Here is a 230686-nt window from a genome sequence, read left to right on the forward strand (position 1 = left end):
TCAATGGAAGCGGAAATCTGCTCCACGGAACTTGCCGTGCTTTCAGCATTTCCGGCTACTTGCTGAATGGAAGCGACCATTTCCTGGATGGCATTCGAGGTTTCTTCCGCCGAGGCGGTCAGGCTTGCCGCATTATCGGCTACGCCTTTGATCGACTGTCCCATTTCTTCAATAGAAGCGGAAATCTGCTCCACGGAACTTGCCGTACTTTGGCTATTTCCAGCTACTTGCTGAATGGAAGCGACCATCTCCTGGATGGCATTCGAAGTTTCTTCCGCCGAAACGGTCAAGTTCGCAGCATTATCGGCTACGCCTTGAATCGACTGTCCCATTTCTTCAATGGAAGCGGAAATCTGCTCCACGGAACTTGCCGTGCTTTCAGCGTTTCCGGCTACTTGCTGAATGGAAGAAACCATCTCCTGGATGGATTCCGCGATTTCATTCGCGGAAGCAGCCAGACGATCTGAATTATTGCTTACCCCTCGAATGGATTTCGATATCTCTTCAACTAGATCGGATGTGGATTCAATAGATGACGACTGCTGGCTGGTCCCATGAGAAATCTGTTCCGTAATTACGAAAAGATCCTTCAGATTTTGCTCTAATCTTTTTGAATCTGTTATAGCCGCTTCAATGGTTTCAGAAACTCCTGCAACTTTCATAAATTTGTGAGTTAGTTTTTTGGTCAAAGTACTCATTGAATGTTTTCCTCCCCATTTTCAACTTCGTTGATGATGAAATTCATGTCCAACTTGTTTAACAAGTGATCCAGACGAAGCAATATAATGAGACGATTGTCCGAATTCCTCCGTTTCTATTCGAAAGGTAACCACCTGCTTGATTTTTTGGGCAGATGTCACCGATTAACCCCTCCCTTATTGTGAAAAATAGATATGGTTAGACCACATCATCTGTGACTTCGGACTCGATAGACTTAAGGTTATTTGCCAATTTGAATACTCCGGTTACGTCCAAGATCAGCGCTACGCTTCCATCACCTAGAATTGTGGCCCCCGAAACGCCTTCGACCTGTCCGATATAGGAACCTATGGATTTTACTACAATTTCTTGGCTGCCGATCAATTCATCGACAACCAAACCGAGTCTTTTTTCCGCCAGTCCAACAACCACGATAAATACATTTTTGGCATTTGTTTTACCGGAAGGCATTCTAAAATAATCGTGAAGCCTTATGAGAGGAAAAACTTTATCTCTGATTTTTACAACAGATTGTCCCTTGATGGAGCGTATTTCTTTTTTAGACATGCGGACGATTTCGATCACGCAACTCATGGGCAGGGCATAAATTGTATTATTTAACTTGATCAGAAGCCCCCGAACAATAGCTAAAGTTAAAGGCAATTTAATCGTAAACTTCGTCCCCTCACCCAAACGGGTTTCTACATCGATTAATCCGTTTAATTTCTCGATATGATTTCGGACAATATCCATTCCGACTCCGCGTCCCGATATATCGCTGACGGACTGGGCTGTGGTAAAACCGGGAAGAAAAATAAGATTAATCAGTTCCTGTTGTGACATCATTTCGGCATTTTGAGCAGGAATCAGTTGTTTGCAAATGGCGGATTCTTTTACTTTCTGCGCGTTTATGCCTGCCCCGTCATCCTCTACCGTCAGTACCACCTGATTTTCTTGATGGGATGCCTTAATCGTTATTGTGCCCTTGGGGGATTTTCCCAGATTTTTTCTAACTTCCGGTTCTTCTATGCCGTGGTCCATGGAATTTCGGATCAGGTGAATCAATGGATCTCCAATTTCCTCTATGACAGTCCGATCCAGTTCTGTTTCTTTCCCCTCAAGCAGCAGATTGACTTCCTTGTTTAACGTTCGGGACAAATCCCGTACCATTCTTGGGAAACGGCTGAACAACTGCTCAATGGGAAGCATTCGTGTTTTCATTACGGATTCTTGAAGTTCCCCGATAATTCGGTTGAAATGATTGGATATTTGCTCCAGATCATCAATTGTTTCGTCCGTTGAATAACGGTCGCGCAACAAATTTCCGACTTGGGCGATTCTTGTCTGGTCAATGACCAATTCGCCAACCAAATTCATAATGTTCTCCAAGAGATCGACATCAACGCGAACCGTTTGCCCTATTTTCTTTCCTTCCTTTTCGCTCTTGATGGGGTTTTTGTTTTTTTGCTGCACGTCCTTTTTGGCTTCTGTCAATGACACAGTAAGATCATCCAAGCTGTCATTTGAAACAGGCGTCACTTTGACATCCTCAACATCAAGAAGCTCGCCCAATTTATGTTGAATGGTTTCAGGATCCAAACTAGTCGTGATGATACAGGCGATTTCATTAAAGGTTGCTTCTTCGGTTATGCTATCCAAGTCTGGTTCCGTCGAAATAACGGACGCATAATTTTTTAAATGGTTTAATACAATGTAGGCACGAGCAATTTTCATCTCGCACTGATCGGATAAACGGACTTTACATATCCACTTCGTTAATTCCTGTCTTTCATCTGCAGACAGCTTACCTTCTGATCCAAAATTTTCTTCCAACCTGTTTTCCAACTGCCGCAATTGATGCACGATGGAATCGACATTCGTTATCGTTGCACCTTCCTGTTCAATCTCTTTTTTTAACCCGTTTAAATGATCCAAACATTGAAATAAGATATCTACAACCTGTTGCGTCACCGGCAAATATTGATTTCGGATCTTGTCCAAAATATTTTCCATTTCATGGGTTAATTGTTTCATTTCCTCGAAACCCATCGCAGCCGATGAACCTTTTAAAGTGTGAGCGACCCGAAAAATGCTTTGTATGATTTGCGGGGACTCGCCTTGCAGTTCCAAATTCAGAATTTCCCGTTCCAGCAATTGAAGTTGTTCTTCCACTTCAGATAGGAAGACTCCCATCAGTTCCGAACGATTCATATGGCCCCCCTTATCCTACAAGAACATATTCTAGATTTAAGATGCCGATAAATCCTTCTTCCGACTGACCAATCCCTTGAAAATAACTGCCGTCAACTCCAGAAACAATTTCGGTAGAGGGCTGTATATCGGAAAATTTGATTACCTGATTAACTCCATCTACAACGATGCCGATCATTTCTTCGTTATGATTTACCACTACGATTCTCGCTTTATGAATGACGGACGTCTCTCCCAATTGAAATCTTTTACGCAAACTGATGATTGGCACAATTTTACCCCGAATGTTCGTAACACCTTCCAAAAAAGCCTTACTGTTAGGTACTGCTGTTATTTTTTGCTTTTTTATAATTTCATAGACTTCGGAAATCTTCAGAGCATATTTTTCTGTGCCAAGCTCAATCACTATATACTGGTCTTGCTGTGAAACTTCCATTGTTTCACCCCCTAGGTATATTCACTCAACCAAGGAATGCGGATTCGGATAGAAGATACGGCAGATCATGCCAAGAAAAGATACTGTCTGTTTTTAACATTCATGAGTATGGTACAGCTCAATAAAGTGCGATTCACACATTTGTAGAAATACAGTCAAATAATACGGATCAAATTGCGTGTTTCGACTTTTCCACAACTCTGTTTTGGCATCCGCGAACGAAATGCTTTTACGGTAAGGGCGATCCGAAACCATGCAGTCGAACGCATCCAATATGGAACAAATTCTGGCGTAGAATGGGATGTCACTGCCAATCAAACCGAATGGGTAACCCGTTCCATCCAGACGTTCATGATGGTAGAGAACCGAACTGGTAACATCCTGGTTGGTGATGCCCTCCTTCTGTAAAAATTCGTTTCCCCATATCGGATGTTGCTTAATTAATTCCCATTCATTTTGGGACAGTGCGGAGGATTTTCTTAAAATGGATTTTGGAACAAAAATTTTACCGATATCGTGCAAGGAGCATCCCAGTACAAGTTTTTGCGATTGCTCTTGATTTAAATTTAATTCTGCGGCCATTCGTCTTGCCATATTACTAACGCGAATACTGTGATGATAAGTAGTCGAATCGTGCAACCATAATTTGTGCAGCCAACTTGCGATACGTTGATTCAATAGGATGTCCCTCCATTAAAGATAATGTTGACAGGACCCATATTGTTTTGTAACTTATTGCCTTAAGTGCCATACACACAATTTCGCACAACTGAACTTGTACGACATCAGGAGGGACAAAAAATGAAACATGGTATCGTGGGGCCAATTGAGAAAGAGCAAGATGAGTTGACGGACGAAGAAATTGTCAGTATGTTTTTGGCAACATATCAACACTCAAAAAACACGTTGCGAAATTATAAGTACGCGATTGAACGATTTCAAAAATTCATCGGTAAAAAAAGGCTTAATGAAGTTACTTGGAGGGATGTCGAACTTTATAAACTGAGTCTGCTCAAGAGGGATGAAAACAATAATCGCCAATATGCCACAGCGACAATCTCCGTATTACTGGCTCCGCTTCGTTCTCTTTATAAGTGGGGGAATAGTGTCAATATTAATTGTTTTACCCACGATCCGGCAGCATGCATCAAAAAACCGAAAGTTTCAAATAACAGCAGGCGGCATTTTTTAACGAAACATGAGGTTGTAATGATATTACAGCAATTGAACACCATGGGGCTTCGGAATTATGTCATCGGCTTGACTTTGGTTTTGCTTGGTCTGAGAGTTTCCGAATTGGTTTCTATGGAATGGGACGATTTTCATTCGGATCCCATGGGAACTTCCATTTGGTTGACCGTGCTTAATGGAAAAGGTCGGAAAGAACGGGAGGTGAAAGTACCCGAGATGCTCTGGAACCTGCTTTGTTCATACCGTATGGAAGATAGAAGAAGTGGCAAAGTTTTTCCGATTACCTCCCGTCAGGTTGAACGAATCATCGAGATCGCCCGTAAAAAAGCGAATTTTTCCAAGAAGGTAACCCCCCACTGGTTGCGGCACACCAATGCAACCTTGGCTTTGTTGAACGGGGCGTCCCTTCAACAGGTGCAACAGACTCTGGGGCATTCCCACATCAATACGACACAACGTTATATACATACAGTGGAGCAAATCAAAAAAGCAGCTCCTGATTTTGTCGAAGATTGCCTGAAGGAAGTACTCTAGTGTGCAAGTTGAACAACATACTCTCTAAAAAGAAAATGATTGAAAATAATTGTTTTTTCATGGTATATTTGGATCGATATTTGCAGAATTTTGTCTTAATATGTCGTACAAGTTCAGTTGTGCGACATTAATAATAATAATCATATTATCATTATCCCAATTAGCGGTAAATTCATACATAATTCGCCAAGATATCATTATCCGTAAGATAATCTCCATTCTCTTGAGACTGGCTTTGAGCCGCACACATCAATACCTACCCCTTTCGCTTACCTGTTTATATAATAAAGTATCTGTTTCTAGAGTAGAGAACTGAAACGAGTTCTGGCGACCTGAAGGTCGCCAGAACTCGTTTCAGTTCCCCCTCATCAAACCGTACGTGAGGTGGATCGGCTACACTGAATTCCTTCAGCACAAGGGAAAGCGCAGCGTTGATTTATGTGGGCGAATACCCGTAAGTGCAAGTACCAGCGGAAAAACGGGCTCTGCCTCCTGGCGGGCTTGCCTTTGGCTTTTCGTTCCTTTACATCCCAGTTTCAGGAAGTTGCAATTTGGATAAACTGCAAAATAATCGGGACGCCTTGGGAGGGTACCTCGCTCAGAACCAGCAGCCCGTTTTGCACGACATAGCTGTTGGGCGGTTGCAAAATCCCGTTGATGAACAAATTGACGATCGAAACCGACTGCTGTCCGAGAATCCCTGAGGTGCTGAGCTGTGGCGCGGCATCCGCGTCGGTGTACACATTTTTTTGTCCATCGGAAAACGTCGTGTATTGATAAATCGTGGTGGTCAGCAGTCCTGGCGTGCACGGACACGGCGGGCAAGGGGGGCAGGTAGGGCACGGCTGTCCCGGAAAAATGTCTGGACATCCCAAAGGCATGAGCTGATAACGCACATTTAGGGAGTACGTCCGATTGGCGGCGCTGCACTGGATGTTTCTTTGCTGCAAAACTTTTCCCTCCTCTCTATACGAATGATGCGTGCGTTTTTGCGGCTGCCGGTTCACCTCCAAAGCTTTCCATGCGTAACTCGGCTAAGCTGTTTTTTGTCCAACGAGAACGGGCAAAAAAGGAGCGTGCGCCACTTCTCCCACCCATGTCAGACAGTCTGGCGACGGAACGAGAGTACCCCAGGCATGTACAATCGCCTGGGGCTTCCCGTTTGAGTGGATCTCTTGTTTTAGTTGACGACGAATTCAACCAAGACAGGTGTCCCCGCATTCTCAGCGTCGCCATCCGGGATCGTGATAGTGGTTGTGCTGATGGTGGACGTGTTTCCTGGCTGCAGGACGCCGTTGATGTAGAGATTGTAGAAGGCAAAGGTGCTTGGGAATGCAGTAGCCGCAGTACCCGCATCTGTACTGAACTCGGTTGCTGCAATCGCAAAAGTGGCTCCTGTACCTGTTCCGGCTCCCATCGTCGAGGTGAAGCGCAGAGACGTCATAAACGGTTTGATGATTGGCATGCACACCAACTCCTCATGTAAAGTACGTAAGGAAAAAACCTTACAATACATATCAAATGAACGAATCTGCGTTCCCGAAACGGACAAACATCATCTGGGAGGACGTATTTTTTATCGGTTTCGAACCTGCACACCGTGTATTTATCTGCGTTGCCAGAACAACGCAGCCAGACGGAATGAGCCCTATTCGAAACAAAAGATAATCTAGGCTCCTTCTTGCTAGAAAAGTGCCCCCTCTTGCCTTGCTGCCCTTTCGGCACCTCTCTTCAATAGAAGAAAGGCAATAGCGCGTCTGTTCCCAAACGTTAGCCTTCTGCTTCCCCTTTATGACTCAACCTCTCCCCAGCTTGAAAAATAGAAAAAGCGCCCGCACTCAGCCGGACGCCCCTGCTCATTCCTCATATTCGATTGTCGCCAACAGCTCCACAAGCCCATCGCCTACGTGCTGCTCACCCGTCAGCGCAAACAAAGCTTCATTCACAGTCCCGTAGTTGGTCACTTGCCCGTAGAGCAAAATAACTGTCGGAAAACGGGCAATCTCCCCGGACAGGTTCGGCGGAATTTTTTCGGCAAAACTCTCCCCGGCGGATACGCACTCGCGCTGCAAATAAGCCAAAAACGCTGCCCGCTCCTCTACCTGCGCCACCGCGTGCACCTCGAAAAAATCTTCGTCAACCCAATCCAGCCCTGCGGCGGCCATAAATCCGGACGGGATCACGTCCCCGTCCTCCGTGTACTCAGGCTGCAGGAAAGACTGCAGCTCTTCGTCCGTCTGCAAGGTCGTTCCCCAAATCGCAACGACATGCTTCATTCCCCGTTCCCCTCCTGCCCGACATGATCTGCCTCCACTCCCGGCCTCTTCGTCCAACTCCGCAAGAACGAGCGGCAGCCCTTCTGCTTCCGGCAGGGCAGGCACGCTGCGGTCAAATAAGCCCGCTGGCTGCCAGACACGAGCTTTTCTCCTTCCTGCGGCTGCCACAGCGAACGAACCCAGCCCGCAGCATTGGCTCCCTGCGTTTCCGCCAAAAGCTCGCACCATGGCTCCCTTCCGGAAAAGGTCTTTTCCTGCGCGATTTTCGTCACCCATGCTTGCAAAATGCTGTCCGGCGCATACTGGCGAAACGCCACCCGGACGCGTTCGTCCCCTGCTCCGTGCATCGCGGCGTATTCGATCAGCCAGGAAAAGTCAGTAGCCGCTTCTTCCAGCGAACGCTCTGCAGCCACCGCTTCCAGCTTTCTGCGTTGTGCCCGTGCACATCCAGGCCATCCGCTCCGGCAAACGGCTCGTAGTTCCAGCTCTCTGCCCCGATACACCCAAGCGCTGTCACCCGGTCGACAAATGCCGTGAAGCTTTGCCCGAGCAAAAGAAACTCGCCTGTCTCATGCCCCCAGGCATACACGGGCGGATCGTCTGCGCCAGCTCGCAAATCCAGCAGCAGCATGTCGCCATTGCCTCCTGTGTGGAAGCAAAGATACCGCTGCTCGTCGCTCGGGTCTTCCTCGTCGCCAAAATAAGGCCACTCGAAGCCGTCCAGGCTCCAGCCGAGATCCCCGCTGAGGGAAAAAGGCTCGCCCGTTCTCGCTGGCAACGACCAGCCAACCTGGACGCGACTCGTCCCCGCAAGCAAAATCCGGCGAATGGCCGCAGGCAACCTGATCCCCAGCCGCGCTTCCGCCTCTGCGACTTGCTCTGGCGCAGCAGGCGGCCCGATGATGAGCGGCCAAATACGCGCCCCTTGTCTTTCCATGTCCGTCATAAGCGTTTTCCACGCGTGAACCCACTTTTCCATCTGCTCGCGCATTCAGGCAGCTCCTTTTTTGTCCATGCTTGGCTTGACCTGCTTTTTCTTATTGTTACGAATGTAGCCGTCGATTTTCAACCTTCCAAAGAAACAATTTCAACCAAATTTTCCACGCTAACATGCTCAAAACTTGGCTGGCCGCATGCTGACCGTACCTGTCGTCCCCAACCGCCACTTACCAATCACTCCAGCCGCTCCATCTCCCCATGCCACCGCACACCCGCATGCAAAAAAACGTTTCCTTCGAATCGGAAACGTTTTTTCTACACCGGCACGATCTATACCGGCACTAATACGCTTTTAACCATATGGCGGAATTGATGTCCGCTCACCCTTATCGTCCCGTCCTGGCGATAGCCCAATGCTTCGTAGAGCTGGCGCGCACGCGGATTTTCCTCGTCCACCAAAAGGGCGATGCGGTCATGGCGGCGCTGGATTGCCTCCTGCTCGAACGCTGCCAGCAGCTTTTTGCCGATCCCTCTGCCCCTCTTGTCCGAGCGCACCGCTATCGAATCGAGGTAAAACTCATCGTCGCGCGCTTCCTTGACCAGCGCGGGAGCTACGCCCGTCCGCTTTTGGACAAACTCGACAAACGGCCGATCGAGCGCTTCGGTCTGGCTGCCATGATAAAACAGCGCCAGTCCCATTGGCTCGTCTCCTTCCATGGCAATGACGGCATTTTCGTAGCTGAGCCGATTTTGTTGCTGCGCGAAAAACTGCGCCATCAGCGAAATGGCCTCGTCAGCCTCCGTCGCTCCCGTCAAGGTGTACGCGATATCTCCAATGGCTTCATAAATCAGCGGTGCCGCAAATGCTGCATCTCTCGGTTCCGCTTTACGTATCATGGTACTCTCTCCTTGCGTGTACTGTACGTGTCCATGCGCCGTCCCCTAAACAGACGGCTGCGAAAGGCGACCCGTTTTTTTGCTGGCCAAAGCCAACATCAGTCTCATTGTGGCACACTTTGCGCCCAAGGTCGAGCTACCCGCACAACTGTCACAAATTGGCAACAAAGAAACCGCTCTCACATAGAGAGCGGTCTGTCTACGCCTACCCGATCATTTTTTCAATCGTCAGCTTGCGCTCGTAACGCAAATCGAGAAACTCGCCGCTGCGCCGCACCAATGGCCGCATCGGCTCGTCCTGGTGAATCAGAATTACTTCGACCTCTTCACCGCTGCTCAGGCGCGCCCTCGCCCCGACGTACAGCAAAGCGATGTAGCGCACAAAAACCGAGACCACCTCAATGTTCAACAGCCCGTTGCAAGCTTCCTTCCACAGAAGCTGCGCCGCCTCGAACGGAGAAGTTCTGCCTTTGTAGACCCGGTCGGAGCAAATCGCGTCGAACATGTCGGCGATCGCCAAAACCTGGCACTCCAGCGGTATTTCGTCGCCTTTTCGCTGTTCAGGATACCCGGAGCCATCCAGCCGCTCGTGGTGAAGCAGCGCGCAGAGCGCCAGCTTCTCTGAGCCGCCTTCCATCTTGCGAATCATGTCGTAGCCGTAAGTCGTATGCTTTTTCATGATCGCAAATTCTTCCTCTGTCAGCTTGTCCGGCTTGAGCAGCACTTCCTTGGGAATGCGCATTTTTCCCACGTCATGCAAAAATCCTGCGTTCCCCATAAACGTCACCTGCTGCTCGTCCCACTTCAACAGCCGGGCGATCAGCGAACACAGAATGCCTACGTTCAACGAATGCCGATATGTATAACTGTCCGCCCCTTCCAACACGTACAGGGAACGAAACAGTCCCAGATGCTTCGTCGATTTTTCCAGCACATTCGCAAAAATTTGCGAAAACTGCTCCAGACTGCCCACCTTGTCCTGCTGCAGTTGATCGAAAAGCAGCCGCGTCTGGTCCAAGGCTTGTACGTAAGCGGCGACAGTCTCCGCGTCAGCCTCCAACTGGAATAATTGTGTAGAAACCTGCTCCCCCGTTCCTTCCGTCCAGGTTTGCACGACCGCAACCTCTCGCACTCGCTGTTTCAGAAGAATATGTACATGTGCAGCCGTAATCGTCGTATTCTTTCCCAGCAGCAAAACTCCGCTGTTGGAGTAAAGATCCTCTGCTAATACTTGCCCAATCAGTTTGTGATCGACGGGTGCCGTAGGCATACAATCAACCTTTCCAGTCATGTATTTTCCTAAATTATAGAAAGGAAGGGGAAGAGTTACAATCTTTTTTCGACAATTGTCATGATTTCGCGAGCGGGACGTTCTGCTTGCGCCGCACATACGATATAGAGCGAATGCTAGCGGTGATTTCAAGGAGGGAACGCGTTTCATGACGACACTGTACATCACGCCAAAGGCATGGAAGCAGATCGAACAGACTGTACGAAAAAAACCCTCGCTGGAAACAGGAGGGATCATGATGGGATATCCGCTCGGGGATGAAAAGTGGGTCGTGACGTTTGCCAGCGACCCGGGGCCAAATGCGATTCACCAGCCGCACTCGATCTTTTTCGATGATGACTACTTGAAAAGGCTCGTCCGCAAGCTGAGCCGAAACCGCCAGTGGCAGTACATCGGCGATTGGCATAGCCACACGATCAAGCGGCTGTCCCCGAGCAAAGGGGACAAACGAACCATCTGGGCAAAAGCTTCGCAATCCGTGTACATGTCTTCCTCCCCGCTGATGCTGATTGTCGGGCTTGGCAAGCGCAATCAGCTTCAGGCGCGCGGGTTCATTCTCGGGAATACCCTGCGCGAAGTTGGGAAGATCGAGCTGTATAATCGGCAAGCTCATCGACAGCCCGGCGAAAAAGCTCCATCGCCTGGTTCTTCCCCCAGCTTGGCTGGTTCTCTGCTACGACACAAATCGCATAGCGCGGCTCCTCCAAAGGAGCGTAGCCGACAAACCAAAGGTGATTTTTGGAATCGCTTGTACTCCCTGTCTGGGCGGTCCCGCTCTTCCCGGCAACCTGCCAGGAAGAATCCAGCAGTATTTGGCCGGTCCCATCTGTAACGACCTTGCGCATCATTTTGCGCAGCTTGCTCGCTGTCACATAGTCGATTCCGGCGGCAGAGAGCTTCTGCTCCGGAAACTGGTGGAACGGCTGTCCGTTTCGATAAGCAATTTCCTTGACCAGACGTACCTGCGCGGGTTGGCCGCCGCGCAGGATCGTCACCATCATGTTCGCCGCCTGCAGCGGAGTAATCCGCACATCGCGCTGGCCGATTGCGCTCTGGATCAAGACGCCCTCGTCGCTGTAGGAGACATCCTTCGCAAACACACGGCCGCTTTCTTCGCCATCGAGCTGCTTGAATCCATCCAGCTTGAACAGATGCGCAGTTGCATGCCCCACCTGAGCGGTCAAGCCCAGTCTCCGGGCGTACTCCTCCAGCTTTTCTGAGCCGACTCTTTTCGCAATTTCCGCAAAAGCGATGTTGCACGACTCGGCGTAAGCCTCCTCCATCGTGACGCTGCCGTGCCCTTCCTTTTTCCAGCAGGAAAAATGGTACTTGCCGTACTCGCCCGTACACGTAAACCGCTCCGTAGGGGAAATCACGCCTTCCGCCAAGGCGGCAGCGGCTACCACCGTCTTGAAGACAGAGCCTGGCGGCAACTGCTTGAACGCCCTGTTTTTCCACTCGCCGGCTTGGCCGCCTACATTCGTCTGGTCGTAGCTTGGCCGGCTGACAGCGGCGAGAATATCGGCGTTTTGCGCATCCAGGACGACGACGCTGCCTTCCCGCAGGCCGACCTGATCTGCCGCCGCCTCCATTCGCCGCTGAATGTCCACATCGAGCGTGGTCGACAGCGAAAGCGGGTAATATTGATTGCTAGGCTTCGTATAGCGAATGTCCAGTCCGCGCAGCGGCTTGCCCTGGCCGTCGACGTAGTAGGACAAGACCGACGGCTCCACTCCTTGCAAAAAGCGGTCAAAGCTTCTTTCCAGCCCGGATGCGCCAACGGTAGATTCCGCATTCATTTTGCCGCTCGCCCATTCGTCCGGGTAGAGCGTCTCGACCATGCCAGGATTTTTGTGAATGAAGCCGATCAGATGCTTGGCCACTTCGTCTGTGCGGTAGCGCTCCGTCACCGCCAATGCTACTACACCGGGAATCGCAAGCGCGTTGATTTCGTCTGCCTGCTTTTGGGTAAGCTCGATCAGCTTGCCTGTTTCGCTGCGCAGAAGCAGCGGGACCTTTGCTTTTTCCATCGTCTCGGACAGCCGTTCTTTTGGCTGGCCTGTAATTTCCGCCAGCCTGGCAAGCCCTTCTGTCCCTTCCAGGCTGCCGCGGGCAAGCGGAAACAAAATCAGGGCGAGATGCTCTACGCCTGTAAACGCATAGCCGCCGCGATCCAAAATATCTCCGCGGCCGCTGTGCAGCACAAAGCTTTGCTGCCGCTGCTTCACCGAAGCTTTCACCAAGTCGATTCCGCGCCGGGAAAAGCGATGGGGCGCGCCGAGCTGTATCCACCACAGCCGGGCAATCAGCCCTACCCAGAGTAGCGTCATCGCCATCAACACGAGAAAATGCCGTCGTTTGATCCGTCGATCAAGCTGCATGCCGTTTCCCTCCCCGCCCTTTTTTTCCCAGTATTGCCGGAATCGCCGGGCGAGAAACTTTTCCATGCAAAAAACACACTGCAACTGGCAGTGTGCTTTCGTTCAAAACCGGATTGGATGCTACAGCCTGGCTGGCTGCTGTTTTTCCAACAGGATGTTTTTGATTTTCGTCGACAAAAGATCGAGTGCCACGCGGTTGTATCCGCCTTCGGGAATGATGACATCCGCATAGCGCTTGGTCGGCTCGATGAACTGCAGGTGCATCGGACGCACAACATTCAAATATTGATTGACTACAGAATCCAGCGAACGGCCGCGCTCCTCGATATCGCGCACGATCCGGCGAACGATGCGCACATCCGCATCCGTGTCGACAAACACCTTGATATCCATAAGATTGCGAATCCGCTCGTCTTCTAAAATCAGCATCCCTTCGAGAATGATGACGTCCTTCGGGTCTACCTGGATTTGCTCGCTCTTGCGGTTGTGCACCTTGAAATCGTAAATCGGCTTTTGGATCGCCCGTCCTTGCAGCAGTTCCTGCAAGTGGTGCAAAAGCAGATCGTTGTCAAATGCAAGCGGATGGTCGTAATTCGTCAAGGCTCGCTCTTCTATACTCAGATGGCTCTGATCTTTGTAGTACGAATCTTGCTCGATCATCGTCACGCTATCGTTGCGGAACTGGTGATACAGCTCCTTTGCCACCGTGGTCTTTCCCGAACCACTGCCTCCTGCTACCCCAATCAATACGGGGTTACCCATGCCACATGTCCCCTTCCTCATGCTGCTTCTAACGAAATCACCCTACGGCTGCATGCGTTTCTTCAAGCTGACAGCCAGTCCGTCCCCTACTGGTATGAACGTCGTCTCCAAATCCGGCCGCTCTGCCAAATGCGCGTTGAAGGCGAGCAGCTTGTCCACCATCGGCCGTTGTCTTTTGCCTGCCTCGTCTGGCGTCGCCACCAATCCGCGGAACAGGACGTTGTCGCTGATGACAAGTCCCCCCTCCCGGAGCAGGGGCAAGTACAAATCGAGAAACGCCCGATACTGTCCTTTGGCCGCGTCGATAAACAGGCAGTCAAACTGATAGGAATCAGGCAGTCCAAGCGTCGCGTCGCGCAACAGGATTTCAACCCGGTCCGCGCAGCCCGCTTCCGCTACATTGGCCCGTGCCCGCGCCAGGCGTTCTTCATCTATGTCCATCGTGACAATCCGCGCCTGTGGTGCTGCTTCGGCAAGCCAAATGGTCGAATAGCCGATCGCTGTACCTACCTCCAAAATCGATTGGGGGCGATGCAGCAAAAGCAGCATTCTCATCACCTGAGCGGAAGCAAGCTGAACGATCGGAATATTTTCTTCGGCAGCTTCCTGTTCCAGTCGCGCCAGAAGCGGCGATCGCGCCGGAACCAGGCCCGACACGTAGTCGTCGATTGCGGGATTGGTTATCATGATTTCACTCCTCTTTCGTTACAACCGCATTATTATAGCATACCTCGCCAAAAAGAACAGAGGAAACCTGGTTAGTTTCCCCTGCTTTTTGCATCATTTGCGTTGTGCTCAGAAAGTGTTTTGGAGAAGTAATGCTCCGAGGTTCCGTCTTTTTTCGTGACGTAGAAAAAGTAGTCGTGCTGTGCGGGATTGACAACCGCTTCCAGTGAGGCTCTGCCCGGATTGGCAATCGGTCCCGGCGGCAAGCCCGGGTTCAGGTACGTGTTGTACGGGCTTTTCACCTTCAAATCTTCATACGTCAGCCGATCGCGTTGCTTGCCCAAAATAAACTGCACGGTGGCGTCGGCCTGCAGCGGCCATTTATCGCGGATGCGGTTGTAGTACACGCCGGCGACGAGCGGCCGCTCCTTGTCTACCGTCACTTCCCGTTCCACGATGGAAGCGAGGCTGACCGCCTCATCGAGCGTCAGTCCGCGCTGTTTGAGCTGCTCTGTCCACTGCGGCTGCCATACTTTCTCGAATTGGGCCAGCATCCGCGAGACGACTTCATGCGCAGTGGCGTCCTTGTCCACCTCGTACGTCTCCGGGAACAAATACCCTTCGAGACGGTGCTTGCGATCCTTGTTTTTCGGAATCTGCGCCACAAATTCGTACTCCGGAAATTCTCCTTCGTTCACTTCTTTCAGAAAAGCTGCTTTCTCGACAATGCCTTCCTTGTCCAGATGTTCGGCAATCTGCTCAATGTTCCAGCCTTCCGGGATGGTAAAACGCGCTGCGTTCACTACCGTTTTTCCCTCTGCCATCGCCGTGAGCATATCGTCAATGGCTTGTCCTGTTGTAAACTGGTACTCGCCTGCCTTCAGTTGCGGGGCCACGCCTTTGTACTTCACGTAGTACTGGAACAGATCGGCATTGCGGATCAGCCCTTGCTCTTCCAGCAATCTGCCGATTTCCCGCACGGAAGAACCAGTGGGAATCGTCACGTTTTTGGCCGTTTGCGGTCCGTCTACGGGTTGCAGTCCTTCGTACATATACCACGCTGCTCCCCCGGCAGCCACGATGGCGATGAGAAACAAGGCTACCAGCCACATGACAATCCGGCCGCCTCTCCTGCGCCGGTACGCAGCAGGTCTGTCTGATCTGAAATCAGGCTTCGCTGACATTGGTTTCAAGCTAGAAATCCTCCCTTTAGGGTCTCTTCTCTCCATCCTGTCTATTATACAAGAGCTGTCATTCGCTGTCACTGCATACGGTTTTTTGGCGAAAAAAGACAAAAGATCAGGAATGGTAGCGAAAACTCTCCACTCAAAAAAAGCGCTGCCCGGTAGCAGCGCTTGCAGCACACTTTTGAACTTTTCTCTCAAGTAAACATCATGTACAAAACGATAGCCAGGCAAAGGACAGCAAACGGGATGACGACACTCAACACAAAAATCGGTCGATAGGCCCGCTGATGGGTTTCATGGCAGACCGCGCGCACAGTCGTCACGATGTATCCGTTATGCGGCAGCGAGTCGAGAGCGCCGGAAGCGAGCGCAGAGATGCGATGCATGGCTCCCGGGTCCAGACCTTGGCTCATGTAGATCGGCGCCAAAATCGGCAGGGCGATGCCCAAGCCACCGGAGGCAGAGCCTGTGATCGCGGCAATCAGCGTGACAGACAGGCCCAGACTCACGTATTCCAGGCCCTCCAGCCCCACGAGCGTATCCACAATCGCGCTAAAAGCAGGGACCTTCGCCGCCACAGCTCCGAAGCCGACGACCGCGCACGTATTGGCCGTGGCGATCAGGGCGTTTTCTGTCCCTTTGGCAAACATCGCCCAGTAATGTCTCGCGTATTTGTTCATCAGCACAAGCCCGGCGAATATCCCGATCAAAAGCGCGATCAAAACGGCGGAAGTAGTGGAAATGTAAGAGGACAATAGGTTGAGCGCTGCGACAACGAGGACGAGCGGAGCTATTGCCAGCAAAATAGGCGGCAGCTTCGTCTCGGCTGCTTCTGCGGCGGTCGCCGCGACTTCCTCGTTTGCCGAGCCGGCTGCTTTCGGGTCGTACGTATATCCGAAGCCTTCGCCGTTTTTCACCGCTTTCGCAACGGCGCGGCTCAAGTAAAGCCCGCCAGACACCATCAGCAACAGCGCCATCGCGACGCCGATCCAGCCGCCCGCCCCAGGCGTCGTCCCGAAAAACTGGGTCGGAATCAAGTTTTGAATTTCCGGCGAGCCGGGGGACGTCATCGTGAACGTAATCGAGCCGAAGACGAGCGCGGCGGGAATGAACCGATGCGGAAGGTCGGCTTCCTTGAACAAGGCTACCGCAATCGGATAGACAGAAAAGGCGACGATAAATACGCTGACGCCCCCATACGTCATGATCGCGCACGCCGCCACGACAGCGAAAACGGCCCGACCCGCTCCGAGCTTTCGCCGTACCCAGTCGGCGATCGCTTTCGCTGCCTGCGTGTCCTCCATCACTTTTCCGAAAACAGCGCCGAGCAGAAACGTCAAAAACCACGATTTAAAAAAGCCCGTGAACCCGTCCATGTAATGGGTCGACATCGCTTCTTCCAGTCCCAGCCCGCCGCTTGCCGCCACCACGGCAGCGCACACGATGGCCGCGACGATGATGTTGATGCCGCGCATCGTCAAAAAGATGAGCAGACCTAATCCAATTATCAAGCCGAAAAAGCTGAGCAGCATGCCCTCATCTCCTCACGCATTTTGTAGCTTGCCGCGAAAATCGTAGTCATAGGCAATGTGATACAGCCGGACAATCTCCTCAACTGTAGGAATTTTCGGATTATTACCCGGACTTCCGCTCGCCAAAGCGTCCACAGCCATCTTGGGCGCGGCCTTCTGGAAGGCCTGCTGGTCAATTCCCCAATGGCGCAAGCTCGGAATGTGCAAATCGAGGCACAAGCTCTTGATCTCTTCGATTGTCGCTTCTGCCGCCTGCTCGTCAGAAAGCGCTTTGATTTCCGGCTGCATCAGCCTTCCGATTTCGGCGAGCCTGCCCACTGCCGCCTCTTTTGTATAGGCCAGCACGGCAGGCAAGAGCATCGCGTTTGAGATGCCGTGCGGGACGTGGAAAACGGCTCCGATCGGCCGGGACATGCCGTGCACGAGCGCGACAGACGCATTGGAAAAGGCGGCGCCAGCCAGCATCGAGGCAAACGCCATCTTGTCCCGGGCCTCGAAGTCCGCTCCGTCTTCGTACGCGCGCCGCAAATGGGTGGCGATCAGCTCAATCGCCGTCCTTGCCCATATGTCGGTAGCTGGCTGGGCGCGCCGGGAGAGGTAGGCTTCAATCGCATGGCAGAGAGCATCAATTCCTGTCGCTGCCGTAACATTCGGCGGGCAGGACACGCTCAACAGCGGATCGACAATCGCCGCGTGCGGCAGCAGCGCGGGGTCTGCGAGCATCATTTTCACCTGGCGGGCCGTATCGGTAATGACGGTCATTTTCGTCACTTCCGAGCCTGTGCCTGCGGTCGTCGGCACGGCAATCAGCGGCAGCGGCTTATTGACAACCGTTTTGGCTTTGGCGACGTACTCCGCGATCTGCCCTTCATTGGTCATCAGCAAAGCGACTGCTTTTGCCGTATCGAGGCAGCTCCCGCCCCCTACGGCCACAATCACGTCGCACCGTTCGTCCCGGCAGAGGGCCAGCGCTTCCGCGAGATGAATGTCCGTCGGCTCTGAATCCACTTTCGCATAGGTGACGCAAACGAGGCCCTGCGCCTGCAAGTGCTCTTCGCAGGCAGCTACATTGCCCACCTTTTCCATCACCGGATCGCTAATCAACAATGCTTTTTGCCCCAGTCGCCGCGCTTCCTGGCCGACCTCGGCAAAGCTTCCTTGCCCGTAGACGATGCGCTGCGGCATCAACAGTTCATGAAACGCCATGACGGCTCCCTCCTTGAATGGGGGCAAACGCTGCGCTCGCCCCCTGATCCGTTTCTTTAGACAAATCAGAACCAGCGGGCGGTCACCGTTTTTTTGCGGGTGAAAAACTGGACGCCATCTGTTCCGTTCGTGCCCAAATCCCCGTAAAACGACGCTTTGTTGCCAGCAAAGGTGAAAAACGCCATCGGCGCAGGCACGTTGACATTCACGCCAATCATGCCGGCATCAATATTTTCGCGGAAATGGCGCACGTTTTCGCCAGAGGTGGTGTAGAGTACGGCTCCATTGGCAAAATTCGATTTGTTCGCCAGCTCGATCGCTTCATCCAGGCTTTTCACCCGGACGATGCTCAAGACCGGGGCAAAGATTTCGTCCTGCCAAATCTTCATCTCCGGCGTGACCCCTTCAAAAATGGTCGCCCCGAGGTAGTAGCCGTCCGGCAGCTCCTGCATCACGCTTCTGCCATCAAGCAGCAGGCTTGCTTCTTGCTCTTCGCCGCTCTCGATATAGCTGAGCGCCCGCTTGCGGTGCGAATCGCGAATGAGCGGAGCGATAAAAGCCGATTCGTCCAGCGTATCGCCTGCCAAAAGCTGCTTCGCCTCCTCTACGAGACGGGCGATAAACGCATCGGCAATATCCTCCATGACACACACGACAGAAGTTGCCATGCATCGCTCTCCGGCACTGCCAAAAGCCCCGTTGATGATTCCTTGCACGGTTTTCTCCAGGTGGCAGTCGGACATGACTACCGCGTGATTTTTCGCCCCGGCGAGAGCCTGGACCCGCTTGCCATTGGCTGCTCCGGTTTTGTAGACGTACTCCGCCACTGGCTGGGAGCCGACGAAAGAAATCGCTTTGATGGCGGGATGCTCCAAAATGCCGTTGACGACGTCGTGGGCGCCGTGCACCATGTTCAGCACCCCTTTTGGCAGACCTGCTTCCATCATCAGCTCTACCAGCTTTTCAGCCAAAAGCGGCGTGCGCTCGGACGGCTTCAGCACAAAGGTGTTGCCGCATGCGAGAGCGAGCGGGAACATCCACAGCGGAATCATCATCGGGAAGTTGAACGGCGTAATGCCAGCCACTACCCCAAGCGGGTAACGGTACGTGACCCCTTCGATGCCCGTGGCAATTTCCGGCAGCGCCTGCCCCATCATCAGCGTAGGAGTCGCGGTAGCCACTTCCAGCGCCTCAATGCCGCGCTGCACCTCTCCGCGCGAGTCTTTGATGTTTTTGCCGTTTTCTTTCGTAATGATGACCGCCAACTCTTCGGCGTGCTCCACCAGCAACTGATGGTAGCGGTACAAAATGCGCGTGCGGTTGGGCACAGGCGTTTTTCGCCACCAGGTGTACGCTTCCTCCGCCGCCTTCACCGCCGCCTCCAGGTCTTCGCGGGAAGACAGGGGGACTTCGGCAATCACTTGCCCGGTGGCCGGATTGATAACCGCTTCGAAGCGATCGGAGCTGGACGGAATCCACTCGCCGTTAATAAAGTTGCGGATGCGTTTGACCGCTGTTGTCGTCATGAAAAACTCTCCTCTCCGTAAATGGTTACGATTGAACCGCGCTTTGCGACTGGCAGATGTAGGCGTACAGGGCAGCCATATCCTGCTCGCCAAAGCCGGCTTCCTGCGACTGCTCGTAAATCGCGAGCAGCTCGGCCGTGATCGGCAAGGACAGGCCGGACTGCTGCGCCATCTCCTGGGCGATCCGCAAGTCTTTCAGCAGCAAATTCAACGAGAAATGGGGCGCGAAATCGTTGGGGGCAATGAAGCTTTTGTAATTGCGCTCGTAGATGCGACTCTGCCCGTAGCTGACATTCAAAATGTCAAACAGCAGGTCGAGGTCGAGGCCCATCTGCTTTGCCAGCGCCACCCCTTCGCTGACCGCAGACGTGTAAAAGCCGATCAGCAAATTGTTGATGAGTTTGACCGCCGTGCCGCTGTCCACTCGTTCCCCGACGTGAAAAATATTTTGGCCGAGCGCCATAAAAACCGGATAGACGCTGTCGTACAGCTCCTTCGGGCCGCCGACCATAATCGTCAACGTCCTGTTTTTCGCCCCGACAACCCCGCCGCTGACAGGGGCGGCCAAATACCCGATTCCCTTTGCCTGGCTCGCCCGTGCCAGCCGCTCGTTCAACTGGGGCGTTACTGTGCTCGTATCGACTACAGTCTGTCCGGCCCGCGCATGTTCCAGGATGCCGTCCAGGCCTGTAAAAACGCTTTCAACAATGTCCGGCGAAGGCAGGCTGGTGAGAATGACGTCTGTTTTTTGCACGACCTCCGCGACCGTCAAGCCTGTCTTTCCGCCGACGGCTGCAAATTCCAGCTCCGCCTTCGCATTGACGTCGAAGCCGTACACTTCATAGCCCGCTTGTACCAAATTGGTCGCCATGGGCATTCCCATATTGCCAAGACCGATGATGCCGATTACAGGTGTATCCACCATATACTTCCCCCTCTGTCATTTGTTCGCGCTGGCAGCGGTTGCGAAAAGTTTCCTTGACGAAGCTGGCATTCCCAAGCCTGAAGCCGCCGAAAGTCCCCGCTTCCCCCGGAGCGCAAGCGCTCCCTTTTGACTATCGTTATCTAGCACATTGCATGCCAGCAGACGATGATGTTGCCGCGCCGCTTCTTTTTTGAGTCTGACTGTTCAGAAAATACAAAAAGTGTCCAGACATTACACAACGATTGTCTAGACACTTTTTTCAGCGACCGCCTGCTTACCGCTTAACCCAGTTGATACTTGTTCAGCTTGTTGTACAGCGTCGCCCGGGATATGCCGAGCTTTTTCGCTGTCTTGGACTTGTTGCCGTTCATTTCCTGCAGTACTTCGAGGATGCGCTTTTTTTCATCCTGCTGGCCGCGCTTGACCGAGACAGGCTGCTTCCATGACGCGCTTGGCTCCTGCTCGCCACGCCAAGCCCCTTTGCCGAAAAAAACTTCCGTCAAATCACTCGTCCGGATGCGATCGTCCTCGGACAAGGTGACGAGCCGCTCGACCGTATTGACCAGCTCGCGGATGTTGCCCGGCCAGTCGTAGTTCATCAGCAAAGACATCGCTTCCTTGTCGATGTCTTTTGCCGGCATGTTGTTTTTCTGGCTGATCGCTTGCAGTTGGGCGGCGATCAACAGCGGGATATCCGTCCTTCTTTGTGCCAGCGGCGGAATGTGAATCGGAATGACGTTCAGGCGGTAGTACAAGTCTTTGCGGAACGTCCCCTCCCGCACCATTTCCTCCAGGGAGCGATGGGTAGCCGCCACCAGGCGAAAATCGACAGGTATGCTCTTCGTTCCCCCGACCCGCTCTACTTCCCGCTCTTGCAGCACGCGCAAAATTTTCGCCTGCATGTGCAGCGGCATGTCCCCGATCTCGTCGAGAAACAGCGTCCCTTTGTTCGCCAGCTCGAATTTGCCTGGCTTTCCGTCTTTTCGCGAGCCGGTAAATGCGCCTTCTTCATAGCCGAACAGCTCCGATTCGAGCAAATTTTCCGGTATAGAGGCGCAATTGACACTCACGAGCGGTCCGTTTTGAAACGGGCTTAAATAATGAATCGCTTTGGCAAACAGCTCCTTGCCCACACCGCTCTCTCCGGTCAACAAAATCGTAGCGGACGTTTGTGCGGCGCGGCGGGCGATTTTTTTCGCCTCGGCAATCGACTCGCTTTCTCCGATGATCTGGTCAAAGGTGACTTTGTTGCTTTTCGGCTTCGGCGATTCGAACACGATCCGGTTGTCGCCGATTTTCTCGTGCAAGATTTGCATGCGCTCAAAAATTTTGTACAGCTCCGACACGCCTTCAAAAATCAGCATGCCGACTGCGCCGATGACCTTGTTGTCCTTCCAGATCGGGATGCGGTGTACGACCATGTCCTGGCCGAGCAGCCGATGCGCCTGGTTTCGCTCCGGTATCCCTGTTTGCAGCACGACCGGCAAACGCGTATTTTCGATCACTTCCTCCACATAACGCCCGACGACATCTTCTTTGCGCACACTGATAAAGCGGCAGTACGCATCGTTCATCATTCGTATGTAGCCGCGCTCGTCCACGATCGTAATGCCTTCGTACGCGGTATCGAAGCAAACTTTGAACCATTCGATTGAATTTTCAAGCTCTTTCAACCGTTTTTCGGCTTCCTTGTACTTTTCCCAAATCAGTTCGGAGCCGGATGCGCCCGTGATATCCATTTCGCTTTCTCCTATCTGTTTGTTTTCGTCCACAAAACAGTTATTTTGATAGGAAAAAGAGAGGGCATGCGCCCCCTCTCCAAATATTAAATCCCGTCTTTCTCCAAATCAGCAATCAACGTTTCGAAGGTCGCTTCTACTTGCTCCCACTCTTCATCGTCTTCGATTGGCTGCAGCATGTCCGTACCGTCGTAGCGCAGGAAGTGAACCTCGTACTCTTCTTCTTCCTCCTGATCGACCGGAACGAGCACCAGGTAGCTGCGGTCCTCGATATCAAAAATGTACATGATCCGAAAATCGCGCGGCTCCTCCGTTCCCTCTTCTGTCAGGGCAATCACGTCGCCTACTTCGAATTCTTCCATCATCTCTTCACTCACTTTGGGTCACCTCGATTTCGCGTCCAAAAATCCTTGCAGGATCAATGTGGCCGCCATTTTGTCTATTACTGTCTTGCGCTTTTGACGGCTGACATCCGCAGAGATCAGCATGCGCTCCGCTGCCATCGTCGTCAATCGCTCGTCCCACATGTGGACAGGAAGAGATGTCCGTTCCTCCAAAAGCTTGCCGAATGCCTGGCACATCTCGGCGCGCGGTCCGATTGTGCCATTCATGTTTTTCGGCAATCCTACTACGAAAGCACCTACTTGATAGTGCGCTACCAATTCCTGGATGCGGGCCAAATCTTTTTCCTTTGATTGCCGCTTGATCGTTTCCACCCCTTGGGCGGTCCACCCCAGCTCATCGCTGACCGCGATGCCAATCGTCTTGTCGCCTACATCCAATCCCATCAATCTCGTCATGTTCAAGGTCTACTTGCGCTCGGACAAGTAAACGGTCACCAACTCTTCTATGATTTTGTCCCGTTCCAGTTTGCCAATCAGGCTGCGCGCGTTGTTGTGGCGAGGGATAAACGCCGGGTCGCCAGAAAGCAAGTAACCGACGATCTGGGTGATCGGGTTGTATCCTTTTTCCTGCAGGGCTTTGTACACCTCTGTCAATGTTGCCTGCACATCCGCCGTATTCGCTTCCTTGGGCACCGTGAATTTCATGGTATTATCCAACGAACTCACAATCAACACCTCGATTTCCTTCAAGACTTAAAGGTTGTATGGACTTTTCGCTTCCTTACTGTATTCGACTCGGATGCAACCTACTCCTTGTCGATTTTGCAAATTTCTTGGCGGGAATCGGCTATTTCGCTACGGCCTGGCTTTTGACCAGCTCCGCGACCGCATCCAATGCCTCTTGCAGCTTGGAAGGATCTTTTCCGCCCGCCTGCGCCATGTCAGGACGACCGCCGCCGCCGCCGCCGCAACGGGTTGCCACTTCCTTGATGATTTTTCCGGCGTGGATGCCTTGATCCATCAGGTCTTTGGTGACGCCAGCCACGAGATTGACCTTCTCGCCATCGACGGAGCCGAGCACGATCACTGCGGAGCCGAGCTTGTTTTTCAGCTCGTCCACCATGCCGCGCAGGTTGTCCATGTCAGAAGCCGATACGCGGGTAGCGAGCACGTTCATGCCGTCTACTTGCTTCAGTTGATCGGTCAGGGATGCCGCTTCGATGTTGCCCAGTTTGGCACGCAACGATTCGTTTTCACGCTGAACCTCTTTCAGTTGCTGCTGCAAGCTCTCCACGCGCGCAGGCGCTTCTGCCAGCACAGGTGCTTTCAGTGCGTGAGCCACTTCTTTGAGCGTCGTGAACTGCTGGTTCAAGAACTGGTAAGCCCCGCGTCCGGTCACAGCTTCGATCCGTCGCGTACCCGCGCCGATGCCGCTTTCGCTGACCAGCTTGAACAGTCCGATTTCGGCCGTGTTATTGACATGGCATCCGCCGCAAAGCTCCAGGCTGTAGTCGCCGACTTTGACCACGCGCACGATGTCGCCGTATTTTTCGCCAAACAGCGCCATCGCGCCCATTGCTTTGGCTTCCGCCAGCGGCTTGTTGGAAATTTCGACAGCCAGGTTTTCCCACACTTTTTCGTTGACGATCGCTTCGATGCGCTCCAACTCTTCCGGCGTGATCGCGCTGATGTGCGTGAAGTCAAAGCGCAAACGCTCCGGTGCCACGAGGGAACCTGCCTGATTGACGTGCGTGCCCAATACGTCTTTGAGCGCCTGGTGCAGCAAGTGTGTCGCTGTATGGTTTTTCGTAATCGCCAGGCGAGCTTCGCGGTTTACTTCCGCGCGAACAGTGTCGCCTTTGCGCAGTGTGCCTGCTTCGATGATGACAGAGTGAACGTTTTGGCCCTTTGGCCCTTTTTGCACGTCGGTTACGCGCGCTTTGACAGAATCGGAGAGCAAGTACCCTTCGTCGTTGATCTGACCGCCGCTTTCAGCGTAGAATGGCGTCTGGTCGAGAATGACCTGTACCGTTTGGCCTTCTTCTGCTTCGTCAGCCAACTGGTTGTCCAAAATAATCGCTTCTACTTTTCCTGTTGCTACCAATTCAGTATAACCAACAAACTCGCTTGTAACCGTCAATTCGGACAACGGCCCCCCCTGGATTTGCATGCTGTCCACGTCCTGACGGGCTGCACGCGCACGTTCGCGCTGCTCCTCCATCGCTTGCTCGAAGCCGTCGCGATCCACTGTCAGACCTTGCTCGTTCGCGAAGTCCTCTGTCAGATCGACCGGGAAGCCGTATGTGTCGTACATTTTGAACACATCTTGACCGGACAGTTGCGATTGGCCGCTTTCTTTTGCCGCCTTCACCATCTCGGACAGGATCGCCAGTCCGTCGTTCAGCGTCTCGTGGAAGCGCTCTTCCTCCGCACGGATCACTTTTTCAATGAACTCGCGCTTTTGCACAACTTCCGGGTAAAATTCGCCCATCATTTTGCCGACTGTTTCGGTCAGGCTGTACAGAAACGGCTTCTCCACACCGAGCTTTTTGCCCATGCGCACAGCGCGGCGCAACAGACGGCGAATGACGTAGCCACGGCCTTCGTTGGAAGGAAGCGCTCCGTCCCCGATCGCGAACACGACCGTGCGCGCGTGGTCCGCAATGACTTTCAGCGCTACGTCCAGCTCTGGGCTTGTCTTGTACTTCACGCCGGAGATCGCGCTCGTTTGCTCGATCAGCGGGAACAACAGGTCTGTTTCGAAGTTGTTGTCCACGCCCTGGAGAATGGAGGCCATCCGCTCCAGCCCCATGCCGGTGTCGATGTTTTTCTTAGGCAGCGGCGTGTAGGTGCCGTCCGGGTTGTGGTTGAACTGGGAGAACACCAGGTTCCACACTTCGAGGTAACGCTCGTTTTCGCCGCCCGGATACAGCTCCGGATCGTTCGGATCGTTGCCGAACTCCTCTCCGCGGTCGTAGAAAATTTCCGTATTCGGACCGCTCGGACCTTCCCCGATGTCCCAGAAGTTGCCTTCCAGACGGATGATGCGCTCTTCCGGAATGCCGATTTTTTTGTTCCACAGCTCAAACGCTTCTTCGTCTTCCGGGTGAATGGTGACGGAGAGCCGCTCCGGATCAAAGCCGATCCATTTCGGGCTGGTCAAAAACTCCCATGCCCACTCAATCGCTTCTGCCTTGAAGTAGTCGCCGATAGAGAAGTTGCCCAGCATTTCGAAGAACGTATGGTGGCGAGCCGTGCGGCCAACGTTTTCAATATCGTTGGTACGGATTGATTTTTGCGAATTGGTGATGCGCGGATTGTCTGGAATGATGCGGCCGTCAAAATACTTTTTGAGCGTCGCCACGCCGCTGTTGATCCACAAGAGGGACGGGTCGTCGATTGGAACAAGCGGAGCACTCGGCTCGATGCGATGTCCTTTTTCTACAAAAAAATCAAGGAACATCTGGCGGATTTGATTGCCTGTCAGCTTCTTCATCTGCATTCTCCTCTGTTAAGAAAAATAAATAAAAAAGCTCCCATCCCCTCAGGGACGAGAACTGTTTTTTCTCGCGGTACCACCCTGCTTACAGACTCCATTGCAGGCCAAAAGGCGCGGACAGTCTGTCGCTTTTGGGCATGTAACGGTGCCAACCCGCCGGTTTTTGCCCGGTCTTAGGAGTAGCCTTCCGTTGCACTTCTTCTGAGCGCCCTCTCAACCGTGGAGCACCCTCTCTGTAGAAGGTCTGCAACGTACTCGTTCCCTCATTGATCTCTCTTGTACTCATTTGTTCGTATTATAAATTTTTTTCCTGATCCATGTCAACTTTCATGCATCATGACGGCGATTCGACTGATGACCACCTTGCATACGGCGAGCACAGGCACCGCCACGATCAGGCCGATAATGCCCCCGAGCGTCTCCCCGACCAGCAGCGCCACAATGATCGTCAGCGGATGCAGTTGCAAGGAGCGTCCGACGATGTTGGGCGACAAGATGTTTCCTTCCACCACCTGTATGACGAGGTTGACGGCGATGACGAACAGCAGCATTTTCGTCGAGATCGTCAAGGCGACGACCATCGCAGGCGCAGCGCCGATCAATGGCCCGATGTAAGGAATGATGTTCGTCAGGCACACGACTGCGGCGAGCACGAACGGATACGGCATGCCGATCAGCCAATAGCCGAGGTAAGCCAGCACGCCGACAACCAGGGCCACGATCATCTGCCCGTGTATGTAATTTCCGAGCGATTCGTTGATGTCCCGCAAGACGACCAGCACCTGCTTGCGGTACGACTTGGGCACGATCGACATGCCCGTCTCATGCAGCGCCTTCATGTCTTTTAAAAAATAGAAGGCGATAAACGGAACGATGGCGAAGGCGAACAGCTTGCCAAGCGAATTGCGCGCGTTGTTGACGAGCTTGGTCACAGAGTGGGACATCCCTTCCTGCGACTGGATAATCACCCGGTCGACCCCGTGCGAGATGCTGTCCGGCAAAAAGTATTTGTGCGCCTCCCACTCGCTCATCCACGTGTAGTACCACTCCATCAGCCGGGGCAAGTCGTCGGACAGCTCCACAAGCTGATTGGTGAAAACGGGGATGGCGTTGATGACAGCGACCGTGATGACCAGCACAAACGATGCGTAAATAAGCAGAACGGCCATCAGCCGTGGGACTCTCCTTTTTTCCAGCAGCACGACAATCGGGTGCAGCAAATACGCAATGACCAGGCCCAGGATGATGGGAATCAGCACTTCCTCCAAAAGAGCAAAAAGCTGGGCAAGGACCGGGCGAAGCATCCACAGCAGGTTGCCGATGACGAGCAGCGCGATCAGCCAAAGCGCAGCAGCAAACAGACGGCTTCGGCGCAGTTCATCCACGAAGGACACCTCCTCTCCATTTCCATTAGGGTGTGTTCTTCGCACAAAAATCATGTAACCTATTGACACCCGGAATACGCCGCAGTAGTATGGAGTTACAAGAGGATATCTCCAAAGGGGAGTAGCTTTTTCGCAACATAGTCGTCATTACGGGAGAAATCCCCGGCTATGTTGGCAACATGCTTTTTGGATGTTGTAAGCAAGACCTTTGCCTAACAGGTAAAAGGTCTATTTTTGTTTTCAAACGACCTTTGCCTGTCCAGGGAAAGGTCGTTTTCTTTTGTCTCCCTTTACACACACTATTAGGAGGTATCGAGAAAACGGCCGGTGGATGACTCGCTTTATTTTCAAACAGGATGAGGAGGAGGAAGAGAAAATGGAATTATTAATGCAACCTGAATTTTGGTCCGCCCTGCTTGCCATCATCGTCATCGACCTCGTGTTGGCCGGGGACAACGCGATTGTCATCGGGATGGCCGCGCGAAATCTGCCTGCCGAACAGCAAAAAAAGGCAATCGTCTGGGGAACGGTCGGTGCGATTATCATCCGGGCTTTGGCGACGCTGGCCGTTGTCTGGCTGCTGAAAATCCCTGGTCTGCTGCTTGTCGGTGGCTTGATCCTGATGTGGATTGCCCTCAAGCTGCTCGTCTCGGATGATGGCCACGAAAACATGAAGGCAAGCGGAAGCCTTGGCGCTGCGATCTGGACCATCATCGTGGCCGATACGGTCATGGGTCTCGATAACGTCATCGCCGTTGCCGGTGCTGCGCATGGTGATTTTCTACTCGTCATCATCGGGCTGGTCATCAGCGTGCCGATCATGGTGTGGGGAAGCACGCTGATTTTGAAAGTCATGGAGCGTTTCCCGATCGTGATCTACATCGGGGCTGGCGTTCTCGCCTATACGGCCGCAAGCATGGTGACAACCGAAAAATTCCTGGTGCCGTTCTTCACCGCGTACCCGTGGGTCAAATGGGTGTTCATCGTCGCTGTCGTCGTCGGCGTGCTGTTGATCGGACGCATGAAAAGCCAGCAGCAAAAACGACTGGCCGAACAAAACTAAGCTGTATTCCAAAGCTCCGTCGCCTCGATGCGACGGAGTTTTTTCATGCACAAAAAAAGCACCCGAACTCATCCTATGTTCGGGTGCTTCTGAACGTTCCTGTTGCCGCCACTTCTCGTTACCGGGTAAACGCACGCATCAGCTTGCGTCCCGTCTTCATCATCCGCGTCACATCGCGCATGGAGAAGGGCAACTGGTTCCAATTCAGCGAAAACCGACTGCGGCGGCGCGGGGCCATCAAATAGCCGATGACAGCCACAATTCCGCTTGTGGCAAGGACGCGCAAAAGGCTTCGAGTAAACAAGCGTGCCACCTCCAGTTGTTTTTACCGCATTGAGCAGTAGCTACATGTTCAGTTGTGCGGAAACGGTTTGATCTTCAATAAACAGATCGTTGAGCGAATGCAAGGACCCGTCTTCCTCCACCTGGTAGACAGAAGCAATCTGCTCGTTGGAAACGCTCATCTCTATAAAGCAATTCCAGCAGTAGTATTGATTGGTTCCAATCTTCCCTACGTCTTTGGAACTGCAGTTCGGGCAAATGACACGCATCACGCTTTTCCTCCCTTATCACGCCTGGCTACGAACAAAGTCCGGCACGATCAGGTTTTCCTCCCCGATGATGACGGAAGCCGGTGCAGACAGGCGCTTGCGCCCTTCTGTCACATCTGCAAACCAGCCGTTAGACAGTTCGTACCCTACAAGTTTCTCCCAGTTTGCTGAAAAGTAAACATCTTCCAGCCTGCCGAGAAGTTCTCCGGAAGCGGTAATGACCGCTTTTCCTTTTAGCTTTGTTTTTCCCGTCACGATGCCGACAGGTTCAAAACCGGCGAGATGAGGCAAGGGCGTGATCGCGGCTTTCCCCGTTACGGTAAGGCAGGACTCCCCTACCGCGTGAATCTGTTCGGTAGGAATATAGGTGCCTGAATGGAACCAACCCTGCTCGCTCAGCAAGACTCCTCGTACATGCCAAGTGGAGTCGCAAAGAATGTCACGAACGGTGCCAAGCGTCTCTCCGGTTTGGAGGCAAACTACTGGCAAGCCGACTGCATCCATTGCCTTGCGCATGTGGGACATCCCCCTTCCGCTCTTTTAGTATCGGGCGAAAGGCGCATGTCCATTCGGCGCAAATGGTTCCAGCTTTACTCCTGCTTCAGCCGCTCCTGCAAAAAGCTGTACCGCACACCTTCCTCGTCGGTTTCCACGGCTGCGCGAAACGCATCCGGCTCCCCGCACATGATGAGAAAAGACTTGCTCCGCGTAATGCCCGTATAAACGAGCTTGCGCCTGAGCATCCGGTAGTAGCTTTTGACGAACGGCATCACGACGATCGGAAATTCGCTCCCTTGTGATTTGTGTACGGAACAGCAGTAGGCAAGCGTCAGTTGATGGTAATCCGAACGCTTGTACACCACTTCCCGATTGTCAAAGGCAGCAACCAGCATCTCCTGGTTTTCTGCGTTTTCATTCGGGAAAAAAATCGCAACAATTTCACCCATATCACCGTTGAACACCTGTTCCTCGGCATTATTCACCAACTGCAGGACTTTGTCGCCTGTGCGAAAAGTCGTGTCCCCAAACGTCACCTCGCGCTTTTGTGGCGTTTTCGGGTTAAACAGCTCCTGCAGTTCTTCATTCAGCCGGTTTACCCCGGCATTTCCTTTATAAATAGGTGCCAAAACCTGTACATCTTTTGCCGTATATCCTTTTTTTACGGCTCCCAGGCAAATTTGTTTCACCGCTTCGGGGACATCTTGTGGCGAACTTGTGAAAAATCGCCGATCCGGGGTCGTATCGAGCAAATCGGCCGGAACGTGTCCTTTGCGCACATCATGCGCCAGCCGGATGATGGTAGACTCTTCGGCCTGGCGGTAAATCTCCGTCAACTGCACCAGCGGCAGCAGGCCGGAGCGGATCATGTCGAGCAGCACGTTACCCGGGCCGACGGACGGCAACTGGTCGGGGTCGCCGACCATGATGATCTGCATGTCGTCCGGCACGGCGCGAAACAACTGGTTCGCCAGCCAAATGTCGACCATCGACATCTCGTCCACGATCAACAGCCTGCCGCGAATCGGATGCTCGGCGTCGTGCTCGAAGCTCTCGCCTTTGTAGCCCAAAAGCCGATGGATGGTCATTGCAGGCAAGCCCGTCGTCTCCGTCATCCGTTTGGCAGCGCGTCCGGTCGGGGCCACGAGCAGGATCGGGAACGGATTTTCTTCGTTGTATTTTTTCAGGTCGAGCGACAGTCCGTGCAACTGCGAAAAGACGCGGCAAATCCCGCGAATCACCGTCGTTTTGCCCGTACCCGGTCCACCTGTGAGTAGCATCAGCCCGGATGTAATCGCCTGTTCAATCGCATCCCGCTGCGTCTGGGCATAGCTGATTCCAAGCTCGTCCTCCACGGCTCCCAGGGCCCGGTAAAATTCGGAGGCCGGAAACGATCCGAACGAATCGCGCCGGGCGAAGTGCCGCAGCCTTTTCGCCAAGCCCAGCTCCGCAAAAAACAGGGAAGGCAAATAGACGCGCTCGTCCTCCCAGGCAACTTTGCTCGCGACAAACAAAGCCTCGACAGCGCGCGTAATGTCTTCGCCGGAAAAAGCGTGCCCGCCGCACTCCGTCAACAGGCGGAGCGTCTTTTCACACAGCTCATCCACGGGCAAATAGACGTGGCCCTCGGAATAGGACGCCTCCTGCAGCACGAACAAGGCCGCCGCTTTTACGCGCTCTTCCGATGAGGCCGCTATGCCTGTCGCGCGGGCGATATCGTCTGCCCTCTTGAACCCGATTCCGGTAATATCCTCAATCAGCCGGTACGGCTCTTCCTTGAGCACCGTCATCGTCTCCAGCTTGTACGTCTGGTAAATCCTGAGCGCCATGTTCACGCCAATCCCGAAGTCGTACAGAAAGACCATCGCGCTCTCCAGCGAGCGATGCTCCAGGACGGACTCGTAAATGAGCTTGGCGCGCGATTCGGAAATGCCCTGGATTTCGGCAAGCCGCTCCGGATGATCTGCAATAATCGTCAACGCATCTACCCCAAGGTGCTCCACGATGCGCTTCGCCATCTTTTTGCCGATGCCTTGAAACAGCCCGCTGGCCAAATAGCGCTCCACGCCTGCCAACGTCTTCGGCGTTTCCCGCTCGTAGCGCTTGGCTACGTACTGCTGTCCAAAGCGCGCATGGGTCTTCCACTCGCCGTAGAACGTGTACAGCTCGTCCGGGTGAGGACGAGGGAAGTTGCCGACAATGATGACGTCCGATTCCTTGATCGCTTCCGTCGTCTCTTCTATTTTTAGACGAATCACGCCGTACCACGTTTCTTCGTTGTAAAAAATTTCTTGTGTCATATAGCCGCGAATAAAAGTTTCCGCAAACAGGGAGATTGATTGCTGCTCCTCCATCTCACCCTCTCCTCTCTTGCCTGCTCAAAGACGAGCAAAATGGCACGAACAGAAAAATCCACTTTTCCTGTTAAAGTGGATTTTTCTCGTAGTCATACGTTTTAAATTGTAAAGCGTTTTACTTGCTCTGACAACTGCTCCGCCATCTGGGCCAATGTTTCGGACGCTGCCGTCATTTCCTCGGTCGTCGCAGTCTGCTGTTCGGAAGCGGCCGCTACCTCCTGCGTATCCTTCGCGGCCGTATCCGCCAGCTCAGCGATTTTTTCGGAGTGTTCGACGAGCCGGAGCGTATCGCGGTGAATGGCCTGCGCGGCCTCGTTCATGCGGTACACTTGCTGGCTGACGTCCTGGACGGCGACCAAAATTTGCTGGAAGCCCTCGCCTGCGACGGCTACGCCGCCTCGTCCTTTCTGAACCGCTTCTGTCGTCGTCCCCATCGCCTGGACGGCCGCCAAAATATCGGTGTGAATCGTATGAATCAGGGAGGCAATCTCTTCTGCAGCATGCCCTGACTGCTCCGCGAGCTTTCGCACCTCCTGCGCGACTACAGCGAAACTTTTCCCTTGTTCGCCTGCGCGTGCCGCTTCAATCGCAGCATTCAATGCCAGCAGGTTCGTTTGATCGGAAATTTGCCGGATGATCGTGATGATCCCGATGATTTTTTCCGATTGCATGCCCAGCTCGCGGATGACCTGCTCGGTATTGCGGGCGTGGGTCGTAATCTCGTCCATCTCTTGCACAAGCCCTTTCAGCTTGCCCTCGCCATCCTGCGCCAAGCGGAACGCCTGTGTCGCATCGGTATTGACCCGCTCTGTGGCGGTCGCGATTTGCTGGATGTCGCCGCCGATCCGCGTCAAAAACCGCGTCGTATCGGCTACCGTCTGTTTTTGCGCCTCAGAGCCAGACGCGATCTCTGTGGAGGCGAGCGAGATTTGCTCCGCGGCGCGAGCGCTTTCTGCGGCACTGGCCGTCATTTCCTCGGAGGCGGCCGCCACCTGCTGGGACACGCGCTGCACCTCGCTCAACATGTTGCAGAACACTTCCATCATCTCGTTGTACATCGCAGACAGCTCGCCAAGCTCGTCCCGCGAGCGGACAGTCGCCCGCTTGGTCAGATCGCCTGCCTCGGCTATCTTCATCGCCGCTACCAGCTCCTTCAACGGACGAACGAGCCTGTTGACGATAAAAATTCCGGTAGCGAGCGCCACGATTGCGCTGATTAGATTCAACAAAAACATCACCGGACGGCTGCTCTCGATCGGCGCGAGCAAGTCGTCCTGATAGCTGCCGATGGCGAGAATCCATCCGTTCGGCAAAGCCTCGTACACGGCCAGCTTCGTCGCTCCCTGGAACTCGTATTCCAGCCAGCCGTTCTTCTTGCTCAGCATCTCCTGCATGAACGCCTCGCCCGCAAGCGACGTATTTTGCACGCTCGGGTCAGGGTGGAAGATCGGCACCCCTGTTTCATCGACAATATAGGCGTAGCCGACCATGCCATTCGGCTTGTAGTAGCTGTCGGCTACCTCGCGAATGATTTCATCAATTTTCTGTCTATTTCCGTCATTGAGCGTCGTCGCCTGGACGTAAGGGGCCAGTTCCCGCGCTTTCATTTTGGTTATGTATTGCAAGTCGGAAACAGTCAACCGATAGACTGCACTCCGAGCATTTTCAAACTGGATATACCCGACTACCATCAGCGGAAGCATGGTCAGGAAGAGAATGGTAAGCACCAGTTTGTAGCGAATCGAGAAACGTCTGGCCATCATGATTTTCCTCTCCTTTAAGATGCCGAAAGATTTGGTTCTTCCGACATAGTTCTACAGAATCATTTTATCATTGTCATCCACAATTAACCACAAGTGCCACATAATTAGAAAAATTGGTTAGAAAAACAAAAGCAGATTGCAAACTATGCTTGCAATCTGCTTTTTCTTTACGTCACGGTCGTCGTCGTCGCTGTCAGGACAATTTTCAGGCTTCAACAGCTTTTGCTGCCTGATCGCCTCCGCCTCCCTGAACAGCGGAGCCTCGATTTTTCTCGCTTGCAGCTCGGAAGCTTTGTTCGTAAACATGTATGCTCACCTTGGAAAACCGACGTCAGTAGTAACGTATGCTTGGCAGGTACGGTTGGAAGCCGTTCGATCAACCATTTTTTTCCACGAGACAAAAACCAATAAAACTTGGCTGTGCCAGGCGATTGGCGAAGCTTTGGTTGCACAAAAAAACCGCTCGGAGGCACTTTCCTGCTTCCGGGCGGTTTTCGCTGGTTTGTCGTGTGTTCCATTACTTGCTACGCACGAGACGATTGACGATTTGCGCCACTGTCTGCGCGGCTTGTCTTGCTTCCTCGACGGTGTTCGTAATGCCGAAGCTGAAGCGGATCGCGGACCGGGCGATTTCGTCTTCCAGTTGCATCGCCACGAGCACGTGCGACAGCTCCAGGGAGCCTGACGTGCACGCCGAGCCGCTGGCGGCTGCGATTCGCGCCAAATCGAGATTCATCAGCATCGTTTCCGTGTGTACGCCCGGGAAGCTGACATTGAGAATGTGCGGCAGCACGTTTGTCGGGTGTCCATTGACGTGGAAAGCGATTCCCGCCTCTTCCCAAACCGCGCGCATGGCAGCCTTCATTTGCTCGTATTTGGCAACGCGGTCTGCCATCTCCTCCGTCGCTACTTTTGTCGCTTCGGCAAATCCGACGATTCCCGCCAGATTTTCCGTGCCTGCCCTGCGCTTGCGTTCCTGCGACCCGCCGTGCAAGATCGGCGAAACCGGCACCTTGCGCCCGAGGTACAGGGCGCCTACGCCTTTGGGACCGTTGATTTTGTGCGCGGACACGGAGAGCATGTCCACAGGAAGCTGTCTTGCGCGAATCGGCAGCACGCCGAATGCCTGAACGGCATCCGTATGAAAAATAATGCCTTTTTCCTGCAGGAAAACGCCGATTTCTTCAATCGGCTGAATCGTTCCAACCTCGTTGTTGCCGTACATGATCGAGACGAGCACGGTATCCGGTCGGACAGCCTGCTTCACATCTTCCAGCCGGACAGAGCCTGTCTTATCTACAGGCAAATACGTCACTTCAAACCCTGCCTGCTCCAAATATTCGCAAGCGTGCAGGACGGCGTGGTGCTCGATTTGCGTCGTAATGACGTGACGGCCTCGTTCGCGCTGCGCCATCGCCCCGCCAATGACCGCCATATTGTCGGCTTCCGTCCCGCCGCTGGTAAAGATGAGCGATTGCGGATCGGCATCCATAAAGCTTGCGATCGCATCCCGTGCTTGCTCCAGTGCCTTGCGCGCCTCGCGTCCGGCAGCGTGGACACTGGACGGGTTGCCAAATACTTGCGTCAAGTACGGAGTCATCGCCGCGAGTACGCGGGGATGCACCGGAGTCGTAGCAGCGTGGTCAAAATACAACATGTCAGACACTGTGTCACCTTCTACTGGCTTGGTAGCCGTGCTTAAATGTAAAACATATAGTTATCGGTATGCCCGTCGTCTTCATAGCTAATCAAATCTTGCAGCGAGGTGGCATCGAGCACCGCCGAAATGCTGTCGCGAATGCGCAGCCACAAATGGCGCTTCGCCGGGTCCTCTTCCTCCGCAAACTCAACTGGGCTGATCGGCCCTTCCAGTACGCGAATGACATCCCCTGCGGAGATTTCATCCGGTTGTTTTGCCAAAACGTAGCCGCCGTAGGCTCCGCGAATACTTTTTACCAATCCTGCGTTGCGCAAAGGCGCAATCAACTGCTCCAAGTAATGCTCGGACAATTCGTGCTTCTGGGCAATGCTGCGCAAGGAGGTCGGTCCCTCTCCTACACGGTTGGCCAACTCCATCATGATTGTCAGTCCGTAGCGTCCTTTCGTAGAAATCTTCACGTAGCAACTCTCCTCTTATTCTTGTGTTTACCCACTCCCTTAGCCTACATGACTTGGGCGTCCTGGGACACACTAGCATCTTGGGGGGTGAAATTAAAATGGCAACGAACAAACGCTCGGAACGAGGACGCAACCACCCGTCCGACACCTTGTACGACCAGCCTGCGGGCACCATTGCCCACAAAGCCCGCTACGGGGCAAGCGAACAGAGCAAACAGCCGAATGAAAATGGCGATTTGCCGAACAAACCCGGCGGAGACGTCCGCACCTGATGTTTGGCTCCCCCTCTTACTCGGGGGAGTTTTTCTTCGGCAATCCGCGAGCATCCAGCTTTTGCCGCTCTTCCTGAAAGCGCCGGATATGCCGCTCATAGCCAAAATCCTTTGGCTGATAAAACGAATAATTCACACCGTCAGGCAGATACTGTTGGGGCACATATCCATACGGGTAATCGTGCGGGTACAAATATCCCTGACCGTGTCCCAGCTTGGCTGCGCCCTTGTACGCCGAATCTCGCAAATGAATCGGAACCTGCTTGTGGCCGTCCGTCCGAATCCGGGCCAGCGCCGAGTTGATTCCGTTGTAGGCAGCATTGCTTTTCGGAGCCGTAGCCAAATACGTCGTTGCCTGGGCCAGAGGGATTCGTCCCTCGGGCATCCCCACCAATTCTACCGCCTGAAAGCAGGCCACCGCAACCGAGATCGCCTGCGGGTCCGCATTTCCAATGTCCTCGGAAGCCGAAATCACCAGTCGGCGCGAAATGAAACGGGGATCTTCTCCCGCATCAATCATCCTCGCCAGCCAATATAACGCGGCATCCGGGTCAGAGCCGCGGATGGATTTGATAAAAGCCGAAATCGTATCGTAATGATTGTCGCCGCTCTTGTCGTAGCGAACAGCGCGCCGCTGGATGGACTCGACGGCCACGTCCAGGGTCACCGTCACGCCGCCGTCCGGACCAGGAGGCGTCGTCGTCACCGCCAGCTCCAAGGCGTTCAACAGCCGTCTGGCGTCTCCTTCCGCGTACTGGATCAAGTGTTCGGCCGCTTCCTTCGTCACGGTGACAGACAGTTCTGCCAATCCGTTTTCTTCATCGTTCAGCGCCCGCTCCATCACCTGCTGCAGCTCCTCATGCGACAGCGACTGCAGGGCAAACACTTGCGAGCGCGACAGCAAGGCCGGATTGACCTCGAAATACGGATTTTCCGTCGTGGCGCCAATCAAAATGATCGTTCCTTCCTCCACGTAAGGAAGAAGCGCGTCCTGCTGGGACTTGTTGAAGCGGTGAATCTCGTCGACGAACAGCGTCGTCCGCTGGTTGTCCATCACGAGCCGCTCTTTCGCTGCGTCCACGACTTTGCGGATGTCCGCCACCCCTGCCGTGACCGCGTTCAGCTCGGAAAAATGCGTCCGGGTGGTGCGGGCAATCACTTTGGCCAGCGTCGTCTTTCCCGTGCCGGGCGGACCGTAAAAAATGAGCGACGACACTTGATCGGCTTCAATCGCCCGGCGCAGCAGCTTGCCCGGCGCCAAAATGTGCGATTGGCCGATCACTTCCTGAATCGTCTTGGGCCGCATGCGCGCAGCGAGCGGCTTTTGCTTGCGGCCCCCTTCTTGGTCATAGGCATACGAAAACAGATCGTTCATGCTATCCTATCCTTTTACGGGCTGCCAGTCCAACAGGTCACGCACGACGACGCTGGCCAGAATCAGGCCAGCTACGGATGGAACAAAAGCGTTGCTCGCTGGAGGCTGCCGCACTTTGCTGATCGGGGAGTTCGGGTTGGACACGATTTTTTCCCGCACATCTGTGCGAACGGTCACCGGAATCTCTCTGGAGTAAACCACCTTGACGCCTTTGTAAATGCCTTTTTTGCGCAGTTCGCGGCGAATGACCTTGGCAATCGGGTCATAGCTCGTCTGGGAAATATCCGCGACCTCAAAACGGGTCGGGTCCATCTTGTTGGCGGCCCCCATGCTGGAGATGATGGGAATATGGCGGCGCTTCGCTTCCTGGATCAGATGCAGCTTGGCCGACATCGTATCCATGGCGTCCACGATGTAGTCGAACTCGTGGGCAAACAGTTGCTCGGCCGTCTCTTCGTTGTAAAACATGTTGAGCGTCACGACTTCGCATTCCGGATTGATCGCGGCGATCCGCTCTTTCATCAGCTCTGCCTTTTTCTGTCCGATCGTGTGGAGCGTCGCGTGAATTTGACGGTTGATGTTGGTGATGTCAACCACATCCTTGTCCACGAGCACAAGCTTGCCGACACCTGTACGGGCCAGCGCTTCCACTGTGAAGGAGCCGACGCCGCCGACACCGAGAACGGCGACGCGGCTGTTTTTCATTTTTTCCAAACCTTCGGGACCGAAGGCCAATTCGCAACGGGAAAATTGATGAAGCATCGTAGGTTTCACCTTTCATTCGCAAGTAAAATGATAGTCAATCGGAAAAGTAGGAATCACAAAGAAAAAAGGAGCCCCATTATGCCGTGTAGCTCCTTAGTTTTGAACCTGCTAATCGCAGGTGGGTGTCTTGCCCAACTGTTGCAGACGTCCACTCGACGGAGGCATGCCTTTACAATTGCGGACGAAAAACTCCCGAGACAAACTTTGTGGCTCAAAACTATCGGATGTCACGAACATCGCAGGGCTTGTAGCTAGTATTACCAATGTATCAAAGAGCAATGCAGTTGCGCAAGTCGATTACGCTTCTACCTTTTCTTCTTCTTTTGCCAGCGTGGCGATAGACAGCTCTGTCAGTTGCTTTGGCGCTACCACATCTGGCGCATTGACCATCAGGTCGCTTGCGCTTGCCGTTTTCGGGAACGCGATGACTTCGCGCAGGTTGGTGCGGCCAGCCAGCAGCATAATCAGACGGTCCAGGCCGAGCGCGATACCGCCGTGCGGAGGCGTGCCGTACTCGAATGCATCCAGGAGGAAGCCGAATTGTTCATGCGCTTCTTCTTGTGTGAAGCCGAGTGCCTTGAACATTTTTTCCTGCACGTCGCGTTTGAAAATCCGCATGGAACCGCCGCCCAGCTCGTAGCCGTTCAGTACCATGTCGTACGCTTGCGCACGGATTTGGCCCGGATCGGTGTCGAACAGGTGCAGGTCTTCGTCTTTTGGACGAGTGAACGGATGGTGCAGCGCCACGTAGCGTTTTGCTTCCTCATCCCACTCGACCAGCGGGAAGTCGACGACCCACAGGAACGCGAACTTGCTCTGGTCGATCAGGCCGAGTTCCGCACCGAGCTTGGAGCGCAAGGCGCCCAATGCGTCCGCGACGACTTTTGGCTTGTCGGCGACGAACAAAAGCAGGTCGCCTTCTTCGACTTCGAGGCGTTTTTTCAGTTCGTTGATCTCTTCTTCTTTAAAGAACTTGGCGATCGGGCCTTTTACTTCGCCGTCCTTGAAGCCCATGTACGCAAGACCTTTCGCGCCGTAGCGGGCCGCGAATTTTTGCAGGTCATCCGCTTCTTTGCGGGAGTAGTGGCCGCAGCCTTTGGCGTTGATCGCTTTTACTTGTCCGCCGCCAGCGACAACGCTTGCGAAAACTTTGAAGTCGCTTGTCGCAACCAGGTCGGATACGTCTGTCAGTTCCATGCCGAAGCGCACGTCCGGTTTGTCGGAGCCGTAGCGCGCCATCGCTTCCGCGTAAGTCAGGCGCGGGAACGGCGTCGGAACGTCCACGCCGATCGTTTGCTTGAACACGTGCGCGACCATTTTTTCCATCATCGGCAAAATTTCTTCCATCGACAGGAAGGACGTCTCGATGTCCACCTGGGTGAACTCAGGCTGGCGGTCAGCGCGCAAGTCTTCGTCGCGGAAGCAGCGCACGATCTGGTAATAGCGCTCCAGACCGGATACCATCAGAAGCTGCTTGAACAACTGTGGCGATTGCGGCAGCGCGTAAAACTCGCCTGGATGCACGCGGGATGGCACGAGGTAGTCGCGCGCGCCCTCTGGCGTGCTCTTGGTCAGCATCGGCGTCTCCACTTCCACGAAGCCGTTCTCGTCGAGGTAGTCGCGGAATGCTTTTGCCGCTTTGCTGCGCAGAATCAAGGAACGCTGCATTTCCGGACGGCGCAGGTCGAGGTAGCGGTATTTCAGGCGAACCTGTTCATCGACGTCGATGTCGTCCTCGATTTGGAACGGAGGCGTTTTGGCGTCGTTCAAAATTTGGATTTCGGAGATGTGAACTTCGACTTCACCCGTTTTCAGCTTCGGATTGACGGCTTCCGGCGCGCGGTTCACGACGTTTCCTTTTACCACCAGCACGTACTCGCTGCGCACTTTGTCAGCGGCTTCCCACGCTGCCTTGTTGTGCTCCGGATTGAAGACGATTTGCACGATCCCTGTGCGGTCGCGGAAGTCGATGAAAATGACCCCGCCGAGGTCGCGGCGCTTTTGCACCCAGCCGTTCAGTACGATTTCCTGCCCTACATGTGCTGTTGTCACTTCACCGCAATGTACGGTGCGATATTGCCAAGACATGATGATTTCCCCCACTTTTGGTTTGTTGGTTTTGTTAGTTTGCTTGTTGTACTTTTGCCGCCAGGACAGAGACAAATTCGTCCTGCTTGATCTCCTGCTGCTCGCCTGTTGCCATTTCCTTCAGGACAACCGTGCCGCTTGCCAGCTCGGACTCTCCGATGATCGCGGTGAAACGGGCAGACAGCCGATCCGCTTGCTTGAGCTGCGCCTTCATTTTCCGGTCGAGATAGTCCAGCTCAGCGGCCACGCCCGCCTGACGCAGTTGGTCGACGAGAATAAACGCGCCTTTTTTCGCTTCCGGCGTCTGCACGACGACGAAGCAGTCGATCCCGCCGGTAATCGGCAACTGCACGCCCTGCTTTTCCAGGGCCAGCAGCAAGCGCTCGATACTCAGCGCGAAGCCGATTCCCGGCATGTCGTCGCCGCCCAGCTCCGCGACCAGACCGTTGTAGCGTCCGCCGCCGCAAAGCGTTTCCACCGCGCCGATTTCCGCCATCTTGATTTCAAAAGCGGTCAGCGTGTAGTAGTCCAGTCCGCGAACCAGACGCGGGTTGACATGGTACGGAATGTCGAGCGCAGTCAGGTAGTCTTTCACGGCTTCGAAGTGAGCCGCCGACTCTTCGCTCAAGTAATCCAGAATGGATGGAGCGTCTTTGGTTAATGTTTTGCACTTTTCGTTTTTGCAGTCGAGCACGCGCAGCGGATTGCGGTCAATCCGGGATTGGCAATCCTCGCACAGCTCGGAGCGCACGCCGTTCAGATGCGCCAGCAGATGCTCGCGGTGGCGCGCCCGGTCTTCTACCGTCCCGACGCTGTTCAACTCGACGGACAGCCCTGTCAGTCCCAGCTCCTGGTACAGACGAATGGCAAGCCCGATCACCTCGGCGTCAATCGCCGGATCGCTCGAACCGATCGCTTCGGCCCCGAATTGCACGAATTGGCGGTAGCGCCCTGCCTGCGGACGCTCGTGCCGGAACATCGGCCCCAGGTAGTACAGCTTGGTCGGCTGATTTGGCGAACCGTACAGCTTGTTTTCCACGTAGGAGCGAACGACGCCCGCCGTCCCTTCCGGACGCAGCGTGAGCGCATCGTTGCTGCGCGGGTTGGCCACGCTGTACATTTCTTTTTCCACGATGTCCGTAGTCTCGCCTACGCCCCGCTGAAACAGCTCCGTGCTCTCGAACAGCGGCGTGCGAATCTCCGCGTAGTTAAAGCGGCGGCACAGCTCGCGGGCTTTTGCTTCTACGTAGTGCCACAGCTCTACGGTACCTGGCATAATATCCTGCGTACCGCGGGGAATCTGGATTCTCGTCATTCCTCTCGAACCTCCATGTCTTTTGAAAAACTCGGGCTACGCCAAACCTCCAGGATGAGACAACTTTTTTCGCTGACAAATAAAAAAGTCCCTCGCCTCCTGACATTCAGCAATTCGCCACATGTCAGGGACGAGAGACTGGTTATACTCCCGTGGTGCCACCCTGTTTGAACAGCCTTATGTAAAAAGGCTATCCCACTTATTAGCCGTTAACGCCGGCGGACGCCTGCCAGTTACTGAGGAGTCGAGGCCGATGCCTCGCCCGTTCACTGCGGTCTTCGGGGATGTCATTCACCAAGTCGTGATACGAAAGCACTCTCAGCCACGGCGCTTCCTCTCTGGTTATCCGTTTCATTGGATACTTGTTCCCGTCATCAGATCGTTGTATCAAAAAGCTTATTGTGAATCATAGCAAACCAGTCAGCGGGCGTCAACAGGCGCTCCATAAAACTTTTTTTACTACGCTATGCGGCAAGACGCCCTATGCGTGCGCCTCTTTTTCTCTACCTGTCGCCCCGGCGTAAATTTCGTCAAGGTCGCGCAGCTTGTTGTCCACCAGCGTCTTGTACGTGTCGTTGTACGTCTTCGGGTCTTTCGGATTCGGAAACCGCTTCAGCTTGCCGCTGCCCGGCGCCATCAGCTTGGAGACGGCGCCGCAGCCAAGGCCGAGAATCGTCTGCACCTCTTCCATAATCATGATGTTGTAGATGCTTTCCTGACCGGGCTTGGCATAGCCGACATTCTCTAGGTTACCCAAAATGTTTTTTTGGCGATACAGATAATACGGATTGTAGCCGTTCGCGGCTGTCCAGGCGGAAGCCATCTCCATCATCCTGCTGATCTCGTCGCGGCTGGCTACCTTGTAGCGCTCCTTGTTCTGGGTCATCTCGGAAGCTCGTTTAAACGACAAGGTATGCACAGTCAGCGAGGCCGGCATCAGCTTCTCCACTTGTTCGAGGCTGTGCACAAGCTCGGCCACGCCCTCGTTGGGCAGCCCGATAATCAGGTCCATGTTGATATTGGTCAGGCCCATTTCCATAGCGAGATGGTACTTTTCAATCGTCTCCTCGACGGTGTGGTGGCGGCCGATCGCGCGGAGCGTCTCTTGCGTGAACGACTGGGGATTGATGCTGATCCGGTCCACCTCCCAGCGCTTCATCACGCTGAGCTTTTCGGCGGTAATCGTATCCGGCCTGCCCGCTTCGACGGTCAGCTCGCGCACCCCGTCCATATGCGGAAAGCTGCGGTGCATCGTCTCAAACAACTGGTTCATGTCCTCTGCCGTAATGCTCGTCGGCGTGCCGCCCCCAAAGTAGATGGAGGTGATGCGCTGGTCGTTTTTCGTCAGCCACTCGCCCATTTTCTCGATCTCATAGTGCAGCCCTTCGAGGAACGGATTGACCGAAGCCGTATGGCTGCGAATCGCATAGGCAGGAAACGTACAGTACGCGCATTTCGTCGGACAGAAAGGAATGCCGATGTACACGGACAGCTCGCGGTCGATCTGGTACAGGTCGGGTACCACCTGAAGCTGCTTGTCGACGATCGCTTGCAAGAGCTTCAGCTTGTACGGGCGCAAAATCACATCCTGCTGGAGCTTCCGGTGCGCTTCCTCGCGTCCGACACCTGCCACGTTCAACTGGTGCAGCAGCTTGGTCGGGCGAATGCCTGTGAGGATGCCCCAGCCTTGCTCGATCCCGGTATATTCTTCCAGCATCAGCAACAGGGCGTAGCAGAGCGCCTGCTTGGCCGTTTTGCGCATCGCTTTTTCATCGCGCGAGACGTAATTGCGCTTGACTTGATGGGCGAGTTGCCTGTTTCCGGCGAAAAGCTCGCCCGAAGCTACAACTCCCTCTTCCTGTACAGCAAGTGCCAGCTTTATTCGCATATCGGCGTCGCCTTCCCACGAAGAGACGAAGGCGAGCGCGGGGTCTTCGTAAAACAAGGCGAGAATCAAGGAGAGTTCGCGCTCAAAGGCGTGTCCCTCGCACTTTATTTGAATCATCGTTCGTTCACCTGCTTTTTTAAAATGCCACTCCTCATCATAGCTGACGGAGTTCCCCCCGGTCAACAAAAGCAAGGAGCGGCACTTCAGGCGATTACTTCCTTTTTTGACGCGGCTGCTGCAGGTCGCGCATGCCGACAAAAAAATCTTGGGACATTTCTACATTTGGCCGTGACGATTCTTTGGCCAAATCGTCATGAAAGTCGACGGAAAAAAATTGTCGATTCAAGCCTTGCGCAAATGTTTCCTTGTTGGACTGCCTCACAATCTACTCCTCCTGCGTGCAATAGTGCTCTTTTGTCCTAGTATGGCCTATTGCGAGACATTGCAGTCGGCGGAAGGACTTGCAAAGCTTTGTCGCTTCTTGCAGGAAAAAGCCGAAGCAGGCGCGAAGTGATTGTGTTGGCAAAAACATGAAAGAAACGTCCCTTGACGACTCTAGCATTTCAATTATTGGGAAAGGATGTCTACCGTGTCTGTACGTCAAAAAATCGTGAGGTCGCTACTGACTATCGTCTGCGCCATCTCCCTCCCCGTTTCGTCAGCCTGGGCTGCCGGTTCTGTTCAGGTCACCGTGGACAAGCTCAATGTCCGCTCCGGCCCGAGCCTTCAGGACGCCGTCGTCACCACACTGCCGAACAAGACGGTGCTGCCTGTCATCTCCACCAAAAACGACTGGGTGCAGGTCAAGCTGCCCAATGGGCAAAGCGGCTGGGTAGCCAACTGGCTCGTCTCGGCACAGCAGCAGCCCGCGCCCGCTGCGGCAAAGACTGTCGAGAGCACGACGACCAACCTCAACGTGCGCTCCGGTCCCAGCCAGACTCATCCGGTCATCCAGACGATCAACCCCGGGACGCGCTACCCGATCGTGCAAAAAAACGGCGATTGGATCATGATTCAGCTCAGCGGCGGCAAAACAGGCTGGGTAGCCGCCTGGCTCGTCAAAGACAGCTCGTCTGCCTCGACAGGCTCCACGTCAGGCGCTGGAACAGCCGGAACGCCGCCAACCGGACAGGCAGGCGGCAATCCGCCGAGCACTGCCGGAGGCGCTGTCACACCGAAGCCGTCCGCCGTTCAGGGGGCCAGCCTGACGCTGGAGTTCGCCCCTTATGTGTACCCTACACCGGATGCGAGCACGCCGGCGATCGGACAACTGCACGCGGGCGAGACGATTACCGTGCTGACGCAGCAAAACGGCTGGATTCAGTTCCCCTACGACGGGGTGAACGCCTGGATTTCCACGAACAGCAACGCACCTGCCCAAGACACCACCACGGCGCCAAGCACAGATACAGGTGGTGCAGGCAATACGAGCACGCCCGCTCAGCCGAGCACGCCTGCCACACCCGCTGAGCAGACAGCGACGGTGCAAACAGACGGGCTGAATTTGCGCAGCGAGTCCAATACGTCCAGCGCGATTCTCGCCACGCTGCCCATCGGCAGCAAGCTGAAGGTGCTGGAAAAGCAAGGCGATTGGTACCGCGTGCAAACTTCTGCCGGAAAAACGGGCTGGGTAGCAGGCTGGCTCGTCACCGTCTCGGGAGCAAACACGCCTACGCCAAGCGGCCCATACGTCACGATCATCAATGCCAATACGAATGTCCGCTCCGGTCCCGGCACCGAACATAGCGTGCTGCGGCAAGTACAGACAGGCGAGAAATACAGCATCGAAAACAGAGAGGGCGACTGGTTCAAAGTCACGCTCAGCGATGGCACGACAGGCTATGTGGCCGGCTGGCTCGTAGCGGCGAGCGGAGCGCCTGCTGTCATTCGCAGCCAGGCGCTCGCCGGAAAACTGATCGTCGTCGACCCCGGACACGGCGGAAACGACAACGGCGCGACCGGCTCCAGCTTTTCCACCCTGGAGAAAACCGTCAACCTGCAAGTCTCCTTGCTCCTGCGCAACAAGCTGGAAGCGGCCGGAGCCAAAGTCATCATGACGCGGGCGGACGACCGCAAACTCACCTTGCAGCAGCGCGTGGACGTGGCCGTGCAGAACAAAGCCGACATTTTTGTCAGCATTCACCACAATACGCATCCAAACACGGCGACCAACGGCTCCATCGTGTTTTTCTACCATCAAGGCAATTCCAGCAAGCTCGCTTCGCTGGTGCAAAACGAGCTGGTGAAGGCGACGAACTACAAAGACTTGCAGTCCCGCTTCGGCGACTACTTCGTCCTGCGGGAAAATTCCGTTCCCTCCATCCTGGCCGAGATCGGGTTCCTCTCCAACTACAACGACGAGATTCGCGTCCGCTCGGAGAAGCAGCAGGATCTGGCGGCAGAGGGCCTGTTCAAAGGGATTGTCCAATATTTCAACTCGTTGCACCCGCAGGGCGGTTGATCTTTGGGGAATCGCCCTTCGCGCAAACAAAAAAACGGTTGCCTCGGCAGCCGTTTTTTGTTTGGATCTTGCACCTGTTCGCTTGTTCAGTAGGTTGGGCGCCTCTCCCACGGCTCGACCTGGCCGACGATCGTCTGCGCTGCTTTTTCCCCGATTGCCCGGATGACGCCATTGGCAATTTCCGCGTTGGTCAGCCAGCGCGCCTCTTCTCCTTCGCACACGAAGCCGAGAATGACACGCTGGTACGCGCACGTCGTCGGCACATGGACAGCCGGAGGATTTTTCCAGGCGCGACTGCCGCAGACGTGGTACAGCCGAAACGGCTGCTTGGGGCGGGACAGCTCTGCCAATACGGTCGCAAGCGCATCTGGCGCCGTTTGATGAATCCAGGCCACGACCAGCTCCATCGGCCCTCGGCTCGCCACCAGCTCTGCCATGGCGGCGCGCAGCGTCTCCGTCTGCCCGTAATCGAGCGCGAGCAGATGAACAGAGCCAGGGTTCAAAGCCCCGTTTCTTACCTGTTCGAGCTTTTGGCGATCTCGTCCCACCACCGTTACTTGCCAGCCTTCTTTTGCGAGCCAGCGCGCCACCTCTGCCAGCATCCCGCTCGCTCCGATTACCAATGCTTCCCGCGCCATTTGCCCGCCCCCACGTCGTTTCTGTGTTACGCTTCCACAATCAAGGTGACAGGCCCGTCGTTCTGCAGACGCACGTCCATCATCGCGCCAAAGCGCCCCGTCTCCACGACCAGACCTTTTTCCCGCAGCTTGGCATTGAACAGCTCGTACAGCGGTTCTGCCTGCTCCGGGCGAGCCGCCGCCATGAAGTTTGGCCGCCTTCCCTTGCGACAGTCCCCGTACAGCGTAAACTGGGACACGGACAAAATCTGCCCGCCCGTCTCCAGCACGGAAACGTTCATTTTGCCTTCTTCGTCTTCGAAAATGCGCAAATGGGCGATTTTGTCCGCGACGAACTCCACCTCTTTTTCGCTGTCCTCATGGGTGATGCCTACCAACAACAGCAGCCCGTGCTCGATTTGCCCGACCACCTCGCCGGCAACGGTCACACTCGCTTCCTTCGTTCTCTGCACAACTACTCTCACGTCGATCCATTCCTTTCGTTTCGTGTCTTGCCCTGCTGATTGCAGCCGCTCGCCGACAAACAAGAACACCCGATCCACGAAGGATCAGGTGCTCAAAATGCGGCGAACCGAATAAATATCTTTAATGCGCTTGATTCGTTCCACAACCTTCAAGAGATGATCCACATTGCTGATCGAGATGGTCATATGAATCGTCGCCACCCGATTTTTATCTGCTTTGCCGCTGACCGCGGCAATATTCGTCTTCGTCTCGGCTACGACTTGCAGCACGTCGTTCAAAAGGCCGCTGCGGTCGTTGCCCGTGATCTCGATTTCCACGTTGAAGTTGTGCTTCTGGTCCGTGTCCCATTCGACGTCGATCAAACGCTCCGAGCACTCGTCTGCCAGCACGTTCGGACAGTCCTTCCTGTGCACAGACACCCCGCGTCCCCGGGTAATAAAGCCGATGATCTGGTCGCCTGGAACCGGCGTGCAACAGCGCGAGATGCGCACCAGCAGGTTGTCTACGCCGCGCACCTTGACGCCGGATTCGCTCTTTTGCGCACGGTGGGCCGGATTTTGCTTGATTTCCGGGATGACCGGATTTTGCTCTTCCCGCTCGCGGCGGAGCTTGTCGAGCAGCCTTGTGGCAATCTGCGAGGCGGTAATGCCGCCGTAGCCGACTGCCGCAAACATGTCCTCGGCCCCCTGAAAATTAAAGCGCGCCGCCGCTTCCTTCAGGTTCGTCTCCGTCATCGCTTCCTTGACGTCGAAGTTGCGCGACTTGATCTCGGCTTCCACCATTTGCTGGCCTTTGGCGACGTTTTCTTCCCGCTTTTCTTTTTTGAACCACTGCTTGATCTTGTTGCGCGCATGGGCGGACTTGGCCATTTTCAGCCAGTCCTGGCTCGGCCCGTACGAATGCTTGGAGGTGAGAATCTCGACGATATCGCCCGTTTTCATGGCGTAGTCGAGCGGGACAATCTTGCCGTTTACTTTCGCCCCAATCGTCCGGTTTCCAACCGCCGAGTGAATGCGATAGGAAAAGTCGAGCGGCACGGAGCCTTTTGGCAGCTCCACGACATCGCCTTTTGGCGTGAAGACAAAGACCGTATCCGAGAACAAGTCCTGCTTGAGACTTTCCATGAACTCCTGGGCGTTGGGCGCTTCCTCGGAGCCGCCTTCGATGATCTCGCGCAAGCTGCCCAGCTTCTCGGCAAACGAGCCTTGCACGACACTTTTGCCTTCCTTGTACGCCCAGTGCGCCGCGATCCCGATTTCTGCCGTCTGATGCATATCCCATGTGCGAATTTGCACTTCCAGCGGCTCGCCTTTTGGCCCGATCACCGTCGTGTGCAGCGATTGATACATGTTCGTCTTGGGCATCGCGATGTAGTCCTTGAAGCGGCCAGGCATCGGCTTCCACAAGGTGTGGACGATTCCCAATACCGCGTAGCAATCGCGAATGTCGTTCACGATAATGCGCAGCGCCAGCAGATCGTAAATTTCGTTGAACTGCTTGTTTTGCTTGGTCATCTTTTTAAAGATGCTGTATATGTGCTTGGGACGCCCCGATATTTCCGCCTCGATATTCAGCTCGCCCAGCTTCTCCCTGATCGTGTCCGACGCTTCGTTCAGGTAAGCCTCTCGCTCCACCCGCTTTTTTTGCATCAGGTTGACGATCCGGTAATACTGCTGCGGATTCAAATAGCGCAGCGCCGTGTCCTCCAGCTCCCATTTGACGGAGGCAATCCCCAGGCGATGGGCAAGCGGCGCGAAAATTTCCAGCGTTTCATCGGAAATTTCCCGCTGCTTTTCTTCGGACATGTGCCGCAGCGTCCGCATGTTGTGCAGCCGGTCTGCCAGCTTAATCATGATGACACGGATGTCCTGGGCCATGGCGACCAGCATCTTGCGGTGATTTTCGGCAAGCTGCTCTTCCTTGGACTTGTATTTGATTTTTTCCAGCTTGGTTACCCCATCTACCAGCAGAGCCACATCAGGCCCGAACTGTTCCCGGAGATCGTCAAGCGTAACGTCGGTGTCTTCCACCACATCATGCAAAAACCCGGCCGCAATCGTCACGGCGTCCATGTGCAGGTTTGCGAGAATCCCTGCCACGGCAATCGGGTGCATGATGTACGGAACGCCTGATTTTCTGATCTGCCCCTCATGGGCTTTTTCAGCCAACTGATAGGCGCGAGTAATCAGGTCCAGATCCGATTGTGATAAATAGGTGCTTGCTTTTTTTACTACCTCATCAATGCCGGTAATCATAGTTCCCTTCCCTTATCCTCTCATTGGAAAACTTGGCTTTGCCAAGCCTTATGTCACAGGCGAAGGCTTCGTTGCGGATAAAAAAAAGCCTTTAAAGGTTGAAGTTGTTGCGTAGAAGCAGGCTCGAATAATCCGATCGTTTGTCTGGATGAAAAAAAACGTCATGTCTATTTCATACTATTATCTTTTATGTCGTTCGTATTGTAAAGCTGTTTCCCCTGTAAAGTATGAACAGGGCGCGGAAAAAAGAAAAAAACGGGCATATAGCCCGTTTTTCGTTGATGGTTCAATTAATATTGCACCAAAGATTTGATCGGCACGTCGCCGATTTTTTTGCGGCCTTCCAGGTAGGACAGCTCGATGAAGAAAGCAGCGCCTACCACTTTTCCGCCCAACTGTTCAATCAGGTTGATCGTCGTTTCGATCGTTCCCCCGGTTGCCAACAGGTCGTCTGCAATCAGAACGCGTTGCCCAGGCGTAACCGCATCTACGTGTACCGCGAGCGCGTCTTTGCCGTACTCAAGGTCGTAGTCCGCTTTGATCGACTCGTAAGGCAGCTTGCCGGATTTGCGGATCGGCACAAAGCCGATTCCGAGCTCGTAAGACAGAGGAGCCCCCACAACAAACCCGCGTGCTTCCGGACCTGCGATGACGTCTGCCTGCACTTCGCGGGCGAATTCAGCGAGATCCTGAATCGCAGCGCGGTAGGCGGAGCCGTCTTTCAGCAGCGTGGTGATATCTTTGAAGCGAATCCCCGGTTGCGGGAAGTCCGGAATGACGCGAATGTATTGTTTGTAATCCATGAAAAATTCCTCCTATACGGTGACAGGTGTCACCAACTGTTGAAACGTTTGAATCAATGATTCCGAAGAAGAAAGCAGCAAATCCGTGGCAAGCTGTGCCTCTTCCTTCCACTCCGAATAAATAACCGAGCTTTCCAGCGGCCTTTTCTCTACCGTCTGCTGCAAGCGGTACTGTTCTGCGTCCTCGCTGACAAACTGCAGCTCGACAAAAATGGCGAGCATCCCGTCCAGCAAGTTCCTTTTCCATTGCAGCTTGCGGGCCAGCGCGTCGAGATGAATGCGCTTGACAACTGGCACCTGCACAAAAAACTGGTACAATTGCTTGAAGTGCTCCCGGCTCGGACAGGAAAGCCGCTCCATCCCCAAATCCGGGTCGCCGAACAGGCAGTAGATGCGCTCGGCCTGTTGCAGCATGGTACTGATCGCATGCAAATCCGCCCGGCGCTTGGGCAGATCGTAGAGGATGATCGTCTGCTTCGGCCCTTCGTGTTCGAGCTTTGCGGATGGCCCGAGCAGCAGCGACGACAACTGCGCTTCTGCCGTCTTCTGCGCCAACTGCTCGTAGCTTTCCGTGCGAAATACGATCGTCACCGTTTCTGACTCCGCTGCAAGCTGCTGCCATTTTTCTACTTTATCACGACTTCCCCGCCAATCAAAAACTTGCTGGTGATTGACCGACAAATCGCGAATGGTCAACTGTGGCTTGCGGTTGCCGTTCCATTCATTGACCGACAGCTCGCCCAGCACCTGAAAGCGCGCTTTCGGGGTCACCTTTTTCGTCACGTGCGCCCAGTTGAAGCCGATGGCATCCAACGCTTGGCCTGACCTGACGAGCGTGCATTTCAAATGATTGTCGTCGCGCCCGATCGTGCGCATTCCCTGGGTTTCCACTTCCTCCAGCATGACGAGCGGAGTCGGGTTGCCCATTCCGTACGGAGCTAGCCGCTCCAACTGCTCCGCTGCCTCCAGGCTGATCTCTTCCATGCTCATCGCCACATCGACCTTGGTCAGCGGGATAAAGTCTTCTGCCGTCAGCCACTGGCCTGCCAGTTCGTTCAGCCTGTTGCGCAGCAGGTCGAGATTTTCCACAGGCAAGGTCATCCCTGCCGCCATGGTATGTCCGCCAAAATGCGGGAGCCATTCCTTGCACGCGGTCAGCCCTTCGTACATGTCAAAGCCGGCAATGCTTCGGGCCGAGCCTTTGGCCGTGCCTTTTTCCGGGTCGATGCCGAGCACGATGGTCGGACGGTAAAACAGCTCGACCAGCCGAGACGCCACAATTCCCACGACGCCGACGTTCCAGCCTTCCTTGGCCAGCACGAGGACGTTGTTTTCTTCCGGTGGGTACAGCTCTCTCACCATCTGTACGGCTTCTTCCGTCATCGCCGCCACCAGTTCCTGGCGCTCGCGATTCAGGTCGTCCAAAGCTTGCGCACACTGCTCGGCTTCGGCCTGATCCTCGGTCGTCAGCAGCTTGACGGCGGACTCTGCCGTCTCCAGCCGTCCGCTCGCATTCAGCCGCGGTCCGAGGGCAAATCCGACATGGCCTGCCGATAGCTCGCTGTCAGCCAGCCCGCACACGCGGATCAGCGCCTGCAAGCCGATATTGCGCGTCTGGTTCAGCCGCTTCAGTCCTACCCTGGCAAGAATCCGGTTTTCATCGACCAATGGCACCAAGTCGGCGATCGTCCCGAGTGCAGCCAGGTCGGCCAAGTGCAAAGGAGGCTCCTTCAGCAAGGCATGCCCCAGCTTGAAGGCCACCCCGACTCCCGCGAGCATGTCAAACGGGTACGTACACCCCGGCTTTTTCGGGTTAATCACAGCAAATGCCTCCGGGATGACAGCCGGAGGTTCGTGGTGGTCGGTTACAATGACGTCAAGACCTAACTGTGTGGCATACGCTACCTGCTCTACTGCACTGATTCCTGTGTCGACGGTAATAATCAGCTTGTAACCGCTTTTATGCAGATGCGCCAAGGCGTCTTTATGTAACCCATACCCTTCGGTAAAACGGTTGGGAATGTAGTAGTCAAAAACAGCGCCGAGTTGGCGCAGCAGATGTACCATTAACGATGTGGAACTGACCCCGTCCGCGTCATAGTCGCCGTAAATGCAGATCGGCTCTTGCCTCTCTATGGCTTGTTGAATGCGATGCACGCTCTGTTCCATTCCATCCAGCAAAAAAGGGTCATGAAACAATTCCGGGCCAGCTTGCAAAAAATCACGGGCCTTCTGCGCTGTGTCGATGCCGCGAATCACCAGCAGCTTGGACACGAGCGGAGTTAGCTGGCACTCCTCAGCTATACTGGCCGCAATCTGTTCATCGTAGGTGGCCAGTTTCCAGCGTGTTTTCGCTTTCAGCATAGGCTCTCCTCCAATCCTCATTCATTATAGAGGATGGAGCGGGAGACTGACAACTGCATAAAACATGGCGTTTTTACGGTTTTTGCCGGGGAGCGGGATCGTATGGGTTGACATGGACAAAAACGTCGCGGACTTCTGCGAATGTTTCCAGCAACGTATGCTTGACACGCTTGCTGATTTGATGCCCCGCAAGCACGGTAATCGACGGGTCTACGCTGATTTTTACATCGACAATCTGGTAGTGCCCGTGCTCTCTCGCTCGCAACGAATCAATCCGCAGCACGCCTTCGACCTGTTCGATCGCCTGGCGCAGCTTTTGCGTATCCTCTTCGTGCAAAACGTGGTCGAGCGTGCTGTGAATGGATTCCATCATGATGCTGTACGCCATCTTCAGCACGAGGGCAGAAACGAAAATGCCGGCAGCCGGGTCCAGGTACAGCATCCACGCTACTCCCAGCCACTCCCCGGCAATCGCGCCGCCGATTCCCACCAGCGCCGCAAAAGACGAATAGACGTCCGAACGATGCTCCCAGGCGTTGGCAATCAGCGACTGGCTGTTCAGCTTTTTGCCGAGCTTGTACTTGTAGCGGAACATCCACTCCTTGACGATCATCGAGCCGATGGCGGCCCAGACAGCCAGCAAGCCGGGAGCTTCCAGCGGAGCGAAAAACGCCTTGAGCGACGACATCGCAATTTCAAAGCCGACAATCGCCAGCAACACCGAGACGATAATCGCTGCGATCGACTCCGCTTTCCCGTGTCCATACGGATGATCGGCGTCAGGCGGACGCTCTGCCGCTCGCAGACCGATCAGAACAGCCACCGATCCGACGACATCGGACGCCGAGTGGACGGAGTCTGCGATCAGCGCCTGCGATTTTGCCGCAAGCCCGATCGCGAGCTTCACTCCTGCCAGCGCGAGATTGCCCACAATGCCTACCCACGCGCCAAACTGGGCTTTTGCCAGCCGATCATCACCCATCGCTATCTCTTCCTCCATCCGCACGCTTTTTTGTGTAAGAGTAGAAAACCGCAGGGAAAAATCCCTGCGGTCTACGTTGCGAAAGCTTTTGTTGAAGCAAATGGATTACGCTTCTTTTTTCTTTCTCATATTCCGCTCCTTCAAGTTTACCCAAACTTGAGCAGCAATAAAGATCGAGGAGTACGTACCGCTCACCAGACCGAACAAAAGCGCCAGCGAGAAGTTGCGAATGCTTTCGCTGCCGAGTACCGCGATAGCAAGAGCGGTAAAGAACACGGTCGCTACGGTGTAGACGGAACGGCGCATCGTTTGCCAGAGAGACACGTTCACCAGATGCTCCAAATCCGGAATCGTTTTGGACTTCATGGTGCGCAAGTTCTCCCGGATACGGTCAAAAATAACGATTTTGTCGTTGATCGAGTAACCGAGAATCGTCAACAGCGCGGCGATGAAGGTAATGTCTACCTCCAGATCGAACACGGAGAACAGCGCGATCGGGATAATCACGTCATGCAAAAGCCCGACGACGCAGGCAATCCCGAACAGCAACTGGAAGCGAATCGCGATGTAAACGACGATCCCGAGCGAGGCAATCGCTACCGCAATCGCTGCCTTTTTCACCATTTCCTGGGCGATACTCGGGTCAACGGACGATACTTGCTTCGTTACCTGATCGCCGAATTTTTTCTTCAACGCCTCTTCTACCTTCATCAGTGTGTCAGAGGAAATCGTTTGATCGAAGCGGGTGTACGCCTGATTCGTTCCGTACGGCGTCACCTTGGAAAAGGATACGTCCGGAATCTCCTGCTTCAACACCGCTTCGACGTCAGTCGGGTTGAACTCTTTTCCTACGTAAATGTCCAGACGGGTCCCCGCCTTGAAGTCAACGCCAAGGTGCAGCCCCTGGAACAGCATAAACAAAAAACCGATGACGATAATCGCGGAAGAGAAAATGAAAAACTTCCGGCGATTCTTTACGATGTCAAATCGAACGACAGTGTGTTCACGATCAAAGCTCACCGATCTCACTCTCCTTTACCCCGAACCAGAACGGCTTTTTAAACATGTTGGAACGGACCACCAGCCAGAGGAGGAAGCGAGACCCAAACACGTTGGTAATAACACTCACGATGATTGTCATTGCCAGTACGACAGCAAAACCTTGCACGGAGCTTGTCCCGAAGTAGAACAACACGCCTGTCGCAATCAACGTCGTCACGTGCGCGTCGATAATCGTAATCAAGGAACGGCGCTCACCGGCACGGAATGCCGACAAAATCGTTTTGCCCGAGCGAATTTCTTCTTGGATACGCTCATACGTAATGATGTTCGCATCGACCGCCATCCCTACTGCCAAAATAAAACCGGCGATACCAGGCAGCGTCAGGGTAGCATCCATCCAGTCGAGTACGACCATACAAAAATAAGTAAACCCGGCCAGCGTAATATTGGCAATCATCCCTGGCATGCGGTAGACGAGCAGCATGAACACGAAGATCAAGGCAGCCCCGATGTAGCCGGCATAGAGCGTTTTCTCCAGAGCCAGCGCACCGAGGGAAGCCCCTACCGATGTCACTTGTTTCTCTGTCAGCTTCGCAGGCATCGCACCGGAATTGAGCAGGTCAGCCAGTTCCTGTGCGGACTCCTGAGTATAGTCTCCGGTAATCCGTGCACTACCACCAGTAATTACATCCTGGATTGTTGGATTGGTTTGCAAATTTTCATCCAAATAGATGGCCATACGCTTATGCAAATTAGCACGCGTAACGTCCTCTAACTTTTTGGGATCTGAAAATTTTACGATGACCAAAGGTCTCTTTAATTCATCGTAATCAACAAATGCTCCATTTGGCGCCAGGTCGCTACCTTGCAGAATCGTCTTGCCCGACTCGTCGCGGAACGTCAGTACAGCCGGTTTGCCGATCAGCTCGCGCAGCTTGTCCTGATCGGCGGATTGCGAAGCGATTTGCACGCGAATCCGGTTTGGCAGCTCGGCAGAGATCACAGGCTCTGCCACGCCACCGATGTTAATCCGTTTCTCAATCATGTGTGCGGTTGATTTCAACAGCTCGATATCAACCTTGTGTCCAGCCTCAAGAGGCTCAACCTCGTACAAAATCTCAAACCCGCCCTGCAGGTCCAGACCGAGAGTGATGTTTCCTGCCACCTGTTTGGTCGTAGTTGACACAAGTGTCGCCAAAAGGCCGACAACAACCAGGAACAGGAGAAATCTTCCCCATTTTATCATCGTTGTGATACCCCTCTTTCATAAACAGGGTCCCGCGCCAAGGCGAGAAACCAATATGCCCATTATAGCGAAGTATGAAAAAACGTGTCAATTATTGCTGGAAGAGCGAACCATGGTAACCAACCCCTTATCTACAATGAGCATGCTACTTATACGAATGTAGAGACAGGAAGTTTCACTAAGAATTTTTATACATTTGAATCATGAGATAGTTCATGTATTTGTTCGGCTTGAGAGACAGAATATCGTTGACGAGACGGTGCATCGGGGGGAATTCCTTGTACCCGTTCGTGACGCATTCCCACACGTCCGTAGCCTCCACATTTTCATAACCCAGCATGGCAAATTCCTCGGCCTTGCTCTGGCAAAGACTTGCTACTCGCCCATACCATTCCTGTTTTTGCGCTTGGTCCATCTCCCGTTTCCCCCTCAAAGTAGTCATGCCGACAGCGGCACGTCCATATTCTTTACTGAGTGAATTTTTCGTTGCAAAGGAGCCTTCCATGAGACAGTCATTCTTTTACGGAACGGTTATCCTCATCATTGCTGGCGGCATCACCAAAGTGTTTGGCTTTGCTCACAGGATCGTGCTTTCACGCATCATCGGAGCGGAAGGAATGGGGCTGTATCAAATGGTCGTGCCCCTGTTGTACTTTCTGATTACGGTGACGACGTTCGGCCTGCCTGTTGCCATCGCCAAGCAAGTGGCAGAGACGGAAGCGGCGAACAATCCGCGGCTGACCCGGCGCTACCTGCTGTTGGCCTTGTCGGTGGCCGGCGGCATCAGCCTGTTCATCTGCACGCTGCTCCTGTTGTTTTCCCACTGGATTGCGGGTGCCCTGTTCACTGACCCTCGCGCCCATATCGTCATGCTCGCCGCCATCCCCGTTATTCCGATCTCCAGTATTTCCCTCGTGCTGCGCGGGTACTTCCAGGGCAAGCAAAACATGATTCCGACAGCCGTCTCCCAACTGCTGGAGCAAGTAGCCCGCATGGCGCTGGTCGTCGTCATGACGATGTCGTTTTTGGCGGCAGGGATCGAGTACGCCACGGCCGGTGCGGTCGCCAGCATTATTTTCGGGGAAGCCGCCGGACTCCTCTACATTCTCTGGCAATACCGAAAAGGAAGCAAAAAAGCGGCCGCCCAGCTTCTGGAAACGCCGTTTCGCAAAGCAGTTTCCAGAAGCAAGGCGAACTTGTCCCAACTGATCCACGTCGCCCTGCCCGTCACGCTGAGCCGCATCATCGGTTCCATCGCCTACGTCCTGGAGCCGATGCTCGTTCCGCTCGCACTCGTCATCGCAGGCTACACGACGGCAGCCGCAACCGGGCTGTACGGGCAATTTGCCGGGATGGCGGTCCCGCTGCTGCTTTTTCCCACTTTTTTAACCTATTCCTTGTCCGTTTCGCTCGTTCCTGCCGTCGCCGAGGCTGCCTATCAAAAAAATGCTCCTCTCGTGCATCGGCGCATCTACCAAGCGATGCGCATCACACTCGTAATCGGAGCACCTTGTACCGTCCTGCTAACTATTTTTGCCGAGCCGTTGTGCGTGCTGCTCTACGGCAGCGAATATCGCGAGGTCGGCGTGCTGTTGAAGGAGCTTGCTCCCTTTTCCGTCTTTCTGTTTTTCCAGGCGCCGCTGGCTGCTGCCTTGCAAGGTCTCGACTACGCCCAGGTCGTCTTTCGCAATACGCTGCTTAGCGCCATCATCAAGACAGGGGCTATGTTCATGTTTACCGCCCAGCCCGCTTTCGGCATCCACGGCGCGGTAATCGCCACCAACATCGGCATCACGTTGGGGACGCTGCTTCATTTTGCCAGTCTCATCAAAAAAATCGGCTTTGTCATCGACGTATGGGAGTTCGGAAAAATAGGGATCGCCATGCTGGCCATGGGTTACCTCGGCTCGTACATGGCGGATCACTGGTTCCTGCATTCCTCGACAGGCAAGCTGCTTCTCGCCAGCACCTGCATCAGCACCTTGCTGTACGTAGTGCTGCTCGTGGCGATGCGCGTCCTGGGCAAGCAGGACGTCCGCCTCATTCCGTGGATCGGCGAGCAGCTCGCCGTGTTCTTCCCCCGCCGCTAACACCTAGTGTAGCGGCTTGTCTTTTTTGTCGAGGTAGATGATGCCACGCTCGTCAATGCTGCAAAAGGACACTTCGCGAATGTCCTTGATCCCGTACTTGCGGATTTCCCGCTTCAGCCACAACTGATTTTGCCCGATTTTTTGCAAAGCCTCCTGCCTGATCTTGCCGTCGAGAATCAACGGAATCGGCAGACCTTTATAAGAAACAGGACTTACCGGCTTTTCGTCAGGCAGTCCCACATCTTCACGCGTAAGATGTTCTTTTTCCTGCTTCAAAAAGATGCTCATCTGCCCTGTCGGCTCTATCAGCGCAAACTCGACGTCTGCGATGTTTTTGATGTTTTTTTGCCGCAGGTGAACCAGCAGGTCATCCATATTCAGCCGATTTCGGCGCATCGCTTGCTCGCGAATTTCCCCGTTTTCGATAATCATATCGGCGGAGCCGTCGACAACATCGCGAAACTTTTTGCTTTTGAGTGAAAGGTACGCCATTCCGACTTCCATCAGAGCAATCAGCAGCATCGGCAAATAAAACCGAAGTCCGGGCTTTTCCACGTCTTCGATAGCCAGTGCCGCCATTTCCGCCAGCATGATAGAGATCACGACATCAAAAACGGACAACTTTCCCAGTTCTCGCTTGCCCATGACGCGGAGCAAGATCAGGAGGAAAAAATACGAGAAAAGGGTGCGCAATATGATTGTTGAAATATCTTCCACTTCCCGCTGCCCCCTAACGAACATTTGCTAGTAGTGTTCGGCAGGGGGCTTGCAACTATTAGCTCCAATTACAACCACTTTCGTTTGCGGAAGATGTGCAGCATGAAAAAGGTCATCGCCAGCATGATGACGAGTGCGACGATCAGCATGTAAGGCTCTGCCTGTTCGCCCAGCCAGCCGAACGTGTTCATCCCGAACAAGCCGGTAATGAATGTAAGCGGCAGGATGATCGTGGAAATAATTGTGAGAACACGCATCGTTTCCGTCGTCTTCGCGCTGATGATCGTGTAGTACGTGTCGAGTGCACCGTTCACCAGGTCGCGGAACGTCTCGGTTGAGTCCGAGATGCGCTCCAGGTGGTCGGTCAAGTCGCTGTAGAACGGAACGTTTTCCTCGGAAATGTCGAAAGAGAAGCGGCCATTCACGTTGGCGAAGATTCGTTTTTGCGGCATGATGACACGCCTAATCAAAATAATCGTCCGCTTCAGCGCCAGGAACTCTTCCGTAATTTCCTCCATCTGATGCTCGTAAATCTCGTCCTCCAGTTCGTCAATCCGCACGCTGATCCGGTCGATAATCGGGAAATACTCATCGGTAATCCCGTCTACGATCGCATAGAGCAAGTAATCAGGACCCCGGTTCAGATAGGAATTGTTGCGGTGACACATGGCAGCGATCCGGCCTATCGTGTTCATCGGCGATTTGTGAATCGTAACGATGTAGTTGGGGCCGAGAAAAACGTTCAGTTCTACCGTGGTAATCTCGTCGTCGCTTTCTTCATTGTAACGCAGGGCGTGAAAAACGAAGAAATAATAATCGTCGTACTTGTCTACCTTGGCCCGCGGACTGACGTGCAGGCAGTCCTCGATGGCCAGCGGGTGAAAGTCGAAGATTTTGGCAATATAGGGCAACTCGTTGTTCCCCACATCATACAGGTCGATCCAGAGCAAGTCCTCGGGAGATTTCAGCCATTGATCTTTTGTGGACAAATCAACATCGTGAAACATTTTCTGCTCTGAATGGTTGTAAAAGTACGTTTTAATCATTCTTCCTCACCCCCGTCTCGTTCCCCATCCATCATACGAAAATTCCTCCCAATGTTCAACGCGAAGATGAATACAGCGGCCAGGCCTTTCATATAGATGGTACAAACAGTGACCAGTGAGGGGGTAAATACCGTGCGGAGTGCGTCCACCTCTGTGCTGACAGGACTTTTGTACACGACAGGACTTGTCTTGTTTGGGGCATTGCTCGCTACCTTGCTTCTTAGCTTTACCAGCATGCGCGAAGGCTCTCTGCCTTATTTTACGTACATCATCAACGCGATTGCCTTGCTCGTCGGCGGTTTCGTCACCGGAAAGCGCTGCGGCGGCAAAGGCTGGTACTACGGAGGCTTGACCGGGTTCTCCTATTTTCTTCTGATTCTTTTGATCGGCTTTCTTGGCTTCGATGCCCCGATGCAGTGGGGAACGCTCCTCTTTTTGCTCGGCGCGTTCGGCATTGCCGCGCTGGGAGGGATTCTCGGAGTCAATTCGGCCAACTCCAGCAACAAGCCCAAAGGCTTCAAGCCGAGACGGTAAAAAGCTTGGCAGGCAAAAAGCAAAACAAAAGCAGGCGGGAACTCCCACCTGCTTTTGTTTTGCTTTATTTGGACTCTTCTTTTTCCGCTTCCGCTTTTGCCGGCTCGCTTTTCGCTGGCTCGTTGCTTGTAGAAACAACGCTGTTGATCGCGCCGCGATCAAACGTAACGTTGACGTTGTGCGCGATGCGCAGCGTCACCGAGTCGTCGTTCAATTCCTGAATCGTACCGTGCATGCCGCCGATGGTGACGATTTTGTCGCCCTTTTTCAGAGCTGCAAGCATGGCGTTGCGCTGTTTGGCTTTCTTCTGTTGCGGACGAATCAGCAAGAAGTAGAAAATCGCAAACATGATGATAATCGGTAAAAACTGAGTCAAGCCCTCCATGAAAATCCCCCTCGATTAAAAAGATCTATCTTCACTCAATCCATACTGAGCGAAAAACTGGTCCCGGAAATCTTGCAAGCGGTCTTCAGCAATCGCCTGGCGCACCTGCTCCATCAGCTTCACGAGGAAATGCAGATTGTGGTAGGTGGTCAAACGGATGCCAAAGGTCTCCTCCGCCTTGATGAGATGGCGGATGTAAGCGCGGGTGTAATTCTTGCACGTGTAGCAGTCGCAATTCGGGTCGAGCGGAGTAAAGTCGCGTGCGTATTTGGCATTGCGGATGACCAGTCGTCCCTGGCTTGTCATGCATGTCCCATTGCGAGCGATCCTCGTCGGCAAGACGCAGTCAAACATGTCAATGCCGCGGATTGCGCCGTCGATGAGAGCGTCTGGCGAGCCTACTCCCATCAGGTAGCGAGGCTTGCCTGCCGGAAGCAGCGGAACGGTATGCTCCAGCACTTCGTACATCAAGGAAAACGGTTCGCCCACACTCAGCCCGCCAATCGCATATCCCGGAAAATCCATGGAGATGAGGTCTTTGGCGCTTTGCTCGCGCAGGTCGTTGAACATTCCGCCCTGTACGATCCCGAACAGAGCCTGCTCGTTCGGCCGTGAGTGCGCCTTCAGGCAGCGCTCCGCCCATCGGGTCGTGCGCTCCATCGACTTTTTCACGTAGTCGTACTCCGCAGGATAGGGCGCGCACTCGTCAAACGCCATGAAAATATCGGCGCCGAGCGCGTTTTGAATCTGGGTGGCCTCCTCCGGGCCGATAAACAGCTTTTCCCCGTTCAGATGAGAGCGGAAGGAAACCCCTTCCTCTGTGATCTTGCGGAGGTTGCTCAGGCTGAACACCTGAAATCCGCCGGAGTCCGTCAGAATGGCGCGGTCCCAGTTCATGAAGCCGTGCAGCCCGCCTGCTTCGCGGACGATTTCATGCCCCGGACGCAAAAACAGATGGTAGGTATTACTGAGGATAATGCCCGCTCCGATCGCTTTCAGCTCCTCGGGACTCATCGTCTTGACCGTTGCCTGCGTGCCGACTGGCATGAAGACAGGAGTGTCAATCGTCCCATGGGGAGTGTGCAGCTTTCCGAGACGAGCGCCTGTTTGCTTGCATGTTTTGATTAATTCGTAGCGTACAGCCAAATTGTCGCACTCCTCAAGCTATGTATGTAAGTCTTTCCTATTATAAGAAAACTTGAGAGTGAAGTAAACCCACCCGACTTATAAGTATACACTTATACGGGTGGGATGTGTACCTTTTTTAAACGATCAGCATCGCGTCCCCAAAACTGAAGAAGCGATATTCCTCCTGGACGGCCGCTTTGTACGCATTCATGACATGCTCCTTGCCAGCCAGCGCGCTGACCAGCATCACGAGCGTCGACTTGGGCAGATGAAAATTCGTCAAAAGCCCGTCGAGAATCGAGAACGTGTATCCCGGGTAAATGAAGATGTCCGTCCAGCCCGACGTCGCCGCCAGCTTGCCGCCGTTCGCACGTCCGACCGTCTCCAGCGTCCGGCACGAGGTCGTTCCGACCGCAATGACTCTTCTCCCCTCCGCCTTCGCCTTGTTCACCAGCTCAGCGGTTTCTTCCGGAATCTCGTAATACTCGGCGTGCATGACGTGCTCCTCGACCGAGTCGGCAGAGACCGGCCTGAACGTGCCGAGTCCGACGTGCAGCGTCACGTACGCGAGCTGTACGCCTTTTGCAGCGATTTGCTCCAGGTAAGGCTTGGTGAAGTGCAGCCCGGCTGTCGGCGCCGCCGCTGAGCCTCGCTCGCGCGCATACACCGTCTGGTACCGTTCGCTGTCTTCAAGCTGCTCATGAATGTAAGGAGGCAGCGGCATCGAACCTAACTGGTCGAGAATCTCGTAAAAAATGCCCTCGTACAAAAAGCGTACGATCCGCCCGCCTGTCTCTGTCGCTTCTTCGCATACGCAGCGCAAAAGCCCGTTGCCAAAGACCACTTCCGTTCCCGGCTTCATCCGCTTGCCTGGCTTTACCAGCGTCTCCCAGCGATCGTCCCCGAGCGATTTGAGCAAAAGCACCTCGATCTTCGCTCCCGTCTCGGCCTTTTCGCCGATCAGCCTTGCGGGCAACACGCGGCTGTCGTTCATGACGAGCACGTCCCCCGGCTGCAAATGGTCGATCAAGTCGGTAAAGCGCTGATGGGAAATGGCGCCAGTCTGTTTGTTCAAAACGAGCAGCCGCGAAGCTGTCCGGTCTTTCAATGGATGCTGGGCAATCAGATGCTCCGGCAGTTCAAAATCAAATTGTTGCACGTCCACGAATCGTTAACTCCTTTAATGACAGTTCATGTGGCAAAAGCCTTACTTGTCAATTGTCACATCCTGGTAATAGTGTTGCAAAATCTGCAGGTAGTCATACCCTTTCTCCGCCATTGCGCGAGCGCCGTATTGCGACACCCCGAGGCCGTGTCCAAAGCCGTAGCCGCGGAACAGGAACTGCGGTCCTCCCTGCTTGCCGCCCTGGATCACTTCGACATCAAACTTCGTGCTGCGCAGCGGGCTTCCCCCTTGCTGGAAAAGCGAGCGGAAGGCATCCGGGGAAGGAACGGCAATCTGAACCCCGTTCGCCTCCATCGCGATCACGCGCCCGGACGGTCCTCGCTTCGTCACTTTCAGACTGGTGACGTTCCCCTGAATGCGCGGTGCCTTGTTTTTGTCCTGGTTCGCATTGAGCAAGGCCGTCAGTTCAGCGGAAGTAAACGGGCCACGCGTCCACGCATAAGCATTTTCCTCGGCCTCTTCGGAAAGAATCGTCACCTCAGCGCCGCTTGGCAAGGTAGACAAAACCCGATGCGTCGTCGTGCTCGGACCCGTGCGCAAGTTCGTGTTTTCCGTTGTGATGACGGCTATTCTGGCGCCATTGGCCTCTGTGCCTGTCAGCCGCACCAGGTCGCTGCGCACATATCCGATCGTCCCGTCCGCGAGCTTTACCCGATACCACAGGCTCGCCGCTTCCAGCGGATACGTATCGTCGCTCTCGACGGGCCGCAAATACGGAACGGGATTTCCCCACACTTCTGTGCCATCGGCGGTCATTCCGCCTGCGTTCGAGTAGAACAGGGACTCGACGAGCTTGCCCTGGTAGTAGATGACTTCCCCTGCCGTCTCATCCACCGCCTCGCGGACGTCCTCCGACTCTTTTCCATAGCCGTAATACGCCTGCTCCGTCACCGTATCCGACACGTTGGCAATCCCGTACTTGTTTCCTTGCCACAAAGCTCTCGTTCTCGACAGGACCGCCTGCGTTTTCAACGCTTCCAGCGGCCAGCCCGGAGCCATTTCCGAGCCGACAACCCCGTACAGATACTCCTCCAGCGGCAGTTCATTTACAACCGTCAGGTGACCGTTGTATTCCGACAGCTCCATCTCGCCGCGGTACGTCCGCTGCTCGCGTTCCACGACGCCGATCAACGCTTCCGGCTCCGCCTTTTTCGCCTCGACCGTCAGCTTCGCTTGCGGCGAGAATACGTACTTCCAGATCGGCTCATCCGGAGAGCCGTAAACATCTTGCTTCAGTACGACATACGACTGGCTGTCAGGCGCCTTGTAGGAAAAGTTCGGAAAAGCGCTGCTCGCTTTGCGCGCCAATGCAGCGAGCGCTTCCTGGCTGACCTCGTCGCCGATCCAGACCGCGTATTTGACTTTTTCGCCGTTTGACAACAGCACAGGATACGCCGGGATGCCTTTTTGCTCAAACGACTCCTGCCATTTCTGGGCTTCGCTCAAGCTTTTGAACTGCCCCGCTTCCAGCCGGAGCGGGCCTTGGACAACCGGCTTTTGCCCCGTCGCCTGGGCCACGGCCGCCACTTGATTGGCCGCTGCCTGATACGTGTCGTATGTACCGCTGACAACCTGGTAAACGGTTTGTCCGCCTCGTTTCGCCACCTGAATCGAGCCTTCATATTTGCGCTGGCTCAAAAGCTGAGCGATTTGCTGCGCTTGGTTCCAGTCTGGCGTCTGCGCCACGATCAGATGATATTCATCCACCCGGTAACGGGCAGCTTCCCCTTTTAATTCTGGCAACTCGATCTTGCCTTCCGGGCCTGCTAACGTCACTTCCATTCCTTTTTCAGCAGTCAGCGTAACGGAAGGAACAACTCCCCTGTAGCCTTTGCCCGTATCCACAAAGAGCGCCACCCGGATATGTTCAGAAGCCGCCTCGGCCGGCGCTGGTCCTCCCATGAGAGCAACTGTCATCAGGCTCACCGAAAGGACTTTCCCCATCCACTTCTTCTTCATGTCGTCCAACGTCCTTCCTTTCTCCTGATCTCATCTCGTCGAAAATTGGCATGTACTCCCATCTTTTTCGACAATCACAGGCGATTTTCCTGCCCTCGCCCGCAAAATGGGACTAGGCGACGCAAACAAAAAGCCACCGGACGAAACAGCTCCGATGGCGTACAAACAGGCTATGTGTGCAAGGCAAATGCCCTCATTTGAAAAGCCGAAACAAATACATCCCAAGAGACAGCACGATGCTGATGACGATGCACGTCACGACCGGAAAGTAAAATTTGACGTTTTCCTTTTCCACCACAATATCCCCAGGCAGGCGTCCCAGCGGCAAAAAGCGGCCGCCCACCTGCCACAGCAAGCCGATGACGATCAGCACGGCTCCGCCGATAATGAGAAGCTTGGCTATTGGATTCACGATTTCATCTCCCGCCCAAAGTGCTGGTACGCGCTCGGGGTCAGCACGCGGCCCCGCGGCGTCCGCTGCATGAAGCCGATCTGCATCAAATACGGCTCGCACACGTCTTCAACGGTTTGCGCCTCTTCGCCAATCGTGGCGGCAATCGTATCGAGCCCGACCGGACCGCCGTCAAAGCGGTCGATGATGGCGAGAAGCAGCTTGTGGTCGATATGGTCCAGTCCGCAGGCGTCTACCTGCAGCCGCTCCAGCGCTTCTTTGGCAATCTCCGTCGTGATGACGCCCTCGCCTTTTACCTGGGCGAAGTCGCGCACCCGCTTTAACAGACGGTTCGCCACGCGCGGAGTTCCCCGCGAGCGACGCGCGATTTCTTCCGCGCCGCCTTCGCGAATAATCACCTGAAGAATATCCGCTGCCCGAGAGACGATAAAGGTCAGCTCGGGAACGGTGTAAAACTCCAGGCGGTTCACCACCCCGAAGCGGTCGCGCAGCGGCGCAGAGAGCATCCCTGCCCGCGTCGTCGCGCCCACAAGCGTAAACGGCGGCAAATCGAGGCGCACACTGCGCGCGCTCGGCCCTTTGCCGATGATGATGTCGAGCGCAAAGTCTTCCATGGCCGGATAGAGCACTTCCTCGACGCTCCGGTTCAGCCTGTGAATCTCGTCGATAAACAGCACGTCGCCTTCCTGCAGGTTGGTCAAAATCGCCGCCAGATCGCCTGGCCGCTCGATCGCCGGTCCGGACGTCGTGCGGATGTTCACCCCAAGTTCGTTGGCGATAATTTGCGACAGCGTCGTCTTGCCCAGTCCCGGCGGTCCGTACAGCAGGACGTGGTCCAGCGATTCCTTGCGCATTTTCGCCGCTTCAATAAAAATTTTCAAGTTTTCCTTGACGTGCTGCTGTCCGATATACTCATTCAAATAACGAGGACGGAGGCTCAACTCCGCCGCATCTTCTTCCCAGTTCATATGCGTCGTGATGATTCGCTGATCCAAAATCCTACCCCCTCATGAGCAGGGCAAGCCCTTGTTTGATGAGCTTTTCCACACTATCGCCCTCTTTTGATTTCTCCGACAGCGCATTTCTGATTTTTTGCAGCTCGCCGTCCGAGTAGCCGAGCGCCGTCAAGGCGTCGAGCGCCTCGTTCAACGCGGAAACCGCCTGCTCGCCTGCTGTCAGATCGCCTGCCGCGACGGTCAGGATCGCCGATGGCGTGTATCCGACCAGTTTGTCCTTGAGATCGAGAATGATTCGTTGCGCGGTCTTTTTGCCGATTCCAGGAAACTTCGTCAAGTAGGTCACATTTTCCTGTTGCACCGCCATGACCAACTGCTCGGGAGTCGCCGCCGCGAGAATCGCCAGGCCGCCCTTTGGCCCGATACCGTTCACGTCGAGCAGCTTGCGAAACAGGTCGCGCTCGTCACGGGTGGCAAAACCGTAGAGCAATATCGCGTCTTCGCGGACGTGATGGTGCGTGTACAGCTTGGTTTTGCTGCCTTCGTAGCGCACAAACTGGTACGGATTGGGACAAAACAGGCGATACCCGATCCCTCCGGCTTCTACCACTATGTATTCTGAATCGAGGTAACAGAGTGTCCCTTCCACAAAATCAATCATTTTTGAACTCCTTCCGAGATGGAGATGAACGCCCGAAACTGTGCGTGCGTAATCGCAATGCCCAATGCATCCGCCACGTCGTCAGGCTTCGGCACTTCTTTCAGCCGCAGCAACAGCTTGGTCATTTCCTGTATTTGCTTTTTCTCTGCCCCGCCGTAGCCGGTCACCGCCTGCTTGACTTGCATCGGCGTGTATTCATACACAGGCACTCCGGCCAGCTCCGCCGCCAGCAGGATGACGCCGCGCGCTTGCCCCACCGTGAAGGCCGTCGTCACGTTTTTATTGAAAAACAGTTTTTCTACTGACATTTGATCCGGTCGATACGTTTCCAGGAGGCTTTGCATCGCTTCAAAAATCTGCTTCAAGCGAAGCGGAACGGGCAAGCCTGCCTCTGTCTGAATGCTGCCATACTGGACGGGACGCAATTGGCTACCCTGTTTATCCAGAACCCCAAACCCAACGATCGCAATGCCAGGGTCGATTCCTAAAATGCGCATGGTCCACTCTCTCTCCGTGTGCAAAGTTTCTACTCTCTACTGTATCACAAAGCGCTCGAAAAGCGAACGTGTATTTCCATGCAAAAACCCGCTCCTTCCAAAAGGAACGGGTCATACGGCGTCGCTTTTAGTGTTTGTTCATTCCAAGTGAGTCCGACACATCGTGCTGCATGTGCGCGTATTCATCTACGCCGCTCTGCATCTGCTCCTGGATCCGGTTGATCTGCTGGTAATTGAGCTTGTTGTGTCCTTGGTTCAATTGAACGTACAAACGCTGGTGGAACTGGTCCTTGTAGCTACCTCTGGGCATGGTAGACATAAGAAAAGATTCCTCCTTCGATCGCCGTATGAGTACAGTATGGCGTCCCGCCTCCGGCCTTATGATGCCAAGATTTACAGCTCATTTCCGCCGTTTCGTCTTGAAACCATATAGGGTGGAGGTGCTGATTCGGTGCGACGTTTACTAGCCGCTTTCTTACTCGTCACGCTTCTCTTCTCTGTCTGCTGCGCAAAGCAGCCCGCCCAGGCGAAAGGCAAAGAACCGATTACCGTTTCTGTCTCTGTATCGCCGACTTCGCCTTTTCACTCTACGCTCAATGTTCGCGCCCAGCATTCGTTCGTCAAACGGCTGTTTGCCGCAAAAAAGGTTCCGGCTTTCGTGAATCCCCACTGGGTTCGCGCCACCTTGACCGTCAAAAAGCGCCAGTTTGTGTACGACCACGACGGGAATTTGTTTGAAAGCAACAAGCCGCTGCAATACCTTTTGCCGACGGATGTTCACCAGCGAATCGAGGAGCTTGTCGCGCAGGTGGAACGCGTGCATTATGCCAAAGCGACGCCGTGGGAGCAGGTCAAACACACCTTCGGCCGCATGGAGTACGCCACCGTCATCGACCTGGAGACTGGCGAGCGGTTCCACGTCCAGCGCCGTGCGGGCAGCAGGCATGCCGATGTGCAGCCGCTGACGCGCATAGATACGCAGACGATGAAAAAGATTTACCAGGGCAAATGGAGCTGGAAGCGCAGAGCGATTCTCGTCGAGGTCAACGGCGTTTATTTTGCCGCCTCCATGCACGGCATGCCGCACGGTGCAGGGGCGATCGCGGGCAATGATTTTCCCGGCCATTTTTGCATCCACTTTTTCGGAAGCTCGACCCACAAGCGCAAGGAGCCCGATCCCAGCCACAGCCTGATGATCGAAAAAGCGTCCGGCTCGCTTGCGACGACGATCACAGGCGCTACTGCCGAGGAGCTGGTGGGGTATTTCCTCACTGCCCTGCACGAACAGGACAACCACGTCCTGCAAATGACGACAGACGGCTTCCCGCTGCCTGCCCGGCTGTCTGACGTAGCCTCCGTCCGCAAGACCGAAATCGTCATTCCTTCTGACGAGCGGGGGCCGTTGCTCTCGGAGGTCCACGTCCACCTGACTTACTTCACGCTTGACAACCATGAACGGAACGAAGAGTGGACGTTTCTGCTGCGCCGCTCCACGCCGTGGGACAAGTGGCGGATTATCGCTGTAGACTTGTAACGAAATGCAGCACAACAGTACGGCAGCACGAAAAAAGCCGACCATTCCCCCTGCGGGATCGCCGGCTTTTTCCTCTGCTCGCTTTAGTCGCCATCCAGTTGAAACTCCCCGTACGTCGACAGGACGCTGTTATACTCTGCCAGATTGCGAATGCGGATGCCCCGCTTCAAACTCTCCAGCTCTTCTTTTGGCAGGCTCGCTTCCATTTTTGCCGTGTTGATGCGGTAAAACGTCTGGATGACGTCCTGCTCGGCGGGAACCCCGTGAAACAGCGTCAGCATTCCGTCCGCCGACAAGCCGAAATGGCCGTTCTCCTTGCATGCGGGAGAAATGTCCTGTTCCCTTCTCATTAAAATCATTTTGCTCGGATCGGCTGTCACGATCTCCCAGCCTTTGTAATCCCCCATCGCTTCCGGCAAATGGCCTGCGGCGATCGGTTGACGCTCTTCATCCCGGACGCCGCACAAGTAGCTGCGGGTCAACACCAGTTCATACGGCTTTCCTGCCACCGTTGCCGTCTTGCCGATGTCTGTATGCAGCAGTTGAAGCAGTCCGTTCTCTCTGCCTCCGCTGCCTGCCAGCAGGATGCCCAATACGACACCGGTGAGAAGCGCAGCGCCCCACGATGCGTACACCATCCATTTTTTTCGCATGATTTGATGAACCCCTTCTTATACCTTTTTTCCTAGTTTTGCCATGTTTGAAGGGGGACATACGTGAATCTCTCAAGGATTCGTAATTGGCGAGAAATTTATCGCGGGCAAACGGCAAATTGAGCAATCATTATATCTTTTTTGTCAATAGACAAAATTTAATAATCTTAACCTGCAATTATCTACCAATCTACAGATTGTAGTGATAAACTATTTTTGCTTGGCACTTATTGTGAACTTATTGGAGGTCAACCAAAAAATGAAAAAGACAAACAAACAAATGCTGACCGCTTTTCTCCTCAGCACTTCTTTAGTTGTCAGCGCTCTCACGTTCCCTGTTACCCCTGTGAGCGCCGAAACTGGCTCCACCCTGAAGCTCCGCCTGCTTGAAACTACCGATATCCATACCAACATCGTAAACTACGACTATTACCAAGACAAAGCCACGGACGAGTTCGGCTTCGCCAAAACCGCTACGCTGATTAAAAAAGCGAGAGACGAAGCGAAAAACAGCATCCTCATCGACAACGGCGATCTGCTGCAAGGAAACCCGCTGGGCGACTACGTAGCGAAAATCGATCCGCTGCAAGACGGAGAAACTCACCCGGTTTACAAAGCGATGAACCTGTTGAACTACGACCTTGGCAACATCGGGAACCACGAGTTCAACTTCGGTCTGGAACATCTGGATCGCAGCCTGAAGGGCGCGAAATTCCCTTACATCAACTCCAACGTCTACATCGACGACAAGGATAACAACCCGAACAACGACAAAAACATGTTCACTCCTTATCAAATCCTCGAGCGCAAGTTCAAGGACGAGAGCGGTAAAGAAGTAACCTTGAAAGTCGGTGTCATCGGCTTCGTTCCGCCGCAAATCATGCAGTGGGACAAAGCGAACCTGGAAGGCAAAGTGATCGCCAAAGACATTGTGGAAAGCGCCAAAAAGTTCATCCCTGAGATGAAGCAAAAAGGTGCCGACATCATCGTAGCGGTTCCGCACTCCGGCATCGGCCCGGTTGAACCGGCAGCGAACCTGGAAAACGCGAGCTACCAACTGAGCAAGGTCGAAGGCATTGACGCGATCCTGTTCGGCCACTCCCACCTCATCTTCCCGGGACCTGGCTTTGAAAACATCCCTGGCGTTGACGGCGAAAAAGGCACTATCAACGGCAAACCGGCTGTCATGCCTGGCTACTGGGGCAACAACCTCGGCGTGATCGACCTGACGCTGAAGCAAGAAAACGGCAAATGGAAAGTGGCTGAGTCGGTTACCAAAACGATTCCGATCTACGACAAAACAAACAAAGCTTCCTTGGCAGATGCAGATCAGGCCGTTCTCGATGCCGTCAAAGAAGACCACGACCACACCGTGGAATGGGTGCGCTCCGCTGTAGGGAAAACGTCTTCCCCTATCTTCAGCTACTTCGCGCTGGTACAGGATGACCCATCCATCCAGATCGTGACGAATGCACAAAAATGGTTCGTAGAGAAAAACATTAAAGGCACAGAATACGACGGCATTCCGGTTCTGTCCGCAGGAGCTCCATTCAAGGCAGGCGGCCGCAACGGCGCATCCTACTACACCAACATCCCTGCAGGCACGATCGCCATCAAAAACGTATCTGACCTGTACATCTATCCAAACACATTGAAGGCTGTGCTGATTAACGGCTCCCAACTGCAAGAATGGCTGGAGCGCTCCGCAGGCCAGTTCAACCAGATTGATGTGAAGAAAACAGAAGAGCAGCCGCTCATAAACGAAGCGTTCCCTACTTACAACTACGACGTAATTGATGGCGTAACCTACCAAATCGACGTGACACAGCCATCCAAATACGCGATTGACGGCAAGCTGGAAAACAAAGATGCGAACCGCATCAAAAACCTGTCCTACAACGGCAAACCAGTCAAACCGGAAGACAAGTTCATCGTCGTCACCAACAACTACCGCGCAGGCGGCGGCGGCAACTTCCCTGGCCTGGACGGCAAAAACATCGTCATCGATTCTCCGGATGAAAACCGCCAAGTAGTGATCGACTACATCCTGAGCCAAAAAGACATCAACCCGGCAGCAGACAACAACTGGACGTTTGCGCCAATCAAAGAAAAAGTGAACGTAACCTTCACTTCTTCTCCAGACGCGAAGCCTTTTGCCGAAAAAATGCCCAACCTGAAATTCATCGGCCAACTGGAATCCGGCTTTGCCAAGTTCGCTATCGACCTGTCCAAGCCAGCTTCCAAGTAAGCTTAGCGTCTCCAAGACAAACATCCCTCTTTTGCAAGAGGGATGTTTTTTTCGTATCGTCCAATCCGAGCGGACAAAAGAGCAATTTACCCGACAAAATGATATTCTCCCCACGGCGAACGCTGGAAGATGCGCTCCCCGTCATTCAAAAACTTTTGCCGGTTTTGGGCAAGTTTTCCCTCTAGCATGACAAGCTGCAGGACGCCGCGCATATGGTAGCCTGGTCGCCTGCTGTACAGCCCTGTCACCTCGCGCAAAAAATTGTCCGGGTAACGGAGCAGTTGATGAACGGTCCAAATTTGCGTGTCGCTCAAATAGTTAATGTTGCTGTATGCCTCCATCGCTTCCACGAACGATTCCATCCGATAGTCCTGCATCAGCAGCATGCGCGACATCAACTGGACGAGGTCGACGAGCTGAATGTCGTGGCCGACCGTATCCAGGTCGATGAGATAGCAGTTGCCCCGCTGGGTGAGCAAAAAGTTGTGGCTGGCAACGTCCCGATGCGCGAGCGTACCTCTCTCCATGGCCAGGAACATTTCCGGCGTCAACGGCAGCTTGTAGGCAGACTGCAGCAACTGCTGGCCGTCGCGCAGCACTTCATCAGCCGAGTGGGCGATGATTTGCTCCAGCTTGTTTTGCGGGCCGTTTTGCTCAATCATCCAGGTGAGCCGCTCGAAGTATTCCAGGCGGCTTTCCCATTTATCCAGCAAGTTCGGCTTTCCTTCGTACGCATACGAATGGGAGACGGGAAAGCCTTGCGCCGCGACATGGAAGCGCGCCAACGTCTCCGCTGTCTTTTTCACGTCATAGAGCGACGCGTTGTCGGCTTCCTCGCCGTCGATCAGCTTCATGATCGTGTAATAACGATCCTCGTAAGGAAAAATTTTGGCGCCCTCCGCATCGGAGACGTAGTGCACCGTGTGAACAAAGCCCTTTTGCCTCAAGGCATCGGCTAACTCCGTGACCCATACTGCTTTTTCCAACTGCTTATACCCTTTGATGATCCAGTGTCCCCGGTCTGTTTTGAGCAGATTGACGTTCCTCTTAGGCTTAACCCCGTGCACCTCACAACGAAAAGCTTTTTCGATCGCTGGTATGAGTCCTTTGTTCATAACCGTCCCTCTCAGTACGAAGAGGATTCATCGAGCCCGTCTCCCCAGTTTGGCCATGCGCCTTGCTCTGGCATGGAGGCGACGCACTGGGTAGGCGGGAACATCATGTTGTTGTGAAACGGCTGCGGGCCACGGCTGCTTCTCACGCGTCTGCGCTTTCTGTACTCCGGGCTGGCCGAGGAACACTCACATGATGACGATGACTCCACTGGTTCTGGGCAAACAGGCAGCTTCGCGCGAGGCTGTCTAGGCGGAGACGGTGGATATGGCATAGGCATGGGCGGATGCATCGGTTGCAGCGGATACAGCGGCATTGGAAGCGGCATCGGACGTATCGGCGGCATTCCGAACGGGATCATCCCCGGGAATGGCGGCATCATCTGCCACGGGCTGACAAACGGCCTGTAGGGAAACATCGGCTGTCCCGGGCCTGGACCTGGGAACGGCCTTTGCCATGGCCCTGGCCCCATCTGCTCCGGACTGACCAGTTGTCTTCCCGGCTGCTGCGGCATAGGCATTCTCGGAGCCGCGCACGGCGGGCAAGGTCGCACAGGCGGGCATGGCCGAAGCTTTGGCGCAGGCGGCAGCGGGTGCACTTGCTGCTGCGGCGGTCTCGGTGGCATCGGCATCGGGCGTACCTGCTGTGGCGGCATTGGCTGCAGAGGGCGCACCTGTGTCGGAGGCATCGGCGAAAACGGCCTCACCTGGCCTGGTGGGATGTTTGGCTGAGTCTGAACAGGCGGGCATGGCGGACACTGGATCGCAGGCGGTGTCTGCGGCTGAAGCGGCCTGATCTGTGTAGGCGGCAGCGGCGGTACGTTCGGCATCGCGATGTTCGGCGGGCTGGGAGGCTGGTAAATATACGGGCTTACTTGCGTTGGCTGCACGGGCGGAACGACAGGCCGGGCTGGCGTCGTCGGCACTGGCGGCCTCTGCGGCTCTAGGTTGATGTTCGGTCCGGGTGGCTTTGGCGGAACGACCCTCTCCGGCAGCGGTGCAGGCGTTGGCGTTGGCCGGATCGTCTCTGGCGACACAGACGGGGTTGGCGAAGCCGGTGGCCTTTCCTTCGCTGGCGGCGTAAACGGAATCTCCGGACTCACTCTTGGCTTGGATTCCGATTCAATCCGCACCTCTTCCTCTTGTTCTTCCGGCTCGATCGGACGCCGCTCAATCTGCAGCGGAACTTCCTCCGACTCAGGCTCGGTAATCGGCCGTTCTTTTACATATGGAGCCGCCTCGCTCATCGGGTGAGGCGTTGTTCGTGGCTGTGGTCTGACAGGAACGCGCTTTGCCGGAATTTTGATTCTCGCTCCGGGATAGAGCGTGTCGGGAGTTTTGATCTGGCTGTTTAAGCGCAGCAGTTCCTTGTAATCGACGCCGTATTTTTTGGCGATCTTCCACATGCTCTCGCCTTTTTGTACGATGTGAATCCTCAATGTTTCTCCTCCCTTGCGTAAAAACTCCCTACCATGGTATGCACCCATGGGCGTTTTGCTCCTTTACGCCTTGGCTTTCTTGACCGGGGGAGAAAAAAGAAAAAAAGCCAATTTCTAAAAATTGGCTTTTTGCATATAAAACGGATACGTTCCAAGCTGGCGCACCTGACAGCCGATCGCTTCAATCTCGGCAAAGGCTCCCGGCAGCAGGACATCATCCATTTTTTGCTCGATATCAATGACAAAATAGTAGCTTCCCAATGCTTTTTTCGTCGGGCGGGATTCAATCCGCGACAAGTTGACTTTTCTCCAGGCAAACGCCGCCAGCACCTGGTACAGCGCCCCCGGGAAATCTTCCGGCAGCGTGACGAGAATCGTCGTCTTTTCGCGCGCAGACGCCGGCAGCGCAAGCGGTTCCTGGCCGACGAGCACAAAGCGGGTGTAGTTATTCGAATAATCTTGAATTTGCTCGCGTGCGAATTCCAGCGGATAAATCTCCACATTCAGCCTGGTGCCGACAGCAGCCCACGGCTCTTCGGGATGCTCGCTCACGGTTTTCGCTGCCAGCGCCGTGCTGTTCACGTACTCGATCTGGGCGTGCGGCAAGTTTTCGCGCAAAAAGTTGTGGCTTTGCGCGATCGCCTGCGGATGCGACAAAACTTTCGTAATCGCAGACAAAGGCAGCGGCTGCTCCCTTTTTGCCACCAGCAAGTTTTGCGTAATCGGCAGCGCCAGCTCGGCCATAATCGGCAAGTCGACTTCGTGAATGAGCCAATCCAGGGTGGAGTTGACGGTTCCTTCGATGGAATTTTCCATCGGCACAACCCCGAATGCCACTTCCTTGTTGGAAACGGCGTTCAGCACATCAATAATGCTCGGGTACGGAACGAGCGAGATCGGCTGGTCTTGCGTCAAAGACCGGGCCGCCTCTTCCGTGAACGTTCCGCGAGGTCCGAGAAAAGCGAGTTTCTTCTCCATGGCGTTCTCCTATCCAACTATGCTCTATCTCTGATGGATTTCTACTTGTACGCCATTTTCGTCCGGCTGCAAAATCATGACACGGTAAGTAATGCCGTGCCCTTTCATCACGCTGTCCACGAATGCGCGCAGTCGTCCCTCCTCTTCTGCGGTAGAAAAGAAGCAAAGAATCGTCGGACCCGCGCCGCTCAAGGCAGCGCCTACGGCACCGTGCTCAGTCGCTTTGTCCAGGATTTCGTTCAAGCCAGGTACAAGTTTAGCGCGATACGGCTGGTGCAGCCGATCTGACATAGCCCGTCCCATCAGGTCGAGTCTGCCTTGTGCCAATGCGGCAACGAGCAAACTGCTATGTCCCACATTATATACAACATCTTCCTTGCTGTACACCTGCGGCAAAACGTTGCGCGCCTTTTGCGTCTCCAGCATGAAATCCGGGATGACGACGAGCGTTTGCAACCCGGCGGGAGGGGCGAAGCGAACATACGGGACGGGCTCCCCCGCTTTTTCCGGCATGGTCGCCACGATGATGCCGCCAAACATCGAGGCTCCCACATTGTCGGGGTGTCCCTCCATCGCTGTTGCCCGTGCGAACAGCTCTTCGCGGGTAAATGGCTCCCCGGCAAGCTGATTCGCCGCCACCAGCGCGCCGACAATCGCCGCGGCACTGCTGCCCAGCCCGCGCGTCAAGGGAGCGTCGCTCGAAGCCCGTATCGCCAGCTCCGGAACTGCCAGCCCGGCTTCTGCAAACAAGCCCGCGGCTACTTGATACAACAGATTGCTTTTGTCTGCCGGCGTCCCTTCCAGCTCTTTTCCAACCAGCTCGACGGTTGTCCGCTCGCTTACTTCCATTTCCACTACCGAATACAGTTGAAAAGCCATTCCCAAAGCATCGAAGCCCGGCCCCAGATTGGCTGTGCTTGCGGGAATCGCTACTTTTACGCGCTGCTCGCTCATGACACGACTTCGCTTTCGCTCTGGCGAACCAGTTGCATGACGGCTTCATGTGTCGCAGGCACCGAGCGCGGCTCCTCGCCTACGAGCTTCAGGGCGATGTTCGGGTCTTTCAGGCCATTTCCGGTCAAAACGCAAGCAACCTTGACGCCCTGTGGAAGCTTTCCGGCCTGATGCAGCTTGATGATGCCCGCCAGCGATGCGGCAGATGCCGGTTCGCAGAAGACGCCTTCGTTTTTCGCCAAAAGCTGGTACGCCTGCATGATCTCTTCGTCCGTCACGCTGTCGACGAGTCCGTTCGATTCGGCGATCGCGTTCAGAGCGCCATCCTTGCTCGCAGGGTTGCCGATGCGGATTGCTGTTGCGATCGTCTCCGGATTGGGTACAGGCTGTCCGAGCACGAGAGGCGCCGCTCCCGCTGCCTGGAAGCCGTACATGTGCGGCAAGCGGCTGGATTTGCCCGCTTTCTTGTACTCTTTGAAGCCTTTCCAGTAGGCGGTGATGTTTCCGGCGTTGCCCACGGGAATCGCCAAAATGTCCGGTGCGTCAGCCAAGGCGTCGCACACTTCGAACGCTCCTGTCTTTTGCCCTTCGATCCGGTACGGGTTGACGGAATTGACGAGCGTAATCGGCTCTTTCGCCGTAATTTCGCGCACGATGTTCAGCGCCTCGTCGAAGTTGCCGTCGATGGCGATCACTTCCGCGCCATACGCGATCGCTTGCGCCAGCTTGCCGAGGGCGATGTTGCCGCTCGGAATCAACACGATGCAGCGCAAGCCGGAGCGCGCGGCGTAAGCAGCGGCAGCAGCCGACGTGTTGCCGGTGGAAGCGCACATGATCGTTTTGCTGCCTTCCTCTACTGCCTTGGCGACAGCCATCACCATGCCCCTGTCCTTGAACGAGCCTGTCGGGTTCAGCCCCTCGTACTTCACGTACAGCTCGACGCCGAGCTGTTTGGACAGGTTTGGCGCGTGAATCAACGGTGTATTTCCTTCGTGCAGGCTGATGAGCGGTGTCTTGTCCGTAACCGGAAGAAACTCCCGATAGCGTGCGATGATGCCAGATTGTCGATCCGAACTCATTATTTGTCTCCCCCTTCTACCCGGTAGCAGCTTTCAATCTTGGACACGATGTCCATTTGTTCCATGTAGGCAATGACTCCGTCCATGTCGCTTTTCGAGGACAGGTGCGTCACCATGATGATTTCCGCCTCGCCGCCATTGTTGTACGGCTGCTGGATGACTTGCTCCAGGGAAATGTTTTTGTCAGCCAAAAGCTGGGTGATCTGCGCCAAAACGCCGCGCTTGTCTGTCACTACGATCCGCAGGAAGTATTTGGACAGCTTTTCGCTGTCGTCCTTGAGAATTTTTTCTTTGTACGGAGCGACCATTCCGCGTCCGTTTACCCCGAGCTTTCTGTTTTTCACAACGGTAACGAGGTCGGACACGACTGCGGTCGCAGTCGGAAGCTCGCCCGCGCCCGGCCCATAGAACATCGTCTCGCCAACCGCTTCGCCGTGAACGTACACTGCGTTGAACACGCCGTTGACGGAAGCCAGCGGATGCGATTTTGGCACCATTGTCGGCTGCACGCTCACCTCGATCGCTTCCCCATCGCGTCTCGCCAGGCCCAGCAGCTTGATCTCATAGCCCAGTTGCTTGCCGTAGGCGATGTCCTCTTTGCTCACTTTGCTGATTCCTTTGACGTCCACGTCTTCGAGCTTCATCGGTACGCGGAAGCCGAGCGTCGCCAGAATCGCCATTTTGCGGGCCGCGTCGAAGCCTTCCACGTCAGAGGTAGGATTCGCCTCCGCATATCCCAACGCTTGCGCCTCCTTCAAAACGTCGCTGTAGTCTGCCCCCTCCTGGCTCATTTTGGTCAAAATGTAGTTGGTCGTCCCGTTGACGATGCCCATCATTTTGGTGATGCGGTCAGAGGAGAAGCCTTCCACCAGCGCGCGCAAGATCGGAATGCCGCCTGCCACGCTCGCTTCGTAAAACACGTCGCAGCCTTTTTCCTGCGCCTTGTTCAAAATTTCAGCGCCGTGCAGCGCCATCAAGTCTTTGTTGGCTGTCACCACATGCTTGCCGCGCTCCAGTGCTGCGAGAATGTACTCCTTCGCCGGATGGATGCCACCGATGACCTCGACGATCACCTCAATGTCCGGATCATCCAGAAGCTCAGCAGGTTCTGTCGTCAGCAGATTATCCATGGAACTGATATTGCGGGATTTCTCGGCGTCCTGCACGAGAATTTTCGTAATCTCAATCCCCAGTCCCGTCTGCTTTTGCAAGTCGTCCTGATGCGCCTGGATGATGCGGACAACCCCTGTCCCTACTGTGCCAAACCCCATTAACCCCAGCTTGATGCTTTGCTTCTCCATTGTTTCTCTCCTCCTACCCTTCTTTTACCCTCTGCCGACGATCATCGCTTTGCGAACGCCGGGGATTTCTTGCAAGCTTTCCAGAAATTCCGTGCTGGATACGCGCAGGTTGGCCATATCGACAGACATGGAAATGTTGGCAATCCCTTGCAGCGGAATCGTCTGGTTGATCGTCAGCACGTTCCCGCCTTGTTCTGCTACGTACGTGAGCACCTTGGACAAATAACCGGACATGTGCTCCAGCGAAAACGTGATCGTCATGATCTTTTCGCTCATCATGGCATTGAAGGGAAAGATACCGTCCTTGTATTTGTAAAAAGCACTTCGGCTCAGTCCCACCCGCTCCACTGCCTCATTCACGGTGTCCACTTCGCCGGATTCCAGCATCTTTTTCGCTTCGATCGTCTTCACGATAGATTCTGGTAAGATGTCAGATCGTATCAAGTAGAACTTCTCTTCCCGTTTCACCGTCGTGTCCTCCTGAGAAAAACAGTTGTTTCTTCATAGAGGACATTATAACGGATACCGTCCGCTGTGACAATCCTTGAACGCCAATTTTTTTCACCCAACCTGATTCGGTTCACTCGGGTTACATGAGCTTGGCGCGCTTCGCGCAAACTAAAAGCGGTTGAGGAAGAGGAGGTGAAAGACAGATGGCAGGACGCGGAAAGTCGGACAAATCAGAGCGCCGCAACAATCACCCGGCCGGGAAGCCGAGCAGCCTGGATCAGTTTGGCGCTGATCTGCGCGGCAAAAAAATGGCGCAATCCCCGAACATCGTCGAAGATCCGAGCGGCAACAAATAAGTCCGCCAGAGTGATCTGCACCTTTGCTCGCTGAAATAGGAAAAACCCGGGATGCCAGATCCCGGGTTTTGTGCGTGTTACTCGTATGAATTAGTAGGCCAGCGAGGACAGGCCGTTGATATGAGTCAGGTAGCGCACGTTGCTCGCTTCCTTCATCAAGGTAGCTGGCAAGCCTTTCAGCTTCAGTTGGCTTGCGCCGATGGTGCCGATGGCGTCTTTGCGGCCCAGGCTGCCCAGCGTACCGGAGAATACCGGCTTGAACGTGTCCATTTTGGAGCCGTTGAAGTGCGCGAACAGGTTGTAGCCCACCACTTCGCCCATTTGCCATGCCAGTTGCGCAGTCGGCGGGTATGGACGGCCTTCTGGTCCCATCACGACCGCGCTGTCGCCTGCGAGGAATACTTCTGGGTGAGAAGTGGATTGCAAGTATTCGGTAACGGTTGCACGGCCGCGATTTACTTCAATGCCGCACTCCGCCACTACGCGATTGCCTTGCACGCCGCCTGTCCAAACCATTGTTTTGGTTTCGATGGTGTTGCCGTCTTTTAAGCATACCGTCGTTTCTTTCATTTCAGTTACCGGAACGCCCGTCAGGAACTGAACGCCGCGTTTTTCCAGGCTTGTTTTCGCACGCTCTACCAGGTCAGGGGCAAAGCCTGCGAGGATGGATGGTCCTGCTTCTACACAGTAGATGGACAGGTCTGCAAAATCTACGCCGTATTTGCGGCACAGGTTCGGCAGCATGTCGGCGAACTCGCCAACCAGCTCGATCCCGGTCAGGCCGCCACCGCCAACCACGAAGGTGGCATCTGCCTTGTTTTTGCTCTTGCTGTACTCTGCTACGCGCTCTTCGAGGTGCGCGCGCAGACGGTTTGCTTCCTCTACCGATTTCAGCGTGAAGCTGTACTCTTGCAGGCCAGGAATGCCGAAGAATGCCGTCTCGCTGCCCAGCGCGATTACCAGTGCATCGTATTTGATAGACTCGCCGCTCGCCAGCGTCACACGCTGCGATTCGAGGCCGATTTTTTCCACAGTATCAATCACGAGGTTGATATCTTTGCCGCGCAGCAGTCTTTCCAGTGGCAGCGCCACGTTTTGCTCAGACAGGTTTCCTACTGCCAAGCGGTGCAGCTCCGTGATGATTTGGTGCGTAGGGAAACGGTTCACAACCGTGATCGTCGCTTCTTCAGCCGTCATGTGTTTACGTGCAGTCAAAGCGGACAGCAATCCGCCGTAGCCGCCGCCCAAAATGAGAATATGCTTCGCCATGCCCAATCCTCCGTCCTTGTCTCTCGTAGGTTATCGTAATTAGCGTTTTTGCTGCTGGCGCTCTGCCAAAACTTCCAGGAATGCCTGGGCGAAACGCAATGTTTTTTGTACTTGCGGGTCTTTCAGCATTTTGAGCATGCCAAACAAACCGATAGTGGATTCCTCCGCGTGCGCGCGGTCGTTTGCTTCGATCGCCGCTTGTGCGATGCCTTTTGCCTTGTCAGAGATCGGCTTGACGAACTCTTCCACGCCGCCCTTGATGTCTTCGATGAGCACTTGGTCGTTGGCTACGGTTTGTACCAGGTCGTACGTTTTGGTGAGGATGGTTGTCATCTCGGCCAGCTTCGGCAAGTTTGCCACCAACACATTCAGGGATTCTTGAATTTCTGGCTTCATCAACTGATCGAGTACATCCATTTGCTGCTCAGGTGCCAGGGTAGCGGTGCTTGCTACTTCCGCCTGAGCTTGTTGCGTGGTTGTTTGAGACATAGAAAAACGTCCTCCTTTGCTTTGGAATAGAGGCCTTCTTTCTCGATGCCTGTTCATACGAGTAACGGCCGCCATTCTCCCAAAATACCGAAAAGCCTATGTGCTTGTAATATTTTTCACAAACTGAAGCAACACAACAGCGTAGAATAATCAAAAGTGCAAGATTTCACAAAGTGATATTCAGGAAAGCGTACAAAACAAATCCACCAGGTGAACAGGCTCGATTCAGAACTCTATGTACTCTACTATATACCTTCTTCGCGGGAACAGCAAAGGAAAAAAAACCGCTTCCTCAGGAAGAAGCGGCAGACGTGAGTTTTTTATAGTAATCTTTGATGAGTTGGTGATGCTTTTCATTGATATCCGTAAAAATCAACTCGATCACGGTTTGCTTGTCGTCGAAAGTTTTCTCCACGATTTTTGCCATCATGACGATTTCCTGGCCAGTCGACGGAACTGTGAACGAGAGGTGGAGAAACTCTCCCTTTGCCACGTAGCCTTCTGTGCCGAGAATAAGCCGTGTGGGGGAAAGCTTCAGCAGCACAGCCTCTCCTTTTTCCTCGATCGGCCTTGCCCCCATCACCTTGTACGGGACGCGGATGTCGATTCCCGGGGAGATGGGCTCCTGCTTGCGGCCTGCCACAATCTCGACGCCGACGCTGACCGGAACCATCGCCAACAGCTTGATTGGCCAGACCGTTTCTTCTGAAATGACTTCCAGATCAATCGTGTTAATAGCCGCATCCGATTCCCACCGAACACGTACCGTTGATCCGAGCAGTTCGGTCCTTGCTTCGGCCTTCATCTCAAGAGAGACAACGAGATAACTGCTTTTGACATGCTCTACCATTACTTGAATGGGCGCTTTGACCTGTCTTGAGATCATCATCGGCAAAGAAGCACCGCGTTGGAGGCGTTTGTCCGCCATGAAAGGGGTAAGGGATGGGATATCAATCATTTTTGTTTGTCACTCCACAAAGTCAAACTCTAATTTGCCAATCCGAACGGTATCCCCGTCTTTTGCGCCGTGCTTGCGCAATGCCTCGTCCACGCCCATGCTGCGCATCTGTCTTGCGAAGCGCTGAGCGGCGTCATAGCTGTTGAGGTTCGTCATGCGCACCAGCTTCTCGATTTTCTCGCCGCTGACCACGAACACATCGTTGTCGCGGGTAATCTCGAATGGCTCCGGCTCTTTTTCCGCCCGGAACACCACGCGCTCTTCCACTTCTACAACTTCCTCGACCGTCGGCTTGTCCGGAATCGTCGAGAGCATGTCGCCTATCGCGTACATCAATTCCTGGACGCCTTGTCTGGTCGCTGCCGAAATCTCAAACACGTTGACATCCGGCACTTTTTCCTTGAAGCGTCGCAAGTTTTCCGCCGCTTCCGGCACGTCCATCTTGTTGGCCGCGATAATTTGCGGACGCTCCTCAAGCTTCAGGTTGTAGAGCTTCAGCTCGCGGTTAATCTGCAAGTAATCTTCGTAAGGATCGCGTCCATCCACCCCTGCCATGTCGATGACGTGAACAATCAGGCGGGTGCGCTCCACGTGGCGCAGGAATTGGTGGCCAAGCCCCACACCTTCGTGCGCGCCTTCAATCAGCCCCGGCAAGTCCGCCATGACAAAGCTCTGCTCGCCCAAATCCACGACACCCAGATTCGGCGTCAACGTCGTAAAATGGTACGCTGCGATCTTTGGCTTCGCCGCAGTCACACTGGAGAGCAGTGTCGATTTTCCGACGCTCGGATAGCCAACCAGACCGACATCCGCAATCAGCTTCAGCTCCATGACGATGTAGCGCTCCTGGCCCGGTTCTCCGTTCTCCGAAATATGTGGGGCGGGATTGGACGAATTGGCAAAACGGATATTCCCCCGTCCGCCACGTCCGCCTTTGGCGATCAAAGCGCGCTGGCCGTGCTCCACCAGATCGGCAATGACTTCTTTTGTGTCGTCATCAATGACGGTCGTGCCCGGTGGTACGCGGACGATCATATCCTCCGCTCCGGCTCCGTGCTGCGACTTGTTGCGTCCGTGCTCTCCGCGCGGCGCCTTGAAATGTCTTTGGTAGCGGAAGTCTACGAGCGTGCGCAGTCCTTCATCGACTTCAAACACGACATCGCCGCCTTTACCGCCATCGCCGCCTGCCGGTCCGCCAAGCGGCACGTACTTCTCCCGGCGAAAAGAAACGGCTCCGTTCCCACCGTCTCCGCCTTTTACATAAACTTTTACCTGATCGACAAACATGGTGTCACCTCTTTCATTGCGCGAATGGAATCAGCAAGTCCAACACCCATTCGCCTTCCGTCTGTATCCACTCGGTGACCTCCACCGTACTTTGCTCGCTATTCCGTATCAGCTTTTCCAATTTTTCCATTCCGGATGCATTCAGCTCTCCGGCCAGGTCAAAACGAAAATGAACGCCTCGTTGATCCGCCTGCAAGCTTACGTGCATACTGGCTGGCTCGTAGCCATTTTGGTCTACATGATCGTTCACTGTGCATAATATCTCCGACACCAACTGAAACAAGTGCTGCTCGTCCAATGCTATTCGCGTGAGATCCACATCATTGCACACGTCTACTTCCAAAAGCATTTCCTTGTTCAGCGCATTGAATGTCAAGAAGAAGACGGACAACAGGGAGTTGTTCAAACGCGCGACCATTGATTCCTGCATCGCCATCTGCGCGATGCGCTTCAAGTGCGCCTCTCCCTGCTCAGTACGGTTCATATGCAAATAGCCGAGCAGAACCTGAACGTGGTTCAACCAGTCATGCCGCTGCCGATTCAGTACGGCCAGCAACTGGTCTGTCTGATGCGTAAGCAGTCTCCGCTCGTCCCCCATCACATTCACCCAAGTCGATAAGAATTTCTTTCCTAACTATTGTACCATAAAAGAAGCCGGGACAATGAGAAAACTTGGCTGCGCCCAACTATTTTGGCGCAAACTGTTCCGCTTTGTTCCGTTTGCCCGAAAAGCAAAAGAAAACCCAGCAACGATGCTGGGTTTTCCTGGAACAAATATTTACGCTTCGGAAGCAACTGGTTCGATCACAACTTGCTTGCGATCGCGGCCCAGACGCTTGAAACGAACAACGCCATCTGCAGTTGCAAACAGAGTGTCGTCTCCGCCTTTCATTACGTTCGCACCTGGGTAAATCTTCGTTCCGCGTTGGCGAACGAGGATGTTTCCGGCAGTAACGAATTGACCGTCACCGCGTTTCACGCCCAGACGTTTGGAAATGGAATCACGTCCGTTTTTAGTGGAACCTACCCCTTTTTTCGATGCGAAAAACTGAAGGTCCAAATTAAACAGCATGTTCATATCAGACACCTCCCTGCCATTTATGGTCATTCACTTTTACGTATTTCCCGTACTGCGCCGCAACTGATAACAGGGCGATCACCATGCTCTCAGCCAAAAGCTGCTGCTTTTCTAGTATGTCCGCCGCTTCCGAGGAAGCGAGCGTCCACTTCAGAAAGCCGCCGCCTTCTTGGGCGACTGAAACTTGCGGTGTCAGTCCCGTCAGCGGCTGCACGCTGTTTAATATACCAAAGCTGATGCCTGATACGGCGGAACAAACGATGTCCGCCCCATAAGCACCCGCATTGGCATGTCCGGAAATACTAATTTCATGGATACCGTGCTGCGCACGGCTCACGATCACTTCGATCATATCAGGTCACCAAAATTAAGCGTTGATCTTTTCGATCACAACTTTGGTGAACGGTTGACGGTGACCTTGTTTGCGACGGTAGTTTTTCTTGGCTTTGTATTTGTACACGATGATTTTTGCAGCTTTACCGTGTTTTTCTACTTTACCAGTTACCGTTGCACCAGCTACTGTAGGAGCTCCTGCAGTAACTTTGCCGTCTTTGCTTACGAAGAGAACTTTGTCAAAAGTAACAACTTCTCCTTCATTGCCAGCCAATTTCTCGATGAAGAGAACGGAACCCTCTTCAACTTTGTATTGCTTTCCACCGGTTTCGATAATTGCGTACACTGTGTGCACCTCCTATACTCAGACTCGCCTCTACAGGTGCGCCGACTGGCGGCGACTTATGTACCCGATTCGTGCGGTTACAGTATGCACAAGACATAGCTGCATGACAAACATTAGGTTATCATAGCAGCAAGCGCCCAGTCAAGTCATTTTGCGATTGTTTTCGGACAAACGCTCTGCCTCCGCCGCATTTCCCGCGTAGGTAATCCGGTAGCCGTCCGGGGCAAGCCGCGGTTGCTCGCGCTTATAGATGTGCAGAGGCCAGTTGGTGGCAGCGGCTGTTCCCCCGTCCCCGGCGTCCACGAGCGGGAAAAGTCTGGTGGAAAGCTCCACGACCGCCGCCTCCGCCTGCTGCGAACGGGCCAGTCCGGCGAGCTCGTCTTGCAGACGCCGGAGGCACTCGTCAGCACGCAAAACTCGCCCGCGTCCCTCGCACGCCGCACAAGGCTCGGTCAGCCGCTCCACCAGGCTCGCTCTCACCCGTTTTCGCGTCAGCTCGACCAGTCCAAGCGCCGTCATTCCAAGCACAGTCGCTGGAACTGCATCCCGGGCCAGCTCTTTTTTCAGCGTCGCCAGCACCCTTTCTTTGTTGGCAGGCTCCTTCATGTCAATAAAGTCAATGATGACGATGCCCCCGATGTCGCGCAACCGAAGCTGTCTGGCGATTTCCTTTGCCGCCTCCAGGTTGGTTGCGGTGACAGCCTGCTCTCGCTGCTGGCCGCCTCCTCCGGTAAACGAGCCGGTGTTCACGTCGATGACGGTCATCGCCTCCGTCCTGTCAAACACGAGAAAGCCGCCGTTGCCAAGCGGTACCTCGCGCTGGAGAGCCCGCTCCAGCTTGGCCTGCACGCCCAGTTCGTCAAACAGCGGCGCTTTGCCCGTATGTTTTCGCAGCAGGCTTTGCGCATCCGCTGCAAAGGCGGCAAGCGCTGCCTTTACCTGCTGAAACGTAGCGCCATCCTCCACCACCACTTCATCGAGCCCTTCCGCCAGCGCCTCTCGCAGCGCCGCTTCGACCGCGTCCAGATCGCTGCCGATTCGCCCGGGCGACTTGCGCGCAGCAGCCTGCCGGCACACGCCCTCCCACCGCTTGCGCAAATAGGCGAGCTCGCTCGTCAACTGCTCGCTGTCCACTTCAGCCGCCTCCGTCCGCACGATGACTCCTTCTTTGCTTCCGAGCAGCGGCGCGATCATCTGCTCCAGCCGCTGCCGTTCCTCTGGCGCGCTAATTTTTCGCGAAAGAGACAATCCTTCCTCTACGGGCAAATACACGAGGTAGCGCCCTTGCAGGCTGATTTTCAGCGAAATTTTCGGAGCCTTGAGCTCTGAGCCTTCCTTGATGACCTGGCAGATGACATACTGACCCGCTTGCACACGCTCGGAAATGCTCGGCTTGCCCTTTTCGCCAGACGCGGCTGGAAGCGTGTCATCGACATACAAGTAAGCGTTTTGCCCGCACCCAATGTCAACAAAAGCGGATTGGATTCCTGGCTTTACGTCCGCGATCCGTCCGTAGTAAACATCCCCTGCGCTGACGTGCTCGCCTGTCTCCTGCGTCCGCCATTCGCTCAGTTGCCCATCCGTAAGAAATGCGATCCGCACGCCGCCCCTGCCGCTTATTGCCAATTGTCTCACTGCACTCACACTCCGTATTCCCGTCCTTTTCCGGCAGCCCAGCAGGATTGCCGGACTCACAGGAAGTAATCTAACATAGGCATTCGGAAAAAGAAAGGCGCGATTTCCCCCGTCCCGCTCGACGCTTCAGCCAAAGAGCAGTACGGCTACGCCAAAAGAAAAAGCTTCCCCGCCCCGAATGGCACGAAGGAAGCTTGCGCGATTGCCTGCTGCTGGAATGGCGTCCGCCAGCATCCGTTGAGCGTTAACCGTTACAGGAGCTTGCCCACCGCAGCATCGTGCTTTTGTTCGAATAACAGGGCGTGCAGCAGTTGCTCTTCTGCCAAAAGTCCCGCCCCCTGCACGTAGAACAGGTGGGAGCGGCCCCGGCGCAGCTTATGCGACACCGCCAGCACCGTCTCCTCCGGGCGGACGCGGATGGCCTGCACGGCCGCTTCTTCCTGCCTGCGCCCGTACTTTTCCACCAGAAAGCGAAAAAATTGATACGGAAAGCGCAAAAACGACTGAATGTTCATCGCGAGCAAGTACAGGCCGATGATGAGCAGGTTGAGCTTCAGATCGAGGCCGGACACCCCGACGAGAATGCCCGCGAGCAAGGTGCTGCCCGCCAGCGAAACGAGTGCTGCCTGGCGGTAGGACATGAACCAGCAAAGCATCGCCAGCACGATCCGCCCGCCGTCCAGCGGCCAGATCGGCAACAGATTGAACAACGCGATCGTAGCGTTGCTGACGAGAAAAAACCGGGACCATTCTTCCGTCCAGACGCCTGTGTACCAAAACAGGTACGAGGCTGCCATCATCACCATGTTCATAAACGGCCCGGCAAGCGCCACAGCAATCTCATCCAGCGGGTCTGTGGCGTAGCTGTTTTCCACCGTCGCCACCCCGCCAAAAGGGAGCAACTGGACCTCCTGCACTCGCCAGCCCAGCTCGCGAGCCATCGCCACGTGTCCCAGCTCGTGAATGAGGACGATCACAAACAGCGTAATCACTTCCAAAAAGTGGCCTGTAAGCACAGACACACCGATTACTGCCCAAAAGAGCAGGTGAATGCGAAAACGTATGTCCAGCCATCCGCCATTATTCAAACGGGATCACTTCCAGCGGATCGACAAACTGCTCATCTGTTTTCGCTGCGAAGTACAAATGGCGCTCTGTTCCGTTCACCACCCGTGCCGTTCCAATCACCTGTCCGGGCGACAACACCTCGTCTTTTGCCACGCCGACACTGTCCAGATTGCCGAGCCATACTTCCCGTCCTTTGGTCAGCCGGACAATGACAGTCGTCCCGAAGCCAGGCTGCTCCCCGACGTAGGAAACCCATCCCGCCTCCCCGATTTTCACCTGCTCGCCGACTCCCGTATCCAGCACAACCTTCGTATCTGGCGCTTCATAAGCTTTCACGACTTTCCAGCTCGCAGGCAGCTTCCAGACAGCCACATCCTTGGCTGTACTTGTCGCCGGAACCGCGCTTGGCCCCGGAACCTGAGGCAGCAGCGTTGGAATCGGGCCGAACCGGGCTTCGTACCAATCTGCCACGCCCGCGAAGTTAAAATCCCGCGTCATGACCTCGCGCGCGGAATCTTTCCAGTTGGCCGGGATCAGCGACGTTTGGAACAACAAGTACGCCATCCCCAGCAAAAGGACGGATGCAAAAATTTGCAGCCCCCATTTTTCATGAGAAGGCGGCGGCGTCCCTTCGTCGTTTTCCTTCAAGGAAAACCCGAACGGATCAGTCTCTACTTCGATTGGGTCCTTCCAGTCGTCCACGTAAGGAGAGAAACTGTCTCGTGATTGTGTACGGATTCGCTCCAGCCGCTCCCGCCGTCTTTCTTTTACACGATTTGCTCCACCGAACATGTCCATCCCTCCGCAGGCCAAGCCTTTGTTCCAGTTTATGACTTGTCTGCCGGCTTTATGCCGCCCGCTCCCAGGACTTCCTCCGCTTGCCCTCTTGCCAAAACCGCTCCCATACGCAAAAAAGACAGTCTCCCCATTGAGAGACTGCCTTTGAATCTGTCGAAGTTTACAGTTTGGTTACGCTAGCAGCTTGTGGTCCACGGCTACCTTGAACGATTTCGAACTCAACTTTTTGACCTTCGTCCAGAGATTTGAAACCTTCAGACTGGATCGCGCTGTAGTGTACGAATACATCGTCTCCGCCTTCCACTTGGATGAACCCGTACCCTTTTTCCGCGTTAAACCATTTTACGATACCTTGTTGCATGAAACAAAACCTCCCTGAACATTTCGCCCCATGAGGCGAAAAAGTGTAGCGTTAACCCCTTTTTTACAGATAAGCCTTTTGCGTCAAGGAAAAAAGCCGTACCAATGCGATTGACAATGGTGACGTCTCTCACAACGGTACGACTCCATAACCAATCATCCAAACCACTATAACTTGTAAAAATGGTTAACTTAGGATGATTTTATCACACGATTTCCGATTTGTCACGCATTTAGTCAAATCGTAATTTGTCTTTGCGCATGCCGATATTGAGGACGACGCCGATGATTAAAAAGTTGGTAATCAGCGAGCTGCCCCCGTAGCTGATGAACGGCAACGGAATCCCCGTAATCGGCATCAACTGGATCGTCATGCCGATGTTCTCAAAAATTTGGAAGGTGAGCATCCCGACCACGCCGGCTACGACGTAGGAGCCAAACGGATCTTTGGCTTCCATCGCGATGCGGATCATGCGGTAAATCAAGGCGAAGAACAGGATCATCAACAGACCGGCCCCGACAAAGCCGAGCTTTTCCGCAATTACCGTGAAAATAAAATCGCTTTCCCCGACAGGCACCCAGCCAAAGCTCGCCTGTGTAGGTGTGTCGATGCCTTTTCCGAAAAGCTGGCCCGAGCCAATCGAAATCAATGCCTGCTTCAACTGGAAGCCTCGCCCCATCGGTTCCAGATCAGGGTCCATCCAGAAGACGACGCGATCCCACTGGTACGGCTTGATGATCTTGAAAAAAATCTCCTGCTTGTACTCGTACAATAGCGTCATCGCGGCAAAAAAGCTGCCGATAATGCCCACCAAGTACAAGACGTGCTTCATGCGGATTCCGCCGACGATCAGCAGAGTGGCGAGCATCCCCGTAAAGACCATCGCCGTCCCCAGGTCAGGCTGAACCAAAATAAGCAGCAGCGGGACGCCTACGAGCGCCGCTACCGGAATCAGCTTGTAAAAATAGTAGAAGCGGTCGGGGTCCTCCGCCCTTTTCGCCATGAAGCGGGCGACCGTCAAAATCGTAAACAGCTTCATCGGCTCCGAGGGCTGAAACAGGACTGGCCCGAGATCGTACCAGCTCGTCGTATTGTTGATCGGCTTTGTCTGGAAGACCCCGATCAGCAAAATCAGACCGAGTACATACAGGACGTAGGCGAGGTTGTGAAACAGCCGATAGTCAAACAGCAGCGTGACGCCGAGCACGATAAACCCGATCACATACCACATCACCTGCTGATGGGCCTTGTCCACCCCGGCAGCCGACCCGGAGATCCCCAGATAGCTGAACACACCCAGTCCTGCCAAAATCAAAATAATCGTCCAGTCAATTGATTTTAAGTGACGTTTTTCCAGGTCCATGTTTTCCTCCTAGAAAACGTGACTCCCCTCTGTAAAAGAAGGGGAGCCATGCATAGCCTATTTTAGCCCAAAAAATTTACGCATTTTATGGAACACGCCTGCCTTTTCCTCCAGCGGCTGCAGCGGAACCGCTTCACCGAGCAAGCGGCGCGCGACATTGCGATAGGCGAGCGCTGCCCGCGATTCATGATTCATGACAGCAGGCTCGCCCTGGTTGGCAGACTTGATAACGTAATCATCATCAGGCACGACACCGATCAAGTCAATGGCAAGCAAATCCAAAATATCTTCCACATCGAGCATGTCGCCATTTTTCACCATATGAGAGCGCACGCGGTTGATGACGAGCTTGGGCATCCCGACTTTTTCCCGCTCCAAAAGGCCGATGATGCGATCGGCATCGCGCACGGCCGCCTTTTCTGGCGTCGTCACGACGATAGCCTGATCCGCTCCTGCTACGGCATTGCGGAACCCTTGCTCGATCCCGGCCGGGCAGTCGATAATGACGTAATCAAACTCGCGCTTCAACTGCGTGACGATTTCCTCCATTTGTTCAGGAGAGACTGCCGATTTGTCTTTTGTTTGCGCCGCTGGCAAAAGCGACAAGTTTTCGAATCGCTTGTCCTTAATCAGCGCTTGCGGCAGGCGGCAAGCACCCTCGGCCACGTCGACCAGATCGTAAATGATCCGGTTCTCAAGTCCCATGACGACATCGAGATTGCGCAAGCCGATATCAGTATCTACCATGCACACCTTTTGGCCCAGCAATGCAAGCGCAGTTCCCAAATTGGCGGATGTGGTCGTCTTGCCCACGCCGCCTTTTCCTGAAGTTACGACTATTCCAATACCCACGTCCGTTCCTCCTCTTCCCTTCAACCCTCACGCTTTTTCGCGCCAAGATCCGGGCGTATTCGCGACAGGTAGTTCATTTTTGCTACGAGCATGGTCTCATTTTCCAGATAGGCAAATTCTGTGCCTCCGGAATTATTCGTCCATTCCTCCCCTGGCTTGCTGATTACCTCGGCAATCCGTAGCTGGGTCGGGCTCATTACAGCAGCAGCAATAATGACTTGCGTATCACCGGAAATACCTGCATGGGCGTACCCGCGCAGATGTCCCATCACGTATATGCTTCCTGTACTGCGAACAGTTCCCCCTGGATTGACATCACCCAATAAGAGCAAATCTCCGTCAAACTCCAACACTTGACCGGAGCGTACGGTGTTTACCTGTATAGAAAAATGGGTTTTTAAGCGTTCAGCAAAAGCTTCCTCCCGCGTGATTACATCTGCTTCGATCGTGTGAATCACGAGGTTTCCCTTTTGCCGGATAATTTGTGTCAACTGCTCCTGTTGTTCAGGCGAGCAGTAACGTTTTCCTAATTTGATAGATACCCGTATGAGTGGCCCTGACAATATCTGTTGGTGACTGTGCTCTATTTTTTCACGCACATCTTCCAGCAGCTCGTCGAAGGAACAGGCATCATCCATAAAGAAGACGAGACCCTCTTTAGTCCCTTTGATTGTGACCTTGCTTTTCACAGTCGTCACCCGGTTTCACCTCGACCGTTACCATTCGCCATACAGAAAGATTTCTCCTGCTCTGCATGAAAAAATTGCCGAAACGGGTCAGATGCTGCCACGAGAGGGGCTCGCTCCCTTATTTATGAGAGGAGGGCGGATTGGGAATCGGGACTCCGTTTGTGAGAACTCCCGGATTCAATTCGTTGTAAGCTTCCAGCAGGCGACGCGCAATCGGGCCCGTCGCATCGGAACTGGAGGTTCCGTCCCGCAAGCTGTTTGGCGCGATCACGACGAACACCACTTGCGGATTTTCGTAAGGGGCAAAGCCTACAACCAGGGCGTTTTCCGCGCTTCTGCCTGTCTGCGCTGTACCGGATTTCGCGGCAACGGTAAACGGCAAGCCGTTGAAACGCTGCACAGTACCGCCTGGCTGCGTAACCATGCGCATCCCTTCTTTGACGACCTGGATGTACTTCGGATCAATGTTGACCCGGTTCAACACTTGCGGCTCGATTTGCGCAAGCGTCTGGCCCTTCTGCTTCGGATCGGTTGTACCTTTGCGTATTTCCTTGACAAGATGCGGACGAATCCGGTATCCGCCATTGGCAATCGCAGAGACGTACTGGCCGATCTGCATCGGGGTAAACAGGTCGTACTGGCCGATCATCGCGTCAGCCAAGTTCCCGTAGTACAAGTTCGGGTTTTCCCATCCGGTCTTCTCGCCTGGCAGGTCCACCCCTGTTTTGACGCCAAGCCCGAACTGGGCATTGTAGTAATCCAGCACGGAAAATTGTTGTTCCCAGCCTTCTTTGCCTTTTCTCGCCAAGCGGATCGCCATTTCGTACATATACGTGTTGTTCGAAACTTGCAGCGCACGGCGCGCGTTGACGATCCCGTGTCCGCCAGGCTTCCAGTTGCGCTTGTAGGACGTACCGACATTCAGGCCGCCGCGGTCATTAATCGTTTCGTTTGGCGTTGTCAGCCCTTCTTGCAGGGCAATCATGACAGACAACGGCTTGTAGGTGGAGGCCGGCGGGTACGGCGTGTAAATGAACCGGTTAGACTCGTTCGGCAAAATGAGCGAGGTGTAGTTTTGGTTGAACGCCTTGCGATCGTAGTACAGGTTCAAATCGTAATCCGGGTAGCTGGCCATCGCCAAAATCTCGCCCGTATTCGGATTCATGACCAAGACGTGCGCATCCTTGAACTCTTTTGGCGTCGTAGGCCGTTTTTTAAACGCTTCTACTTCTTCCTTCAAAATCGCTTCCACTTTGCTCTGATAGCGCCAGTCCATCGCCAGCACGAGGTCGTTGCCTGGCTCCGGTTCCCTGCCCGGGCGCATTTCTTTTTTGATCGTCTCGGAATTTTTGTTCACGTAGACGTCCATGATCCCGTCTTTGCCGCGCAAGTATCTTTCGTAGGAGCTTTCCAGTCCGGTGACGCCAACGCGGTCAATCGCATTGTAGCCTTGTGCCTGGTACTCTTTCAGGCTCTCAGGGCGAATGGCGTTGATATAGCCGAGAAAATGAGTCCCGAAGGCAGAGCCGTCAGGGTCTTTGAAAATTTGCCGGACAGGCTCAAGCACGACGCTAATCCCGGGAAGCTCCGTGCGCCGCTCCTCGATTTGGAACATTTCTTCGTCGCTGATGTTCACCTTCACCCGGCGCGGAATGTAGCTCGGCATCTGCGGAGAGCGCATTTCCTGCAACAGCGAAAGCTTGTGCCACTGGAATTGCCGTTGCTCCGCGGTGAGCGGCAGATTGACATCCAGCTCGAACAAGGAAGCGTAGCGCAACAAATCCATGTCCGATTTGTCCGATAACTCGTTCGGAGCCGGAAGCTTGCGAATTTGTGCCTTCACTTCTTTTATCAAGGCGTCGCGGTCTTCCTTGTCCAGCGTGAGCACGAGCTTCATGTTTGCGCTGATCGCCATTTTGAGCAGTTCCAGATCGGAGGTGTTGTCTTCCGTCAGAACGGTCCCTGCTCCTTTTGCGTTGGCATTGAGCTTTTTGATAACGTCTTTGCGCTGGTTGTCATCAAAAGGCGAGCGCACGCGCAAGCCGACATACAATGCCGTTTTGACCAGCTCGAAGTCTGACATGCTGTCGACAGCTTCCTGCTTGGGAACGGCTTGCAGCTTGGCTGCCACCCTGTTTTTCAGCGCGTTCGTTTCCTCGTTGTTGAAAGCGATCGGCAATGTGGAGCGCAGCTCGATCGTCTTTTTGAGCAGCTCTTTGTCTGTGCCGATTTTTTCCCCGTCAGGCAGCAAAATTTTCGCCAGACGATCCGCCACTTTTTCTTCGTCGATGTCCTGCCCTTGCTCTTCTACGTATTGAACCGTGTAAACAGGTTTGTTGGAGACGAGCACTTCGCCATTTTTGTCCAAAATCCGGCCGCGCGGCGCAGGGATCGGCAACTCGCGGATACTGAACTTTTCCAGCTCGTGCCGATACTGCTCCCCTTCCACCAGTTGGACGAAGGCGAGCCGCAAAATGATGGCGGCAAAGAACAGAAAGACGATCAGAAACAATATGTTAAGCCGCACGGGTATGTGCGATTTCGGTTCTTTGGTCTCTTCCATGAGCGATCCTCTCCTTTCCGGGTAACATCCCCTGTCTCCTTGTTACTCCACGTGCATTTCCTTTTTGGCGAGCACCTTGTTGCAGCCGTTTTTGATCGGTATGTACACAATCAGGCCGAAGACGAGGTTCAGCAATACTGTGGGCAAAATTTGACGGGTGAGAATCCATTGCACATCATAGGGAGCGACCGAGAACAGACGGTACAAGGAGTACAAGAGCCATTCGTGCCCGAACAGGATCAAGAAGCTCGTCACAAAGACCATGCCGATCCCGCGCTGGAACAACAGCACGATCAAACCGGCAAAATAGCTGGCTACCATCATGGACATGGTGTAAATGCCGATCACCTGCCCGAACAGGACATCCTGCAAAAAGCCGAACGCAAGCCCGTAGTACAGCCCTTCCCGCCTCCCGAGATACATGGAAATGAAGATACAGCATACGAGCGCGAAGCGAGGGACTGTCATCCATGACAGTCCCCATAAATCAGGTGAGAGGACCTGCATGACTGTCCCTTCCAGAACAAACAAGACCACGACACCAAGCGTCAATAAAAAACGCGCCATCTATTGACCACCTCCGCCAGTAGTTGCGGAGGAAGTCCCCGTCGAATTGGGCGTTGCCGCTTTGCCTCCCGTCGCAGGCGGCTGCACTTGTCCAGCCGCCTGCTTTGGTATCAGCTCACCGTTAGGCGAAATGGTAAAGTCGCGCTCTACCACCATCACTTCGCTCAATTGCGAAAAGTCTGCGCTCGGCTGTATGTAAGCCGTTTGCGTCAACCCGTAGTCGTCCGGCACGACCCGGACAATGTAGCCGATCGGCAGATTTCGCGGAACCACTCCACCCCGGCCGGAGGTAATGACCTGTTGCTTCGGTTCAATTTTTTTGCCCCACGGGATTTTGCGCATGACGAGCAATCGCTCCTGCGGATCGTATTCCTCGATGACGCCGCTGATTGGCTCATAGACCGGCTTGCCGTCGACCATCTGCGTGGCCTGGATATCGGCGGAAATGTGGTCGCGCCGTTCATAGCTGGTCAACAATTCAACCGTAGCTGAAAAGTTGGCAACACTCTGTACACGCCCGATCATCCCTTTTGCCGTAATGACCGCCATATCTTTTTTAATTCCGCTCTTCAGCCCCAGATCGATGGTAATGACGTTGTTCCACGTATCGGGATTGCGCGCCACGACTTCCGCAAAACGGAGGCTGTACGACGACTTGAGCCTGTTTTTCGCATCCAGCTCTTTTCTCAGCCGCTCATTCTCTGCCTTGAGGTCGTGGAGTTCTGCCGTCAGCCGGGCATACTGGTCCAGCCCTGCCTTGAGGGCCTTGTTTTCTTCGTAGACGCTGTACGCGTCTTCTATTTCCCGAAAAAAGCCAGAAACAGCTTGGGCAGGGCGATAAAACAAGCCCTGCACCACGCTGAACGTATCTTTGAAAAACATTTCTGGCCAGGTCAGGTTAACCCGTTCACGGGAAGTGTAGCCCACGACGGAGATTAGCAGGACCAAGCCTACAAGTACGATAATAAGCCGCTTATTCCCGAAAAACGACATGCCCTACCCTCCGTTTATTTACCCCGTTTTTGTCGGGAAGAGGTGATGCCTTGTTTCGATTTGAACAGGTGGATATTCTCCAAAGCCCGGCCTGTCCCGATCGCTACGCAATCCAGCGCATTTTCCGCAACATGCACGGGCATACCTGTTTCCTTGCTGAGCAGACGGTCGATATTGCGCAGCAGCGCTCCCCCGCCTGTCAACACGATCCCGCGATCCATAATGTCTGCGGCAAGCTCCGGCGGACTCTTCTCCAAGGTCACCTTCACAGCTTCAATAATGGCAGCGACTGTTTCTGCCAATGCTTCTGCGATTTCCGTGCTGCTGACCGAGAGTGTTTTTGGCAAGCCAGTCACGAGGTCGCGGCCGCGAATATCCACGTTTTCCGGTTCCTCTGGCGCGATAGCAGAACCAATCTCCAGCTTCAACGTTTCCGCTGTCCGTTCCCCGATCATCAGATTGTAGCGGCGCTTGATGTACTGGATGATCGCTTCATCCATCTCATCCCCGGCCACGCGAATGGAACGGGAGGTAACAATCCCGCCCAAAGAAATGATCGCCACTTCTGTCGTACCGCCGCCGATGTCGACGACCATGCTTCCGGTCGGCTCCCATACAGGCAGATCGGCTCCGATCGCTGCTGCAAACGGCTCCTCAATCGTGTAAGCCTCGCGCGCGCCAGCCTGCTTCGTCGCGTCTTCAACAGCGCGCTTTTCGACAGCGGTAATTCCCGATGGCACACAGACCATCACGTTCGGGCGACGGCTGAACAGACCCTGGTTTTTCTGGGCCTGATTGATGAAATAGCGCATCATCGTTGCAGTCGTGTCAAAATCCGCAATAACCCCGTCCTTCATCGGACGAACGGCGACGATGTTGCCAGGCGTGCGGCCGATCATACTCTTTGCCGCATTCCCTACCGCTTCAATGGAATTGTTGTTGGTACGAATGGCTACTACAGAAGGTTCACGCACTACAATTCCTTTTCCCTTAACGAAAACAAGTGTATTGGCAGTGCCGAGGTCAATCCCCAAGTCACGTGTAAATCCACCAAACATAAAAAAACTCCTTCCAATAATATACAAATGACAAGCAATGTTACATCCTACAAGTACCCTTGCTCTTTCAAGCTGACGTACCTGCCATCCCCGATAATCACATGATCCAACAATGAAATCCCTACCAGTTCCCCCGCTTCACGCAGCGTATGCGTGATCGCGATATCTTCCCTGCTAGGTGTCGGATCCCCACTTGGATGGTTATGTAGGCAAATTACCGATGCACTGCTACGACGGATCGCTTCTTTAAAGACTTCTCTAGGGTGCACGATGGAAGCGTCCAGACTGCCTACAAAAATAGTCTGCTTGCCAATCACGTGGTTCTTGGTATTTAGAAAAAGGCAGACAAAGTGCTCCTGTGTCAAATGAGCAAGCTCAGGCGACATCAAGTCAGCCACATCGCGGGGCAGACGGATGGAGGTGCGGCTTTGCCGCGGTACGCCGACCATTCTGCGCCCGAGTTCAAAGGCGGCATGCAGTTCCACTGCTTTTACCGGGCCGATCCCTTTCAGTTCCCTCAGCTCAGCATGAGAGGCTTGCGCCAATCCACGCAGGTCGCCAAATTTGGCTAACAAGCGCTGAGCCAACTGATAGGCTGACTCCTGCTCACTGCCTGTCCTCAGTAAAATGGCAAGAAGCTCTGTATCAGACAGATGGACCGCTCCTTCGCGAAGCAGTCGTTCACGTGGACGGTCATAGTAAGGGACGTTTTTGCCGTCTGTTTTGTTACAGGTATTTACTGCCATTTTTCGCCGCCTCCCACCTATCTCATTATCGTCAACGGCTGACTAGAAGAAGGTCGTGAGGTGGTTGGCCGTTGTCACTTGCACACAAGCACAGCTTTCCTACAAAATCGGCATCCCGAAACGCGCGAGCAGCTTGGAGGTCAAGCAAAGCGGAAGCCCGACAACCGTAAAGTAATCTCCGGTTATCCCTTCCACGATCGTCGCTCCAATCCCTTGAATCGCATAAGAACCCGCTTTGTCCATCGGCTCTTTCGTTGCAATGTACGACTTGATCTCTGCTTCGCTCAACGGGCGAATTTTCACATCGGTGTGGCTGTGCGCCACTTCTGAGCGCCCAGTCGCTGCATCAATCAGGGCCACGCCGCTATAGACGGTATGCTCTCGCCCCTGGAGCATGGACAGCATGCGAAACGCGTCCGCTTCGTCTGCCGGCTTGCCCAAAATATGTCCATCCAGAACGACAATCGTGTCTGAACCGAGCACGACGCCTTCTGTCAGGCGGGCGACTACTTCCTTAGCCTTGCGCAAGGACAGCTCCTCTACCACTTGCGCAGGAGACAAGCCAGGCGCAGTCGTCTCGTCCACATCGCTGGTCATCACCGTAAACGGAATGCCCAGCGCCTGCAGCAGTTCTCTTCGGCGGGGCGATGATGAAGCAAGAATGAGCGTATCATGTTTTTCTGTCGTCATTTTTCAACCTACTTTATCCGTCGATGTATCCAAAACGCGAGGGCAAGCCCCCCGATACTGGCTAGATTTAGTTTTACCTGAAAGTTCAGGTCGTACTTCAAAATTTCTAAATCTGCCGCAGGTGACCATGTAATCGTTTTGCTTTCGGTCAGAAAAGGCACCCAGGGACCGAGAATTTCCCCGACGATGCTCCCGCACAAAAGGCCACTCACCAGTAGAAACACGAGTGTAAGCGTTTCTTTCCCCATTCCTTTTCCCAACTCCCTTTTACGAAGGGATTCTCTTTTTGCCAACCATAAGTTTAGCAAATGGAAGGGGGTGAAACAATCCCTGTTTGCTCTTGCTAGTTACTGTATAAAAAGAAAAGGCCTCCTGCAAGAAAACTTGCGGAAGCCTTATCAGCGCTCGCTTATTTGTCTTTAGCGCGCCAACTGCACCCAGCTCGCGTAGCTCTCCAAATATCCGAGCACGCCCGCCTGTACTTGCCACGCGTACGATTCGGCGCTTTCCCCTTTTTTTCCGGCGCTTGCTTCCGCCATCTTGTCGCGGGCGGCCAGCGCCTGATTGATCCCGTTGACCATCCCTTCGAACAGCGGCTTCCACGCATCCTGCACCTGAATCAAGCGGCTTTCCTCCAAAAATTGGCGATGCCATTCCTTCAGGTCGGCCGTCTCCTGCGCCGAGGCAGAAAGCTGTCCCGATGTGATAATCAGGCCGGATTGGGCAGAGAGCGCCTGCGCCAGCTTCACGCCATTGTCAAAAAACTGCTGCACGTTCGGCCCTTCCGTGGCGGCAGCCGGTTTGCTCACCGGAACCGCTCCCTGGAAGGCCGGGAAGGCAAACTCCTTGACGTACACGTCCATCCCCTTGTTTTTCAAGCTGGCGGCAAAGCCCAGCACGGCATCTCGCGTAGGCGCGGCAGCGGCAAACATATACTGCTTGCTGCCATCCTTGTACAAAAGGTGCGGGATTCCCGCTTTCGCCAGCGGCTCTACCGCAGACTGTGGAGACGCGTCCGGCTGAAACACGCCTGCCTGGGCGACGAACATGCTGATCTGCGGCACTTGCAGCGAGACGTTTTGCTGCTCGCCAGAAGCGGTATTGCCGGCTGCAGTTCCTGCTCCTGCCTCGGACGAACCGGGGCCAGCCAGCGCCTCCTGGCCTCCTGCCTGCCCGCCTTTTGCCTCTTGTGCCGTCAACGTCTGCACGGTCTCGCTTAAAACTGATCCATACGATTGCGAAAATTCCTCCTGCGTGAAAACCGACAGCACCAAAAAGCCGAACAACAACCCGATCGCTACTGCTCCCCCTGTCGTCAGCACGGTCCGCCAGATGGGAGTTTTCGGCCAAAAAGCGAGGAAGCGCTTTGCGGGATTTTTGCCGGAGCTGCTGTAAGCTCCCAGAAGTTCCTCCTGCTCTTGCGTCTCTTCCAGTTCGGGCGAATCATCGAGGATCGGCCCCGGCTCTCTGCTCGTCTCCCGCTGCGCGGCCCCTCTCAGTTGCATCATGCGTTCCCAGGCGTCGTTTTCCTTTTTCGGCGGAAGCGTGCCGTGAAAAGGGATAGGTGGCCCCTGAATTTTTACCCGTGGCGTGTCGTCTTTGGGGGTACGCTTCACACTCGCTTCTTGCTTGATGGTCTCGCGCTTTTCGTCCCAAAATCTGCCGTTCATCTTGACTGTTACATGATTTTTCTTTTCTCCGTTCACGCTCATGCCCTCCCAGCTTGCAGGCTCTTTGTACTAGCTTACGTCTGGGCGGGACGGGTTATGACTGCGATCTAGCAAATCTAGCAAATTCTCTAGCACAGCGGCGAAGCTTTTTCGCCAAAGCTTACGGCTGCCAGGTCAAAAGCAGCCCGGCGTGAACGAGTCCCCCGCCGAAGCCGTAGAGTAAAATTTTGTCCCCCGCCTTTACCTTGCCTTGCTCGATGCCCAGCCCGAGCGCAAGCGGGATCGTAGCGGCCGATGTGTTGCCGTAGTAGGCCAAGCTGTACAACGTCTTCTCAAGTGGAAAGCCGCTGCGCTCGCAAATCGACTCGATCATGCGCAAATTGGCGCTGTGCGGGATGAACCAATCCACCTCATCGAGCGCAATGCCTGCGCGGCTTGCGACCTCCTGCATGCCTGTCGGCACCGTCGTAACCGCCCACTTGTACACTTCTCTGCCGTTTTGCACGATGTAGCCATTCCCCGCAAGCTCTCTGCCATCCATGCTCGTCGACAGCCCCGAGCGGTAGACGTGAATGCCGCCGTCTCCCTTCGAGCCTAAATAGGCAGCGTGAAAACCGGGAGCGTCCGGGTCGGCTTCCACCAGCACTGCACCCGCTCCATCGCCAAACAGGATGCAGGTCGTGCGGTCGGTGTAGTCGGTCACCTTGGAAAGCGTTTCGGCTGCCACCACCAGCACTTTGCGGTGCAGCCCGGAGGCGATCATCGCGTTCGCGGTGTGCAGCGCGTACGTAAACCCGGCACATGTGGCGGAAAGATCCATGGCGCCCGCCTGCGCGATGCCGAAATGAGCCTGGATTTGGCTGGCGACGCTCGGAAACGGAAAATCCGGCGTGCTCGTGGCCACGAGGATCAAGTCGACGTCTGTGAGGTTTTTGCCATAGACAGCGGCCATGTTCTCTACGGCCGCAATCGCCAAATCGCTTGTAAACTCATCTTTTGCTGCAATGCGCCGCTCGTGGATGCCCGTTCGCTGCAAAATCCATTCGTCGGACGTCTCCACCATCTTTTCCAGATCGGCATTGCGAAGCACACCGCTTGGCACGTAGGTGCCGATCGCCGTTATTCGGGAAGGAATAGCATTTGCGTTCATCATATCGAATCATCACCTCTGCTTGTTTGTGACTACATTATAACACTAGATATTAATACCTGGTACTAATTTATGCTTTTGCGCATTAGAAAACTTGGCTGCGCCAAGCCTTTGGCGCAGCCTTAGTTGCACTTATACTGGATAAGAATCTTATAAATTCTTATCTGTATGAAAAAAGACTTGGCTCCGCTTCCGAACCAAGTCTTTCTTCTTTGCAGCACTCGTGCTGCTGTTATTTTTCCAGCTTTTCTGCCAGCCAATAGGCGGACTTCCAAATGTCTCCCGCGCCCATGGTCAGCACCAGGTCGCCAGCTTGCAATTCCTTGACCAACTGCTCCTGCATCTGCTCCTTCGTCGGGATGTACTGCGCCCGCGGGTGGCTGTTGGTGCGGATTTTTTGAACCAGCACCTCAGAGCTTACCCCTTCGATTTTGGCTTCGCCAGCCGGGGAGTAAATATCCGTAACGATGACTTCGTCGGCCTGTGAAAAAGCACGGCTGAACTCATCCATCAGGAAATACGTCCGCGTGTAGCGCTGCGGCTGGAAGACAGCGATGACCCGTCGGCCGGACGCCTTGGCTCCGTTCAACGTCGCAATGATCTCTGTCGGATGGTGGGCGTAATCGTCCACCACGAGAATGTCGCGCGCCTCTCCGATGATCTGGAATCTGCGCTTCGCTCCCCGAAACGAAGTCAGTGCCTCGGCAATCTGTTCAAACGACAGCCCTGCATCCAGGCAGACGATGATCGCCGCCAGCGCATTGGCAATATTGTGCTTGCCCGGAACCGTCAGCGCGAGCGTCCCGAGCAGTTTTTCTCCATGATACACCTGGCATGTGCTGCGCCGATCTCCGCACTCGATCGACACGGCGCGAAACTCGGCCTGCGACACAAAAGCCGGATCGATCGCATACGTTACTACCGTGCCTGCGACAGACGGCATCACTTCGCGAACGTGCGAGTCATCTATGCACAAAATCGCTTTGCCGCCCGGCTTCAGATGGCTCAAAAACTGGACGTACGCCTGTTTCAAATTGTTGAAATCGCCGTCGAAATGCTCCAGATGGTCCGGCTCGATGCTGGTCACGATTTCGTACATCGGTCTGTATTCCAAAAAGGAACCGTCGCTCTCGTCCGCTTCGGCAATGACAAAATCACTCGTCCCTGCCTTGGCGTTTGTCCCTGCATTCATCAGCTCTCCGCCAATGATGAAGGTCGGGTCTACCCCGCACTCCTCCAGTACGTGCGAAATCATGGAGGTCGTGGTCGTTTTGCCGTGTGCTCCGGCAACGGCTACACCTGTTCGTTCGTTCAAGATGCGGGCGAGCATTTGGGAACGGTGCATGACCGGGATTCCCTTCGCTTCTGCTGCGACTACCTCCGGATTGTCCTTGGGGATGCTGGTAGAGTAAACAATGATGTCTGCTCCCTCCACGTGGGCAGCATTATGGCCGATATGAACGACCGCCCCTCTCGCTTCCAGCTTCTTCGCCAATTCGTTCATGGCGACGTCGGAGCCGGTTACCTTGTATCCAAGGTCGATCAAGACGCGGGCAATGGCACTCATGCCATATCCGCCGATGCCCACAAAGTGGACGTGCCTAGCCTGATCCACCCTATTCACCTGCCTCTTCTACTGTAGTGGGAAAGAATGCGCGCACTTGGGCGATGAAGTAGAGCGAACCGCAGACGACCAACCAGTCATCCGCTTTCGCCGATTGCTTCTCCCGCATCCAAGAAAGGAGAAACGCTCGCCAGTCCGGGACGGCTTCGAGGTTTTCCTCCGCCCATCCGCCTTGCAAAAACGCATCGCGCAGCGTACTTGCCGCTGCTGCACGCGGAAAGTCAAATTCCGTCACGTTCAGCGACTTGATTTTCGCCTTTACGGGCGCCAGCGCTTTTGCCATCTCGGAAAGCGGCTTATCAGCCAAGCCGGAAAACAGCAGGTGCAGCCCTGCATCGTTCGGCAAAAGCCGCTCCAGGCTATTGGCGAGTGCTTCCATTCCCTCCTGGTTGTGTGCCCCGTCCAAGATCACAAGCGGTCTTGGCGAGACGACTTCTAGACGACCAGGCCAGCGTGTTTGTTGCAAACCACGGGATATTTCTTCTTCCTCCAGCAGGAAAGAGAAATAGTTGCGCAAGACATCAATGGTCATCAACGCGACCGCTGCATTTGCCGTTTGATGAATACCGTTCATGGTCAAGCGATAGGTAGCTTCATGGCGCCGATGGATGCTGCTGTAGCGAATCCGCTGCTGCCCCAGCTCTTCTTCTACCTGTTCGGCAAAGAAATGCTCCTGCAAGCTGTACACGGTGCTTTTCGTCTCAGCAGCCCGCTCCTTGAGCACGGCGAGTATTTCCGGTCGGGTCTCGCCCGTGACGACAGGTACGCCCGGCTTGATGATGCCAGCTTTTTCGCGGGCAATCTCCTCCAAGGTATCGCCCAACACCTGTGTATGGTCCATGCCAATATTTGTGATAACGGAGACAAGCGGCAGCACGACATTCGTCGAGTCCAGCCGTCCTCCCAGCCCCGTCTCCCAGACGACGACAGCCGGTCTCGCCACTCTCGAAAAATAAAGAATGGCGATCAGCGTGATGACTTCAAACTCTGTAGGCGAGCCAAATTCCGTCTCGCGCTCGCAGCGCTCGATCAAGACCTTGACTTCATTCACCAGCCGGAGCAGATCGGCTTCCTCAATCATGCTCCCGTTGTAGCGAATGCGCTCGCGAAAATCTACCAGATAAGGCGAGGTGAACGTGCCGACACTGTAGCCGGCCTCCATCAGCATTTGCGTCAGGAACGCGCACGTCGAGCCTTTTCCATTGGTGCCTGCCACATGGATGAACGGGATTCTCCGTTCCGGATGGTCCAGTTGCTCAAGTACCCACTGCATTCTCTCAAGCCCCGGCCGCTGACCGAAGCGAAGCAGTCCATGCAGCCAGTCGAGCGCTTCTTTGTATTCAACAAATTGTGCTTCAGCATGCATACCAAAATGCTCCATTCTCAAAAATATGCGTTGGTACGGCGGATCATTCGCCCTTCAGTTCGGCAAGGCGAGCGATGACCTTATCCCGTTTTTCCATGTAGTCAGCCATTTTCGCTTTTTCTTCTTCCACGACTTTTTCCGGTGCCTTGGCCATAAAGCCGGCGTTGTTCAGCTTTTTCTCGATCCGCTCCACTTCGCCGTGCAAAGTAGCCAGTTCTTTTTCCAGTCGCTTCAGCTCTTGCTCGATGTCGATCAGGCCAGCCAGCGGCAAGAACAGCTCCGCTCCTGTCACAACCGCAGACATCGCCTTTTCCGGGATCGCCAGCTCCGCGCTGATCGTGAGCGTCTCCGGATTGCAGAAACGGGCGATGTACTCTTCGCCGCGCGCCAGACGAGCCGCAGAGGTCGCATCGCTTGGCTTAATCAACAGCTCGATTTTTTTGGACATCGGCACGTTTACTTCCGCACGAATGTTGCGCACGCTGCGGATAATTTCCATCAGCATGGTCATCTCGCTCTCCGCCTCGGTGAAAATCCATTGTTCGTTCACCGTCGGCCAAGGTGCTACGGTAATGCTCTCGCCTTGGTGCGGCAGCGCCTGCCAAATTTCCTCGGTGATGAACGGCATAAACGGATGGAGCAGCTTGAGCGTTTGGTCGAGCACCGTCACGAGCACGGATTGCGTCGTCTTTTTCGCTGCTTCGTCACTGCCGTACAGCGGCAGCTTCGCCATCTCGATGTACCAGTCGCACAGGTCATCCCAAATGAAGTTGTACAGCACGCGGCCCGCTTCGCCAAACTCAAATGCGTCGGACAGGCGCGTCACGTCAGCGATGGTCGCTTGCAGACGGGAGAGAATCCACTTGTCTGGCGTCGACAGCTCGCCGCTAAGATCAATGTCGTCGTACGTAAATCCGCTCAGGTTCATCAGGGCAAAGCGGGAGGCGTTCCAAATCTTGTTGGCGAAGTTGCGGTTCGCCTCGACTTTTTCCCAGTAAAAGCGCTGGTCGTTCCCTGGCGAGTTGCCTGTCGCCAGCGTGAAGCGCAGGGCATCCGCGCCGTATTTTTCGATCACTTCCATCGGATCGACGCCGTTTCCGAGCGACTTGGACATTTTGCGGCCTTCGGAGTCGCGGATAATGCCGTGAATCAGCACGGATTCAAACGGGCTTTTTCCGGTGAACTCAAGACCGGAGAACATCATGCGCGCTACCCAGAAGAAAATGATGTCGTAGCCGGTTACGAGGACGTTGGTCGGATAGAAATACTTCATGTCCTCGGACTCTTCCGGCCAGCCGAGCGTGGAGAACGGCCACAGACCAGAGGAGAACCAGGTATCGAGCACGTCGTTGTCCTGCTCCAGCTTGTGGCTGTGGCAGCTCGGACATTCGGTGACATCTTCGCGGGATACGACGGTCTCGCCGCACTCCTGGCAGTACCAGGCGGGAATGCGGTGGCCCCACCAGAGCTGGCGGGAAATGCACCAGTCGCGAATGTTCTCGATCCAGCGCAGGTAGTTGGTCTTGAAGCGCTCCGGAACGAATTTGACGCTGTCTTCGCTGTTGGCGTTGGCAAGCGCGAGGTCAGCCAATGGCTGCATTTTCACGAACCACTGGGTGGACAAATACGGCTCTACAACGGCGTCGCTGCGCTCGCTGTGGCCTACCTGGTGGATGTGCTCCTCGATTTTGAACATGACGCCTTGCTCTGTCAGGTCTTTGATGATTTGCTTGCGGCAGGCAAAACGGTCCAGCCCTTTGTAGATGCCTGCCTGCTCGTTCATCGTGCCAGTCTCGTCCATGACGACGATTTGCGGCAGTTGGTGGCGCAGTCCCAGCTCGAAGTCGTTCGGATCGTGCGCAGGCGTGATTTTTACCGCGCCGGAGCCGAACTCTGGATCGACGTACGTATCCGCGACAATCGGGATTTCGCGACCGACAATCGGCAAAATGACGGTTTTTCCGATCAGGTGCTTGTAGCGCTCGTCTTCCGGATGGACAGCGACAGCCGTATCGCCCAGCATCGTTTCCGGACGGGTCGTCGCCACTTCGATGTAGCCTGTGCCGTCAGCGAGCGGATAGCGCATATGGTGCAGGGCGCCTTTTACTTCCTTGTAAATGACCTCGATATCAGACAGGGCGGTACGGGCAGCCGGGTCCCAGTTGATGATGCGGTTGCCGCGGTAAATCAGCCCTTTTTCGTACAGGCGGACGAATACTTCGCGCACAGCTTTGGACAAGCCTTCATCCATCGTAAAACGCTCGCGGGAGTAGTCCAGCGCAAGACCCAGCTTTTCCCACTGCTCGCGGATGTGCGAAGCGTAAATGTGCTTCCATTCCCATACTTTTTCGATGAACTTGTCGCGGCCGAGGTCGTGACGCGAGATGCCCTCTTCGCGCAGCGTCGCTTCTACGCGGGCTTGCGTAGCGATCCCGGCGTGGTCCATCCCAGGCAAAAACAGCGTGCTGTAGCCTTGCATCCGCTTTGCGCGGGTGATGATGTCTTGCAGCGTCGTATCGAGCGCATGGCCCAAGTGCAGCTTGCCCGTCACGTTCGGAGGCGGGATCACGATAGTGAACGGACGCTTCGCCGGGTCGCGTTCCGCCTTGAAAAACTGCTTTTCGATCCAGTACGGATACCATTTGCTTTCGGCTGCCTTCGGGTCGTAGTTCTTCGGCAGCAATTGGTCGATGTCGGTTGTTGGCTGAGTTGACATGGGTAGGCTTCCTCCTCTAGGAAAAATAAAAAAACCCTTCATCCAAAGGACGAAAGGATTATTTCGCGGTACCACCTTTGTTAACATACGGCAAGAAGAGTCCAGCGTATGTTCCCTCAAACAAGATAACGGCTGCGAACCGCTTTTGGCTAGACACATCGTGTTCACCAAAAACAACTCCCGGGCGACCTTCAGTCCATCTCTCCTTAGAGAATCTTCCAGCATCTGATTCTCCTCTCTGCAAAGGGCTCCTGACCTACTCTTCCCGATCATCGTTGATTCGATATGTAATTGTGGTATCGTTGCCTTTGCTTATTATATACAATCACGCTGTTTCGCGTCAAACCCGGTTTCGCCCACTTTTCCCACCGTAATGCCCAGCGCCTCGGTAAAGCCCAGTACGCTTAAAATATCCAAAATTTCTTCGCGGACATTGACAATCTCTACCTGTTTGCCAGAAGCAAGCAGTTCTTTCGTAGTAAAATACAGACTTCCAATACCGGAAGAATCTACAAAGGATACACCTTGAAAATCGACGGTAACGGAATGATTGCGCCCTCCGTACTGCTGGAGCAATTCACCCACTCGATCTCCCACAGCCATGTCCAGCTCTCCGGCGAAAAACAGCGTAGCCTGTCCGTTCGTCTCTGTTGCTCGGTAGTCCATGCTCAAACTCCTCTCAATAGGTATCGGTGTAGCTGATTTTGTTCTCTCTCACTCATGTTACCCGCTTCACCCGACTTGCAAACATTTGGTATTTTCTCCAATGTTCATCAGCTTGTCAGCGCACACTCCAAAATCAGCTTCGTTCCAGCCGCCGTGCTGCTCAAATAAATCCGGTCACAGTATTGCAACATGACGTGAAAGCCCGCTCCCAGCGAATTGCGCGTCGAGAATCCTTGCTGCAACGTCGCCCGCGGCAAATCTTCGAGCAAAATGCCCTGGCCCTGGTCGTGGATGACCACCCGGCACAAATCTTGATCGTGGGCGATATAGAGCGTGATCGTTCCTCCGCTGCCGTGCTTGAGCGTGTTCGAAGCCGCCTCGTTGACGGCGACGAGAAAGTGCAAAAAACGTTTGGCGACAAACCCCAGCGGCTCCAGCGTGCGCTTGAACGACCTTCTGAGCAGAGCCAAATCCTCCGGCGCCTGAATGTCCATCGCGAGCGATTTGTGCCCCTCGCGCAGCAGAAAAAACAGCTCCTCGTCGCTTAGCAACAGCAGCTTGCCTGCCGTGACCACGCCGAGAATGTCTCTGTATATTTCCCACTCGCGCCGTTTTCTTCTGCGTTCTTCCGCGATGGCAGCCGTCACGTCAATCAGGGCGATCCCACAGGTGCGATCCGGCAAAATCGACGCGTACATTTCAAACACTTTTTTCCCGTCGTGACTGACAATCTGTTCCCGCAACGAGTTGCCGTGGACGGTCGCCTCACCAATCAGGCGCTGCATTTCCCCCTCGACATCGGGGGCCGCACGGTTCGAGCCGAGCGGACGCACTTTGCCATCGTCAAGCAGATAGAGGAAAATCGTCTCGATCTGGCGCAGGATGGACAGCTTCTGCAGCTCCTGCTTGATGAGACGGCCTCGCTCGTCATCCCGATCTTTATAACTATGCAATACGTCTGTAGGATTCAGCTCGTTGCACATATGCCACGTATGAAATTCTTCCAGAAGCAACCGTTCCAGCACTTCTTCCTTGCGCAAAACCTTCTCGATATCAACGACATAGTAAGGAACACCGTTGATTCCCTGCAGCCCGCTGCCGATAATGCGAAAATCGAAAGCGAGCTCGACCTCCATGCGTCCATGCAACTTTTTGGTCGGACTAAGCAGGCCGATAGCTGTCCGGCTGACTGCTATCAATTGGGCTTGACTTGTTTCCATTGTCGCAAGCTCCGTCACCTTCACCTTGCGCGGCGGCAGCACTTTTTGGGCAGACCCGCCGGAACGGAGCTCAAGAAGACAGTTGCGACAAGCGGGATTGTCCGGACACTGTTCACACAGAATCACCGTTCATCCTCCTATTCACGGGCGCTTCAGCTCGGGTACTCCATCAGTGCAGGAGTTTCACTTCTTCGTTGTCCGGCATGAGAGCCGGATTGAAACTGCAAAATCAAAACGGAGATGTCGTCTGTTTGCTGGCCTTGGCGCGTCATCGCCCACAGGTACGATTCGACGCGTTCCATCGTCTCTTCTTTGCCTGGCTCGTCCAGCAGGGCGGCAAGATCTTCGAGCAGGCCGTGAGAGCTGCGCAGCACGTCTTTTCTTCCCGTATCCAACAATCCATCTGTGTATAGTAGCAATATACCTTCTTCTAATAAGGGTACTTCTTCCAGTTGATAGGTGCTATCGGACAAAAGCCCTAGTCCTACCCCGCCCCGGCAGCGCAAGACGTTTTTTTGCGTGCTGGACAAATAGATCGGCTGCGGATGGCCCGCCCTGGCAAGCAGCAACTCGTGGCGGGTCGCATCGTAGACCGCGACAAGCATCGTAATGTACGAGCGGGTTTTCGCCAGATCGGCATACAGTAGCTGGTTTAGCCGCTGCAAAATTTCATCGGGTGACCAGCTCGTCTGCAAAACGGCGCGAACCGCAATCCGAATCCCCGTCGCCCAGATGCTCGCGGGCAAGCCGTGTCCCGATACGTCTGCCACGATAAAACAGGTGTAGCGCTCATTGATGCGCACAAAATCAATGTAGTCTCCCCCGACGTAGGTGACGGGCACGTAGACCGTCCTGGCGCGCAGGCCGTTCACTTGCCATTCCTCTTTTGGAATCAGCATCGACTGGATTCGGCGGGCCAGGCCCATTCCCAGCTCCAGCTCCTTCAGCTCTGTCGACTGATGTTCGTGCAGACACCGCAAGATCAGTCCTCTCACGTTCACAAGCAGCAGTTGAAAAAAGGACTGCTCCAGCTCTTTTGTCTCCATATCGTGCTCGCCGATAGCGGTTTGCGCCACCAGCCTGACGTAGCGCGGCGTTTTGGCCGTGTCCCATTGCTCCGAGACGACGATGCGCTCCTCGATAAACTGGACCGCACCTCGATCGGCTCTTTTGCCGCGCTCGGTGTGAAAATAGACATCCCCCTGCTCGGACTCCCAGCTTATGCCCAAATAGACGAGCGTATGAATCTGGCCAAACCAGGCGTCGACAAGCTCGCTGGTCAACTGGTGAATGCTATCGTAATGGACGTCGCTCACGCTGATTTTGTTGCTGGCAATCAACAGTCCCTCATAGCTTTGCTTCAGTTTCCCGACGAGCGACAATTGCTGGTTCATCCATTCGGAATGCGCGAGCTGCTGGGTCAGCCTCGATTCGAGCGTGCTCACCGATGACAATGTCTCCGTCATCAAATAGTGATGGTCCCGATTGTTTAAGTATGCAAGAACACTCATGTAAGCTATGGCGACCGCCAGTCCCCCTTTAACATAAAGCGGCATCTCGGGCAGCGCGAGCAAAGACGCGGCTATGACCAGCAGAATGACCTGCACCATCCCCGAATGCTGCCGCGTGATCCTCTGCCAGTCCAGCAAAAGCTGCGACTCCACGTGTGCGCCTTCGCTCTCCGTCTTTTGGCGCAAGCGTCTGTGCGTCTGCAGCAAAAAGACAAGCGAGATGATCCCTGCGAGATACGTCCCTGTACAGACCGGCACCCCCAGCCCGTGGCCCCACCAGGCAAAAGACAGCACGAGCAAGCTGCCGATCCCCCAGGCCACCAGCCCGATGCCGTGCAGCAAAGACAGGTCAAACCCTCTCTGCGCTTGCCGTTGCAAGCCGTAGGATAAGCGAATCAAGTACACACCTGCACCTATTCCTGACAAGTAGAGTGCTATTTTCCAGATCATCTGCTCACCTTTACAAGTTCGTCCTGGCCTTCCTGCCCTATACGTTCCCGTTTCCTCCCATTCTCAAACCTGTGTCACAACTGGCGTAGAGAAAATACGCCTCGGGCGAAACCGGCCTTTGTCCGAGGAAATATAGGCACTGTCCCAGGAAGCCTCGCATATGTTGAAATGAGGTGATATGCCGATGATGAATTTTCGCTGGAAGTATAACCCTACCTACCTGCGAATCAAATACGGGTGCAAACAAGTGCTGATCCCTTTGATGATTTTTCAGTTCATCCGCACCGTCCTGTTTCCCACCTCGTTTGACGTGATTCTGCTCGGTCTGCTTGCCGTGCTGTACGTCGCCATCGTCCTGGAGTGGCTGTAAATGCAAAAAGCAACGCCCCACCTTGTGAGACGTTGCTCGTTAAAAGGCTTGCTGGACCCAGCGATGCAGACGCATCAGGCGGTCCATATCTTTTTCCAGGCGCTTCACCGCGTACAGCTCGCTCCACTCCCTGCGGTTGTGGTAGTAGATGTCGATGTCTCTCATGATCCGTTCCGGGTACGAGAGAAACGATGCCAACAGCTCGATTTCTTCCGGCCGCAACGGGAAGATGGCAGCGTAGCGATGATAAAGCTGGGAGGCGCCTGCTTCATCTCCCGCCAGTTGAAAATACGTCCGGTAAAACAGTGTGAGGTCGCGCACAGGCGTATCGAAGCTGGCCCGGTCAAAATTGAGCAGCTTTCCTTTGCCAAAGCGATCCGGCACGATATGCGCCGGATGCGGATAGCCGTGAATGAGCGACAAGCGAAAATGCGCATGCGTCTCGTGCCGCTCCTTCCAGTCCGTCAACAGCTCGGTCGCCGTCTGGCTCATCTCCGTAATAAACCCTTTGTTGGCCAAAAACACCAGGTCAAACGGCGACTGGTACTGCCGCCCTCCCGCTACCTCCGCCGCTTTTTCCATCTGGTTTTGCCAATACTGCCAACGGTTTAATAGCGAGTCGATCAGCGGCTCCACCTGCCGCGGGTCGTCAAAGCGGTAATTTTGCGTCAGATGGTGCAACTCCGCGAGCCGCTCGATCGCCGGGGTAGCCCAGGCCAGCGGCTGCTCGGTCCACTCCTCGTTCCCCGGCTGAAAGGGCGTCACGTAGTACAGCGAGTCCCCGAGCGCAACAAACGGATCGTCGAACTTCGTGTACGTGAACGGAACCGCCCCGTCCCAGCCGCGCTGCTGCAACTGGCGCAGCATGTCGCTTACGAAAACCAGCCGCTTGGCAGGCATATTGGACCGTTTGCAGACGTAGGAGCCATAGGGAGTCGCCGCCTTGTACACGTTCGGTTCCTTCAGCGGCTCGATGCTCTGCGCGTACATGTCGTACTCCTGGAACAACGGGTAGATCTCGTCATAGCGGCTCATGTACTCCCTCCCTCCTCGATTGCTCTGCCCGGTAGGCAATGTGCTGCAGCAGTTGGTCGACGGACTCCTGGATGCGCAGAGCCTGTTCAATCGCTTTGACAGAAGCCTCTTCCTTGCCTGCAACCCGCTTCGTATAAGCTTCGATGCTTCTGTACACCTCGCGCGGACGAGCCATGAAGGCGAGCAGCAAAATATAGTCTCCGTAACTGAGCGGCTTGACCTCCTCGTATCCGTCCAAAAAGGCGTCAATCTGGCCGATGTCTTTGTGCGTCAAGTAATGATCCCGCAAAAAGCTTGCCACATCGCGCTGCTGCACGGACAAAGCTGGCCGGAAAAAGCCCCGCAAGTACAGCTCGCCCTTCACCATGCCCCAATTGTCCCGCTGCAACTCCCGGTGCGACACGCTGACCGTATCCGGCGCTACGCTTTCATGCGAAAGCATGGCCGAGGAACGCTCCATGCGCTGCAGCATCGGCTGCATCAGCTCGGCTACCCACCTTTTTTCTCCCGGCTCGCGTCCGTGCTTGCTGCGGAACGCTTCGGCGAAAGCCTTGGTCCGCGTCCACTTTGCGTCGGCGGCGATCTGCTCCTGCTTCAAGTAATCCGCGCCGGAGAGAAGCGGACTCTCCTGCTGGGACAGATGCATCATCCCGATGACTCTGCCGCAGCTTCGGGCAAGTTCGGCGCGAGGCTCGCAGGCTTCGATGTGCCTGACGTGATCGGTCATCGTTACACCGCGCTTGCCCACAACCAGAAACGGCTTGGTGTCTCGCGTCCGTATAAACCTTTCCACTGCGCGAAACCCCTGACGAGCCAATCGCTCGCGCCAGGCAAACGACCAGCGCATCACATCCACACGCGGCCAGACGTGGAGTTCCTTGGGGCCCCGGTTAGTCTCCAGTAAATAGCAGTCATCGAGCGGCGTGATGCGGATCACGCGCGCTCGATAATGCTGGCACACTTCGGAGAGATCGATCTTATCCACGGTCCCCCACTCCTTTATTGTGGGATGTACAAAATTTGTCCCGCGACAACCTGCTCGGAAGCCAGCCTGTTCACTTCGACGATTTTGGAAACGGGCAGTTGGTATCTCTGGGAAATATGCTCCAGCGTTTCGTCGCGCTGGATGATGCACATTTTCAACTGGCTCGTGCTCTCCTCCTTGCGCCGCACAAAGGAAGTGAGATTTTGCATCGCCTCCACGGTCGCCGGGCTGGTGCTGACGGACGCGCTTTGCCGGGAGGAACTGGACGAGGATTCCGCCTCGATCGCCTGCGCTTCCTGCTTGGCGCGCGTAGCCTGCGAGAAAATCGACGTAATGTTGACGTTGCTCTGCTCTTCGCGGGATGCCTTGCCCGAGATGGCTACCTTGAGCTCTGTCTCCTCCACCGCTTCCGGCTGCGCGACTACCGGCTCTGCCGCTTCTTCCTCGCCGTCCGCATGCACTTCCTGCACCTGCTCCGCTTCGTAGAGAGACTCGGACTCGGCTGGATCGGTAGCGACCTGAGCGTAATCCACATCGTCCTGCTCGTGAATCGCCAAAGTCGGCTCTTCTTTTTCCGGCTGCCTTTTGACAGGCTCTGTCGTCTGAATATCGCGATAGGCAAGCGCATCGTACGCCGGGGAATCATACTGGGCCTCTGCCTGCGCATCTGAGCCGTAGGCGGCCGGATTTGCGATCCAAGGCTGCTGCGATTCGCTCCTGGACACCTCCTGCACCTCGCCGTACTGCTCCTGCACTTCCCCGTATTGCTGCTGGTACTCCTCCTGCTGGTTGTAGGCGATCGCAGGGGCGTCGAACACGGAAGGCGATTCAGCCGAATCATAGGACGCCGGCAATGCTTCCCGCTCCAGCTCCTCCTCCAAAGCGCTCAGCTTTTCCTCGATTTCGTCCAGGGAAGAAGGCGCAGCGTGCGCTTGCAGCGTCTCGTCCGCTACACGGGCATACTCCCAGGCCTGTGCCCCCTCCGCTGACTCCTGGTTGGCGGAAGCCGGCTGTGCCTGACTGTCGCCGAGCAGTATCCCCATGATCTTCAGGTCGGCGTCAATCAACATTTGATGCGGGGATTCCAGCTTGTAGTCAAAGCTGTCCACGATGGCATAAATGTCGCCGATTTCCGCGATCCGGTCCAACGGAATGGTGATGTTCAACGGTATGCGATGGCCGATCTGTTCCTCCCAGCCGTATAGCGCCTCCTCCGACACTTCCTGGCGAAATGGCGGAAAAGTGACGGCCTCAACCAGCGTTTCCGTCCCGCCGCTGTTCGCTTCTGCGGCTTCCCTGATCGGTTCGTATTTTCCTACCAATTGCAAGCAGCCCGTGATGGAGACGTAGGAGTCGTTTTCCAGAACCTCTACATCGGGTACCAATTCCAGCTCTTGCAATTCGCCGATTCCGGCTCTATCGGATGAGAGGAAAATGGTCTCCTTGATGGCAAACGAAAGCAGCCCATCCTGTAACGCCATTCGTGCTCCTCCTTTTTCGAAAACTTGGCTTCGCCAAGCTTTTTTTGGGCGACGCCTTGTTGCGCCAAGGTCGATACTCAAGGCAACCCGCCTTTTCTCGACCAAGTGCAGGACATTTCCCTATACTATATGGACAGGACGAGCCGTTTAGCACCGAAAAAAGGAAAAACCGGGGTTATTTCCCCGGTTGCACAGATGCGATCAATTCCGAAACGGCTTTTTTTCCTTGCGCGATACAATCAGGCACGCCCACTCCGTCGTAGGAGGCGCCTGCCACCAGTACCCCCGGCAAATTCGTTTGCAACTTCTGCTTCACATCTTTCACCCACGCCTGATGGCCGACTACGTACGGAATCGCATTTTGCAGGCGCGTCACGCTGTAAAACTCGGGCTGCTGGCGAATCGTCATGATCTTGCGCAAATCGCGCAGCACGACCTCCAAAATCTCCTCGTCGCTCATCTGCATGAACGATTGCTCTGTCGCTCTCCCGACAAAGCTGCGCAAGAGCGCTTTGTTTGGCGGCGCCATGTGCGGCCATTTGCGATGCGCCCACGTGCACGCCGTGATCGTCGCGCCCGAGTGCCGCGGCACGATGAAGCCTGTCCCTTCCATCCCCAGCTCGATCCCGCTCTCCGGAAATGCCATCGCAATCGTCGCCACCATGTGCGGCTTGGCGGTCGGCAGAGCAGGCACGCTGGCGTACGGCCTGAGCAGAGGCTCCGAAACCGCGTGCGGCACGGTGAACAAAACAGCGTCCGTCTCGATCACCTGGCCGTTTTTCAAAACGAGGGTGTACTTGCCGTTCGGCTGCTTTTCCAGCTTGGCTATCCCGCTGTTTTTTTGCAACACTTCACTAGGCAAGCTTTTTTCGATGCCTTCCACGAGCGACTGCAATCCGTTCGCGAGCGTCAGGAAAATGCCTTTTGGCTTGCCCTGCGCCTTCGCCTGCGGGCGGGAATGCTTCATCGCCAAAATCAGGCTGCGATGCTGCTTTTCCATTTGCGCGAACTGCGGGAAGCTCGCGAGCAAGCTGAGGTTGTCGAGATCGCCGGAGTAGACGCCGGACAAAAGCGGCTGAATCAGGTTGTCAATGACCTCGTCACCGAGCCTGCGCCGAAAAAACTCCCCTACGGAAATGTCTTCGTTGCCTTTGGAAGCGGGCAAAATCAGATCAAGCGCTGCGCGAATTTTGCCCGGCCAGGAGATCAGGTCGGTCGTCACAAAAGGCATCAGCCTGGTCGGCACGCCCATCACGGCCCCTTCCGGAATCGCCATCAGCCGATCCTTGTGCCAGATGTACGCCTGCCCCGTACTGTTGCGAACCAGCTCATCGGCAAGCCCGAGGTCAGCCGCCAGCTCGCCTGCGCTTGTTTTCCGCTCCAAAAAGGAATCCGGGCCCAGCTCGATGACGAACCCTTCGTGCCGCCACGTCTTGATTTTGCCGCCAAGACGGTCCTGTTCCTCGATCAGTTGAAAGCGGATCGGCAGGCGCTTCGCCTCGATCTCCCTTTGCAAGTAAAAAGCAGCGGTCAATCCAGTGATGCCGCCGCCCACAATCGTGACATGACAAGCTTTCTCGTTCATGTGCTTCATCCCCTAGTTCGCCAGCTTTTTCCCGACGGCATCAGCCAGACAGGAGATAAACGCAGGTCTGGCGTTAGGCATCGGCGGACGATGGTAATGAACACCCAGCTCTTCCGTTACTGCCTTGCACTCCATATCGTTGTCGTACAAAACTTCCAGATGCTCCGCTACGAAGCCGACCGGGCAGTAGACAAAGGAGCGGTAGCCATGCGCCTCGTACAGCTCTCGCGTCAAATCCTGGACGTCCGGGCCGAGCCACGGCTCCGGCGTATTGCCGGCGCTCTGCCAGCCGATGGCGTACCGGGCAATCCCTGCCTGCTCGGCGATCAGCTTGGCGGTATCCTCCAGTTGCTGCGGATACGGGTCCCCGGATTTCAAGATTTTTTCCGGCAGGCTGTGCGCGGAGAAGATGACTACGGCTTGTTCGCGTTCTTCGGCTGGCATCGAGGCAAACGTGTCCTCGATCGCTTTTGCCCAGTACTCAATGAAGCCCGGCTCCCTGTACCAACTGTCGATGCTCTTGATTGTCGGTCCGCCGATCGCTTGCGAATGCTCGCAAGCTCTGCCGTTGTATTCTTTGACGCTGTAGCTGGAGTAATGCGGAGCGAGCACCAGGCTGATCGCCTCGGTAATCCCGTCGCGCTTCATTTGCTCCACCGCATCCTCCACGAACGGCTCAATATGCTTCAGCCCCAGGTAGCCGACAAACTCCCGGTCCGGGTAGCGCTCGTTCATTTCCCGCTCCAGCGCGCGCACCTGCTCGTCCGTGATGTCCGCAAACCGATTCAGGCCGTCTACCGCCTCATAGCGCGCCCGCAGGTCGTCAAGCAGCTCCTGCGGCGGCTTGCGGCCACGGCGAATGTGCGTGTAGTACGGCTCAATTTCTTCTGGACTGCGCGGCGTTCCATACGCCATCAGCAAAAGCCCTGTTTTTGGCTTTGACATCTCATACCCCTCCTGGTCACACGTCCCTTTTGTAGCTATGGATGAATGCGGTCAGTTTTTGCAACGTTTCTACTTTGGCGTCAGGGAATACACCGTGCCCCAGATTGAAAATGAATCCCGGCTGCTTCGTGCCTTCGTCGAGAATTTCTTTTGCTTTGGCTTCGAGCTTCTCCCACGGAGCAAGCAACAGCGTCGGGTCGAGGTTGCCCTGCAACGTCTTGGTCACGCCCATGTTGCGCGCAGTCGTAATCGAGGTGCGCCAGTCCAGACCGACAACATCGACAGGCAAGCGGTTCCAATCCAGCAAAAGATGGCCTGCCCCGATTCCGAAGTAGATCGTCGGCACTCCGGTTTCTTTCAGCGCCTGGAAAATTCGCGTCATCACAGGCGTTATGTACTCGCGGTAATCTTCGTCGTTCAATGCGCCTACCCAGGAGTCAAACACCTGTACCGCTTGGGCGCCGGCCTTGATCTGTGCCTTCAGATAGGTGATCGTCATGTCGCCGAGCTTTTCCATCAATGCCTGCCACGCAGCAGGTTCGGTGTACATGAACGCCTTTGTCTTGTGGTAATGCTTGGAAGGACCGCCCTCGATCATGTAGCTGGCGAGCGTGAATGGCGCTCCCGCAAAGCCGATCAGCGGAACAGACAACTGCTCGCGCAACAGCTTGATCGATTCCAAAATATACGGCACGTGCGTTTCCGGCTCCAGATCAAGCAGACGCTCTACATCCGCCAACGATTCAATCGGATTGCCGATCACAGGCCCAATTCCCGACTCGATGTTCACGTCGACTCCAATCGGCTTTAGCGGCGTCATGATGTCGGCAAACAAAATCGCAGCATCCACGCCCAACTGCTCGACAGGCAGACGGGTCACTTCGGCGCATACTTCCGGTATGTAGTTCATCTCAAAAAAGCTATACTTCGCGCGGATGGCGCGGTATTCGGGCTGATAGCGTCCGGCTTGGCGCATGTACCAGACAGGGACACGCTCTGTCGCCTCTTTGCGGCATGCTTTCAAAAACGTATCGTTAAATGGTTTGGAAGTCATGAATAAACCTCTCTTTGCACAATAATCTACCCCACCAATATGATACCACTGGGCATTCGACAAGTAATGGCTCTTTTGTGTCAAAATCTTTTCGTTTCGCGCGTTTCCAATCCTATCCATCATTGTTGCCAAACTTCTTCTATTGAATGCGGATATCTCCCGTAGAAGTCTTCACGGACAGCTTTGGACCGCCAGTCCCTACGGAAGCCTTGATGTTTTGCTCTTCTCTTTTCGCATAGGAAAGGGTGGCCCATTTGACCTCGATGTCGCCCACGTCGGATGCCAGCTCCAACTGCGCTGCTTCCGGCTGCTTTTCCACCGCAATCCGCACATCGCCCGTATCCGTGCGCACGGTTACATCGCGCGTCAACTCGGGCAAGACGAGTTTGTCGATTTCGCCCGTGGAGCTGTCGATGTTCAGGCTGGCGCGAATACCGGCCAGCTTCAGATCGCCCGTATCTGTCCGCACGTCCAGGCGCTCTCCGGCATACCCGGTCAAATCGACATCACCTGTGCTGGACGACACTTCCCCCGTTTTCGCCGTGAGCGCTCCGCTTTTGATATCCCCCGTAGCCGTTTCCAGCCGGATGCTCTCGTACTCTTTTTCCGGCAGCATGATTTCCAGCTTCAACTCCCCGCTACCTAGATAAAACAGGCTGACGTGCAGCTTTTCCTGCACCTGGACGCGCAAGGTTCCGTCTTCCGTGACCTCGCTCGTCCATTGCAGCCGTTCCTTTTGCTGCTCCGAGATTTCCCCTGTCAGACGCACGGTCGCTTGTGCCGCTTTCGTAGGCGTGATGACGAGATCCGCTGTTCCCGTCTCTACGGCCACCGCCTTGAACGGCTGCTCGATGATGCGCTGCTCCTCTATTTTCTTTAAGGAAAACGCGAAGTGCTCCTGCTTGGCAAACAGCCAGACGAGCCCGCACACTCCCACGACAAACAGCAGCAAGCTTATGCCGAACAGCTTTTTTCCCCAATTCTTCATCTTATTTCCCCCTAATCATCTGCACGTTAAACTGCAGATACTTCAGAAACAGACGGTACAGCCACTTCGTCAGCCGCAGCAAGCCTACCGCCAGCATTCCCCCCAGCCCAAGCGAAACGAGACTTCCGAACAAAAGCAAAAGCCGTTCCTGAGACGGCGCGGGAAACCCGTATTCCATCAAAATGCCGAGCGGCGCCACCAAAAGCGACAAGGAGACGGCGTAGCAGGCGATCAGCACGCCGATCAGCGCGAAAAACGGCCCCAGGACGAACACGAGGTTGAAAAAGCCCAAACTGATCGTGGCAATGATCGCTCTGGACATGTTGCCCACGGACGCATTGGACTGCGCCTGATCGATCCGGTAGCCCGCAAGCAGCTCTCTCGCCAGCGCTTTGGGGCTGCCCAGGCTGTCGGCAATTTCGTGTTCGCTTTTCCCCTGCTTGATCCCGATCAAAAAATGTTCGGTATAATCAGCGAGAATGTCCAGACGCTCCTTGTCCGGCAAATCGCCAAGCAATGCCCCCAACTCGTCCATAAACTCACGCCTTGTCATAGCCCAGTCCCTCCTCTATCATTTCGTTGACGCCGCGATTGAATATTCGCCATTCCAGCACGAGATCGTTCATGTACTGTCTCCCCCGCTCCGTTAGCTGATAATATTTTCGCGGCGGCCCTTCTTGCGACTCTGCCAAATAGGTTATGAAAAAGCCTTCCTGGGTCAAGCGCCGCAGCAAAGGATACACCGTCCCTTCGGCGATATGAAACCGCTCCGAGATGCTCGCAACCAGTTCGTAGCCGTATCTGTCCTGCTTCGCTGTCAAAACGAGAACACACAGCTCCAGGACCCCTTTTTTAAACTGTACGTTCAATGCACATCACCCATGTCAAAGCTTACCAAAGAGGTACTGTATATTGCAAGGTACTTTATGATATAAGAGGACAGGGAGCCGGCTTTTCTCCCTGTCCTCTCTCACACGCATGTTTTCCCTGCCAGCTTATTTTACTTCGACGATGCGGCCTTCTACTTTCGGATTGACCACTTTGCGCTTCATCAGACCTTCTTCCACGATGCTGTACATGGACAAGCCTGTGTTGAAGAACGGCTTTTTGAACGATTCATAGCCGTCTCCACCTGCTGCCAAAAAGTCGATGGTCGCGACTTTGTACGTTTTGGTCAGATCAAGCGGCTTGTCGCCAACCTTCACTTCCAGAACACGCTCGCCTGCAGGCTTGGTCGGGTTGTACGTAAAGCTCATGCCGCTGATTTGCGGGAAGCGTCCTGCGCCTGTTCCCACCTGGCTCACGCCGTTCTCCAGCGCTTGCTTCAGCTCTGCCCCTGTCACTTCCACGATTGCCAGCGTGTTGTTTTCGAACGGAAGCAGCGTGTACAAGTCTTTTTTCGTGATGTCGCCTGCCGCAAGCTGCGTGCGGATACCGCCGCCATTTGCCAGCGCTACATCCGCTTCGTATCCTTTGATGGATTGCGTGCGCTCGAGCATGATGTCGGTAATCAGGTTGCCGACGTTCGTTTCCTTCGCCCGGACAAGCGTGCGGTCGCCATCGAGCGGAACCTCGGATTTCGCAATCACCACATTCATGACGGTATCAATTTTTTTCACAATTTCCTGAACCATTTTGTCAATTTCCGGGTCTGCCACGACGGATTCATCGTATTCTTTCAGACCGCCGCTGAACGCTACCAGCTCTTTGCCCAAATAGTACAGGTCAGCGCGTCCGAGCGATTTGCCGTACTCCCAGTCTTGGACGATGTAGGTGCCGTTTACCAGCTCAGGCGTTGTCAGCGGAGTATGGGAGTGGCCGCCGACGATCAGGTCGATGCCAGGCACGTTTTTCGCGATTTCGCGGTCTACGTCCACCCCGATGTGGGAAACGACGATGACGTGATCTACTTCTTTTTTCAGCTCAGGGACAACGACTTTCGCTACCTCGACCGGATTTTTGAAGGTCAGGCCCTTGACGTTGTCAGGGTGTGTCAGCACAGGCGTGTCTTCCGCGACAAAGCCGACGAACCCGAACTTTTTGCCGCCGATTTCCGCCTTGAAGGTCGGCAACAGCAGCTCTTTGCCATCCGCCTTGAACACGTTTGCGGAAATGACCGGATGCTCCAGCATGTCGCGCAGCTTAAGCAGTTGCTCGTAGCCGAAGTCAAACTCGTGGTTGCCCGCAGCCATCACGTTGTAATCGAGGCTGTTCAGGATCGGAACGACAGACTCTCCTTTGAACTGGTTCACGAAAATGGTGCCTTGGAACGTATCACCCGCGTCCAGCAAGAGGAAGTTGTCGTTTTCCGCGCGCCATTCCTTCAGCAAGGTCGCGATTTTGGCAAAGCCGTATTCCTTTTGCGTTTTGTCTTCCTGGATGTGTCCATGCGTATCGTTTGTATGCGCGATCGTGATGTGGGTCGTTGCCGCATCGCCCAACGCCTGGAAAAATTCGCCGCGCGTCACGGTCGCTTTATTGTCGAGCGCGATTTTGTAGCCGAGCTTTTCGGCCACTTGCGCCAGCTTCGCGGAGGTCAGCACTTGACCCGGATTTTTGAAGTCGTCCTGGCTTACCGCGCCCTGTCCTTTTGCCCAGTCCAGATAAGGAGTCGCCCAGTGCGCGCCTTTTGCTGCTGCCCCGATTTGTGCGCCTTTGAGCTTGGAGAAAACAACCGCTGCCTCCGCAAGCGTAACAGCGCGATCCAGAGCCAAATCGCCATTTTGTCCGGCGGTGACGATCGCTTTTTTCACCATCCAGTCCACGTGCTTGACCGGATGCAGCGGAGCCGCGAGTGCAGAGGTAGACAAGAGCGATGCAAATACGACAGATGCAAACGCTGTCATCATAATTCGACGTGCTTTTTTCATTCTCTAATTCCCCTCTCGTATATGGAAAAATAGATAGGATATCTTTTTTATTATAGCAAAATTTGCTAGGACAATGGTGCGCTTTTCCTGTTGTTTTCGACAAAGCCGCCGATCGCTTCGGCAAGCTGTTCCGGCGCTTCGAGCATTCCCATGTGCCCTGCATCCGGCAAAAGCGCTTCGACAACGTTGCTTTTTTGTACCGTAAACGTTTTGGCTACCGGAATGATCTGGTCCTCTGCGCCTGCGACCAACAGCACTGGGAGCGTCGTTTCCCGCAGGACGTGATTGTGGTCTTTTCGATCGCGCATGGCATACAACGTCTGAATCGCCCCGATCGGGCTGGTCGCGACGCCTATTTCTTTGGCAGCCTGGACTTCCGCTGTCATCGACGCGACATGCTGCGGGGCAAACAGTTTGGGGACGAGCGCCTTGATAAACGGCTCCATGCCGTGTTCGCGAATGCTGTCGGCTCCTTTGTTGCGATTGGCCTTGGCCGCCTCGTCGTCGGGATATGGCGTGGAATGAACCAGTCCGAAGCTGAGCAGCTTGTCCGCGTAGTTTTCGGCAAAAGCGAGCGTAATGTAGCCGCCGAGCGAGTGCCCGAACAGGTGGAACTTGTCCAGACCCGCTGCCGCTGCAAAAAGCGCAATGTCTTCGGCGAACCGTTCCATCGAATACGCTTCATCCGGCGCGGAGCTATGTCCGTGGCCGCGCAAATCGACGGCGATCACGCGATGCGAGCGGGCCAACAGCGGCACCAGCTTGTCCCAATAATGCAGGCTGCCGCAGAAGCCGTGCAGCAAGATGAGCGGCTCCCCTGCTCCTTCCTCCACATACGCGAGCTTGACGCCGTTTGTCAGTTGTGCTTCTTTTTTCATCTGAATCTGCTCCTTTCTGCTTTCGTTTCCGTCTTTTTTGCTTGCCAGCAGATTTTGCTGTCTGTATGATTGAAAAAAATGCCCACAACCGAATTTGGTAAAGAGAGGTGCTTGACTCGTTGATTCAGACAATAGCAGATTCCGTCGCCGGCCCAGATGGACAGAGCATTCCTTATACCTTGATCCAGGCGGGCGAGTCACCGTCCCGCGCACTTTGCTTTTTCTTTCCCGGCGCCAGCTATTCCTTCGACAAACCGTATTTGTACTATTCGACGATGCTTTTTTTGCGCAAGCAGGTAGATATCGTCCACGTACACTATTCGTTCGGACAAGACAACGCGGCCTTTTGGAACAGTCCATTCGCCGAAAAAAGCGCGTGGCTGCAAGCAGACGCAAAGCGGCTTGTCTCTCATGTGCTCGGCAAGCGGGCGTACGAACAAATTTTTTTCCTCGGAAAGTCTATCGGGACGATTCCGATTGCGTGCGGCCTGCTCCATGCCTCTGCGTTTTCCCGCACGTCAGCCGTTCTGTTGACGCCCTTGCTGACAGAGGAATCGCTCGTAGCCGATCTGCTCTCTGTCAAGCAGCAAGTACTGCTTGTCTCCGGCACGCAAGACCCTTACTACCAGCCAACTGCGCTTGAAAAAATAGCCTCCTCCAGGCCAAACGTTCGTCTTTATCTTCCTGACGGGGCCAAGCATTCCTTGGACGTGGGACTTGATGTTTCCCGTTCTCTGGCCGTATTGCAGTCGGTCATGGACGAACTGGACAGCTTTGTAGAACGGGAGCTGGACGCCCACGCCGGAAGCTGACAGCGACCGCCTGGCAGAGCGCGGTTCAGGCAAAATGCTTGGAAACTCGCTTCAACGCTTTTTTCAGGTGCTTGCGGCGGCAGAGCAGCACTTTTTGGATGAACTTTTTTTCTGCTTTGGTCAGCAACCCTTTCGGTACTCTTCTGATTGCCTTTTTCAGCTTTCCTTTAGGCATCGCCTGAATCTTTTTCACCATTTTCCCCAGTTGCTTGCGGTTGTCGCGCGTAAACCGCTTCAAGCCTCTCGGAATGCGCTGCTTTTTCTTGTCGCCGGAATGCAGGCAAAACTTGTAGGCTTTTTTGCAGGAAAACTTCTTCTTGGCCCGCCGGAGATTCCATTTAGTAGGATTACCAAACAAGGAAATCCCATGATCGATTCCGTACCACTTGTACTTCTTCCCCGACTTTTTCTTGTGGAGAATCAGGTTGCGGTCGGATCGGTCCGGATTGAGAATCCAGGCGTCAAAAGCGACCAGGCGGGCCAGCTTTTTGGCCTGCTTGACGTACTTGTGCGGCTTTTTCAGCAGCTTCTTTTTCGCCTTTTTCCACGGAATGACCTGGCCGCCCTTGGCCTGCATCGAAATGAGGCCGCGCTTGATCCGGCCGCGCGGTCCGCGCACATGGGCCTGAATGACTCGCGCCACAGGCAAGCCGAGACTTTTCGCCAGGTGGGCGGCAATGTACTCGTTGGCAACGAGAATGCGGTAATTTCTGCGAGGATACCGATGAACGGTCGACTTGAAAAAGCCTTTTCGCCCCTTGCGATTTTTCACCTTCCAGATCAGTCGGCCATACTTTTTACGCAGGCGCTTTCGATAGCGCCACTTCAGTCTCACCACTCGTACACCTCGTCCCTGCATTTTTTACATCATACGGACTTGGGTTCTGAATGGTGAAACCAAAAAGAACAAGACCTTTGGCCAAAAGGAAAAACAGGTGTTGATCCCTCATCTTTTAGCGGAGGGGAAGGAACCGTCGCTACTGTATTCTCAGACGCCCTGCCAATTCCTGCTAGATGACGGGTTTTTTTACAGAAAAAAAACACCTCCTGCCTTCCGACAGGAGGTGCTTGCTTATGTTTTTCGTACACGCTTTACGCTTCCAACGTTTTTTGCATAGCGCGGTAGCTCGCTTCGATCGTGCGTTCGATATCTTCCTCGGTATGCGCCAGCGAAACGAACATTCCCTCGAACTGGGACGGCGGGATCATGACGCCTTCGTCCAGCAAGTGGCTGAAGTAGGCGGAAAAGCGCTCCAGATCGGCCGTTTTCGCCGTTTCGTAGTTGATGACAGGCGTGTCGGTGAAGAACAGGCACACCATGGAGCCTACCCGGTTGAGCGTGTGCGGGATCCCCAGCTTGCGCGCATTTTCTGCGAGTCCTTCGCCGAGGCGCGCCGACAATTTTTCCAGATACTCATACGCACCCGGCCTGCTCAGCTCTTGCAGCGTGGTCAAGCCTGCCGCCATCGCCAGCGGGTTGCCGGAAAGAGTTCCCGCCTGGTAGATCGGTCCTGCCGGAGCAATCTGCTGCATGATCTCCCGCTTACCGCCGTAGGCCCCGACCGGAAGACCGCCGCCGATGACTTTGCCCATCGTCGTCAGGTCAGGCGTGATGCCGTACAACTGCTGGGCGCCGCCAAGCGCTACGCGGAAGCCCGTCATGACTTCATCGAAAATGAGCAGCGTGCCGTATTTCGCGGTAATTTCGCGCAGCCCTTCCAAAAAGCCGGGCTGTGGCGGAACGACACCCATGTTGCCGCCAATTGGCTCAACGATGACAGCCGCCAGGTCGTCGCCGAACGTTTCGAAGGCGAGCTTCACGCTGTCCAGGTCGTTGTACGGCACCGTGATCGTATTCAACGCCGTTCCTTCTGGCACGCCCGGGCTGTCCGGCAGACCGAGCGTCGCGACACCGGAGCCTGCTTTAATCAGCAAACTGTCCGCATGGCCGTGGTAACAGCCTTCGAACTTCATGATTTTGTTGCGCTTCGTATAGCCGCGCGCGAGACGCAGGGCGCTCATCGTCGCCTCTGTACCGGAGTTGACCATGCGCACGACTTCTACGGACGGAACCAGTTCACATACGAGCTTGGCCATCTCGGTTTCGCGCTCTGTCGGAGCACCGAAACTCGTGCCAAGTGCCGCCACTTCCGTAATCGCGGCCAGCACGCGCGGATGCGCATGTCCGAGAATGAGCGGCCCCCAGGAGCCGATGTAATCAATGTAGCTGTTGCCGTCCACATCAAAAATTCGCGAGCCTTCCCCTTTGGCGATGTAGACCGGATTGCCGCCCACGCTCTTGAACGCCCGCACCGGGCTGTTCACTCCGCCTGGTATGTAATGCTGTGCTTCTGCAAACAACTGCGTCGATTTTTCTCTTGTCATCTCGTCCTCACCTCGCCAGCCATTTTGCTACATCTTTGGCGTGGTACGTAATAATCAGGTCCGCACCAGCCCGTTTGAAGCTCACCAACGTTTCCATTACGATCCGCTCTTCGTCGATCCAGCCGTTTTGCGCAGCGGCTTTGACCATGGAATACTCGGCGCTCACATTGTAGGCGACGATCGGCAGGTTGAAGTTTTCGCGCAGGCGCAGCACCATGTCCATGAAGGCAAGGCCCGGCTTCACGATCAAAAAGTCTGCCCCTTCCTTCACATCGGAAGCTGCTTCGCGCAGTCCTTCGCGCGCGTTGGCCGCGTCCATCTGGTAGCTCTTGCGATCGCCAAACTGCGGTGTCGAACCAGCTGCATCGCGAAATGGTCCGTAGAAGGAGGACGCGTATTTCACTGCGTACGACATGATCGGAATATGCTGGAAGCCCGCTTCGTCCAAAGCTTCGCGAATGGCGATCACGAAACCGTCCATCATGTTGGATGGAGCGATGATGTCCGCTCCGGCTTTTGCCTGGGAAACTGCCGTCTTGCCCAAAAGCGCAAGCGTCTCGTCATTGACGACTTCGCCCTCGTGAATGACGCCGCAATGTCCGTGATCGGTGTATTCACACAGGCACGTATCGGCAATCACGATCATTTCCGGGTGGGCTTCCTTGATCTGACGGATGGCTTGCTGCGTAATCGCCTCGTCGTTGTACGCTTCCGTTCCGCAGGCGTCCTTGTGCTCCGGTACGCCGAACATCAGAACAGACTGGATTCCCAGCTCCACGATTTCCTTCATTTCTTCCGCCAACATATCCAGAGAGAGCTGGTACACGCCTGGCATGGAAGCAATCTCGTTTTTGATGCCGGTCCCTTCCACTACAAACAGCGGGTAAATCAGGTCTTCCACGCGAACGTGATTTTCCCGTACCAGATTGCGCATTGCCGCGCTTTTGCGCAAGCGGCGATGACGATCAAATGTTAGTGCCATGTCAATTCCCTCCCAGATTCTCTAGTAAAGCTTCTAACAGTCCATCCACGGTGTACTCGCTCGCGACCACGTCGACGGCAAGCCCGTTTTTTCTGGCTGTCTCGGCAGTGATCGGACCGATGCAGGCAATCCGCACCTGATCCAGCCAGCCTGGCGAGGCAAACGGCGCCATCGCCTGGATGAAATGAGTCACGGTAGATGAGCTGGTAAACAAAATGACATCAATCCGGCCTTCTTGCAACTGTTGGGCCGCTTCCGGCGCCCGTGACCCGTCGATGACCGTCTGGTAGGCGTCTACCTCTGTCACGGCAAGCCCCAGCTCTTTCAGCTCTGCCGGCAAAGCCTTGCGGGCGATATCGGCCCGCGGCAGCAGCACGCGCTGCCCCGGCTGAAGCTGCTCGTGCAAGCTCGCAAGCAAGCCCTCCGCTACGTAATCGGACGGAATGACCGCAACCGAAAGCCCGTGCTTGGTCAGCGCTTGCGCGGTCTTGGGACCGACCGCCGCGATCTTCCCGGCAAACGCCGCGAAGCCGACTCCTACCTGCTCCATGCGCTCCAGAAAAAACCGCACGCCATTGACGCTGGTAAAAATCACCCAGTCGTAGCTCGGCAGCTCGGAGATCGCTTCGTCGAGCTTTGTTTTGTCTGCGGGCGGGATCATTTTCAAGAGCGGAAAGGCATACGCCCCTCCGCCCAAACGCTCGATTTTGTCCACGAGCTCCTGCACCTGGCTTTTCGCGCGCGTCACCATGATGCGCTTGCCCGTAAGCGGCCCGCGCGATCCGACGGCTGTCATTGCTCGTTCTCCCGCAGCACCTGTGCGAGCACCTCGCCAGCTCCTTGCGCCAGAAGCGCTTCCGCTACCTGCACGCCGAGCGCCTGCGGATCGCGGCCAGTCGCCGTGTTTTTGAACATTTGTTTTCCGTCCGGCGAGCCGACCATCCCGGTCAAAGTGATTTGCTTATCTTCTCCGACCGTCGCGTAAGCCCCGATCGGAACCTGGCAGCCGCCTTGCAGCTTGTGCAGGAAGCTGCGCTCGGCTGTCACCGCCAGCCGCGTCGGCTCGTCGTCGAGCTGCTTCAACAGGGCCAGCGTCTCTTCGTCATCGGCGCGGCATTCGATGGCGAGCGCTCCCTGGCCGACGGCTGGCAGGCTGATTTCCACAGGCAAAAATTGCGAAATGTTCCCTTCGTAGTTGACGCGCGCAAGTCCCGCTGCCGCCAGGATGATCGCATCGAAGTTGCCTTCTTCCAACTTGCGGATGCGCGTATCAATGTTGCCGCGAAGCGATTCGATCTGAATGTCCGGGCGATGGGCGAGAATTTGCGCACTGCGGCGCAGACTGCTCGTGCCCACGAGCGCTCCTTCTTTCAGTTCATCCAATGTCTTGCCATCCAGGGACAAGAGGACGTCCCGCGGGTCAACCCGCTTCGGAATCGCACCGATCACGAGGCCCTCCGGCAATTCAGCCGGCATGTCCTTCAAGCTGTGCACGGCAAAATCCGTTTCCTTATCGTACAGCGACTGTTCGATTTCTTTGACAAAAAGCCCTTTTCCGCCAACCTTGGACAGCGTCACATCGAGAATGCGGTCGCCCTTCGTCACGATTTCGTGCAGCTCAAACTCAGCCTGCGGCGCGAGTTCTTTCAGTTTTTGTACGACCCAATTCGTCTGGGTGAGCGCCAGCTTGCTGCGACGCGTCCCTACTTTCCATTTTCCCATGACAGCCTCCTTGATGAACAGCCACTACCACCAGCTGTGAAATGTAGAAGTCGTAATGCCTAAAAAATTGATGAGCAGAAGCAAAAACGCCAGGACGTTCCACTGGGCGAGCCTGCGCATTTGCAGCGTATCCCGATAGCGTTTGTACAGCCAGAACGAATAGCTGGCCAAGACAAGCATGGAAGTAACTACTTTGGAGTCCAGCAAAAATTTCTCCGGCAACACCATTTTTCCCCAAATGATCCCCAGAACAATCGAGAGCAGCAGCATCGGCACGCCGAGCATGTTCATCCGGTAGGCGTAGCCTTCCAACTGGTCCAGGCTGGGCAGCCTGCGCAGAAGCGGAGTCCAGCGCCGCTCCTTGAGCATCTTATGCTGCAAGAGGTACATCGCGGAAAAGATCATCGACAGCGAAAACGCGCCATAGCTGAACATCGCCAGCGTCACGTGCGTCAAGAGCAGCTCGGAGGTCAAGACATCCGATACCGCGACGATCGGCGTCTCGGGCAGGAACATCGACATGACCAGGACGACAAAGCCGATAATATTTGTAAAAAAAACCAGCAAATCAATGCGAAAAAAATAGTGTAAGGCAAGTGATAGGCTTACCAGCACCCAGGAGTAAAAAAAGAGCGTCTCAAACAGCGTAATGACAGGAAAATAAGCTTTCATCACTGTCTGCGACACAAAAAAAGCAGTTTGCAAGGCCCAAACGACAATAAGCAACCCGAAAGCCAAACGATTGACTTTCCGGTTGCTTTGCAAGAAGTCGTTAAAATAGAAGAGAACACTTGCAGCGTAGAGAAAGATCGTCAGGTCGTAGATCCATCTCACCTCGGCCATGCACTCTCTCCCCTCTTTCCCTATCGGTTTCTATCGATGGCAGTATCGTTTTTGCAAAGAAGAGAAGGTCTTTATTTCGGCACACGGGAAGCCAGGACCTGCTCGCGAGCTGCTGGCTGCTTGCTTGTATCGTCTGCCCAGAGCGCTTCCTGCTCTTTGCGTTCCAAAATTTCTTCGAGGGCAAACATCTTGGTGAAAATGTCCAGCACTTCATCTCCGTATTTGGTAGCTGCCATTTCCTTCAGGCGCACGACCGGATCGTGCATGAGCTGGTTGACGATCCCTTTGGTCGTCTTGCGGATGATGTGCATTTCGCGCTCGGTCAAGTTCGGCAGCTTGTTTTCTATCTTGCGCATCGCTTCACCCTGGATGGTGAGCGTTTTTTCACGCAGCGCGGCAATCAGCGGCGCTACGCCCAGCGTCTGGTACCAGGTCGTAAAGGCCACAATCTCCTCTTCGATCATCGCATCCAGCCGCTCCGCTTCCCGCGAGCGCTCTGCGACGTTGCTCGCGACGATTCCTTCCAGATCGTCAATGTCGTACAAAAAGACATTATCCAGATCGTGCAGGTCAGGATTCAGGTCGCGGGGAACCGCGATGTCCACCATGAACAGCGGACGGTGCTTTCTTTGCTTCATGATTGGCGCCAGATCCTTTTTGCCGAGGACGTATCCGGTCGCTCCCGTAGAGCTGATGACGATGTCGGCAGTGAGCAGCGCCTCAGGCAACTGCTCCATCGTACAGGAGTCCCCTTTGAATTTTTCCGCCAAAAGCTGTGCCCGCTCCAGCGTGCGGTTCGCTACCATGACTCGCTCGGAGCCGTTGGCGTGCAAATGCTTGGCTGTCAGCTCGCTCATTTTGCCCGCTCCGACAATCAGGACGGACTTCCCGGCGAAAGAGCCAAAAATCTTTTTCCCCAGCTCCACGGCAGCATAGCTGACCGATACGGCGTTTTGTCCGATCGCCGTCTCCGTATGGGCGCGCTTGGCAAATGTAATGGCTTGCTTGAACAGCGTGTTGAACACCGTTCCCGTCGTTTTCAGCTCTTGCGCCATCAGGAATGCGTCGCGCACTTGTCCGAGAATTTGCGTCTCTCCCATCACCATCGAATCGAGACCGGCAGACACTCTGAACAAATGGTCGATTGCCTGTTCATTCTCTTTTATATAAAGGTGATCTTTGAATCGTTCTTTTTCCACACCGAACCATTCCGCCAAAAAGCGGCGCGTATAGTCACGGCCGATATTGGCCTGGTCGCAGACGACATACAGTTCCGTACGGTTACATGTCCCCAGGATGACACATTCCGCAATACTCTTCGTCTGGGAGAGAAGATGAAGAGCGCGTGCAGTCCCATCATCGCTGAATGTAAACTTTTCGCGAACTTCGACAGGTGCCGTTTTGTAGTTTAAGCCCAGCAAAAGAATATCCATAGTGTCCTCCCAGAATGACATACGTGCATACGCCATATGTAAAATGCACTATTATTATAACATTATGTCCCGAATCGGCCACGAGTAATTGTGAAAAGTTTATTAACGGAAACGCGCTTTTCGGCGCTGATAGAGTCGAAAACATAGCTTGCAAACGGCGGCAAAAAGCGACAAATGGCGCACGAATCCGCTTGAAATCCCGTTGCGAATCACGTATGATGCTGGCTATACGTCTACAAAAATAAAGTTTCGTAAACAAACCGGGAGGAGAGAAAAGAAGCATTGAAAAAACCATGGATGGCAGATATAACGCTGCTTCTGATCGCTTTGGTCTGGGGAACCACGTTTTTGATCGTGCAGCAGGCAATCGCCTCACTGCCCCCTAACACGTTCAACGCTGTTCGCTTCACGGTGGCCGCCCTGTTTTTGCTCGTCATTTTCCTGATTCGCTCTCGCCACCAGCTCGCAGCATTCCGCGGCCCGATCGTTCGCGCCGGGATCATCCTCGGCTTTTGGCTCTGTCTCGGTTACGCGCTGCAAACGGTCGGCCTTTTGTACACGACGCCTTCCAAAGCCGGATTCATTACGGGCTTGTCTGTCGTACTGGTTCCGCTGTTCGCCTTTTTGCTTTTGCGCGACAGGATCAAGCCTGTGGCGGTGATCGGCGTCATCCTCGCAGCAGCAGGCTTGTATCTTTTGACACAAAATCAGACCTTCTCGTTCAACCTGGGGGACGCGCTCGTGTTCGGCTGTGCGATTTGCTTCGCCATGCAGATCGTCTTTACCGGAAAATACGCGCCGCGCTTCGCGGCATTGCCGCTTGCGATCGTTCAGCTCGGGACGGTTGCGGTCATGAGCTGGCTCTACTCCTTTTTCTTCGAGGACTGGAGCCGGGCGTTTGATCCGGCGATCCTGTTCATCCCGGAAGTAGCGACAGGGTTGATCGTCACCTCGATCTTTGCAACGGCCCTCGCCTTTTTGGCCCAGACGGCTTTGCAAAAGCAAACAAGCTCCACACGCGTGGCGCTCATTTTCGCGCTGGAGCCTGTGTTCGCCGCGCTGACTTCGTACGTCTTTATCCACGAGGTACTGAGCGGCAGACAGTTGATCGGCTGCCTGATGATTTTTACCGGGATGATTTTGGCAGAGCTTCCGATCGGACAGTGGCTTGCGCAAGCGCGCTCGCGCAAAGGCAAGGCAAAGGAAGACCGCGAGTCGGCCTGACTGATTCGAAACATTGGCTGTGCCAATCCCAAGCCATTGACGCAGCCTTGCACAAAAAAGGTTCCTTCTCCCCCAAGGGAAAGGAACCTTTTTTCGCGAAAACGCTGAAAGCCCCAGCAAGGCAACCGCTTGGTCAGTTGCTCTTTCTGACCTCCTGTAAGATCGCGTCCACAAACAACTGCATGACCTGTCCGCACACTTTTTGCGGCAAGCGCTCCGTGCGCTTGATCCACTGCTTGAGCCGCAGCAGGTGGTAGGCGGCTTGCGGGATTTTGCCGCTCGTTCCGTGGTCGATTAGCGCGACGGCAGACTGGCCGACTTTGGCCCAATGGCGGTATTTTTCAATCCACGGCCGCGCTTCCTTCGCGAGCTTGAGGTTGCTCATCCCGCCGAGCAACTGGTGGGCGGTTTGCTCCATCTCGCGAAACAGCAAGGTCAGCTCGGAGACTGCCTTGTTCCGATCTCCCTGCAAAAACTGGAAGCGAAAAGCAAGAAACGCTTCGAGCAGGCGCGGCGACTCGCCTTCGCACAAAAACGAGCTTTGCACATTGTCGGCAAACGTGAAGAACGCTTCGGCATCGTCCTTGCCCGCCACTTCCTCCACCGCCTGCTTCCAGGCCGCGTCCGGATCGTAGCCTTGCGGATCGCGCAAATAGGCGGCCGTCGTCATCAACGGAATTTTCGAGCATTCAGGCAGCGACATCGCGTTTGCCACGTAGCCTGCGGCGTGCTGCCACAAGTCCGGGTCGCGATGGCGCAATGGGCCGATATGCAGCTCGCTTGCCATCGCCAGGTCGTTGACGGGGTAGTTATCCCAGTAAAACGGCTTGTGCCCCGTATATTCGCCGAAGCGAACCGCATCGCCATCCGTCAGGTACGGCGAGCAGACAAACCGCCCCGTCCAGAACAAGTCAATCTCTTCGGGCAAATGCCGGCCCAGGTGCTGGATGTACGGCTCTTTGCCAATGCCGTTGTACTGGGTCGGGCAGACGACCAGCTTGACTGGCTCTCCCCACTCCTGCATCGACTCCCAGACGCGCCGGGTAGTCTGCACGTGAGCATCTGCCAGGTGGGCAAACTGCGCGACATCCCGTTCATGCAGCAGGTGCATCGGGATGTCGTCGAACAACAAGGAAAAATACCGGACGCCTTTGTCGTACATCGTCCGATATTTTTTCAAAAGCAGCTCCGTGTGGGCCGGACTCGCATATTCCATGCTGAGGCCGGGGCTTAGACAGTACACAAACTGCATGCCCCGTCCCAGGGCGCTGGCGATCAATTCGTCCAGTTGGCGCATCGCCGCTTCCGGATGCGGCTCCATCCATCGCTCCCGCAAATATACATCGTCTTTGGGCGAGTAGAAATACGCATTGTAATCGTGCCGATGCAAAAAATCAATCATGTCCAGCCGCTCTGCATGCGTCCAGGGCGTTCCGTAGAAGCCTTCGATCACACCGCGTACGGCAAAGCAAGCCAGTTTGCTCACAAAAGCTGCCTCCCCTTCCCACTTGCGGATTGGGTCTTTGACGGTATCTGCGTTACTGTTCCCGCTCGCTCGCGGCTGCTGCCGACACAGAAGCGTCAGTCGCCTCCGCTGCTTCCACCTGCGCAGGCTGGTCTTTTTCCCGCAGTCGGCGCAAGATTTCGCCCCACAGCTCATCCTTGCCTTGACCTGTCTCCGAAGAAAACACGATGATCGTATCGTCACCGCGCATGTTCAACGTCTGGCGGATGATCTTCGTATGTTGCAGCCAGCGTCCGCGGGCAATTTTGTCGCCCTTGGTCGCGACGACGACCGTCGGAATGCCGATCTGTTTGCACCATTCGTACATCGCCACGTCGTCCTTGGAAGGAGCGTGGCGAATGTCGACGAGCTGGATGACGAACCGCAGCTCTTTCCGTTTTTTCAGATAGCCCTCGATCATCTTTCCCCATTGTTCCTTGATCGTCTTCGCAACCTTGGCGTAGCCGTAGCCGGGAAAGTCGACGAAGTAGAGCATCTGGTTGACGCGGAAGTAGTTCAGCGTCTGGGTCTTCCCTGGCCGTGAGCTGATGCGCGCGAGCCCTTTGCGGTTCATCATTTTGTTGAGCAGCGAAGACTTGCCCACGTTGGAGCGGCCGACGAGAGCGATCTCGTGCAGGCCGTCCTCCGGGTATTGCTTCGGTCCGACAGCGCTGATGACGAACTCGGCTGAAGTTACTTTCATGCTTTTTCACCTGCTGTCGGCTGTCTGGTCAGGGCGTGGCTCAACACTTCATCCAAGTGCTCGACCGGATAGAAGGTCAGTTCTTTTCGCACGCTCTCCGGTATATCTTCAATGTCTTTCTCGTTGTCTTTTGGCAAAATAATCGTCGTCAAGCCAGCGCGATGCGCGGACATGCACTTTTCCTTCAGGCCGCCAATCGGCAAAACTCTTCCGCGCAGGGTGATTTCGCCCGTCATCCCCACTTCTTTTTTCACAGGGATTTGCGCGAGCGCCGATACAAGTGCGGTCGCCATCGTAATTCCTGCGGACGGGCCGTCTTTTGGAATCGCGCCCTCCGGAACGTGGATGTGGATGTCGTTTTTCTCGTGGAAAAGCGGGTCAATCCCCCACTGCTCGGCACGCGAGCGAATGTAGCTGAAGGCCGCCTGCGCGGATTCCTTCATGACATCGCCGAGCTTTCCGGTCAAGGTGAGTTTTCCTTTTCCTGGCAGGATACTGACCTCTACGTTCAGCGTATCGCCGCCTGCCTGCGTCCAGGCGAGGCCTGTCACCGAGCCGATCTGGTCTTTTTTCTCCGCCAGGCCATAGCGGTAGCGCGGTTTGCCGAGCAGCGTCTCCAGTGTCTTCGCGGTGACGACGACGCGCTTTTTCTCCCCGCTGACGATCAGCTTGGCGGCTTTCCGGCAGACGTTGGCGGCTTCGCGGTTCAGATTGCGCACGCCAGCTTCGCGCGTGTACAGGCGGATGAGCTTGAGCATGGCGTCCTCGTGCACTTGCAGCTTATCCTTGCCAAGCCCGTGTTCTTCCATCTGCTTCGGCAGCAAGTAGCCGCGCATGATGTTGAGCTTCTCCAGCTCGGTGTAGCCGGAGATCGAAATGACCTCCATCCGGTCCAAAAGCGGGCGCGGAATCGTGTCGAGGCTGTTCGCCGTCGTGATGAACATGACATTCGTCAAGTCGTACGTCTCTTCGATATAGTGGTCGCTGAACTTGTCGTTTTGGTTCGGGTCCAGCACTTCCAGGAGCGCCGATGCCGGGTCGCCCCGGAAATCGGACGCCAGCTTGTCGATCTCATCCAGCAAAAAGACCGGATTGATCGTGCCCGCCTGCTTCATCCCCTGGATGATGCGGCCTGGCAGCGCGCCCACGTAGGTGCGGCGATGCCCGCGAATCTCGGCTTCGTCACGCACGCCCCCGAGCGAAATGCGCACGAACTTGCGCTCCAGTGCGCGTGCGATCGAGCGCGCGAGGGAAGTTTTCCCGACGCCGGGAGGTCCAACCAGACAGAGAATCGGCCCGCGCATCGAGTTGACGAGCTTTTGCACAGCCAAATATTCCAGCACGCGCTCCTTCGGCTTTTCCAGACCGTAGTGATCCTCGTCGAGCACTTCTTGCGCGTGGTGAATGTCGAGATTGTCCACCGTCGTCTTCGTCCACGGCAGAGCGAGCAGCGTGTCGATGTACGTCCGGATGACCGAGCCTTCTGCAGAAGTGGCTGGCATCTTTTCCAGTCGTTCCAGCTCTTTTTCGATTTTCGCCTTGATTCTTTCGGGAGCGTCGGATTTCTCCAACTGCCCGCGCAGCTCATCCACTTCTCCCTGACGGCCGTCCTTGTCGCCGAGCTCTTTTTGAATGGCTTTCATCTGCTCGCGCAAGTAGTATTCCTTTTGCGTGCGCTCCATCTGCTTTTTCACGCGGTTGCCGATCTTGCGCTCCAGCTCCAGCACCTCGCGCTCGTTGTTCAAAATATCCAAAAGAATTTCGAGCCGCTCCTTGATGTTGACCGTCTCCAAAATCTCCTGTTTATCCTTCATTTTCAGCGGCAGATGGGAAGCAATCACGTCAGCCAGTCGGCCCGGTTCTTCGATGTCTGTTACGGATGTAAGCGTCTCGGGGGAAACTTTTTTCGACAGCTTGATGTATTGCTCGAAGTGGTTGAGCAGCGAACGCATCAGAGCTTCTACTTCATTTTCCTCCGTTTTTTCCTCTTGCAAGTATGTAATGGACACGACGAAATAATCTTCCTGTTGAAGATATTCCTCAATCTTTGCGCGTTGCAGCCCCTCCACCAGCACACGGATTGTGCCGTTTGGCAGCTTCAGCATTTGTTTCACGCGCGCAACGGTACCGATGCTGTAGATTTGCTCTGCATCTGGCTCCTCTATGTGGACCTCTTCCTGAGTCGCAAGCAAAATCTTGTTGTCGTCCACCATGGCTTGCTCCAGTGCGCGGATGGACTTTTCCCGTCCAACGTCCAGGTGGAGTACCATGGTCGGATACACAAGCAATCCTCGCAACGGGAGAAGCGGTAATTCTCGTTTACCGGAACGTTCGCCCAAGCGGATGCACCTCTCCTTGTTGATCTATCCCTTCTTGCCAAGAGCCTGATAACAGACAAAAACGGCTCCCAAAGCCGTTTTTTGCCCACCCGGCATATCCGAATCACCCCAAACGACACGTAGAACAGACAGTCATTTTGACGCGTCCATCTCCAGCATTTGGGGAGCCCGTTACAGGCCGGGTAGGGCCCCGGGCTCTTTGCAAGCAGAAGCTTTTTACCATTGTAGCGCAAACACAATCCGATGTCTAATCCGCGGGCGCTTGCGACTGTTAGAGCGTCATTGGCGAGGAGGCCAAATCCTCCGCCGGAATCTGCAAGGTAAATCCAGGCGCTTCCTCATCCTGCACAGCGACCTTCGGCACAGCCAGTTCCATGACTTGCGAGACGGTCGAAACCGGAATCACCTCGATGCCCTTCATGTCAGCGAAAATGCTCTGCCAGTTTTCTTCGGGAATCAGCACGCGCGTCGCTCCCGCCTGCCGGGCCGCCTCGACCTTGGCGACCACGCCGCCCACCGGCTTCACCTTGCCGTGAATGCTCACTTCGCCCGTCATGGCGAGCAGGTTGTCTACCGGTACTTCCATAATCGCCGAATAGATGGCGACCGCAATCGCGATCCCCGCGGAAGGTCCGTCGACAGGGACTCCGCCCGGGAAGTTGACATGCAGATCGTAATCGTACGGACGAACTCCCATCCGGTTCAACACGGTCAGGACGTTTTCGATCGACCCTTTGGCCATGGATTTCCGGCGAATCGTGCGGCTGCGGCTGCCCATTTCCTCTTCCTCGGCCATGCCCGTCATCGTCATTCGGCCCTGACCAGGCACGGAGGTTGGCGTAGCCGTCACTTCCAGCTCCATGACGCTGCCCATGTTCGGCCCGTAAACGGCAAGCCCGTTCACCAGCCCCACCTGTGGCGTATCGTGCACCTGCTTTTCGGGGCGGGGCGATTTTTGGCTGCTGTGTACGACCCACTCCACATCTTGCGCGATGATCGTATTGCGTTCCTCGGTGAGCGCAATCCCTGCGGCGATTTGCAGCGTGTTGATCGCTTCGCGGCCATTGGTGGCGTAACGCTCGATGACTGCCACTGCACTGTCCTCGATGGTCATCTGCATCTTGGGAACGGCTGTGCGCACGATGCTGCCGATTTCCGCGCCTTTCAACGGCCGGAAGAAAATCTCCAGACAACGAGAGCGCAAAGCAGCGGGCAGTTCCTCGGGAAGCCGTGTCGTCGCCCCTACGAGACGGAAATCGGCGGGCAGCCCGTATTTGAACACATCGTGAATATGCGACGGAATCTGGTTGTTTTCCTCGCTGTAATAGGCGCTTTCCAGCATGACTTTGCGGTCTTCGAGCACTTTCAGCAACTTGTTCATTTGCACAGGGTGAAGCTCCCCGATCTCATCGAGAAAAAGCATGCCTCCGTGCGCTTTCGTTACCGCGCCCGGCTTCGGCTGGGGAATGCCGGCCTGACCGAGCGAGCCCGCCCCTTGGTAGATCGGGTCGTGAACAGAGCCGATCAGCGGGTCCGCAATCCCCCGCTCGTCAAACCGGGCAATCGTCGCGTCAATTTCGATAAACTTGGCGTCCGCATTAAAAGGCGAAAGCTTGTTTTTCTTCGCTTCTTCCAGCACGACCCGGGCAGCAGCGGTCTTGCCCACTCCCGGCGGTCCGTAGATGATGACGTGCTGCGGGTTCGGTCCGCACAGCGCGGCACGCAACGCCCGCAGCCCATCCTCCTGCCCTACGATTTCCTCCAGGGTAGCGGGCCGTGTTTTTTCTGACAACGGTTCTGTCAAGGCGATCATTCTCATTCTGCGAATCGTGTCCAGATCTTTTCGCGATTCTTTTTCCGTGGAAGTTTTCGTGTTTCTCTGCGCTCGCAGCAAATTCCAGAAGTAGGTGCCAATCACAATTCCAACAACCACTTCAATGACAGCAATGACCAACGTGGTATAGTCCATATGCAGTCCCTCCCATGCGTCCTTGCAGCTTTTTTACGCATATGTAAAAGCGTCTCTTCAACGATATCAAGTAGTATTGCCCCGCAAACGAGTACGTAAACCATAAACCCGCAAAGCCAACTGGATGAATATGGAAGAAGGTAGCAACGTCTCTTGAAATAACAAAAACCACCCCGCAAAAGCGGGATGGTTCGCTCAAACAACGATTATGCAGTTTCGCCGTGCAACTCGCGGCCTTCTTTGGTCATAAGGCGCGGCTTCACTTTGTCGCGCACCGTTTCTTCCGTGATGACGCACTTGGTCACGTCCTCGCGGGAAGGCAGCTCATACATCATGTCGAGCATGATCTGCTCGATGATGGCACGCAGTCCGCGCGCACCGGTATTGCGCTTGATCGCCTCTTTGGCAATTTGCAGGAGGGCGCCGGCATCAAACTCCAGCTCGACGCCGTCCAGGCTGAGCAGTTTTTGATACTGCTTCACCAGCGAGTTTTTCGGCTCGGTCAAGATGCGCACGAGCGTCTCCTCGTCCAGCGGCTCCAATGTAGCCAGAACTGGCAAACGGCCGACGAACTCTGGGATCAGGCCGAATTTCAGCAAGTCTTCCGGCAGGATGTACTTGAGGTACTCGCCCGCTTTCAGATCGCCTTTGACACCATCGGCAAAATCAGCGCCGAAGCCGATTACCTTTTTGCCCAGACGACGCTTGATGATTTGCTCTACCCCATCGAATGCACCGCCACAGATGAACAAAATGTTCGACGTGTCGATCTGGATAAATTCCTGATGCGGATGCTTGCGTCCGCCTTGCGGTGGAACGCTGGCAACCGTGCCCTCCAAAATTTTCAGGAGAGCCTGCTGCACGCCTTCGCCGGAAACGTCGCGCGTAATCGAAGGGTTTTCCGACTTGCGTGCGACTTTATCAATTTCATCGATGTAGATGATGCCTTTTTCGGCTTTTTCCACATCGTAGTCAGCAGCTTGGATCAGCTTGAGCAAAATGTTTTCCACGTCTTCGCCCACGTAGCCGGCCTCCGTCAGAGAGGTGGCGTCCGCGATCGCAAACGGCACGTTCAAGATGCGCGCCAGCGTTTGCGCGAGCAATGTTTTCCCGCTACCTGTCGGCCCGATCAGCAGAATGTTGGACTTTTGCAGCTCCACATCCTCGATCTTCGCCCCGGAGTTAATCCGCTTGTAGTGGTTGTACACCGCTACAGACAGCGATTTTTTCGCCAAGTCCTGGCCGATGACATAGTCGTCCAAGATTTTGCGGATTTCCACAGGCTTCGGAATTTCTTTCATGTCGATTTCTTCTTCCGTGCCCAGCTCTTCCTGCACAATTTCGTTGCACAGTTCGATACACTCGTCACAAATGTAAACGCCAGGACCGGCTACCAGCTTGCGCACCTGTTCCTGGGACTTGCCGCAGAAGGAGCACTTCAGTTGGCCTTTGTCGTCGTTAAACTTAAACATGCGCTTCACCTCACAACGGGTCAGTTTTTGCGTTCGATAATCGTGTCAATCAATCCATAGGCCTTGGCTTCTTCTGCACTCATGAAGTTGTCGCGATCAGTATCCAGCTCGACCCGCTCATACGGTTGACCTGTACGCTCGGACAATATCTGGTTAAGCTGGCGCTTCGTTTTCAGAATCCATTCCGCGTGAATACGGATGTCCTCTGCCTGTCCACGCACGCCTCCGAGTGGCTGATGAATCATCACTTCGCTGTTTGGCAAAGCAAAGCGCTTGCCTTTGGCGCCAGCAGCGAGGAGAAACGCCCCCATGCTGGCAGCCATGCCCACGCAAATCGTGGACACATCCGGCTTGATGTACTGCATCGTGTCGTAGATAGCCATACCTGCTGTTACAGAACCGCCTGGAGAGTTTATGTATAGCGAAATGTCTTTTTCCGGATCTTCCGCCTGCAAAAAGAGCAGTTGGGCCACTACCAGATTGGCAACTTCATCGTCAATCTCCGTGCCGAGCAGAATAATCCGGTCTTTCAAGAGGCGCGAGTAAATATCGTAGGAGCGCTCGCCTCTGCTTGTTTGCTCGATGACCATTGGGATCAGCATTATGTATCTTTCCTCCTTTGCGGTAAAAGGGGTCGCCCTTTAGTTGAGAAGGATTTTACCAAAAAGTCGATGGTGGAAAAACAAGGCACGAGTGCATCGTGCCTTGTAGTTGGTACAGCCAGTGGCCAAGAGAGCCTGACCACTGGCCAATCATGCGTTCTTCCTAAGCTTATGCGCTTACTTTGCTTTGTGCAACCAGGAAATCGACTGTTTTGCGAATTTGCACGTCGCGGTACAGTGCCAGCATGTTGTCTTGGGCAGTGAAGATTTTGCGCAGCTCGTCAGCAGGACGGCCGTAAACGCCAGCCAGCTTGTTCAGCTCTTCGGTTACATCTTCTTCTGTCGCTTCGATTTTTTCCGCTTTGCCGATTGCTTCCAGTGTCAAAGATGTGCGCACGCGGGAGGTCGCATCTGCACGCAGTTGGTCGCGCAGTTGGCTTTCGTCCATACCGGAGAACTGGTAGTACAACTCCAGTGTCATGCCTTGGTATTGGAGGCGTTGGCCGAACTCGTTCACCATTTGGTCCAGCTCGTGCTCAACCATCACAGCCGGCAGATCGATTTCCGCGTTTTCCGCTGCTTTCAGAACCAGTTGTTCGCGAACATACTGTTCTTTTTCTTGCGCAGCTTTTTCTTCGAGTTTTTTCTTGGTGTCAGCTTTCAGCTCTTCCAGCGTGTCGAACTCGCTCACGTCTTTTGCGAACTCGTCGTCCAGCACTGGCAGGTTTTTGCGCTTCAGGCTGTTCAATTTCACTTTGAATACCGCTTCTTTGCCAGCGAGGTTAGGAGAATGGTACTCTTCCGGGAAGGTTACCTTGATTTCTTTTTCATCGCCGATAGCAAGACCTACAAGTTGCTCTTCAAAGCCAGCGATGAAAGTGCCGGAACCCAGTTCCAGAGAGTAGTCTTCTGCTTTTCCGCCTTCGAATGCAACACCGTCTTGGAAGCCTTCGAAATCAATGACAACGATATCGCCTTCTTGGGCAGCGCCTTCTTCTACTGCTACCAGTTCAGCGTGACGCTCTTGCATGCGCTTCAGTTCAGCATCCACGGTCTCGTCAGTCACAGTGAAGTCTTTTTCTTCGATGGTCAGACCTTTGTAGTCGCCGAGCTTCACTTCTGGCTTCACGGTTACAGTAGCTTTGAAGATCAGGTTTTTCCCTTTTTCCATTTGCTCTACGTCTACTTCTGGACGATCTACCGGCTCGATGCCAGTTTCACGAACAGCTTGTCCGTAAGCGGCTGGAAGCAGAATATCGAGCGCGTCTTGGTACAGAGACTCCACACCAAAACGGGATTCGAACATTTTGCGCGGTACTTTTCCTTTGCGGAATCCTGGAACCTGAACCTTTTGCACAACTTTTTTAAACGCTTGATCCAATGCTGCGTCTACTTGCGAAGCATCTACTTCAACCGTCAGGACTCCCTGGTTATTCTCTACCTTTTCCCAATTTGCTGCCACGTAAACTTCCCCTCCTAAATCGAATCAACAGAACATCGCCAGCCGCGCCATGGTATCTTCGCAGGCTCGGATGATAATATTCTAGCCATTATAACCATTCTAGTATAGCATAAATCTTTTATTTGACAAGAAGCCACTCGATTCAGCGCCGAATCGAATAGCTTCCGCCCAAATCACGCACCACGTTGCCCTGGTAGTCGTAAAAGGTGACGGCCACCTGAACCGTTTTTGGCGTGACGCCCGTCTCCTCGATGATCGCGTAGGTCGGCACGTCAAAACCTCTCGGCAACTGCAGGCTGCCCGGATTCAAAAACAAAATATCCCGCTCCACGCCACAGGCCGGAACGTGCGAGTGACCGAAGACGACCACGTTTGCGCCGACTTCCTCGGCCCGGTAATGCAGGCGAAGGAGCGAGCTTTTGACTCCGAACAGGTGCCCGTGCGTTTGCAGGATGTGCAGGTCCCGCCAGTTGGTCTGCTGCTCGACAGGAACCTCAGAAGTCGCATCACAGTTGCCTCGCACAAGCGTCATCCGGGAAAACGGCTCGCGCTTGTGGTCGACGCAAAAATCGCCGCAATGCAAAATTTTGTCGACCGAATGTCGGTCTGCCACCTGAGCAACTTCGCGGACAAGACCGTGGCTGTCACTTACGACGAGAATGCCCATCGCGCCTCACTCTCCCGTGTTCTCTTCTGTCAGGCTGTGCGCCCGCTATTTCAGCACTTCCAAGAGCTTCTGCATCGCTTTGGCCCGGTGGCTGATCTGGTTCTTTTCCTCCGGCAAAAGCTCCGCCATCCTTTTTTCCAGCTCGGGAATGTAGAAGACGGGGTCGTAGCCGAAGCCGTTTGTTCCTTTTGGCTCGCGAGCGATCAGCCCTTCACAGGCGCCCGTCGCGATAATCGGCTCCTCGCCCGGAACGACCAGCGCCAGCGTGCAGCGAAAACGCGCGGTGCGCTGCTCCATCGGCACGTCTTCTAGCTCGTGCAGCAGCTTGCGCCAGTTTTGTTCGTCTGTCGCTTCTTCCCCGGCGTATCGGGCGGAGTAGACGCCCGGGCGTCCGTCCAGCGCGTCCACCTCCAGCCCGGAGTCGTCGCCAAGAGCCGGCAGTTGCAAGTATGTAGAGATTTCGATTGCCTTTTTCAGCGCATTGGCTTCAAACGTGTCCCCGTCCTCCACCACTTCCGGCACGCCCTCGTACTGCGCAAGGCTGATGCCTTCCCAGCCGTAATCGGCAAACAGTCGGTTGAACTCTTTCACTTTTCCCTGGTTGCGTGTCGCCAGGACGACTTTTTTTCGATCAGACATGGCTTTCCTCCGCTACGTTTTCGGCAAACGTCAGGGGAACATCAGAGAGCGCCTGCTTCTGGCTCTGGATCAGATTGCCGATCCCGATTTTCGCAAGCGCGATCATCTCCTGCAACTGCTCCGGGGAAAACGGCGCGTCCTCGCCGGTGCCTTGCAGCTCGACGAACTTGCCTTTGCCTGTCATGACGACATTCATGTCCACCGTCGCTGTCGAGTCTTCTTTGTAGTTCAAATCCAGCACGGTCTCTTCGCCGATCACCCCAACAGAGGTCGCCGCCAGAAAATCGTTCAGCGGCAGTTGCTTCCAGACGCCGCTCTCCACCAGCTTTTGCATCGCGTCGACCATCGCCACATACGCGCCCGTGATGGAAGCGGTGCGCGTACCGCCGTCCGCCTGAATCACGTCGCAATCCAGCCAGATCGTGCGTTCTCCCATCGCCTCCAGATGCACCACCGAACGCAGCGCGCGGCCGATCAGACGCTGAATTTCCATCGTCCGTCCTCCGACCTTGCCTTTGGAAGACTCACGCGCGTTGCGGGTCGCTGTCGCGCGGGGAAGCATGGAGTACTCGGCTGTGATCCAGCCCTTCCCGCCGCCACGCATGAAAGGCGGTACCCGATCCTCCAGAGTTGCCGTACAAATTACCTTGGTGTCTCCGACTTCGATCAGGCACGATCCTTCTGCGTGTTTAATGTAATTGCGCGTAATCGTTACTGGGCGCAACTGGTCATGGGCACGGCCATCCACTCTCATTCCAAGTTCCTCCTAAATCGCTTTGATACACTCCGCTCATTATACCAGAGGCAGGAAACGATCTGCCACTGCCCAAACGACTCTGCCTTATTTACAGCAATTGCAAATATTCGGTTGACTCTTTTTTGGCGGTAAAGGGGCGCGAAAAAATGTTTGGAAAAGAAAAAACCACGCTCGCAACATTCGGGCGTGGGTAGGCAGGCTTGACGGAATTAAAACGCGATCGGGTTGAGCTGCAACGGACGGCTCACAGGCTTCGTAAAATCGCCGCTGGCAAGCGGTTTGCCCTCGACGAGAAGCTGCACCTGCTTGGCTCCCGTCGAGTCCGTCAAGGAAAGCACGAGGGATTGCAGCGCCTCCGGGCTTGCTTCCTTGCCGTCGTCGTACTTGAGAATGTCGCTGCTCAGGTTGACGGTAATCAGGTCTTTCTCCTGTTTTACGTCCAGCACGCGGGTCGTCCGCAGCAGGGAGCTGAACAGTTGCGAGCCTTGCTTCGGCCCTTTGATAAGCTCCTCCACGGTCGCCTTGGCGATGTCCGCTGTCTCCGGAACGAGACGGGTGACCGGAACGTAGTACGTGCGCTTGTCATCCAGTTGCCCCTGGAAATAAACCGTGACCGCTGACGTATTGCCCGGTGTCGCTCCGTCCGCCAGCTCCAGATTGACCCCGTGGTTGCGGTCCAACTGCGTAATCGGCGTGCTGGCGGCCGGCATCTCGGTAAGCGGTGTTCCGTTCACCCAGATTTGCACCGTCTTGACGTTGGAAAACTCGGTCAGCGCCCGCGTCACTGCGTCGAGAATTTTTTTCTCGTCTTTTTCCTCATACGTTTTGAACTCTTTGGAAAAGTCCACCGTCGCCACGCCGTCTTTGATAACCAATCCTTTCACTTCCGTCCCTGCCGGCAGCACGGCTGAAAAGCCTCCCTGCAGCATGCTCTCAACAGGCCCGCCCTTGACCATGTAGCTCAACACTTGCTTGGCAGGACCTTCTGATTTCGGAAGCGTCAGCGACACCGGTACGACGTAGCCGTTTGCGTCGAGCAGATAGACGGTCTTGTCACTTGTCTGTTGGACCGCTTGCTCGCTGCCTTGGACGGCGACATCGGGTGAAACTGTACCGTTTGGCTGATCGGCTGAAACCTGTGACTGTGGCGGTGCGTCGATGCTGCTCGTTTCCGATTCCGGGCCAAACAGACCGCAGCCCGACAAAAGCACGGCGCTTACCCCCAGAACGGCCGTCATTTTGCCTATGTGTCCCATCTTCATTTCCCCAGCCTCCTCCAGACACTTTGTACTACCATGTATACGAGCAGGGCTTGGGTTTATGCGTTGAAAGTTTGTCTGGCAAAAAGGACAGCCAGCCGCGTTTTTACGGCTGTACCGATTTTTCCAGGGAGTGATGCAGGACGTTCACCTTGCTGGCCAGCCACTCTTCGGCGATCGCCCGGAAGCGCTCAGCGTCTCCGCTCGTGACGAACAGATGCTGGCCCGGCTCTTGCTGTCCGCGACCAGCCAACGGAGCGATCTGGACGGACAACTCGCGCGCTGTTTCCTCGGCGGAGCTGATTAACCGGACGCCCTCTCCCATGACCTCCTGGATCACGGGCGCCAAGAGCGGATAGTGGGTACAGCCGAGAATCAAAGTGTCCAGATTCTCCGCGAGCAAAGGCGCCAATGCTTCTTTTACGATCATGCGCGCCTGGTCCGAGTTCGCCTGATGATTTTCCACCAGCGGTACGAACGCCGGACAAGCCTTGCCCACCACATACAAATCCGGCTCGGCACGCAAGAGGGCACGTTCGTATGCTTTCGTGCGAATCGTCATCTCGGTTCCGATCACGCCAACCCGTCCATTTTTGGTCACCGAAACGGCTGCACGCGCTCCCGGCTCGATCACCCCGATCACCGGCAGCGGCAAATAAGCCATCGCTTCCTCCAGGACGACCGCTGTTGCCGTATTGCAGGCAATCACCAGCGCCTTGAGCGGCGTATTCATGACGTAATCAATCATTTGAAAGCTGTATGTCCGAATCTCTTCCGGGGACTTGGAGCCGTACGGGCACCGCGCGTTGTCTCCTACGTAGATGATCGTTTCTTCGGGTAGCTGACGCATGACTTCTTTGGCTACGGTCAATCCTCCCACTCCTGAATCAATGACGGCAATCGCTCCATCTCTACTCATGCAAATGTGTCTCCCCTGTTGTAATGAATATAGTACAGCATACCACTCAAACATTTGTGCTACTACCATATGCCGAGTTTAATTTTCTTGTACTCCGCGAATGTCGCACCTTCTCTGGGCTGCGTTCATAATCTGAAAATGAGATGCGCCCAAGTGAGGAGGAATTTTTTTGGAAGAGAAAACCAAGCAATTGCTGGATTGGAGTCAGTGGGGCTGCCAATGGATCGATCATTTGCGGAGACAAAAAACACTGAACCGGGAGCTGGAGCGGCATCTGCACAAATTTGAAGAATCTTTTACCAAAATAGGAAGACAGGCTACGCGGATGGATAAGACCGAAGCAATAGAGTTGCTCCCGGCGCTCATCGCGCGGGCAGAGCAAGTACAGGAGCAGTTCCACCATTTTTTGCGGCTGGCCCAGCTTACGGAGGATGAACGGTTCGACGAGCCGACAATGGCGCGCGAGGAGCTTTTGGAAACGGAAGCGGTACAAGGAGCAAAGGAGGCGCTCGCAGTCACACCCGTGCAGATGAACCAGGCTGCCATCCCCGCTCCTGCTGCCTACCAGGCCGTGCGAGACACCGCACGCGAGCCGGTTCGCGTCGCACGGCCCGTCGCCCCTGGCCGTCATACGCTTCCTCCGCTGCCGTACGCGCCGAACGCCCTTGAGCCGTATATCGACGAGCAGACGATGCGCATTCATCACGAGAAGCTGCACCAGAAGTACGTAGACGATCTGAATACGGCGGAGCGAAAGCTGGTCGAAGCCCGCCAAAGCGGCAACTACGACTTGATTCGCCACTGGGAGCGCGAGCTGGCTTTTAACGGAGCTGGCCATTATTTGCATACGATTTTCTGGCCTTCCATGAGCCCGCACGGAGGCGGCACGCCAACAGGCGACCTGGCTGAAGCGATTCAGCGGTACTTCGGGTCTTTTGACGCATTCAAGCAGCAGTTTTCCCAGGCAGCCAGAAAAGTGGAAGGCCCCGGCTGGGCGATCCTCGTCTGGTCACCGCGCGCCCAGCACCTGGAAATCTTGACGGCGGAAAAGCATCAAAACCTGGCGCAATGGGATACGGTCCCGCTGCTCGTGCTGGACGTCTGGGAGCACGCCTATTTTCTCCAGTATCAAAACCAGCGGGACAAATACGTGGAAAACTGGTGGAACATCGTCCATTGGCCCTACGTGCAGGAGCGCTTCCAGCAGGCGCGGAAACTGCGCTGGGAACCGTTTTGAGCTGCTTTTTTTCGCAAAAAGCCCCCTGTTCTCCCAAAAGCATCGGGCTGAAAGGGGGTACCTGGTTTCTGTTGCGTTTACGGATTGTAAATGACAAACTCGATCTTCTGCACCTTCACCGGATTGTTCAGCGGCCTTGCCGTCTCATCCGTTTTTTGCGCGGCAATCTTGTCGACGACTTCCATCCCTTCAAACACATGCCCAAATACCGTGTGGCGGTTGTCCAGGTAGGCCCGTCCGCCTATTTCCTTGTACTTGCTTCTGCATTCAATGGGAGCGCGGATAGATCGAGGTACTCCTGATCTACCTTGGGACTTTGTACGATATAAAAATGTGTGCTGTTCGTATTGGGTCCCGCGTTGCCCATGCTGAGCGCTCCGCGGAAATTGAACAGGTCGCGGTTAAACTCGTCTTCAAAATCTTGGCCGTATATGCTTGGCAGCTCCTTGCCATCCGGCCCTGTCAGTTCGCCTGCCTGAATCATGAAATCGTTGATGACCCGGTGAAAAATCATGTCGTTGTAGGCGCCTTTTTTGGCCAGCGTCTTAAAGTTTTCCACCGCTTTCGGAGCCTTGTCCGGAAACAGCCTGAGCTTGATGACCCCCGCATCTGTGGTTATCACGCCTATTTCTTCTCCTTTTTGCGGCTTTTCGAGCTGGATCAGCCTCACATCGGACACATCGATCCCGGAATCTTGCCAGATGACGCCCCATGCCTGCCAGGCGGCCCCGTCCATACTGCCGCGTTTGACGAGGCCGATCCAATCTGTTTTTTCGATCGCTTTGTTGTCTGCCGTATAGCCGACATATTTGAACTTCACGATGGCGCGGTAATTGTTGTAGGCATCTTCCTTTGTCACCGTGTACAGCTTCTCCGGCACGGCCTCGACGACCTGAACGGACTTGAACAGCGCCAACCCTTTTTCATAGTCTTGCATCGCAAAATGGTTCAACGAGTCTTTGGCCAGCAGCTTCTCCAGCTCAGCCGGATTCGCCCGATGCTTCGCCAGCGCCTGGGCAAAATCTGCTACCTCCTGCTTGTCCCCACTGTGCGGGCGAAATTGGTGGGACTGGACTTCGGAGCGGTAATCGTGAGTGGCGCTTGCTGATACTTGCTGGACGACGGCTGGCGTACATAATGGAAGAGTCATGCATGCGAGCAGTGTTAACGGAATGAGTTTTTTCATGGTTTCGCCCCCAAACGGAAATGGTAAATATCAAGTAAACAACGTAGTTTCTATATAGCGTTATCGCGTTCGTTTGGCCGAAATTGAATGTTACAATCGTATGGAGGGGTCGTGTCATTTATTCTAAATACCACTGGAGGCTTGTAGATGACTCCACCAAAAGAACCGAAAGAGGTTTTGCTAAACAACGAGGAACGATTCCGCGATCTTGTCGAGCAGGTAAGCGATTGGATATGGGAAGTCAACGGGCAAGGCGTGTACACGTATGCAAGCCCAAGAATCCAGGAAATACTGGGCTATTCCCCTGAAGAGGTCGTCGGAAAAACCCCTTTTGATTTGATGAAGCCGGAAGAAGCGGAACGCATCAGGCCTCTCTTTTATAAACTCGTTACCCAGAAACAACCGATTAAAAGCCTGGAGAACATTAACATTCATCGAGATGGCCACGAAGTGATTCTGGAAACGAGCGGAAACCCCGATTCTGGACGAGAACGGCGAATGTGTCGGGTATCGAGGGGTAGACCGGGACATTACCGCGCGCAAGGAAGCGGAACGCAGACAGCAGCAACTGCTGGATATCATTGAAGCCTCTCCTGATTTCATTGCGACAGCCGACGTGAACGGAAAGACCATGTATCTGAACCCCGCTGCGCGGCAAATGCTGGGGATCGCGAGCGAAGAAAACGTCCCTTTTGCCTCCTGGAATCCGCCATGGGCGCGAGAATTAATTGAAAAGGAAAGGATTGCGACCGCCATCCAGACAGGCAGGTGGAAAGGGGAAACGGCGATCCTGAAACAAGATGGGACAGAAACCCCTGTCTCGCAAATGATTGTTGCTCATAAATCAGAAAACGGAGCGGTTCAGTTTTTTTCTACAATTGCTCGTGACATTAGCGAAACCAAAGAGCTGGAGAAAAAGATTAGCCATCAAGCACTCTACGATTCCTTGACAGACTTGCCCAACCGCCGTTTCTTGCACCAGCGGCTCTCTCAGCTCATGAAACGTCCAGGAAACGAACAAAAAGCAGCGCTGTTATTTATGGACCTGGACAATTTTAAACAGATTAACGACACGCTGGGGCATGATTTTGGGGATCGGCTCCTGCAGCATATTGCGATTCGGTTAACAAGCTGTCTGCATGAAGAGGCTTTTATTTGCCGGTATGGCGGCGATGAATTTATTATCGTTCTGGAACGTATCGACAGCGAAAACGACATTCAGCAAGCCATCCACCGCATTTTCCAGGCGTGCAGTCAACCTATTGAGATAGGTGGACATGCTGTAGAAGTCACATGGAGCATCGGGGTCAGCGTGTATCCTGACCACGGAACAGATGAGGCAAAGCTGATTAAAAGAGCGGATCAGAAGATGTATAAGGCAAAGCGGCAAGGGAAGAATGCGACTGTTTTTTATTAGTGGTGGTGGCTATCTCAACCGCCGCCAAGTGGCAACAAATGCAAAAGAGACCCCAGACGAGTAGCTGATTACTCGTCTGGGGTTTGGAATAAGTTTCACTAATTCAAAACAAACTCTTGATTTCCGATAATTACCTTCTCAGCTTCAATCAACAGAATTGAGTTCCAAATCTCAATGCATATATTTGGAGTAGCACAATACTGTGAAGCAAATTCATCTCCAATAATACGTATAGCCGTATCACTGACAGTGTCAAACGAGACTAGGTCAAGAAACTCCCACTCTGAAAGAACTTTCCGTGTTTCTCCACAATCGTTAATCCAAACGAATGAGAGAACATTTTTGAAAACCACTTCAAATTTTTCCTCTGTTCCATCGTAATTTCTAACTACATCTAAAGAAATACTGTGCTGAAGCATGTCAATATTATAGTCATAGACTCTACAACCCCACAGCCTCCCTATCATATCTTCAAATTTTAACATGGGTTAACACATCCTCGCTCTATGGATTAATAAATCTCTCAATAATCCGTGAAATATCGTCAAATGAGTTTTCTGTAATCTTAATGTGCGTTGGCTTAATCTCATTTGAAAAATTTCCATTGATATCTACTGTTCCTTTTGAACCTATTGATAGCCTCCAATAATTATCATTGTGTTTACTTGAGTTCATGACTCTAAGAGAAATAACATCCTGCTTTCCATTCAATGTTACAGGAATCTTAATAGCCCAGCCATCCCCTTTGGCTGTTTGAACAGTACCGCCAAATTTTTGTGCAACACTATCGGCAAGCTGTTTGTTAGTGGCAGGAGTTGGAACAAATTTAGTTGAGGTTACTTGATTAGTTTTAGGTGATAAAGCACGAGTAGCATTTATCACCCCTGCTACTTCAACCGCTTCAACCCCCAATGTAAATCCAGACGCAAACCCAGTGACTGTATCCGAGAACCAATAATCCTTTACAGCTTGCCTCTTCATGTTATCACTATAAGCTTTGAGCATAGCCTTTTGATCAGAAGGGAGGCTATCGTAATCAACTCGTCCAGTAATTACATCGTTCATTAGTTGTTCTATTCTTTGTTTATCAAAGCCGCCATTACCTTCAACTGGTCCAATATCATGCCCACTGGGATCAACAAACCGCAACGGATTATTATGTGTATACGTATACCGATTCAACGACAGCGGATTATCCACCTGCCCCTTAACCGTATCCTCCGACACAAACCTCCCCATCTTCGGATCATAATACCGGGCACGCAGGTAGTAAAAACCGCTCTCCTTGTCGTACATCTCCCCTGCATACGCAAACGGGTTCATCATCGTTTCCTTGACTTTGTCCGCAATCAAGTTACCCCAGATGTCGTACTCATACGTATTCAACACATTCCCGCTCGAACCTTTGATCTTCACGACATCCCCGTGGCTGTTGTAGTAGTAAGTTCCTTCCTGGTTCGTCGTGTAGTCTTTTCGCCAGATCAGTTGGTTACCGAAGACGTTGCGGGCTTTGACCCGGCCGTCCTGGGTCAGCTCCTCGATCACTTGCCCGTTCAAGTACACATAGTGGGTCGTGTCCGTTACGCTTCCGGTCTGCTGTTTCGTCGCGCGCAGACCGCCTGGATAGTACGTGTACGTCGTTGTGCCTTTGGCGTCCTTGTATTCGGTCAGGCGATTCAGCAAGTCGTGTTTCAGTTCGTAGCTGCGCGTCGAGTCGGCGGGCGCGTTGGCATAGATTTGGCGGTTGCCGCGGCGGTCGTAGGCGTACTGGCGGGTGTTGCCCTGGATCGTTTCTTCTTTGATCCGGGACAGTTTGTCGTAAGCGAACGTGCCGTAGTTGGCTCCGCCGCGCTTTTGGCTCGTGATGTTGCCGAACAGGTCGTAGCCGTTGGTTTCGTTCCAGCCGTCGGCGTGGTTCATCCCCGTGATCTCGGCAAAGGAGCTGATCGTCTTTTGCATTGCCGACGACTGGCCGGGGTAGGAGACGGTGTTCGTCTCTCCGTTGTTGTTCATGTCGTAGGTGTAGCTCGTCGTGCCTACGCCGGGAATGGTTACGGCGCTGAGGCGGCTGGCATTGTCGTAGGTGTAATCGACGCGCAAGGCGGGAGCCGAGCCGGAAACCGCGCTGCGGGATGGATAGACGATGGCGTCGATGGCCTCATCGTGGTCGGTGTAGACGAGCTGGTAGTCTTTTCCCATCATCGTTTGGCGGTTCAGGCGGCGGTATTCGTCGTAGCCGTAGCGGACGGTTTGGCCGTTGTTGTTTGTTTCCGTCAAAAGCGAGCCGGAGAGCGGATCGTAGGTGCGTTCTTCGTAGAAGCCGCTGCCTGCGGATACCTTCGTCCTTTCGTTGAACGGCGAATATTGGTAGCTGAAAAGGACGCCGTTTTTGGCTTTGAACGTTTTGACGGCACCGTTTTTTTCATAGGTGTACTGCTCGGCTTTGGTCTCCGGGTTCTTCTCGGACAGCTTCCAGGACAGCGCGTTATACGTGTACACGGCAGTGGGCGTGCCGTTTTCGAGCACGGTGGTCAGGTTGCCGAGTCCGTCGTAGCTGTATTCGTGGATGTTGTTTTCCGGGTCGCGCAAATAGACCAACTGGTCGTTGTGATCGTAGCGCATCGTCCAGCGTTGGGAGGTGCTGCCGTCCGAGACTTCTTTGTCCGTGACTTTTCCGAAGCGGTCGGTCTGGTAGGTGGTCACGCGGCGGTGGCTGCCTCGTTGCGTCGTTTCTTCCACGCTCTCCACCCGCCCGTACAGGTCGCGGTAGGTGGTGACGATGTAGCCGTTCGGGGACAACGTTTGCTCGGTCAGGCGCGGCAAATAGCGGGTGCCGTCTGAATACGCATTGGCCCGATGGGAGCGGGTCGTTCCCAGGGCGTTCGTGGTCTGGTAGACGAAGCCGTCCCAATCGTAGGCATATGTGGTGCTCTGCGCCTGGTTTCCGTATGGAATCGTGCGGCTGATCTGCATACCGTCCGGGGTAAACTCGTTTTCTACCAGCGGGCGTTTGCCTCCGCTCGTCCCTCTCTGTTCCTGATAGGCGATGTCTCCGTATGGCGTGTAGTAGGTGATGACCCGAGACGAGTCCGGCAAAATTCTCTCGACGATCCCCGGCCCCTCCGCGCTCGTGCCGGATGCGTCGCCGTCCCGATACACATACGTGGTGGTGCGGGTCGCGCCCTGGTGGCGGAAGCTCTCGGTGAGGACTCTTCCCAGCGTGTCATATTCGTAGGTGACTTTGCTGCCGTTTGGGTACGTCTGGCTTTTTACCTGGCTTTGGTTGTCGATCTCCAGTGAGAAGTTCAGGACGTCCGTTTTCCCGCTCTCCAGCTCGATTCCAGCCAACGATATTTGTGTCGGCTGGACGCCGTATGAATCGTATGCGGAAAACGTTTGCGTCCTCGTCTTTCCGCCAAAGTTTTCCGTGATCGAATAAAGCTGCGCATTCGTGTATTCATAGGTTCGCTCGGTAATCTGGCTTTTGTAGCCCGACAAGTTCACCGGGAACGAGTGAATTTCCGTTTCTTTTCGCAGCAAATACTGGTCGTTGTACTCGTAGGAAAGGTTCGAATAGTACGGCTCGCCGGACGCGGAGGTCGCCTGCGTTCGCATGGCCTTCAACTGGGAAAACGCACGGAAGCCTTTTTTGCTCTCCAGATCGTACGTCCAGGTCGTCAAGATGCCGTCTGGCGTCAATTGCTTGACCAGGTGGCCGTAGTCGTCGTATTCGAAGTACGTCTCTTGCGCGTAGTTGTTGATTTTCGCGGCATACGAGGCGCGTTTGGACAAGGTTGGATCTTTCAAATATTGGTGAAAAATAGTCGTATCTGCCACGCCAGAAGCTGGCTCCAGAAAGACGTACTGATAAGTCGGCTTGGTATGGCTGCCGGAATAGGCGTACGTGGTGTACGTCGTCGGGTTATACGACACCTGGTACTTGGCTCCGGAAATCGAGGTTCCGCCTTTGCTGATTCCGGTCGTTTTCACGCTTCTCAAGAGCGGATTTCCATCTGCGTTGATGCGGAACAGGAGTGAACGGGTGTAGCGGAAAGGCTCCGTTTCCGTGACCTGGATCGTATCGCCGTGCCTGTCGGCCATGTTTTTGAGCCGAGGCAACTGGTCCTTGGGCACTTTCCACAGCTCGTAAAACTGGTCGTTGTCCGCATAGCTTTTTTCCAGCTTGTACGTGTTCGTGCCCTTTGGTGTTTGTAAGGTGTAACTGTACGTCACTTTGTTGACAGGATGGTAGGCGACGTAGCTCAGCGCGTATCTGTCCTGGAAAATTCGCACCAGCCCGTCCTTGAAGGAGGTTTGCTCCAGTTGATACGGGCGGTAGTCGTACTGGATGGACAGCCCTTGCAATGGATAGGTGGCTTCTTGCAAGAGCAGATAGTCGATTTGCTTCCGATTCTTTTTGTCTGAATCCCAGAACTTGGGTGACTCCTGGAGCGTCTGGTCGGTTACCAGCTTATCCAGCGTGTATTTTTTGTTCAGATTGAAATACGCAATTCCTTTGGTTTTCGGATTATGGTACGTATAGCGCGCGACCGTGTACGCTTGCGTTCCGCTTCCTGGTACCGGGAGCACTTCCACACGGCTTAACTGCGTGTAAATACTCAGAGCTGATTTTTTTTCGAAATGGTAGCGGATATGCTTGAGCACGGTCGTCTCTGACTTGTCCTTGTAGACGTACAGGTCTTGCGTGAGATCGTTGGTCTGTCTGCTTTTCAGGACGATGTAGCGCCCGACGCTGTCCTCGATGGTCATCAACTCGCCGTCGCTGTTCAGCGTGTACTTGATTGTATCGCCGTAAATATTTGTTTTCACAACGGTTCCGCGGTAAATATCGAACTCGTACTTCACGTTGCGATAATACAAGGTGTAATTGTAGCCCATACGCTCAATGGACAGCTTGACATCGCTGTAAGGATACTTGAGGACCTGGGTGTGGAGAAATTCAAAAGAAGTCCCGTCTTCCAGCGTAATATAGTACAAATTGCTTGCCGGGTAGTCCTCAATGCGGGTCGAATAGATTTCTTGCCCGGGATTGCGATTATCGTCGCTCACGGACACCCTGTGCCCTCTGGTGACAATCTCCATCCGGGGCACATTGAAATCCCATCCGGTAGCAAACTTCTCGTTAGAGGGGTTCGCATCGTTTTTGGACTCTACTTCATCCCAGGTAGGCACGCTGATTTTGCTGCTCAAAGAGTGGTACCTGCGCTGCAACACGACATCAAGGCCGTGCTTGCCTTCCAGGTAGACATCCTGCTCGACGAGGTTGGCGGCCCGGTACAATTCGTCTACAGAACTTTCTGTCTTGGAGCGGGCGAAGCGAAACTCCTGTTCTTTTTCGGTGAATTGCACCGCTGGAGGTGTCGTCGACTGGGCTTCCATGCTTTCTTCCAGTTGGCTGAGCTCCTGCATTTTCGCCTGGACGAGCGGAGTCAGTCTGTTTAAAAGCTGTAGCTTGTCCGGTCCGAAAGCACGGAAGCGGGCAAACAGCTCTTCTTCGGAGAATGCTTTTGCTTCCTCTTGTTCTTGCAGAGAAAGGAGTTGCAGAAGATCGGAGTAGAAATAGGCTGCGAATTTCAGCAGGTCTTTGTCATACGTCCGGTGGATTTCGATGGCGGTCTGGACATCGAGCTGTGTCCAGGTGAATGCGGCGATATCCGCTTCGCTAAACGTGGCTGGATCTTTTGTTAAGGCTTGTTCCTCTACAGGAGCAAGCTGCTGGTTTTCGATCGACTGCCTGAGTTCCTCTGCGGCTGCTTCCGGAGTCGAGGTGGCAACGGGTGTGTCCTGCGCTTGCGGCAACTCGGAAGGTTCGTTTGCCAGTACGGTTCCGGGGGGCAGGAGTGTGACGCATAGGGCAAGGCAGAGCAGGTAGATGAGTGATTTTATGGAAAGGTGTTTCATAGTGCCTCCATAATGGTTAGTTGTCCCCCCTTGGTGAGAAGGGGGGATTGGTGGTTAGGGGAGTGTGATTTTTACTGGTCTGCTGCTGTTCGAAGTTGTACCGTTTCCTACTTGACCATAGTTACCACGTCCCCAAGCATAAATCGTTCCGTCTTTCTTTCGGGCTAAAACATGATACGCATACGATCCGCTAGAAATTTCTTCGATGTCAGTTAAATCTGTTACCTGCACTGGCTGAAGTCGATTTGTACTCGTTCCGTCTCCTAATTGGCCATAACCATTGTATCCCCAAGCGTAAACTTTTCCGTCTACATCCAGGGCATAACCACTTCCACTTCCCGCGGCCACGGAAACAATATTAGCAAGAGTCCCTATTTTCGTTGGAGATGGCGTATTATTAGTATTGTTATTTCCTAATTGACCAGAGTTATTATATCCCCACGCCCATACAGTTCCGTCTTTTTTGACAGCCAGATTAAAACCAGACCCGGCAGCTATCTCTTTTACATCAGCTATACCTCCTACTTGGAAAGGCTTACTGTATGAGCCGTTTAAAAAATTTCCCCACATCCAAACCGTTCCATCTTTCTTTAGGGCTAATCCATGATAAGACCCGGCGGCTATCTCGATCACGTCGGTGAGACCAACTGCTTGAACAGGAGTATAACTAGCACTTGTTTTGCCGTCCCCTAACTGACCATAGCTATTATTTCCCCAGCTCCAAACCGTCCCATCAGCTTTTAAAGCCAAGCTAAAGTCACTTCCTGCGGCGATGCGCGTAACGTTTGTCAGTCCTTTTACTTGAACAGGGACATTTTGCTGAATCGTAGTACCATCTCCTAATTGACCGTAAGAATTATCCCCCCAGGACCAGACCGTTCCATCTCCTTTTAAAACAAGAGAGTGTCTAGACCCTGCAGCGCTACTCACTGCATTTTCTGCTGCAGATACAGGGTTTTGTGACAGGGTAAGGATTGTCACCAGTGTCAGGAAAATATTCGTTACTGTTTTTACGATCGTGTTTCTTTTCTTCATTTTGTTTCCCTCCATGTTATTGTCCATTCGTTTTAACAGGAACTGGCCTATTTATCGTTGTACCATCTCCTAATTGGCCTTTCTCGTTTTGGCCCCATGCCCACACCGTTCCGTCTTCTGTGACCAGCAATGTGTGAGCTCCACCTGCTGACAGGCGTTTGGCTTGGGTAGCTACTTCCTTGACTTGTACAGGAACGGTTATCGTCTGATCGTAATAGCGAACCGTGATCGTGGTAGTCCCTGACGTTCCTCCTGCTGTAATCACCCCGGTGGTATTGACTGCGGCTATCTCGGGATGGCTGCTTTCATATGTGGCCTGTGTGGTGACATCCTGGGTGCTGCCGTTTGCGTAGGTTGCGGTCACTTTCAACGGCTTACTCTGCGCCGGAGGCAACAGAACAGTGCTTGGTGCTGCTGCTAGCTGCTTGGCTGAGATCACCAGCATGCTTTTCACTGGTGTACTCCGGTTCTGCGTTGTTCCGTCTCCCAGTTGGCCTTTCTCGTTTTGACCCCATGCCCACACCGTTCCATCTTCTTTGACCAGCAATGTGTGACTTCCACCCGCGGACAAGCGTTTAGCTTGAGTAGCTACTTCCTTGACTTGTACAGGAACGGTGATCGTCTGATCGTAATAACGAACCGTGATCGTGGCAGTCCCTGGCGTTCCTCCTGCTGTAATCACCCCGGTGGCATTGACTGCGGCAACCTCGGGATGACTGCTTTCATATGTCGCCTGCGTAGTCACATCCTGAGTGCTGCCGTTTGCGTAGGTTGCAGTCACTTTCACCGGTTTGCTCTGCGACGGAGGCAACAGAACAGTGCTTGGTGCTGCTGCTAGCTGCTTGGCGGAGATCACCAGCATGCTTTTCACTGGCGTACTCCGGTTTTGCGTCGTTCCGTCTCCCAGTTGGCCTTTCTCGTTTTGCCCCCACGCCCACACCGTTCCATCTTCTTTGACCAGCAATGTGTGGCTTCCACCTGCTGACAGGCGTTTAGCTCGGGTTGAGACTTCCTCAACCTGGACAGGAACGGTGATCGTTTGATCGTAATAGCGAATCGTGATCGTAGCGGTCCCTGGCGTTCCTCCTGCGGTAATCACCCCGGTGGCATTGACTGCGGCTATCTCGGGATGACTGCTTTCATATGTCGCCTGCGTAGTCACATCCTGAGTGCTGCCGTTTGCGTAGGTTGCAGTCACTTTCAACGGTTTGCTCTGCGACGGAGGCAACAGAACAGTGCTTGGTGCTGCTGCTAGCTGCTTGGCGGAGATCACCAGCATGCTTTTCACTGGCGTACTCCGGTTTTGCGTCGTTCCGTCTCCCAGTTGCCCTTTCTCGTTTTGCCCCCACGCCCACACCGTTCCATCTTCTTTGACCAGCAATGTGTGGCTTCCACCTGCTGACAGGCGCTTAGCTCGGGTTGAGACTTCCTCAACCTGGACAGGAACGGTGATCGTTTGATCGTAATAGCGAATCGTGATCGTAGCGGTCCCTGGCGTTCCTCCTGCGGTAATCACCCCGGTGGCATTGACTGCGGCTATCTCGGGATGACTGCTTTCATATGTCGCCTGCGTAGTCACATCCTGAGTGCTGCCGTTTGCGTAGGTTGCAGTCACTTTCAACGGTTTGCTCTGCGACGGAGGCAACAGAACAGTGCTTGGTGCTGCTGCTAGCTGCTTGGCGGAGATCACCAGCATGCTTTTCACTGGCGTACTCCGGTTTTGCGTCGTTCCGTCTCCCAGTTGGCCTTTCTCGTTTTGCCCCCACGCCCACACCGTTCCATCTTCTTTGACCAGCAATGTGTGGCTTCCACCTGCTGACAGGCGTTTAGCTCGGGTTGAGACTTCCTCAACCTGAATCGGAACGGTTATCGTCTGATCGTAATAGCGAATCGTGATCGTAGCAGTCCCGGCCTTTGTTCCCGATGTCACTACTCCTGTAGCATCTACAGCGGCAATCTCGGGATGACTGCTTTCATATGTGGCCTGCGTAGTCACATCCTGGGTGCTGCCGTTTGCGTAGGTTGCGGTCACTTTCAAGGGCTTGCTCTGCGACGGAGGCAACAGGACAGTGCTTGGTGCTGCGGCTAGCTGCTTGGCCGAGATCACCAGCATGCTTTCGACTGGCGTACTCCGGTTTTGCGTTGTCCCGTCTCCCAGTTGGCCCTTCTCATTTTGGCCCCATGCCCACAAGGTTCCGTCTTCTTTGACCATGAGCGTGTGACCCCCACCCGCTGATAGGGTACGCAACTTGCTGCCCGCTTCTATTTCCTTCCTTACTTTCACCACCACGCTTCGCTGCTTCCCAGAAAACTCCACCACAACCGTAGCGCTACCCGCTTTACCTGCTGAGATCAGTCCGCTCGCGCTAACGGTGGCAATCGCCGGGTCGTCTACGGCATACTGCGCTTTGTCGGTGATGTCCGTCTCGGTTCCGTCTGCGTACACGGCCTTGACGACGAGCTGTTTTGTCGCTTTTTCCAGCAGCGCAATGTCTTCTGGTACGAGCTTGATATCCACCAGCGCGTTTTCGACTGCGACAGCGACCGGAACGCTGGTGCTCACTCCCCCGTGCGAAATCTGGATGCTTGTGTTACCTGGCTTGACGGCTGTGACGAGTCCGTCTGCCTGGACGGTTGCGACGGTCGGATCTTGGGAGACGTACGCCGCTTGTTTGCTTACATCGGCGGTTTTGCCGTCTTTGTAAGTGGCTGTCACTTGCAAGGTTTCTGTTTTCCCTGCCAAAAGATTCAGGCTGGCAGGGGTTGCGGTCAGGCTCTGCACCGGCTCCTGGGCCTCGGTGATTTGCACAGGCACCGCGACTGTCTTGCCTTCAAACGTGATCGTGACCGTTGTTGACCCGACTGCTACGCCCGTAATTACCCCGCTGGCCGCAACTGTTGCAATCGCAGGCTGGGCGCTTTGATACACGGCTTTATTGGTAATATTCGTCACGCTGCTGTCGCTGTAGGTCGCTTTTACATCCAGTTGCTGGGTGGCCCCTTTTTTGATGCTGACCGCTTGCGGCTGGACTCCCACAGACACGAGGGTGACCAAGCTGCCCGAGACCGTGACCGAAACCGTGGTGCTCTTTCCGCCATACCTGACCGTTATTTGCGTCGTACCTTCCGCCCGCGCTGTCACGATTCCGCCGCTCTCGACGGAGGCAACCGCAGGGCTATTGCTCGTGTACTCTGCTTGCTGCGTCACGTTGTCCGCGACGCCATTGGAATAGGTGGCGGCGATGTTCAGTTGTCCCTTGTTTCCTGCCGTAAGCGACAGTTGCGCAGGGGTTGCTTTCAGCTCCTGAAGATACGCGCCTTGTACAACGACTTGAGCCGAGGCGCTTTTCCCGTCGTAGGAGGCGGTGATGGTTGCCGTGCCGGGCGCGATTCCTGTGACGACACCTTGACGGCTCACTTGTGCGACAGACGGGTTCGACGTCTGGAAGCTGGCTACGCTGTTTACGTCTTTGCTGCTTCCGTCCGTGAAAAAAGCGGTCGCGTAGACGCGCTGGATTTGCCCTGCCGTCAGCGTGGTTTGCTGCGGGCTGAGGCTTATGGACGACAAGCGGACAGCAGGCGCTTGCACGGTGATCGTGAGTGTTTTCGTTTGGCCGCCGTAGTACAACTGTGCCTTTGTCGTGCCGCCATTGACCGCGTAAACAAGGCCATTGCTGATGTAGGCCACAGAAGGATTCTCCACGACGTACACGACTTGGGCCGTTACATCCACCTGGCTGCCGTTTTCCAACGTCGCCATCACCTTGATCGACTTGGAGCCGCCGGATGACAAGTCCACTTTGTCCAGATCAAGCTTCAAGGCGGTCGCCCGAGGTGGCGGCGCAACGGTTTGCTTCACGCTTTTCAATATGTTTCCATTGTCGTCGTGGGTAAAGCTGACGCTGACCGCGCCGTTTTCCTTGATCGCGGTGATGCGGTTGTTTTGATCGTAGACGTATTCGTACAACGTCCCCCCGGCCAACGGGGCAAAGACGGTAAACCAGATGTTGGCGGGCGCACTGTCTGTATTCGTCAGCCTGATCGTGTAGGTGCCCGTCGCCAGCTCGTAGATCACTTCAGCCGCGCTTGGCTTTTCCTTGGGAGTCACGACGTTTCCGTTGGCGAGCAAGGTCACTGTCGGGTACTTGCCCGTCGGGTTTTTCAACTCGGTCACCATGCGATACTTTCCGGGAACGACTGCATTCATGGAAAACTCGACAGATTGCCCCGCCGGAATCGTGATCTCCTTGGCCTGGTTGAGCGCGATGGTCTCACCGCTTGCTTTGGCCAGAAGCGTGGCGTACAGGGAACTGTTGGAAACGATTTGCAGATAATACGTTTTCCCCGCGACAAAAGCCGCACTGACACTTCCGTTCTCTCCTGCAGCGATTTGGTCTTGCGGCTGCAAGGTTGCGCTGCGGAAGACGGAGATTTTGGCATTGGCTAAAGAGCCGGAGTCGTTATTGAGCGTGAACTGGTAAGTCCCGCTCGTCTTCGCCACGATCTTGAAATACTTCGCCTGATTGGCAGGGAAGTGCATGCGAATCGGGCTGTTCTCCTGCACCAGCGTGAAATTTCCTTCCGCCGGCTTCGTCTCCACCGTGATCGAGCTGCTGTAGCTGCTGACGCCGGACGGGCTAATGGCCCAAAGCGTAATCGTGTACACTCTGCTTGGTTGAAGCCCGGTAAACGTGTAGCTGGTGCCGCTCTCCACCGTTCTGCTCAAATTGTTATCCAGTCTGATCCCATAGTTTTGTGCCCCTGCGACCGGATTCCAATAAACTTTGATGGAGGTCGCGTCAGCTTCTACGTTCACAATGGTCGGAGCGCCCGGTTTCTTTTCTACCGTAAGCACACCGTAATATAAAGCTACACTTCCGCTGCTGCTTTTCACTTCGATGTTTTTATACGTGTCTTGCCCCAGTTCCGCTCCTGTCCATCTGAACAGCCAATGTCCGGATGTGCTCGTCGTCGTCATTTTTTTAGCGGCGTTCATCGGATTGACTTTTCCAGAGAGAACCTCTCCTGGCTGCATCCGCGTATAGGTCCCTTCCAGCGTAAACGTCTCGCTCACGTCGATCGTTTGCTTGACGGCAGGCGTAAAAACGACCAGGTTCGGGAGGACATCTACCATGCGGGCAGATTTGACCTCCGGCTCCGTCCACGCCCCGCGGTTATCCTGTGCCTGTGCTGTCCAATAAACCGTTTTAAACAGCATGTCCTGGGTGATCGGAAAACGATAGCGCTCCACGATGCGGCGGACTTGGTCCTTCTCCGGAACGACTTCCATTTTTTCGCCCAGCTCATTCCCGCCCGGCGTAAATCCGACGCGAATTTTTTTCGCGACAATCACGTCGGTCACATCGTTTTCCTTGATGGTGTAGTTGATGTGTCCCGTCAGCCCGCCATCAATCGTGACCAGATTCGTCTCCTCCAGCATCGGCGGCTGATTTGTGGTCATCACGCTGAAATTCACTTTCGTCGTGGAACCTTCCACGAACGATGGCACGTCGCCCATGATCGTGCGCAGTTGCGCTTCCACCGTGGCATTTTTCACAATCGAAGAAGTGTCAAATTCATACGACCGCGCTTGCGCAGACAATTTTTCCTTGATCGAGCGCGTAACCATGCCGGATTGCCGGATGTAAATGGTCAGCTCCTGTCCGGTAATCTTGTCGTAGTACCGATTATAGGGAGTCGCATTTATATACTCCCAGGTAAACATCACTTTTTGTCCCTTGCTAAATTCCGCGTTATTTCGCGGAGTTTTCCAGGTGGCATCAATATAGATCGGGTCCTTTTCCTTCGCTTGCGCTCGCATGTCCAGGCGGAAGTCGAGCTTCTCCACCTGCGATTTTTGCGCTTTCTGGTCGACGGCCCAAACCTTTAGGGCGTACAAATCGTCCGGGTTCAAATGTTGCACGGGCACGTGATACAAAAAGGAGTGCGCCTGCTCGGAAGCCGTGAACAACGCGATCTGGCGCGCTTCCTGGTCGTCAATTTGGTACCAGACGCTGACCTGGTCCCTTATGTTCGGGTCCAGCACCTGGCCGGACAAAATAATGACATCCTCTCCGCTTACCTCACTGATAACTTTTCCGGCTACCGGGGTGGTCAAATACACCTGGGGAGCCGCGTTATCCTGAATCTCGGTGGACAGGTAGCGAATTTCCGGCGTCCACTTGAGCAGGTCGCCCGCTTCGGTTTCTTTGGCGTTCACTTGAAAAGAAAGCTTGTCTCCTGCCTCAACTTCCAGTTCCTCCGCAAACTCCACGCCGATCTCATCGTTGTGCTCGATGGACTGCCAGCCAGAAGCTGGCCAGATTTGCCCGTCGTTTTTCAAGATGCGGACGTTGACGCCGTCTCCTTCGTTCAGGTCGATCATCGAAGCCCAGCCGCTGACGAGAATTTTCCCGGAACGCGGCGCCTCCCAGCGAATGACAGGCTCCGAACCGCCTACTTTCAGCCATGTATTTCCGATTGCTGTATCGCCTTGTTCGCTTTTCCATTCCTCCGTCTCGGCATTCCAGACCAGCTCGGTGTAGCGCTCTCCGTTTGCCTCCAGGTACGACCAGTTGTTTTTCCCTTGCTGATTGGAAAATTGCAGCCAATACGTGTACGTATCGGGAATGGATTCGACAATGGTGATCGCCTTCTCCATGCTCGTTTGCTTGCCGTCTTTTTCCGTGACCAGCACGGTCAGCTTGTGCTCGCCTGTTGGCTGCTGATCGGCTTGCAGCAAATAAGCAAAGCCTGGCTTCTGTTCCTTGCTCTCCGGATGCGTGCGCAGCACGTCTGGTCTGTCCAGCCCGTAGGTGGCTTCGCCAAGGAGCTGCCCATCCAGCAACACTTCCACTTTTTCCAGTTCGCCCGCTGGCACGAACCAGCCGGTGACGTTATACTGCCCGCTCACCACTTCCTGGTCCGCCGGGGTGTCGATAGCTCCGCCCGTGCTTGCGCCCTCGCCCTTCACCTGGACGGGGATGGTCAGCACGATGCCCGCATAGGTAACCGTCAATGTCGTATAGCCTGAAGCAAGGGCAGTTACTGCGCCCGATGCATCGACTTTGGCAAGCAGCGCATCCTGAATGGCGTACGCCGCTTCGGCAGTTACTTCCTTCGTGCTGCCGTCACGATGTGTGGCCGTTAGGTGCAGGGCGACTATCTTGTCCTTTTCCAACTCGATGCTGGTCAGGTTGGCGGTCAGCGCGGCAACGGGGCCAATCGTCACTTCCCTGTCCAAAACAACGCTCTCTACTCCCTCTTTATTGGTCGCACGCACGGTTATTTTGTGCGCCCCTTCGGAAAATTGGAGCGTGTCCAACTGATAGCGAAATCCTGCGTTAGCCTGACGGTAGTGCGGATACAGCGCGGCAATGTCGGGGCGCGGCTCTCCGTATTCGGCCGTGCCCTGGAATTGCCCGTCTACGAGGACGTCCACTTTGGCGATTCCCGCCGGGTCCAGTATCCAGCCTTGCAGCGTGGTCGTGCCGCCAATGACAGCGCGCTCGAACGGAAGCTCCAACTGGCCTTTTGCCTGCTGAGACTCCGCTTCCGTCTCGGTTACCACGACAGGAATCGTGACCGTTTGCCCGCCGTAGCTGGCGACGACTTTGGCCATGCCGACTTTGAGTCCTGTCACGACACCCAGCGGACTGACGTGAATGACGTCGGTATGCTCGTGCGCATACACCGCTTCACCTGTGACCTCCCTGGCGCTTTGATCCTCCAGAATGGCCGTGATCGACAAGCTTTTGCTCGCAGCTTTCGGCAAGACGAGAGGCTGCTCCCCGTACTGCAAACGCAGCGCTGGCGCTGTCTGCCCGATCACGAAGCGTTTCTCCGGCAAAGGATGCTGCTTTCCTTCCTGATCGACGGCGATCACCGCAACCGTATGCTCGCCCGCTTGCAGCCCGGACAGATCAAGCGCATAGCTGAACCCCGCATGGCTGTTTTCATAATCCGGGTGCAGCAAGGCGATGTCTGGTCGAGCGATCCCGGGTGTTGCTATTCCGATGACGGTCCCATCGAGCAAAACATCGTAGCGGGTGACGGGCGCAGACGTTAAAAACCAGCCGGCTACCGTAGTGGAGCCTTGAACGATCGCGCCGTTTACGGGCGTCTCGATCTCTCCTGTAGCTTGCAACGGCTCTGATTCCGTGACCGTAACGGGAATCTGGACGCTCAGTTCTCCGTAGCGGATCGTCACGCTCGTCGTTCCCTGGGCGACAGCCGTTACCAGGCCCTCTGGGCTGACCTTCGCCACTGATGCATTGTCCACCGTGTACAAAGCCAGCTTCGTGACATCGTGCTTGCTCTGATCGGCTAGGACGGCCATGACCGCAAGCTGACGGGTTTTTCCCTGCGGAAGCCGCAGTTCCGTATCGTTCACACTGAGCGCTGTCGCAGGCAGCAACTGGACGACTTGAACACTTCTCGTGCCAATCATCGTCTGCTTGCCGTCCTTGCCTGTTCCTCTGACTGCAATCGTATGTGTTCCTTCCAGCAATCGTCCGGTATCGAGGCTGTATTGGAAGCCGATGTCTCGATCGGAGACGGAGACATCCGAAATCTCGACCTCTGGACGAGCGATGCCGTACGTGGCTTCCCCTGCCACTACTCCATCCACCAGCACCTCGACGTTCGCCACTCCGGAAGAGGCAAAAAACCAGCCGGTCACCGGGTAGACGCCGCTGATCGTGGCGTTGTCTTGTGGGTTGTCTATCCCGCCTTGCGCCAATTGTGCTGCGGCTTTTACCTGGACGGGGAGCGCCAGCGTATGCGTTTGATAGTGAACGGTAATCGTTGTTTGCCCTGGTTCCAGCCCCGTCACAAGCCCGGTAGGCGATACGCTCGCCAAGGCGGGATTTTCGACGGTATAGCTCGCTTCTTTCGTGACGTCCTTCACCCGCTGGTCTTGAAGCATCGCGGAAATGCCCAACTGCTGCGTCTTGCCTTGGGTGACCTCGATTTTGCTCGTGCTCGCCACAATGCTTGCCGCCGCTTCTTCCCGCTCGACCAGCACAGTTCGCTCAGCCAGTACGCGCTCGGTTCCGTCGTTGCTGACTGCTATTACTTTCAGCACGTGTGGCCCTTCCTGGACTTTTGTCGTATCGAAAGCGTATTGAAACCCTGCTTGCGGATTTTCATACTCGGGATACGCAGCTTCAATGTCAGGCCGAGCCAGTCCGGTTCGGGCGTCCCCCAACCGCTCGCCGTCCAGCTCTATCGCGATTTTGGGCACCCCTGCCGGATCGAGGTACCAGCCTTCCACAAGCGCCATGCCTGCTACTGTCGCCTGGTCTGCCGGCTTCTCCACTTCCCAGCGCGCTATCAGCGCTGCTTCTGTTTTGACGTGGACGGGGATGGACAGCGTCTTGTCCTCGTAGGAAACGGTCACAGTCGCGGTTCCCGCCCCGATCGCTTGCACCAGGCCCGTATCGCTGACCGCGGCAACCCCTTCATCCGAAGAGGCGTATGTCGCGAGTGCCGTTACATCTTTTACCGTCTGATCTTGCAAAACGGTGGAAATCAGCAACTGATGCGTTTTCCGGGGAGCAAGCTCCAGCCGCTTGACATCTGCCTGCAAGCCTTCGGCCGCGGGACTGTCGCCAATGTAGAACGTCGTGCCTTCGAGCAGCGTTTGCTCTCCCAGCGTATTGTCGATGGCGACCGCAAGCGTATGCGCCCCGGGCGTCATTTCACGGGTATCCAATGAAAAATGAAAGCCGGCATGCGCATTTTGGTAAGCCGGATATTTTGCCTCCAAATCTGGTCGCGGATCGCCGTACTGCGCTTCGCCGACCGGGACTCCATCCACCAAAATACGGATTTGCGCAACGCCCGCAGGGTCAAGATACCAGCCTTTTCCCTCGTACAGCCCGCTAACCAGTTCGCCGTTTTCCGGACGATCCAGCCCGCCAAGCGGCGTTAATGGAGCAGCCTCGCGCACCGTGACGGAAATCTCGAGCGTCTTGCCTGCAAACTGTGCGATCACTTTTGTTTCGCCTGTTCCGATCCCGCTGACCAGACCAGAGCGGTTGACCTTGGCGATCTGTTCATCCTCGCTCGTATAGCTGGCTTGCTCGGTCACGTCCTGAACCGTGCCGTCTGTTCGCTTCGCCGTCACTTTCAACTGGCGGCTTTCTCCTTGTGTCAACGGAAGCTCGCTGACAGAAGATTGCAGCGCTTCGATCTCGGAATCCGCTTCTTCCTCTTGTCCCAAAGCCGCCTCCAGGTTGAGCAGCCCTTTTCCGTAAAAACGGGACTCGCCGAGCGGGGTAGCGCTCTCTGTCAATAGCTCGCGCACTTCGCGATTCGTAGTCTTTCCCTTCTCAGACCAGATCACAGCCGCTGCCCCGGCCACGTGTGGCGCAGCCAAAGAGGTACCCGAGCGCGTCTGATATTCCCCGCCAAGCGACGTGCTCATGATGTCGACGCCAGGCGCCATCAGGTCGAGTCCTTTTCCGACGCTGGAAAAATCGGCGCGCTGGTTTTCCCGGTCGATCGCGCCAACCGACAACACCTCTGCATACTGGGCAGGGAACAGCTCCGTTTCTTCGCCGATGCCCCGGTTCCCGGCCGCCGCAATGACTAACAGCCCGTGGTCATTGGCCCTTTTGATCTGGTCGCGCAACGCCCGGCTGTCGATATAGCCGCCCGCGCTGATCGAGATGATGTTCAGCTTGTTTTGAATCGCCCACTCAATCCCTTGAATCATGCCCGAGTACGTGCCATGCCCTTTTTTGTCCAACACCTTGATCGCATAAATGTCCGCCTCTGGCGCGACGCCGACAATGCCAAAATCGTTGTCCTTGCCAGCGATTACGCCTGCCACTGCCGTTCCGTGTCCATGGTGGTCGCCGTACCCGGGCTCGTCCTCGATGTAGGAAACGCCGCCCTTGACTTCCAGGTCAGGATGGCTGGAAATCCCGGTATCCAAAATCCCGATCTTGATGTTCTTCCCCATGTACTGCTTGTTGCGGGCTGCATTCGCTCCGATGTGCGCGATGCCCCATGGCACCTGCTGCGTTTGTGCCAGGTCTATTGCCGCCAGCTCGGTTTCACTGTCCTCCTCGATGTAGGCGACGTTCTGGTCTTGCGCCATCGCCTGCCTCTCGCTTTCCGTCAGTTTGGCTACTATCACCTTTGAACTGAGCTGTTGCACGGACGAGCGCTGAATCGCCCTCACCGTGGCCTTCTCGCTGTTTTTAAAGCCGATCAAGTACGTCTTGCTGTTTGCGCTCGCCCCTGCATGCTCGGGAACCAGTTGCAGAAGCAGGAGCGAAACGAACAAGAATGCTTGCCACACGCTGATAAAACGGATGAATCTCTGGTTCATTCCGGTAACTCCTTATCTTTCTTAGTTTTCATTTGCCTGCTCGTATGCTTCGCAAGTCAGCCAGCCTGTCCCTTTCGGAAGCCCCCCTCTCTTCCTGCCACAGTTTCAACAATGCAACAAAAATAGTAAAATATTCCTAAAAACACACAGATTGAATTATAATGAATTACTAAAATTGGTTCAATATCATTTTATTTGTTCTTTTCCCTCTTTTTTCAAAAAAGCGCTCAACTCCAACAAAAAAAACGCCCCTGGCCCCAGGAACGTCTTTTCCACTCGCTTTTCTTTTCCCTACACGCGCATAAGTCCCGCAATCGTCACGTGCGCCGCGCCCGCCACGCGAACAACCGGGTCCTGCCCAGTCGTGTCTACCGTCACGTACAACGTTCCCGGACGGTCGATGGCGTGGCCTTGGCCGATGACCAAATGATGCTGTTCCCCGGCAGGAAGCAGCTTTTCCAGCGCCAGATAACCTGCCAACGCGCCGTTCGCGGCTCCTGTAACCGGGTCTTCCATAATTCCGATCGCCGGAGCGAAGTCGCGGGTGTACAAGTCGAATCCGCTGGACGCATCCGTCGTGAAAAGGTGCGTCGTTGTGATTCCGTGCTGTTTGTTCAGGTTGCCCAATTCGGCGAACAAAGGCTCGGCCTGGTCGATCGCCGCGCGGCTGCGGACGGGCACGAGCAGGTGCACGCCGCCAGTCGAGGCGAGCTTCAGCGGGTAGCGCTCGTCCAGATCGTCAGGGGCGATGCCGACCATCCGCGCGACGGCTGCGCGATCGAGCGCGATTTCTTTGACCGACGGCTTGATTTGCGTCATCTGCACCCGTTGCAGCTTGCCCTCCGCCGTTTCCAGCTCGACCGGAATCAGCCCTACATTTGTTTCAAAGACGATGCGGCTGCTTTTGGCAAGCCAGCCCAGCTCGGTGGCGAGCACCCACGAAGAGGCCACTGTCGCATGGCCGCAAAAGTCGATTTCGACGGTCGGCGAAAAATAGCGGATGCGAAAATCTGCCTCGGGGTGCTCGGCCGGCTGCAAAAAGGCCGACTCAGGAAGATTCAACTCATTGGCAATCTTCTGCATTTGCGGTAAAGTCAAAGTACCTGCATCCGGAACCACGCCTGCCGGGTTTCCCGCAAATGGTTCTCGGGTAAATGCGTCAACATGATAGACACGTATGTTTTTCATTCGCTTCCTCTCCCCTTTTCACCTGTGATCGCAGCTCTTGCTTCTCATCTTAGTCGGGAGAGCCGGACTTGTAAAATGAAGCTTTGGCATGTCAGACATGATAAAAACTTCATGGAAGGACGCCGGCCTTGATGACGCTGTTTCAAATGGAAGTACTCATTGCGGTCATGAACACGGGCAACTTCACCCGCGCCGGGGAGCAAATCGGCCTCAGCCAGTCGGGCGTAAGCCACACGATCCGCTCTCTCGAAAAAGAGCTCGGCATCTCCCTGTTCATCCGCGAGCGCGGCGGAGTCAGGCTGACCGCTACAGGCGAGCAAATCGCCGCCTCGGCCCGGATTGTGCTGAACCAGGTCAGCCAGATGAAGCGAATCGCGGCAGAAGCGAACGGCGGCTCTCTGTCCGGGACGATTCGCATCGGGGCGTTTCCGAGCGTCTCCGTCCAGATGTTGCCCCGGCTGTTGAAGGCGCTGCACGGCTCCTATCCCGAGCTGGACACGCGGCTGTTTGAAGGCAGCTACCAGGAGATCAAAGAGTGGCTGCGCACAGGCGTCGTAGACGTTGGCTTTCTTCCCTGGCCAGATGATGAGCTGGAAGGCGTCTTGCTTTTGCACGACCCTTTGCTGGCCGTCCTGCCTGTCGGCCACTCGCTTGCGGCAGCCAAGGAGCTTGCGCTGTCCCAGTTGGCGGCTGAGCCGTTCATCATGCCGATGGCGGGCTGTGAAGCTCTGATCGGCTCGGCTTTTGCCGCCGCTAATTTGACGCCAAATGTCGCCTATGAGGTGGCGGACAACGCTACCATTCTCGCCATGGTCGAAGCCGGCGTAGGAGTGACGGTCGTGCCCGCGCTTACTTTGCCCGAGCCGCTTTCGTCCGTAGCCGCACGCGAGCTCTCGCCGCCTTTGAAACGCGAAATCGGCGTCGCCGTCCGCTCCTTGCGCGATGCCTCGCCAGCCGTCCACGCTTTTATCCAACTGGCCCAGCGCTTTTCTACCCTATCGTAAAAAGGACGTGCACTCACCTTGAAAAAATGGCCTGTACTCATTGTTGTTCTTGCTGTCGTCAGCAGCTTCGCGCTCGGCTTGAGCTTCCAGTCGCCTGCCTTGCTGCCCTACATCAACCAGAGCTTTCTGTTCGGCCTCGTCCTGTTGATGGCCGGATGTGCTGTCGTCGTGACCCGCTCCGGTTTTTTCACCATCTTTCTGCGCGGCTTCCAGCAGTTGAAAAGCTTCTTTTTCCGCAAGCCACGGCTGATGGACAGCGATCTGGTGCGGGGAGACGACCCCGTTTTTGCGCAAAAAAAAGAAGCGGCCATGCGAGCGGCAACGACCCTGTTTCTCTCCTCCGGGACCGGAATGATCGTATTTTCGTTGGTGCTTACCTGTTTCTACTATTTATAAACAGCGTTTGGCTACGGGGGAAGGACCGCTCGATGGCGAGTGGGAAAAAGATTTTCCCCAGCAAAAAAGACGTCCGCGCTTTTCGCGACGTCCCAGGCTGTCGATCAAGTCGGCAGCCTTTTTGCTTTGGCACTTGGCGGGGACTCGCCAGCTACTGCCCGATTTTGCTGCGATCTGACCGATTTGACGGCCCCGTTTCGGAACTCTCCCATTTTTTTATGCGGGAACTGAAAGATTGCCCGCAGCTTATCCGTCTTTACAGTGTCAAGGAGGTGGAACACATTGGATGAGCGTACGGGCGCCCGCATCGAGCAATGGTTTCACGCATACAGCCAGGACGTCTATCGCTTTCTCGTCTACTATACCGGACGAACCGATATTGACGATCTGGTTCAGGAGACTTTTGTTCGTGCGCTGAAAGCTGTGCAACGGCGAGCGGAGATGATTGAGAATCCAAAAACGTGGCTGTTTGCCGTTGCGCGAAATGTAGCGATTGATGAAAGGCGCCGAGCCAAACTAATCGACTGGCTGCCAGATGTCTTTTTGCAGCATCTCGTTTCCCGCGATAAAACACCGGAAGAGTCACTGGAGCTAAGCGAAAACAAACGTCTGCTGTACGAGATACTCAATCAGTTGAAGCGTTCGTATCGGGACGTTTTGATCCTGCGCGGAATCAAAGGTTTGTCGAGTAAGGAGACGGCGGAGGTTTTAGGATGGACCGAAGCCAAGGTCAATCTCACTATGCACAGAGCAATGAAGGCAATTCAAAATAACATGCATGTTTCCATTGCGGAGGTGATGCACGATGCCATCACGAGATGAGCAGATCATCCTGGAAGAGCTGAATCAATTCCCGCAGCCCAGCCTGTCCCGGGAACGAAGCCAGGCGATCCTAGAAGGTGTGCGCGAAGCAGGAGGTCGACTGGAAAAAGTGAACAAACGAAAAAGGTATTACGGCTGGATGGCAAACGGGCTGATTACTTGCGGCTTGCTGCTCGGTTTTTTCTGGTTGCAACCATTTTCCGCTCCGGTTGAACAGGCGGGCCATGCAGCTTTGACTCCCGAGGAGCAAACGTATTTTGCCGCTGCGCAAAAAGCCGTGCAAACAGCGAGCGGCATTGCGAAAACCTTTCCTTTTGCCGAGCTTGAAAAAGAAGCGGAATACACGATTGTGCGCGCGAAAGATTACGCAGCCATCGTGACGTTCCAGCCTGGCACGACAGAAGTTCGCACGGTCTCCGCCCAATTTGCGCTCAACGAATTGACGCCGTCCCAGCAAAAATATGCAGAAACGGCACAGCAGGCATTCCAGGAAGCTTCCCAGCAGGTTCACCTGCAAACAGCCCAGTTTTTCAAAAGCACGGGGGTGCACTATTTTTCCTTTCCGCTAGCGGACCAACAGTACGTCACCGTCGATCTTGCCACAAACAGAGTGGTTGACTTCCGCTTGCATTACAACCCGAAAGACGTAGATCCAAAAGTAGTCTCTATCGCGAAAACAGCCTTGCAGCGTTTCGCCAACGACAGCCACCTGTCCTTTTCCCAGGCCGAAAAACGGTCAGACAAAAGCGAAGAGATGTGGCTGCTCAGCAATGAACAAGGGCGCTATTCGGTGACAATCGGCGCGAAAACGGGGCAAGTGTACAAAGTGACCCATGTAACCGATGACTATCACATCAAAGCGCGCGATGAAGCCATTCCCGTGACCAAGGAGCTGATCCAAGCCATTTTTGGCGTGGACGTCAGCGGATATACGGCGCACGGCGGCAAAGACTGGGGCGGCTATGTGCTGCGAAGCCCGGGGAAACCAAGCTTCTCCATTCTCCTGCACGATCTCGATGCAGGCAATCTTTATCAAATCAGCATGGATTAAAAACGCGAGAAAGCTACGGACCCAAAACCACGGTCGGCAGCTTTCTCTTGTTTTACTTGCACGTATTTGCTCTGTTCGGGTTTAAAATGAGCGCGTCATCGCCCAGGGCAAACAGTTTTTCCAACAACGCATCCATGCCGTACTCCAGCTTGTACTCCATCTCTTCCTTATATAAAGGAAGCAAGAAGAAAGCGTGAATCCTCGTTCCGTCTTTTGCCGAAATGACGCTGACTTCCTCGGACAACTGAAACAAAATCACGCCGTTTAAGCCTGTCCCATCCGCATACGGCTCATAGTTCTCGTAGTTCGGAATCGTGTGCCCGTACCCCAGCCACGTATTGTACTGGTGCGGAAACCGCGCCATTTGCTTCATCAGCCGGATCGGCCAGTAGTTGTTTTCATCCTGCAGCGACTCTTCTGTCAGTTCCCAGGAGCCGGGCAAAAACATCATCACTTCCGCCCGATCGACCACCTCTTCCATCTGCTCCTGAATCTCATCCGGAATCGTCATCGGCAAATCGCTCATCCCGTTTGTGTACAACACCCAAAACGGCTCTTCTTCCGTAGGGCTCATCACGTTCACGTCAATATGGATAGTATCGGAAATAATCTCGTGAAAAACACTGCTGTCTCTGCCTGCAAACACCGCTTCAAAGTGGGTCACGATCTCTTCCACGTATTGCATCGGGGCGGGCGGTTCAGAAGTGGCTTGCTGGTTGTAGGTGTATATCGCCGTGCCGTCCTTTGCCTTTTCTTTGCTTTCCACACCGCCAAACAGCTTTTTGAAAAAATTCATGGCAGGTCCTCGCTCTCTTCCTGTTTTCCGTTACATCGGCAGTTTTGGCTGGTTTCGGGAGCGGGGAGCAGTGATTGGCCGATCGCTCCCCCACTTTCCTTTCAGCCCAGATCACTTTACTATATGTAAAAAAATAACTATTGTAAATAGCTAGACATAGATGCGCTATCTCTCGCCCTTCACCACCAGCATGCGCAAAAGGACGCCCTTTTGACGAGGCGTCCTTCCCGAGTCTTTCCTTTTTCCTTATGCTTCGATCAAGTGGCACGCTACCCAATGTCCGCGCTCCGCCTCCAGCCACTTCGGCTCCTCCTCGGCGCAACGCGCGGTGGCGAGCGGGCAGCGCGTGCGGAAGCCGCAGCCGCTCGGCTTGTTCGCCGGGCTTGGCAAGTCGCCTTGCAGCACGATCCGCTCGCGCTTCACCGTCGGATCGGGGACAGGCACAGAGGAAAGCAGCGCCTGCGTGTACGGGTGGAGCGGCCGGGCGTACAGCTCGTTGCTCGCCGCCAGCTCGACCATTTTGCCCAAGTACATTACGCCGATCCGGTTGGAAATGTGCTTGACCATGGACAGGTCGTGGGCGATGAACAAATACGTAAGCCCGCGATCATGCTGCAAATCTTCCAGCAAATTGACGACTTGCGCCTGGATCGAGACATCCAGCGCCGAGATCGGTTCGTCCGCGATGATGAACTGCGGCTCGACGGCGAGCGCACGGGCAATGCCGATCCGCTGGCGCTGGCCTCCGCTGAACTCGTGCGGGAACCGCTGGGCGTGGTCTTTGTGCAGGCCGACCAGTTGAAGCAGCTCTGAGACGCGCTCCCGGCGCGAGCCTTTGGCGAGTCCATGAATGTCCAGCCCCTCGGCAATGATATCCTCGACCGTCATCCGCGGATTGAGGCTCGCCTGCGGGTCCTGGAAAATCATCTGGACATCGCGATTGAACTGGCCCACCTCTTTGCCGCGCAGTTGGTGGACGTTTTTCCCGCGGAACAGCACTTCTCCTGCCGTATTCTCATACAGCCGGATGATCGTCCGCCCCAGCGTGGATTTGCCGCAGCCGCTCTCGCCGACCAGGCCGAGCGTCTCGCCTTTTTGAATCGTAAAAGACACGCCATCTACCGCTTTCAGGTCAAAGCCAGGCCCGATGGAAAAATGCTTTTTCAAATCGCGTACATCAACTAACGCTTCTGTCATACTCCCTGCCTCCCTGCGGCGACCAATTCCTCGATGCGCGGCGCCCGCGGATCGTGCAGCCAGCAAGACGCCTGATGGCCGCACCCGAAGTCGGTTGTGACAGGCATCTGCTGGTCGCATATTTCCATGGCAAAATCACAGCGTGCCGCAAACGGGCAGCCTTTTGGCGGATCAAACAAATCCGGCGGAGTTCCCTCAATCGGCACCAGCCGTTGCTTTTCTCCCTCGTCCAGCCGCGGCAGGGAGCGCATCAGGCCCCATGTGTACGGATGGCGCGGATTGGCGAACACGTCCTCGACCGTTCCGGTCTCCACGACCATGCCCGCGTACATAACGACCATCCGGTGCGCGATTTCCGCCACGACGCCGAGGTCGTGCGTAATGATGACGACAGACAGCTCCTGCTCCGCCTGCAGCCGCTTCAGCAAATCGAGAATTTGCGCCTGAATCGTCACGTCGAGCGCTGTAGTCGGCTCGTCGGCGATTACGAGGCGCGGCTGGCAGGCGAGCGCAATCGCGATCACGACACGCTGGCGCATACCGCCGCTGAACTGGTGCGGGTACTGGTCGATCCGCTTTTCCGGGTCTGGAATGCCGACCAGTCTGAGCATCTCGACGGCGCGCTGGCGCGCTTCCTCGCGCGTGACCTTCTGGCTGCGCACGAACCCTTCCACGATTTGCGCTCCGACCTTCATCGTCGGGTTGAGCGCCGTCATCGGGTCCTGGAACACCATCCCGATCTGCGTGCCGCGAATGCCCAGCAGTTCTTTTTTCTCAAGCCCGCTGATTTCCTGTCCGTCGAAAACGATGCTCCCTCCGACGATTTTGCCTGGCGGGTTGGGGATCAGTCCCATGATCGCTTGTGCGGTGACGCTCTTCCCGCAGCCGCTCTCTCCCACGATGGCGACCGTCTCTCCTTTGTCTACGTGAAAGGAGACGCCGCGCACCGCCTGCACCTCGCCACCGTAAGTCTTGAAGTTGACGCGCAGGTTGTCGATCATAAGCAGATGCTGATTCATCGTCATTTCCTCTCCCTCCCTCATCAGTCGCGCAGGCGCGGATCGAGCGCATCCTGCAAGCCGTCGCCAAATACGTTAAAAGCGAACATCACAAGCGAGATCATGAGCGCCGGGAAAAACAACCGCCACCAGTCTCCGGTCAAAATGACGCCCAGCCCGTCGTTGGTCATCGTCCCCCAGCTCGCCACAGGCGCTTGCACGCCCAGTCCCAAAAAGCTCAAAAACGACTCGGCAAAAATCGCGGACGGAATGGTAAAGGTCAAGTTTACGATAATGACGCCAAACGTGTTCGGAATCAAATGCTTAAGCAAAATCCGGTTGAATTTGGCCCCGAGCACTTGCGCAGCCAAAATGAACTCCTGGTTTTTCAACTGCAAAATTTGCCCGCGCACGAGCCGCGCCATCCCGACCCAGCCGGTGGCCGACAGCGCGATGATGATCGTCAACATGCCCGGCTCCATGACCACCATCAGCAAAATGACGACCAACAAATACGGCAAGCCGTACAGCACTTCAATGATGCGCATGATGATCGTGTCGATGCGGTCGCCGCGTTTGCCGCGCCCGGCCATGTAGCCGGCGATCCCGCCGACCGTCACCCCGATGACGAGGTCGATCAGCGCAGCGACTACCCCGATCGTCAAGGAAATTCTCGCTCCGTACCACGTCCGGGCGAACATGTCCCGGCCGAGTTCATCGGTGCCAAACCAGTGCTCTGACGACACGGGCTGATTTTTCGTCAGCAGGCTTTGATCCGAGTAGCTGTACGGGACGAGGCTCGGTCCGATAATCGCCATCGCCACGAGCGCGACGATAATGAACAGCCCGAGCATTGCCAGCTTGTTTTTCGCCAGCTTGCGGATGACTTGCTGTCCGTTGCTCAGGCTCGGCCGGGCAATGACGTTCGCCTGCACATTTTTGGTCAGCGGCCGAAATAACGGGTCTACTCTTTGTTCCATCGCCACAGGCTATCTCTCCTTGTTGGTCAGCTTGATACGCGGGTCGATCAGCGTATATGCGATATCGATCAAAAAAATCGTCACGATCAAAATCGCGCTGTAAAAAATGGTCGTCCCCAAAATGACGGGATAATCGCGGTTAAAAATGCCGTCTACGAAATATTTCCCGATGCCGGGAATCGCAAAAATTTTCTCGACGACAAACGTTCCGGTAATCAAGGAAGCGATCAACGGGCCGAGAAACGTCACGACAGGCAAAATCGCGTTGCGGATTCCGTGGCGCAGCACGATGATGAACATCGGAATGCCTTTCGCTTCCGCTGTGCGGATGTAGTTCTGGTTCATCACTTCAATCATGCTGGCCCGCATATACCGCGTAATGACGGCGACCGGACCAAACGCGAGGGCGAGCGACGGCAGCACGGTATGCATCCACGTGCCCCATGTCGCCACCGGAAAAACCGGGAGCTTGATCGCAAAAAAGTTGATGAGCAGCGGCGCCATAATAAAGCTCGGAATCGCTACCCCGAGTACTGCCAGGGCCATCGCCACGTAATCCAGCCACTTGTTGCGGTTGAGCGCCGCCACGATGCCAAACGTGATCCCGAACACGAGCGCAATCAGGATCGCTTGCGCCCCCAGCCAGGCCGAAGCGCCAAAGCCGTCGGCGATCATGTCATTGACGCCGCGCGAGTCCGACTTGATCGACGGCCCCAGATCGAGCAGCAGCAAGTTTTTCAAATAGAGCACGTATTGGACGGGCAACGGCTGATCGAGATTGTACTTTGCCCGCAGGTTGTTCAAAATCTGCTCCGGCAACTGATCCGACTCGGAGGCGAACGGATTTCCCGGAATGGCATGCATCAAGGAAAAAGTCAGCGTCACGATGATCCAAAGCGTGACGATCATCATCAAAACGCGTTTCACCAGGTAGTTTGACATGGAGTTCCTCCTCGTTTATCTGGCCAGCTCGTAAATGGCGTGGGCGTATATCGCCATCGCCCGCAGCAGGTCGTCGATCTCGACGTATTCATCGATCAGGTGCGCAGTCGATTCCTTGCCTGGAAACAACGGTCCGAAAGCTACGCCATACGGCATGATTTTCGCGTAAGTCGCACCGCCGGACGACAGCAGCGTAGCGGGCTGGCCTGTATGCTCCTCGTACACCTTGGACAAGGTTTGAATGACAGGGTGGTCTTTCGGCACGTAGTGCGACTTCGAGGTGCGCAGACTATCAATCGTCCAGCCCAGCTCCGCTACCCGTTTTTTCAGCTTTTCCACGTACTCCTCACAGGAGATAGTCGCGGGATAGCGGATGTTCAGGCGAACGCTGCCCCCGTCCGTCTCGCTGTAGCGCAAAATCCCTGCGTTGACGGTCAGCTTGCCGGATACGTCGTCCTCGCAAGCGAGCTGCAAACGTTGCCCGTAATAGTCTTCGTGAATAATGTCTGACAAGAGCGAAAGAAACGAAGAGGCAGAACCTTCAAACGACCGCTCCCGCAAGAAACAGGCGAGCAGCGTTCCCGCGTTGACGCCTTCTTCTGGCGCCATGCCATGCGCGGGCTTTCCGGCCACGGTGAACTTCAGCCTGTCTGGCGCAAGCTGCTCCATCCGCCCGCTTGTCGCTTTTTCCTGCAAAAACTGTTCCCACTGCGACGCAAGCTGCGCCAAAGCGAGCTGCTCCCCAGCCGCAGCCCCGAGGCAAACGACAGCCTCCGCCTTGTCCGGCACGCTGTTTCCTTGATCGCCGGAAACAAACGACAGGAGCCGCAAGCGATCCTCCCCGTCTGCACTCGCTTGCGTGGGAGCGATGGTGAGGGTCGGGTTGATCTGGCCTTTTTCCGCATGGGTCATCGGAAAGGACGAATCCGGCGAAAAGCCGATCGGCGGCACGCGGTCGTGCTCCATGAAGTGCTTCATGCACAGCCAGCCGCTCTCTTCGTCTGTCCCGATAATCAGCCGCACCCGTTTTGTGAGCGCCAGCCCGGAATCGCGCACCAGCCGAAGCGCATAGTAGGCGGCCAGAGCCGGCCCTTTGTCGTCGAGCGCCCCTCTGGCGTACAGGCGGCCATCGCGAATGGTCGGCTCAAAGGGCGGAGTCGTCCAGCCCTCGCCAACGGTGACGACGTCGATATGGACGAGCACGCCGACTTCCTCTTCGCCGTCGCCAAGCTCAATCGTGCCCGCGTAGCCGTCGAGATTTTTCGTCCAAAAGCCGTCCTGCGCCCCGCGCGCAAGCAGCGACTCCAGCGCCGCCGCCACCCCTTCCCCGAACGGCTTGCCTGCGGTTGCGGTCGTCATATCTTCAATGCTGTTGATCGAAAGAAATGCCTTCACGTCTTCGACAAACGCTGCTTTTTGTAACAACGCCTGCTCTTTCCAGTACTCGCTCATTTTTGTCCACCTGCTTTCCTCTGCTGCAGGAAGGCCAGAAACGATTCGCCCTTGGCGGAAATCTGGCTTCCCTGCCTTCCTTTTCCTACATGGATCAGCTCGTCTTGCTGCATGAGCTTCAAGCGGTAGCGAAGCTGTTGCGACGAAAGCGCCACACCGCGCTCGCCAAGCTGCTCCATCAAGGAGTAACGGCCGCCGCTGCCCGCTCCCAGCTCCTGCAAAATCGCGATGATCTCCTGCAAAAAGCCTCGCCGCGCGTACTCGGCGCGTATCGGCTCGAACCATTCCTCCAGCCCGTCTGTTGCCAGCGGCACTTCCGGCACTTCGCTTAAAAACGGCAAATGATGCACATACGCTTCTTCCTCGACGACATGCGCCAAATACTCGATGACGTTTTCCAGCTCGCGAATGTTGCCGGGCCAATCGTACTCCACCAGCGCCTTCATCGCTTCGCGCGTCAGGGTGAACGGCGGGCGCCGCAAGTCGAGCGAGTATTTTTTCACAAACTGCTGCACCAGCCACGGGATGTCCTCCCTGCGCTTGCGCAGCGGCGGCAAATGAATCGGCAAGATGTTCAGCCGGTAGTACAAATCCGCGCGGAAGGAGCCTTCCGCCACCATTTTCTGCAAGTCCTGGTTGGTGGCTGCGACGACGCGAATGTCCGTCGGAATGACTTTGCTGCCTCCGACGCGCATGATCTGGCGCTCCTGCAACACCCGCAGCAGCCGATTTTGAATCGCCCCGCTGGCATCGCCAATCTCATCGAGAAAAATCGTTCCTTTGTGGGCCAGCTCAAACCAGCCGATATGGCCGCCTTTTCGCGCCCCCGTAAACGCTCCTTCCTCGTAGCCGAACAGCTCGCTTTCCAAAAGCGATTCGGAAATCGCCGCGAAGTTGACGCCGACAAACGGTTCGCGCCTGCGCGGGGAGGCGTTGTGGATAGCCTGGGCGAGCAATTCCTTTCCGGTTCCCGTCTCGCCGAGCAAAAGCACCGTCGAATTGCTCCGGGCAATTTTTTTGGCGATCTGGATCACCTTTTGCACAGAGGGGCTCTCGCCGTAAATATCCTCGAACTGGTATTTGGCAACCAGCCCTTTGCTGTACAGGCGCAGGCGGTAATCGTGCTCCAGCTTTTCGATTTCCGCCGCCTTGCGGAACAAGATCAGGCTCCCCAAAAAGCTGCCCTCCATGACAATGTGCATCTTGCGGAAAAAGTAGGTTTTGTTCGCCCAATCTACCAGCACGTCCTCGTTTTCTTCACACTGCCGGATCAGCTCGTAAAAGTCAGACGGAAGACAGTCGGCTGCGCGCTCTCCTACCGCTTGCCTGCCTTCCAGGTGCAGCGACTCGATCGCTTTTTGATTGATGAAGCGAATCCGTTCCTTTTCATCAAAAGCGATGATCGCATCCTCGATCCGGTTGACGATCGCTTCCAAGTATTTGCTCAAAAGGTGCGCATGCTGAATCTCGTTGTTCAGCTCTTTCGTGATGTAGACCAAAGATTGCATGGCTCGCGCCGTCACCTTTTGGAAATTTCCACTGTCAAAATGCGAGTAGATGGCCATCCAGGTGGACAGGTCAATAATCCGGAACCCGATGTCGACCACTTTGCGGATGTTCGGCGGGACGTGCTCCGCTTCGCCAGGCGTGACCGCGATTTCGATATCTGCCGGGTATTCCGCCCCCGGGTAATACGGGTACAGCTCGAAATCCATGCCCGACGCCCGCAGCAAATCCACGTTTTCCTCGGCGGTTTCCTTCGTATCGCTGACCAGAAGCACCTTGACTCCCTTCGGAATTTCCAGCATGCCGCGCAAATTGTGATACGGCAGCATGCGCTTGGCGATGAGAATGCCGGAATCGCCAGGCAGGTACGGTTCTACCAGCGGCACGATGCTTTTCGTGGACACCACCACCAAAGCCCCCGGTGTAATCGGTCGAAACGGAAGCTGATCGACGCGGATCGCTTCCACATGGATGTCTTCAGATATCCCCAATTCGTGGCATTGACTGACGACGGATTGCAGAAACTCGTCCATTTTCGCAACAAACGTAATCGTTTTTTTCGCCATGACACTCGCTCCAAGATGTAGTGTGAAGACAAGAGCACAAGATTCCCTTGCGCTCCTGTCTTTCGTCTATTCTACTATTTCTTTCCGATCTCTACCCATTTGTAGTCAAGTGTCCCTACTGGATGGCGAATGATGCCTTTCACATTCGGCTGGTCCATGAATACTTTTGTGCTGAAATAGATTGGCACAAGCGGCATGTCTTCCATAAAGATTTTTTCTGCGTCGTGCATCAGCTTGAAGCGCTCGGTTTCGTTTGCGGTGTTGCGGATTTTTTCTACCAGGGCGTCGTACTCTTTGTTGCTGTAGTTGATGCGGTTTCCAGGGTGATCGGTGACGAACAGCTCCAGGTAGTTGACCGGATCGCCGTAATCGGCCGGAATGGTGGAACGGGAGAATTGCAGCTTGCGAGCGCGCTGCTCATCGAGGAAAACTTTCCACTCTTTGTTTTCCAGCTTCACGTCTACGCCGAGGTTTTTCTTGTACATTTCTTGCAAAACTTGCGCGATAGCTTTGTGCGCGTCGCTCGTGTTGTAGGTCATGGTTACAGGCGGCAAAGTTGTCCAGCCTTCCTCTTCCATCCCTTTTTTCAACAGGGCTTTTGCCTGTTCAATGTCGTTGTCCTTGATGAAATCTCCGCCTTTTTCGCGGAAGTCTCCGCCTTCCGGCTCAGGGAAGCCGAATGGCACGTGCGCGAGTGCTGGTGCCTGCTTGCCTTGGACTACGTTGTCGATCAGCGTCTGGCGGTCGATTGCCAGGGCGAACGCTTTGCGGATGTTGACGTTGTTAAACGGCGGCATTTCGGTGTTCATCCGGTAGTAGTAGATGGCTGCCTCGGATTCTACTTTCGCTTCGCCGGAGTCGATCAGCTTTTTCTTCAGGTCGTTCGGCACAGTCTGGATCATGTCCAACTGTCCTGTCGAGTACATCTGGTATTGCGTGTTCTCGTCGTTGACCATTACCCAGTCGATCCCCGCGTATTTGACGGAGTCGCGATCCCAGTAGCCGTCGTTTTTCACCAGCTTGACGGACTGGTCATGCACCCAGTCTTCCATTTTGAACGGGCCGTTGGTCACGATGCTCGAAGCGTTCTCAGCCCATTTCGGATTGCTTTCCACGACTTTTTTGTTCACCGGGAAGAAGGTCGGCTGCGTGAGGATGTGCAGGAAGAAGCCTGCCGGCGCTTTCAGATGCACTTCCAGCGTCTTTTCGTCCACCGCTTTTACTTTCACGCCGTCTGCGGTTCCGGTTCCTTTGTTGTACTCTTCCGCGCCCTCGATGTAATACGCGAGGAAGGCAGACGGGAACGCGTTGTTCGGGTCGACGATGCGCTTGAAGGCGAACTCGAAGTCTTGCGCAGTAACCGGATCGCCATTGGACCATTTGCTGTCGCGCAGCGTAAACGTGTACGTCTTCCCGTCTTCGCTCACGGACCATTTTTCCGCCATGGCAGGCTGTGGCTTGTGGTCTTTGTCCAGACGTGCCAGACCTTCCATCGTCGCGTTCAGCACTTCATTGGAGGTGCTGTCGAAGCCTTTTGGCGGATCGAGGGATGGTGGTTCTGTCTTCAGATTGAGCTTCAGCCGCGCTGTCGCGTCAGCTTGTCCACCCGCATCGCCTGTTGGCTGGGCGGCAGGAGCAGTTCCTTCTCCCGTCTTAGCCGGAGCTGCCGACTGGCTACAACCTGTCACGGCCAGAACCGCGACAAGAGCCGCCGTGCTGAGCAGCTTCCATCCTTTTTGCAACTTCATTTGGTGTGACCCCCTTCTTCTTTTGCAAAATCTTTATAGATAAACGGCAACGATCAGGAAGCTGCCGCTTATACCCCTAAGACCACGCTAGTTTTGGTCAGCAAAAACGGCGTTTCGATTCGGCCCACGACGTTTCCGCTCATGTTTTTGATCGGCGGATTCGTATATTCCGCGAGCGCTTCAAGCGGGCCGTCCGTGCCGATTCCGAGCTGACGGAGAACCTCGTTCACGACCGGATTGATCGCGCGCGGGCCGCCATCCTCGATTTTGACCGCGATGCCAAGACCTGTTTGGCGATCGCCCAGGCAGTAGACGGACTCGGCGCCTGCCTTGCCGACGATGCGCCCGGCAAAAGCGGTCATCAGATCGGTGCAATAGCGGTTTTCGCCCCCGACCATTTCGGGATGGGCGGTCATCGCTGCGGTAATTCTTTCTACCGCTTTGCGGCGCTCCGGATTGGCGATCACCTCTGGCTTGGCCAGCTTGGCAAAAGCCCAGGCGTAGTGGGCGAGCGGCAACTGATGAACAGGGACGCCGCAGCCGTCCACCCCGAGATTGATCTTCTCTTTCGGATAGCCGGTGATGTCTTCCACTACATCGAGAATCCGCTGCTGCACCGGATGCTCTGGCAGATGGTACGTCGTGACATCTTCGCCCATGTGCGTCGCAGTCGCGATCATCCCCGAGTGCTTCCCGGAGCAGTTGGAAAATACCGGCGTGAGCGGCTTGCCCTCCCGGATCAGCTCCTTGTAGCTCTCCTCGTGGCGAGGGACGTGTGTCCCGCACTGCAAGGTCGCTTCCGGCTGGCCTGCGCGCGCCAGCATCGACAGCGCACGGGTGCGGTGGCGCGGCTCTCCGCTGTGGGAGGCGCAGCAAAGCGACAGATCGGCTGGCTCAAATCCAAAACGGTCCGCAGCCCCCGTCTCCACAACCGGAATCGCCTGCAACGGCTTCATGCTCGATCGGGCATATGTCATTCGGTGTGGATCGCCGAATGAGTAAAGCAATGTGCCTGCAAAATCCACAACCGCAATGTGACCAAGGTGAGAGCTTTCCACCTGTTCCCCCCGGTACACGTTGGCAACTACATTCATAACAAAGTCTCCTTTTGGCGAGTAAAGTTGGAATGTTTGTACCTCTTCTCTAAAGCAAGATGCGTGCCAACGTCTGAAAATTACACTCAAAGGCGAATTTTCTGCAAGTTTATCGCTGTAACGAGATAAAAAGAAGCCAGTTCGCGGCATAAACTGGCTATCCTATCAGACTTAACAGGTTGCTTATTTACAGTAATAGGTTGACTCATTTTCGTTCCCACAAAAAAACACCCCTTTTCTTTTGGTTCGCCAGAAATAGGGTGTCGCTATTGGTTCGCTACTTTACGCTTTTGCCACTCGCTGCAGATCGGCCTCGACCATCATGTGAATCAGCTCGGCCAGCTTTGTCTTCGGTGCCCAGCCCAGCTTGCGCTTCGCTTTTTCCGGATTGCCCAACAGGACGTCGACTTCTGCCGGGCGGTACAGGTCTGGATCAATCACCAAATAATCCTGATAGTTCAGCCCGACGTAGTCAAAGGCGATTTTGCACATGTCCTCGACCGTCGATGTTTTTCCGGTCGCAATGACGTAGTCGTCCGGCTTCTCCTGTTGCAGCATGAGCCACATCGCCTCTACGAAATCGCCTGCAAAGCCCCAGTCGCGCTTCGCCTGGATGTTGCCCAGCCGCAGCTCTTTTTGCTTGTTCGCGACGATGCGGGCGACGGCGTGCGTCACTTTTCGGGTTACGAACTCAAGCCCGCGCAAAGGCGACTCATGGTTGAACAAAATGCCGTTGCAACTGTACATTTGGAAGCTTTCGCGATAGTTTTTCGTCATCCAGTACCCGAACAGCTTGGATACGGCGTACGGACTGCGCGGATAAAAAGGCGTTTGCTCCGATTGTTGCGGCTCCTGGATCAGCCCGTACAGCTCGCTGGAGGAGGCCTGGTACATTTTGATTGCCGGATTTGTCTCGCGGATCGCCTCCAGGACGTGCAAAACCCCCATCCCGGTCGACTGCGCCGTCAAAATCGGCTGCTCCCACGAGGAGCCGACAAAGCTTTGCGCCGCCAAGTGGTACACTTCGTCAGGCTTCGTCGTCTTGAGCGCCCTCGTCAGGGACGCCAGATCCAAAATGTCGCCGTCCTTGTACTCCACCTCGTCGGCGATGCCCAAATACTCCAGCCGCCAGCGGTCCACGGTGCTGCGGCGCGGTACCAGTCCGACCACGCGATAGCCTTTCTCCAGCAAAAATTTTGCCAAATACGCGCCATCCTGCCCGGTGACTCCTGTAAGGAAAGCGGTTTTCATCAGCCACATCTCCCCTCGTTGCCATAGCAGCGAGCCGACTGCCTCCCGCCATCGAAAAGCGCACGGCGTCGGCCTTGCTGGCTCCTGTGCTGTCCAGCACGGCAATTTTCGCACTGTTTTATTTATATGCAAACCGGCTGGCAAATGTTTTGCGCCTCTTCCCATAGCCAGCTTCGGGCAAGCCCCTGACGGCCGCAGCCGAAAGCAATTTTGCCAAGAAGCCTTCACTCCCCTCCCCGCCCGGTAATATCTTAAAGCAACGACCAGCATTTTTCGGTGGGAGTGAAGACAACCATGACAACAGATTGGCGGGTACATTATACACGCTGGAACGAATATTCAGACCTGGAACCTGAGCTTCGCCGCCAGCTCGAACAGTTGGCAGGCGACGAAAAAAAGCTGGAGGACTGCTTTTACAAGCCGATTGCCTTCGGAACGGGTGGCATGCGCGGCGTCATGGGTCCGGGAATCAACCGGATCAACGTGTACACGATCCGCAAAGCTACCGCTGGTCTTGCCCTGCACCTGCTTGAACAAGGGACAGACCCGGCCGCGCAAAAGGTGGCGATTGCCTACGACTCGCGCGCCGATTCGTACACATTCGCCCTGGAGACGGCAAAAGTGCTCGGCCATTACGGCCTGACAGCCTGCCTGTTCGAGCAACTGTGCCCGACGCCGCTGCTCTCGTTTGCTGTACGCCACCTGGGAGCGAGCGCAGGGGTCGTCATCACGGCGAGTCACAATCCGCCCGAATACAACGGCTACAAAATTTACGGAGCAGACGGGGGCCAAATCCCGCCGGAAGCAGCGGCGCGGATTTTTGCCAAAATCGAGGAGGCCGGAGACGAACTGCGAATCGGCACGAGCGAAGTGAGTGCGCTCATCAACAACGGCCTGCTGCAGATGATCGGGGACGAAGTGTTTGCCGCCTACATGGCCTGTCAAAAACAGTTGCGCCTCCCCGCCGCCGAGCTTGCCCTCCGCACGCACCAGCCGCGAATCGTCTTTTCCCCCCTGCACGGCACGACCCTCGCGCCGATCACGCAAGGCTTGCAGGCCTTTGGCTTTACGCAGGTCAAAGTCGTCTCGGAGCAAGCTAAGCCTGATCCGCTGTTTCCCACGGTCGCCACGCCCAATCCGGAAGAGCCGGAAAGCTTCCGGCTGGCGCTGATGCAGGCACGCAAAAAAGGCGCAGACCTCATCATCTGCACCGATCCCGATGGAGACAGGCTGGGGGTGGCGATCCGGACAGGGCCGAACCAGCATCTCATCCTGAACGGAAATCAGACAGGCGTCTTGCTGCTCGACTATCTTTTGTCGCAAGAAAAGCAGGCGGGGACGCTGCCGGCCCAGGCTGCCGTCGTGAAAACCGTCGTCACCTCGGAAATGGTTCGGGCGATCGCCTCCGACTACGGAGTCGCCACAATAGATACGTTGACCGGGTTCAAATACATCGGCGAAAAAATTCACGAGTTCGCGCAAAGCGGCGCGCATGCGTTTTTGTTTGGGCTGGAGGAAAGCTGCGGCTACTTGCGCGGTGAATTTGTCCGGGACAAAGACGCGGTGCAGGCAGCCTTTTTGCTGGCGGACGCGTGTGCCTGCCAGCTCGCGCAAGGCTCCAGCCTGCACCGGCGTTTGCAGGAGCTGTACGAAACGTACGGCTACTTCCGGGAGGACCTCGTTTCCATCACGTATCCGGGCAAAGCCGGAATGGAGACGATGACCGCCATCCTCGCCGCTCTGCGCAGCAAGCCGATGGCATCTGTCGAAGGACATCGCGTCAGCTCGATTGACGACTATTTGCACGGCAAGCGCTGGCTGTCGGCGACGAACGAATCGGAGCCTTTGCCCTTGCCCGCAAGCGATGGCTTGAAGTACACCCTGGGCGAGCACGGCTGGTTTTGCATCCGCCCCTCTGGCACGGAGCCGAAAATCAAGCTTTATTTTGGCGTGAAAGACACATCAGAGAAAGCTGCGCTGCAATCGCTGGCGGACATCAAAAAAGCGGTTCTTGCCTATCTCGAGCAGCTTTTGCCCGCCTAGATTTCCAGCCAGGGGCCTGTTCCGTGCGGATGGCCCCCTCCGGCAGCGCCGTAGCTTGGCGGATGGTAGGCTGCTTCCGGAGTAAGCTCGGCAAAGCCGGATCGCGCAAGCAAATCACGGCGAACAAAAAAGGCGTTCACCCCGCGCGAGTCCGTCCCGATGAGCGCATAGCCGAGCTTTTTCCCCAATTCGGCCAAGGAAGTCAGGCTCGCGCCAAAATAGGTGGTCCCTTTCCACGAAAACGCCGGATCGTAGGCGACCACCCGTTTTTGCGGCGGAGGAAAAGACGCGTTGTATTCGATAATCACCACTCGCGGCTTGTAGGCGTGCAGCGCTTTCCACACCCAGTAATCAATCCCGTCCAGATCAATCGTCAGCAAATCAAATTCTGGCGGAACCTGCAAGCGGGCAAACAGGGCCGCGATGTTTTCCATCGTGATGAACGCCTGATGAGTAGCTACCTGGGGATAGACGGCGTAATTTTGCTGCAAGTACAGATGCTTGAGCGGGTGCCCCTCCAGCAGAATCCCGGACCAGTTGTGCACGCAGGCCAGATTGCGAGACATGCATTCCTCGCCCGTCTCGACGCCAAATTCAACAAAAAACCGATTCGTCGTCCCGATTCTGGAAAACAGTTCCTCGACGATGCCGTCTTCGCCGTTTTGTGAGAAAATTCGCTTTTCATAGCGATTGATGGAGTCCATCTCGGTTGTGCACCTCCCTTTTGGCGCTCTTTTCTTCATCGTATTTGGGATGCGGCCAAAAGGCTTAGTCATTTGCTCCCCTTGTTCCATAAAAAGGCGTACAGCACCTGCCCTTCCTTTTTCATGCGCCCTGCAAACTGTCGAGCCGCAAAAGACATTCGCCGTGCCAGCCTGTGCATGTTTTTACTATATATAAAGCATCTGCTTTCTCGCTTTTCAGGCGGTTCGCCTGTATTCGCCAAACCATCACGAACAAGGGGGGACGCCTCTTGAAAGCTTTGATTACAGGCATTACCGGTTTTGCCGGCAGCCATTTGGCAGAGTACCTGCTCGCGCGAGGCGACGTCGAAATCTACGGAACCTACCGGGCACGCAGCCGGATGGACCATATCGCGCATATTGTGGATCACATCCGGCTCGTGGAATGCGAGCTGCAAGACCGCGAAGCTGTCGAACAGACGATTGCCCAGATCAAGCCGGAGCATATTTACCACCTCGCTGCCCAAAGCTTCGTCCCCGCCTCCTGGAGCTCTCCTGCCGAAACGTTAATGAACAACATCGTCAGCCAACTGCACATTTTTGAAGCGGTCAGAGCGGCGGATATCCCGTGCAAAATCCAGGTGGCATGCTCCAGCGAGGAATACGGCCTTGTCTATCCGGGAGAATTGCCCGTGCAAGAAACGAACCCGTTGCGCCCGCAAAGTCCGTACGCCGTCAGCAAGATCGCGCAGGACTTTCTCGGCTACCAATATTATCAAAGCTACGGGATGTCCATCGTTCGCACCCGCACCTTCAACCATACGGGTCCGCGACGAGGAGAGCGGTTTGCCACCTCGAACTTCGCCAAACAAATTGCCCAGATCGAGCTCGGCTTGCAGCCCCCGCACGTGTACGTAGGCAATTTGCAAGCGAGGCGCGACTTTACCGACGTGCGCGATGTCGTCAAAGCGTACTGGCTCGCACTGGAACGGGGCGTGCCCGGAAGTGTCTACAACATCTCTTCGGGAAGCACGCGCACCATCCAAGAAGTGCTGGATACGCTGCTTTCCTTTACCTCTGCTCCCGTCCAAATTTTGGTCGATCCAAAACGGCTGCGGCCTTCTGACGTGGAGGTCTTGCTCGGCGACGCCACCGCTTTTTGCGAGCAGACGGGCTGGAAGCCGGAAATCCCCTTCCGCCAGACGATGCGCGACCTGCTGCAATACTGGCGGGACACGCTGCAAGCCCAAGCGCGAAAAAAGGGGGAAGGCTGATGGGACATCCGGACCTGCCGCTGGTCAGTGTCATTACCCCTTCGTTCAACCAGTCCGCTTTTATCCGCAAGACCATCGAAAGCGTTTTGAGCCAGGACTATCCGAACATCGAGCACATCGTCGTCGACGGCGGCTCTACCGACGGCACGCTGGAAATTTTGCGGGAGTACGCGCATCTGGGGGACCGCCTCCGCTACATTTCCGAGCCGGATCGCGGTCAGTCGCACGCGATCAACAAAGGCTTGGCGATGGCGAACGGTCAGATCATCGGCTGGTTGAACTCCGACGACAAATACATGCCTGGCGCCGTCGCAAAAGCGATCAACGCCCTGACAGCCCATCCGCACTGGGCCATGGTTTACGGCAACGCCCTGCACATCAATGCCGAGGACAAGATCACCAGTGTCTACCCGACGAAGCCGTTTTCCCGGCAGGCGCTGTTTCTGTTTTGCATCATCTGCCAGCCGTCTGCCTTTGTCCGCAAAGAGGTGTTCCAGGCGGTCGGAGGCGTGGACGAAAATTTGCACTATTGCATGGATTACGATTTATGGATGCGCATTTCCAAGTCGTACGCGGTCGGCCACATCCAGGACTTTCTCGCTGCCTCCCGCCTGCATCCAGCCTGTAAATCTATCGCGTTGGAGGTCGATCTGGGCCTGCCGGAAATTTTGCTGGCCAGCGTCCGCCACTTCGGCACAGTCGCCAACCATTGGCTGTACCATTTTCTCACCCACTACCCTGACAAGGGCGTGTTCTGGTACCTCGACCTGTTCAAAAGCCACCGGGTTTTCGGCGACACGCCGATTCTCGTGGACAGCAACCGCCATTCTTCTTACTGGGTTCCGCCGCGCTACCGGCTGCACCTGCACGTCGATCCGGCCGAGCCGATGCACGCGCTGGTCATCAAAGGCGTAAACCTGTTGTTCAACCAGCCCGTTCATGTGCACGTCATGGTCAACCAGACGCCCGTTGCCCATCACGTCATTCCGGCCGGGCCATTCGAAACGAGCATCCCGTTTCCCGTCAAGGAGCCAAACTCGGTCGTCGAGCTTGTGTGCAGCCGCCAGCAAGCGCTCCCTGAAAGTGAAATGGCGGCGAGCATCGGTACCGTCAGCTTTCAGGTGCAAAACGTAGTGCCGCTCTCCGCGCAGGAGTACCAGTTTTATTTGCAGTACAAAAAAAATCCCCGGGATGTCGCTGGCTGGCTGTTGAAAAACAGGAATCCAGTCCCTTCGTTGTGACCACATCCGCGAAAAGGAAGGTGTTGCTTTCATGAATCTGTCGGACAAACGAATCGTCGTTACCGGCGGAGCAGGCTTTCTCGGAAAGCATGTGCTAAGCCAGTTGCAAGCCCGGCACTGTCAGCATGTGTTCGTGCCGAGAAGCCGCGACTTTGATTTGCGCAAAGAAGACGACATCGTCCACATGTTGCAAACTTTTGCCCCGGACATCATCATCCATCTCGCTGCTGTCGTAGGAGGGATTGGCGCCAATCAAAAAAACCCCGGCAATTTTTTTTACGACAACCTGATGATGGGCACCCAGCTCATGGAGCAAGCGAGGCTGTTTGGCGTGAAAAAGTTTGTCGCCATCGGGACGATCTGCTCCTACCCGAAGTTTGCGGCCGTCCCTTTTCGGGAGGAAGACTTGTGGAGCGGCTACCCGGAGGAGACGAATGCCCCGTACGGCCTGGCGAAAAAAATGATGCTGGTGCAATCGCAGGCGTATCGCGAGCAGTACGGCTTCAACTCCATTTACTTGCTGCCCGTAAACCTGTACGGTCCCCACGACAACTTCGATCTGGAATCATCGCACGTCATTCCGGCCATCATCCGCAAATGTCTGGAAGCCAAGGAACAGAACAGAGACGAGATCGTGCTCTGGGGCACGGGCAACGTCACCCGCGAGTTTATTTATGTAGAGGATGCCGCACGCGCGATCGTGCTCGCCACACAGCACTACGACTCCTCTGATCCGGTCAACATCGGCTCTGGCGAGGAAATGACGATTCGCGAGCTGGCCGAAACGATTCAAAAGCTGTGCGGGTACGAAGGCCGGATTGTGTGGGATGCAAGCAAGCCCGACGGACAGCCGCGGCGAAAGCTCGCGACAGATAAAGCGACAGCCGCGTTCGGTTTTACCGCCTCCACTCCGCTGCTCTCGGGCTTGCAGCAGACGATCGACTGGTACCGCCGGCACAGGCGCGACGAAGAGGTGAAGACACTGTGAAAATCGGAGTGAACCTGCTTGCCTGCATTCCCGGAAAAATCGGCGGCATGGAGCAGTACGTGCGCAACCTGCTGGCCTACTCCATCCAAAGCGGCGATCAAAACCAGTGGTTCTTGTTTTTGACCAAGACCAACTACCACACCTTTCCCAACCATCCGAAAATCCAGAAGGTGATGATGCACGACCACATTGATGCGCACAAGCAGTTCCACAGTTGGATTCGCGGCCTTCGCCTCGATCTGTGGTTTTGCCCGCTCTTGGTGTTGAACCCGTTTGACGTCTCCATTCCGAGCGTCATTAACATTCCCGACATCCAGCACGAGTTTTACCCGCAGTTTTTCGACGACAACTCCTTGCAGTGGCGCAAGTCGACCTACCAATCGTCCGCGCTGAAAGCCAATGCGGTGCTGACTCTGTCGGAATACTCGCGGGAGAGCATCGTCGCCAAATTCGGGGTTCCGGCGAATCGCGTGCACGCCATCCATCTCGACTCTGCGCATGAGTTCACCCTGCCGTTCCACGAGACGAAAAATCAGCTTGTCCGGCATAAATACAAGCTGCCTGCGCATTACGGCTTTTATCCGGCCAACACGTGGTGGCACAAAAACCACGTCTCGCTGCTGCAGGCACTCGCCTATTTGCGCGACGAGCACAAGCTCAAAATCCACATGGTGTTCACCGGAGCGCCGCAGGAAGCGCACGGGCAGGTCATGGCGACGATCAACCAGCATCAACTGTCCGACCAGATTACGTGGCTGGATTACATTTTGCAGGAGGAAATGCCGTATTTGTTCCGCAACGCGAACTTCCTCTGCTTCCCGTCCTTGTTTGAAGGCTTCGGAATCCCGCTCGTTGAGGCGATGCGGACCGAGCTGCCGATCATCTGCTCGAACAACGGCAGCATTCCCGAGATCGTCGGAGACGCCGCCTTGACATTCGACCCGGTTTCTCCCGAAGACATCGCCAGAAAAATGGTCGAAGTGCAAAACGAGGAAGTGCGCTCTGGGCTCATCGCCAAAGGATTGCAGCAAGCGAGCAAGTTTTCCTGGTCCAAATGCGCGCAGCAGACACTCGCTGTCTTGCACCAGGTGGCAGGAAAATAACGCAATCACGAAAGGAGCATGCTCATGTCACGTATGGACGAAATCCGGCGGGTGTGGCAACAGGAGTTGCGCATTCCGTTTCCCCTCACCGCTCAGGAGACGTGGGATTTCTGGCTGCTGGAATCCCCGCAGTACGAGGTCAAAACCGCAGCCGTCACCGACTACGGAAAACGCCATCAGATTCGCACCTTCATTGAGACAGGCACATACCGCGGTTACATGGTAGCTGCGCAAAAGGCGGCGTTCTCGCGCATTTATTCCATTGAGCTGGACCCCGCCCTGTACCTCGCCGCCAAAACCCATTTTGCCGCCGACGAGCACGTATCCATCCTGCACGGAGACAGCAGCAAGGTGCTGCCCGAGCTGCTCGCTTCCATCACGGAGCCTTGCCTGTTCTGGCTGGACGGACATTACATCCCGCTGTCGACCGAATCCGCCAAAGGCAATCTGGATACGCCGATTTTAGAGGAGCTGGCGGCCATCCTGTCCCATCCCGTTCGCAATCACGTCATTCTCATCGACGACGCCCGCTGCTTCATCGGCTCGAACCCGCTCTTGAAAGACTACCCGACCATCGCCGAACTGAAGCAATACGTTGCCGACCTGCGCCCTGATTTGCACTTCGAGGTCAAGGACGACATTATCCGCATCTACACGCCGATCCCGCAAAATGCGCAAAAAACGGTCACCTTCCGCTTGCCTTTTGACGACAAATCGTTTCTCGTTCACGGCAGCTCGTCCGACCAAAGCGTTTTGTACTACATCGAAATGGCGGGCGGCCTATACGAAGAATACGTACTCAACGTCCTGAAGCGCGTCGTCCAGCCCGATTACACGTGCCTGGACATCGGCGCCAATCTCGGCACAATCTCGCTCGCGCTCAGCCATCTGGCGCCGCGCGGCAAGGTGTACGCGTTCGAGCCTTCTGCCGTCAACCTCGCCTTTATGAAGCAAACGTTGCACGACAATGGCGCAAGCAACGTAGAGCCTGTTCCGCTCGGCGTATTTGACAGAAACGGCATCATCGAGTTTTGCGAGGTGGATCGCGGGGGAGGCTGGTCGTTTATCGCCAGCGAAGCGACCTCTGCCGCTACGAACACGATCTCGTGCACGCGCCTGGACGACTGGGTCGCCGCTCGCAGCCTGTCGCGAATCGACCTGATTAAGCTCGATGTGGAAGGCTCCGAAATCCAAGTATTGCAGGGGGGCATGGAGACATTCAAAACGTTTGACCCCGATCTGGTCATCGAGTTCAATCCTGACAACTTGCGCGGGTATTTCGGCAAGGACCCGAATGAGCTGTTCCTCTGCTTGTTCGCCCTCTACTCGCATCTGTACCTGATAAAACGGGATGGCGGGCTGATGAAAATCACCTCGTACACCCAACTGCTGGATGCCATCAAGCCGTTTCACGGCGACCTGTTTTGCACAAACAAAACGATCCTGCTTTGATCCGCAGCGAAAGAAAACCCCGACGAAAAAAACACCCGGCTGCCTCCCCCGAAACGAAAGGGCGCAGCCGGGTTGTTTTCAATTTTTCGCTGTTTGTTGCAAGGTCAGCGCCAAGCCTTCCTCCATCGACACTCTTCCTTGCCAGCCAAGCGCCTGAAGCGCGCGTGTGTCGGCCTGTGAGCACATAAGCTCCCCCGGCCGCTGCGCCAGTGCTCCGAATTGCAGTTGCGCCGTCGAGCGGGTCAGCGAATGGATTTTTTCCACCAGCTCGCGAACCGTGGTCGCGCTGCCCGTTCCCACCTGATAGTCCATGTACCTTGCTGGCAGCGAGTCTTTTTGCCGCAGCACGAGCAAATACGCCTCCACTACGTCAGCCACATACACAAAATCGCGCTTCTGCTCGCCGGAAGTAAGGGCGATCCTGGCCCCGTCCCGCATGCATTGGCGGATGATGAACGGGATGAATTTATCGGGCTGGTCGCCTGGCCCGTACACATGTTCCAGCCGCATATTGGCAAACGTCAGTCCGTGCTGTTTGGCGGTGAGCGCTCCCCATTCGGCAAACTGCTTTTTCGTCAGATGATAGCCCGCCAAATGCGTCGCGCCCGCAGCCAGGGAAGCGCGGGAAAACGTATCGGTATTCACAAACAACCCGGTTCCTTGCTCGCAGCATGCGTGGAGCAGGCGCAGAGGGAACAGCACATTGGCTTCCACCAGCGCCGCGTCCGACTCGTCCCGGCGTCCGTAAGCGGTTGCGGCATGAATGACGGCGTCAAAAGGGCCGTGCCGGGAAAAAACAGAAAGCAGGTCTGCCGCATCCGCATCGCAGGCGGCAAGCTCACTGGCGATATCTTCCAGCCGAGAGCAATCCGAGGTGCTCCGCTTCAAGATCGTCACCTGATGGCCCTCCCGCAGCAGCGCTCGCGCCAGATGGCTGCCCAAAAAGCCCGTCGCTCCGGTGAGCAATACTTTCATAATCGGCCCCCTTTTGCCTCGTCTGGCCGCGCTACTTCCACTCCGCTTTTCCGCTTTTCCATAAAGACTCCAAGTAGTTTTTGTCGCGCAGCGTGTCCATCGGATGCCAAAAGCCTGTGTGCCGATAGGCAGCGAGCTTCCCGTCCTGCGCCAGTTGCTCCAGCGGCCCCTGCTCAAAAACCGTCGCGTCGTCAGCCAGATAGGAAAAGACCTCCGGCTGCAACACGAAAAATCCGGCATTGATCCAGCCCACGTCGCCACTCGGCTTTTCCTGGAAACCTTTGACCTGTCCGCTGGCAGCAAGGTCGAGCGCGCCAAATCTGCCCGGAGGCTGCACAGCGGTAATCGTCGCCAGCTTGCCGTGCGACTGGTGATAGGCGACGAGCGCGGCGATATCAATGTTGCCTACTCCATCGCCGTACGTGAGCATAAACGGCTCGTCGCCGATGAACGGCTGAATCCGCCTGATCCGGCCGCCCGTCATCGTATCTTTGCCCGTATCGATCAAGGTCACCCTCCACGGGTCGCGGCAGCGATTGTGCAAAATGACTTCGTTGCCCTGGCGAAAATCAAACGTCACATCCGACTGGTGCAAAAAATAATGGGCGAAATACTCTTTAATCATGTAGCCTTTGTAGCCGAGGCAAATGACGAAGTCGTTGTACCCGTACTTCGAGTAGATGGACATGATGTGGCAAATGATCGGCTTTTCCCCGATTTCAATCAGGGGCTTCGGCCGAAGCTGCGATTCTTCGCCGATTCGCGTGCCATAGCCGCCAGCCAAAATGACGACCTTCATGAAGCCCCCTCCTTTCTGTATTGCTCGATGTGCGCAAGGCACACCTGCCGCATGTCTTCTTTGCGCTGGTAGGCTCTTGTCCATTCGACGATGCGGTCCAGCGCCTGCTCGACTGTCCAGTGCGGCCGCCAGTGCAAAAGCTCTCGCGCCCTGGAGCTGTCCAGCTTCAAGGACGTCGTCTCATGGTAGGCGGCGCGGTCGGGGATGTGATAGGTCGCCTGCGCCCCCCATTTTTCGCACAGCCGCGCCGCCAGCCACTCGACGGTTTTGGCATCGTCCGCATCCGGCCCGAAGTTCCAGCTCGCCGAGTAGCGCTGGCTGTCTTCGCACAGCTTTTGCACGAGCAGCAAATATCCGTGCAGCGATTCCAAAACATGCTGCCAGGGACGGATCGCCTGCGGTTGGCGAAGCTGCATCGGCTCGCCGTCGAGCAGACTGCGGAGCAGATCGGGAACAAGGCGGCCAGGCGTAAAGTCGCCGCCGCCGATGACATTGCCAGCGCGTGCGGTCGCAATGCCGATCGGCGGCAAATCAGCCTGCGCTGTTCCCCCCTGAAAAAAGGAGGCCCGGTAGCAGGCGGTCACAAATTCCGCGCACGCCTTGCTGTTGGAGTACGGATCGTGCCCGCCCAGCGTGTCCACCTCCCGATACCCCCACGTCCACTCTTTGTTTTCGTAACATTTGTCGGTAGTGACATTGACGAGCGCCCTGACCGGAATCCCTGCCTCGCGCGCAGAACGAACCGCTTCCAGCAAGTACACCGTCCCCATCACATTCGTCTCATACGTAGCGACAGGCTCGGCGTACGACATCCCGACCAGCGGCTGGGCAGCCATGTGGATGACGATGTCGGGCCTTGCAGCGAGCAGTTCTTCCGTCAGCTTTTGGCTGGCGCGAATATCGCCTGTCACGGAATGAATCAACGAGTCGATGCGGCACAGCGCAAACAAACCCGGCTTTGTCGGCGCTGGCAGCGCGTAGCCGGTCACCCGGGCGCCGAGCGCATGCAGCAAAAGGCACATCCACGAGCCTTTGAAGCCGGTATGCCCCGTCAGAAACACTTTTTTTCCTCGCCAAAAGGTCGCGTCTGGTCGCATCATGCTTCACTGACCATTTCCATAATGTCGTGCCAGCTCATGCCCAGCCGAACGATGTCGTCCTCGACCAGCTTGCTGCCCATTTGCACCTCGATAATATCCAGGTCGCTTATCGCCTTGATCGCATGCTTGGCTCCTGCCGGGATTTCGACCACATCGCCAGGCTTGACGCGGAGCAGACGGTCATTCAGGACAAAATCGCCCTCGCCTTCCACGATCATCCAGACTTCGCTGCGAAAATGATGGTATTGGTAGCTCAAATTTTTTCCGGCGTGCAGGTGAAGCTGCTTGGTCAACACCTCGACCTTGTCGTTCATTTTCTGAAACTGCAAGACGTGGTACCAGCCCCACCTGCGCTCTTCGAACATCGGCCGCCGCGACCAGTCGTTGGCAATGTCTTTGACGATATGGCTTTTGTCTTTTGCCGCGACGAGAATCCCGTCCGGGCTGGCGGCCACAACGACATCCGACAGGCCAATCGTGACAATCGGCAAGTCCAATTCGTTGATGACGTGCGTGTTGGCACTCTCTTCCAGATGCACACGCCCAACCGAGCTGTCGCTCATCTCTTCTGTCAGCGTGTTCCAGGTCCCAAGGTCCTTCCAGTCGCCTTCGTAGGGCACGACCACGACATGCTTGGCTTTCTCGACAATCTCGTAGTCAAAGCTGATTTTCGGCAGCTCCAAATAGCGCGCGACTAGCTCATCGTAGTCGACAGGCAGCTTTTTCTTCTGCAATTCGCCCAGCAAATAGCCCAGGCGAAACGCAAAAACGCCGCAATTCCACAGCGCGCCCTGCGCCAGCAGCTTGTTTGCCGCCTCCACAGAAGGCTTTTCGGTAAAACGCTCGACCTGCAGGCAGCTTTGCGGACCTTTTTTCGTCTGGACCGGAATGATATAGCCGTACTTGGTTGAAGGATACGTCGGCGCGACGCCCATCAGCGCGAGGTCTGCTCCCGACTCTTTGATGACGCGCTCCAATCCTTTGAGCTTTTGAAAAAAATGGTCCTCCACAAACGAATCTACGGGCATGACGGTGACAACCTCGTCTGGCCCCAAATGCTCGACACTGTGCAAATAGCTGGCAATCAACGCGATTGTGGGAAACGTATCCCTTTTTTGCGGCTCCAAAATCAGCGGCACATTCGGCCCCAGTTGGTTGTATATGAGATCCACCTGCGATTGACTCGTCGAAATATAGGCCATATCCAGACATTGATTGGAAGCTAGTTGCCTCCACACCCGCTGAACCATGGACTCCGGCTCGCTTTCCCCGTTGCGAATCAGCTTCAAAAACTGTTTGGAGCGAACATCATTGGAGAGCGGCCACAGTCTTTTGCCCGAACCGCCCGATAGCAACACCAGTTTCATCCAGGCCACCTCTGTCCGTTAAACTTCATGCATGAATCATCATATGAAACGATGGTAGAGGGTGACCGTTTTGCGAGTGAAAATGGTCTGTTCTCCCGCTTTTTTTCCGCAAACCGCGCCTACCAGACAAACGCCCCGACGCTACAGGTCGGGGCATGGCCTCTATCGGATTGCGGCAGCTCACGCCTGCGCGGTCCACTTGACTGCGGCGTAGTCGTAAAAGTAGATTCCCGGCTGCTGGGGAATGTGCGGAAACCAGAAGTCTTTCATGTAGCTTTTGGCCGTCAGCCCTTGAAAATGCAGCGAGTACAACCGCTTGAAGGCACCGCTGGCCAGATCCTTGCAAAAAAGCTTTCCGTCGATTGCATACACTTTTTTCTTGCCTGCCAGACTCTCGGCCCAGAGCGGTCGATTCAAATTTTCGTCGAAAAAGGCATCGCCAAACGTCCCGTGCGTATGTGATCTGCCGGAGTAAGAGCGGAAGTAAAGCAGAAAAAGCACCATATCCGACACAAGTGGCACCCCTTCGATCACCTGGTCGAATTCGAGAGTCTTCTGCACAAGCAGCCGAAACATTTGCGGGTTCACAAAATATTGCATCGTCATGTTGCAGAATCGATCCAGCGTGTCCAAGCCTATGAAACTTGTCCACGCGAACTCCATGGAAAACGCTTGAAACTCGGGCTGATTGACATTGGTGTAGAGCATCACGTCCGAGTCCAGGTAAAAGCAGCTCTGCAGCCTGTTTTTGCGCATGAAGTCGCGGAGAATAAACCAGCGCTGAAAACAGAACAGATTATATTCGTAGCTCATGACATGCATGTGCCGATACACCTTCGCAAACATTTGCGCCGTCTGCATGTACGAATCCAGCGGAACATGGATGATGCCCGGAGCGGCATGTTTGCGATTCGCCTCTTTGCCGAGCAGGTAGACGGGAGATTGGGGGTTGCTGAGCTTTGCTTGCCGCAAGCTGTAGGCTAGATAGTCGTCATCGCCCCTGTGCATGAAAATGATAGGCAAGGTCATCGGTGCACCCCTCCTGTTCATTCATTTTTCCTTCACCTTATGCGTTTTTGGCTGCGGCGGAAACGGCCACTGCTTGCGCCTGCTGCCTAAATCCGCCGCCCTGTGCCAGAGAATGGGGGATTACACCCGTTTCCCGCCATCTGCGACGTTCATATCGTAATGTAGCATGATCGCTATTTGGCATAGTCAGCCGATTTTCTCGAAGGAGGTACATGAGTGGGAGGAACATGGACAGACAGGGAAATCCTGGCCGAGATCGGAAAACGTACATGGTACCATAAAATTCAACTGCGCCCTGGGATCGCCACCCCCGGCCTGAAAATTTTGGAGCCGCTCTGGGAGAGTACGCGCAAGTCCAGAGCACACATCAACTACACGGGCAAACGCGTGCTGGACATCGCCAGCTTTGACGGGATGTGGGCTTTCAAGGCAGAGAAGCTCGGCGCCTCGCTTGTCGTCGCTACCGATTGCATGCAGCCTCTGTACTCCAATTTTGAACTGTGCAAAGACATTCTCGGCAGCAAGGTGCTCCCGTTGTATAACATTTCTCCGTACAACCTGTGGGAAGGGCTGAAAGTGCTGCTGATGGACGATTTTACCGTTCCGCTGCCGTTCCCGCAGCAAATCCGCCACAACTTGTTCGATATCGTTCAGCATACCGGCCTCCTCTATCACGTGCGCGATCCGCTGTGGACGTTGTCGCAAGCGCGCAGCGTCATCAAGACGGGAGGACATCTGCTTTTGGAGACCGCCTGCATCCTGGACGACAACGAATCAAAAATGATCTACAACGGCCCTCCCGGCAACATGACCCGAATCTATCACGACATCACCACCTACTGGATTCCTTCCATCAGGTGCTTGCGGGAAATGCTCGCCAGCACGCTGTTTGAAGTATTGCCGCAAAGCATCTCGACGATCAGCTCGGGAACGAAAAACAACTATCCGATCGGCCGCGTCACCATGGTGGCAAGAGCGATCAGCGGGCGCGAAACCGCCGCCGATTCGTATGCGGAGCTGCTGCGCATTTACCGTAATCCGGGCTTGGTTCCTGACTACCTGTAATCGCTGTACGCACGAGGCATTGTGGACGGGCAACCGGGTGTGCGCTCCCTCACCATCGCGAGGGCGCACACCTGCTTGCTTTTTGCCGCCCACAAAAATAAGAAAAGTATCCCGATGCAAAATCCGGTTCTTGTACATATTGTATTGCAGGCGTGCTGTTTATTGCTGCGCTGACTTCTTGGAAAGGAGTGACAGAAGTGTCTAGTGGGCAGCTACCTCTCGTCAGTATCGTAACCCCTTCCTTCAACCAGGCAAAATTTATTCGCGAGACGATCAACAGCGTGCTTCTCCAGGACTACCCGAATCTGGAGATGATCGTGATCGACGGCGGGTCGACAGACGGTACACTCGCCATTTTGCAGGAATACGCCAACGCGGACAGCCGCTTCCGATATATTTCCGAGCCGGACAACGGGCAATCTCATGCGCTCAACAAAGGCTTTACGATGTCGCAAGGAACGATCATCGGCTGGCTCAACTCGGACGATACTTATCTTCCCGGAGCGATCCGCAAGGCGGTTAACGCGCTTTTGCAACACCCGGCTTGGGGAATGGTTCATGGGAAATGCCAGGTCATCAATGAACACAGCCAGGCCGTCAACACATTTCCTTCCTCGCACGCCGATTCCAAGCAGTTGTACTACACCTGCTGCATCTGCCAGCCCGCTGCTTTTATTCGCCGCCACGTCATCGCGCAGATGGGCGGCGTGGACGAAAAGCTGCATTTTTGCATGGACTACGAACTCTGGATGCGGATCGCCAAGTTTCATCAGATCGGCTTCGTCCCGGAGTTTTTCGCCAACGCGCGCATCCACGCAACCTGCAAGTCGACGACCCAGTGGCACTCGGTCGGGATTCCGGAAGTGTTCAAGTCGCTCGCCAAGCATTATTTGAGCATTCCCAGCGGTTGGGTGTCACACGTCTCGCAATATCGCGGGATGGGCGTCATTGACCTGTTGAAAATATACAAGTCGTTCCCTTCCAATTCCGCGCAAGTCACGAGCATGAACCGTTTTGCCGGCTCATGGGCTCCCCCTGTCCTGCGCATTATCGTCCAGTCCGATCCGGCGAATCCCGCGCACATCCTGCTCATTAAAGGCCAAGTTCCCGCGGCCCGCGCGAAGCTGGAAAAACCTTTTCACTTGACTGCGCTCGTAAACGGGGGGCGAGCCAAGACATTTACCGTAGAAAAATCGCAGTTCGCCCTGGAAATTCCGCTCGATCCGCGCACGAACGTTCATCGCGTAGACATCTCTTCTTCGCTCATCACCCCATCGTCTGTCCCGTCCTTGCAAAACAGGCTGGTCGGAGGTTATCAGGCCGAAGAAGTGATTCCGCTCTCCCACGATGAATTTGTGGTGTACCAAACGTTTTCCAGAGCGTGACAGACTTCACATGTACAGTCTCGTTTCGATGACGGCCGCCGCTCCCGCGATTGCCAGCAGGAGCAGAATCGGGTAGGCGGCTGGTACATACGCGTACACCGCCACCGTCAATACGGCCACCCACATGCCCATGCACCAGTGGCAACTGAGCAGCTCGCCAATCCAGCGGCGCACTTTTCCTCCTTTGAACCGGTATTGGCGATTCATTTGCCCGCTGGCGTCCGCTTCGTACACGACGGTAAAAAATGGCTTGCGCAGAAAAGAAGTGATTTCGTCATAGACGATCAAATGAGTGAGACGAAAGCTGGCCAACACGAGAATGACCAGGTCAATCCACGAGATGCCAAACATCCACTTTTCCCTCTTTCCAATATTTTGTGGTTTTCTTTGCGGTGGAATCTCTAGTACCATGGGAGGGCGACAAACCAGAGAAAGGCGTGATGACATGAATCGCAACATTTCGAAGATTGCAGCTATCCTTTCCCTGTCCGTCACCTTCACCATGATCGGACAACCAGCCTTTGCCAAAACGACTTTTTCCCCTTTGAAAAAAGGGATGAATAATGCGCGTGTACTCGAAGTGGAAAAAATGCTCGATGCCCTGCACTTCGACCATAAGCTGAAAGTAGACAAGCTTTATACCGCCGACACGGTTTACAACGTCAAGCAATTTCAAAAGAAATACAAGCTCAAGCAAACGGGAATCGTCAACAAGGCTACCTACGACAAGCTGAAAAAGACGTACAATGCGCTTGCGAAAAAGCCTGCGCCAAAGCCGGAAACACCTGCCAAACCTTCCCAGCCAGCCGACCAGTCGGTGACGCTCAAGCTGGGCTCCACAGGTGAGCGCGTCAAAGATTTGCAAAAGATGCTCGCCGACCTGGGCTACAAGGTAACTGCGACAGGCAATTTCGACGACTCGACCCGTTTTGCCGTCATGCTGTTCCAATCCCGCAACAAGCAAACGTTGACGGGTGAAGCAGATGCGAAGACGTACAAAGCGATTGAAACCCAGTACAAGAACAACAAAAATCAACCGAAGCCAGACCCGGCACCAACTCCAACGCCGAAGCCGCCAGTAACTCCAGCGCCGACGCCAACCCAGCCGGAAACCCCGCAAAAGCCGGACACGGGCGCACAAGTGCCGTTGCCTGCCGAGCTTACGGCAGACGAAAAAGAAATGGTGCAACTGGTGAACCAGGAGCGCGCGAGCCGCGGACTCGCTCCGTATCAGGTAGACATGCAACTGGTCAAAGTAGCGCGCGTCAAGGCGCAGGAAATGGTCAGCAAAGGCTACTTCAGCCACACCTCTCCGACGTACGGCTCGCCTTTCCAGATGATGGACACCTTTGGTATTCATTATATTGCGGCCGCAGAAAACATTGCCCAAAATCCGTCCGTGAGCGGCGCCCATCAAATGTTCATGAACTCTTCGGGCCACAAGGCGAACATCGTCAGCTCCACCTACGACTACGTCGGGATTGCTGTCGTGAACGGCGGCCCGCACGGAAAAACGTTCGTGCAAATGTTTTTGAAAAAGTAAACCACCCGAATGGAAAAGCCATCATTTCGCTTCCGAAATGGTGGCTTTTTTTTGCTCAAAACGACACAGCGATCCGGTTGTTGGCGGAAAAATGCACCGATTGATCGTTGCAGAGGACGATTCCTTCCACGACGATCGCTTTGCCCGACTCTTGCTTCAGGAAGGAAACCTGGAAGTTTTGAAACGATTCTGCCGACTGCGGGGGAATCACCACTGGCTGGATGGGCGCAATCCAGTATTCGCCCCGCTCCATCGCCTGCGCGAACCAGTCGTCGTCGAGGTATCTCCAGCCTTTCAGGCCGTTGCTTCCTTGCACGGCCAACGTTTCCACGAGCTTTGGCGGCAAAATTTGCCCGCCCATCTTGATCGAATCGGCAGGCGTCACCCGCAGGCACACGATCGGGTTGTACAGCACCTCTGTCCCCGTATTTTTGACTTGCAGCGTGCCGATCAACAAGTACGGCTTCTCGGCTGAGTCGGAGTGGATCAGCGTATAGTCGAAAAACACTTCTGCCGCCGTCCGCGGTTCTGTGGACGGTTCTTGAGGCTGGTCGGATGTAGTTGCTTCTATTGGAATAAGAGCAGTTGCTTCTGCTTGCAGCACCTGCACCGTTCCTGCTTGTTGCGCCGCTCCTGCCTGCTCCACGGCTCCCGCTTGTTGCGCCGCTCCTGCCTGCTCCACGGTTCCTGCTCGCTGCGCCGCTTCTGCTTGCTCCACGGTTCCTGCTCGCTGCGCCGCTTCTGCCTGCTCCACGGTTCCCGCGTCAGCCTGCCCCGCTACCGCCTGGGTCGCCCGTTCCTCCCCTTCGTTTTCAACCGCCAGCAAAGCCGCTTCCTGCTGCTCGCTTTCCTCTTTTCCATCCCGCTCATCCTCGTGCGCTTCCGGCCGATCAAGCAGCAGCTCTACCTCATCCAGCAGTTCCGCCTCAGCATCTGCCAGCGTCGTCGAATCTGCGGCACGGCTTTCTTCCGTTGTCCATACGCTGGAGTAAAACAGCTTCAAAATGTTCGGCGGGAGGTAGGCCAGCGGCTGAATGCGCAAGCCGCTCTGCATATACTCCAAAATTCCCGAAGCGAGGTAGAAAGCAATTTTTTCCCCATACGTCCTGCGGCGATGCACTTCGGTATGCAGCGGAATTTGCAGTTGGATGTGCACGATTCCGCTAGTTTGCTTTGAGCCTTTGCTCACCTTTTGCTGGCAAGGGATTCCGGTCTGCTTCAGCTCTGCCTGCAGGCATCTGATGAGCTCCCTTTGCCGCTCGTTCTCGTGCGGATACAGAACGAGCCGCGGTTTTTCCAGCAGACGCAGCTCCTTCATGCTGAACCTAATCGCGATATCGGTATTTTTGGCGAGGGCGAGGTTGTTTTTCGTCAGCACGACCTCCATGCCATAATCGGAGACGAACCGCTGCACCTTGCCCAGCACTTCCCATTCATAGGCGGCTTCTGTAGCAGAGCTTCCTGTGAAGAGAACGCAAACCTTGCCTTTCAATCCCGAATCCAGATCAATCCGTTTTTGTTTCGGGTCCCATTTCAGTTGAAATCCGTTTTGCTTGCAAAATAAGCGAAAAGCAGGCAGAGCCGCGTACGGCATCGTCCCGCCACGCTGCCCGCTGTAGTAGACCTCGACGTCCATCTCCGTTCACTCCCTTACGACACTAGCTAAACTCACTCCGCCATATTGTATGAACGCCCAGTGGCAAAAGTGAGCAATTTTGGCACTGGGCGTTCCTTCCCAGGCTGTACGGCATACCATGGCAACTAGAAAGGAGTGGTCATATGTCCGTCGAGCAACCGCCGCTGATCTCTATCATCATTCCTGTAAAAAATGAAGGAGACAATGTGCGCTCCACGATGACTTCCCTCGTCAATACGAGAACGAATATGAGCTATGAAGTCATCGTGGTCGATGATGCTTCTACTGATAATGGCTGTCATTTTTTGCGCCAACAGGAAACCGGCAAAAACATCAAGCTGATTACGACAGAAGGCATCGGGGCCGCTGCCGCGAGAAATCTGGGCGTGGAGCAGTCGCGTGGAAAATATTTGATCTTTTGCGATGCTCACCTCACTTTTGAAAACTTTTGGATCGACCGCATGCTGGAGCTGGTTCTCACGAAAAAGGCGGACGGCGTCGCCCCGGGAATCGCCTCCATGACCGAGCCGCACAAGATCGGCTACGGCCAAAAGCTCGATCAGAAGCTCGGCGTCGTCTGGTATCCGAACCCGCATCGCCCTTCTCCGGTCGCGATTTTGCCAGGGGGCTGCTTTCTCGTCACGCGGGAGGCGTTTTTGAAGGTGGGCGGCTTTGATCGCGGCTTTCGCGTCTGGGGCTTTGAAGACATCGAATTTTCCATCAAAATGTGGCTGTTCGGATTCACTTGCCTGGTCCATCCTTCCGTGAAAATTTTGCACCTGTTCCGGCAAACCCATCCTTATACAGTGGTGCACGAGCACATCTACTACAACATGCTGCGGATGGCGTACAGCCATTTTAACGAACAGCGGATCGAGGCGACGAAAAAGCTCATCGTGTACGCGAATGCGAACGAGATCGAAGACGACGTCCTCACCTCCGGCGCAGCGGCCCAGCGAATCCGCTACCTCGCCCAGCGCAAGCGCGATGACAACTGGTTTTTCCAACAGTTCCAGATCCCGTTTTGATCCGTCCTTCACCTAAAAATGGGCATTCGTTGACAAGCAAATTTCCCCTTGCCCACATAGTATGTAACTGCAAAGCAAATCCCCTAGGAAAGGAAGGATTCTTACGGTGAAACATCCTGTGAAGCCCATTATGGGTCGCCAGCTCCCTACACCGACGCCGACCGCTACTCCTCCGATCCCGAACAACCTTCAGGAAGAGTGTATTCGCGTCCAAAAGGTGTACGACTGGGTCGTTCTAGCTAACAGCTACCGCAACAAGATTGCCCTTCCCGACGATTGTCGAGCTCTTGTGGACGCAGCTATTCGCGCTGGGCAAGAAATCACGATTTCGTGCGTGGAGCCTGTGTCTCCCGGACCTTCTTGCAATGTCGTCAGCATTCGCCGTGAAAACATCACCGTCAATGGAGCCACCGTTCGCGTAGGTGTCGTCCGCTTCGTGTTCGGCGCAACCGTTGTCGTGCGTATATTCGCAGACGGAACCCCACTCTGCGAGTTCACGACAACCGTCCAGTTCGATCAGGAGGTCGTACTCTGCCTGCCTGAACCACTCGACGAGGACAACATCGTTTGCCGCATCAGCGCCCTGGAGTGCAACCCAACTGGAAACGTCCTCCTCGGCGGCATGGTTCAACTCGATGTCATTGTCTGCGTGGAAATCCAGGTCGAAGCGGAAGTCAAACTGGAAGTGCTGGCCAAATTCTGCTCGCCACGTCCTAACAACATTCCTGTACCATCGCCAACGCCTTCCTTCCGTTGCCCGCCGATCACGTTCCCGCCACAATGCCCGCCAATCTTCCCAGTTCGCAACTGCGATTGCCAGGCGTCCGTGAACGCACTGATTTCGAACGTTTCGATCAGCATCGGTATCCCGCTCGAACTCGCCGTCGGTACTATCCAACTGATCGCCGACATCTGCCCAAGCTGCGATCCGTCCAGCAGCTCGTTTACCTTTAACTTCTTTGACACTGTCCTTACTGATCTGTTGGGCGACCAAAGCTTCAACTTCTCGCCGACTTCGATCAGTTCGCCGACATGCATTACCGTCCTGCCAGGCATCGAGCTGTTGACTGGTCTCGTCGTGACAGGTACCGGGGTAAGAACGTTTACCGCAACCGGCACCCAAGAGATCCTGACCTACTCGTTGACTCTCGCCGAAACTGGCCTTGGCCTGCCGGACGTCATAATCCTGACTCTGACCGATACAAACGGCGTTCTCGTCTTCTCTGGCAACATCACCATCGTTCCAGACGAGCAACTGCTTGTGCGCGATTGCGTCACCTTCCAGGATATCGTCATCACCACACCGTAAAGACTCCGCGACCAATAAATGCTTTCCTACCGGGAGAAGGCCATGGCTTCTCCCTTTTTTGCGTTTCGTCTGCGGTTTCGTTTGCTCTACCGGGATACATGCACCATTTTGCATGCGTCACATATGTCTATAGAGGATCATCTTACGGAAAAAAGGAGGACAACACGGTGCTTAAAAAGAGAACCTCCAGCACAAGCAAGCCCAAAGCCGGAAACGAGAAGCTCCTTTTGCTGAAAAAACAGGCGTACTACTACGAAGACAAAGCAAACCAACTGGGCCTGCGCGTCGTGGAGCTTGAAGAACAAATAGAAGCGATCAGCCAGGAAAACCAGGAGTACCAAAACCAACTGGAGGAGCTGCAGCAGACGCTTTCCACGCTGGATCAGAAAGCAAATGAATGGCAACAGTACACCGATCAGTCGCAAAAGCTGCTCGCCGAGCTGGAAGCAAAGCTCGACCACTACCAGAACCTGTCGCAGCAGCGCGAAAAGGCCATTGCCGCCTATAAAGACCGGGAAGGCAAGCTGAAGCAAACGATCGAAGAGTTGAAACAAGAAATACACAACCAGGAAAAGTCTCCCCGTCTGGCAGAGGCGCTCTCCAAGCACGAGGCCCAGGAAGCCCACTTGCGGGAGCATATTGAACTGCTGCAGCGCAGGGTGGAGAGCTTCGAGAAAAAAGAAGCGCAATGGGAGCAGCGGCTGGCCGAGCTGAAAGCATTCGAGTCTGCGAGCGAGCACGCGCTAAAGCAACTGGAAAGCGCGAGGCAAAAAGAAGCTGAATTGACGCAGATTATCGCCTCCCAGGAGCAAATCAATGCGAAACTGCATGAAGAGCAGCAACAGCAGCGCAGTAATATGGAAGAACTGCTTGCGGAACGCCAGCATTTGCTCGAGGCGATTACCCGGCTGGAGCAGCAGGAACAATCATGGAAAAAAGCGTTTGACCATATGCACACCGAATACGAGAGCGCGCAGCAGATCGAGCAGGAGCAGCTTACCCAGTTGGAACAGTTGCAAGGGCAACTGGCGCAAAAAGACGCCGAGCTGCAAGCAGCCCAGCAAGCTTACGAGGAACTGAGCGACCAGCACGTCCAGACGCTGGAACAGCTCCACACCGCCACACAGCAGCTCGATGCATCGAGCAAACAGTTGGAAGATACGACCTCGCAGTTGCACAGCACCTCTGCCCAGCTCGACGTAACGAGCAAGCAGTTGGAAGACGCGACCTCGCAGCTTCAAAGCACCTCTGCCCAGCTCGACGAAACGAGCAAACAGTTGGATGACACGACCTCGCAGTTGCACAGCACCTCTGCCCAGCTTGACGAAACGAGTAGGCAACTGGACGCCGCTTCCGAACAGCTCGAAGCTGCCAAAGATCGCGAAACGCAGCTTTTGGCGACGCAACAGCAGTTCGAGAGTGCTATCGCTCATTGGGAGCAGCAGGAGCTGATCTGGACAGAAAAGCTGGACCGAAAAGACGCCGAGCTGCAAACGGCTCGCCTCGCCTATCAGGAACTGAGCGACAAGCACGACCAGACGCTTGAACAGCTCCACACCGCCACACAGCAGTTCGATGAAACGAGCAAACAGTTGGAAGATACGACCTCGCAGTTGCACAGCACCTCTGCCCAGCTCGACGAAACGAGCAAGCAGTTGGAAGACGCGACCTCGCAGCTTCAAAGCACCTCTGCCCAGCTTGACGAAACGAGCAAGCAACTGGACGCCGCTTCCGAACAGCTCGAAGCTGCCAAAGATCGCGAAACGCAGCTTTTGGCGAAGCAACAGCAGTTCGAGAGTGCTATCGCTCATTGGGAGCAGCAGGAGCTGATCTGGACAGAAAAGCTGGACCGAAAAGACGCCGAGCTGCAAGCAGCCCAGCAAGCTTACGAGGAACTGAGCGACAAGCACGACCAGACGCTGGAACAGCTCCACACCGCCACACAGCAGTTCGATGAAACGAGCAAACAGTTGGAAGATACGACCTCGCAGTTGCACAGCACCTCTGCCCAGCTCGACGTAACGAGCAAGCAGTTGGAAGACGCGACCTCGCAGCTTCAAAGCACCTCTGCCCAGCTTGACGAAACGAGCAAGCAACTGGACGCCGCTTCCGAACAGCTCGAAGCTGCCAAAGATCGCGAAACGCAGCTTTTGGCGAAGCAACAGCAGTTCGAGAGTGCTATCGCTCATTGGGAGAAGCAGGAGCTGATCTGGACAGAAAAGCTGGACCGTAAAGACGCCGAGCTGCAAACGGCTCGCCTCGCCTATCAGGAACTGAGCGACAAGCACGACCAGACGCTTGAACAGCTCCACACCGCCACACAGCAGCTCGACGAAACGAGCAAGCAGTTGGAAGACGCGACCTCGCAATGGCAAAGCACCTCTTCGCAGCTCGATGCTACGACCCGCCAACTGGAAACGGCAACCAAGCAACTCGAAGTCGCTGCCCAACAACTCGAAGCCGCGCGCGATCACGAGACTCAGCTTTTGGCGAAGCAGCAACAGCTCGAAGCGAGTATCACGCACTGGGAACAGCAGGAGGCGTCGTGGAAACAGACGCTTGAGCAAAAAGACGCCGAGTTGCAAGCGGCGGCCAAAAGCTACGCGGAATTGAGCAGCAAGCACGACCAGACGCTGCGACAACTGCGCACCGCCGAAGAAAAGCTGACCCAGCAGCAGAAAGAGGAAAGCAGTTGGAACAAGCGGCTCGAAGACACCATCCAGTCGTTTAAACAGCAGCTCAAAGAAAAAGAAAAGCAGCTTGAGCAAATTACTATTCAGGAGCTTGTCTTGAAAAAGACAGTCGCCGGGCTGAAACAGCTAGTCAAGGAGCACCAGGAGAAAGAGGAGAAATACAGACAAGCTATAAAAGACTTCAGCCAAAAGGAAGCGCGGGCGAACAAGGCGCTGAGCCAAATGCCGAGCACCAGCCATTCGACGGCAAACGTCTCGTCTTCCACTCCCCTGTCGTTCCAGATGCCGCCGCACACCCAGCAAGGGAACACATTCAACCCGTTCAAGTGACCTGCCCCAATGTGCCATAGCCGTTACCACTCGGCGCCTTGCTGAATAAAACATAGTACAGTACAGAAAGAGAGGGATATCCATGACACCAGATCAACTTCGCGCACTTTACAATCAGCGTCAGCAACGCCCCGTTCGCCAAGGCATGCGTCCTTTGGGAATGCCGCCATCGCCACTGCCAAAATCCGGGCCTGTGCACAACGTCAAACCCATTGTCCAAACCAAAACAACCGGGGGATGCTGCGGCAGGCGTTGGCAAGGCTAATGCAGTAAAAACACCCTTTTCCATGACCCGTTCTGTGTGGGAAGAAATGATCCGGCATTGCCAGGAAGAAAAACCGTATGAGGCATGCGGCTTGCTTTCGGGAAGAGGCGGCAGCGCCGAAACCATCTGGCGGATGGAAAACATTTTGAAGCGACCCGACGCTTTTGCCATGAACACGCGGCAAATCCAGAAGGTGCTGCAAAAAATCGCATTCCGGGGGGAAAATCTGGTCGGAATCTACCATTCCCATCCAACTGCTCCACCCGTGCCGTCCACGGAAGACATCGCCCACGCCAACTATCCGGAAGCGGCCTATCTCATCGTCTCCCTTGCTTCGCCAAAGCCTGCACTCGGTTGTTATCGCATTTGGGGGGCGAGGGCCTTTTCATGCCCTCTCCAGCTTGAATAAAAAAACAGACAGAACGGCGGGGTCATCGCTCCCGCCGTTCTGTCTGTTCTATTGTCGTGACGATCAGCCATTCCCGCTGTTCCCAACTGACAAAATCATCTTCCCACAACACCTGACACCGTTCCTGGTCGATGTTGATGACGACACCTCTGGCACCATCTTTCACAAATACGACCCCATCGCCTACTTGTATCACCGGTATCGCCGCCCATTATCCGAGTCTGAAAATAATCCCGTGGCCGCCCTTTGGATACTCCCACTTGATGTTCTCGTACGGACAACCGATGCGGCAGCTTCCGCATTCGTGGCACCCCTCGTATCCCACGTGCATCCGCATTTCTTCCCATTTGTACACCTCCGCCGGACAGAAGATCGTACAGAGCTTATCCGGGCACTGCGTCGCGCATACATCCGCGCTCAGCACGTGCAGATGCGACTGGGTGTCGGCCTTGAAGCGAACGAGATACTGCTTTTCCTCGATCGATTGCCCTTTGGGTATTTGCGTCATCACTTCATCACCCTCCATGCATTCATCAGATCGCGCGCCATTTTCCACTTGTCCTTGGCGCTGCCCAGGTCGCTCCATATTTTTTTCTGCTTGCTCCACTTCGAGCTGCCATCGACCGTGAACATCTGGCTGGCCGCCCGGTTCATCATCGGGATGTACCGTTCGAAGTAGTGCGGGGACTTTTCAAAGTGATGCGTAGCGTCCTTGTACTTTTTCAAATCCTGGCCGACAAAGCTGTTCAACAGGTTGGTCCGGTACGACCCGAGCATTTTTTCCGAGTAATCCCCGGCTTCTCGGGCGGTCAAAATCGTTTCCGCCGCCATGACCCCGGAAGCCATCGCCATGTTCGAGCCTTCGCGATGGATCGCATTGACAAGCTGTGCGGCGTCGCCGACGACGATCACGCCGTTGCCGACGACTTTGGGCATGGAGCGATAGCCGCCTTCCGGGATGAGATGAGCCAGGTACTCCTGCTGCTCGCAGCCTTGCAGGTACGGGCGAATCATCGGGTGGTTCTTGACGTAGTCCAATAGCTCATACGGCTTGATCTTGTGCTTAATCAGCCCGGACAGCATCGTGCCCACGCCGATGTTCAGGCTGTCCTTGTTCGTGTACAGCCAGGCTGTGCCCAGAATCCCTTTGGTCGAGTCGCCGAAAATTTCGATCGTACAGCCGTGGTCGCCTTCCAGATTAAAGCGGTCCTCGATAATTTTGCGATCCAGCTTGAGCACTTCCATGACGGCCAGCGCAACCTCGTCCGGCCGAAATTCCTTGTGAAAGCCGAGCGATTTGGCCAAAAGCGAATTGACCCCGTCTGCGAGGACGACCACATCGGCATAGACGTCGCCATCGGGGCGGTCCGTCTTGATCCCGACTACTTTGCCGTCCTCGACGATACAAGATAGGGCCACCGTCTCGTTGAGCAAAAGCGCTCCTTGCTGCACCGCTTTTTCCGCAAACCACTGGTCGAATTTGGCCCGCAGCACCGTGAAGTTGTTGTAAGGCTCCTGCGCCCACTCCAGACCTTTGTAGCTGAAGTTGAGGGCGGATTCCTTATCCAGCATCATGAAGCGCTGTTCGACGATGGGCCGTTCGACTGGCGCTTCCTTGTAAAATCCGGGGATGATGTCCTCCATCGTCTTGCGGTACAGCACCCCGCCCATCACGTTTTTCGACCCCGGGTATTCGCCGCGCTCCATCAACAGCACATTGACGCCAGCCTTCGCCAATGTGTAGGCGCAAGCGGTTCCGGCCGGACCTGCACCGACTACAATCACGTCAAACTTCTCAGCCATACGTAACCTCCCTGTCCGGCTCCTTTTGGAACGCTTTCATCAACAACGGCACGATTTCAAACGCATCGCCCACAATCCCGTAGTGGCAAGCCTGGAAAATCAGCGCGTTCGGATCTTTGTTGATCGCAATAATCAGTCCGGAGTTGCGCATGCCGACCAGGTGCTGGATCGCGCCGGAAATCCCGATCGCAAAATAAATTTTCGGCGTCACCGTCACGCCTGTCTGTCCGACCTGATGGGCATGATCGATCCATCCCGCCTCCACGGCATCCCTACTCGCCCCGACCGTCGCCCCGATTGCTTCCGCGAAACGGTGGATGAGGGCAAAGCCTTCCTTGCTCCCCAGTCCTTTTCCTCCCGCCACGATGACGTCCGCTTCATCCAGTCTGACCTTTTCCTTCGTTTCCCGCACGATTTTCAATACTTTGGTGCGAATGTCCTCTTCCGCAAGCTGGATGCTCTCGCGGATCACCTCGCCTGTTCGGGTGGGATCAGGCTCGAGCGCCTTCATGACTTTCGGACGAACCGTCGCCATTTGCGGGCGGTGCTTTTTGCACAAAATCGTCGCCATGATGTTTCCGCCAAACGCCGGGCGGCTGGCTTCGAGCAGCCCTGTCTCCGCATTGACGTCAAGCATCGTCGTGTCGGCCGTCAGCCCTGTCTCCAGATCGGTAGCGACGGCGCTCGCCAAATCTTTGCCCGTCGAAGTCGCTCCGTACAAAATGATTTCCGGCTTGTGCTTCTGCACGCACTCGATGACCGCGCGCATGTACGACTCTGTGCGGTAGTCGGCAAAAATGCGGTCGTCGTAGACGTACACCTGATCTGCCCCGTACGGAAAAGCGGTTGGCGCCAGCTCCGTCACGCCCTCTCCGATCAACAGACCAGCGAGCGGCACGCCCCGTTTGTCCGCCATTTGCCGGCCTGCCCCAAGCAATTCGAGCGACACGGGTGCAATCCGCCCTTCCCGCGCCTCCAGATACACCCAGATGCCCCGATAATCGTCCAGATTCATGCCTGCCCCTCCTTCACACGAAACAACGTCTGTTTTCCCCGAAGGACTTCCATCAAGCGCTCAACCTGCTCCTGCGGGGTGCCCTCCAGCATTTCCCCTCCCTTTGGCTTTTCCGGCGGCCATACCTTCGCCACGATCGTCGGCGAGCCTTTCAGGCCGAGCAGGCTCCGGTCGATATCTCCGAGGTCGTTCACCGACCAGACAACCGGATTGTACCGGGCTGCGCGCAGCATGTTCGGCAGCGGCGAGTACGGCACCTCGTTGATCTCCTTTTCGACGGAAAACAGGCAGGGCAAGGAAGACTGGACGACCTCATAGCCGTCTTCCAGCTTGCGGTGAACGATGGCGAAGCCTTGCTCCTTGTTGACCTCGACCACTTTTTTTACGTTGGTGAGCGGAGGAATGTCGAGTCTTCTCGCCACTCCCGGACCGACCTGACCCGTGTCGCCGTCAATCGTCATTTTCCCGCAGATGACCAGGTCAACGGGCTGTGTCTCCGCGATTTTCTCGATCGCCTTGGTGATCGCATAGCTCGTCGCCAGCGTATCCGCCCCGGCAAACGCGCGGTCCGTCACCAGGTAGCCAGCGTCTGCACCGATCTCGACGCATTTGCGGATCGCTTTTACCGCTGGCGGTGGTCCCATCGTCACCACGGAAACTACGCCTCCATAACGCTCTTTCAAACGGACTGCTTCCTCTACCGCGTGTGCGTCATACGGGTTGAGAATCGCAGGTGCGCTGGCACGGTCCATCGTGTTTGTCTTCGGATTCATCTTGATGATCTTCGTGTCCGGCACCTGCTTGATACAAGCTACGATGTGCAGCATGAACAATCCCCCCTTGCTGCCGGGCGCGGGCTCGTTTTTTCCAGTCAAAGGTTGTCTTTCTTTCGCGCAATACATAGCGGGCAGCTTGTCGTTCGTTGTTACTAACCTATTGCAAGGCAGGCAGGCTTAGACCTGAAACGAACGGACTGCCGGCTCGTTCCATGAAAAAAACAGGCGAGCGAGCCGAAGCTCCCTGGCCTGTTTTGGCGGCAAAACGTTTGCGGCGCGATCACGCCCGGCGGATCATGCTGACCAAATCCCGGGGGACATGGGTAATCGGCTCGCAACCGTCCCGTGTCACGATGACGGTGTCCGAATGGCGAAAGCCGCCAAGTTCCGGCACGTAGAAGCCTGGTTCAACCGTAAACACCATGCCTTCCTGCAGCAGCGCCTCTTCATCGAAGCGGAAAAAGGGCGGCTCGTGAATGTCCAGCCCGATGCTGTGCCCAGTGCGGTGAATCGCGTACTCGCCGTAGCCCGCCGCCTGAATGACAGCGCGAGCAGCCCGGTCCACCTCGCGCATCGGCACGCCCGCCTTGATCGTCTCAAGCGCGGCCTGCTGTGCGCGAAGCATGACGGCAAACGCTTCTTTTTGCCGCTCTGTCGCTTCTTCCACGAAGCAGGTGCGTTCGCATTCCGCTATGTAGCCATGCACGACAGCGTGATGCGTATGAATGAGAACGTCCCCTCGCTCCAGCTTGCGCGTCGTCGAAAAGACGTGGGGCATAATGGAGCGCGCCACTCCCGATGGCGTAATGGATTGCGTATGCACAACCGCATTCGGATAGCGCTTGGCGGCTTCCCGCAAAACAGCCGTGCGCCCCGCATCGTCGACTTCCAGCTCGCTTGCCCCCGGGCGAATGGCCGACAGAGACGCCTGCACAGCGAGACTGACCAGCTCCCCGGCAGCGCGCTTGCATATCGCCCAGCCCCCGTTGAGCAGGCAAATTCGGCAGTTGGAGGAAGAGGTCGGCGTTCAGCTCTTTTTCCGAACGAATCGGCACGTCGAACTGACGAGCGCAGGCAAAGCCTTTCTCAAAAAAGCGTACCAACTGCTCGATCTGGTCGAGGAAGCCTGCGACACGGCGCGAATGGCAGCAAGGGCCGAGCACGGCAAGCTGCTCATCGGCTTTACGGGAACGGCGCACCATCTGTTGCCGATTGTGACGGCTTACCGTGAGGCGTATCCGAACGTAAGCCTGAACCTGCAACTGCTGGGCACGACTGCACAAGTCCAGGCCCTGCACGACAAGCGAATCGACGTCGGCTTCCTTACGCCGCCAGTCAACAGCGACCAACTGATTGTGAAGCCGTATTTTTCCCCGGAGATCGGGGCGATTTTGCCTGAGCAGCATCCGCTTGCGCAATCCGGCGAGCCGATTCGTATCACGGATTTGGCGGACGAGTCGTTCGTCATCACCCCTCGCCAGATCGGCCCCGGCTTTTACGACACGGTGACGAAGGTTTGCCACCAGGCAGGCTTTTCGCCGAAAATTACCGTCGAAACCCACGACATGCAGACGGTTATCGAGCTGGTTTCCTCGGGAATGGGGGTATCGCTTGGCCCTCGGCTTCCTTTGGCGGGCAAGTCCGTCGCCTTCCGGGCGCTCTCCGACGTGAGCATTCGCCTGGAGGCTGGCGTCGCCTACCGGATGGATGAGAAGTCCGAACTCGTCCATTCGTTTTTGGAGCTGTTTTTCCGCTTGTTCCCGCACGAAACGCAGTCATGAAGCATCGGCTCGGCCAGGCGCTGGTGCGCCGTCTGCTGACTGGCAGCGGCAGGCTCTCGCTGAAAACAAGAAACCCACCTTGGATTACCGGGTGGGTTTGCTTGTTTTTATGGCTGCCGCTCGTTGTGCAGCGAGTCAGGCAGTTGTCAATTGTTCAAAGATGATCGAGGCGGCGACTACTCCGATGCCCGATACGGACGCGTTCAGATTGGTGTCTCCGCTCAAATTTTGCAGCGTGATAACGTCATTTTCGAACAGGTTGACGACGGCGTGCCCTGTGAGCACCCCTTAAGAGTTTTCGCCGTAGCTGGTTCCGGCCAGAAGCACGCCATTTGCAAACAGCGCAAACGGCCTTCCCACTTCTTGAACGTTCAGCTCATACGTGATCTGGTACACCCCTGCTGCAAATTTCCCAAAAGGTCCTTTCAAATTACGCTCGTGCCTCCCCAGTTGTTCCAAGGCGCGCGCGAGTTCCACCTCAACGCCGAATACGTCGACCCGTCCTACATTCGCAACAAGCTTTCGTTCGATTTCTTTACCAAAATCGGTTCGTACGCGCCGCGGGCCGAGCACGTCCTGCTCTATCTCAATGGCGAATGCATCGGAATCTATCTCAAACTCGAAGCAGTAGATGATATTTTCCTAGCGGACCGCGGCCTGCCCGCTGGTCCCATCTACTACGCGGTGAACGCCAATGCGAATTTCTCCCTGCTCCGCCACAAGACCACCGAGGCAAAAGCAGCGCTAGAAGCCGGGTATCAGCGGAAGCTGGGCACGGAAGCAGACGACGGTTATTTGCGCGAGCTCATTTTCCGTATTAACGCCACACCGCAAGCCTTGTTTGCTCACATCATCAAAAAGTGGCTCGACATCCCGCAATATTTGCGCTGGCTAGCCGGAGCAGTCTGCACGCAAAATCTCGACGGCTTCGTCCACAGCTACGCGTTGTACAGACACGCGGAAAACAAACGGTTTTTCATCATCCCCTGGGACTACGACGCGACATGGGGACGCAATGTGAACGGACGTGTGCTCGCTCCGGAAAATTTGCGCGTCCAAGGCTTCAACACGCTGACGGCGCGCCTTTTGGATGTCCCGGCGTTTCGCACGCAGTATGTCCGGCTGCTCCAGGACATCCTCGACACGACCTTTACCGTCGAACATTTGCGGCCGCATATTCTCGCCCTGCACGACGCCTTGCGCCCCTACGTCTCCATGGACCCATACAAACAAGACGTCCTCGCCACCTTCGCCACTGAGCCTGCGTTTATTTGCGCCTTCATCGAGGAGCGCAACCAGTTTTTGCGCCAAAGCCTGAAAACCTTTCAGCATCCGCGCTCCGGCTGAGCGAAAACACAGCAGGCGCGCATCCACGCTTCCCAGACACACAACAATCCTGCCCCTTTTGCCCCCATCCGGCAGGACACGCTGCTTCCTATTCCCACAAAAAAGACGCCTGGCATCAGCCGAGCGCTGACAGGCGTCTTTCTCTTTGCTTATTTTTTCAAGGACAGTTCAACCGATGCGTCCGTGAACTTTTTCGTTACCCGCTTCAATTTGATTTGCAGCCCGATTTCCGGAAGGATTTTTCCGACCTCCGGCACTTCCGGCATCGTGTAATCGTCGCTGTCGTCAAATGTAGTGACACCTTTGAGCGGCGCGTAATTCATCGTACCGAAAATGTAGTCGAGGTTCATGCCAGACGTTTTGTTCGGGCTGAATGCCGCGTCGTTCACCTGGTAGCGGGAATCTGCAATCGCGTCTTCGTTTCCTTCGTCGTTGTTCCAGTAGCGCACTTCCTGATGCGCATCGACTACGCCGAGCATGCCGTAGCCTGGATGCTGGCTTGTGTTGTTGTCTTGCGTTTTGCCATAGCGGCCGTCGTAGTACCAGATCACCATGCCTGGGTCGTAAGAGAAGAACGTGTCGTTGCGGCGGAAATACTTCAGTCCGGCGTCCACGCCTTCATGGGAGCGCAGCTCGATCAGGTAGTACGTGTCGTACATTTTTCCTTTGCCATCGAAGTGGATGAAGCCATCCAGTTCGAACTTCTGGTCGCCCTCGGCATCGTCGGCGAAAATGACTTCGCCATCCGCTTCCACTTCAAAGTTGTCGAGGTAGAAGCCAGGCATCGCCAAGCCGCCATCCGTCACGTAGTTGAACTCCACGCGAATTTTCTTGCCAGCAAAATCGTTCAGGCTGATTTTTTCCTGATCCCAGCCTTTGGTGACATCGTCGAACTGCTCGACGGTTTTGCTATCCCCTGTCTCTTCATCAATCACGTTGACGTACAGGTAGTCGTAGTCGGTTTCAATCGCTCTCCACGAGTCAAAGCTCATGGACGCCGAGCTGGCCCCGGTCAGGTCGATTACGTCCGACACCATTTTCGTATTCAGGTTGTCGCCTTCATCGGAGAAGTAGGCGTAATCCCCGTCTTTCGGCTGAGTCGGCGGTTCTTTTTCAGCCTGCGGCATGTTGAGCTTGATAACTTTTCCGCCCATCTCCTGGCTGGAAGCGTCGATCAGGCTGAACGTCTTCTTTTTCTTTTCCAAATCTTTATAATCGACGACGCGCGGAGAAATCCATTTTCCGCCGTACATTTCTTGCAGCATCATCTTGGACCATGGATCCAGTCCGGTTGGTTGCGTTTGGAAAACTTTACCCGTGTGGCTACCGGAAGACATCAAGGACCACGCACCTACTGGCGAGTCGTGCCCTTGCCTGGACGTGTCATACAAGTCCGGCAATCCGAGGTTGTGTCCGTATTCGTGCGCGAAAACGCCAGGTGCGCCGTCTTCCGGCTGAATCATATAGTCGAAAGCTTTCAGGCTGGTGCCCGGGATTTCCACCGGCTTTTTCAACGTCCAACGGTGCGACCAGATCGCGTCTGCGTCCTCGCCCGTCTCTTCGCCGATGCCCGCATGTACGAGCATCAGGTTGTCCAGCATGCCGTCCGGCTCCATCAGATCGCCATCGCCATCCAGGTCGTACGGGTCGCGCTGGTCGTAGTCTTCCTCTTTGCCCGCAATCGCTTCGCCTACGGCCCCCAGCGTTTCTTCGACCAGATCGCGCGGCGCTGCGTCGTTGCCGCTGGAATTGTTTCCGCCGTAATGCTTGTAGCTCTTTTCAGCCACTTGCCAAGGAGTGACTACTCCATCTACCGTCCAGCTTCTGCCGGATTGCAAATAGTAATACTCCGCCATCGTCGTCATGCTGGTGCCTTCTGGCGTCGTATAGCCTTTTTGATTGAAAAGCATGTCGCGGTAGTGCTTTTCGTTGAAATCCTTTGTCCAGAGCGTGTCGTTCACTTTCGGCAACTGGTTGTGCTCCCGATCCGGAAATTCAACGAGCGCGATCACGATGTTATCGGTATGTACTCGTTTGGAGGCGCGCAGTTCGCTTTCATCCTGATCCTCGACCTCTGCCACCCGCTTTGCCGCCTCCGACAAAGCTGCCTGCTGGGACTTCTCCGCTTTTTTCCCGAAGGACGAGGAGTTGTCGATGCCATGCGGCACTTTTTTGTCCTTGAGATAATCGAACAAAGCTTCATTGATTTCTTCCTGATCGGCGTCCTCATCAATAATGCCTTGCTCAATCAGCCCTTTTACCAATCGGTCAATATTGACTGTGGACAAGTCCACCTCCAAGGTATGCTTGTCCTCCTTCGACTTGGCCAGTCCCGCAGCAGGTGCAGCCGCAAATGCGCTCAGCACAAGCGATGACGAAAATAAAATAGATAATAGCTTCTTGCCTTTCTTCACTGCCGTTCACCCTCTTTTTCTATCTACTTGGTTTGGCCGGACTATGATTTTACCCCTAGTTCCGACTATTCACAATTATTACACGTTTTTAGATCATAGCCAAAAATTTTCTTTCGACAGAAAATCATTCCTGCGCAAAACCATTTTTTCGCCTAAGCAATCTGACCCAGAATGACAAACTCCACGCTTTTTCCATTTTTTATGCGAATCCTTGTCTGATAGCGGGGGAAGAAAAATTTCTCACAAGGCGTCTACGGCCAAAAGTTCTATGAAAATATTGTAGAATTTTGTCGATTTATAGCGAAAAATACTTCCTGGCTGAACCCCTTCCACTGTGTCTCGTTCATGTCGCCTACAAGAAAAAGCCGTCGCTAATGGACGGCTTTCTTCTTCGCCAAAAGGCGAGACGTCATTTATTTTGCAGGCAAAATCACCGTGAACCGCGTCATTCCATGCTCCGAGACGATCTCGATGCTCCCGTTATGTTTGCTGACCACCGCCTGGACGATCGGCAATCCCGCTCCCCGCGCGTTTGAGCGCGTTGCCGGCTTGGTCGTATAGCCTACCGTGAAAATGTGCGCACGCTGCTCGGGCGAAATCTCCGCGCCCGTGTTCTCCACCTCGAAGACGTACTGCTTGTCCTCCCGGCGGCAGGCGATCCGAATCCGCTTTTCCCCATCCGCCATCTCTGCGGCATCTATCGCGTTGTCGATCAGATTGGACATAATTTTCACCAGGTCAATAGACGGAATGCCCTCAAACGGATCCGGGCACTCGGCGAACTGCATGACGATCTGCTTCGATTTGGCCTGCTCCCATTTTGTATGGAACAAAACCATCAACGCCGGATTGGCGATCCGCACCGTCAGATCGAGCAACTTCGTCTCCTTCAACAGCGACTGGATGTAATCGCGCGCCTTGTCGAAATAGCCGCATTCAATCAGTCCGTACAACACTTGCATATGGTTGACGAAATCATGTCGAATCGAGCGGATGGAGCTGATGACAGAGCGCAGCTCGTCCTGGTAATGCTCCTCCGTCTCTCCCACCGCCACGCGAATTTCCCGCTGGTACCAACGCGAAAGGCCCAGAATCAAAACGATCAGCACGACCACAAACAGTCCGTGAAACACGAAGACGGGCACGCTGTTGCGCACGACGTCCTTGCCTATGCCCTCGACCATCGCCATGTCGGTATCGACGCCGACGATGCCTGCGAGCCGGCCGTCCTTGCCCAGAAGCGGTGCCCCTGCCGACATGTAGACGCCGTAGTGGGGATCGCGAATGATGTCCGAATAATACGTCTCCCCCGCGCGAATTTTGGCAATCTGCTCCGCATTCACATAACAGGGGTCGCCAATCTGAAACTGGATGCCGGAATCGGGCGGATGGGCGGCGACCATGACTTTGCCGCCGCTTCCATCCGGATTGATTTGCAGCAAGTACAAGTACAGGACCCCGAACTGCTCCCGCACCTGGCTGAGCTGGGAGGTGAGCCGCTCGTACGCCGGATTTTCCTTTACGGGATGCTGCAAAAATTGCTCGTAGGACGCGACGTCGATTCGGCTGGCCGCCGCCGCAGCCGTCTTCATGCTCTGGTTGGCGATCGAGAGGCGAACGGATTGCTTCGTATTGTAATAAGAGCCTGCTATGCTCAAACAGGTCATCGTCAAAAACAGGGCGCCGGACATCAGCACGCAAATCCAGACCCTGCGGTTTTTGGTGAAGGCAGTAACCATATTCTCCTCTGTCAATCTCTCTATGACGTGTCTTTCCTCTCTTCATTCTAGTCCATTTCTTTCGAGGCTGTCCACCTGCATCCCCCGTCACACCAGGCATACTCTGGTACAGCATAGATTGCAATATATTTCGCAATATTTTTATAATTAAGAGACTGCGAATTACCAATCTCTTTCTACGGGAAAAAGGAGTGGGTCCAATGCAAGACAAATTGTTTGCCCGTTTACAGGAAATTTACCCCGAGCTTGTGTCATTCAGACGCGATCTGCATATGTACCCCGAGCTTTCCTTCAAAGAGGAGAATACGGCCAAAAAGGTAGCGGACAAGCTGGCTTCCTTTGGCATTGAAGTCAAAACAGGTGTCGGCGGCATGGGCGTCGTCGGCTATCTCAAGGGCGGCAAACCGGGAAAAACAGTCGCCCTGCGCGCCGACTTTGACGCCCTGCCGATTCAGGATGAAAAAGACGTCGAGTACAAATCGCGCATTCCAGGCGTGATGCACGCGTGTGGGCACGACATTCATACAGCAGGGCTTTTGGGTGTCGCGCAAGTGTTGAGCGAATATCGTGACGAAATTCCAGGAACGGTCGTGTTCCTGCATCAATTTGCCGAAGAGCTGCCGCCGGGCGGCGCCAAGGCCATGGTCGAAGCAGGCTGCCTGGAAGGCGTCGACGTAGTGTTCGGCGCGCACGTAGCCTCTGACCTGCCAGTCGGCAAGGTCGGGATTGCGACGGGCTATGTAACGGCGGCGGCGGACAGCTTCGAAATCATTTTGTACGGAAAAGGCGGCCACGGCGCTTCCCCGCACAACTCGATCGACCCGATCGTGCTCGGCAGCCAGATCGTGATGAACTTGCAACAAATAGCAAGCCGTCAGATTGATCCGCTCAAGCAGGTCGTTCTGTCCGTCTGCTCGTTCCTCGGAGGCGGCGAAGCCTACAACGTCATCCCCGACCAAGTGCGCCTCAAAGGAACCGTGCGCACGTATGACGAGGAAGTGCGCGTCGCAGTCGAGCATTCCATGCGCCGCATCGTAGAGGCGAGCTGCCAGGCTGTCGGCGCGACGTGCGAAATCACGTACGAGCGCGGCTACCCTGCCACCTGGAACGACGAAGTGGAAACGACGCATGTCGAGGCAGAAGCCAAGCGTCTCTTCGGCGACGAGAACGTCATCAAGATGCCGCCGATCATGGGCGGAGAAGACTTTGCCTACTTCGCGCAGGAGCGGCCAGCCACTTTCTTCATGACAGGCGGCCGCAACCCGGAGATCAAGGCGACCTATCCGCACCACCACCCGAAATTCGATGTGGATGAGCGCTCCATGCTCCAGACCGGACAGTTGTTCATCGGAGCCTTGCTCGCCTACCAGGCGCGTCAGCAAGGCTAAGGCAGGGCAAACCGTTCAGGCTCGTTTTGCCGATCCCAAACGCTCAAAAGCTGCCTGGCACGAATTGCGCCGGGAACGTTTTGCACAGAAAAAAGCAGGGGCTTTCCGCTCCCTGCTTTTTTGGCTTGCGTCTATACCTCGTGCCCGATAATCCAGTCCAGCCGCCTGCTCTGCACGTCGGCAGGTATCGTTTTCAGCAGCAGGCTGCGAAAGGCGACCGCCAGCGGATTTTCCCATTGCGTCACATAGCCAATCAGCCGCGAGCTGCGCACGATGGCATGCACCCGCTTTTTTCGCAGCCCTTCGTATTCGCGCAAAGCTGTGGAAAAATCAGCGGCGCCTCCCGCTTTTGCCAGGCAGCGCGCCAGCACGAGCGCATCCTCCAGCCCCTGGCCTGCTCCCTGGCCCAGATTCGGCAGCATAGGATGCGCAGCGTCTCCGATCAGCGTTACAAGCCCTGCTCCCCACTGCTTCAGCGGACGGCGGTCGTATATGTCATGGCGCAAAATCGCTTCCTCTGGCGTAGCCGCAATGACAGCCTGCACAGGCTCGTACCAGCCTTCGAACCTGCGCATAGCCGCGAGCTTTCGGGCGATCGGCGAATCTTGTTCGCCCTCTGGCGCGTTGACCGCCGCAAACCAGAAAATTCGGTTGCCGCCGATGTGCGAAAAGCCAAACCGGGCTCCTCTCCCCCACGCTTCGAACCCTCCGTGCGTTTCCACCGGATAGCGCTGGTCTTCGTAGCGGGCTATGCCGCGAATCGCCGTGTAGCCGGAGTAGCGCATTTTCCCCTCGCCAAAAAGCTGCTTGCGAACGCACGAATGGATGCCGTCCGCGCCAATCAGGACGTCTGCTTCCGCTGTCGTGCCGTCCGCAAAAGCCGCCTGCACGCCGCCCTTTTCCTGCGCAAAGGAAACGAGCTTTTTGTCCAGAACGAGATCGTGCGCCGCCACTTTCGCAAGCATGGCCTGCTGCAAATCAGCGCGGTGGATCAAGTAGCTGTCCGCCCCGCAGCGCTTTGCTTGCTGCTCAAAAGCCATCTCGACCAGCACGTTTCCTCGCCAGTCGCGTATTTTCGCCTCGCGAACAGGGGAACCAAGCTCGCGAACGCGCGCCCCCGCCCCGAGCTTATCCAGTGCCTTCATCGCATTGGCTGCGAGCACGATGCCAGCGCCGATGGCTTTTTGCTCCTTGGCCTGCTCGTACAACATCACCTGCCAGCCCGCCTGCTTCAATGCGATGGCAGCCGCCAGCCCGCTCACCCCGGCTCCGGCGATTATAGCCCTTCTGCCCATTTGCATGCCGCTCCTCATCGTGTCTGTTCCTGTCGGAAAGACTTTTTCCAAATAATAACACACCATGCTCGCCCGGGATACGAAAAAGCCGCCTTCTCCCTCGCACAGAAAAGCGGCTTTCGCTTGCTTCGTTTCCTTTTAAAAAAGATTCATGCTCAAATACCGTTCGCCCGTATCCGGCGCGATGCAGACGACCCGCTTGCCCGCTCCCAGCCTTTTCGCGACAGCAACCGCAGCAAACACCGATGCTCCAGACGACGGACCTACCAAAATCCCTTCCAGCGCCGCCAGTTTGCGCATGCTGTCCAGCGCGTCCTCGTCCGCGATCTGGATGATCTCGTCGTAGATGCCCGTATTCAAAATGCGCGGAATAAAGCCCGGACTGGTGCCGACCAGCTTGTGCGGTCCAGGCTTGCCGCCGGACAAAACCGGGGAGCCTTTTGGCTCGACGACGGCGATGTACAGCTCCGGAAGCTGCTCGCGCAACGCTTCGCCTGTCCCCGTAATCGTTCCGCCAGTGCCAGCGGTTGCGACAAAAGCGTCGAGCTGTCCGTTCGTCTGCGCCAAAATTTCGCGGGCAGTCGTGACCCGGTGGATATCGGGATTCGCCTTGTTTTCAAACTGTTGCGGGATGAAGCTGCGCGGAATCTCCTGCTGCAGCTCCTTGGCCTTGGCAATCGCTCCCGGCATCCGCTGCTCGCTTGGCGTCAGCACGACCTCTGCCCCGTACGCTTTTAAGATGTTGATCCGCTCTTTGGACATGTTGTCCGGCATGACCAATATCGCCCGGTACCCTTTGGCCGCGGCGTTCATCGCCAAGCCGATCCCGGTGTTCCCGCTGGTCGGCTCGATAATCGTGTCCCCTGGCCGGATCAGGCCCTCCTGCTCGGCTACGGCAATCAGGTTGTAAGCAGCCCGGTCTTTGACGCTTCCCGACGGGTTGAATTTTTCCAGCTTCACCCATACTTCTGCCGCTCCTTCGGGGACCATCCGGTTCAGGCGAACGAGAGGCGTGTTTCCGATCAGCTCCGTAATACTTTCGTAGACGCTCATAAAAAACCTCCCGACCAAAGCCACAAAGGCTGATTTATACGATTAAGAATAATACAATAAAACCGATCTGAAAATAACAAAATCTCATTCGCTCCAGAGACTTGGCTGCTGCATCGAGCCATTGCCGAAACCTTGCTATCTAAAGCGAACGCGTCTTGCTTTCCCTCTTCGTCCGAAGTCGTGCCAGGTTGTCCTTCTACCGGATAAACCTCTAGTCCATTCTTTTTTTGCACAATCTGCACAAAAAAGCTCAGCCTCCCGCCGCATCGAGCCGTCCGGAAGCTGAGCCTGTCTTTTTCCGCTATCGGTGTATCAGTGCTAGTAGCCGTACTTGGACCTCGTCTGTTCGAGCACGGCTGCCGCCTGCTGGTAGAGCTTGTTTGCGGAAGCTTTGACGCCCGCCTGCTCTTTTTCCAGCGTGCCGAGCCGCTGCTTCGCCTGCGCGATCGCATCGGAGCCTGTCTTGACCGCGTCCGTCAACGCTTTTTCCCGCTTCTCTGCATCTGTCACGCTCGCCTTGATTTCCTCCCACACCGCCTGCGCGTCTTTCATATCCGTCTCCAGCACCGCGATGATGTCCTGCATGCTCTTTTTCTTTTGCGCAATCGTGCTGTCCATGGCGTTCATCCCGTCGACCAGCACCTTCATGCTGCCGAGCGTCCCGGCCATCACGTCGTATTCCATTTTGCTCAGGCTAGGCTGTTTCGCGTATGTAATCAGCTCGTCCAAAAGACCTTGCAGCTCGACGACCTGGTCTTTGGAAAACTGCAGCTCCTCTGCGAACTGGATTTCCTGCAAATATTGGGCGCTCTCCAGCATATCGGCCGTAAGCCTCCCCGTCTGCTCGACCTTTTTAGCGAACTCGACGCGCGCTGCTTCCTTGGCCCGTTGCTCTTCCACTTCTTTTTTCTTCTGGGCGGCTTCCTGCTCGACGCTGTTCGTCCACGCCGCCAGCTTGTCGTCGTACGTCTGCTTGTTGCTGGCTGCGAGCTTGGTTTCCGCCGGCTCGCCTTGCGCAAGCGGCCCCTGGAACAGCAGCCCGTCTGCGCTCACCTTGGCCTGGAGCTTTTGGCCCGTCGTCTTCTCTTGAAGGGTAAGCGTATCTTTTTCCATCGTCCCCGTCCAGACGCTTGTCTCCGTCTGCAAGCGCGGAATCGTATCCTCGACGAGCAGCTTGGACAACGTTACTTCAACGTTGACCTGGTCATTTTCCGCTGTTACTTTTGCGTACGCCATCCGGCTGTTGTCTTCGTACAAATACCCTTCTGCCAGCGCAATCGGCCCCAGCAAGCGATAGCCCCAAAAGCCCAACGCAATGACAACCAGTAGCGCGATTCCCAGTAATAGACGTTTGTTTTTCCCCTGCATGCTGCGACCCCTCATCCGCTTTTTTCTGTTTCCTTTGGCCTGTTTTTTGCCGAAACGTGCCACAACTTCATCATACATGAACCGCATTCCGAAACCATATGAGTCGAAAGGCCAATTCCTGTGCAGTATGGCGGATTCATTTGAACGCCGTCAGCCCAAAAAGCTATACTTGGAGTATATCATGACAGGAGGCCCGATTGATTTGGAACCCAACTACGTGAAAAAGCAGGTGATCCTGCAGCCGTTAAAAGCCAATCTGCTTGCCTGCGTGTGCTTCCTGCTGTTCGTTCCGGCAGCTTTGTTCCCGTTTCTTTATCAGACGACACTCGCCTTTACGCTCTCGTTTGGCGACTTCTTCCTGTTTTTTCTCGCGGTCGCAGTTGGCGTAATCGTCCATGAACTACTGCACGGAGTCGGCTTCCTGCTCAGCCGCCAGGTGTCTGTCGCAGATATTCGCTTTGGCGTGGTGTGGCGCAAGCTCGTTTTGTACGCTTGCTGCCTGAAGCCGATCTCCATCGGCAGCTATCGGTTTGCCGTCCTGCTTCCGAACTTGCTGCTCGGCGTGCTGCCGCTTTTCCTGGCGTACTTCTTCCATTCGATCTTTTGGTACTTATGGAGCATCGCGATGCTGCTCGGCGGGTTTGGCGACCTGTACATCCTGTGGACGCTTCGCGCTTTTCCCAAGCAAACGAAAATCGCCGACTCGCCAGACAGCATCGGTTATGTTGCCTATGTTCCGGACCCGAAACAGTTGTAAGGAAAATTTGGCAGGTTACGATTACTTGTCTGACGCGAGAACCCTTGGAGATTCTGTCATGCCATCCCGCAGAAAGCGCGAGCGCCTTCCCGCCAAGCCTCCCTCGTCAAGCGTGCCTATGCAAAAGAACCACAGCAAAAAGCCGACGTCTCTGGCAAAACGTCGGCTTCCTTTTATTCCTTCGCGCTTCATCCTCGCTTAGACGGCCACTTTTTTGCGCGCGGCCGGAAAATACATCCCCGCTGCTCCCAGCACGCCCGCTTCCGCTCCCATCGTGCTCAACTGAATCGTCGCCTGGCTCGCCATGCGCGAGATGCAGCGCTGGCGGATTACCCGCTGCGCTTCTTCGAGCAGGATCTGTCCGTTGTTCATGACTCCGCCGCCGAACACGATCACCTGCGGATTGAACAGGTGGATCAAGTTGGTCAGGCCGACGCCGAGGTAGTAGCCAGCCTGCCGCAGCAAGTCGATGCTGAGCGCATCCCCGCTCTGTGCCTGCTCGCCGATCTCCTTGGCCGTAATGCGGCTGAGCTCGCCCGTGGTGCAAGTGCGCAAGGAGCTGGCCGTACCGGATTGCAACTGCTCCTGCGCCATTTTGGCGAGCGCAAGCCCGGAGACGTAGTTTTCCAGGCAGCCTCTGTTCCCGCAGGCGCAGAGCGGTCCTTCCGGGTCAAGCGATATGTGCCCGAACTCTCCCGCGCTGTCGCCGATTCCGGTAATCAGGCGGCCGCCGCTGATGATGCCGGCTCCCACGCCCGTGCTGACCGTCACGTAAATGAGATCATCCGTGCCACTGGCGCTGCCAAAAGCCCATTCCGCCACCGCTGCCGCATTGGCGTCGTTGATGAGCTGCACCGGAACGCCAAACCGTTCGTGCAGCCTGTCGCCGATTGCCACGTCGCTCCAGTTCAGATTGCTCGCAAAGATGACCATGTGCCGATGCGTATCAATAATTCCGGCAGTAGCGATTCCGATTCCGCGTATTTGCGCGAGGCCGACACCGCTGTCCGCAAGCACGGACTGCACCAGATCGCCAATTCGCAAAATGACAGCATCAGCCTCGTCCTCCTTTTGCGTCGGCGCATTCGCTTGGCTCAGGATGCAGCCATTCTGGTCGACGATAGCAGCGATGATTTTCGTGCCTCCCAGATCAATTCCGATGGCATATGGTTTGTCTTGGGTCATCCTTTGACTCACATCCTCGCTGTCTGTTCTCTATTGAAAAATGGCGTCAAGCGCCTGGGAGCACTGCGCGAGCAGCAGCTTTGGCTTGTGGGCAAACGGCGAGATTTCCGGGATGACATAGCCGCTGTACTCCACCTCGCGCAGCGCCTCCACCACGCGATCCCACGGGATGTCGCCAGCCAAAAGCGGCACGAATCCGGTAATGTTGCCCGTCGACGTCTTGAAATCTTTGACGTGAATGGCGCGGATTCTTTTCCCCAAAATTCGGATCCACTGCTCGGGAAACCCGAACTGCAGCACGTTGCCGACATCGAAATAAGCGCCTACCCACGGGCTATTCACTTCGTCGATCAGTCCGGCCATTTCCAGCGGACTGAGCAGGAACTTGTTCCAGACGTTTTCGATGCCGATGTGCACCTGCTTGGCCGCTGCCGTTTGCGCCAGCCGCACGAGCGCCTCGCGTGCGCGCTCATACGCCTTGTCGTACGAAACCTCCGCCGTCACCAGTCCAGGCACCACGAGCACCGTCCGGGCGCCAAAAATGCTCGCCGCCTCGATCATTTTCTCGACGACCCGAATGCCTTTTTCGCGAACTGCTTCGTCATTGTGCGTAAGCGGGTACTTCCACAAAAGCGCCGTCGAGACGCTCGGCAGTTCCAGCCCATGCTCGCGGGCCTTTTGCGCGAGCAGCCGTAACTCTTCCTCCGTCATCTCCAGATGCAAGCAAGCGTCCCCTTCGTCGAGATTCAGCTCGACGCCCGCGTACCCGTACGCTTTTGCCTGCCGGAAAATGTCCTCTGCTCCGGTTTCCTTCGGGAAGCACCAGGCGTTGATTCCTTTTTGAAAAAACATGCTGTTCACTCCCTTATTCATCGTGCGAAATCGTGACAGGTGTGCCTGACTTCGCAGACTGATTGGCCGCCAAGGTAACCGCCAGCGTCTTTTTCGC

General features: G+C 55.1%; 201 protein-coding genes, 1 other RNA gene, 3 pseudogenes and 2 other annotated features (1 of these 207 cut by a window edge). Of the genes and pseudogenes, 37 read left to right on the forward strand and 168 right to left on the reverse strand.

The genetic code is table 11. The annotated features are described in order from the left end of the window. The 4 genes and pseudogenes from AC27IT_RS02930 to AC27IT_RS02945 all read right to left on the reverse strand — a co-directional run. A pseudogene (locus AC27IT_RS02930) lies at positions 1–698 on the reverse strand (methyl-accepting chemotaxis protein); the annotation flags it as partial. A 199-nt stretch (positions 699–897) separates the two neighbouring features. Then, on the reverse strand, positions 898–2910 hold the full coding sequence (locus tag AC27IT_RS02935; protein WP_340673271.1) for a chemotaxis protein CheW: 2013 nt from the start codon (positions 2908–2910) through the stop codon (positions 898–900). 10 nt (positions 2911–2920) lie between these two features. Next, on the reverse strand, positions 2921–3346 hold the full coding sequence (locus AC27IT_RS02940; RefSeq protein ID WP_025847129.1) for a chemotaxis protein CheW: 426 nt from the start codon (positions 3344–3346) through the stop codon (positions 2921–2923). A gap of 93 nt (positions 3347–3439) precedes the next feature. Beyond that, on the reverse strand, positions 3440–4024 hold the full coding sequence (locus AC27IT_RS02945) for an HD-GYP domain-containing protein (protein ID WP_081414796.1): 585 nt from the start codon (positions 4022–4024) through the stop codon (positions 3440–3442). Positions 4025–4147: 123 nt separating this feature from the next. On the opposite strand from AC27IT_RS02945, the gene AC27IT_RS02950 reads away from it, so the two are divergent. Next, the gene (locus AC27IT_RS02950) at positions 4148–5071 is read left to right on the forward strand and encodes a tyrosine-type recombinase/integrase (RefSeq protein ID WP_025847124.1); all 924 of its coding nucleotides are present in this window, start codon (positions 4148–4150) and stop codon (positions 5069–5071) included. Positions 5072–5607: 536 nt separating this feature from the next. Here AC27IT_RS02950 and AC27IT_RS02955 read toward each other — a convergent pair. The 7 genes from AC27IT_RS02955 to AC27IT_RS02985 all read right to left on the reverse strand — a co-directional run bounded on the left by AC27IT_RS02955 (position 5608) and on the right by AC27IT_RS02985 (position 10453). After that, a complete protein-coding gene (locus AC27IT_RS02955; RefSeq protein ID WP_309479573.1) occupies positions 5608–6021 on the reverse strand; it encodes a DUF4183 domain-containing protein in 414 nt (137 codons plus the stop codon). A 230-nt stretch (positions 6022–6251) separates the two neighbouring features. Beyond that, a complete protein-coding gene (locus AC27IT_RS02960; RefSeq protein ID WP_005832515.1) occupies positions 6252–6536 on the reverse strand; it encodes a DUF4183 domain-containing protein in 285 nt (94 codons plus the stop codon). Positions 6537–6927: 391 nt separating this feature from the next. Continuing rightward, a complete protein-coding gene (locus AC27IT_RS02965) occupies positions 6928–7347 on the reverse strand; it encodes an immunity 22 family protein (protein ID WP_005832514.1) in 420 nt (139 codons plus the stop codon). Continuing rightward, positions 7344–7760, reverse strand: a complete 417-nt coding sequence (locus AC27IT_RS02970) for a hypothetical protein (protein ID WP_235694727.1) — start codon at positions 7758–7760, stop codon at positions 7344–7346. The genes AC27IT_RS02965 and AC27IT_RS02970 overlap by 4 nt, the downstream gene beginning before the upstream one ends. Further along, positions 7709–8338, reverse strand: a complete 630-nt coding sequence (locus tag AC27IT_RS02975) for an SMI1/KNR4 family protein (protein WP_487091579.1) — start codon at positions 8336–8338, stop codon at positions 7709–7711. Before AC27IT_RS02975 ends, AC27IT_RS02970 begins: the two co-directional genes overlap by 52 nt. 278 nt (positions 8339–8616) lie before the next feature. Further along, on the reverse strand, positions 8617–9183 hold the full coding sequence (locus AC27IT_RS02980; protein WP_005832512.1) for a GNAT family N-acetyltransferase: 567 nt from the start codon (positions 9181–9183) through the stop codon (positions 8617–8619). 205 nt (positions 9184–9388) lie between these two features. After that, positions 9389–10453, reverse strand: a complete 1065-nt coding sequence (locus AC27IT_RS02985; protein WP_005832511.1) for an HD-GYP domain-containing protein — start codon at positions 10451–10453, stop codon at positions 9389–9391. A 259-nt stretch (positions 10454–10712) separates the two neighbouring features. On the opposite strand from AC27IT_RS02985, the pseudogene AC27IT_RS02990 reads away from it, so the two are divergent. Further along, positions 10713–10934: pseudogene (locus AC27IT_RS02990) on the forward strand (Mov34/MPN/PAD-1 family protein); the annotation flags it as partial. A gap of 91 nt (positions 10935–11025) precedes the next feature. Here AC27IT_RS02990 and AC27IT_RS02995 read toward each other — a convergent pair. The 14 genes from AC27IT_RS02995 to AC27IT_RS03060 form a co-directional block, all read right to left on the reverse strand. Further along, the gene (locus AC27IT_RS02995) at positions 11026–12855 is read right to left on the reverse strand and encodes a peptidoglycan D,D-transpeptidase FtsI family protein (RefSeq protein ID WP_221843233.1); all 1830 of its coding nucleotides are present in this window, start codon (positions 12853–12855) and stop codon (positions 11026–11028) included. A gap of 120 nt (positions 12856–12975) precedes the next feature. Continuing rightward, positions 12976–13617: a uridine kinase gene (udk, locus tag AC27IT_RS03000; RefSeq protein WP_005832508.1), complete on the reverse strand. Its 642-nt coding sequence runs from the start codon at positions 13615–13617 to the stop codon at positions 12976–12978. A gap of 42 nt (positions 13618–13659) precedes the next feature. Further along, positions 13660–14304: an O-methyltransferase gene (locus AC27IT_RS03005; RefSeq protein ID WP_005832506.1), complete on the reverse strand. Its 645-nt coding sequence runs from the start codon at positions 14302–14304 to the stop codon at positions 13660–13662. Between the two features lie 71 nt (positions 14305–14375). Further along, positions 14376–15476 carry an endolytic transglycosylase MltG gene (mltG, locus tag AC27IT_RS03010; protein WP_283859024.1) on the reverse strand — a complete coding sequence of 367 codons (1101 nt, stop codon included), beginning with the start codon at positions 15474–15476 and terminating at the stop codon, positions 14376–14378. Between the two features lie 188 nt (positions 15477–15664). After that, complete coding sequence (locus AC27IT_RS03015; RefSeq protein WP_283859023.1) at positions 15665–17002, reverse strand: GntP family permease; 1338 nt, start codon at positions 17000–17002, stop codon at positions 15665–15667. Between the two features lie 12 nt (positions 17003–17014). Next, a complete protein-coding gene (locus AC27IT_RS03020; RefSeq protein WP_007782289.1) occupies positions 17015–18208 on the reverse strand; it encodes an iron-containing alcohol dehydrogenase in 1194 nt (397 codons plus the stop codon). A gap of 65 nt (positions 18209–18273) precedes the next feature. Beyond that, positions 18274–19734, reverse strand: a complete 1461-nt coding sequence (locus tag AC27IT_RS03025; protein WP_005832498.1) for a CoA-acylating methylmalonate-semialdehyde dehydrogenase — start codon at positions 19732–19734, stop codon at positions 18274–18276. A 25-nt stretch (positions 19735–19759) separates the two neighbouring features. After that, complete coding sequence (locus tag AC27IT_RS03030; protein WP_283859022.1) at positions 19760–20659, reverse strand: NAD(P)-dependent oxidoreductase; 900 nt, start codon at positions 20657–20659, stop codon at positions 19760–19762. Between the two features lie 281 nt (positions 20660–20940). Then, entirely contained in the window at positions 20941–22398 is a 1458-nt protein-coding gene (locus AC27IT_RS03035; RefSeq protein ID WP_283859021.1) for a sigma-54 interaction domain-containing protein, read from the reverse strand. 86 nt (positions 22399–22484) lie between these two features. Next, entirely contained in the window at positions 22485–22775 is a 291-nt protein-coding gene (locus AC27IT_RS03040) for a DUF1292 domain-containing protein (RefSeq protein ID WP_005832492.1), read from the reverse strand. A gap of 6 nt (positions 22776–22781) precedes the next feature. Next, positions 22782–23198, reverse strand: a complete 417-nt coding sequence (gene ruvX / locus AC27IT_RS03045) for a Holliday junction resolvase RuvX (RefSeq protein ID WP_007782299.1) — start codon at positions 23196–23198, stop codon at positions 22782–22784. 9 nt (positions 23199–23207) lie between these two features. Further along, positions 23208–23468, reverse strand: coding sequence for an IreB family regulatory phosphoprotein (locus AC27IT_RS03050; protein ID WP_005832489.1), 261 nt, complete (start codon positions 23466–23468; stop codon positions 23208–23210). 121 nt (positions 23469–23589) lie between these two features. Next, positions 23590–26238 carry an alanine--tRNA ligase gene (gene alaS / locus AC27IT_RS03055; protein WP_005832487.1) on the reverse strand — a complete coding sequence of 883 codons (2649 nt, stop codon included), beginning with the start codon at positions 26236–26238 and terminating at the stop codon, positions 23590–23592. Between the two features lie 323 nt (positions 26239–26561). Next, entirely contained in the window at positions 26562–27626 is a 1065-nt protein-coding gene (locus AC27IT_RS03060) for an AI-2E family transporter (RefSeq protein ID WP_025847106.1), read from the reverse strand. Positions 27627–28002: 376 nt separating this feature from the next. Between AC27IT_RS03060 and AC27IT_RS03065 the strand changes: the two genes are divergently transcribed. Then, positions 28003–28689 (forward strand): TerC family protein, encoded by a 687-nt coding sequence (locus tag AC27IT_RS03065; protein ID WP_007782307.1) that lies wholly within the window; start codon positions 28003–28005, stop codon positions 28687–28689. Positions 28690–28807: 118 nt separating this feature from the next. Here AC27IT_RS03065 and AC27IT_RS03070 read toward each other — a convergent pair whose 3' ends face one another. From AC27IT_RS03070 to cymR, 8 genes are all read right to left on the reverse strand, one after another. Beyond that, the gene (locus tag AC27IT_RS03070; protein WP_238500963.1) at positions 28808–29002 is read right to left on the reverse strand and encodes a hypothetical protein; all 195 of its coding nucleotides are present in this window, start codon (positions 29000–29002) and stop codon (positions 28808–28810) included. Between the two features lie 31 nt (positions 29003–29033). Further along, positions 29034–29240 carry a hypothetical protein gene (locus AC27IT_RS03075; protein ID WP_005832479.1) on the reverse strand — a complete coding sequence of 69 codons (207 nt, stop codon included), beginning with the start codon at positions 29238–29240 and terminating at the stop codon, positions 29034–29036. 18 nt (positions 29241–29258) lie between these two features. Continuing rightward, positions 29259–29756, reverse strand: a complete 498-nt coding sequence (locus AC27IT_RS03080) for a PRC-barrel domain-containing protein (RefSeq protein ID WP_487091580.1) — start codon at positions 29754–29756, stop codon at positions 29259–29261. Positions 29757–29830: 74 nt separating this feature from the next. After that, positions 29831–32092, reverse strand: a complete 2262-nt coding sequence (gene recD2 / locus AC27IT_RS03085; RefSeq protein ID WP_007782317.1) for an SF1B family DNA helicase RecD2 — start codon at positions 32090–32092, stop codon at positions 29831–29833. Positions 32093–32193: 101 nt separating this feature from the next. Continuing rightward, complete coding sequence (locus AC27IT_RS03090) at positions 32194–33858, reverse strand: methyl-accepting chemotaxis protein (RefSeq protein WP_283859017.1); 1665 nt, start codon at positions 33856–33858, stop codon at positions 32194–32196. Between the two features lie 117 nt (positions 33859–33975). Continuing rightward, a complete protein-coding gene (locus AC27IT_RS03095; protein ID WP_005832471.1) occupies positions 33976–34164 on the reverse strand; it encodes a hypothetical protein in 189 nt (62 codons plus the stop codon). A gap of 211 nt (positions 34165–34375) precedes the next feature. Next, positions 34376–35524, reverse strand: a complete 1149-nt coding sequence (locus AC27IT_RS03100; RefSeq protein ID WP_007782325.1) for a cysteine desulfurase family protein — start codon at positions 35522–35524, stop codon at positions 34376–34378. Positions 35525–35556: 32 nt separating this feature from the next. Then, entirely contained in the window at positions 35557–35976 is a 420-nt protein-coding gene (gene cymR, locus AC27IT_RS03105; protein WP_005832467.1) for a cysteine metabolism transcriptional regulator CymR, read from the reverse strand. A gap of 98 nt (positions 35977–36074) precedes the next feature. Between cymR and AC27IT_RS03110 the strand changes: the two genes are divergently transcribed. Beyond that, on the forward strand, positions 36075–36248 hold the full coding sequence (locus AC27IT_RS03110; protein ID WP_007782328.1) for a hypothetical protein: 174 nt from the start codon (positions 36075–36077) through the stop codon (positions 36246–36248). Between the two features lie 16 nt (positions 36249–36264). Here the strand turns inward: AC27IT_RS03110 and AC27IT_RS03115 are convergent, their stop codons facing one another. The 7 genes from AC27IT_RS03115 to AC27IT_RS03145 form a co-directional block, all read right to left on the reverse strand. After that, positions 36265–37623: an AAA family ATPase gene (locus AC27IT_RS03115; RefSeq protein ID WP_005832466.1), complete on the reverse strand. Its 1359-nt coding sequence runs from the start codon at positions 37621–37623 to the stop codon at positions 36265–36267. Positions 37624–37629: 6 nt separating this feature from the next. Continuing rightward, positions 37630–38385: a tRNA threonylcarbamoyladenosine dehydratase gene (locus AC27IT_RS03120; protein WP_005832465.1), complete on the reverse strand. Its 756-nt coding sequence runs from the start codon at positions 38383–38385 to the stop codon at positions 37630–37632. A gap of 69 nt (positions 38386–38454) precedes the next feature. Continuing rightward, positions 38455–38636: non-coding RNA, 6S RNA (gene ssrS, locus AC27IT_RS03125), on the reverse strand. Between the two features lie 49 nt (positions 38637–38685). Continuing rightward, positions 38686–40476: an aspartate--tRNA ligase gene (gene aspS, locus AC27IT_RS03130; protein WP_025847095.1), complete on the reverse strand. Its 1791-nt coding sequence runs from the start codon at positions 40474–40476 to the stop codon at positions 38686–38688. A gap of 34 nt (positions 40477–40510) precedes the next feature. Then, the gene (gene hisS, locus AC27IT_RS03135) at positions 40511–41791 is read right to left on the reverse strand and encodes a histidine--tRNA ligase (protein ID WP_197186413.1); all 1281 of its coding nucleotides are present in this window, start codon (positions 41789–41791) and stop codon (positions 40511–40513) included. Positions 41792–42272: 481 nt separating this feature from the next. Continuing rightward, positions 42273–43796: a coproporphyrinogen III oxidase gene (locus AC27IT_RS03140; protein ID WP_007782341.1), complete on the reverse strand. Its 1524-nt coding sequence runs from the start codon at positions 43794–43796 to the stop codon at positions 42273–42275. A 94-nt stretch (positions 43797–43890) separates the two neighbouring features. Then, a complete protein-coding gene (locus AC27IT_RS03145) occupies positions 43891–44061 on the reverse strand; it encodes a hypothetical protein (protein ID WP_005832458.1) in 171 nt (56 codons plus the stop codon). A 198-nt stretch (positions 44062–44259) separates the two neighbouring features. Between AC27IT_RS03145 and AC27IT_RS03150 the strand changes: the two genes are divergently transcribed. Beyond that, complete coding sequence (locus AC27IT_RS03150) at positions 44260–46140, forward strand: N-acetylmuramoyl-L-alanine amidase family protein (protein ID WP_051556856.1); 1881 nt, start codon at positions 44260–44262, stop codon at positions 46138–46140. A gap of 86 nt (positions 46141–46226) precedes the next feature. Here the strand turns inward: AC27IT_RS03150 and AC27IT_RS03155 are convergent, their stop codons facing one another. The 9 genes from AC27IT_RS03155 to AC27IT_RS03195 form a co-directional block, all read right to left on the reverse strand. Continuing rightward, positions 46227–46778, reverse strand: coding sequence for a short-chain dehydrogenase (locus AC27IT_RS03155; protein WP_005832448.1), 552 nt, complete (start codon positions 46776–46778; stop codon positions 46227–46229). 26 nt (positions 46779–46804) lie between these two features. Continuing rightward, positions 46805–47242, reverse strand: a complete 438-nt coding sequence (gene dtd / locus AC27IT_RS03160; protein WP_005832446.1) for a D-aminoacyl-tRNA deacylase — start codon at positions 47240–47242, stop codon at positions 46805–46807. A gap of 84 nt (positions 47243–47326) precedes the next feature. Continuing rightward, positions 47327–49498, reverse strand: a complete 2172-nt coding sequence (locus tag AC27IT_RS03165; protein WP_005832444.1) for a RelA/SpoT family protein — start codon at positions 49496–49498, stop codon at positions 47327–47329. A 290-nt stretch (positions 49499–49788) separates the two neighbouring features. Beyond that, positions 49789–50301 carry an adenine phosphoribosyltransferase gene (locus AC27IT_RS03170; protein ID WP_005832442.1) on the reverse strand — a complete coding sequence of 171 codons (513 nt, stop codon included), beginning with the start codon at positions 50299–50301 and terminating at the stop codon, positions 49789–49791. A gap of 12 nt (positions 50302–50313) precedes the next feature. Then, complete coding sequence (gene recJ, locus AC27IT_RS03175) at positions 50314–52665, reverse strand: single-stranded-DNA-specific exonuclease RecJ (protein ID WP_487091581.1); 2352 nt, start codon at positions 52663–52665, stop codon at positions 50314–50316. Between the two features lie 73 nt (positions 52666–52738). Continuing rightward, on the reverse strand, positions 52739–53647 hold the full coding sequence (locus AC27IT_RS03180) for a cation diffusion facilitator family transporter (protein WP_025847084.1): 909 nt from the start codon (positions 53645–53647) through the stop codon (positions 52739–52741). A 105-nt stretch (positions 53648–53752) separates the two neighbouring features. Continuing rightward, positions 53753–54667, reverse strand: a complete 915-nt coding sequence (gene secF / locus AC27IT_RS03185) for a protein translocase subunit SecF (protein ID WP_005832437.1) — start codon at positions 54665–54667, stop codon at positions 53753–53755. Further along, the gene (gene secD, locus AC27IT_RS03190) at positions 54657–55895 is read right to left on the reverse strand and encodes a protein translocase subunit SecD (protein ID WP_431809239.1); all 1239 of its coding nucleotides are present in this window, start codon (positions 55893–55895) and stop codon (positions 54657–54659) included. Before secD ends, secF begins: the two co-directional genes overlap by 11 nt. Before the next feature lie 178 nt (positions 55896–56073). Next, positions 56074–56310 (reverse strand): post-transcriptional regulator, encoded by a 237-nt coding sequence (locus AC27IT_RS03195; protein ID WP_005832434.1) that lies wholly within the window; start codon positions 56308–56310, stop codon positions 56074–56076. A gap of 88 nt (positions 56311–56398) precedes the next feature. Between AC27IT_RS03195 and spoVB the strand changes: the two genes are divergently transcribed. Next, positions 56399–57985, forward strand: coding sequence for a stage V sporulation protein B (gene spoVB / locus AC27IT_RS03200; RefSeq protein WP_005832431.1), 1587 nt, complete (start codon positions 56399–56401; stop codon positions 57983–57985). A 3-nt stretch (positions 57986–57988) separates the two neighbouring features. On the opposite strand, the gene AC27IT_RS03205 is transcribed toward spoVB, so the two are convergent. Then, positions 57989–58702: a DUF421 domain-containing protein gene (locus AC27IT_RS03205; RefSeq protein ID WP_487091582.1), complete on the reverse strand. Its 714-nt coding sequence runs from the start codon at positions 58700–58702 to the stop codon at positions 57989–57991. 68 nt (positions 58703–58770) lie between these two features. Further along, positions 58771–59748, reverse strand: a complete 978-nt coding sequence (corA, locus tag AC27IT_RS03210) for a magnesium/cobalt transporter CorA (RefSeq protein ID WP_005832428.1) — start codon at positions 59746–59748, stop codon at positions 58771–58773. 132 nt (positions 59749–59880) lie between these two features. On the opposite strand from corA, the gene AC27IT_RS03215 reads away from it, so the two are divergent. After that, positions 59881–60282 carry a TIGR04086 family membrane protein gene (locus tag AC27IT_RS03215; protein ID WP_005832427.1) on the forward strand — a complete coding sequence of 134 codons (402 nt, stop codon included), beginning with the start codon at positions 59881–59883 and terminating at the stop codon, positions 60280–60282. Between the two features lie 64 nt (positions 60283–60346). On the opposite strand, the gene yajC is transcribed toward AC27IT_RS03215, so the two are convergent. The 9 genes from yajC to AC27IT_RS03260 all read right to left on the reverse strand — a co-directional run bounded on the left by yajC (position 60347) and on the right by AC27IT_RS03260 (position 67785). Continuing rightward, on the reverse strand, positions 60347–60667 hold the full coding sequence (gene yajC, locus AC27IT_RS03220) for a preprotein translocase subunit YajC (RefSeq protein WP_005832425.1): 321 nt from the start codon (positions 60665–60667) through the stop codon (positions 60347–60349). Positions 60668–60682: 15 nt separating this feature from the next. Beyond that, entirely contained in the window at positions 60683–61813 is a 1131-nt protein-coding gene (tgt, locus tag AC27IT_RS03225; RefSeq protein ID WP_005832423.1) for a tRNA guanosine(34) transglycosylase Tgt, read from the reverse strand. Positions 61814–61931: 118 nt separating this feature from the next. Further along, entirely contained in the window at positions 61932–62960 is a 1029-nt protein-coding gene (gene queA / locus AC27IT_RS03230; RefSeq protein ID WP_005832421.1) for a tRNA preQ1(34) S-adenosylmethionine ribosyltransferase-isomerase QueA, read from the reverse strand. A gap of 42 nt (positions 62961–63002) precedes the next feature. Further along, the gene (locus AC27IT_RS03235) at positions 63003–64949 is read right to left on the reverse strand and encodes a SpoIID/LytB domain-containing protein (protein WP_487091583.1); all 1947 of its coding nucleotides are present in this window, start codon (positions 64947–64949) and stop codon (positions 63003–63005) included. Between the two features lie 184 nt (positions 64950–65133). Next, complete coding sequence (locus AC27IT_RS03240) at positions 65134–65352, reverse strand: DUF2905 domain-containing protein (protein ID WP_005832418.1); 219 nt, start codon at positions 65350–65352, stop codon at positions 65134–65136. Then, positions 65349–66347, reverse strand: a complete 999-nt coding sequence (ruvB, locus tag AC27IT_RS03245; protein ID WP_005832416.1) for a Holliday junction branch migration DNA helicase RuvB — start codon at positions 66345–66347, stop codon at positions 65349–65351. Before ruvB ends, AC27IT_RS03240 begins: the two co-directional genes overlap by 4 nt. Positions 66348–66351: 4 nt before the next feature. Beyond that, positions 66352–66969 carry a Holliday junction branch migration protein RuvA gene (gene ruvA / locus AC27IT_RS03250; RefSeq protein WP_005832414.1) on the reverse strand — a complete coding sequence of 206 codons (618 nt, stop codon included), beginning with the start codon at positions 66967–66969 and terminating at the stop codon, positions 66352–66354. Then, positions 66966–67466 (reverse strand): crossover junction endodeoxyribonuclease RuvC, encoded by a 501-nt coding sequence (ruvC, locus tag AC27IT_RS03255; protein WP_005832413.1) that lies wholly within the window; start codon positions 67464–67466, stop codon positions 66966–66968. The genes ruvA and ruvC overlap by 4 nt, the downstream gene beginning before the upstream one ends. 127 nt (positions 67467–67593) lie before the next feature. Then, positions 67594–67785, reverse strand: a complete 192-nt coding sequence (locus AC27IT_RS03260; protein ID WP_005832411.1) for a hypothetical protein — start codon at positions 67783–67785, stop codon at positions 67594–67596. A gap of 132 nt (positions 67786–67917) precedes the next feature. Between AC27IT_RS03260 and AC27IT_RS03265 the strand changes: the two genes are divergently transcribed. After that, complete coding sequence (locus AC27IT_RS03265) at positions 67918–69000, forward strand: hypothetical protein (protein ID WP_487091584.1); 1083 nt, start codon at positions 67918–67920, stop codon at positions 68998–69000. 83 nt (positions 69001–69083) lie between these two features. Here AC27IT_RS03265 and AC27IT_RS03270 read toward each other — a convergent pair whose 3' ends face one another. Next, complete coding sequence (locus AC27IT_RS03270) at positions 69084–69653, reverse strand: BofC C-terminal domain-containing protein (protein WP_005832408.1); 570 nt, start codon at positions 69651–69653, stop codon at positions 69084–69086. A 259-nt stretch (positions 69654–69912) separates the two neighbouring features. Between AC27IT_RS03270 and AC27IT_RS03275 the strand changes: the two genes are divergently transcribed. Next, the gene (locus AC27IT_RS03275; RefSeq protein ID WP_007782379.1) at positions 69913–71901 is read left to right on the forward strand and encodes a bifunctional 2',3'-cyclic-nucleotide 2'-phosphodiesterase/3'-nucleotidase; all 1989 of its coding nucleotides are present in this window, start codon (positions 69913–69915) and stop codon (positions 71899–71901) included. 86 nt (positions 71902–71987) lie between these two features. On the opposite strand, the gene AC27IT_RS03280 is transcribed toward AC27IT_RS03275, so the two are convergent. The 7 genes from AC27IT_RS03280 to AC27IT_RS03310 all read right to left on the reverse strand — a co-directional run bounded on the left by AC27IT_RS03280 (position 71988) and on the right by AC27IT_RS03310 (position 79232). Next, positions 71988–73016 carry a phosphotransferase gene (locus tag AC27IT_RS03280; protein ID WP_005832405.1) on the reverse strand — a complete coding sequence of 343 codons (1029 nt, stop codon included), beginning with the start codon at positions 73014–73016 and terminating at the stop codon, positions 71988–71990. An 11-nt stretch (positions 73017–73027) separates the two neighbouring features. Then, complete coding sequence (locus AC27IT_RS03285; protein ID WP_197187000.1) at positions 73028–74452, reverse strand: LysM peptidoglycan-binding domain-containing protein; 1425 nt, start codon at positions 74450–74452, stop codon at positions 73028–73030. A 114-nt stretch (positions 74453–74566) separates the two neighbouring features. Continuing rightward, the gene (gene pheA / locus AC27IT_RS03290) at positions 74567–75430 is read right to left on the reverse strand and encodes a prephenate dehydratase (RefSeq protein ID WP_005832402.1); all 864 of its coding nucleotides are present in this window, start codon (positions 75428–75430) and stop codon (positions 74567–74569) included. 24 nt (positions 75431–75454) lie between these two features. Further along, positions 75455–76384, reverse strand: a complete 930-nt coding sequence (gene thrB / locus AC27IT_RS03295; protein WP_487091585.1) for a homoserine kinase — start codon at positions 76382–76384, stop codon at positions 75455–75457. Further along, complete coding sequence (thrC, locus tag AC27IT_RS03300; RefSeq protein ID WP_005832399.1) at positions 76381–77463, reverse strand: threonine synthase; 1083 nt, start codon at positions 77461–77463, stop codon at positions 76381–76383. The genes thrB and thrC overlap by 4 nt, the downstream gene beginning before the upstream one ends. Further along, positions 77463–78764 (reverse strand): homoserine dehydrogenase, encoded by a 1302-nt coding sequence (locus AC27IT_RS03305; protein WP_005832398.1) that lies wholly within the window; start codon positions 78762–78764, stop codon positions 77463–77465. Before AC27IT_RS03305 ends, thrC begins: the two co-directional genes overlap by 1 nt. A 24-nt stretch (positions 78765–78788) precedes the next feature. After that, positions 78789–79232, reverse strand: coding sequence for an ACT domain-containing protein (locus AC27IT_RS03310; RefSeq protein WP_005832396.1), 444 nt, complete (start codon positions 79230–79232; stop codon positions 78789–78791). 185 nt (positions 79233–79417) lie between these two features. On the opposite strand from AC27IT_RS03310, the gene AC27IT_RS03315 reads away from it, so the two are divergent. Further along, positions 79418–79570 (forward strand): hypothetical protein, encoded by a 153-nt coding sequence (locus AC27IT_RS03315; RefSeq protein ID WP_007782400.1) that lies wholly within the window; start codon positions 79418–79420, stop codon positions 79568–79570. Positions 79571–79660: 90 nt separating this feature from the next. Here the strand turns inward: AC27IT_RS03315 and AC27IT_RS03320 are convergent, their stop codons facing one another. From AC27IT_RS03320 to AC27IT_RS03465, 30 genes are all read right to left on the reverse strand, one after another. Further along, positions 79661–80839 (reverse strand): NAD(P)/FAD-dependent oxidoreductase, encoded by a 1179-nt coding sequence (locus AC27IT_RS03320; RefSeq protein WP_005832394.1) that lies wholly within the window; start codon positions 80837–80839, stop codon positions 79661–79663. A 39-nt stretch (positions 80840–80878) separates the two neighbouring features. Then, positions 80879–81328, reverse strand: coding sequence for a DUF1641 domain-containing protein (locus tag AC27IT_RS03325; protein WP_005832392.1), 450 nt, complete (start codon positions 81326–81328; stop codon positions 80879–80881). 292 nt (positions 81329–81620) lie between these two features. Next, positions 81621–82286, reverse strand: a complete 666-nt coding sequence (locus AC27IT_RS03330) for a PilZ domain-containing protein (RefSeq protein WP_005832390.1) — start codon at positions 82284–82286, stop codon at positions 81621–81623. A 9-nt stretch (positions 82287–82295) separates the two neighbouring features. After that, on the reverse strand, positions 82296–83573 hold the full coding sequence (obgE, locus tag AC27IT_RS03335) for a GTPase ObgE (protein ID WP_487091586.1): 1278 nt from the start codon (positions 83571–83573) through the stop codon (positions 82296–82298). 13 nt (positions 83574–83586) lie between these two features. Continuing rightward, positions 83587–84171: a Spo0B C-terminal domain-containing protein gene (locus tag AC27IT_RS03340; protein WP_005832384.1), complete on the reverse strand. Its 585-nt coding sequence runs from the start codon at positions 84169–84171 to the stop codon at positions 83587–83589. A 180-nt stretch (positions 84172–84351) separates the two neighbouring features. Further along, positions 84352–84645, reverse strand: coding sequence for a 50S ribosomal protein L27 (gene rpmA / locus AC27IT_RS03345; protein WP_005832382.1), 294 nt, complete (start codon positions 84643–84645; stop codon positions 84352–84354). 7 nt (positions 84646–84652) lie between these two features. After that, complete coding sequence (locus AC27IT_RS03350) at positions 84653–85003, reverse strand: ribosomal-processing cysteine protease Prp (protein WP_005832380.1); 351 nt, start codon at positions 85001–85003, stop codon at positions 84653–84655. A 15-nt stretch (positions 85004–85018) separates the two neighbouring features. Then, the gene (rplU, locus tag AC27IT_RS03355; RefSeq protein WP_005832378.1) at positions 85019–85330 is read right to left on the reverse strand and encodes a 50S ribosomal protein L21; all 312 of its coding nucleotides are present in this window, start codon (positions 85328–85330) and stop codon (positions 85019–85021) included. 10 nt (positions 85331–85340) lie between these two features. Continuing rightward, positions 85341–85419, reverse strand: a sequence feature (ribosomal protein L21 leader region). A 52-nt stretch (positions 85420–85471) separates the two neighbouring features. Next, entirely contained in the window at positions 85472–86965 is a 1494-nt protein-coding gene (locus AC27IT_RS03360) for an Rne/Rng family ribonuclease (protein WP_487091587.1), read from the reverse strand. Positions 86966–87216: 251 nt separating this feature from the next. Then, entirely contained in the window at positions 87217–88053 is an 837-nt protein-coding gene (locus AC27IT_RS03365; protein ID WP_005832374.1) for a M50 family metallopeptidase, read from the reverse strand. Beyond that, on the reverse strand, positions 88046–88825 hold the full coding sequence (locus AC27IT_RS03370) for a M23 family metallopeptidase (protein WP_005832372.1): 780 nt from the start codon (positions 88823–88825) through the stop codon (positions 88046–88048). Before AC27IT_RS03370 ends, AC27IT_RS03365 begins: the two co-directional genes overlap by 8 nt. A gap of 166 nt (positions 88826–88991) precedes the next feature. Beyond that, positions 88992–89192 carry a cold-shock protein gene (locus AC27IT_RS03375; RefSeq protein ID WP_005832370.1) on the reverse strand — a complete coding sequence of 67 codons (201 nt, stop codon included), beginning with the start codon at positions 89190–89192 and terminating at the stop codon, positions 88992–88994. 232 nt (positions 89193–89424) lie between these two features. Further along, complete coding sequence (gene rodA / locus AC27IT_RS03380) at positions 89425–90555, reverse strand: rod shape-determining protein RodA (protein ID WP_005832368.1); 1131 nt, start codon at positions 90553–90555, stop codon at positions 89425–89427. 57 nt (positions 90556–90612) lie between these two features. Beyond that, positions 90613–91407 carry a septum site-determining protein MinD gene (minD, locus tag AC27IT_RS03385; protein ID WP_007782416.1) on the reverse strand — a complete coding sequence of 265 codons (795 nt, stop codon included), beginning with the start codon at positions 91405–91407 and terminating at the stop codon, positions 90613–90615. Positions 91408–91427: 20 nt separating this feature from the next. After that, positions 91428–92105 carry a septum site-determining protein MinC gene (minC, locus tag AC27IT_RS03390; RefSeq protein ID WP_005832362.1) on the reverse strand — a complete coding sequence of 226 codons (678 nt, stop codon included), beginning with the start codon at positions 92103–92105 and terminating at the stop codon, positions 91428–91430. Positions 92106–92214: 109 nt separating this feature from the next. Further along, entirely contained in the window at positions 92215–94659 is a 2445-nt protein-coding gene (locus AC27IT_RS03395; protein ID WP_007782419.1) for a peptidoglycan D,D-transpeptidase FtsI family protein, read from the reverse strand. Between the two features lie 42 nt (positions 94660–94701). Next, positions 94702–95226, reverse strand: coding sequence for a rod shape-determining protein MreD (gene mreD / locus AC27IT_RS03400; protein ID WP_283859009.1), 525 nt, complete (start codon positions 95224–95226; stop codon positions 94702–94704). Continuing rightward, complete coding sequence (gene mreC / locus AC27IT_RS03405; RefSeq protein WP_221843244.1) at positions 95227–96219, reverse strand: rod shape-determining protein MreC; 993 nt, start codon at positions 96217–96219, stop codon at positions 95227–95229. It abuts the gene before it with no gap. A gap of 14 nt (positions 96220–96233) precedes the next feature. Further along, positions 96234–97277: a rod shape-determining protein gene (locus AC27IT_RS03410; protein WP_005832354.1), complete on the reverse strand. Its 1044-nt coding sequence runs from the start codon at positions 97275–97277 to the stop codon at positions 96234–96236. Between the two features lie 47 nt (positions 97278–97324). After that, positions 97325–98023 carry a RadC family protein gene (gene radC, locus AC27IT_RS03415; RefSeq protein WP_025847035.1) on the reverse strand — a complete coding sequence of 233 codons (699 nt, stop codon included), beginning with the start codon at positions 98021–98023 and terminating at the stop codon, positions 97325–97327. Between the two features lie 99 nt (positions 98024–98122). Beyond that, positions 98123–98713: a Maf family protein gene (locus AC27IT_RS03420; RefSeq protein ID WP_487091588.1), complete on the reverse strand. Its 591-nt coding sequence runs from the start codon at positions 98711–98713 to the stop codon at positions 98123–98125. Between the two features lie 8 nt (positions 98714–98721). Beyond that, entirely contained in the window at positions 98722–98961 is a 240-nt protein-coding gene (locus tag AC27IT_RS03425; RefSeq protein WP_487091589.1) for a DUF4321 domain-containing protein, read from the reverse strand. A gap of 171 nt (positions 98962–99132) precedes the next feature. Then, on the reverse strand, positions 99133–100425 hold the full coding sequence (locus tag AC27IT_RS03430; protein ID WP_005832346.1) for a hypothetical protein: 1293 nt from the start codon (positions 100423–100425) through the stop codon (positions 99133–99135). A gap of 118 nt (positions 100426–100543) precedes the next feature. Next, the gene (locus AC27IT_RS03435; protein ID WP_487091590.1) at positions 100544–101536 is read right to left on the reverse strand and encodes a beta-ketoacyl-ACP synthase 3; all 993 of its coding nucleotides are present in this window, start codon (positions 101534–101536) and stop codon (positions 100544–100546) included. A gap of 229 nt (positions 101537–101765) precedes the next feature. Continuing rightward, positions 101766–103148, reverse strand: a complete 1383-nt coding sequence (gene murC / locus AC27IT_RS03440) for a UDP-N-acetylmuramate--L-alanine ligase (RefSeq protein WP_005826492.1) — start codon at positions 103146–103148, stop codon at positions 101766–101768. Position 103149: 1 nt separating this feature from the next. Then, positions 103150–104523, reverse strand: a complete 1374-nt coding sequence (locus tag AC27IT_RS03445; protein ID WP_005826495.1) for a bifunctional folylpolyglutamate synthase/dihydrofolate synthase — start codon at positions 104521–104523, stop codon at positions 103150–103152. Positions 104524–104566: 43 nt separating this feature from the next. Beyond that, entirely contained in the window at positions 104567–107239 is a 2673-nt protein-coding gene (locus AC27IT_RS03450; protein WP_025847029.1) for a valine--tRNA ligase, read from the reverse strand. Positions 107240–107281: 42 nt separating this feature from the next. After that, positions 107282–107521: a binding site (T-box leader), on the reverse strand. 33 nt (positions 107522–107554) lie between these two features. After that, on the reverse strand, positions 107555–107905 hold the full coding sequence (locus AC27IT_RS03455; protein ID WP_005826498.1) for an STAS domain-containing protein: 351 nt from the start codon (positions 107903–107905) through the stop codon (positions 107555–107557). A gap of 107 nt (positions 107906–108012) precedes the next feature. Further along, a complete protein-coding gene (locus tag AC27IT_RS03460; protein WP_005826500.1) occupies positions 108013–109251 on the reverse strand; it encodes an ATP-binding protein in 1239 nt (412 codons plus the stop codon). Positions 109252–109277: 26 nt separating this feature from the next. Beyond that, positions 109278–111086, reverse strand: coding sequence for a PP2C family protein-serine/threonine phosphatase (locus AC27IT_RS03465; protein ID WP_007782445.1), 1809 nt, complete (start codon positions 111084–111086; stop codon positions 109278–109280). A 184-nt stretch (positions 111087–111270) separates the two neighbouring features. Between AC27IT_RS03465 and AC27IT_RS03470 the strand changes: the two genes are divergently transcribed. Next, the gene (locus tag AC27IT_RS03470; RefSeq protein WP_025847019.1) at positions 111271–111456 is read left to right on the forward strand and encodes a hypothetical protein; all 186 of its coding nucleotides are present in this window, start codon (positions 111271–111273) and stop codon (positions 111454–111456) included. A gap of 39 nt (positions 111457–111495) precedes the next feature. On the opposite strand, the gene AC27IT_RS03475 is transcribed toward AC27IT_RS03470, so the two are convergent. From AC27IT_RS03475 to AC27IT_RS03525, 11 genes are all read right to left on the reverse strand, one after another. Further along, positions 111496–112491, reverse strand: a complete 996-nt coding sequence (locus tag AC27IT_RS03475) for a protein kinase family protein (protein WP_122952969.1) — start codon at positions 112489–112491, stop codon at positions 111496–111498. Continuing rightward, the gene (locus AC27IT_RS03480) at positions 112478–113476 is read right to left on the reverse strand and encodes a hypothetical protein (RefSeq protein ID WP_005826512.1); all 999 of its coding nucleotides are present in this window, start codon (positions 113474–113476) and stop codon (positions 112478–112480) included. The genes AC27IT_RS03475 and AC27IT_RS03480 overlap by 14 nt, the downstream gene beginning before the upstream one ends. A gap of 14 nt (positions 113477–113490) precedes the next feature. Further along, positions 113491–114957: a LysM peptidoglycan-binding domain-containing protein gene (locus AC27IT_RS03485; RefSeq protein ID WP_487091591.1), complete on the reverse strand. Its 1467-nt coding sequence runs from the start codon at positions 114955–114957 to the stop codon at positions 113491–113493. Positions 114958–115132: 175 nt separating this feature from the next. Beyond that, positions 115133–116542 (reverse strand): protoporphyrinogen oxidase, encoded by a 1410-nt coding sequence (hemY, locus tag AC27IT_RS03490; protein ID WP_487091592.1) that lies wholly within the window; start codon positions 116540–116542, stop codon positions 115133–115135. Positions 116543–116554: 12 nt separating this feature from the next. Beyond that, a complete protein-coding gene (gene hemH / locus AC27IT_RS03495) occupies positions 116555–117487 on the reverse strand; it encodes a ferrochelatase (RefSeq protein ID WP_025847013.1) in 933 nt (310 codons plus the stop codon). Between the two features lie 16 nt (positions 117488–117503). Continuing rightward, positions 117504–118541, reverse strand: coding sequence for a uroporphyrinogen decarboxylase (gene hemE, locus AC27IT_RS03500; RefSeq protein WP_005826518.1), 1038 nt, complete (start codon positions 118539–118541; stop codon positions 117504–117506). 139 nt (positions 118542–118680) lie between these two features. After that, the gene (locus AC27IT_RS03505; RefSeq protein ID WP_487091593.1) at positions 118681–119529 is read right to left on the reverse strand and encodes a DUF4097 family beta strand repeat-containing protein; all 849 of its coding nucleotides are present in this window, start codon (positions 119527–119529) and stop codon (positions 118681–118683) included. Position 119530: 1 nt separating this feature from the next. Next, positions 119531–120082 (reverse strand): HAAS signaling domain-containing protein, encoded by a 552-nt coding sequence (locus tag AC27IT_RS03510; RefSeq protein WP_005826522.1) that lies wholly within the window; start codon positions 120080–120082, stop codon positions 119531–119533. Further along, a complete protein-coding gene (locus AC27IT_RS03515; protein ID WP_005826524.1) occupies positions 120069–120398 on the reverse strand; it encodes a PadR family transcriptional regulator in 330 nt (109 codons plus the stop codon). The genes AC27IT_RS03510 and AC27IT_RS03515 overlap by 14 nt, the downstream gene beginning before the upstream one ends. 126 nt (positions 120399–120524) lie before the next feature. Next, positions 120525–122399, reverse strand: a complete 1875-nt coding sequence (locus AC27IT_RS03520) for a bifunctional metallophosphatase/5'-nucleotidase (RefSeq protein ID WP_005826525.1) — start codon at positions 122397–122399, stop codon at positions 120525–120527. A 65-nt stretch (positions 122400–122464) separates the two neighbouring features. Beyond that, positions 122465–123277, reverse strand: a complete 813-nt coding sequence (locus AC27IT_RS03525) for an alpha/beta fold hydrolase (protein WP_487091594.1) — start codon at positions 123275–123277, stop codon at positions 122465–122467. Between the two features lie 119 nt (positions 123278–123396). Here AC27IT_RS03525 and AC27IT_RS03530 point away from each other — a divergent pair, with 119 nt between their 5' ends. Continuing rightward, positions 123397–124089: an alpha/beta hydrolase gene (locus AC27IT_RS03530; protein WP_005826529.1), complete on the forward strand. Its 693-nt coding sequence runs from the start codon at positions 123397–123399 to the stop codon at positions 124087–124089. 25 nt (positions 124090–124114) lie between these two features. Here the strand turns inward: AC27IT_RS03530 and AC27IT_RS03535 are convergent, their stop codons facing one another. The 7 genes from AC27IT_RS03535 to hemA all read right to left on the reverse strand — a co-directional run bounded on the left by AC27IT_RS03535 (position 124115) and on the right by hemA (position 131454). Next, complete coding sequence (locus tag AC27IT_RS03535) at positions 124115–124924, reverse strand: HipA family kinase (RefSeq protein WP_283859003.1); 810 nt, start codon at positions 124922–124924, stop codon at positions 124115–124117. A 257-nt stretch (positions 124925–125181) separates the two neighbouring features. Continuing rightward, positions 125182–126474, reverse strand: coding sequence for a glutamate-1-semialdehyde 2,1-aminomutase (hemL, locus tag AC27IT_RS03540; protein ID WP_005826532.1), 1293 nt, complete (start codon positions 126472–126474; stop codon positions 125182–125184). 7 nt (positions 126475–126481) lie between these two features. Further along, positions 126482–127456, reverse strand: coding sequence for a porphobilinogen synthase (gene hemB / locus AC27IT_RS03545; protein WP_005826533.1), 975 nt, complete (start codon positions 127454–127456; stop codon positions 126482–126484). A gap of 1 nt (position 127457) precedes the next feature. After that, positions 127458–128252 (reverse strand): uroporphyrinogen-III synthase, encoded by a 795-nt coding sequence (locus AC27IT_RS03550; protein WP_007782471.1) that lies wholly within the window; start codon positions 128250–128252, stop codon positions 127458–127460. Next, entirely contained in the window at positions 128249–129178 is a 930-nt protein-coding gene (gene hemC / locus AC27IT_RS03555; RefSeq protein ID WP_122952966.1) for a hydroxymethylbilane synthase, read from the reverse strand. The genes AC27IT_RS03550 and hemC overlap by 4 nt, the downstream gene beginning before the upstream one ends. Positions 129179–129202: 24 nt before the next feature. Next, complete coding sequence (locus AC27IT_RS03560; RefSeq protein ID WP_005826536.1) at positions 129203–130021, reverse strand: cytochrome C assembly family protein; 819 nt, start codon at positions 130019–130021, stop codon at positions 129203–129205. A 71-nt stretch (positions 130022–130092) separates the two neighbouring features. Continuing rightward, on the reverse strand, positions 130093–131454 hold the full coding sequence (gene hemA, locus AC27IT_RS03565; RefSeq protein ID WP_487091595.1) for a glutamyl-tRNA reductase: 1362 nt from the start codon (positions 131452–131454) through the stop codon (positions 130093–130095). Between the two features lie 282 nt (positions 131455–131736). Here hemA and AC27IT_RS03570 point away from each other — a divergent pair, with 282 nt between their 5' ends. Beyond that, entirely contained in the window at positions 131737–132678 is a 942-nt protein-coding gene (locus AC27IT_RS03570) for a DMT family transporter (RefSeq protein ID WP_487091596.1), read from the forward strand. Positions 132679–132811: 133 nt separating this feature from the next. Here AC27IT_RS03570 and AC27IT_RS03575 read toward each other — a convergent pair whose 3' ends face one another. The 12 genes from AC27IT_RS03575 to racE all read right to left on the reverse strand — a co-directional run bounded on the left by AC27IT_RS03575 (position 132812) and on the right by racE (position 146970). Beyond that, the gene (locus tag AC27IT_RS03575; protein ID WP_005826539.1) at positions 132812–134164 is read right to left on the reverse strand and encodes a protein O-GlcNAcase; all 1353 of its coding nucleotides are present in this window, start codon (positions 134162–134164) and stop codon (positions 132812–132814) included. A gap of 52 nt (positions 134165–134216) precedes the next feature. Continuing rightward, on the reverse strand, positions 134217–134885 hold the full coding sequence (yihA, locus tag AC27IT_RS03580; protein ID WP_005826540.1) for a ribosome biogenesis GTP-binding protein YihA/YsxC: 669 nt from the start codon (positions 134883–134885) through the stop codon (positions 134217–134219). Further along, the gene (lon, locus tag AC27IT_RS03585; RefSeq protein ID WP_487091597.1) at positions 134882–137224 is read right to left on the reverse strand and encodes an endopeptidase La; all 2343 of its coding nucleotides are present in this window, start codon (positions 137222–137224) and stop codon (positions 134882–134884) included. Before lon ends, yihA begins: the two co-directional genes overlap by 4 nt. A 271-nt stretch (positions 137225–137495) precedes the next feature. Next, positions 137496–139193 carry an ATP-dependent protease LonB gene (gene lonB / locus AC27IT_RS03590; RefSeq protein ID WP_487091598.1) on the reverse strand — a complete coding sequence of 566 codons (1698 nt, stop codon included), beginning with the start codon at positions 139191–139193 and terminating at the stop codon, positions 137496–137498. A gap of 206 nt (positions 139194–139399) precedes the next feature. Then, on the reverse strand, positions 139400–140665 hold the full coding sequence (gene clpX / locus AC27IT_RS03595) for an ATP-dependent protease ATP-binding subunit ClpX (RefSeq protein ID WP_005826543.1): 1266 nt from the start codon (positions 140663–140665) through the stop codon (positions 139400–139402). Between the two features lie 20 nt (positions 140666–140685). Beyond that, positions 140686–141267 (reverse strand): ATP-dependent Clp endopeptidase proteolytic subunit ClpP, encoded by a 582-nt coding sequence (gene clpP / locus AC27IT_RS03600; RefSeq protein WP_005826544.1) that lies wholly within the window; start codon positions 141265–141267, stop codon positions 140686–140688. 169 nt (positions 141268–141436) lie between these two features. After that, entirely contained in the window at positions 141437–142729 is a 1293-nt protein-coding gene (gene tig / locus AC27IT_RS03605) for a trigger factor (protein ID WP_005826545.1), read from the reverse strand. 142 nt (positions 142730–142871) lie between these two features. Further along, positions 142872–143396: a metallophosphoesterase family protein gene (locus AC27IT_RS03610; protein ID WP_005826546.1), complete on the reverse strand. Its 525-nt coding sequence runs from the start codon at positions 143394–143396 to the stop codon at positions 142872–142874. Between the two features lie 45 nt (positions 143397–143441). Continuing rightward, positions 143442–144035, reverse strand: a complete 594-nt coding sequence (locus AC27IT_RS03615) for an XTP/dITP diphosphatase (RefSeq protein ID WP_005826547.1) — start codon at positions 144033–144035, stop codon at positions 143442–143444. Then, entirely contained in the window at positions 144028–144789 is a 762-nt protein-coding gene (gene rph / locus AC27IT_RS03620; protein WP_007782491.1) for a ribonuclease PH, read from the reverse strand. The genes AC27IT_RS03615 and rph overlap by 8 nt, the downstream gene beginning before the upstream one ends. Before the next feature lie 212 nt (positions 144790–145001). Further along, entirely contained in the window at positions 145002–146054 is a 1053-nt protein-coding gene (locus tag AC27IT_RS03625) for a GerMN domain-containing protein (RefSeq protein ID WP_026558434.1), read from the reverse strand. Between the two features lie 103 nt (positions 146055–146157). After that, positions 146158–146970 (reverse strand): glutamate racemase, encoded by an 813-nt coding sequence (racE, locus tag AC27IT_RS03630; RefSeq protein ID WP_122952965.1) that lies wholly within the window; start codon positions 146968–146970, stop codon positions 146158–146160. A 169-nt stretch (positions 146971–147139) separates the two neighbouring features. Here racE and AC27IT_RS03635 point away from each other — a divergent pair, with 169 nt between their 5' ends. After that, positions 147140–148207: a superoxide dismutase gene (locus tag AC27IT_RS03635; RefSeq protein ID WP_487091599.1), complete on the forward strand. Its 1068-nt coding sequence runs from the start codon at positions 147140–147142 to the stop codon at positions 148205–148207. Between the two features lie 77 nt (positions 148208–148284). Here AC27IT_RS03635 and AC27IT_RS03640 read toward each other — a convergent pair. After that, positions 148285–148877, reverse strand: a pseudogene (locus tag AC27IT_RS03640) (peptidylprolyl isomerase). A gap of 663 nt (positions 148878–149540) precedes the next feature. Here AC27IT_RS03640 and AC27IT_RS03645 point away from each other — a divergent pair. After that, complete coding sequence (locus AC27IT_RS03645) at positions 149541–149978, forward strand: PAS domain-containing protein (protein WP_238500912.1); 438 nt, start codon at positions 149541–149543, stop codon at positions 149976–149978. After that, entirely contained in the window at positions 149974–150810 is an 837-nt protein-coding gene (locus tag AC27IT_RS03650) for a diguanylate cyclase domain-containing protein (protein ID WP_487091654.1), read from the forward strand. Before AC27IT_RS03645 ends, AC27IT_RS03650 begins: the two co-directional genes overlap by 5 nt. Before the next feature lie 98 nt (positions 150811–150908). On the opposite strand, the gene AC27IT_RS03655 is transcribed toward AC27IT_RS03650, so the two are convergent. From AC27IT_RS03655 to AC27IT_RS03675, 5 genes are all read right to left on the reverse strand, one after another. Next, positions 150909–151295 carry a YxiG family protein gene (locus AC27IT_RS03655; RefSeq protein ID WP_025846980.1) on the reverse strand — a complete coding sequence of 129 codons (387 nt, stop codon included), beginning with the start codon at positions 151293–151295 and terminating at the stop codon, positions 150909–150911. Between the two features lie 19 nt (positions 151296–151314). Then, positions 151315–156732, reverse strand: coding sequence for an RHS repeat domain-containing protein (locus tag AC27IT_RS03660; protein ID WP_487091600.1), 5418 nt, complete (start codon positions 156730–156732; stop codon positions 151315–151317). A 54-nt stretch (positions 156733–156786) separates the two neighbouring features. After that, the gene (locus AC27IT_RS03665; RefSeq protein ID WP_487091601.1) at positions 156787–157767 is read right to left on the reverse strand and encodes an RCC1 domain-containing protein; all 981 of its coding nucleotides are present in this window, start codon (positions 157765–157767) and stop codon (positions 156787–156789) included. 16 nt (positions 157768–157783) lie between these two features. Continuing rightward, positions 157784–169108 (reverse strand): Ig-like domain-containing protein, encoded by an 11325-nt coding sequence (locus tag AC27IT_RS03670; protein ID WP_487091602.1) that lies wholly within the window; start codon positions 169106–169108, stop codon positions 157784–157786. Between the two features lie 291 nt (positions 169109–169399). Next, on the reverse strand, positions 169400–170296 hold the full coding sequence (locus AC27IT_RS03675) for a PhzF family phenazine biosynthesis protein (RefSeq protein ID WP_026557788.1): 897 nt from the start codon (positions 170294–170296) through the stop codon (positions 169400–169402). Between the two features lie 131 nt (positions 170297–170427). Between AC27IT_RS03675 and AC27IT_RS03680 the strand changes: the two genes are divergently transcribed. The 4 genes from AC27IT_RS03680 (at position 170428) to AC27IT_RS03695 (ending at position 173569) form a co-directional block, all read left to right on the forward strand. Continuing rightward, positions 170428–171300, forward strand: coding sequence for a LysR family transcriptional regulator (locus AC27IT_RS03680; RefSeq protein ID WP_026557787.1), 873 nt, complete (start codon positions 170428–170430; stop codon positions 171298–171300). Positions 171301–171318: 18 nt separating this feature from the next. Beyond that, positions 171319–171696, forward strand: coding sequence for a DUF3899 domain-containing protein (locus tag AC27IT_RS03685; RefSeq protein ID WP_122952538.1), 378 nt, complete (start codon positions 171319–171321; stop codon positions 171694–171696). Positions 171697–171978: 282 nt separating this feature from the next. Beyond that, entirely contained in the window at positions 171979–172518 is a 540-nt protein-coding gene (locus tag AC27IT_RS03690; RefSeq protein WP_005833729.1) for an RNA polymerase sigma factor, read from the forward strand. After that, the gene (locus AC27IT_RS03695) at positions 172502–173569 is read left to right on the forward strand and encodes a hypothetical protein (RefSeq protein ID WP_283858996.1); all 1068 of its coding nucleotides are present in this window, start codon (positions 172502–172504) and stop codon (positions 173567–173569) included. The genes AC27IT_RS03690 and AC27IT_RS03695 overlap by 17 nt, the downstream gene beginning before the upstream one ends. Before the next feature lie 52 nt (positions 173570–173621). On the opposite strand, the gene AC27IT_RS03700 is transcribed toward AC27IT_RS03695, so the two are convergent. The 10 genes from AC27IT_RS03700 to AC27IT_RS03745 all read right to left on the reverse strand — a co-directional run bounded on the left by AC27IT_RS03700 (position 173622) and on the right by AC27IT_RS03745 (position 186099). Next, positions 173622–174365, reverse strand: a complete 744-nt coding sequence (locus AC27IT_RS03700; protein ID WP_026557785.1) for a suppressor of fused domain protein — start codon at positions 174363–174365, stop codon at positions 173622–173624. Positions 174366–174611: 246 nt separating this feature from the next. Further along, positions 174612–175562, reverse strand: a complete 951-nt coding sequence (locus tag AC27IT_RS03705) for an ABC transporter ATP-binding protein (protein ID WP_005833735.1) — start codon at positions 175560–175562, stop codon at positions 174612–174614. Beyond that, the gene (locus AC27IT_RS03710) at positions 175559–176581 is read right to left on the reverse strand and encodes an ABC transporter ATP-binding protein (protein WP_327921039.1); all 1023 of its coding nucleotides are present in this window, start codon (positions 176579–176581) and stop codon (positions 175559–175561) included. The genes AC27IT_RS03705 and AC27IT_RS03710 overlap by 4 nt, the downstream gene beginning before the upstream one ends. A 23-nt stretch (positions 176582–176604) precedes the next feature. Continuing rightward, positions 176605–177540 (reverse strand): ABC transporter permease, encoded by a 936-nt coding sequence (locus AC27IT_RS03715; RefSeq protein WP_206699011.1) that lies wholly within the window; start codon positions 177538–177540, stop codon positions 176605–176607. 9 nt (positions 177541–177549) lie between these two features. After that, positions 177550–178482 carry an ABC transporter permease gene (locus AC27IT_RS03720; protein ID WP_005833739.1) on the reverse strand — a complete coding sequence of 311 codons (933 nt, stop codon included), beginning with the start codon at positions 178480–178482 and terminating at the stop codon, positions 177550–177552. A 15-nt stretch (positions 178483–178497) separates the two neighbouring features. Beyond that, on the reverse strand, positions 178498–179934 hold the full coding sequence (pepV, locus tag AC27IT_RS03725) for a dipeptidase PepV (RefSeq protein WP_340673222.1): 1437 nt from the start codon (positions 179932–179934) through the stop codon (positions 178498–178500). Then, on the reverse strand, positions 179931–182006 hold the full coding sequence (locus AC27IT_RS03730; protein ID WP_197186402.1) for a sigma-54 interaction domain-containing protein: 2076 nt from the start codon (positions 182004–182006) through the stop codon (positions 179931–179933). Before AC27IT_RS03730 ends, pepV begins: the two co-directional genes overlap by 4 nt. Before the next feature lie 74 nt (positions 182007–182080). After that, on the reverse strand, positions 182081–183754 hold the full coding sequence (locus AC27IT_RS03735) for a peptide ABC transporter substrate-binding protein (RefSeq protein WP_005833744.1): 1674 nt from the start codon (positions 183752–183754) through the stop codon (positions 182081–182083). A 68-nt stretch (positions 183755–183822) separates the two neighbouring features. Continuing rightward, positions 183823–184848 (reverse strand): asparaginase, encoded by a 1026-nt coding sequence (locus AC27IT_RS03740; protein ID WP_005833746.1) that lies wholly within the window; start codon positions 184846–184848, stop codon positions 183823–183825. A 282-nt stretch (positions 184849–185130) separates the two neighbouring features. After that, positions 185131–186099, reverse strand: a complete 969-nt coding sequence (locus tag AC27IT_RS03745) for a GDP-mannose 4,6-dehydratase (protein ID WP_005833747.1) — start codon at positions 186097–186099, stop codon at positions 185131–185133. Positions 186100–186393: 294 nt separating this feature from the next. Here AC27IT_RS03745 and AC27IT_RS03750 point away from each other — a divergent pair, with 294 nt between their 5' ends. After that, the gene (locus AC27IT_RS03750) at positions 186394–188142 is read left to right on the forward strand and encodes a phospho-sugar mutase (protein WP_238501456.1); all 1749 of its coding nucleotides are present in this window, start codon (positions 186394–186396) and stop codon (positions 188140–188142) included. On the opposite strand, the gene AC27IT_RS03755 is transcribed toward AC27IT_RS03750, so the two are convergent. After that, the gene (locus tag AC27IT_RS03755; RefSeq protein ID WP_197186401.1) at positions 188139–188846 is read right to left on the reverse strand and encodes a hypothetical protein; all 708 of its coding nucleotides are present in this window, start codon (positions 188844–188846) and stop codon (positions 188139–188141) included. The genes AC27IT_RS03750 and AC27IT_RS03755 overlap by 4 nt on opposite strands. Before the next feature lie 269 nt (positions 188847–189115). Between AC27IT_RS03755 and AC27IT_RS03760 the strand changes: the two genes are divergently transcribed. The 5 genes from AC27IT_RS03760 to AC27IT_RS03780 are packed head-to-tail and all read left to right on the forward strand — an operon-like array spanning position 189116 to position 194883. Further along, positions 189116–190099, forward strand: a complete 984-nt coding sequence (locus AC27IT_RS03760) for a GDP-mannose 4,6-dehydratase (protein ID WP_025848174.1) — start codon at positions 189116–189118, stop codon at positions 190097–190099. Next, entirely contained in the window at positions 190099–191340 is a 1242-nt protein-coding gene (locus tag AC27IT_RS03765) for a glycosyltransferase family 2 protein (RefSeq protein ID WP_197186400.1), read from the forward strand. The genes AC27IT_RS03760 and AC27IT_RS03765 overlap by 1 nt, the downstream gene beginning before the upstream one ends. A gap of 31 nt (positions 191341–191371) precedes the next feature. Further along, the gene (locus tag AC27IT_RS03770) at positions 191372–192328 is read left to right on the forward strand and encodes a GDP-L-fucose synthase family protein (protein ID WP_487091603.1); all 957 of its coding nucleotides are present in this window, start codon (positions 191372–191374) and stop codon (positions 192326–192328) included. Further along, positions 192325–193431, forward strand: coding sequence for a glycosyltransferase family 4 protein (locus AC27IT_RS03775; protein WP_221843294.1), 1107 nt, complete (start codon positions 192325–192327; stop codon positions 193429–193431). Before AC27IT_RS03770 ends, AC27IT_RS03775 begins: the two co-directional genes overlap by 4 nt. Positions 193432–193455: 24 nt before the next feature. Continuing rightward, positions 193456–194883 carry an FkbM family methyltransferase gene (locus AC27IT_RS03780; protein ID WP_327921029.1) on the forward strand — a complete coding sequence of 476 codons (1428 nt, stop codon included), beginning with the start codon at positions 193456–193458 and terminating at the stop codon, positions 194881–194883. A 78-nt stretch (positions 194884–194961) separates the two neighbouring features. Here the strand turns inward: AC27IT_RS03780 and AC27IT_RS03785 are convergent, their stop codons facing one another. The 5 genes from AC27IT_RS03785 to AC27IT_RS03805 form a co-directional block, all read right to left on the reverse strand. Then, positions 194962–195858 (reverse strand): NAD-dependent epimerase/dehydratase family protein, encoded by an 897-nt coding sequence (locus AC27IT_RS03785; protein ID WP_005833759.1) that lies wholly within the window; start codon positions 195856–195858, stop codon positions 194962–194964. Between the two features lie 31 nt (positions 195859–195889). After that, positions 195890–196657 carry a glucose-1-phosphate cytidylyltransferase gene (gene rfbF, locus AC27IT_RS03790; protein ID WP_283858992.1) on the reverse strand — a complete coding sequence of 256 codons (768 nt, stop codon included), beginning with the start codon at positions 196655–196657 and terminating at the stop codon, positions 195890–195892. Then, positions 196654–197757 carry a CDP-glucose 4,6-dehydratase gene (gene rfbG / locus AC27IT_RS03795; protein ID WP_007783317.1) on the reverse strand — a complete coding sequence of 368 codons (1104 nt, stop codon included), beginning with the start codon at positions 197755–197757 and terminating at the stop codon, positions 196654–196656. The genes rfbF and rfbG overlap by 4 nt, the downstream gene beginning before the upstream one ends. Continuing rightward, positions 197754–199124, reverse strand: a complete 1371-nt coding sequence (locus AC27IT_RS03800) for a sugar phosphate nucleotidyltransferase (protein ID WP_005833764.1) — start codon at positions 199122–199124, stop codon at positions 197754–197756. Before AC27IT_RS03800 ends, rfbG begins: the two co-directional genes overlap by 4 nt. 180 nt (positions 199125–199304) lie before the next feature. Next, positions 199305–200153 carry a hypothetical protein gene (locus AC27IT_RS03805; RefSeq protein WP_025848183.1) on the reverse strand — a complete coding sequence of 283 codons (849 nt, stop codon included), beginning with the start codon at positions 200151–200153 and terminating at the stop codon, positions 199305–199307. A gap of 216 nt (positions 200154–200369) precedes the next feature. Between AC27IT_RS03805 and AC27IT_RS03810 the strand changes: the two genes are divergently transcribed. Then, complete coding sequence (locus tag AC27IT_RS03810; protein ID WP_340673224.1) at positions 200370–201218, forward strand: DUF1698 domain-containing protein; 849 nt, start codon at positions 200370–200372, stop codon at positions 201216–201218. Positions 201219–201415: 197 nt separating this feature from the next. Continuing rightward, a complete protein-coding gene (locus tag AC27IT_RS03815; RefSeq protein ID WP_283858990.1) occupies positions 201416–202603 on the forward strand; it encodes a glycosyltransferase family 2 protein in 1188 nt (395 codons plus the stop codon). Between the two features lie 6 nt (positions 202604–202609). Here AC27IT_RS03815 and AC27IT_RS03820 read toward each other — a convergent pair whose 3' ends face one another. Continuing rightward, a complete protein-coding gene (locus AC27IT_RS03820) occupies positions 202610–202954 on the reverse strand; it encodes a DUF1360 domain-containing protein (RefSeq protein ID WP_005833772.1) in 345 nt (114 codons plus the stop codon). A 94-nt stretch (positions 202955–203048) separates the two neighbouring features. Between AC27IT_RS03820 and AC27IT_RS03825 the strand changes: the two genes are divergently transcribed. Continuing rightward, complete coding sequence (locus AC27IT_RS03825) at positions 203049–204146, forward strand: peptidoglycan-binding protein (RefSeq protein WP_340673225.1); 1098 nt, start codon at positions 203049–203051, stop codon at positions 204144–204146. A 55-nt stretch (positions 204147–204201) separates the two neighbouring features. On the opposite strand, the gene AC27IT_RS03830 is transcribed toward AC27IT_RS03825, so the two are convergent. Further along, entirely contained in the window at positions 204202–205782 is a 1581-nt protein-coding gene (locus AC27IT_RS03830) for a hypothetical protein (protein ID WP_340673226.1), read from the reverse strand. A gap of 143 nt (positions 205783–205925) precedes the next feature. On the opposite strand from AC27IT_RS03830, the gene AC27IT_RS03835 reads away from it, so the two are divergent. From AC27IT_RS03835 to AC27IT_RS03850, 4 genes are all read left to right on the forward strand, one after another. Then, positions 205926–206810, forward strand: coding sequence for a glycosyltransferase family 2 protein (locus AC27IT_RS03835; RefSeq protein ID WP_327945324.1), 885 nt, complete (start codon positions 205926–205928; stop codon positions 206808–206810). A 106-nt stretch (positions 206811–206916) separates the two neighbouring features. After that, entirely contained in the window at positions 206917–208119 is a 1203-nt protein-coding gene (locus AC27IT_RS03840) for a BMQ_0737 family morphogenetic spore coat protein (RefSeq protein WP_487091604.1), read from the forward strand. Between the two features lie 167 nt (positions 208120–208286). Then, positions 208287–211142, forward strand: a complete 2856-nt coding sequence (locus AC27IT_RS03845) for a hypothetical protein (RefSeq protein WP_431809264.1) — start codon at positions 208287–208289, stop codon at positions 211140–211142. Between the two features lie 287 nt (positions 211143–211429). Beyond that, positions 211430–211816, forward strand: coding sequence for a M67 family metallopeptidase (locus tag AC27IT_RS03850; RefSeq protein WP_197187660.1), 387 nt, complete (start codon positions 211430–211432; stop codon positions 211814–211816). 22 nt (positions 211817–211838) lie between these two features. Here the strand turns inward: AC27IT_RS03850 and AC27IT_RS03855 are convergent, their stop codons facing one another. The 6 genes from AC27IT_RS03855 to AC27IT_RS03880 all read right to left on the reverse strand — a co-directional run bounded on the left by AC27IT_RS03855 (position 211839) and on the right by AC27IT_RS03880 (position 216344). Next, positions 211839–212012, reverse strand: coding sequence for a hypothetical protein (locus AC27IT_RS03855; protein ID WP_005833785.1), 174 nt, complete (start codon positions 212010–212012; stop codon positions 211839–211841). 15 nt (positions 212013–212027) lie between these two features. Beyond that, a complete protein-coding gene (locus AC27IT_RS03860; protein ID WP_005833787.1) occupies positions 212028–212324 on the reverse strand; it encodes a ferredoxin family protein in 297 nt (98 codons plus the stop codon). Next, positions 212324–213619, reverse strand: coding sequence for an FAD-dependent oxidoreductase (locus tag AC27IT_RS03865; protein WP_197187659.1), 1296 nt, complete (start codon positions 213617–213619; stop codon positions 212324–212326). The genes AC27IT_RS03860 and AC27IT_RS03865 overlap by 1 nt, the downstream gene beginning before the upstream one ends. Then, complete coding sequence (locus AC27IT_RS03870) at positions 213612–214634, reverse strand: electron transfer flavoprotein subunit alpha/FixB family protein (protein ID WP_005833791.1); 1023 nt, start codon at positions 214632–214634, stop codon at positions 213612–213614. Before AC27IT_RS03870 ends, AC27IT_RS03865 begins: the two co-directional genes overlap by 8 nt. Next, positions 214631–215461: an electron transfer flavoprotein subunit beta/FixA family protein gene (locus tag AC27IT_RS03875; RefSeq protein WP_005833793.1), complete on the reverse strand. Its 831-nt coding sequence runs from the start codon at positions 215459–215461 to the stop codon at positions 214631–214633. Before AC27IT_RS03875 ends, AC27IT_RS03870 begins: the two co-directional genes overlap by 4 nt. Before the next feature lie 229 nt (positions 215462–215690). Then, complete coding sequence (locus AC27IT_RS03880; RefSeq protein WP_005833795.1) at positions 215691–216344, reverse strand: M24 family metallopeptidase; 654 nt, start codon at positions 216342–216344, stop codon at positions 215691–215693. Here AC27IT_RS03880 and AC27IT_RS03885 point away from each other — a divergent pair. Then, entirely contained in the window at positions 216322–217191 is an 870-nt protein-coding gene (locus tag AC27IT_RS03885; protein ID WP_431809265.1) for a LysR family transcriptional regulator, read from the forward strand. The two genes, AC27IT_RS03880 and AC27IT_RS03885, sit on opposite strands and share 23 nt — an antisense overlap. A 135-nt stretch (positions 217192–217326) precedes the next feature. Here AC27IT_RS03885 and AC27IT_RS03890 read toward each other — a convergent pair whose 3' ends face one another. Together AC27IT_RS03890 and AC27IT_RS03895 are read right to left on the reverse strand one after the other, a co-directional pair. Further along, positions 217327–217476: a hypothetical protein gene (locus AC27IT_RS03890; RefSeq protein WP_487091605.1), complete on the reverse strand. Its 150-nt coding sequence runs from the start codon at positions 217474–217476 to the stop codon at positions 217327–217329. Between the two features lie 3 nt (positions 217477–217479). Continuing rightward, the gene (locus AC27IT_RS03895; RefSeq protein WP_487091606.1) at positions 217480–217620 is read right to left on the reverse strand and encodes a hypothetical protein; all 141 of its coding nucleotides are present in this window, start codon (positions 217618–217620) and stop codon (positions 217480–217482) included. A 21-nt stretch (positions 217621–217641) separates the two neighbouring features. Between AC27IT_RS03895 and AC27IT_RS03900 the strand changes: the two genes are divergently transcribed. Continuing rightward, positions 217642–218538: a CotH kinase family protein gene (locus AC27IT_RS03900; protein WP_051556876.1), complete on the forward strand. Its 897-nt coding sequence runs from the start codon at positions 217642–217644 to the stop codon at positions 218536–218538. Between the two features lie 149 nt (positions 218539–218687). Here the strand turns inward: AC27IT_RS03900 and AC27IT_RS03905 are convergent, their stop codons facing one another. Together AC27IT_RS03905 and AC27IT_RS03910 are read right to left on the reverse strand one after the other, a co-directional pair. Further along, positions 218688–220952 (reverse strand): immune inhibitor A domain-containing protein, encoded by a 2265-nt coding sequence (locus tag AC27IT_RS03905; protein WP_026557773.1) that lies wholly within the window; start codon positions 220950–220952, stop codon positions 218688–218690. A gap of 413 nt (positions 220953–221365) precedes the next feature. Further along, positions 221366–222691, reverse strand: coding sequence for an ATP-binding protein (locus AC27IT_RS03910; protein WP_005833804.1), 1326 nt, complete (start codon positions 222689–222691; stop codon positions 221366–221368). Positions 222692–222891: 200 nt separating this feature from the next. On the opposite strand from AC27IT_RS03910, the gene AC27IT_RS03915 reads away from it, so the two are divergent. Further along, the gene (locus AC27IT_RS03915; RefSeq protein WP_005833807.1) at positions 222892–224079 is read left to right on the forward strand and encodes a M20 metallopeptidase family protein; all 1188 of its coding nucleotides are present in this window, start codon (positions 222892–222894) and stop codon (positions 224077–224079) included. Between the two features lie 131 nt (positions 224080–224210). On the opposite strand, the gene AC27IT_RS03920 is transcribed toward AC27IT_RS03915, so the two are convergent. The 3 genes from AC27IT_RS03920 to AC27IT_RS03930 form a co-directional block, all read right to left on the reverse strand. Further along, complete coding sequence (locus AC27IT_RS03920) at positions 224211–225374, reverse strand: FAD-dependent monooxygenase (RefSeq protein ID WP_412679504.1); 1164 nt, start codon at positions 225372–225374, stop codon at positions 224211–224213. Between the two features lie 138 nt (positions 225375–225512). Next, positions 225513–226427: a cysteine synthase A gene (cysK, locus tag AC27IT_RS03925; protein WP_005833811.1), complete on the reverse strand. Its 915-nt coding sequence runs from the start codon at positions 226425–226427 to the stop codon at positions 225513–225515. Between the two features lie 318 nt (positions 226428–226745). Then, positions 226746–227795, reverse strand: coding sequence for a hypothetical protein (locus AC27IT_RS03930; RefSeq protein ID WP_025848220.1), 1050 nt, complete (start codon positions 227793–227795; stop codon positions 226746–226748). A gap of 202 nt (positions 227796–227997) precedes the next feature. On the opposite strand from AC27IT_RS03930, the gene AC27IT_RS03935 reads away from it, so the two are divergent. Continuing rightward, positions 227998–228552: a DUF3267 domain-containing protein gene (locus AC27IT_RS03935; RefSeq protein WP_327990681.1), complete on the forward strand. Its 555-nt coding sequence runs from the start codon at positions 227998–228000 to the stop codon at positions 228550–228552. Between the two features lie 198 nt (positions 228553–228750). Here the strand turns inward: AC27IT_RS03935 and AC27IT_RS03940 are convergent, their stop codons facing one another. The 3 genes in view from AC27IT_RS03940 to AC27IT_RS03950 are tightly spaced (at most 30 nt apart) and all read right to left on the reverse strand, a layout consistent with a single transcriptional unit that may run on beyond the window. Continuing rightward, positions 228751–229737 carry an ROK family protein gene (locus AC27IT_RS03940; RefSeq protein ID WP_005833816.1) on the reverse strand — a complete coding sequence of 329 codons (987 nt, stop codon included), beginning with the start codon at positions 229735–229737 and terminating at the stop codon, positions 228751–228753. 30 nt (positions 229738–229767) lie between these two features. Continuing rightward, the gene (locus AC27IT_RS03945) at positions 229768–230589 is read right to left on the reverse strand and encodes a sugar phosphate isomerase/epimerase family protein (RefSeq protein ID WP_005833817.1); all 822 of its coding nucleotides are present in this window, start codon (positions 230587–230589) and stop codon (positions 229768–229770) included. A 13-nt stretch (positions 230590–230602) separates the two neighbouring features. Next, positions 230603–230686: the final stretch of a Gfo/Idh/MocA family protein gene (locus tag AC27IT_RS03950; protein ID WP_005833819.1), read on the reverse strand. Its footprint extends 888 nt past the window's final position; the window shows 84 of its 972 coding nt (coding positions 889–972); its start codon lies off the right edge, out of view; it ends in the stop codon at positions 230603–230605.

It is taken from the genome of Brevibacillus sp. YAE8 (assembly GCF_057543335.1).

Excerpts from the sequence above, each read along its gene's own strand:
- AC27IT_RS02935 (WP_340673271.1), bottom strand. The coding sequence starts at position 2,910 with ATGAATCGTTCGGAACTGATGGGAGTCTTCCTATCTGAAGTGGAAGAA.
- AC27IT_RS02940 (WP_025847129.1), bottom strand. The coding sequence starts at position 3,346 with ATGGAAGTTTCACAGCAAGACCAGTATATAGTGATTGAGCTTGGCACA.
- AC27IT_RS02950 (WP_025847124.1), top strand. The coding sequence starts at position 4,148 with ATGAAACATGGTATCGTGGGGCCAATTGAGAAAGAGCAAGATGAGTTG.
- AC27IT_RS02960 (WP_005832515.1), bottom strand. The coding sequence starts at position 6,536 with ATGCCAATCATCAAACCGTTTATGACGTCTCTGCGCTTCACCTCGACG.
- AC27IT_RS02965 (WP_005832514.1), bottom strand. The coding sequence starts at position 7,347 with ATGAAGCATGTCGTTGCGATTTGGGGAACGACCTTGCAGACGGACGAA.
- AC27IT_RS02975 (WP_487091579.1), bottom strand. The coding sequence starts at position 8,338 with ATGCGCGAGCAGATGGAAAAGTGGGTTCACGCGTGGAAAACGCTTATG.
- AC27IT_RS02980 (WP_005832512.1), bottom strand. The coding sequence starts at position 9,183 with ATGATACGTAAAGCGGAACCGAGAGATGCAGCATTTGCGGCACCGCTG.
- AC27IT_RS02985 (WP_005832511.1), bottom strand. The coding sequence starts at position 10,453 with ATGCCTACGGCACCCGTCGATCACAAACTGATTGGGCAAGTATTAGCA.
- AC27IT_RS02995 (WP_221843233.1), bottom strand. The coding sequence starts at position 12,855 with ATGCAGCTTGATCGACGGATCAAACGACGGCATTTTCTCGTGTTGATG.
- udk (WP_005832508.1), bottom strand. The coding sequence starts at position 13,617 with ATGGGTAACCCCGTATTGATTGGGGTAGCAGGAGGCAGTGGTTCGGGA.
- AC27IT_RS03005 (WP_005832506.1), bottom strand. The coding sequence starts at position 14,304 with ATGATAACCAATCCCGCAATCGACGACTACGTGTCGGGCCTGGTTCCG.
- AC27IT_RS03015 (WP_283859023.1), bottom strand. The coding sequence starts at position 17,002 with ATGCTGCTCAGCTTTTTCGGCTTGATAATTGGATTAGGTCTGCTCATC.
- AC27IT_RS03020 (WP_007782289.1), bottom strand. The coding sequence starts at position 18,208 with ATGGCGTTTCATGAACTGTTGATGCCGCAGCGCATCGTCTACGGGCAA.
- AC27IT_RS03025 (WP_005832498.1), bottom strand. The coding sequence starts at position 19,734 with ATGACGACAACAGCGGTCAAACGCATCCGCAACTTTATTAACGGCGAG.
- AC27IT_RS03030 (WP_283859022.1), bottom strand. The coding sequence starts at position 20,659 with ATGGTGGATACACCTGTAATCGGCATCATCGGTCTTGGCAATATGGGA.
- AC27IT_RS03035 (WP_283859021.1), bottom strand. The coding sequence starts at position 22,398 with ATGGATATCACGGGCGCATCCGGCTCCGAACTGATTTGGGAAAAGTAC.
- ruvX (WP_007782299.1), bottom strand. The coding sequence starts at position 23,198 with ATGACGAGATTGATGGGATTGGATGTAGGCGACAAGACGATTGGCATC.
- alaS (WP_005832487.1), bottom strand. The coding sequence starts at position 26,238 with ATGAAGAAGCTGACAGGCAATCAAATCCGCCAGATGTTCCTTGATTTT.
- AC27IT_RS03065 (WP_007782307.1), top strand. The coding sequence starts at position 28,003 with ATGGAATTATTAATGCAACCTGAATTTTGGTCCGCCCTGCTTGCCATC.
- AC27IT_RS03075 (WP_005832479.1), bottom strand. The coding sequence starts at position 29,240 with ATGCGTGTCATTTGCCCGAACTGCAGTTCCAAAGACGTAGGGAAGATT.
- AC27IT_RS03080 (WP_487091580.1), bottom strand. The coding sequence starts at position 29,756 with ATGCGCAAGGCAATGGATGCAGTCGGCTTGCCAGTAGTTTGCCTCCAA.
- recD2 (WP_007782317.1), bottom strand. The coding sequence starts at position 32,092 with ATGGAGGAGCAGCAATCAATCTCCCTGTTTGCGGAAACTTTTATTCGC.
- AC27IT_RS03090 (WP_283859017.1), bottom strand. The coding sequence starts at position 33,858 with ATGATGGCCAGACGTTTCTCGATTCGCTACAAACTGGTGCTTACCATT.
- AC27IT_RS03095 (WP_005832471.1), bottom strand. The coding sequence starts at position 34,164 with ATGTTTACGAACAAAGCTTCCGAGCTGCAAGCGAGAAAAATCGAGGCT.
- AC27IT_RS03110 (WP_007782328.1), top strand. The coding sequence starts at position 36,075 with ATGGCAACGAACAAACGCTCGGAACGAGGACGCAACCACCCGTCCGAC.
- AC27IT_RS03115 (WP_005832466.1), bottom strand. The coding sequence starts at position 37,623 with ATGAACGATCTGTTTTCGTATGCCTATGACCAAGAAGGGGGCCGCAAG.
- AC27IT_RS03120 (WP_005832465.1), bottom strand. The coding sequence starts at position 38,385 with ATGCTTCATCAATTTTCCCGTTGCGAATTGGCCTTCGGTCCCGAAGGT.
- aspS (WP_025847095.1), bottom strand. The coding sequence starts at position 40,476 with ATGTCTTGGCAATATCGCACCGTACATTGCGGTGAAGTGACAACAGCA.
- hisS (WP_197186413.1), bottom strand. The coding sequence starts at position 41,791 with ATGACGAGAATCCAGATTCCCCGCGGTACGCAGGATATTATGCCAGGT.
- AC27IT_RS03140 (WP_007782341.1), bottom strand. The coding sequence starts at position 43,796 with ATGATTCAAATAAAGTGCGAGGGACACGCCTTTGAGCGCGAACTCTCC.
- AC27IT_RS03150 (WP_051556856.1), top strand. The coding sequence starts at position 44,260 with ATGTCTACCGTGTCTGTACGTCAAAAAATCGTGAGGTCGCTACTGACT.
- AC27IT_RS03155 (WP_005832448.1), bottom strand. The coding sequence starts at position 46,778 with ATGGCGCGGGAAGCATTGGTAATCGGAGCGAGCGGGATGCTGGCAGAG.
- AC27IT_RS03165 (WP_005832444.1), bottom strand. The coding sequence starts at position 49,498 with ATGATTACCGGCATTGATGAGGTAGTAAAAAAAGCAAGCACCTATTTA.
- AC27IT_RS03170 (WP_005832442.1), bottom strand. The coding sequence starts at position 50,301 with ATGGATTACAAACAATACATTCGCGTCATTCCGGACTTCCCGCAACCG.
- recJ (WP_487091581.1), bottom strand. The coding sequence starts at position 52,665 with ATGCTGAAAGCGAAAACACGCTGGAAACTGGCCACCTACGATGAACAG.
- AC27IT_RS03180 (WP_025847084.1), bottom strand. The coding sequence starts at position 53,647 with ATGGGTGATGATCGGCTGGCAAAAGCCCAGTTTGGCGCGTGGGTAGGC.
- secD (WP_431809239.1), bottom strand. The coding sequence starts at position 55,895 with ATGATAAAATGGGGAAGATTTCTCCTGTTCCTGGTTGTTGTCGGCCTT.
- AC27IT_RS03195 (WP_005832434.1), bottom strand. The coding sequence starts at position 56,310 with ATGGACCAAGCGCAAAAACAGGAATGGTATGGGCGAGTAGCAAGTCTT.
- spoVB (WP_005832431.1), top strand. The coding sequence starts at position 56,399 with ATGAGACAGTCATTCTTTTACGGAACGGTTATCCTCATCATTGCTGGC.
- corA (WP_005832428.1), bottom strand. The coding sequence starts at position 59,748 with ATGATTAAAACGTACTTTTACAACCATTCAGAGCAGAAAATGTTTCAC.
- yajC (WP_005832425.1), bottom strand. The coding sequence starts at position 60,667 with ATGGAGGGCTTGACTCAGTTTTTACCGATTATCATCATGTTTGCGATT.
- ruvA (WP_005832414.1), bottom strand. The coding sequence starts at position 66,969 with ATGATTGATTTTGTGGAAGGGACACTCTGTTACCTCGATTCAGAATAC.
- ruvC (WP_005832413.1), bottom strand. The coding sequence starts at position 67,466 with ATGCGCATTTTAGGAATCGACCCTGGCATTGCGATCGTTGGGTTTGGG.
- AC27IT_RS03260 (WP_005832411.1), bottom strand. The coding sequence starts at position 67,785 with ATGTCTACCATGCCCAGAGGTAGCTACAAGGACCAGTTCCACCAGCGT.
- AC27IT_RS03270 (WP_005832408.1), bottom strand. The coding sequence starts at position 69,653 with ATGCGAAAAAAATGGATGGTGTACGCATCGTGGGGCGCTGCGCTTCTC.
- AC27IT_RS03275 (WP_007782379.1), top strand. The coding sequence starts at position 69,913 with ATGAAAAAGACAAACAAACAAATGCTGACCGCTTTTCTCCTCAGCACT.
- AC27IT_RS03280 (WP_005832405.1), bottom strand. The coding sequence starts at position 73,016 with ATGAACAAAGGACTCATACCAGCGATCGAAAAAGCTTTTCGTTGTGAG.
- pheA (WP_005832402.1), bottom strand. The coding sequence starts at position 75,430 with ATGGAGAAGAAACTCGCTTTTCTCGGACCTCGCGGAACGTTCACGGAA.
- thrB (WP_487091585.1), bottom strand. The coding sequence starts at position 76,384 with ATGAGCGAGCAGCGCGTAAAAGTAGCGATTCCCGCAAGCACAGCCAAT.
- thrC (WP_005832399.1), bottom strand. The coding sequence starts at position 77,463 with ATGAGTTCGGATCGACAATCTGGCATCATCGCACGCTATCGGGAGTTT.
- AC27IT_RS03305 (WP_005832398.1), bottom strand. The coding sequence starts at position 78,764 with ATGGAGAAGCAAAGCATCAAGCTGGGGTTAATGGGGTTTGGCACAGTA.
- AC27IT_RS03315 (WP_007782400.1), top strand. The coding sequence starts at position 79,418 with ATGGCAGGACGCGGAAAGTCGGACAAATCAGAGCGCCGCAACAATCAC.
- AC27IT_RS03320 (WP_005832394.1), bottom strand. The coding sequence starts at position 80,839 with ATGGCGAAGCATATTCTCATTTTGGGCGGCGGCTACGGCGGATTGCTG.
- AC27IT_RS03325 (WP_005832392.1), bottom strand. The coding sequence starts at position 81,328 with ATGTCTCAAACAACCACGCAACAAGCTCAGGCGGAAGTAGCAAGCACC.
- AC27IT_RS03330 (WP_005832390.1), bottom strand. The coding sequence starts at position 82,286 with ATGATTGATATCCCATCCCTTACCCCTTTCATGGCGGACAAACGCCTC.
- obgE (WP_487091586.1), bottom strand. The coding sequence starts at position 83,573 with ATGTTTGTCGATCAGGTAAAAGTTTATGTAAAAGGCGGAGACGGTGGG.
- AC27IT_RS03340 (WP_005832384.1), bottom strand. The coding sequence starts at position 84,171 with ATGGGGGACGAGCGGAGACTGCTTACGCATCAGACAGACCAGTTGCTG.
- rpmA (WP_005832382.1), bottom strand. The coding sequence starts at position 84,645 with ATGCTGTTTAATTTGGACCTTCAGTTTTTCGCATCGAAAAAAGGGGTA.
- AC27IT_RS03350 (WP_005832380.1), bottom strand. The coding sequence starts at position 85,003 with ATGATCGAAGTGATCGTGAGCCGTGCGCAGCACGGTATCCATGAAATT.
- AC27IT_RS03370 (WP_005832372.1), bottom strand. The coding sequence starts at position 88,825 with ATGTTCGGTGGAGCAAATCGTGTAAAAGAAAGACGGCGGGAGCGGCTG.
- AC27IT_RS03375 (WP_005832370.1), bottom strand. The coding sequence starts at position 89,192 with ATGCAACAAGGTATCGTAAAATGGTTTAACGCGGAAAAAGGGTACGGG.
- rodA (WP_005832368.1), bottom strand. The coding sequence starts at position 90,555 with ATGGACCTGGAAAAACGTCACTTAAAATCAATTGACTGGACGATTATT.
- AC27IT_RS03395 (WP_007782419.1), bottom strand. The coding sequence starts at position 94,659 with ATGGAAGAGACCAAAGAACCGAAATCGCACATACCCGTGCGGCTTAAC.
- mreD (WP_283859009.1), bottom strand. The coding sequence starts at position 95,226 with ATGGCGCGTTTTTTATTGACGCTTGGTGTCGTGGTCTTGTTTGTTCTG.
- mreC (WP_221843244.1), bottom strand. The coding sequence starts at position 96,219 with ATGTCGTTTTTCGGGAATAAGCGGCTTATTATCGTACTTGTAGGCTTG.
- AC27IT_RS03410 (WP_005832354.1), bottom strand. The coding sequence starts at position 97,277 with ATGTTTGGTGGATTTACACGTGACTTGGGGATTGACCTCGGCACTGCC.
- radC (WP_025847035.1), bottom strand. The coding sequence starts at position 98,023 with ATGGCAGTAAATACCTGTAACAAAACAGACGGCAAAAACGTCCCTTAC.
- AC27IT_RS03420 (WP_487091588.1), bottom strand. The coding sequence starts at position 98,713 with ATGACGACAGAAAAACATGATACGCTCATTCTTGCTTCATCATCGCCC.
- AC27IT_RS03425 (WP_487091589.1), bottom strand. The coding sequence starts at position 98,961 with ATGGGGAAAGAAACGCTTACACTCGTGTTTCTACTGGTGAGTGGCCTT.
- AC27IT_RS03430 (WP_005832346.1), bottom strand. The coding sequence starts at position 100,425 with ATGAGCGTGAACGGAGAAAAGAAAAATCATGTAACAGTCAAGATGAAC.
- AC27IT_RS03435 (WP_487091590.1), bottom strand. The coding sequence starts at position 101,536 with ATGATGAACGCAAATGCTATTCCTTCCCGAATAACGGCGATCGGCACC.
- AC27IT_RS03445 (WP_005826495.1), bottom strand. The coding sequence starts at position 104,523 with ATGCATGCTGAAGCACAATTTGTTGAATACAAAGAAGCGCTCGACTGG.
- AC27IT_RS03450 (WP_025847029.1), bottom strand. The coding sequence starts at position 107,239 with ATGTCAACTCAGCCAACAACCGACATCGACCAATTGCTGCCGAAGAAC.
- AC27IT_RS03455 (WP_005826498.1), bottom strand. The coding sequence starts at position 107,905 with ATGGACTACCGAGCAACAGAGACGAACGGACAGGCTACGCTGTTTTTC.
- AC27IT_RS03465 (WP_007782445.1), bottom strand. The coding sequence starts at position 111,086 with ATGATCTGGAAAATAGCACTCTACTTGTCAGGAATAGGTGCAGGTGTG.
- AC27IT_RS03470 (WP_025847019.1), top strand. The coding sequence starts at position 111,271 with ATGATGAATTTTCGCTGGAAGTATAACCCTACCTACCTGCGAATCAAA.
- AC27IT_RS03475 (WP_122952969.1), bottom strand. The coding sequence starts at position 112,491 with ATGAGCCGCTATGACGAGATCTACCCGTTGTTCCAGGAGTACGACATG.
- AC27IT_RS03485 (WP_487091591.1), bottom strand. The coding sequence starts at position 114,957 with ATGGCGTTACAGGATGGGCTGCTTTCGTTTGCCATCAAGGAGACCATT.
- hemY (WP_487091592.1), bottom strand. The coding sequence starts at position 116,542 with ATGAACGAGAAAGCTTGTCATGTCACGATTGTGGGCGGCGGCATCACT.
- hemH (WP_025847013.1), bottom strand. The coding sequence starts at position 117,487 with ATGTCAAAGCCAAAAACAGGGCTTTTGCTGATGGCGTATGGAACGCCG.
- hemE (WP_005826518.1), bottom strand. The coding sequence starts at position 118,541 with ATGACTTCCAAACCATTTAACGATACGTTTTTGAAAGCATGCCGCAAA.
- AC27IT_RS03505 (WP_487091593.1), bottom strand. The coding sequence starts at position 119,529 with ATGAAGAATTGGGGAAAAAAGCTGTTCGGCATAAGCTTGCTGCTGTTT.
- AC27IT_RS03510 (WP_005826522.1), bottom strand. The coding sequence starts at position 120,082 with ATGACAAGGCGTGAGTTTATGGACGAGTTGGGGGCATTGCTTGGCGAT.
- AC27IT_RS03520 (WP_005826525.1), bottom strand. The coding sequence starts at position 122,399 with ATGAAAAAAGCACGTCGAATTATGATGACAGCGTTTGCATCTGTCGTA.
- AC27IT_RS03525 (WP_487091594.1), bottom strand. The coding sequence starts at position 123,277 with ATGAAAAAAGAAGCACAACTGACAAACGGCGTCAAGCTCGCGTATGTG.
- hemL (WP_005826532.1), bottom strand. The coding sequence starts at position 126,474 with ATGACAAGAGAAAAATCGACGCAGTTGTTTGCAGAAGCACAGCATTAC.
- hemB (WP_005826533.1), bottom strand. The coding sequence starts at position 127,456 with ATGGCACTAACATTTGATCGTCATCGCCGCTTGCGCAAAAGCGCGGCA.
- AC27IT_RS03550 (WP_007782471.1), bottom strand. The coding sequence starts at position 128,252 with ATGACAGCCGTCGGATCGCGCGGGCCGCTTACGGGCAAGCGCATCATG.
- hemC (WP_122952966.1), bottom strand. The coding sequence starts at position 129,178 with ATGGGAAAATGGAAAGTAGGGACGCGTCGCAGCAAGCTGGCGCTCACC.
- AC27IT_RS03560 (WP_005826536.1), bottom strand. The coding sequence starts at position 130,021 with ATGGCCGAGGTGAGATGGATCTACGACCTGACGATCTTTCTCTACGCT.
- hemA (WP_487091595.1), bottom strand. The coding sequence starts at position 131,454 with ATGGATATTCTTTTGCTGGGCTTAAACTACAAAACGGCACCTGTCGAA.
- yihA (WP_005826540.1), bottom strand. The coding sequence starts at position 134,885 with ATGAAAGTAACTTCAGCCGAGTTCGTCATCAGCGCTGTCGGACCGAAG.
- lonB (WP_487091598.1), bottom strand. The coding sequence starts at position 139,193 with ATGGACTATACCACGTTGGTCATTGCTGTCATTGAAGTGGTTGTTGGA.
- clpX (WP_005826543.1), bottom strand. The coding sequence starts at position 140,665 with ATGTTTAAGTTTAACGACGACAAAGGCCAACTGAAGTGCTCCTTCTGC.
- clpP (WP_005826544.1), bottom strand. The coding sequence starts at position 141,267 with ATGCTGATCCCAATGGTCATCGAGCAAACAAGCAGAGGCGAGCGCTCC.
- AC27IT_RS03610 (WP_005826546.1), bottom strand. The coding sequence starts at position 143,396 with ATGGGCATTCTCGTCGTAAGTGACAGCCACGGTCTTGTCCGCGAAGTT.
- AC27IT_RS03615 (WP_005826547.1), bottom strand. The coding sequence starts at position 144,035 with ATGTCTGATCGAAAAAAAGTCGTCCTGGCGACACGCAACCAGGGAAAA.
- rph (WP_007782491.1), bottom strand. The coding sequence starts at position 144,789 with ATGAGAGTGGATGGCCGTGCCCATGACCAGTTGCGCCCAGTAACGATT.
- AC27IT_RS03625 (WP_026558434.1), bottom strand. The coding sequence starts at position 146,054 with ATGAAGATGGGACACATAGGCAAAATGACGGCCGTTCTGGGGGTAAGC.
- racE (WP_122952965.1), bottom strand. The coding sequence starts at position 146,970 with ATGAGTAGAGATGGAGCGATTGCCGTCATTGATTCAGGAGTGGGAGGA.
- AC27IT_RS03645 (WP_238500912.1), top strand. The coding sequence starts at position 149,541 with ATGACTCCACCAAAAGAACCGAAAGAGGTTTTGCTAAACAACGAGGAA.
- AC27IT_RS03655 (WP_025846980.1), bottom strand. The coding sequence starts at position 151,295 with ATGTTAAAATTTGAAGATATGATAGGGAGGCTGTGGGGTTGTAGAGTC.
- AC27IT_RS03660 (WP_487091600.1), bottom strand. The coding sequence starts at position 156,732 with ATGAAACACCTTTCCATAAAATCACTCATCTACCTGCTCTGCCTTGCC.
- AC27IT_RS03665 (WP_487091601.1), bottom strand. The coding sequence starts at position 157,767 with ATGAAGAAAAGAAACACGATCGTAAAAACAGTAACGAATATTTTCCTG.
- AC27IT_RS03670 (WP_487091602.1), bottom strand. The coding sequence starts at position 169,108 with ATGAACCAGAGATTCATCCGTTTTATCAGCGTGTGGCAAGCATTCTTG.
- AC27IT_RS03675 (WP_026557788.1), bottom strand. The coding sequence starts at position 170,296 with ATGAAAAACATACGTGTCTATCATGTTGACGCATTTACCCGAGAACCA.
- AC27IT_RS03680 (WP_026557787.1), top strand. The coding sequence starts at position 170,428 with ATGACGCTGTTTCAAATGGAAGTACTCATTGCGGTCATGAACACGGGC.
- AC27IT_RS03695 (WP_283858996.1), top strand. The coding sequence starts at position 172,502 with ATGCCATCACGAGATGAGCAGATCATCCTGGAAGAGCTGAATCAATTC.
- AC27IT_RS03700 (WP_026557785.1), bottom strand. The coding sequence starts at position 174,365 with ATGAATTTTTTCAAAAAGCTGTTTGGCGGTGTGGAAAGCAAAGAAAAG.
- AC27IT_RS03705 (WP_005833735.1), bottom strand. The coding sequence starts at position 175,562 with ATGACAGAAGCGTTAGTTGATGTACGCGATTTGAAAAAGCATTTTTCC.
- AC27IT_RS03710 (WP_327921039.1), bottom strand. The coding sequence starts at position 176,581 with ATGAATCAGCATCTGCTTATGATCGACAACCTGCGCGTCAACTTCAAG.
- AC27IT_RS03715 (WP_206699011.1), bottom strand. The coding sequence starts at position 177,540 with ATGGAACAAAGAGTAGACCCGTTATTTCGGCCGCTGACCAAAAATGTG.
- AC27IT_RS03720 (WP_005833739.1), bottom strand. The coding sequence starts at position 178,482 with ATGTCAAACTACCTGGTGAAACGCGTTTTGATGATGATCGTCACGCTT.
- pepV (WP_340673222.1), bottom strand. The coding sequence starts at position 179,934 with ATGAGCGAGTACTGGAAAGAGCAGGCGTTGTTACAAAAAGCAGCGTTT.
- AC27IT_RS03730 (WP_197186402.1), bottom strand. The coding sequence starts at position 182,006 with ATGGCGAAAAAAACGATTACGTTTGTTGCGAAAATGGACGAGTTTCTG.
- AC27IT_RS03735 (WP_005833744.1), bottom strand. The coding sequence starts at position 183,754 with ATGAAGTTGCAAAAAGGATGGAAGCTGCTCAGCACGGCGGCTCTTGTC.
- AC27IT_RS03740 (WP_005833746.1), bottom strand. The coding sequence starts at position 184,848 with ATGAATGTAGTTGCCAACGTGTACCGGGGGGAACAGGTGGAAAGCTCT.
- AC27IT_RS03745 (WP_005833747.1), bottom strand. The coding sequence starts at position 186,099 with ATGAAAACCGCTTTCCTTACAGGAGTCACCGGGCAGGATGGCGCGTAT.
- AC27IT_RS03750 (WP_238501456.1), top strand. The coding sequence starts at position 186,394 with ATGACAACAGATTGGCGGGTACATTATACACGCTGGAACGAATATTCA.
- AC27IT_RS03755 (WP_197186401.1), bottom strand. The coding sequence starts at position 188,846 with ATGGACTCCATCAATCGCTATGAAAAGCGAATTTTCTCACAAAACGGC.
- AC27IT_RS03765 (WP_197186400.1), top strand. The coding sequence starts at position 190,099 with ATGGGACATCCGGACCTGCCGCTGGTCAGTGTCATTACCCCTTCGTTC.
- AC27IT_RS03770 (WP_487091603.1), top strand. The coding sequence starts at position 191,372 with ATGAATCTGTCGGACAAACGAATCGTCGTTACCGGCGGAGCAGGCTTT.
- AC27IT_RS03780 (WP_327921029.1), top strand. The coding sequence starts at position 193,456 with ATGTCACGTATGGACGAAATCCGGCGGGTGTGGCAACAGGAGTTGCGC.
- AC27IT_RS03785 (WP_005833759.1), bottom strand. The coding sequence starts at position 195,858 with ATGAAAGTATTGCTCACCGGAGCGACGGGCTTTTTGGGCAGCCATCTG.
- rfbF (WP_283858992.1), bottom strand. The coding sequence starts at position 196,657 with ATGAAGGTCGTCATTTTGGCTGGCGGCTATGGCACGCGAATCGGCGAA.
- rfbG (WP_007783317.1), bottom strand. The coding sequence starts at position 197,757 with ATGATGCGACCAGACGCGACCTTTTGGCGAGGAAAAAAAGTGTTTCTG.
- AC27IT_RS03800 (WP_005833764.1), bottom strand. The coding sequence starts at position 199,124 with ATGAAACTGGTGTTGCTATCGGGCGGTTCGGGCAAAAGACTGTGGCCG.
- AC27IT_RS03805 (WP_025848183.1), bottom strand. The coding sequence starts at position 200,153 with ATGACCTTGCCTATCATTTTCATGCACAGGGGCGATGACGACTATCTA.
- AC27IT_RS03820 (WP_005833772.1), bottom strand. The coding sequence starts at position 202,954 with ATGTTTGGCATCTCGTGGATTGACCTGGTCATTCTCGTGTTGGCCAGC.
- AC27IT_RS03825 (WP_340673225.1), top strand. The coding sequence starts at position 203,049 with ATGAATCGCAACATTTCGAAGATTGCAGCTATCCTTTCCCTGTCCGTC.
- AC27IT_RS03830 (WP_340673226.1), bottom strand. The coding sequence starts at position 205,782 with ATGGACGTCGAGGTCTACTACAGCGGGCAGCGTGGCGGGACGATGCCG.
- AC27IT_RS03835 (WP_327945324.1), top strand. The coding sequence starts at position 205,926 with ATGTCCGTCGAGCAACCGCCGCTGATCTCTATCATCATTCCTGTAAAA.
- AC27IT_RS03850 (WP_197187660.1), top strand. The coding sequence starts at position 211,430 with ATGACCCGTTCTGTGTGGGAAGAAATGATCCGGCATTGCCAGGAAGAA.
- AC27IT_RS03860 (WP_005833787.1), bottom strand. The coding sequence starts at position 212,324 with ATGACGCAAATACCCAAAGGGCAATCGATCGAGGAAAAGCAGTATCTC.
- AC27IT_RS03865 (WP_197187659.1), bottom strand. The coding sequence starts at position 213,619 with ATGGCTGAGAAGTTTGACGTGATTGTAGTCGGTGCAGGTCCGGCCGGA.
- AC27IT_RS03870 (WP_005833791.1), bottom strand. The coding sequence starts at position 214,634 with ATGAATCTGGACGATTATCGGGGCATCTGGGTGTATCTGGAGGCGCGG.
- AC27IT_RS03875 (WP_005833793.1), bottom strand. The coding sequence starts at position 215,461 with ATGCTGCACATCGTAGCTTGTATCAAGCAGGTGCCGGACACGAAGATC.
- AC27IT_RS03885 (WP_431809265.1), top strand. The coding sequence starts at position 216,322 with ATGGCCGACAGAGACGCCTGCACAGCGAGACTGACCAGCTCCCCGGCA.
- AC27IT_RS03910 (WP_005833804.1), bottom strand. The coding sequence starts at position 222,691 with ATGGTTACTGCCTTCACCAAAAACCGCAGGGTCTGGATTTGCGTGCTG.
- AC27IT_RS03915 (WP_005833807.1), top strand. The coding sequence starts at position 222,892 with ATGCAAGACAAATTGTTTGCCCGTTTACAGGAAATTTACCCCGAGCTT.
- AC27IT_RS03920 (WP_412679504.1), bottom strand. The coding sequence starts at position 225,374 with ATGGGCAGAAGGGCTATAATCGCCGGAGCCGGGGTGAGCGGGCTGGCG.
- cysK (WP_005833811.1), bottom strand. The coding sequence starts at position 226,427 with ATGAGCGTCTACGAAAGTATTACGGAGCTGATCGGAAACACGCCTCTC.
- AC27IT_RS03930 (WP_025848220.1), bottom strand. The coding sequence starts at position 227,795 with ATGCAGGGGAAAAACAAACGTCTATTACTGGGAATCGCGCTACTGGTT.
- AC27IT_RS03940 (WP_005833816.1), bottom strand. The coding sequence starts at position 229,737 with ATGACCCAAGACAAACCATATGCCATCGGAATTGATCTGGGAGGCACG.
- AC27IT_RS03945 (WP_005833817.1), bottom strand. The coding sequence starts at position 230,589 with ATGTTTTTTCAAAAAGGAATCAACGCCTGGTGCTTCCCGAAGGAAACC.